202 protein-coding genes (2 of these 202 cut by a window edge) are annotated in these 230,686 nt (G+C 49.3%); 126 read left to right on the top strand and 76 right to left on the bottom strand.

The window, feature by feature from the left end:
- The 3 genes from L0Y31_RS09145 to L0Y31_RS09135 all read left to right on the top strand — a co-directional run.
- Nucleotides 1–461 carry the 3' portion of a DUF1684 domain-containing protein gene (locus tag L0Y31_RS09145; protein ID WP_234736819.1) on the top strand. Its footprint begins 148 nt before the window's first position, so 461 of the gene's 609 nt are visible here — the last part of the coding sequence; its start codon lies beyond the left edge, outside the window; the stop codon is at nucleotides 459–461.
- Nucleotides 462–533: 72 nt separating this feature from the next.
- Nucleotides 534–1,043 (top strand): hypothetical protein, encoded by a 510-nt coding sequence (locus L0Y31_RS09140; protein WP_234736818.1) that lies wholly within the window; start codon nucleotides 534–536, stop codon nucleotides 1,041–1,043.
- Between the two features lie 84 nt (nucleotides 1,044–1,127).
- Complete coding sequence (locus L0Y31_RS09135; RefSeq protein ID WP_234736817.1) at nucleotides 1,128–1,589, top strand: regulatory protein RecX; 462 nt, start codon at nucleotides 1,128–1,130, stop codon at nucleotides 1,587–1,589.
- A 30-nt stretch (nucleotides 1,590–1,619) separates the two neighbouring features.
- On the opposite strand, the gene L0Y31_RS09130 is transcribed toward L0Y31_RS09135, so the two are convergent.
- Nucleotides 1,620–2,609: a ribonucleoside-diphosphate reductase small subunit gene (locus tag L0Y31_RS09130; protein ID WP_234736816.1), complete on the bottom strand. Its 990-nt coding sequence runs from the start codon at nucleotides 2,607–2,609 to the stop codon at nucleotides 1,620–1,622.
- A 338-nt stretch (nucleotides 2,610–2,947) separates the two neighbouring features.
- Between L0Y31_RS09130 and L0Y31_RS09125 the strand changes: the two genes are divergently transcribed.
- Complete coding sequence (locus L0Y31_RS09125) at nucleotides 2,948–3,742, top strand: glycosyltransferase family 2 protein (protein ID WP_234736815.1); 795 nt, start codon at nucleotides 2,948–2,950, stop codon at nucleotides 3,740–3,742.
- A gap of 45 nt (nucleotides 3,743–3,787) precedes the next feature.
- Here the strand turns inward: L0Y31_RS09125 and L0Y31_RS09120 are convergent, their stop codons facing one another.
- Nucleotides 3,788–4,180 (bottom strand): Hsp20 family protein, encoded by a 393-nt coding sequence (locus tag L0Y31_RS09120; RefSeq protein WP_234736814.1) that lies wholly within the window; start codon nucleotides 4,178–4,180, stop codon nucleotides 3,788–3,790.
- 282 nt (nucleotides 4,181–4,462) lie between these two features.
- Here L0Y31_RS09120 and L0Y31_RS09115 point away from each other — a divergent pair, with 282 nt between their 5' ends.
- From L0Y31_RS09115 to moeB, 3 genes are all read left to right on the top strand, one after another.
- The gene (locus L0Y31_RS09115) at nucleotides 4,463–5,539 is read left to right on the top strand and encodes a glycosyltransferase family 4 protein (RefSeq protein WP_234736813.1); all 1,077 of its coding nucleotides are present in this window, start codon (nucleotides 4,463–4,465) and stop codon (nucleotides 5,537–5,539) included.
- A 123-nt stretch (nucleotides 5,540–5,662) separates the two neighbouring features.
- On the top strand, nucleotides 5,663–7,441 hold the full coding sequence (gene aspS, locus L0Y31_RS09110) for an aspartate--tRNA ligase (protein ID WP_234736812.1): 1,779 nt from the start codon (nucleotides 5,663–5,665) through the stop codon (nucleotides 7,439–7,441).
- Between the two features lie 395 nt (nucleotides 7,442–7,836).
- Complete coding sequence (gene moeB / locus L0Y31_RS09105; RefSeq protein WP_234736811.1) at nucleotides 7,837–8,979, top strand: molybdopterin-synthase adenylyltransferase MoeB; 1,143 nt, start codon at nucleotides 7,837–7,839, stop codon at nucleotides 8,977–8,979.
- Nucleotides 8,980–8,994: 15 nt separating this feature from the next.
- Here moeB and L0Y31_RS09100 read toward each other — a convergent pair whose 3' ends face one another.
- Nucleotides 8,995–9,600 (bottom strand): M15 family metallopeptidase, encoded by a 606-nt coding sequence (locus L0Y31_RS09100; protein ID WP_234736810.1) that lies wholly within the window; start codon nucleotides 9,598–9,600, stop codon nucleotides 8,995–8,997.
- A 143-nt stretch (nucleotides 9,601–9,743) separates the two neighbouring features.
- On the opposite strand from L0Y31_RS09100, the gene L0Y31_RS09095 reads away from it, so the two are divergent.
- The 4 genes from L0Y31_RS09095 to pyk all read left to right on the top strand — a co-directional run bounded on the left by L0Y31_RS09095 (nucleotide 9,744) and on the right by pyk (nucleotide 14,193).
- Nucleotides 9,744–10,979, top strand: a complete 1,236-nt coding sequence (locus tag L0Y31_RS09095) for a nucleoside recognition domain-containing protein (protein WP_234736809.1) — start codon at nucleotides 9,744–9,746, stop codon at nucleotides 10,977–10,979.
- Between the two features lie 12 nt (nucleotides 10,980–10,991).
- Nucleotides 10,992–11,162, top strand: coding sequence for a hypothetical protein (locus L0Y31_RS09090; protein WP_234736808.1), 171 nt, complete (start codon nucleotides 10,992–10,994; stop codon nucleotides 11,160–11,162).
- Between the two features lie 12 nt (nucleotides 11,163–11,174).
- The gene (locus L0Y31_RS09085; RefSeq protein WP_234736807.1) at nucleotides 11,175–12,482 is read left to right on the top strand and encodes an APC family permease; all 1,308 of its coding nucleotides are present in this window, start codon (nucleotides 11,175–11,177) and stop codon (nucleotides 12,480–12,482) included.
- Nucleotides 12,483–12,753: 271 nt separating this feature from the next.
- Complete coding sequence (gene pyk, locus L0Y31_RS09080) at nucleotides 12,754–14,193, top strand: pyruvate kinase (RefSeq protein WP_234736806.1); 1,440 nt, start codon at nucleotides 12,754–12,756, stop codon at nucleotides 14,191–14,193.
- Nucleotides 14,194–14,253: 60 nt separating this feature from the next.
- On the opposite strand, the gene L0Y31_RS09075 is transcribed toward pyk, so the two are convergent.
- Nucleotides 14,254–15,525, bottom strand: a complete 1,272-nt coding sequence (locus L0Y31_RS09075; protein WP_234736805.1) for a DUF5690 family protein — start codon at nucleotides 15,523–15,525, stop codon at nucleotides 14,254–14,256.
- Nucleotides 15,526–15,730: 205 nt separating this feature from the next.
- Between L0Y31_RS09075 and L0Y31_RS09070 the strand changes: the two genes are divergently transcribed.
- From L0Y31_RS09070 to L0Y31_RS09060, 3 genes are all read left to right on the top strand, one after another.
- A complete protein-coding gene (locus L0Y31_RS09070) occupies nucleotides 15,731–16,288 on the top strand; it encodes a YqgE/AlgH family protein (protein ID WP_234736804.1) in 558 nt (185 codons plus the stop codon).
- Nucleotides 16,289–16,422: 134 nt separating this feature from the next.
- On the top strand, nucleotides 16,423–17,013 hold the full coding sequence (locus tag L0Y31_RS09065; protein WP_234736803.1) for a porin family protein: 591 nt from the start codon (nucleotides 16,423–16,425) through the stop codon (nucleotides 17,011–17,013).
- Between the two features lie 24 nt (nucleotides 17,014–17,037).
- Nucleotides 17,038–17,553 (top strand): 3'-5' exonuclease, encoded by a 516-nt coding sequence (locus L0Y31_RS09060; protein WP_234736802.1) that lies wholly within the window; start codon nucleotides 17,038–17,040, stop codon nucleotides 17,551–17,553.
- Here L0Y31_RS09060 and L0Y31_RS09055 read toward each other — a convergent pair.
- Both L0Y31_RS09055 and L0Y31_RS09050 read right to left on the bottom strand, forming a co-directional pair.
- Nucleotides 17,550–18,098 (bottom strand): PAS domain-containing protein, encoded by a 549-nt coding sequence (locus tag L0Y31_RS09055; protein ID WP_234736801.1) that lies wholly within the window; start codon nucleotides 18,096–18,098, stop codon nucleotides 17,550–17,552. The two genes, L0Y31_RS09060 and L0Y31_RS09055, sit on opposite strands and share 4 nt — an antisense overlap.
- 68 nt (nucleotides 18,099–18,166) lie before the next feature.
- Nucleotides 18,167–18,964, bottom strand: coding sequence for a DUF481 domain-containing protein (locus L0Y31_RS09050; protein WP_234736800.1), 798 nt, complete (start codon nucleotides 18,962–18,964; stop codon nucleotides 18,167–18,169).
- Between the two features lie 209 nt (nucleotides 18,965–19,173).
- On the opposite strand from L0Y31_RS09050, the gene L0Y31_RS09045 reads away from it, so the two are divergent.
- The 3 genes from L0Y31_RS09045 (at nucleotide 19,174) to L0Y31_RS09035 (ending at nucleotide 22,427) form a co-directional block, all read left to right on the top strand.
- A complete protein-coding gene (locus tag L0Y31_RS09045; protein WP_234736799.1) occupies nucleotides 19,174–20,184 on the top strand; it encodes a Gfo/Idh/MocA family protein in 1,011 nt (336 codons plus the stop codon).
- Between the two features lie 25 nt (nucleotides 20,185–20,209).
- Nucleotides 20,210–21,175 carry a Kelch repeat-containing protein gene (locus L0Y31_RS09040; RefSeq protein ID WP_234736798.1) on the top strand — a complete coding sequence of 322 codons (966 nt, stop codon included), beginning with the start codon at nucleotides 20,210–20,212 and terminating at the stop codon, nucleotides 21,173–21,175.
- Between the two features lie 76 nt (nucleotides 21,176–21,251).
- Nucleotides 21,252–22,427 (top strand): AIR synthase related protein, encoded by a 1,176-nt coding sequence (locus L0Y31_RS09035; RefSeq protein WP_234736797.1) that lies wholly within the window; start codon nucleotides 21,252–21,254, stop codon nucleotides 22,425–22,427.
- Between the two features lie 72 nt (nucleotides 22,428–22,499).
- On the opposite strand, the gene L0Y31_RS09030 is transcribed toward L0Y31_RS09035, so the two are convergent.
- The gene (locus L0Y31_RS09030) at nucleotides 22,500–24,584 is read right to left on the bottom strand and encodes an alpha-L-fucosidase (protein ID WP_234736796.1); all 2,085 of its coding nucleotides are present in this window, start codon (nucleotides 24,582–24,584) and stop codon (nucleotides 22,500–22,502) included.
- Between the two features lie 204 nt (nucleotides 24,585–24,788).
- Here L0Y31_RS09030 and L0Y31_RS09025 point away from each other — a divergent pair, with 204 nt between their 5' ends.
- Both L0Y31_RS09025 and L0Y31_RS09020 read left to right on the top strand, forming a co-directional pair.
- The gene (locus tag L0Y31_RS09025; RefSeq protein ID WP_234736795.1) at nucleotides 24,789–25,589 is read left to right on the top strand and encodes a sialate O-acetylesterase; all 801 of its coding nucleotides are present in this window, start codon (nucleotides 24,789–24,791) and stop codon (nucleotides 25,587–25,589) included.
- 330 nt (nucleotides 25,590–25,919) lie between these two features.
- On the top strand, nucleotides 25,920–26,786 hold the full coding sequence (locus L0Y31_RS09020) for a CE1 family esterase (protein ID WP_234736794.1): 867 nt from the start codon (nucleotides 25,920–25,922) through the stop codon (nucleotides 26,784–26,786).
- A 106-nt stretch (nucleotides 26,787–26,892) separates the two neighbouring features.
- On the opposite strand, the gene L0Y31_RS09015 is transcribed toward L0Y31_RS09020, so the two are convergent.
- The 3 genes from L0Y31_RS09015 to L0Y31_RS09005 form a co-directional block, all read right to left on the bottom strand.
- Entirely contained in the window at nucleotides 26,893–27,447 is a 555-nt protein-coding gene (locus L0Y31_RS09015) for a hypothetical protein (RefSeq protein WP_234736793.1), read from the bottom strand.
- 166 nt (nucleotides 27,448–27,613) lie between these two features.
- Entirely contained in the window at nucleotides 27,614–28,861 is a 1,248-nt protein-coding gene (gene fabF / locus L0Y31_RS09010) for a beta-ketoacyl-ACP synthase II (protein WP_234736792.1), read from the bottom strand.
- Nucleotides 28,862–28,881: 20 nt separating this feature from the next.
- The gene (locus tag L0Y31_RS09005) at nucleotides 28,882–29,454 is read right to left on the bottom strand and encodes a TetR/AcrR family transcriptional regulator (protein WP_234736791.1); all 573 of its coding nucleotides are present in this window, start codon (nucleotides 29,452–29,454) and stop codon (nucleotides 28,882–28,884) included.
- 107 nt (nucleotides 29,455–29,561) lie between these two features.
- Here L0Y31_RS09005 and hemE point away from each other — a divergent pair, with 107 nt between their 5' ends.
- A complete protein-coding gene (hemE, locus tag L0Y31_RS09000; protein WP_234736790.1) occupies nucleotides 29,562–30,605 on the top strand; it encodes a uroporphyrinogen decarboxylase in 1,044 nt (347 codons plus the stop codon).
- 201 nt (nucleotides 30,606–30,806) lie between these two features.
- Here hemE and L0Y31_RS08995 read toward each other — a convergent pair whose 3' ends face one another.
- On the bottom strand, nucleotides 30,807–31,829 hold the full coding sequence (locus L0Y31_RS08995; RefSeq protein ID WP_234736789.1) for a bifunctional heptose 7-phosphate kinase/heptose 1-phosphate adenyltransferase: 1,023 nt from the start codon (nucleotides 31,827–31,829) through the stop codon (nucleotides 30,807–30,809).
- 1,112 nt (nucleotides 31,830–32,941) lie between these two features.
- On the opposite strand from L0Y31_RS08995, the gene L0Y31_RS08990 reads away from it, so the two are divergent.
- From L0Y31_RS08990 to L0Y31_RS08900, 19 genes are all read left to right on the top strand, one after another.
- Nucleotides 32,942–33,718 (top strand): polysaccharide biosynthesis/export family protein, encoded by a 777-nt coding sequence (locus tag L0Y31_RS08990; protein ID WP_234736788.1) that lies wholly within the window; start codon nucleotides 32,942–32,944, stop codon nucleotides 33,716–33,718.
- A 341-nt stretch (nucleotides 33,719–34,059) separates the two neighbouring features.
- Nucleotides 34,060–36,408: a GumC family protein gene (locus tag L0Y31_RS08985; protein WP_234736787.1), complete on the top strand. Its 2,349-nt coding sequence runs from the start codon at nucleotides 34,060–34,062 to the stop codon at nucleotides 36,406–36,408.
- A gap of 43 nt (nucleotides 36,409–36,451) precedes the next feature.
- Nucleotides 36,452–37,795 (top strand): nucleotide sugar dehydrogenase, encoded by a 1,344-nt coding sequence (locus L0Y31_RS08980; protein WP_234736786.1) that lies wholly within the window; start codon nucleotides 36,452–36,454, stop codon nucleotides 37,793–37,795.
- An 11-nt stretch (nucleotides 37,796–37,806) separates the two neighbouring features.
- The gene (locus tag L0Y31_RS08975) at nucleotides 37,807–38,961 is read left to right on the top strand and encodes a DegT/DnrJ/EryC1/StrS family aminotransferase (protein WP_234736785.1); all 1,155 of its coding nucleotides are present in this window, start codon (nucleotides 37,807–37,809) and stop codon (nucleotides 38,959–38,961) included.
- A complete protein-coding gene (locus tag L0Y31_RS08970; protein ID WP_234736784.1) occupies nucleotides 38,958–39,542 on the top strand; it encodes an acyltransferase in 585 nt (194 codons plus the stop codon). Before L0Y31_RS08975 ends, L0Y31_RS08970 begins: the two co-directional genes overlap by 4 nt.
- Before the next feature lie 41 nt (nucleotides 39,543–39,583).
- Nucleotides 39,584–40,738, top strand: a complete 1,155-nt coding sequence (locus L0Y31_RS08965; protein WP_234736783.1) for a Gfo/Idh/MocA family protein — start codon at nucleotides 39,584–39,586, stop codon at nucleotides 40,736–40,738.
- Nucleotides 40,739–40,761: 23 nt separating this feature from the next.
- Nucleotides 40,762–42,141: a lipopolysaccharide biosynthesis protein gene (locus L0Y31_RS08960; RefSeq protein ID WP_234736782.1), complete on the top strand. Its 1,380-nt coding sequence runs from the start codon at nucleotides 40,762–40,764 to the stop codon at nucleotides 42,139–42,141.
- A gap of 47 nt (nucleotides 42,142–42,188) precedes the next feature.
- A complete protein-coding gene (locus L0Y31_RS08955; protein WP_234736781.1) occupies nucleotides 42,189–42,893 on the top strand; it encodes an acyltransferase in 705 nt (234 codons plus the stop codon).
- Nucleotides 42,894–42,903: 10 nt separating this feature from the next.
- On the top strand, nucleotides 42,904–44,193 hold the full coding sequence (locus tag L0Y31_RS08950) for a hypothetical protein (RefSeq protein WP_234736780.1): 1,290 nt from the start codon (nucleotides 42,904–42,906) through the stop codon (nucleotides 44,191–44,193).
- Nucleotides 44,194–44,431: 238 nt separating this feature from the next.
- Nucleotides 44,432–46,339 carry an asparagine synthase (glutamine-hydrolyzing) gene (gene asnB, locus L0Y31_RS08945; RefSeq protein WP_234736779.1) on the top strand — a complete coding sequence of 636 codons (1,908 nt, stop codon included), beginning with the start codon at nucleotides 44,432–44,434 and terminating at the stop codon, nucleotides 46,337–46,339.
- Between the two features lie 47 nt (nucleotides 46,340–46,386).
- Complete coding sequence (locus tag L0Y31_RS08940) at nucleotides 46,387–47,541, top strand: N-acetyl sugar amidotransferase (RefSeq protein ID WP_234736778.1); 1,155 nt, start codon at nucleotides 46,387–46,389, stop codon at nucleotides 47,539–47,541.
- A 210-nt stretch (nucleotides 47,542–47,751) separates the two neighbouring features.
- The gene (gene hisH / locus L0Y31_RS08935; protein ID WP_234736777.1) at nucleotides 47,752–48,387 is read left to right on the top strand and encodes an imidazole glycerol phosphate synthase subunit HisH; all 636 of its coding nucleotides are present in this window, start codon (nucleotides 47,752–47,754) and stop codon (nucleotides 48,385–48,387) included.
- Nucleotides 48,380–49,150, top strand: coding sequence for an AglZ/HisF2 family acetamidino modification protein (locus L0Y31_RS08930; RefSeq protein WP_234736776.1), 771 nt, complete (start codon nucleotides 48,380–48,382; stop codon nucleotides 49,148–49,150). The genes hisH and L0Y31_RS08930 overlap by 8 nt, the downstream gene beginning before the upstream one ends.
- Nucleotides 49,151–49,179: 29 nt before the next feature.
- A complete protein-coding gene (locus L0Y31_RS08925; protein WP_234736775.1) occupies nucleotides 49,180–49,989 on the top strand; it encodes a polysaccharide deacetylase family protein in 810 nt (269 codons plus the stop codon).
- Nucleotides 49,986–51,089, top strand: a complete 1,104-nt coding sequence (locus tag L0Y31_RS08920; protein ID WP_234736774.1) for a DUF354 domain-containing protein — start codon at nucleotides 49,986–49,988, stop codon at nucleotides 51,087–51,089. Before L0Y31_RS08925 ends, L0Y31_RS08920 begins: the two co-directional genes overlap by 4 nt.
- A 34-nt stretch (nucleotides 51,090–51,123) precedes the next feature.
- Nucleotides 51,124–52,179, top strand: a complete 1,056-nt coding sequence (locus tag L0Y31_RS08915; protein ID WP_234736773.1) for a sugar transferase — start codon at nucleotides 51,124–51,126, stop codon at nucleotides 52,177–52,179.
- 33 nt (nucleotides 52,180–52,212) lie between these two features.
- The gene (locus tag L0Y31_RS08910; protein WP_234736772.1) at nucleotides 52,213–52,854 is read left to right on the top strand and encodes a PIG-L deacetylase family protein; all 642 of its coding nucleotides are present in this window, start codon (nucleotides 52,213–52,215) and stop codon (nucleotides 52,852–52,854) included.
- 12 nt (nucleotides 52,855–52,866) lie between these two features.
- Entirely contained in the window at nucleotides 52,867–53,766 is a 900-nt protein-coding gene (locus L0Y31_RS08905; RefSeq protein WP_234736771.1) for a UDP-3-O-(3-hydroxymyristoyl)glucosamine N-acyltransferase, read from the top strand.
- A gap of 20 nt (nucleotides 53,767–53,786) precedes the next feature.
- Entirely contained in the window at nucleotides 53,787–55,793 is a 2,007-nt protein-coding gene (locus L0Y31_RS08900) for a right-handed parallel beta-helix repeat-containing protein (protein ID WP_234736770.1), read from the top strand.
- Between the two features lie 9 nt (nucleotides 55,794–55,802).
- On the opposite strand, the gene L0Y31_RS08895 is transcribed toward L0Y31_RS08900, so the two are convergent.
- The 8 genes from L0Y31_RS08895 to L0Y31_RS08860 form a co-directional block, all read right to left on the bottom strand.
- The gene (locus L0Y31_RS08895; RefSeq protein WP_234736769.1) at nucleotides 55,803–56,720 is read right to left on the bottom strand and encodes an FHA domain-containing protein; all 918 of its coding nucleotides are present in this window, start codon (nucleotides 56,718–56,720) and stop codon (nucleotides 55,803–55,805) included.
- Nucleotides 56,721–56,732: 12 nt separating this feature from the next.
- Nucleotides 56,733–60,734 (bottom strand): FtsW/RodA/SpoVE family cell cycle protein, encoded by a 4,002-nt coding sequence (locus L0Y31_RS08890; protein WP_234736768.1) that lies wholly within the window; start codon nucleotides 60,732–60,734, stop codon nucleotides 56,733–56,735.
- A gap of 48 nt (nucleotides 60,735–60,782) precedes the next feature.
- Nucleotides 60,783–62,363 (bottom strand): TonB family protein, encoded by a 1,581-nt coding sequence (locus tag L0Y31_RS21055; protein ID WP_234736767.1) that lies wholly within the window; start codon nucleotides 62,361–62,363, stop codon nucleotides 60,783–60,785.
- Between the two features lies 1 nt (nucleotide 62,364).
- On the bottom strand, nucleotides 62,365–63,825 hold the full coding sequence (locus L0Y31_RS08880; RefSeq protein ID WP_234736766.1) for a protein phosphatase 2C domain-containing protein: 1,461 nt from the start codon (nucleotides 63,823–63,825) through the stop codon (nucleotides 62,365–62,367).
- 94 nt (nucleotides 63,826–63,919) lie between these two features.
- The gene (locus L0Y31_RS08875; protein ID WP_234736765.1) at nucleotides 63,920–64,858 is read right to left on the bottom strand and encodes an FHA domain-containing protein; all 939 of its coding nucleotides are present in this window, start codon (nucleotides 64,856–64,858) and stop codon (nucleotides 63,920–63,922) included.
- 120 nt (nucleotides 64,859–64,978) lie between these two features.
- Nucleotides 64,979–65,752 carry an SDR family NAD(P)-dependent oxidoreductase gene (locus L0Y31_RS08870; protein WP_305067607.1) on the bottom strand — a complete coding sequence of 258 codons (774 nt, stop codon included), beginning with the start codon at nucleotides 65,750–65,752 and terminating at the stop codon, nucleotides 64,979–64,981.
- Nucleotides 65,753–65,846: 94 nt separating this feature from the next.
- Nucleotides 65,847–66,701 carry a 5-dehydro-4-deoxy-D-glucuronate isomerase gene (gene kduI / locus L0Y31_RS08865; RefSeq protein ID WP_234736764.1) on the bottom strand — a complete coding sequence of 285 codons (855 nt, stop codon included), beginning with the start codon at nucleotides 66,699–66,701 and terminating at the stop codon, nucleotides 65,847–65,849.
- Between the two features lie 104 nt (nucleotides 66,702–66,805).
- Complete coding sequence (locus tag L0Y31_RS08860; RefSeq protein WP_234736763.1) at nucleotides 66,806–67,753, bottom strand: helix-turn-helix transcriptional regulator; 948 nt, start codon at nucleotides 67,751–67,753, stop codon at nucleotides 66,806–66,808.
- Nucleotides 67,754–67,924: 171 nt separating this feature from the next.
- On the opposite strand from L0Y31_RS08860, the gene L0Y31_RS08855 reads away from it, so the two are divergent.
- Both L0Y31_RS08855 and L0Y31_RS08850 read left to right on the top strand, forming a co-directional pair.
- A complete protein-coding gene (locus L0Y31_RS08855) occupies nucleotides 67,925–68,119 on the top strand; it encodes a hypothetical protein (protein ID WP_234736762.1) in 195 nt (64 codons plus the stop codon).
- Nucleotides 68,120–68,164: 45 nt separating this feature from the next.
- Nucleotides 68,165–68,449 carry a putative quinol monooxygenase gene (locus L0Y31_RS08850; RefSeq protein ID WP_234736761.1) on the top strand — a complete coding sequence of 95 codons (285 nt, stop codon included), beginning with the start codon at nucleotides 68,165–68,167 and terminating at the stop codon, nucleotides 68,447–68,449.
- Between the two features lie 42 nt (nucleotides 68,450–68,491).
- On the opposite strand, the gene L0Y31_RS08845 is transcribed toward L0Y31_RS08850, so the two are convergent.
- Nucleotides 68,492–69,289: a pirin family protein gene (locus L0Y31_RS08845; protein ID WP_234736760.1), complete on the bottom strand. Its 798-nt coding sequence runs from the start codon at nucleotides 69,287–69,289 to the stop codon at nucleotides 68,492–68,494.
- 297 nt (nucleotides 69,290–69,586) lie between these two features.
- On the opposite strand from L0Y31_RS08845, the gene L0Y31_RS08840 reads away from it, so the two are divergent.
- From L0Y31_RS08840 to L0Y31_RS08830, 3 genes are read left to right on the top strand one after another with little or no spacing between them, the layout of a single operon-like run.
- Entirely contained in the window at nucleotides 69,587–70,438 is an 852-nt protein-coding gene (locus tag L0Y31_RS08840) for an alpha/beta fold hydrolase (protein WP_234736759.1), read from the top strand.
- A 4-nt stretch (nucleotides 70,439–70,442) separates the two neighbouring features.
- The gene (locus L0Y31_RS08835; RefSeq protein ID WP_234736758.1) at nucleotides 70,443–70,937 is read left to right on the top strand and encodes an RNA polymerase sigma factor; all 495 of its coding nucleotides are present in this window, start codon (nucleotides 70,443–70,445) and stop codon (nucleotides 70,935–70,937) included.
- The gene (locus L0Y31_RS08830; RefSeq protein WP_234736757.1) at nucleotides 70,924–71,523 is read left to right on the top strand and encodes a hypothetical protein; all 600 of its coding nucleotides are present in this window, start codon (nucleotides 70,924–70,926) and stop codon (nucleotides 71,521–71,523) included. The genes L0Y31_RS08835 and L0Y31_RS08830 overlap by 14 nt, the downstream gene beginning before the upstream one ends.
- 52 nt (nucleotides 71,524–71,575) lie before the next feature.
- Here the strand turns inward: L0Y31_RS08830 and L0Y31_RS08825 are convergent, their stop codons facing one another.
- The 7 genes from L0Y31_RS08825 to kefF all read right to left on the bottom strand — a co-directional run bounded on the left by L0Y31_RS08825 (nucleotide 71,576) and on the right by kefF (nucleotide 77,903).
- A complete protein-coding gene (locus L0Y31_RS08825) occupies nucleotides 71,576–72,667 on the bottom strand; it encodes an SDR family NAD(P)-dependent oxidoreductase (protein WP_234736756.1) in 1,092 nt (363 codons plus the stop codon).
- A 118-nt stretch (nucleotides 72,668–72,785) separates the two neighbouring features.
- Complete coding sequence (locus L0Y31_RS08820; RefSeq protein WP_234736755.1) at nucleotides 72,786–73,535, bottom strand: SDR family oxidoreductase; 750 nt, start codon at nucleotides 73,533–73,535, stop codon at nucleotides 72,786–72,788.
- A gap of 12 nt (nucleotides 73,536–73,547) precedes the next feature.
- Entirely contained in the window at nucleotides 73,548–73,703 is a 156-nt protein-coding gene (locus L0Y31_RS08815; protein ID WP_234736754.1) for a hypothetical protein, read from the bottom strand.
- Between the two features lie 59 nt (nucleotides 73,704–73,762).
- Complete coding sequence (locus L0Y31_RS08810; RefSeq protein WP_234736753.1) at nucleotides 73,763–74,353, bottom strand: Crp/Fnr family transcriptional regulator; 591 nt, start codon at nucleotides 74,351–74,353, stop codon at nucleotides 73,763–73,765.
- 204 nt (nucleotides 74,354–74,557) lie between these two features.
- The gene (gene murI, locus L0Y31_RS08800; RefSeq protein ID WP_234736751.1) at nucleotides 74,558–75,379 is read right to left on the bottom strand and encodes a glutamate racemase; all 822 of its coding nucleotides are present in this window, start codon (nucleotides 75,377–75,379) and stop codon (nucleotides 74,558–74,560) included.
- A gap of 42 nt (nucleotides 75,380–75,421) precedes the next feature.
- A complete protein-coding gene (locus L0Y31_RS08795) occupies nucleotides 75,422–77,305 on the bottom strand; it encodes a monovalent cation:proton antiporter-2 (CPA2) family protein (RefSeq protein WP_234736750.1) in 1,884 nt (627 codons plus the stop codon).
- A gap of 7 nt (nucleotides 77,306–77,312) precedes the next feature.
- A complete protein-coding gene (gene kefF, locus L0Y31_RS08790; protein WP_234736749.1) occupies nucleotides 77,313–77,903 on the bottom strand; it encodes a glutathione-regulated potassium-efflux system oxidoreductase KefF in 591 nt (196 codons plus the stop codon).
- A gap of 150 nt (nucleotides 77,904–78,053) precedes the next feature.
- Here kefF and L0Y31_RS08785 point away from each other — a divergent pair, with 150 nt between their 5' ends.
- The 4 genes from L0Y31_RS08785 to L0Y31_RS08770 all read left to right on the top strand — a co-directional run bounded on the left by L0Y31_RS08785 (nucleotide 78,054) and on the right by L0Y31_RS08770 (nucleotide 83,231).
- Nucleotides 78,054–79,403, top strand: a complete 1,350-nt coding sequence (locus tag L0Y31_RS08785) for a neutral/alkaline non-lysosomal ceramidase N-terminal domain-containing protein (RefSeq protein ID WP_234736748.1) — start codon at nucleotides 78,054–78,056, stop codon at nucleotides 79,401–79,403.
- 148 nt (nucleotides 79,404–79,551) lie between these two features.
- Entirely contained in the window at nucleotides 79,552–81,429 is a 1,878-nt protein-coding gene (locus tag L0Y31_RS08780; RefSeq protein ID WP_234736747.1) for a heparinase II/III domain-containing protein, read from the top strand.
- 240 nt (nucleotides 81,430–81,669) lie between these two features.
- Entirely contained in the window at nucleotides 81,670–82,689 is a 1,020-nt protein-coding gene (locus L0Y31_RS08775; RefSeq protein WP_234736746.1) for an aldo/keto reductase, read from the top strand.
- Between the two features lie 137 nt (nucleotides 82,690–82,826).
- A complete protein-coding gene (locus L0Y31_RS08770; RefSeq protein WP_234736745.1) occupies nucleotides 82,827–83,231 on the top strand; it encodes a hypothetical protein in 405 nt (134 codons plus the stop codon).
- A 52-nt stretch (nucleotides 83,232–83,283) separates the two neighbouring features.
- Here the strand turns inward: L0Y31_RS08770 and L0Y31_RS08765 are convergent, their stop codons facing one another.
- Entirely contained in the window at nucleotides 83,284–83,622 is a 339-nt protein-coding gene (locus L0Y31_RS08765; RefSeq protein WP_234736744.1) for a hypothetical protein, read from the bottom strand.
- Between the two features lie 123 nt (nucleotides 83,623–83,745).
- Between L0Y31_RS08765 and treF the strand changes: the two genes are divergently transcribed.
- Together treF and L0Y31_RS08755 are read left to right on the top strand one after the other, a co-directional pair.
- The gene (treF, locus tag L0Y31_RS08760; protein ID WP_234736743.1) at nucleotides 83,746–85,266 is read left to right on the top strand and encodes an alpha,alpha-trehalase TreF; all 1,521 of its coding nucleotides are present in this window, start codon (nucleotides 83,746–83,748) and stop codon (nucleotides 85,264–85,266) included.
- 97 nt (nucleotides 85,267–85,363) lie between these two features.
- On the top strand, nucleotides 85,364–86,662 hold the full coding sequence (locus L0Y31_RS08755) for an SGNH/GDSL hydrolase family protein (RefSeq protein ID WP_234736742.1): 1,299 nt from the start codon (nucleotides 85,364–85,366) through the stop codon (nucleotides 86,660–86,662).
- A 57-nt stretch (nucleotides 86,663–86,719) separates the two neighbouring features.
- On the opposite strand, the gene L0Y31_RS08750 is transcribed toward L0Y31_RS08755, so the two are convergent.
- From L0Y31_RS08750 to L0Y31_RS08700, 11 genes are all read right to left on the bottom strand, one after another.
- A complete protein-coding gene (locus L0Y31_RS08750) occupies nucleotides 86,720–88,702 on the bottom strand; it encodes a sialate O-acetylesterase (RefSeq protein ID WP_234736741.1) in 1,983 nt (660 codons plus the stop codon).
- A gap of 25 nt (nucleotides 88,703–88,727) precedes the next feature.
- Nucleotides 88,728–89,657 (bottom strand): alpha/beta hydrolase, encoded by a 930-nt coding sequence (locus tag L0Y31_RS08745; protein WP_234736740.1) that lies wholly within the window; start codon nucleotides 89,655–89,657, stop codon nucleotides 88,728–88,730.
- 198 nt (nucleotides 89,658–89,855) lie between these two features.
- Entirely contained in the window at nucleotides 89,856–90,569 is a 714-nt protein-coding gene (locus L0Y31_RS08740; RefSeq protein WP_234736739.1) for an RraA family protein, read from the bottom strand.
- A 50-nt stretch (nucleotides 90,570–90,619) separates the two neighbouring features.
- The gene (locus L0Y31_RS08735) at nucleotides 90,620–91,864 is read right to left on the bottom strand and encodes an MFS transporter (protein WP_234736738.1); all 1,245 of its coding nucleotides are present in this window, start codon (nucleotides 91,862–91,864) and stop codon (nucleotides 90,620–90,622) included.
- Nucleotides 91,861–94,752 carry a glycoside hydrolase family 2 protein gene (locus tag L0Y31_RS08730; RefSeq protein ID WP_234736737.1) on the bottom strand — a complete coding sequence of 964 codons (2,892 nt, stop codon included), beginning with the start codon at nucleotides 94,750–94,752 and terminating at the stop codon, nucleotides 91,861–91,863. The genes L0Y31_RS08735 and L0Y31_RS08730 overlap by 4 nt, the downstream gene beginning before the upstream one ends.
- A 48-nt stretch (nucleotides 94,753–94,800) precedes the next feature.
- The gene (locus L0Y31_RS08725; RefSeq protein ID WP_234736736.1) at nucleotides 94,801–95,604 is read right to left on the bottom strand and encodes an SDR family NAD(P)-dependent oxidoreductase; all 804 of its coding nucleotides are present in this window, start codon (nucleotides 95,602–95,604) and stop codon (nucleotides 94,801–94,803) included.
- Between the two features lie 21 nt (nucleotides 95,605–95,625).
- Nucleotides 95,626–96,816, bottom strand: coding sequence for an enolase C-terminal domain-like protein (locus tag L0Y31_RS08720; RefSeq protein ID WP_234736735.1), 1,191 nt, complete (start codon nucleotides 96,814–96,816; stop codon nucleotides 95,626–95,628).
- Between the two features lie 72 nt (nucleotides 96,817–96,888).
- Nucleotides 96,889–98,280: an endo-1,4-beta-xylanase gene (locus L0Y31_RS08715; RefSeq protein WP_234736734.1), complete on the bottom strand. Its 1,392-nt coding sequence runs from the start codon at nucleotides 98,278–98,280 to the stop codon at nucleotides 96,889–96,891.
- 43 nt (nucleotides 98,281–98,323) lie between these two features.
- Nucleotides 98,324–99,145, bottom strand: a complete 822-nt coding sequence (locus L0Y31_RS08710; RefSeq protein ID WP_234736733.1) for a LamG domain-containing protein — start codon at nucleotides 99,143–99,145, stop codon at nucleotides 98,324–98,326.
- Between the two features lie 93 nt (nucleotides 99,146–99,238).
- Nucleotides 99,239–100,681 (bottom strand): RagB/SusD family nutrient uptake outer membrane protein, encoded by a 1,443-nt coding sequence (locus L0Y31_RS08705; protein WP_234736732.1) that lies wholly within the window; start codon nucleotides 100,679–100,681, stop codon nucleotides 99,239–99,241.
- A gap of 96 nt (nucleotides 100,682–100,777) precedes the next feature.
- Nucleotides 100,778–103,777 carry a SusC/RagA family TonB-linked outer membrane protein gene (locus tag L0Y31_RS08700; protein WP_234736731.1) on the bottom strand — a complete coding sequence of 1,000 codons (3,000 nt, stop codon included), beginning with the start codon at nucleotides 103,775–103,777 and terminating at the stop codon, nucleotides 100,778–100,780.
- Nucleotides 103,778–104,029: 252 nt separating this feature from the next.
- Here L0Y31_RS08700 and L0Y31_RS08695 point away from each other — a divergent pair, with 252 nt between their 5' ends.
- Complete coding sequence (locus tag L0Y31_RS08695) at nucleotides 104,030–104,764, top strand: IclR family transcriptional regulator (RefSeq protein WP_234736730.1); 735 nt, start codon at nucleotides 104,030–104,032, stop codon at nucleotides 104,762–104,764.
- 10 nt (nucleotides 104,765–104,774) lie between these two features.
- Here the strand turns inward: L0Y31_RS08695 and L0Y31_RS08690 are convergent, their stop codons facing one another.
- Both L0Y31_RS08690 and prmC read right to left on the bottom strand, forming a co-directional pair.
- Complete coding sequence (locus L0Y31_RS08690; RefSeq protein WP_234736729.1) at nucleotides 104,775–105,746, bottom strand: AAA family ATPase; 972 nt, start codon at nucleotides 105,744–105,746, stop codon at nucleotides 104,775–104,777.
- 9 nt (nucleotides 105,747–105,755) lie between these two features.
- On the bottom strand, nucleotides 105,756–106,607 hold the full coding sequence (gene prmC, locus L0Y31_RS08685) for a peptide chain release factor N(5)-glutamine methyltransferase (protein WP_234736728.1): 852 nt from the start codon (nucleotides 106,605–106,607) through the stop codon (nucleotides 105,756–105,758).
- A 72-nt stretch (nucleotides 106,608–106,679) separates the two neighbouring features.
- On the opposite strand from prmC, the gene ribD reads away from it, so the two are divergent.
- Complete coding sequence (ribD, locus tag L0Y31_RS08680) at nucleotides 106,680–107,735, top strand: bifunctional diaminohydroxyphosphoribosylaminopyrimidine deaminase/5-amino-6-(5-phosphoribosylamino)uracil reductase RibD (RefSeq protein ID WP_234736727.1); 1,056 nt, start codon at nucleotides 106,680–106,682, stop codon at nucleotides 107,733–107,735.
- Between the two features lie 5 nt (nucleotides 107,736–107,740).
- Here the strand turns inward: ribD and nagA are convergent, their stop codons facing one another.
- Nucleotides 107,741–108,874: an N-acetylglucosamine-6-phosphate deacetylase gene (gene nagA / locus L0Y31_RS08675; protein WP_234736726.1), complete on the bottom strand. Its 1,134-nt coding sequence runs from the start codon at nucleotides 108,872–108,874 to the stop codon at nucleotides 107,741–107,743.
- Nucleotides 108,875–108,886: 12 nt separating this feature from the next.
- Nucleotides 108,887–109,642 carry a shikimate dehydrogenase family protein gene (locus L0Y31_RS08670; RefSeq protein WP_234736725.1) on the bottom strand — a complete coding sequence of 252 codons (756 nt, stop codon included), beginning with the start codon at nucleotides 109,640–109,642 and terminating at the stop codon, nucleotides 108,887–108,889.
- A gap of 116 nt (nucleotides 109,643–109,758) precedes the next feature.
- Here L0Y31_RS08670 and L0Y31_RS08665 point away from each other — a divergent pair, with 116 nt between their 5' ends.
- From L0Y31_RS08665 to L0Y31_RS08625, 9 genes are all read left to right on the top strand, one after another.
- A complete protein-coding gene (locus L0Y31_RS08665) occupies nucleotides 109,759–110,949 on the top strand; it encodes a putative sugar nucleotidyl transferase (RefSeq protein WP_234736724.1) in 1,191 nt (396 codons plus the stop codon).
- Between the two features lie 70 nt (nucleotides 110,950–111,019).
- Nucleotides 111,020–112,150, top strand: coding sequence for a DNA polymerase III subunit (locus tag L0Y31_RS08660; RefSeq protein ID WP_234736723.1), 1,131 nt, complete (start codon nucleotides 111,020–111,022; stop codon nucleotides 112,148–112,150).
- Nucleotides 112,151–112,158: 8 nt separating this feature from the next.
- Complete coding sequence (locus L0Y31_RS08655) at nucleotides 112,159–112,617, top strand: ATP-dependent zinc protease family protein (RefSeq protein WP_234736722.1); 459 nt, start codon at nucleotides 112,159–112,161, stop codon at nucleotides 112,615–112,617.
- A gap of 87 nt (nucleotides 112,618–112,704) precedes the next feature.
- On the top strand, nucleotides 112,705–113,607 hold the full coding sequence (gene rimK / locus L0Y31_RS08650; protein ID WP_234736721.1) for a 30S ribosomal protein S6--L-glutamate ligase: 903 nt from the start codon (nucleotides 112,705–112,707) through the stop codon (nucleotides 113,605–113,607).
- An 8-nt stretch (nucleotides 113,608–113,615) separates the two neighbouring features.
- Entirely contained in the window at nucleotides 113,616–114,539 is a 924-nt protein-coding gene (hemC, locus tag L0Y31_RS08645) for a hydroxymethylbilane synthase (RefSeq protein ID WP_234736720.1), read from the top strand.
- A gap of 72 nt (nucleotides 114,540–114,611) precedes the next feature.
- Nucleotides 114,612–115,322: a peptidylprolyl isomerase gene (locus L0Y31_RS08640; RefSeq protein ID WP_234736719.1), complete on the top strand. Its 711-nt coding sequence runs from the start codon at nucleotides 114,612–114,614 to the stop codon at nucleotides 115,320–115,322.
- A 4-nt stretch (nucleotides 115,323–115,326) separates the two neighbouring features.
- Nucleotides 115,327–116,247 (top strand): SDR family oxidoreductase, encoded by a 921-nt coding sequence (locus L0Y31_RS08635; RefSeq protein WP_234736718.1) that lies wholly within the window; start codon nucleotides 115,327–115,329, stop codon nucleotides 116,245–116,247.
- Nucleotides 116,248–116,274: 27 nt separating this feature from the next.
- Nucleotides 116,275–116,712 carry a hypothetical protein gene (locus tag L0Y31_RS08630; protein ID WP_234736717.1) on the top strand — a complete coding sequence of 146 codons (438 nt, stop codon included), beginning with the start codon at nucleotides 116,275–116,277 and terminating at the stop codon, nucleotides 116,710–116,712.
- A gap of 3 nt (nucleotides 116,713–116,715) precedes the next feature.
- Nucleotides 116,716–117,468, top strand: coding sequence for a metallophosphoesterase family protein (locus tag L0Y31_RS08625; RefSeq protein ID WP_234736716.1), 753 nt, complete (start codon nucleotides 116,716–116,718; stop codon nucleotides 117,466–117,468).
- A gap of 22 nt (nucleotides 117,469–117,490) precedes the next feature.
- Here L0Y31_RS08625 and guaB read toward each other — a convergent pair whose 3' ends face one another.
- Both guaB and L0Y31_RS08615 read right to left on the bottom strand, forming a co-directional pair.
- The gene (gene guaB / locus L0Y31_RS08620; RefSeq protein ID WP_234736715.1) at nucleotides 117,491–118,963 is read right to left on the bottom strand and encodes an IMP dehydrogenase; all 1,473 of its coding nucleotides are present in this window, start codon (nucleotides 118,961–118,963) and stop codon (nucleotides 117,491–117,493) included.
- A 129-nt stretch (nucleotides 118,964–119,092) separates the two neighbouring features.
- Nucleotides 119,093–119,464, bottom strand: a complete 372-nt coding sequence (locus L0Y31_RS08615; protein WP_234736714.1) for a DUF2141 domain-containing protein — start codon at nucleotides 119,462–119,464, stop codon at nucleotides 119,093–119,095.
- 232 nt (nucleotides 119,465–119,696) lie between these two features.
- On the opposite strand from L0Y31_RS08615, the gene L0Y31_RS08610 reads away from it, so the two are divergent.
- The gene (locus L0Y31_RS08610) at nucleotides 119,697–120,269 is read left to right on the top strand and encodes a Crp/Fnr family transcriptional regulator (RefSeq protein ID WP_234736713.1); all 573 of its coding nucleotides are present in this window, start codon (nucleotides 119,697–119,699) and stop codon (nucleotides 120,267–120,269) included.
- 220 nt (nucleotides 120,270–120,489) lie between these two features.
- On the opposite strand, the gene L0Y31_RS08605 is transcribed toward L0Y31_RS08610, so the two are convergent.
- Nucleotides 120,490–120,942 carry a PaaI family thioesterase gene (locus L0Y31_RS08605; protein WP_234736712.1) on the bottom strand — a complete coding sequence of 151 codons (453 nt, stop codon included), beginning with the start codon at nucleotides 120,940–120,942 and terminating at the stop codon, nucleotides 120,490–120,492.
- A 141-nt stretch (nucleotides 120,943–121,083) separates the two neighbouring features.
- Between L0Y31_RS08605 and L0Y31_RS08600 the strand changes: the two genes are divergently transcribed.
- Nucleotides 121,084–121,878 (top strand): phosphosulfolactate synthase, encoded by a 795-nt coding sequence (locus L0Y31_RS08600; RefSeq protein ID WP_234736711.1) that lies wholly within the window; start codon nucleotides 121,084–121,086, stop codon nucleotides 121,876–121,878.
- A gap of 12 nt (nucleotides 121,879–121,890) precedes the next feature.
- Nucleotides 121,891–122,541, top strand: a complete 651-nt coding sequence (locus tag L0Y31_RS08595) for a DedA family protein (RefSeq protein ID WP_234736710.1) — start codon at nucleotides 121,891–121,893, stop codon at nucleotides 122,539–122,541.
- 120 nt (nucleotides 122,542–122,661) lie between these two features.
- Here L0Y31_RS08595 and L0Y31_RS08590 read toward each other — a convergent pair whose 3' ends face one another.
- The 3 genes from L0Y31_RS08590 to L0Y31_RS08580 all read right to left on the bottom strand — a co-directional run bounded on the left by L0Y31_RS08590 (nucleotide 122,662) and on the right by L0Y31_RS08580 (nucleotide 128,014).
- Nucleotides 122,662–124,221 carry a RagB/SusD family nutrient uptake outer membrane protein gene (locus tag L0Y31_RS08590; RefSeq protein ID WP_234736709.1) on the bottom strand — a complete coding sequence of 520 codons (1,560 nt, stop codon included), beginning with the start codon at nucleotides 124,219–124,221 and terminating at the stop codon, nucleotides 122,662–122,664.
- Between the two features lie 29 nt (nucleotides 124,222–124,250).
- Complete coding sequence (locus tag L0Y31_RS08585; protein WP_234736708.1) at nucleotides 124,251–127,481, bottom strand: SusC/RagA family TonB-linked outer membrane protein; 3,231 nt, start codon at nucleotides 127,479–127,481, stop codon at nucleotides 124,251–124,253.
- Nucleotides 127,482–127,771: 290 nt separating this feature from the next.
- On the bottom strand, nucleotides 127,772–128,014 hold the full coding sequence (locus L0Y31_RS08580) for a type B 50S ribosomal protein L31 (RefSeq protein WP_234736707.1): 243 nt from the start codon (nucleotides 128,012–128,014) through the stop codon (nucleotides 127,772–127,774).
- Nucleotides 128,015–128,513: 499 nt separating this feature from the next.
- Between L0Y31_RS08580 and L0Y31_RS08575 the strand changes: the two genes are divergently transcribed.
- The 23 genes from L0Y31_RS08575 to L0Y31_RS08465 all read left to right on the top strand — a co-directional run bounded on the left by L0Y31_RS08575 (nucleotide 128,514) and on the right by L0Y31_RS08465 (nucleotide 154,064).
- On the top strand, nucleotides 128,514–130,982 hold the full coding sequence (locus L0Y31_RS08575) for a ribonucleoside-diphosphate reductase subunit alpha (RefSeq protein ID WP_234736706.1): 2,469 nt from the start codon (nucleotides 128,514–128,516) through the stop codon (nucleotides 130,980–130,982).
- A 379-nt stretch (nucleotides 130,983–131,361) separates the two neighbouring features.
- Nucleotides 131,362–132,549: an MFS transporter gene (locus L0Y31_RS08570; protein ID WP_234736705.1), complete on the top strand. Its 1,188-nt coding sequence runs from the start codon at nucleotides 131,362–131,364 to the stop codon at nucleotides 132,547–132,549.
- A gap of 373 nt (nucleotides 132,550–132,922) precedes the next feature.
- Nucleotides 132,923–133,759 (top strand): MotA/TolQ/ExbB proton channel family protein, encoded by an 837-nt coding sequence (locus tag L0Y31_RS08565; protein WP_234736704.1) that lies wholly within the window; start codon nucleotides 132,923–132,925, stop codon nucleotides 133,757–133,759.
- Nucleotides 133,760–133,798: 39 nt separating this feature from the next.
- On the top strand, nucleotides 133,799–134,425 hold the full coding sequence (locus L0Y31_RS08560; protein ID WP_234736703.1) for an ExbD/TolR family protein: 627 nt from the start codon (nucleotides 133,799–133,801) through the stop codon (nucleotides 134,423–134,425).
- A 49-nt stretch (nucleotides 134,426–134,474) separates the two neighbouring features.
- Nucleotides 134,475–134,999: an ExbD/TolR family protein gene (locus tag L0Y31_RS08555; RefSeq protein WP_234736702.1), complete on the top strand. Its 525-nt coding sequence runs from the start codon at nucleotides 134,475–134,477 to the stop codon at nucleotides 134,997–134,999.
- Nucleotides 135,000–135,040: 41 nt separating this feature from the next.
- Nucleotides 135,041–135,874: an energy transducer TonB gene (locus L0Y31_RS08550; protein WP_234736701.1), complete on the top strand. Its 834-nt coding sequence runs from the start codon at nucleotides 135,041–135,043 to the stop codon at nucleotides 135,872–135,874.
- Between the two features lie 8 nt (nucleotides 135,875–135,882).
- Nucleotides 135,883–136,086 (top strand): hypothetical protein, encoded by a 204-nt coding sequence (locus L0Y31_RS08545; protein ID WP_234736700.1) that lies wholly within the window; start codon nucleotides 135,883–135,885, stop codon nucleotides 136,084–136,086.
- A 6-nt stretch (nucleotides 136,087–136,092) separates the two neighbouring features.
- Complete coding sequence (locus L0Y31_RS08540) at nucleotides 136,093–137,025, top strand: PstS family phosphate ABC transporter substrate-binding protein (RefSeq protein WP_234736699.1); 933 nt, start codon at nucleotides 136,093–136,095, stop codon at nucleotides 137,023–137,025.
- 187 nt (nucleotides 137,026–137,212) lie between these two features.
- Nucleotides 137,213–138,856 (top strand): tetratricopeptide repeat protein, encoded by a 1,644-nt coding sequence (locus L0Y31_RS08535; RefSeq protein ID WP_234736698.1) that lies wholly within the window; start codon nucleotides 137,213–137,215, stop codon nucleotides 138,854–138,856.
- A gap of 158 nt (nucleotides 138,857–139,014) precedes the next feature.
- A complete protein-coding gene (locus L0Y31_RS08530; RefSeq protein WP_234736697.1) occupies nucleotides 139,015–139,596 on the top strand; it encodes an adenylate kinase in 582 nt (193 codons plus the stop codon).
- 40 nt (nucleotides 139,597–139,636) lie between these two features.
- Nucleotides 139,637–140,647, top strand: a complete 1,011-nt coding sequence (obgE, locus tag L0Y31_RS08525) for a GTPase ObgE (RefSeq protein ID WP_234736696.1) — start codon at nucleotides 139,637–139,639, stop codon at nucleotides 140,645–140,647.
- 131 nt (nucleotides 140,648–140,778) lie between these two features.
- Entirely contained in the window at nucleotides 140,779–143,397 is a 2,619-nt protein-coding gene (locus L0Y31_RS08520; RefSeq protein ID WP_234736695.1) for a T9SS type A sorting domain-containing protein, read from the top strand.
- Between the two features lie 152 nt (nucleotides 143,398–143,549).
- Complete coding sequence (locus L0Y31_RS08515) at nucleotides 143,550–145,670, top strand: T9SS type A sorting domain-containing protein (RefSeq protein WP_234736694.1); 2,121 nt, start codon at nucleotides 143,550–143,552, stop codon at nucleotides 145,668–145,670.
- A gap of 172 nt (nucleotides 145,671–145,842) precedes the next feature.
- Nucleotides 145,843–146,214, top strand: coding sequence for an NADH-quinone oxidoreductase subunit A (locus tag L0Y31_RS08510; protein ID WP_234736693.1), 372 nt, complete (start codon nucleotides 145,843–145,845; stop codon nucleotides 146,212–146,214).
- 57 nt (nucleotides 146,215–146,271) lie between these two features.
- Nucleotides 146,272–146,817 carry an NADH-quinone oxidoreductase subunit B gene (locus tag L0Y31_RS08505; RefSeq protein ID WP_234736692.1) on the top strand — a complete coding sequence of 182 codons (546 nt, stop codon included), beginning with the start codon at nucleotides 146,272–146,274 and terminating at the stop codon, nucleotides 146,815–146,817.
- A gap of 47 nt (nucleotides 146,818–146,864) precedes the next feature.
- On the top strand, nucleotides 146,865–147,371 hold the full coding sequence (locus L0Y31_RS08500) for an NADH-quinone oxidoreductase subunit C (RefSeq protein ID WP_234736691.1): 507 nt from the start codon (nucleotides 146,865–146,867) through the stop codon (nucleotides 147,369–147,371).
- 74 nt (nucleotides 147,372–147,445) lie between these two features.
- Nucleotides 147,446–148,690 carry an NADH dehydrogenase (quinone) subunit D gene (nuoD, locus tag L0Y31_RS08495; RefSeq protein WP_234736690.1) on the top strand — a complete coding sequence of 415 codons (1,245 nt, stop codon included), beginning with the start codon at nucleotides 147,446–147,448 and terminating at the stop codon, nucleotides 148,688–148,690.
- A 29-nt stretch (nucleotides 148,691–148,719) separates the two neighbouring features.
- Nucleotides 148,720–149,217, top strand: a complete 498-nt coding sequence (gene nuoE / locus L0Y31_RS08490; RefSeq protein WP_234736689.1) for an NADH-quinone oxidoreductase subunit NuoE — start codon at nucleotides 148,720–148,722, stop codon at nucleotides 149,215–149,217.
- A gap of 9 nt (nucleotides 149,218–149,226) precedes the next feature.
- Entirely contained in the window at nucleotides 149,227–150,567 is a 1,341-nt protein-coding gene (gene nuoF, locus L0Y31_RS08485) for an NADH-quinone oxidoreductase subunit NuoF (RefSeq protein ID WP_234736688.1), read from the top strand.
- A 17-nt stretch (nucleotides 150,568–150,584) separates the two neighbouring features.
- Nucleotides 150,585–151,673 carry an NADH-quinone oxidoreductase subunit G gene (locus L0Y31_RS08480; protein ID WP_234736687.1) on the top strand — a complete coding sequence of 363 codons (1,089 nt, stop codon included), beginning with the start codon at nucleotides 150,585–150,587 and terminating at the stop codon, nucleotides 151,671–151,673.
- 25 nt (nucleotides 151,674–151,698) lie between these two features.
- Nucleotides 151,699–152,847: an NADH-quinone oxidoreductase subunit NuoH gene (gene nuoH / locus L0Y31_RS08475; protein ID WP_234736686.1), complete on the top strand. Its 1,149-nt coding sequence runs from the start codon at nucleotides 151,699–151,701 to the stop codon at nucleotides 152,845–152,847.
- A gap of 36 nt (nucleotides 152,848–152,883) precedes the next feature.
- Entirely contained in the window at nucleotides 152,884–153,447 is a 564-nt protein-coding gene (locus L0Y31_RS08470; protein WP_234736685.1) for a NuoI/complex I 23 kDa subunit family protein, read from the top strand.
- A gap of 68 nt (nucleotides 153,448–153,515) precedes the next feature.
- On the top strand, nucleotides 153,516–154,064 hold the full coding sequence (locus L0Y31_RS08465; RefSeq protein WP_234736684.1) for an NADH-quinone oxidoreductase subunit J family protein: 549 nt from the start codon (nucleotides 153,516–153,518) through the stop codon (nucleotides 154,062–154,064).
- Between the two features lie 61 nt (nucleotides 154,065–154,125).
- Here the strand turns inward: L0Y31_RS08465 and L0Y31_RS08460 are convergent, their stop codons facing one another.
- From L0Y31_RS08460 to L0Y31_RS08435, 6 genes are all read right to left on the bottom strand, one after another.
- Entirely contained in the window at nucleotides 154,126–155,670 is a 1,545-nt protein-coding gene (locus tag L0Y31_RS08460; protein WP_234736683.1) for a capsule assembly Wzi family protein, read from the bottom strand.
- 33 nt (nucleotides 155,671–155,703) lie between these two features.
- The gene (locus tag L0Y31_RS08455) at nucleotides 155,704–157,083 is read right to left on the bottom strand and encodes a sugar transferase (protein ID WP_234736682.1); all 1,380 of its coding nucleotides are present in this window, start codon (nucleotides 157,081–157,083) and stop codon (nucleotides 155,704–155,706) included.
- A gap of 306 nt (nucleotides 157,084–157,389) precedes the next feature.
- Complete coding sequence (locus L0Y31_RS08450; protein WP_234736681.1) at nucleotides 157,390–158,295, bottom strand: glycosyltransferase family 2 protein; 906 nt, start codon at nucleotides 158,293–158,295, stop codon at nucleotides 157,390–157,392.
- Between the two features lie 19 nt (nucleotides 158,296–158,314).
- Nucleotides 158,315–158,998: a glycosyltransferase family 2 protein gene (locus tag L0Y31_RS08445; protein ID WP_234736680.1), complete on the bottom strand. Its 684-nt coding sequence runs from the start codon at nucleotides 158,996–158,998 to the stop codon at nucleotides 158,315–158,317.
- Between the two features lie 64 nt (nucleotides 158,999–159,062).
- Nucleotides 159,063–159,992: a hypothetical protein gene (locus L0Y31_RS08440; RefSeq protein WP_234736679.1), complete on the bottom strand. Its 930-nt coding sequence runs from the start codon at nucleotides 159,990–159,992 to the stop codon at nucleotides 159,063–159,065.
- 17 nt (nucleotides 159,993–160,009) lie between these two features.
- Nucleotides 160,010–161,464 (bottom strand): MBOAT family O-acyltransferase, encoded by a 1,455-nt coding sequence (locus L0Y31_RS08435; RefSeq protein WP_234736678.1) that lies wholly within the window; start codon nucleotides 161,462–161,464, stop codon nucleotides 160,010–160,012.
- Between the two features lie 399 nt (nucleotides 161,465–161,863).
- Here L0Y31_RS08435 and L0Y31_RS08430 point away from each other — a divergent pair, with 399 nt between their 5' ends.
- Complete coding sequence (locus tag L0Y31_RS08430; RefSeq protein ID WP_234736677.1) at nucleotides 161,864–162,757, top strand: hypothetical protein; 894 nt, start codon at nucleotides 161,864–161,866, stop codon at nucleotides 162,755–162,757.
- Between the two features lie 75 nt (nucleotides 162,758–162,832).
- Nucleotides 162,833–163,633 (top strand): glycosyltransferase family 2 protein, encoded by an 801-nt coding sequence (locus L0Y31_RS08425; protein WP_234736676.1) that lies wholly within the window; start codon nucleotides 162,833–162,835, stop codon nucleotides 163,631–163,633.
- Between the two features lie 21 nt (nucleotides 163,634–163,654).
- Here L0Y31_RS08425 and L0Y31_RS08420 read toward each other — a convergent pair whose 3' ends face one another.
- The 4 genes from L0Y31_RS08420 to L0Y31_RS08405 are packed head-to-tail and all read right to left on the bottom strand — an operon-like array spanning nucleotide 163,655 to nucleotide 167,704.
- On the bottom strand, nucleotides 163,655–164,857 hold the full coding sequence (locus tag L0Y31_RS08420) for a glycosyltransferase family 4 protein (protein ID WP_234736675.1): 1,203 nt from the start codon (nucleotides 164,855–164,857) through the stop codon (nucleotides 163,655–163,657).
- Nucleotides 164,854–165,276: a GNAT family N-acetyltransferase gene (locus L0Y31_RS08415; RefSeq protein ID WP_234736674.1), complete on the bottom strand. Its 423-nt coding sequence runs from the start codon at nucleotides 165,274–165,276 to the stop codon at nucleotides 164,854–164,856. Before L0Y31_RS08415 ends, L0Y31_RS08420 begins: the two co-directional genes overlap by 4 nt.
- A complete protein-coding gene (locus L0Y31_RS08410) occupies nucleotides 165,273–166,373 on the bottom strand; it encodes a DegT/DnrJ/EryC1/StrS family aminotransferase (RefSeq protein ID WP_305067606.1) in 1,101 nt (366 codons plus the stop codon). The genes L0Y31_RS08415 and L0Y31_RS08410 overlap by 4 nt, the downstream gene beginning before the upstream one ends.
- Before the next feature lie 20 nt (nucleotides 166,374–166,393).
- Entirely contained in the window at nucleotides 166,394–167,704 is a 1,311-nt protein-coding gene (locus L0Y31_RS08405) for an MATE family efflux transporter (protein WP_234736673.1), read from the bottom strand.
- Nucleotides 167,705–168,003: 299 nt separating this feature from the next.
- Here L0Y31_RS08405 and L0Y31_RS08400 point away from each other — a divergent pair, with 299 nt between their 5' ends.
- Nucleotides 168,004–168,717 carry a class I SAM-dependent methyltransferase gene (locus L0Y31_RS08400; protein WP_234736672.1) on the top strand — a complete coding sequence of 238 codons (714 nt, stop codon included), beginning with the start codon at nucleotides 168,004–168,006 and terminating at the stop codon, nucleotides 168,715–168,717.
- On the opposite strand, the gene L0Y31_RS08395 is transcribed toward L0Y31_RS08400, so the two are convergent.
- From L0Y31_RS08395 to L0Y31_RS08360, 8 genes are read right to left on the bottom strand one after another with little or no spacing between them, the layout of a single operon-like run.
- Nucleotides 168,718–169,983 (bottom strand): hypothetical protein, encoded by a 1,266-nt coding sequence (locus tag L0Y31_RS08395; protein ID WP_234736671.1) that lies wholly within the window; start codon nucleotides 169,981–169,983, stop codon nucleotides 168,718–168,720.
- Complete coding sequence (locus tag L0Y31_RS08390; RefSeq protein ID WP_234736670.1) at nucleotides 169,955–170,680, bottom strand: glycosyltransferase family 2 protein; 726 nt, start codon at nucleotides 170,678–170,680, stop codon at nucleotides 169,955–169,957. Before L0Y31_RS08390 ends, L0Y31_RS08395 begins: the two co-directional genes overlap by 29 nt.
- Before the next feature lie 10 nt (nucleotides 170,681–170,690).
- Nucleotides 170,691–171,803: a glycosyltransferase family 4 protein gene (locus tag L0Y31_RS08385; protein WP_234736669.1), complete on the bottom strand. Its 1,113-nt coding sequence runs from the start codon at nucleotides 171,801–171,803 to the stop codon at nucleotides 170,691–170,693.
- Nucleotides 171,800–172,732, bottom strand: a complete 933-nt coding sequence (locus L0Y31_RS08380) for a nucleotide-diphospho-sugar transferase (protein WP_234736668.1) — start codon at nucleotides 172,730–172,732, stop codon at nucleotides 171,800–171,802. Before L0Y31_RS08380 ends, L0Y31_RS08385 begins: the two co-directional genes overlap by 4 nt.
- A gap of 13 nt (nucleotides 172,733–172,745) precedes the next feature.
- Nucleotides 172,746–173,483 (bottom strand): FkbM family methyltransferase, encoded by a 738-nt coding sequence (locus L0Y31_RS08375; RefSeq protein ID WP_234736667.1) that lies wholly within the window; start codon nucleotides 173,481–173,483, stop codon nucleotides 172,746–172,748.
- 15 nt (nucleotides 173,484–173,498) lie between these two features.
- Nucleotides 173,499–174,845: a flippase gene (locus tag L0Y31_RS08370; RefSeq protein WP_234736666.1), complete on the bottom strand. Its 1,347-nt coding sequence runs from the start codon at nucleotides 174,843–174,845 to the stop codon at nucleotides 173,499–173,501.
- Nucleotides 174,846–174,871: 26 nt separating this feature from the next.
- A complete protein-coding gene (locus tag L0Y31_RS08365; RefSeq protein ID WP_234736665.1) occupies nucleotides 174,872–175,951 on the bottom strand; it encodes a GNVR domain-containing protein in 1,080 nt (359 codons plus the stop codon).
- Nucleotides 175,952–175,969: 18 nt separating this feature from the next.
- On the bottom strand, nucleotides 175,970–178,429 hold the full coding sequence (locus L0Y31_RS08360) for an SLBB domain-containing protein (RefSeq protein WP_234736664.1): 2,460 nt from the start codon (nucleotides 178,427–178,429) through the stop codon (nucleotides 175,970–175,972).
- A gap of 84 nt (nucleotides 178,430–178,513) precedes the next feature.
- On the opposite strand from L0Y31_RS08360, the gene L0Y31_RS08355 reads away from it, so the two are divergent.
- Nucleotides 178,514–179,023 (top strand): gamma carbonic anhydrase family protein, encoded by a 510-nt coding sequence (locus tag L0Y31_RS08355; protein ID WP_234736663.1) that lies wholly within the window; start codon nucleotides 178,514–178,516, stop codon nucleotides 179,021–179,023.
- A 60-nt stretch (nucleotides 179,024–179,083) separates the two neighbouring features.
- Here L0Y31_RS08355 and L0Y31_RS08350 read toward each other — a convergent pair whose 3' ends face one another.
- Nucleotides 179,084–179,731: a DedA family protein gene (locus tag L0Y31_RS08350; protein WP_234736662.1), complete on the bottom strand. Its 648-nt coding sequence runs from the start codon at nucleotides 179,729–179,731 to the stop codon at nucleotides 179,084–179,086.
- 119 nt (nucleotides 179,732–179,850) lie between these two features.
- Nucleotides 179,851–181,731: a ribosomal protection-like ABC-F family protein gene (abc-f, locus tag L0Y31_RS08345; protein WP_234736661.1), complete on the bottom strand. Its 1,881-nt coding sequence runs from the start codon at nucleotides 181,729–181,731 to the stop codon at nucleotides 179,851–179,853.
- Nucleotides 181,732–181,932: 201 nt separating this feature from the next.
- Here abc-f and L0Y31_RS08340 point away from each other — a divergent pair, with 201 nt between their 5' ends.
- The 4 genes from L0Y31_RS08340 to L0Y31_RS08325 all read left to right on the top strand — a co-directional run bounded on the left by L0Y31_RS08340 (nucleotide 181,933) and on the right by L0Y31_RS08325 (nucleotide 186,229).
- Entirely contained in the window at nucleotides 181,933–182,922 is a 990-nt protein-coding gene (locus L0Y31_RS08340; protein ID WP_234736660.1) for a formylglycine-generating enzyme family protein, read from the top strand.
- A gap of 26 nt (nucleotides 182,923–182,948) precedes the next feature.
- Complete coding sequence (locus tag L0Y31_RS08335; RefSeq protein ID WP_234736659.1) at nucleotides 182,949–184,307, top strand: Gfo/Idh/MocA family protein; 1,359 nt, start codon at nucleotides 182,949–182,951, stop codon at nucleotides 184,305–184,307.
- Between the two features lie 353 nt (nucleotides 184,308–184,660).
- Nucleotides 184,661–185,857: a PepSY-associated TM helix domain-containing protein gene (locus L0Y31_RS08330; RefSeq protein ID WP_234736658.1), complete on the top strand. Its 1,197-nt coding sequence runs from the start codon at nucleotides 184,661–184,663 to the stop codon at nucleotides 185,855–185,857.
- A gap of 15 nt (nucleotides 185,858–185,872) precedes the next feature.
- Nucleotides 185,873–186,229, top strand: a complete 357-nt coding sequence (locus L0Y31_RS08325; protein ID WP_234736657.1) for a hypothetical protein — start codon at nucleotides 185,873–185,875, stop codon at nucleotides 186,227–186,229.
- 11 nt (nucleotides 186,230–186,240) lie between these two features.
- On the opposite strand, the gene uvrA is transcribed toward L0Y31_RS08325, so the two are convergent.
- Nucleotides 186,241–189,123: an excinuclease ABC subunit UvrA gene (gene uvrA / locus L0Y31_RS08320; RefSeq protein ID WP_234736656.1), complete on the bottom strand. Its 2,883-nt coding sequence runs from the start codon at nucleotides 189,121–189,123 to the stop codon at nucleotides 186,241–186,243.
- Between the two features lie 143 nt (nucleotides 189,124–189,266).
- Between uvrA and L0Y31_RS08315 the strand changes: the two genes are divergently transcribed.
- From L0Y31_RS08315 to L0Y31_RS08295, 5 genes are all read left to right on the top strand, one after another.
- Nucleotides 189,267–189,899 (top strand): MgtC/SapB family protein, encoded by a 633-nt coding sequence (locus L0Y31_RS08315; RefSeq protein WP_310587140.1) that lies wholly within the window; start codon nucleotides 189,267–189,269, stop codon nucleotides 189,897–189,899.
- A gap of 80 nt (nucleotides 189,900–189,979) precedes the next feature.
- Entirely contained in the window at nucleotides 189,980–190,621 is a 642-nt protein-coding gene (locus L0Y31_RS08310) for a hypothetical protein (RefSeq protein ID WP_234736655.1), read from the top strand.
- Between the two features lie 209 nt (nucleotides 190,622–190,830).
- Nucleotides 190,831–191,658 (top strand): SMP-30/gluconolactonase/LRE family protein, encoded by an 828-nt coding sequence (locus L0Y31_RS08305; RefSeq protein ID WP_234736654.1) that lies wholly within the window; start codon nucleotides 190,831–190,833, stop codon nucleotides 191,656–191,658.
- A gap of 111 nt (nucleotides 191,659–191,769) precedes the next feature.
- On the top strand, nucleotides 191,770–192,930 hold the full coding sequence (locus L0Y31_RS08300) for an acyltransferase family protein (protein ID WP_234736653.1): 1,161 nt from the start codon (nucleotides 191,770–191,772) through the stop codon (nucleotides 192,928–192,930).
- A gap of 128 nt (nucleotides 192,931–193,058) precedes the next feature.
- The gene (locus L0Y31_RS08295) at nucleotides 193,059–195,920 is read left to right on the top strand and encodes a M16 family metallopeptidase (protein WP_234736652.1); all 2,862 of its coding nucleotides are present in this window, start codon (nucleotides 193,059–193,061) and stop codon (nucleotides 195,918–195,920) included.
- Between the two features lie 64 nt (nucleotides 195,921–195,984).
- Here the strand turns inward: L0Y31_RS08295 and L0Y31_RS08290 are convergent, their stop codons facing one another.
- On the bottom strand, nucleotides 195,985–197,907 hold the full coding sequence (locus L0Y31_RS08290) for a hypothetical protein (protein ID WP_234736651.1): 1,923 nt from the start codon (nucleotides 197,905–197,907) through the stop codon (nucleotides 195,985–195,987).
- Between the two features lie 80 nt (nucleotides 197,908–197,987).
- On the opposite strand from L0Y31_RS08290, the gene L0Y31_RS08285 reads away from it, so the two are divergent.
- Nucleotides 197,988–199,040 (top strand): ferredoxin--NADP reductase, encoded by a 1,053-nt coding sequence (locus tag L0Y31_RS08285; protein WP_234736650.1) that lies wholly within the window; start codon nucleotides 197,988–197,990, stop codon nucleotides 199,038–199,040.
- Between the two features lie 7 nt (nucleotides 199,041–199,047).
- On the opposite strand, the gene L0Y31_RS08280 is transcribed toward L0Y31_RS08285, so the two are convergent.
- Nucleotides 199,048–200,283 carry a peroxiredoxin family protein gene (locus tag L0Y31_RS08280; RefSeq protein WP_234736649.1) on the bottom strand — a complete coding sequence of 412 codons (1,236 nt, stop codon included), beginning with the start codon at nucleotides 200,281–200,283 and terminating at the stop codon, nucleotides 199,048–199,050.
- Nucleotides 200,284–200,491: 208 nt separating this feature from the next.
- Between L0Y31_RS08280 and rsmH the strand changes: the two genes are divergently transcribed.
- From rsmH to ftsZ, 21 genes are all read left to right on the top strand, one after another.
- The gene (gene rsmH / locus L0Y31_RS08275) at nucleotides 200,492–201,403 is read left to right on the top strand and encodes a 16S rRNA (cytosine(1402)-N(4))-methyltransferase RsmH (protein ID WP_234736648.1); all 912 of its coding nucleotides are present in this window, start codon (nucleotides 200,492–200,494) and stop codon (nucleotides 201,401–201,403) included.
- 65 nt (nucleotides 201,404–201,468) lie between these two features.
- Nucleotides 201,469–201,867, top strand: coding sequence for an FtsL-like putative cell division protein (locus tag L0Y31_RS08270; protein WP_234736647.1), 399 nt, complete (start codon nucleotides 201,469–201,471; stop codon nucleotides 201,865–201,867).
- Nucleotides 201,864–204,068 carry a penicillin-binding protein gene (locus L0Y31_RS08265; protein ID WP_234736646.1) on the top strand — a complete coding sequence of 735 codons (2,205 nt, stop codon included), beginning with the start codon at nucleotides 201,864–201,866 and terminating at the stop codon, nucleotides 204,066–204,068. Before L0Y31_RS08270 ends, L0Y31_RS08265 begins: the two co-directional genes overlap by 4 nt.
- Nucleotides 204,069–204,100: 32 nt before the next feature.
- A complete protein-coding gene (locus L0Y31_RS08260; protein ID WP_234736645.1) occupies nucleotides 204,101–205,552 on the top strand; it encodes a UDP-N-acetylmuramoyl-L-alanyl-D-glutamate--2,6-diaminopimelate ligase in 1,452 nt (483 codons plus the stop codon).
- A 364-nt stretch (nucleotides 205,553–205,916) separates the two neighbouring features.
- A complete protein-coding gene (gene mraY, locus L0Y31_RS08255; RefSeq protein WP_234736644.1) occupies nucleotides 205,917–207,140 on the top strand; it encodes a phospho-N-acetylmuramoyl-pentapeptide-transferase in 1,224 nt (407 codons plus the stop codon).
- A gap of 125 nt (nucleotides 207,141–207,265) precedes the next feature.
- Nucleotides 207,266–207,715 (top strand): 50S ribosomal protein L13, encoded by a 450-nt coding sequence (gene rplM / locus L0Y31_RS08250; protein WP_234736643.1) that lies wholly within the window; start codon nucleotides 207,266–207,268, stop codon nucleotides 207,713–207,715.
- Nucleotides 207,716–207,785: 70 nt separating this feature from the next.
- Nucleotides 207,786–208,172 carry a 30S ribosomal protein S9 gene (gene rpsI / locus L0Y31_RS08245; RefSeq protein WP_234736642.1) on the top strand — a complete coding sequence of 129 codons (387 nt, stop codon included), beginning with the start codon at nucleotides 207,786–207,788 and terminating at the stop codon, nucleotides 208,170–208,172.
- 155 nt (nucleotides 208,173–208,327) lie between these two features.
- On the top strand, nucleotides 208,328–209,164 hold the full coding sequence (gene rpsB, locus L0Y31_RS08240) for a 30S ribosomal protein S2 (RefSeq protein WP_234736641.1): 837 nt from the start codon (nucleotides 208,328–208,330) through the stop codon (nucleotides 209,162–209,164).
- Between the two features lie 115 nt (nucleotides 209,165–209,279).
- Nucleotides 209,280–210,116 (top strand): translation elongation factor Ts, encoded by an 837-nt coding sequence (gene tsf / locus L0Y31_RS08235; protein ID WP_234736640.1) that lies wholly within the window; start codon nucleotides 209,280–209,282, stop codon nucleotides 210,114–210,116.
- A 172-nt stretch (nucleotides 210,117–210,288) separates the two neighbouring features.
- Nucleotides 210,289–210,891, top strand: a complete 603-nt coding sequence (locus L0Y31_RS08230; RefSeq protein ID WP_234736639.1) for an RNA polymerase sigma factor — start codon at nucleotides 210,289–210,291, stop codon at nucleotides 210,889–210,891.
- A 29-nt stretch (nucleotides 210,892–210,920) separates the two neighbouring features.
- The gene (locus L0Y31_RS08225; protein WP_234736638.1) at nucleotides 210,921–211,103 is read left to right on the top strand and encodes a hypothetical protein; all 183 of its coding nucleotides are present in this window, start codon (nucleotides 210,921–210,923) and stop codon (nucleotides 211,101–211,103) included.
- A 23-nt stretch (nucleotides 211,104–211,126) separates the two neighbouring features.
- A complete protein-coding gene (locus tag L0Y31_RS08220; RefSeq protein WP_234736637.1) occupies nucleotides 211,127–211,954 on the top strand; it encodes a mechanosensitive ion channel family protein in 828 nt (275 codons plus the stop codon).
- A gap of 13 nt (nucleotides 211,955–211,967) precedes the next feature.
- The gene (locus tag L0Y31_RS08215) at nucleotides 211,968–212,948 is read left to right on the top strand and encodes a DUF3078 domain-containing protein (RefSeq protein WP_234736636.1); all 981 of its coding nucleotides are present in this window, start codon (nucleotides 211,968–211,970) and stop codon (nucleotides 212,946–212,948) included.
- A gap of 66 nt (nucleotides 212,949–213,014) precedes the next feature.
- On the top strand, nucleotides 213,015–213,350 hold the full coding sequence (gene mscL, locus L0Y31_RS08210) for a large conductance mechanosensitive channel protein MscL (RefSeq protein ID WP_234736635.1): 336 nt from the start codon (nucleotides 213,015–213,017) through the stop codon (nucleotides 213,348–213,350).
- A gap of 130 nt (nucleotides 213,351–213,480) precedes the next feature.
- Nucleotides 213,481–214,833, top strand: a complete 1,353-nt coding sequence (gene murD / locus L0Y31_RS08205) for a UDP-N-acetylmuramoyl-L-alanine--D-glutamate ligase (RefSeq protein ID WP_234736634.1) — start codon at nucleotides 213,481–213,483, stop codon at nucleotides 214,831–214,833.
- 15 nt (nucleotides 214,834–214,848) lie between these two features.
- The gene (locus L0Y31_RS08200) at nucleotides 214,849–215,991 is read left to right on the top strand and encodes an FtsW/RodA/SpoVE family cell cycle protein (RefSeq protein WP_234736633.1); all 1,143 of its coding nucleotides are present in this window, start codon (nucleotides 214,849–214,851) and stop codon (nucleotides 215,989–215,991) included.
- Between the two features lie 69 nt (nucleotides 215,992–216,060).
- Nucleotides 216,061–217,155, top strand: coding sequence for an undecaprenyldiphospho-muramoylpentapeptide beta-N-acetylglucosaminyltransferase (gene murG, locus L0Y31_RS08195; RefSeq protein WP_234737144.1), 1,095 nt, complete (start codon nucleotides 216,061–216,063; stop codon nucleotides 217,153–217,155).
- A 40-nt stretch (nucleotides 217,156–217,195) separates the two neighbouring features.
- Nucleotides 217,196–218,581, top strand: a complete 1,386-nt coding sequence (gene murC / locus L0Y31_RS08190; RefSeq protein WP_234736632.1) for a UDP-N-acetylmuramate--L-alanine ligase — start codon at nucleotides 217,196–217,198, stop codon at nucleotides 218,579–218,581.
- 37 nt (nucleotides 218,582–218,618) lie between these two features.
- Nucleotides 218,619–219,395, top strand: a complete 777-nt coding sequence (locus L0Y31_RS08185; RefSeq protein WP_234736631.1) for a cell division protein FtsQ/DivIB — start codon at nucleotides 218,619–218,621, stop codon at nucleotides 219,393–219,395.
- On the top strand, nucleotides 219,392–220,786 hold the full coding sequence (gene ftsA, locus L0Y31_RS08180; protein ID WP_234736630.1) for a cell division protein FtsA: 1,395 nt from the start codon (nucleotides 219,392–219,394) through the stop codon (nucleotides 220,784–220,786). Before L0Y31_RS08185 ends, ftsA begins: the two co-directional genes overlap by 4 nt.
- 85 nt (nucleotides 220,787–220,871) lie before the next feature.
- Complete coding sequence (gene ftsZ / locus L0Y31_RS08175; RefSeq protein WP_234736629.1) at nucleotides 220,872–222,245, top strand: cell division protein FtsZ; 1,374 nt, start codon at nucleotides 220,872–220,874, stop codon at nucleotides 222,243–222,245.
- A gap of 40 nt (nucleotides 222,246–222,285) precedes the next feature.
- Here ftsZ and L0Y31_RS08170 read toward each other — a convergent pair whose 3' ends face one another.
- Together L0Y31_RS08170 and L0Y31_RS08165 are read right to left on the bottom strand one after the other, a co-directional pair.
- The gene (locus tag L0Y31_RS08170; RefSeq protein ID WP_234736628.1) at nucleotides 222,286–223,422 is read right to left on the bottom strand and encodes an MBL fold metallo-hydrolase; all 1,137 of its coding nucleotides are present in this window, start codon (nucleotides 223,420–223,422) and stop codon (nucleotides 222,286–222,288) included.
- Between the two features lie 217 nt (nucleotides 223,423–223,639).
- Entirely contained in the window at nucleotides 223,640–224,746 is a 1,107-nt protein-coding gene (locus L0Y31_RS08165) for a hypothetical protein (protein WP_234736627.1), read from the bottom strand.
- Between the two features lie 153 nt (nucleotides 224,747–224,899).
- On the opposite strand from L0Y31_RS08165, the gene L0Y31_RS08160 reads away from it, so the two are divergent.
- The 3 genes from L0Y31_RS08160 (at nucleotide 224,900) to L0Y31_RS08150 (ending at nucleotide 228,595) form a co-directional block, all read left to right on the top strand.
- Complete coding sequence (locus L0Y31_RS08160) at nucleotides 224,900–226,012, top strand: DmpA family aminopeptidase (RefSeq protein WP_234736626.1); 1,113 nt, start codon at nucleotides 224,900–224,902, stop codon at nucleotides 226,010–226,012.
- Between the two features lie 21 nt (nucleotides 226,013–226,033).
- Nucleotides 226,034–226,975: an ATP-binding cassette domain-containing protein gene (locus tag L0Y31_RS08155; protein ID WP_234736625.1), complete on the top strand. Its 942-nt coding sequence runs from the start codon at nucleotides 226,034–226,036 to the stop codon at nucleotides 226,973–226,975.
- Nucleotides 226,976–227,089: 114 nt separating this feature from the next.
- A complete protein-coding gene (locus tag L0Y31_RS08150) occupies nucleotides 227,090–228,595 on the top strand; it encodes an ABC transporter permease/substrate-binding protein (RefSeq protein WP_234737143.1) in 1,506 nt (501 codons plus the stop codon).
- 86 nt (nucleotides 228,596–228,681) lie between these two features.
- Here the strand turns inward: L0Y31_RS08150 and L0Y31_RS08145 are convergent, their stop codons facing one another.
- Both L0Y31_RS08145 and L0Y31_RS08140 read right to left on the bottom strand, forming a co-directional pair.
- The gene (locus L0Y31_RS08145) at nucleotides 228,682–228,894 is read right to left on the bottom strand and encodes a hypothetical protein (protein ID WP_234736624.1); all 213 of its coding nucleotides are present in this window, start codon (nucleotides 228,892–228,894) and stop codon (nucleotides 228,682–228,684) included.
- A 93-nt stretch (nucleotides 228,895–228,987) separates the two neighbouring features.
- The gene (locus tag L0Y31_RS08140; RefSeq protein ID WP_234736623.1) at nucleotides 228,988–230,142 is read right to left on the bottom strand and encodes an MFS transporter; all 1,155 of its coding nucleotides are present in this window, start codon (nucleotides 230,140–230,142) and stop codon (nucleotides 228,988–228,990) included.
- Between the two features lie 272 nt (nucleotides 230,143–230,414).
- On the opposite strand from L0Y31_RS08140, the gene L0Y31_RS08135 reads away from it, so the two are divergent.
- Nucleotides 230,415–230,686 carry the 5' portion of a cupin domain-containing protein gene (locus L0Y31_RS08135; protein ID WP_234736622.1) on the top strand. The gene runs 70 nt beyond the window's last position, so 272 of the gene's 342 nt are visible here — the first part of the coding sequence; its start codon is at nucleotides 230,415–230,417; its stop codon lies off the right edge, out of view.

The following is a 230,686-nucleotide window of genomic DNA, read 5'->3' as shown; positions in this document are numbered from 1 at the left end:
AAAAGGCGGTGGCCGCCCTGCGTTTCTTTGAACCCGACTCGAGCTACCGCGTTACGGCCACCGTTCAGCGAACCACGCAAGCCGAACCTTTCGATATGCTCACCTACGACGGGAAAAAGCAACCGTATGTGAGCTACGCCGTGCTAACATTCACACTGGCTGGTCAGCCGCAAAAGCTAACCCTTTACCGCAGCCTACGCCTGGCTCAATTGCCGCAATACCGCGACTACGTGTTTATTCCGTTCAAGGACCAAACCAACGGAAGCCAGACTTACGGCGGTGGTCGCTATCTGGATTTACGGTTGGGGGCCATTCAGGATGGGAAACTGATCATCGATTTCAACAAGGCTTATAATCCGTACTGCGCCTACGACGAGGGCTACTCCTGCCCCATTCCGCCGCAGGAGAACCACCTGAAAACGCCCATTCTGGCGGGAGAGAAGGCCTACGGCAAAAAGTAGCCTAAACGGCTAACTAAAGTCTTCTTTTTCTTGTTTAAGTAGCAGAACATCAATTGATAAGTCATGAAAAAGATGAGCTGCTTACTCCTTTTGATGGGCATTTTTTGGGGCTTTGGTCGCCTTCAGGCCCAGACGCCACCCGATGCTTTCTGGCAGAACACCATGCCTAGAACGCAGGCTCAGGTTGACTCGTATATTTATCAGTTAACGGTAATCGGGGCGCTGCCTTCGCTGCAAACCGACGCCATCGGCAACTATAATTCCCAGCAACAGAACACGAACGAGGTGAACACGCGCGTAGCCGGTTCCAACAACCAGGTTGTTCTTCTGCTTTCGGGAGATTACAATGGAGTTGAGTTGGATTTAACCGGTGATAACAACGCTTACAATCTGATTCAGAGCGGGGAGCAAAACCTGATTTCGCTGCCTAATATTCAGACAAACAATGCGCAGTTGACCATCATCCAGCAGGGTGTGGAGAATACCATTCGCCAGGATAGTTATGCCCTTACTAATGGCGGCGTCCCGATGATTATCGAACAGCGGGGCGGAGCCGAAATTTACATTCGAAACGGTAATTAAATACCGTTATTAACCAAAGGCAGATTTCAGTCTAAAGGAAACAAAACAGTTTTCTAAACCCTGAAATCTGCCTATTTTTATTCCATGATTGACCGACTTAAAGATGCTTTGATCAAGGCTGCTTCGTTTTGCGCCTACCAGGAGCGCACCCAACAGGAAGTGCGGGAACGCCTCAACGACTGGGATATTTACGGCGACGATGCAGAACTGGTTATTGTCGAACTGATTGAACAGAATTACCTGAATGAAGAGCGTTTTGCCAAGACTTTTGCGGGCAGTAAGTTCCGCGTCAAAAGCTGGGGAAAGCATAAAATCCGCCAGCACCTCAAACAACGGGGGATTACGGGTTACAACCTGGACCAGGCGATGAACGAAATTGAACCCGACACCTACCAGCAGCGCCTCGCCGACCTGCTCGAAAAAAAGAAACGTAGCCTTACTGACAGCAACCCGCTGGTTATAAAACAAAAACTGGCTCGTTATGCCATTGGAAAAGGCTACGAGCCAGATTTGGTCTGGAAATTAATAGGGGAAGCAGAACGCTGAAACAAGGAGCGTTCTGTTCGTGCTTATCGCTTAGAAATCAGCGTCGAACGAAATTTTCGATGATTCTTTTTCCTTAACGCCAGCCATTACGCCCGCTTTCTGGTATTCACCAACCCGCTTCTCGAAGAAGTTGGTTTTTCCCTGTAGCGAAATCATGTCCATGAAGTCGAACGGATTGCTTGCGTTGTAAACTTTCTGTAAGCCTAACGAAACCAGCAAGTGATCGGCCACAAACTCAATGTATTGGTTCATCAGATCAGCGTTCATTCCAATGAGCGATACCGGCAAGGCATCCGTCACGAACTCCTGCTCAATGGCAACAGCATCTTTGATCAGGTCATAGACATCTTGCTCAGGCAGTTTGTTCTGGATGTGGTCCGTATACAACAAACAGGCAAAATCGCGGTGCAGGCCTTCATCGCGCGAAATCAGCTCGTTAGAAAACGATAATCCAGGCATCAGACCGCGCTTTTTCAGCCAGAATATTGAGCAGAAAGAACCGGAGAAGAAAATACCTTCCACCACGGCAAAAGCGAGCAGACGCTCCACAAAGCTACCGTTTGTGATCCAGCGCAAGGCCCAGTCAGCCTTTTTCTGAACACATTCGATGGTATCAATAGCCCGCAGCATCCGATCTTTTTCCACCGGATTTTTGATGTACGTATCGATCAGCAGCGAATAGGTTTCGGAGTGAATGTTTTCCATCATAATCTGGAAACCATAAAAACACTTCGCCTCGGCGTATTGAACCTGCGAGATGAAATTCACCGCCAGGTTTTCGTTCACAATTCCATCAGAGGCCGCAAAAAAGGCCAGAACGTGCGAAACAAAATGCCGCTCGCCATCCGTGAGACCATCCCAGTCTTTTTGATCCTGTGACAAATCAATCTCTTCGGCAGTCCAGAACGACGCCTCGTGTTTTTTGTACATCTCCCAGATATCGTGGTGCTTGATCGGGAATAGCACAAACCGTAGCGGATCTTCAATCAGCAGCGGCTCGTTCAGGTCGTTTTGATGCATATATGTACGTTGTATTATGTTAGTAAATAAGGATTCGTAACAAGCTTTTACGCCCTTGGCAGCTAACAAATATAGCATTGAATCCCTTCTGATCAAGCCAAAAACAATCCTGTTTTTAGCTTGACAAAAGATAAGTCAAACGAAATCAACCGGTTGAAATAATCCACAGAAACAAGATTCTTCGAATAATACCAGATTCAGATTAATCTTTGATTATCAGATTTTTATACCTATATATGGCTCTTCTTACCAACCGTTTCAATTCTTTCTCTATTTATTATTGGCTGCGGAAATAAAGATGCAATCGTAATATTCGGGATAGCGCGTAGATTTGCGGCATGGCAACCCATCCTGTTCCTGCGATTAGCGCAGTTCTGATCACCTTTAATGCGGCCCGTTTGCTGGCCGAGGTGTTGAGCGCCCTGCATTGGTGCGATGAGATTGTTGTGGTGGATTCGGGGAGTAAAGACGACACGTTGGAAATTGCACAAAAATACGGCTGCCGTATTCTGCATCGGTCCTTCGATGGCTTCGGACCCCAGAAGCAATACGCCGTGGCCCAGGCACGCAACCACTGGGTACTTGCGCTGGATGCCGACGAAATTGTACCCGATGCTTTAAAGCAAGAAATTATTCAGCAGGTAGCGCTCGTGGAGGCAGGAGAGGCTTCCTACCAGGGCTTTGAAATTCCGCGTTCGCTGGTTTTTTTGGGTCAGCTCATGCGATACGGCGGCGAAGCCCGAAGCCCGATTTTAAGGCTTTTCGACAAGCGACATGGTACTTACAACACCGCCCCGGTTCACGAAAAAATTGTGCTGGAAGGCTCCGTTCGGCGACTGAAGAATCATTTGTTGCACGATAGCTACGGGAGTTTACACGACTATTTTGATAAATTCAACGCCTACACCAGCGCCGCCGCAAACGAACTTTTTGAGCGTAAGAAAAAGAAAAGTACAGCCAAAGTCATCCTGCGTTTTCCGCTAACTTTCCTGAAGGAATATTTCCTGAAACAGAATTTCCTGAACGGGTATCCCGGCTTTGTCTGGGCTTTGTTCTCCGCCTTGTATCCCGTCGTCAAATACGCTAAACTAAACGAATTAACAGACAAAGAGTACAATAAAAAAAGAGCTTGAAGAAATCTCCAAGCCCTCTACCTCACGCCACATCCACTGTTATCTTTAAAACCACTTCTGTATCTCGATCCGCCGGCGGATATTTTCTCCACTTTTGAACGGTAAATGAATCCGAATCCGGCCAGCTTCCTGAACAGCTTCTATTTGTTCGGTCTCCACAAACGTTGGGATGTCCAGAACGCGTAAAAACATAGGCACCGCTAGCGCCTGGTTATCTTCAGCAAGCCGCTGTTGCAGCAATGTATATAATACTAATTTAGTCCCATCGATCAAGACATTAAACGCCTCCGCACTCACTCCTGGAGCCGACAATGTGATTACCAATCGGTCTTCTTCCTGTTCCGTTTCCATGCGGGTCATGCTAGAGCCTCCATATAGCGTGTTCAGCAAATCGATCTGCCCTCCCGTACCCTGCAATGTGTTCTCAATAGCTTTCATAGGAGTAATACGTTGGTTGTATAACTATTATTAAACAAATAGTGTACCTAACTGGCCAAGAGGTTGCTACACCTGACAAGTTGGCTCTTTTAGCGTAAAAAAAAGTATATTATGGTGACAAAAAGGCCGTAAACAGCCTGAAGAGCGAATTTTTCTGCAATTTTGGTCTATCATTATTTTGAGGAAAAAATGACGCTTCTAGTCGCACATTGTTGGCGGGCTGTTGCTTTTCATTCTTAATAGTGTGGTTTTTTTTCCGCATCCTTATCTCGAATGGCGTCTATGAACATCTTTATCGATACAGAACGCTTGCGCGACCCTCATAGTGGGCTTGGGCAATTCTGTCAACTGCTTGGGCAAGAACTTGTTCGGCAGCAGCCCCCCGGCGCTGGCCTGACCTTTCTCGTTCCAGCCGGGCACACAGAGGCTTTTGGTCAGGGCGTTTCCTATCAACAGGCGGGCTGGTGGCGTCGGCTATGGAAGCCCAACCACTTCGACGTGTGGCACTGTACTCACCAGGATTCGGTCTACCTTCCCCACAGTGGACAGAACGATAAGAGCAAGCTCATTCTGACGATTCATGACCTCAATTTTTTAGAGCGACCGGATTACGACGAAGCCAGGAAAGCACAAAGGCTGGCCTTTTTACAACAGAAAATTTCCCAAGCGGCTGCCCTTACCACTATTTCCGAGTATACGGCATCGGTAGTTCGCCAGCAATTTACGTTGCCCGATGTACCACTCAGGGTAATTTATAACGGAACGCCATTGATAACCAGCACCGAACCGCCTGAGTCGTCTCTGACAGCAGCCCTTGCGGAAGGGCCGTTCTTTCTGTTTGTGGGGGCGATTCATCCTAAAAAAAACCTCCATACCCTCTTGCCTTTACTGGAAGCATTCCCGGATTGGAAACTAGTTCTGGCCGGGGTAGATCAGCATCCGTATGCGGCTCACCTCCGCGACCAGGCTAGTCAATTAGATCTTTCGGAGCGGTTGGAAATGCCCGGTGCGGTGAGCGAGGCGACCAAACAATGGCTCTACCAGCAGTGCGGGGCCTTGCTGTTTCCTTCCTTGTCCGAGGGCTTTGGCCTCCCGGTTGTGGAAGCCATGCATTTTGGGAAACCGGTCTTTCTTTCCCGCTTGACCAGCCTGCCCGAAATTGGGGGCAAAGACGCTTATTATTTCAATTCGTTCGAACCCGAAGACATGGCCGAAACCATTTACGACGGTTTGAGCGACTTTGCGGCCAACCCTTTCCGGGCCGCCCGGCTTCGGCAACGCGCCGCCCAGTTCAGTTGGGAAGAAGCCGCCCGAGCTTATTGGGCGCTTTATTCAGAAATCGGCTTACCCCACACCTGAAGGCGCTATTCTAGGCCAAATGCCAAAGAAAATCGCCGGTAATCACATTAATCCGTAAAAACGAAGTCTAATACCGTTCAGAAATCATTAATTTTGCCCCTCTTTTGACTAAGAATTATTCGTATGCTACGAACTCATACCTGCGGTGAACTCCGCATGGAACACGTTGGCACACAAGTCGCTCTTTGCGGCTGGGTGCAACGGATCCGCGACAAAGGCGGCATGATCTGGATTGATTTGCGCGACCGTTATGGCATCACGCAGTTGATTCTGGAAGAAGGCCAAACCGCTCCTGCCATTCTCGAACAAGCCCGCATCCTGGGCCGGGAGTTCGTCGTGAAAGCAAGCGGCGAAGTCATAGAACGGAAGTCTAAAAACCCCAACCTGCCAACGGGCGATATCGAAATCAAACTGGCGGGACTGGACGTACTGAATCCGGCTAAATTACCCCCTTTCCTGATTGAAGATGAGACGGATGGCGGCGATGATTTACGCATGAAATACCGCTACCTGGATTTGCGTCGGGGTTCCGTACGCCGTAATCTGGAGTTGCGCCACAAAGTGGCCCAGCAAACGCGGATTTACATGGACGGCCAGGAATTTATTGAGGTAGAAACGCCTGTGCTGATCAAATCGACGCCGGAAGGAGCGCGGGATTTTGTTGTACCAAGCCGCATGAATCCGGGCGAGTTCTACGCCTTGCCGCAATCACCACAGACGTTCAAGCAGCTTTTGATGGTTTCGGGTTTCGACCGGTATTACCAGATTGTGAAGTGCTTCCGCGACGAAGATCTACGCGCCGACCGCCAACCTGAATTTACGCAGATCGACTGCGAGATGTCGTTTATTGAGCAGGAGGATATTCTGCAAATGTTCGAAGGCCTGGTGAAACACCTGTTCAAGACGGTAAAAAATATCGACCTGGGCGAAGTTCCCCGCATGACTTATGCCGAAGCCATGTCGCTGTACGGCTCCGATAAGCCCGATACGCGCTTTGGCATGAAGTTCGTTGAGCTGAAAGGACTTTTCGATACGGTTGACCTGACATCGGGGAAAAATTTCGCCGTATTTGACAACGCCGAATTAGTCGTTGGTATCAACGCGAAAGGCTGCGCCGAGTATACGCGGAAACAAATTGATGAACTGACGGATTGGGTAAAACGGCCGCAGATTGGCGCGAAAGGGCTGATTTATTTCCGGCATAATGCTGACGGCACGCTGAAATCCTCCGTCGATAAATTTTACAGCGAAGAAGACCTGAAACAGTGGTCTGTACGGTTCGGAACGGAACCGGGCGACCTGGTGCTGATTTTATCGGGTGAAGCCAACAAGGCCCGTAAGCAACTCAGCGAACTGCGCCTGGAGATGGGTTCTCGCCTGAAACTCCGTGATCCTAATCAGTACAATGTGCTTTGGGTGTTGGATTTCCCGCTTCTCGAATGGGGTGAGGAAGAAGGCCAGCCCGAGCAAGGCCGCTGGTTTGCGATGCACCACCCGTTTACATCGCCCAAGCAGGAAGATATTGCGCTGCTTGACACCGATCCCGGTGCCGTTCGGGCCAATGCGTACGACATGGTTATCAACGGAACCGAAGTGGGCGGTGGCTCGATTCGGATTTTCCAGCGCGACCTACAAGCGAAAATGTTCGGTGTATTGGGCTTTTCACCGGAAGAGGCGAAAGCGCAATTTGGCTTCTTGCTGGATGCGTTTGAGTACGGAGCGCCGCCACACGGTGGAATTGCGTTCGGTTTCGACCGCCTTTGCTCAATCTTTGGTGGTGCCGACTCCATCCGCGATTTCATTGCGTTCCCTAAAAATAATTCGGGCCGCGACGTGATGATCGATTCTCCATCGACCATTGCCCAAGCCCAACTGAATGAGCTAAAGATTGCCGTTAAATAGATTGATTTCCAGCGGCGTGCCTTGGGTGCGTCGCTGGAATATCTCAGACTAATAGCTCACCAACAGAGGCGCTCCTCCGCCAACAAACAGTTGCTGTCCCTGCCGCTTAACGCACGCAGTAATTCTTCTTTCTTTTTCGATTTTCTTTGAGGGTTAATTACGCTCTGTAAGTTCCTCATTACAGGGTAATTTGTCCTTTCTTTAAGCCTGTCACCCAGTCATTTTTTCGTGTACGCTTGAACGCCAAATTGTTGGATTGCATCCTTCCTTGTAACAGATGTTACCCGAATCCTGTAATTGGTTCGTTAAATAAATATTTAGCCCTCATATGCTTAATATGTTAAATCTTCGTTGTAAAATAAGTGTTGTAAACGTATTCCCTTTCCTCAAATACTATGTTACTGCCTGCTGAAACCGCCCGTTACCAAAAGCATATCAACCTCCCGGAAATCGGTGTGGAAGGACAACTTAAATTGAAACGAGCGCGTGTCTTAGTAGTTGGAGCCGGAGGCCTAGGCTGCCCCGTGTTGATGTATCTGGCCGCGGCGGGCGTTGGCACCATTGGCATCATCGACTCCGATACGGTTGATATCAGCAATTTACAGCGACAGGTTTTGTACACGACCGAGCAGGTGGGCCAGCCTAAAGCGGTAATGGCCGCCAATCATTTGCGGAAACTAAATCCGGAAATTCAGTTAAAATCGTACGCCTACGCCCTCGACCGCTCTAACGCCCTGACGCTTACCGCCGAATACGACATTATTGTCGATTGTACCGATAATTTCACGGTTCGTTATCTGGTAAATGACGTGTGCGTGATGCAGGAAAAACCATTTGTTTATGGCGCTATCCACCGTTTTGAGGGGCAGGTGGCTGTGTTAAATGCTCCTTTGGCAGACAGTGAGCATACAACAGAAGTTCGGCGAGGCCCCACCTACCGCTGCCTTTTCCCTGAATTTCCGAACCAGATGGAAATTCCAAATTGCGCCGAAACGGGCGTTTTGGGCGTTCTTCCAGGCGTGATTGGTACCTACCAGGCTAGTGAAGTCATCAAACTGATTACCGGTATCGGGCAGGCGCTGACCGAAGAACTGCTGATGGTTGATTTGCTGGCGATGAGTTTTCAGAAAATTCGGGTTCGGCGGCGACTCGATGCCGAAGCAGCAGCTCAGCAAGGCTGGGCCGATGGTGCCCGCACAAACCCCATTACCCCCGCCCGCCGGAACATGACCGTCACGGAACTGGCCGACCGACTGGCTAATGGCGAAGACATCTTTCTGCTCGACGTGCGCGAACGCCCCGAGTACAACATCTGTCACCTCGAAAATGCCGTTTTGATTCCGGTGAATATCATCAACAACAACATCAAACGCATTCCTACGGACAAACCGGTTGTGGTTTATTGCCACCACGGCATTCGCAGCCAATACATCGTTGATTACCTACAAAAAGAGTACGGGCGCTCCAACCTAATGAGTCTGGAAGGCGGGATTCACGCCTGGGCACGGGATGTTGAGCCGGAAATGGAAGTTTATTAATTTAACGCTTTTTGTCTATTCAACAATTTTGTAGGTGGCCTTCGCCTGGCTTCTCGACAGCGCGTTGAAGTGCCACCACTCCGTTTTGATGGACGAAAAACCCGCCTGAGCCATGACAGAGCGCAACAAGCGCCGGTTCTCGACCTGCTTTTTAGTCAGTTTCCCGGCTTTTAGTAAAGCCTCTTCTTTTTCGGGGTAAGCCAGATCACCGAAATAATCAAACTTGGTGCCCATATCCAGCGGTTTGTACTGTCCACTTTTGCCGTCCAGCGCGGCAATGGTCAGATCGACGGCGCAACCGTAACTGTGAATGGAGCCAAGACGCGGCGGTGCCACGTATTTCTGCCGGATACCTTCGGGCAGTTTCAAGGAGTTCCATAAATTGACCTGAGCCGCCTTTGACCGGGCCGCGTCGTAGACCAGCAAGCGGTACGTAGGCTTTACTTTTTTCAGGTAGCTACTGGCCTTGGCTAATTTTTTAGCGGCTGCGGGTTGCAGGTAAGCTCGGTTTAAATCTCCGTAAATATCTTTGCCCAAAAAATTATCCGTTGTCGAATACTTCAAGTCAACCAAAATACTCGGTTCAACTTTCTGAATATCAAGCAATCCTTGCCGAATCATTGCCTTTTCTGTCTTTGTCTGAGCAAGGCTATAAAGAGGAAAAAGTAAGGTAAAAAGTAAAGAAATACGACGAATATGAAGCATGCTTGTTGAATATTGAAGGTGGAATGCTGAATATTGGAGTAAAACTACACAACCGTAACATGGCTCTTAATTATATCTGGGTAGGTTTTTTCCTGGTTGCCTTCCTGATTGCGCTTTTTAAGTTAATTTTTCTGGGTGATACGGAAATTTTCAAGACCATTGTTGAGGGCCTTTTTGATTCGTCGAAAGTTGCGGTAATGGACATTGCCTTGCCACTGGCGGGCGTGATGACCTTCTTTCTAGGCCTGCTTAATATTGGCGAAAAAGCGGGAGCCATCAACTTTCTGGCGCGCATCATCGGCCCCTTTTTCAACAAATTGTTTCCCGAAGTACCGAAAAACCATCCGGCCAATGGGCAGATGATCATGAATTTTTCGGCCAACATGCTCGGTCTCGACAACGCGGCCACACCCTTTGGTCTGAAAGCAATGCAAAGTTTACAGGAGCTGAACCCGCAGAAAGACACCGCTTCCAACGCCCAGATTATGTTTCTGGTGTTGCATACGTCCGGCCTGACGATTATTCCTTTGGGTATTATGGCGCAACGGGCGATTTTAGGAGCCAAAGACCCCTCCGATATTTTTATTCCCTGCCTCATCGGAACTTACGTAGCCACGGTTTGCAGCATGTTCATTGTTGCGCTAAAGCAGCGAATCAATCTGTTTAACGGACTGGTAATGGGCTGGTTGGGCGGCATCACGACGTTTCTGGTGCTGGCGTTGTGGTATCTGTCGTCGCTGCCTAAGGAAGAGATTGAGCAGGTGTCCAAAGTGGTGGGGAACGTCACCTTGTTCGTCATTATCGTCGCGTTCCTGCTTGGCGCACTGCGCAAGAAAGTGGATATTTTCGATGCCTTTATCGAAGGCGCGAAAGGTGGCTTTGAAACTTCCGTCCGAATTATTCCGTACTTGGTCGGGATGCTGGTAGCCATCAGCGCGTTGCGAAATTCGGGTGCTATGGCCTACGTGGTCGATGGCATGAAATACCTGATTGGTTTGATGGGCGTTAATACAGATTTTACCGATGCTTTGCCCGTGGCGCTGATGCGCCCCCTGAGCGGAAGCGCGTCACGGGCGCTGATGATCGACGCCATGAAGGAATTTGGCCCGGATTCGTTCGTAGGGCGCTTATCGTGTATTTTTCAGGGGGCAGCCGATACAACATTTTACATTGTTGCGTTGTATTTTGGTTCAGTAGGTATTAAGAAAACCCGCTATGCCATCGTGGCCGGACTCACTGCCGACTTCATCGGCGTGCTGGCTGGCATCGCGCTGGGGTATTTCTTTTTCCATTAACCAACAACTTTTATGAACATTACTGAAGTCCGCGAAGAACTGCACCGATTAATTGACGAAGTAGATGATATTTATGTCCTGAATGGCCTGTACCGGAACCTGTCAGCCGAAAAACGCCGCCGCGAGGAATACGAACGCGAAGAACAGGAAAAAGCCCAGGCCAAACGCACGCGCCAAAAATAGCTCACTCACTGGATGATTCAACCTAAGCTCTCTGTTTTCGACCTCATTATGATTGTAGTCAGCCTCGTTATTGGGGTTGGCATTTTTCGAACACCGGCTATCGTTGCCCAATCGGCAGGTACCCCCACTCTTTTCTTTGCCGCCTGGATCGTTGGCGGACTTGTGAGTTTGTGCGGGGCGCTGACTTTTGCAGAAATCGGGGCGCGTTACCATTTTCCGGGGGGCTTTTACAAACTAATCTCCACAGCCTTTCACCCGGTTTTTGCCTTCATGCTGAACTGGGTGATTGTGCTGACCTACGGCGCGGGCAACGTGGGCGTGGCACTCATCGGCGCCGAATACATCAATCCGCTCCTGCCCGACGCCCTGCACAACCAGATGGGCCTTAACGGCACCGCCATCGCGCTGGTACTGCTGTTTTACGTCATCAATCTCCTCGGCATCCGTTCGGGCTCCCGCACGCAGAACATCCTCAGTAGCCTTAAAATCGTGCTGATGGCTATTTTATGCCTGGGCGTTTTCATGAGTTCCGCTTCGGGAGATGCTGGTGTACCGTCAGCCGTCGGCCAGAACTCGCCGCTGCTGGCCTTTGCAACGTCGCTCATTGCCGTTTTTTATACGTACGGCGGCTACCAGCAGACGCTTAACTTCGGAGCCGATATTAAGAATCCAACCCGCAACACGGCCCGCGGTATCATTGGCGGCATGCTGCTGATCATGGCCTTGTATCTGCTGCTGAATTACGCTTATTACCATCAACTGGGTTTTGCCGGACTTACGGGCTCCAAGCTCGTTGCGGCTGACCTGGCCCAGGCGATGTTTGGTACGTGGGGCTTTCGACTGGCTTCGGTTGCCATTTTTGTTTCTGTTTTGGGGTATTTAAATGCCAGCCTTTTGTCGCTGCCCCGCGTCTACTACGCCATGGCCGACGATGGCATTTTACCGCCCATTTTCAAGCGCGTCAACGAACGCACGCAGACGCAGGAATTTGCCCTGACTTTCCTGGTGGCGATTATGCTGCTGTCTTTGCTGGTTCTGGGAGCTTTCGAAAAAATTGTCAGTTATGTGATGTCGGTCGATAGCATTGCACTGGCTAGTGCAGCAGCCACTTTGTTTGTCTTTCGGAAGCGCGTGAAAGGACAGGATACGCATACGGGCTTTAAAATCGGGCTTTACCCGTGGATACCGCTGCTTTTCGTGCTCTTTCTGATTGGCGTTTCTCTGAACGTCATTATCAATGATCCGATTCCGGCAGCCATTGGTTGGGGGCTTTTTTTCAGCGGAGCGCCCTTGTATTATGTGCTGAAAAAAATTGTTTAGTTAAACCGAGATCTTTAGTAATTACAGTATGCCGCTTACAGACCTATCTTTCTATTAGTAAGCAACTTATTGCCTAAAAACTGTCACAGAAAGTAAGGATCAGCAAAGCGAAAATAAACGGGAATTTTTACGTTAATATCCCAAATTTTATTTTTCTCAGAAAACTCATAACCAAAATTTCATAAGTCAAAGTCAATAAACTCGTGTTAATTCGGAATAGGCAGTTAATTTTGTCCTTATATAGCATCGTGCATTGACTTAGCCAAGTCCCATGTCATTCAAAAGAACTAAGATTGTTGCAACGGTCGGTCCGGCGTCCGAAAGTAAAGAACAGCTGTTAGCACTGGCCAAAGCTGGTGTAAACGTTTTCCGGCTTAATTTCTCCCACGGCGACCACGCTGAACACCTTGTCCGTATCCAGCGCATTCGCGAACTGAACGAAGAACACGGTCTGAACCTCTGCATCCTGCAAGACTTACAAGGCCCTAAAATCCGTGTTGGAAAGGTAGAAAACAACGAGGGCGTTATCCTGTTACCGGGCAACAAACTGACCTTTACAAACGAAGAGCTGATCGGTACCGCCGAGCGCGTCAGCACGCCTTACAAAGGCATGTACCACGACGTTCGCCCCGACGAGCGCATCCTGCTTGACGACGGAAAACTGGAAGTAAAAGTGATCGGTATCGATGGCACAGACGTCGTTACGGAAGTTGTTTACGGAGGTCCGCTGAAATCGAAGAAAGGCGTTAACCTGCCAAACACGAAGGTGTCGATTCCTTCAGTAACTGAAAAAGACTACGCTGACCTGGAATTTGGTCTGGAACACGACGTTGAGTGGATTGCTCTTTCGTTTGTTCGCCAGGCGTCTGAAATTCTGGAAGTAAAAGAATACATTCAGTCTAAAGGCAAAACCGCCCGTGTGGTGGCTAAAATTGAGAAGCCGGAAGCGATCGATAACATCGACGAAATTATCGAAGCAACGGACGCGATCATGGTGGCCCGGGGTGACCTCGGGGTTGAACTTCCTGCGGAAGACGTGCCCATGATTCAGAAGATGCTGGTTGAAAAGTCCAATAAGGCGGGCAAACCGGTTATCGTAGCGACGCAAATGCTCGAAAGCATGATCGACGCTGCTCGTCCAACCCGCGCCGAAATCAACGACGTTGCTAACTCTGTTCTGGATGGTGCTGATGCCGTGATGCTTAGCGCCGAGACGGCTTCCGGTAAATACCCAATTCTGGCTGTTGAAAACATGTCGCGGACCATCCAGAAAGTAGAAGCTCTCTCGGATTCCATTTATTTCCGGTACCACGCTTACGTTAATGAGCACCCAACCGAAAACGTGTTGAATGACAACGTGGTGATGAGCGCCTGCCGTCTGGCTCGCGATACGCACGCCAAAGCAATCATCGGCATTACGACTTCGGGTTATACGGCAGTTCGCCTGTCGCACCACCGCCCGAAAGCGGCTCTTTTCGTTTGCACCACCGACCGCCGATTGATGAACACACTTGGTTTGTACTGGGGTGTTTACGTGCTGCCTTACATCCCGGCACAAGAAGCCAGCGTTGACCAAACCGTTAACGAAATCAAGGAAAAACTCAAAGAACAAGGCGTGATTTCGGAGGGTGATATTTACGTCAATGTGTTGAGTATGCCGATGTCGAAGCACCGGAAAACCAACACCGTGCGTTTGTCGATTACCGAATAAAAAATACGTTTATAAAGCGGAGGTAGAAGTCATTGTACTTTTGCCTCCGCTTTTTTGTGTTCATACCACAACCGCCAGCGTTTCTTTTTTCTTTCGCTGAAAGTAATTGTACGAAATCACCAGCAGCAGGCTATAGACAATGGACACGCCATAGGCCGCGTAAACAAAAAAGGTAAGAAAGCTGATGTTGGGCTGCCCGAAATTTTTGTAGAGCAAAATGGCTACACTGCCCAGATAGCCGTAATAATCGGCCAGGGTAATAATGAAGCCCACGGTACTAACGTAGCGAAACGAAGCCACCAGGCGCTCGAAATAAAGCCCATTGCAAGGCACATAGCACCCGTAGATGCCTACGCCAACCAGCGTAAACCAAACGCCCGGCGATAAAATACCCGCCTGGTACAGCCACGTACTCACGCCAATTAAGACAGCGGCCAGCAACATAACGCCATTAATCAACCGGAATGCCTGGAAATTATCGCGAACGAGTTGGAGCGAGCCCATCAGCACCAAAATCAGCAGGGCTACGGTCGTTTCGGTCTGCGTAAACACGGCGGGGTTGGTAATGCCAGCCGCTGATAAAATCTCCGGTGCAAAATTGTCACGAATATCGCGGAAGGCCGAAAGTATCACATACGACACAATTAGCGTGGTCAGGCCGAAGGAAAAAGTTTTGACAAACTGCCGTCGCTCCTGGCGGTTCATCGGGCGGCGCTCGGTGCGCAGGCGCTCGTCTTCGGGCGTGGGCGGTGGCAGCAACGCCAGCATCCAGACCGACACCAACAACGGAAGAACAAAAAGCAACCCGGTTGCAAACGGTAGCCAGTACTCCGAAACGCCCCACGACGCTTTGATCGTTAGTGCAACCGTTTTGACCAGCCCGGAAGCAAAAATAAACGAAGCCGTCAGGGCCGCAACCAGGGCATCCGTTTGCTGACGACCTTCCAAAAAGCCAAAAACTGTTCCGTAGACCAATCCCAGGGGCAAGCCATTCAGCAGTAAAAAAATAATGTTGTAAGGCGGTGGAACCAGCGCAAACCCCAGCAGCGCCACTTCGGAAAGACCGATAAAAATCAAAATACTTAGCGCCCGCCGCGCCGGTTTCATTTCCGCCACGACCTTCACCCCTATTCGCTTCGACAGCGCGTAACCCAGCACCTGCGCCGTAATCAGCCAGATTTTGTAACTGATTCCGGCAAACTCAACTCCTTCAAAGGCAACGGCGGTAATGCCTTTTCGGAAGCCAAACATAGAGGCATAGGTGCAAAAGGCAGCAATTGACCCAAAAATCAAGAAGAAAATCTTATGCTGAAGAAGTGACTTGAAACGCATGCATCAATCTACTCCGCAAACCTTTAGATTCCCAATATTTTTGAATTTGAGTAAGAATTTCGCCGTATAGTTTCGTATTCTGTAATTTTTCCCAATATTTCTGTCCTGAAGCCAGGCTGAAAAGATCTTCCCGGCATTCGTTCATTAACGAGTCGTTTAGCAACCAAGATGTTCGCTTCTATGACACCCTGAAAACGAAATAATTATGACCACACCGACCGTCACAAATGGATGCCTGCTTGTTGCCGAGCCTTTTTTAGGTGATTCAAACTTCGAGCGCAGTGTTGTATTGGTTTGCGAACACAATGAGGACGGCACATTCGGCCTGGTGCTCAACCAGATCGCCCAGGTGAAGCTCAACGATGTGCTTACCGAAGAAATGTACCACGATTATTCACTTTATGTCGGCGGACCCGTCCAACAAAATACGCTGCACTACATTCACCGCCTGGGTGATTTGCTCGATGACTCGATTAGCCTGGGCAACGGGCTTTACTGGAGCGGCAACTTCGAACAATTAAAACAACTCATTAACGCAGGCACCGTTCGCGAAAACGACATTCGTTTTTTTGTGGGTTATTCGGGCTGGTCGGATGGGCAACTGGAAGAGGAAATGAGCCAGAAAGCCTGGATTATTTCGCAGACCGACGCCGATTTTATTTTTGATACGCCTTCCGACCAATTCTGGCGCGGCGTACTGCGGCGCATGGGCGGACAGTACCGCGTCTTGTCGCATTATCCGGTCGATCCCAGGCTGAATTAAGATTTACCAACCATAATTTATAGATTTGGACGGATCTCATATGCAGATGCGGTGAAATCTGCCGTTATTTGTCTAACGATTGGCCGCTCCCACGTCAAAGTGGTTCGCCAAGACGACTGACTTTTAAAATGCATATGTTTACAGCCAGACTTTCCGTTCTTTTTGTATTTCTGTTTACCTCTTTTGTCGCAACGGCTCAGATTTCGGGTCATTTTGCCGTTAAAGCCGGTGCCAACTTATCCCTTACTGCCCAGGAAGGCGTTACGTCTTTTGAATCCAAACTGAGAAACGACCTTCATCTGGGTGGGCTTTACCGCCTCAGAATCAACAGCTTTGTTCTGCAACCAGAGTTGATGTACTCGAATAAAGGAGGCCGCTTTAGAGGTACTCAAGGCACGCGCGAAACCATTCGCAACAGTTACCGCTACATCAGTGCGCCTATCATGCTGGGCTGGATTCCTACGGAAGGGCTGACGTTACAAGCCGGCCCGGAGTTTAGCTACGCGCTCAACACACCTACCAGCAACGGGCCGGGCGTGCGGAACGACCTTGGGATTGCCGTTGGTGTTCATTATGATTTTCTGGATGCAGTCGATAAATTTAGCCTCAACCTGCGCTACATCTACGGCCTGAAAGACATTTCAATCAATCCTATTGTGGAGCGCTACAACCGAACGTTTCAGGCGTCAATTGTGTATAATTTTTATAAAAAGAAAAAGAAATAATCGTTCACCTGGTCTATTGCAGGAATGTTTTCAATAGTTGACATAGAAACAACAGGGGGAATTGGTGGACCAACCCGTCTGACAGAGATTGCCGTTTTCCGACACGATGGACTTCGTGTTATTGACTCGTTTCATTCCCTGCTCAATCCGGGCTGCCCGATTCCGCCGTTTATCAGTCGCCTGACTGGTATTACCGACGAGATGGTCGAAAATGCTCCGACCTTTGCCGATGTGGCCGCCCAGGTGGAACGCCTCACCGAGAACGCGATTTTTGTCGCCCACAACGCTCCGTTCGACTACGGTTTTCTCAAGAAGGAATTTGGCTGGCTCGATCTGGCCTTTGAGCGCAATAAACTTTGTACAGTCTGGTTAAGCCGCCGGATTTTCCCCGGGCTTCCTTCTTATAGCCTTGGCAAACTTTGCGATTCGTTAAATATTCCGTTAATCGACCGACACCGAGCCATAGGCGATGCCGCTGCTACGGTGCAACTGTTCGAGATGCTGCTTTTAAACGATCAAAATCGGCTGATTAATTACTAAACCGCTACTAAGTGATTTGTGATTTCCCGCTCTACAGCCATATAATGGGTCAGTTGCCCATCGTGGTTTACGAGCGGATCAATTCGGATTTCGCACCAGTAAGGCTCGCCATTTTTTCGGTAATTCAATAGCGTTTCCTGCACAGAATAAGCACGCGGGCTTTTTGCGGACTTTCGTAGTTTTTCGGATAGCCGCCTCACCGTAGTCGAGTCGGTCTCTATTCCCTGCAAAAAGTTGGGTGTTTGTCCAATAGCCTCCTGGATGGTGTAACCCGTCATGGTCAGAAAACGATGATTCGTCCACAGAATTCGCTTAGCGGCATCTGTTACCACCAGGGTCCGCCCTTCCTTCAAGGCTTCCGAATAATTCCGGCGTACTTTCCATTTGAAGGCCGATGCAAGCTGTTGAAGAACCCGTGCCTCCTGCTGCGCTTTCCGTAACTGCGCCTGCTCCAGCATGAAAATTTCCATGCACGCAACGGGAAAAGACCTCAACTCGGTCAGGGTTTTGTTCACTTTTACTTCCTGAGAAGAAAAATCATGCATCGATTTATAAGCTTATGGCTCTAACAAAACTAAAATTCACCTAAAATGTTAAGCCATTAATTTTCAAATTACTTACTTGCCAAGCTAATCCCGAATGTCCAGCGGAAATCGTTCCGCTTCCGATCGGGAGCAACAATACTCTCGTACGAATTCTGAATCATGGTCCGCAGGCCAACCCGAGCGGTCAACTGCATTTGTAAGCTAATGTTTCCATTCCAGCGGAAGTTATTCTCATCGAGTGCCGGTTGGAGAAAGACAGTATGGTTTAACAAAAATCGGCCATTCTGCCATTGGTATTCACCAAATATTCGGGTTGAATTACGGAGCACATTGATATCCGCCAACTCAACAAAATTCGTGTTCTCGTACAGAAAGACATTTGTTAACGACAAATATGCATTTTTTCGGCGAATGATTTTATAGCCTACCCCGGCTCCCCCGATGGTTCGGGTCGTTATTTTTCGAAGATTGCTGTTTTCCAGCGAGCCAAAGCCCAGGTAGTAAAACGGACGGTCATGCCTGTACGTCGTGCGGAGATCCCCGAATAATTCGCGTTCATTAAGCTGGTTGTTCTGTTTCCCGTATGCAAACGTCGGGTTACTGGTCAGCCGAAAACGCGGGCTTACGGCCCAGTCGAGCGCCGCAGACGTCTGGATTAAAGCCCGGTTCACGTTTCCGGCGGTCAGGGTTCCATCTGCCGTTAGCTTGTAGTGAAAACCCGAGACTTTACTGGCCGAAACGGTATCGGCGACGGGTTGTTTTTTGGCAGCCAGCGTACTGTCGACACGCACTGTATCCGCCACCAGCAGCGTATCTGCTCCTGCTTTAACACGGCTCAGGCTATCTAAAGCACTATTCTGGGCCATTGCGTTGAAAGAAACAATACACCCGATCAACAAACAAAAACTAAAGCGCATAGAACTATCTCACAGTGGTAACTTTATGTATAACTCTTAAAAGTGCATTTTTACACAACTTTTTGAGCGCTTAATTACTTTATAAATCCTAAACCGGCCTCAATTATCAGGGCCATTCCAGCTTTACGCATCTCTTAACTTTTTAATAATCAAACGCTATGACTCAAATTCGTTGGGGGATTCTTGGCCTTGGCCACATTGCTCATAAATTTGCGCAGGACCTGCAATCGCTTCCCGACGCCTCCCTGCACGCTGTGGCGTCTACGGATGCACAGAGAGCCCGCAACTTTGCGGCTCAATACGGCGCTCCGCACGCCTACGGTTCTTACGAAGAGCTCCTGAACTGCCCTGATCTGGACGTAGTCTACATTGCCACGACCCACAATCATCATTACGAAAATACGCTGATGTGCCTGGAGGGCGGGCTGGCCGTTCTCTGCGAAAAACCGTTTGCTCTGAATCGCTGGCAGGTAGAGAAAATGGTGGAAAAGGCGCGGGAGAAAAAAGTGTTTTTGATGGAAGCCCTCTGGACGCGCTTTATCCCTGCTGTTCAATATGCCGTCGATTTGGTAAAGTCCGACGCCATCGGCAAGATTAAAATGATTCACGCCGACTTCGGCTTTAAAGCCATTTTTGATCCCGAGAAGCGTCTTTATAACAAAGCATTGGGCGGTGGTTCGCTGGTTGATATTGGAATTTATCCGCTCTTTCTGGCCTATTTATTCCTGGGTAAACCGAAAACCATCAAAGCGTCGGCTACCTTCGGAGAAACAGGGGTTGATGAACAGTGCGGCATGGTTCTTACGTACGAAAAAGGGGAAATGGCACTTCTGAGCAGTTCTATCAAAGCCGTAACCAACACGCAGGCGTATATTTTTGGTGATAAGCGAGAAATCTTTATTCACGGCCGGTTCACGGGAAGCCAGGGCCTAACGCTTTCCAATACCGGGCGGGAAGGCAAATTCGATTCGCAGGTTTTTTCCTTTGAACGGTCTACATTTGGTTACAATTACGAAGCCGCCCACGTGATGCAATGCCTGCGGGAAAAGCGGACAGAAAGCCCTACCTGGTCGCTGGACGACAGCCTCAACCTGATTGACTTGCTCGATGCGGTTCGAACCGAAGCGGGTATTTCCTACGCGGCGGATGCATCAGATAAATCCGTATAATTGCACGTTCCATAAATCGATCCTGATGAAAAGTTCTATTCTGCTAACGTCTTTACTGCTCGCCGGGTCGGTGGGCAGCTACGCGCAAAGCTGGCAACGCGTCACGGCTAAAAACGAGTGCGAAACCCGTCACGAGAACGCCGCTGCGCTGGTTGGCGACAGTTTGTATGCCATTGGCGGGCGGGGCATGAAACCACTTGAGGCCTTGAATCTGAAAACCTTAATGTGGAAGAAACTACCAGCGCCCCCGCTCGAAATGAACCACTTTCAGGCAATTACGTACAACGGTGAGATTTATGTTATGGGGGCTTTCGAAGGCAAATACCCGCACGAAGTTCCCATTCCGAATATTTACATCTACAACCCCAAAAAAGGCCAGTGGCGAAAAGGGCCGGAAATTCCGGTGGAACGGCGGCGCGGATCAGCGGGCGTGGTGGTGTATAAAGATAAAATTTACATGGTTTGCGGCATCGTGGATGGGCATTATGACGGTAACGTAGACTGGTTCGACGAATACAACCCGAAAACAAATACCTGGAGCCAGCTTCCGGTGGCGCCCCGCACCCGCGACCACCTGAGCGTGGCCATTGTCGACGATAAACTGGTCGTAGCCGGGGGACGCCGGTCGCAGGCTAAAATCAACCGCGTGGCTGAAACAACCCTGGGCGAAGTTGATATTTACAATTTTAAAACGGGCCAGTGGACCACCCTGCCAGAGTCGGGCAACATCCCGACGCAACGCGCCGGAAACACTACCGTAGCCAAAGATGGCAAGGTTTGGGTCATTGGCGGGGAAAGTCCGCAGGTGCTTTCGCACAACGAAACCGAGATTTTTGATCCCAAGACCAACAAATGGACGGCGGGACCAAAACTGCTTCAGGGGCGGCACGGAACCCAGGCGGTTGTGCACCAAAATAACATCTACATCATTGCCGGTTCGGCCAATCACGGGGGTGGTCCGGAGCTAAGTACGGTTGAAGTATTGAAATAAGTAGGTTCCAGGCAATGGGCAGTTCAGAGAAGGTGTATCTTTGCAGCTTGTTTATTTCCGTTACAACCATTCGATAATGACTCAAGCAACTGATCGCTATAGCCAACGGGGCGTTTCTGCTTCCAAGGAAGACGTTCACAACGCCATCGCCAATCTGGATAAAGGCCTGTTTCCCAAAGCGTTTTGCAAAATTGTGCCCGATACGCTGGCTGGCGATCCGGATTATTGCACCATCATGCACGCCGACGGCGCCGGCACCAAATCGTCACTAGCCTATCTATATTGGAAAGAAACGGGCGACCTGTCGGTTTGGCGCGGTATTGCGCAGGACGCTGTGGTCATGAACACCGACGATCTGATTTGCGTAGGAGCCACGGGGCCGATGTTGCTCTCGTCGACCATTGGCCGCAACAAAAATCTGATTCCGGGCGAGGTAATTGCCGAAATCATCAACGGAACGGAAGAAGTCCTGGCCATGCTGCGTAGCCACGGCGTTGACATCTACAGCACGGGCGGCGAAACAGCCGACGTGGGTGATCTGGTTCGGACAGTGATTGTGGACAGTACGGTGATTGCGCGCATGAAACGGGCCGATGTCATCAGCAACGACCAGATTCAGGCGGGCGACGTTATCGTTGGACTGGCTTCGTATGGCCAGGCAACCTACGAAAAAACCTACAACGGCGGCATGGGCAGCAACGGGCTGACTTCTGCCCGCCACGATATTCTGGCGCATTACCTGGCCGATCAATATCCCGAAAGTTTTGATCCACAGGTAGACAAGAGCCTGATTTACAGCGGCTCGAAAAAGTTAACGGATGCCGTAGCGGAGACAGGGCTGAATGTTGGCCAGCTTATTTTATCACCAACGCGCACCTACGCCCCCGTTGCCAAGGCGCTCCTTGAAGAGCTGCGTCCTCATATTCACGGCATGGTGCATTGCTCCGGTGGCGCCCAAACCAAGGTGCTTCATTTTATTGAGAACCTGCACGTTATAAAAAATAATCTCTTCCCTATTCCGCCCTTGTTCCGGCTTATTCAGCAGGAAAGCGGAACCAGCTGGCAGGAAATGTACAAAGTTTTCAACATGGGCCATCGACTGGAAATTTACCTCTCGGAAGAACATGCCCAGCGCGTTATCGATATTGCAACCCAGTTCGGCATCGAGGCTCAAGTGATTGGCCGTGTCGAGGCGTTTTCGACCAAAAAAGTTACGGTACAAAGCGAGGCCGGCACATTCGAGTATTTCTGAGATTTGCCTTACTTATAAACACTAAAGCCCGCCTAAGTGACTTAGGCGGGCTTTAGTGTTTTGGAAGTTTGCTTATTGAGTCAGCACGCCTATTTCGGCGGCTGAGGCCCAATTTTCGTTTTCATTCACGGTTGAAAGCGCCACTAACTTGATAAACTGCGCTTTTGCCGCTTTCGAAAACTTCACTTCCTGTTTGATCGGGTTATTTTTAATATTCCCAAACGTGCTGTTTTCCAGCATTGGCGTCCAATCTGACCCGTTTTCGCTAACGTAGAAACTGTACTGATAAATGGTACCGCCCTGGTTGCCATCCTGACGAGGCGTATAGGTAAATCCGCTCAGTGTCAAGGTTTCTCCCAAATTAATCACCAGTTCTGACGGCAGTTTAGCGCCTTCTTTCCGGTTGCTTTGCCAGATGGTTTTCGGGTTGGAATCAATGGCTCTTTCGGCAGCGGCTTTATCGGTTCCCGGCGTAGCAACCAGGCTCCATTTCGTAGGTGCCAGATCAAACGCGGCCAGGATGGTTTCGCTCGATTCCGCGCCGTTTTTAATGAAGGCTTTGGCTTTCACGGTTCCCCCTTTCGCTAATTCAAAAGGTGCTGTGTAGCGCGTTGAGGCCAGCGTCGGTTCTGAGCCATCGGTCGTATAGCGAATCACCGGATCGGTTACTTCTGACGAAATACTAACCATTCCCTGTTTGCTGCGAGCAATTTCGGGATTTGCCAGCAGTTCCGGCGCTTTGTAAATTGCCAGTTCAGACAGCACTGGGCAGGCATTGGCTTCCAGGATTGTCACGCGTACTTTGGCTGTTTTCAGCGTCGGAAACGCCAGAATCCGCTTATAACCAATGGTTGTCTGCTGGTCGATGGTTTCAAATTTTGAGCCATTCCAGGCTTCTACCTTGAAGGCTTTGACGCGTTGGCCCAACGGAATGTATTCCTGCAAAACCACCCGGTTGATTTCCGTTGGTTTGCCTAAATCAACCACCAGCGACGCCTGCCGAACGGCGTCATCCGTGGCCCAATACGTATCGTACTTTCCGTCCGATAAATTCTTGGGATTAAATTGTTTATCGTTCCCGCGAAAAGCCGAAGCGGTCACCGTTTTGCCCAGCGCCAGGTTGGTTTTGAACGACTCGTCTACCAATTTTCGGAATTCCATCAGGCGAGTTGAATCATTCGGATGAATCAATCCTTCGCGGGATACGGGCACATTGAGCAACAAATTGCTGTTCCGTCCGATGGACGAGTAGTAAATTTTCTGCAAATGCGTCAGCGTTTTCACCCGGGTGTCGGTGTCCGGACTATAAAACCAGCCTGGACGAATGGAAACGTCCACCTCCGCCGGAATCCAGTATTTTCCGTTTTCATTCCCTTGGTTCAGCACCTGGGTTGGCGGCGCATTGTGCCCCATTCCGAAGCCATCGGTGTTCAGGGTTGACCAGTTTGTTTCCCCGGCAATTCCCGATTCATTGCCCATCCAGCGGCAGCCGGGGCCAATGTCGCTAAAAATGATGGCTTTCGGCTGGTGCTTGAAAACAACGCTTCGAAACAGCGGCCAGTCATATTCCTGCTTTTTGCCATTTGCGCCTTCGCCATTCGCCCCGTCGAACCATTGCTCAAACACATTTCCGTAACTAGACAGGACTTCATCCAGCGTTTTGGCAAAAATCTGGTTGTATTCGGGCGTGCCGTAAGCCGGGTGGTTTCGATCCCAGGGCGACAGATACACACCAAATTTTAGCCCATACTCTTTACAGGCGTTGGACAGTTCGCGCAAAACATCGCCTTTGCCGTCTTTCCAGGCACTTTCCCGAACGGTATGGGTGCTGAATTTGCTGGGCCAAAGGCAAAAGCCATCGTGGTGCTTTGCCGTGATGATAATGGCTTTCATACCCGCCGCCTTGGCTGTTCTGGCCCACTGGCGCGCATCCAGTTTGGTCGGGTTGAACACCTTGGGATCTTCGTCACCGTGCCCCCACTCCTTATTCGTAAAGGTATTTGGACCAAAATGGATGAACATGTAATACTCCATTTGCTGCCAGGCCACCTGCTGAGGGCTAGGAATGGCACCGTAAGGAGTAGGCGGGGCCGTTTTTTGCGCCATTACATAGCAGGCGTTCAATAAAAATAGCACCAGAAGAGACAGTTTTGGCATCGTTTAGCAAGCGTTTAAGCCCGGTATAAATTTAAAACATCAAAATAACGACTTGACAAATCGACTGACAACATTCTGCGTGCATAACTCTGTCATTTAATCTATAGGGAACTACCTGAACAATCTAGCAATAATCTTACAAATAACTGTTGCCGAATACAGTATAAGCGCCAGCGAGACGGGTTTTCCTGTAAAACAAAATTTATGAAAACACCGTCCCTGATCAACGCCTTCTTTGGCATCTGCCTCGTGGCTATCTTGCTGGCTTTTAAACAGGATACCCCCCCTCGTTTACAGTTATTTCTGCTGATTGGTCAATCCAATATGGCTGGACGCGGGGTGCCCGAAGCGGAAGACCAGCAACCCCATTCCCGCGTCTGGACGTTAACCAAAGAACAAACCTGGGTTCCTGCCCGCGATCCGTTGCACTTCGACAAACCGAAAGTGGTGGGCGTCGGACCGGGCCTGGCTTTTGCTAAACGCCTCGCTGAACAATACCCGGCCATGAACATTGGCCTGATTCCCTGTGCTGTGGGTGGTTCGGGAATTGATGTCTGGAAGCCAGGCGCTTATTACGAAGCCACGAAGTCGCACCCGTATGATGATGCGCTGGCGCGGGCCAAAAAAGCGCTCGAAAACGGAACCTTGGCTGGCTTTCTCTGGCACCAGGGCGAATCTGATTCCAAACCGGGTAACACGGCGGTGTATGGCCAAAAGCTGGCTGAGTTGGTGCAACGGCTTCGAAGCGACCTGAATGCACCAAATGTGCCGTTTGTCGTAGGAACGTTGGGAGATTTTGTGGTTAAACGGAATCCGAATGCGCAAATTATTAACGAAACGCTTCAGCAGGCAACGAAAAAGATTCCCAACTCTTATTTTATCGTATCCGCTGGACTAACCCACATCGGTGACTCCACGCACTTTGACGCGGCTTCGGCCCGGACCTTGGGCCGACGCTACGCCGACGCCTTCATTCAGCATAAATTGTTAAAAAACAAACCATGACCCAGCAGTAAATTGCAATGGTCGTTACTCACAGTAATACTACACCCGTTGATTTGTTCTGATTTTTTCTGGCGAAAATTGCAACTAATTAGCACGCGTTTGCGCACCAAAAAGTTTTGACGAAGCTATCCGGCTAACGGCTTTGGGCGCATTATTGATACCGGGGTGATAAAAAAGAATTGGGAGCCATTCAGAATACAACAACTGATTTAGTGCCATTAGCGGAGACAAGTGCTAAACCGTGAACCAAAAATTGCGGGAGTTGATGCAGACAAAATAGCCCAAAACGACGTTGCAAGTATAGACCACCCTATTCCATCTTATTTATTCATGCGACACTTTTTAGTTATTTTTCTTCTAACTCTGATTGCCGGAACTGCCCAGAGCCAACTCGTCAGCGATTCGATTCTGATCGAAGGAAATTACCGTAGTTTTCATTTTCTCAAACCTGCAAAAGCCAATGCGTCGCTAATCTTTGTCCTGCATGGCTCAGGCGGCAACGGACTGGGCAACCGCAGCGGTGCCAAAAAGCTGGAAGACATAGCTCCCGCCGAAAATATTTTACTGGTTTACCCCGACGGTTATAAACGGTATTGGAACGAATGCCGGAAAACAGCGCAGTCGGCGGCTAACCTGGAAAACATCAACGACAACGCATTTTTTGAGCAGATGATCCGGTTTTTTGAACAGAAATACCAAATCAACTCAAAACAGGTTTTTGCCGTTGGTACATCGGGGGGTGGCCATATGGCGTATAAACTGGCGCTGACAATGCCGGAAAGATTCCGGGCGATAACGGCGCTCATCTCTAGTCTTCCCGATACCAATAATCTGGATTGCCCCGAAAAACGCGTCCCGATTCCCGTGATGATTGTCAACGGCACCGCCGACCGGACAAATCCGTACGAAGGCGGCGAAGTTAAAACAGGAGCGATCAGTCTGGGCCTTGTGCGTTCCACGGATCGGACGTTTCAATACTGGTCTGAACTGGCCGGTTACAAAGATCAACCGACCAAAACGCTTCTGCCTGATACCGATCCCAAGGACGGCAAAACCATTGAGCGCTACACGTACTCGAAGAAAGGAAAACCCGAGGTAACGTTGTTAAAAGTAATCGGCGGGCAGCATGATTACCCCAATGACATTAATGTCTATCTGGAAGCCTGGGATTTTTTCAAAAGACAAGTAAAGCGCTGATTATCAAACAAAACTCTAGCTCACTAAGCGTTAATTTATTTAGTCGGCAGCCTGCTGAATTGCCGCCGCCTGGCTTCAAAGCACGTTGGTGTAGTGTAAGCAATAATCAGGAAAACTGCTTTGGTAAATTCAGTTGCCGGGCATAAGCGCCGGGAGCTGATTCGTGAATCTGTTTTAGCATCCGATTGGCTTCCGTCTCAAATTCAATGAAGTAATCAGGATCAAGTTTTTGTAGTTTTTTAAGGATGGATTCAGCCCTTTTGGCAAGGTAAGCGCACGTCTTTTCGTTGTGGCGATTCAACGAGCGGAGCAGACTAGGTTGCGTATCAAAGAAAGAATTGATGAGGTAAAGACCCAGATCGACCTCGCCGTATTTATCTTTTGTAATCTTGACATGGTGCGTGATTTCGCTATTCAGCGCCCGAATGGCCCGCAGCATCCACTGGTCGGGATGCTGGTAATGGCCCAGGGCGGTTTTGGCAATCCGTTCGCGGACTCCCAGCCGCCGTTCCTCGGTGGTCGATTCTTCCTCGATCAACACAAAATGGAAGCGCTCCACTAAATCGCGGTCTTTCGCTACCAAGCGCAATAAAAGCTTGTCTTTTTCGGCCTGCGGCAGGCGCAGTATTTCCTTTTTAAGTTCTTTGTCGATGGCAGGCATCTCTTAAGCAGTAAATGAGTGAATGAATGAGCGAATAAAATTGAATTTATTGTGTTAATCCCGTGATTAATTACGCAAAATTACGTTAGACTAGTCGTAGGGCCAGTCGGCTAAAATCAGATAGTTATTCGCTCATTCGCTAATTCTCTCATTGACTTACAATTGGCTAAACGCGCCGAAAAACAACAATGGCGTTGTGTCCACCAAAGCCAAATGTGTTGCTCATTACCACATCAACCCGCTTTTGCACAGCGACATTGGGCGTTAAATTCAGGTTTGGACTGATTCGCTCATCCACGTTTTCCAGATTGATGGTGGGTGGGATGGTATTGTTCTGGATGGCCAGAACGCCCGCCACGGCTTCGATAGCCCCCGCCGCGCCCAGCAAGTGCCCGGTCATGGATTTTGTTGCGCTGATGTGCAGATGCTCAGGGTTTTCACCGAATATTTTCTGAATGGCCTGCGCTTCGCTGATGTCGCCTACGGACGTGGAGGTTGCATGAACGTTCATGTAATCTACATCGGTAGGTTGCAAACCCGCTTCCCGAAGTGACTCCGTCATGGCGAGTCGTGCGCCTAGGCCTTCCGGGTGGGTAGCCGTCATGTGGTACGCGTCGGCGGTTGCCCCGGTTCCCACCAACTCGGCGTAAATTTTGGCGCCACGGGCTTTGGCGTGTTCGTATTCTTCCAAAATCAAGGCACCGGCGCCTTCACCCAACACAAAGCCGTCCCGATCCCGGTCGAAAGGCCGCGAAGCACGGGGTGGATCGTCGTTTCGCTCCGACAAGGCTTTCATTGAGCTAAACCCACCAACGGCCACTTCCGTCACCACCGCTTCGGAACCACCCGCCACAACTACATCAACCTTTCCTAAGCGGATGTAATTAAACGCATCAATCAGGGCGTGCGTTGCTGAGGCACAGGCCGATACTGGCGCAAAATTTACGCCCCGAAAACCATACCGCATCGAGATCAGGCCGGAAGCCATGTTCCCAATCATTTTGGTAATAAAAAACGGGTTGAAGCGCGGCACCCGGTTGTTGGCTCCATAGGCAATTACTTCTTCCTGAAAGCTATACATACCGCCAATGCCCGACGCCCAGATAACCCCCACGCGGTTGGTATCCAATTGGTCGCTCAGCAGGTTCGCATCGCGTACCGCTTCGTCAGCCACCACCAAGGCATACTGGCTGTATTCATCCATTTTCCGGGCTTCTTTCTTATCCAGAAACTGGAGTGGATCAAACCCTTTCACTTCGCAGGCAAACTTGGTTTTAAAGTGCGTGGTATCAAATTTAGTGATCGGGGCGGCACCGCTTTTGCCCTGGATTAAGCCTTCCCAAAAGGCATCTACGGTGTTTCCAATGGGCGTTAATGCGCCTAAACCAGTAACGACAACTCGTTTTAATTCCATGATAAATGTATAAAATGGTGTTAGTTGGATTTGGTATTTTCCAGGTGTTTTAATGCCCGCTCCCGACAGTTGAGAAGTAGCTTTTCGTTCCCGAATAGTTTGATCATCACCAAACTCCCCTGAATGTCAATGGCTAATTGTTGCGCCAGTTCCACGGCTTTTTGCGGACTGTAGACATGCTGATAAATATGAGCAACGGCATTGATGATGTTGTTAAAATGCGTCTGGAGCGGCTCCTTGAATTCGTCTGTAATTAGCGCTGTTTCCAGCACGGTGTTTCCCATCAGGCACCCTCCTTCCGATTGGAACAACACGTCGAATAAAGCGTCCAGTAACTGCTCTAGCCGCTGCTTCGGCGGTATTGCCTCTTCGTAAGCGATAGTCAGCACGTGCGCTTTGTTGTACGCATTGACGTACTGAAGCACTTCCTTCATCAGGGCTTCTTTGCTGCTGAAATAGTAATAAAAGCTACCCTTTAACACCCCGCATTCTTTCGCTAAATCGTCCATTGAGGTGCGGTGATAGCCTTGTCGCTTAAACAGCCGCATGGCTTTTTTCAGGATTTCTTCGCGGGTAATTTTCTGAACGGGCATCGTTACAAACGGAAAGTTGCGCAATTTTACCAAACAAACGTTTGATAAACAAACAGGATCTTTATTTAGAGGGGTGTTGTCTTCGGCAGAAGCGTTATCTTTGTGGTATGATGTTGCAAAATGACTTACTACTCCGGGCCGCACGGGGTGAGCAGGTAGAACGCGTACCCGTCTGGATGATGCGGCAGGCCGGGCGGATTCTGGCCGAGTACCGCGCTGTTCGGGAAAAAGCGGGAAGTTTTATTCAATTAGCTACGACGCCGGAATTGGCCGCCGAAGTAACCATCCAACCCGTTGATTTACTGGGCGTTGATGCCGCGATCATTTTCTCGGATATCCTGGTAGTGCCCGAAGCGATGGGACTTCCCTATGAAATGGTTGAGCAACGGGGACCGGTTTTTCCGCAGACGGTCCGCACGATGAAAGACCTCGATAGCCTGCACATTGCTGACGCAGAGCAGGATTTGGGCTACGTGCTGGAAGCCATTCGGATTGTTAAACGGGATCTTCAGAACCGGGTGCCGCTCATTGGTTTTGCCGGTGCGCCGTTCACGATTTTCTGTTACATGACGGAGGGCAAAGGCTCGAAAACCTTTTCGGTTGCCAAGAAATTACTTTATACTGACCCTGCTTTTGCGCACACCTTACTGCAAAAAATCACGGATAGCACCATTGCTTACCTAAAAGCGCAGGTAACAGCGGGGGCTAATCTGATTCAGATTTTTGATTCCTGGGCTGGTATTTTATCCCCCGAACAATACCAAACGTTCTCGCTGCCTTACATCAAGCAAATTTGTGATGCGCTGGTGGAAGCACACGGTATAGAGATTCCGGTTACCGTTTTTGCTAAAGGTGCTTTCTTCGCCCGCCAAGAAATTGGAACGCTAAGCTGCTCCGTGGTAGGACTGGACTGGAACATGGACCCGACAGAATCGCGGCAGCTCATTCCTGATAAAACGCTTCAGGGAAACCTTGACCCTTGTGTGCTTTATTCGAGCTTTGAACAGATTCGCTCGGAAGTGCGGAATATGATCGACAAGTTTGGAAAACAGCGCTATATCGCCAACCTGGGACACGGCGTTTATCCAGATACCAATCCAGATAAAGTACGGTGTTTTATTGAAGCCGTTAAAGAATACGGACAAGTTTAACCCAAAACTTGCTGTCTTTCTTTACAAATAAGCATTAGTCTCTAATTACTCCATAATGAGTTCTTTTTGAGCTAGTTCGAAAAAACCGAACTGGCTCAAAAAGACTATGTGTGTCGCGGGTGGCCAGGAGCCAGCGCCGAATTTTCTGAAGATTGGGATAACGTTAAATTGCACGTAGCTCGGACAGTTGAAATCCGGTACTCATCCTGCTGAACGTCCATTTTGACCCAGGTTTTCCTTGATCGCCTCAATCTTAAGCTGCTGCTTATTGATTGGCACAACACCCACCGATTCGCAAACTAAGCCTCCTCCCAGGTTCGAGAGCCCCGCGATTAGTTTAGGCGGCAAGCCCAAAGCTACGCAACAAGCGGCAATACTGATAACGGTATCTCCAGCCCCCGATACATCGGAAATGTGCCGAATATGCGCCGGAAGCTGGTGTTTTTCGTCATTGTAATCAATAAAAACGCCCCGCTCCGACAGCGTGATCAAGGCCCCTTTCAAATTCAACTGATTTTTGAGCGCTTCAACCGCCGTTAGAAATTCTTCCGGTTTATCGACATCGAAATCAATTTTAAGCCCTTCTTTCAGCTCTTTCAGATTGGGCTTGAAAAGCGTCGTATAATGATAGTCAAGGAAGTTGCGCTTCTTAGGATCAACCACCGTTGGGATGCCCTGCTCATTGGCGAACGCTGTAATTTCAGCAATGGCTTCTTTACTAAGTACCCCCTTGTCGTAGTCCTCGAAAATGATTACCTGACAGGTCGGAATTAGCTCTTTAGCCTTGGCAATGAGTTGGTTGCGCTCGTCTTCCAGGATTAACTTATCCGTTTCGGTATCTACGCGGACAACCTGTTGTGAGCCGGCAATAATCCGTTCTTTAATGGTGGTAATGCGTGAATCGCTGCGGATCAGGCCATCGCAGTTAAGCCCACGGTCGCAAAGCTGGCCAACCAGGCGGTCACCCGGCTCATCGGTCCCAATTACAGAACAAATGATGGCTTCCGCCCCCAAGGCCTGTACATTGAGCAGCACATTGCCTGCTCCACCCAAGCGTAATTCACGGCGCTGAACAGTTACTACGGGCACGGGGGCTTCGGGCGAAATGCGCTCTACTTTTCCCCATACGTAAGCATCCAGCATCACGTCTCCGATAATCAAAACCCGCAGGTCGTTGAACGCAGAGAACACCTCGTCAATGGTCATATCAGTGACCGGAGTCATCCTTTCACGGTTTGTTTCTGCCACAAAGAAACAAAAATGCCACTCCTTTTCCGAATCGGCATTTCGCTATGACCGTTTAGAAGGCGTATTCTCAACAAGTTTTTATTAACTGTATAGGGAAGAGTAAGGAAGGAAGAAACGAAAAGCTACATTAAAGGTCAAATTTCGCTGTCCGTGTGCGGATCGTATTTGGTATGAAATAGCGAAAGAATTAGATGTGCAATTAGAGCACCTATCGAAATAGAAACAATACAGGCAAAAATGCTTACTGTAATGTACCCAATTAGTTGCCAGTTCCAATTACGGTCTAGCAACCAATTTAATAAGAGGAAGGTTGAGATACCGAAAACCCCCAACACAACAAAGGTCCGCAATTGAGCCATAGCGGTACTGAATTAAAAGTTGAGTTTAACAAAAACATTTAACTTATTCAAATTTATGAAGATTGATTGTGCAGAATTTAGAAATTCAAATGTACTAATAAACACAAAGTATTATTTCCATTGTCCAATAGAAAATTAACACTATTGGTTTGCAATTGACACTAAAAAATTATCGAAATAGCCAACTACCATTAATTGGATGATCCCTTTATGATAAAAATCGAATCACTTAAATACCTACTAGGCTACGTAAATGAATTACACGTATGACCAACACTGTATACAACATTCCACATTTTGTAGAATCGGTGTGTACAAATATACACACTTTGTCTTATAAATAATTTGACTATTGAACGAATATAAAACGAAAAAAGCTCCAGATAGGAGCTATAGCCGCATTTTTAGATCGAAATCAAAGTTCCGCTTTGCTGTATGGACAAAAAAAAAGCTGGTCAATTAGCCAGCTATTTTCGTACCCACCGTAACTTGTACTTAACTGTCTGTGTATTCACAAACAGCGTGCCAAAATAGACCATCTTGGTTTGTACAAAATAAATTGGCCTAAAAATTAGCTGAACCCCCGTCTTATTGAGAAAAGGGCTTTGCAAAAGCTTTTTTTAGGGAAAAGGTCTTATCAATTTGTATTCTGCCCTATCTTTAGAATATTTTTTCAGACTTTAGCAGTCTACAGAAAACATCCGCCCTGAGCGTCTAAACTATTTTTCCATGCGATTGAAACACGGGTATCTGATAAGCCTACTTCTAACTCTTCTCTCTTCCTGTGTTTCGCAAAAAGAAATCGCTTATTTTCAGAATAAAGGGGCTGGCCTGCCTAGCCAGCGGATTGCCATTTCCAATCGGTATACACCCGTCATCCAGGCGGGCGATCTGCTTTCTATTTACGTCAACAGCATAAACCCGGAAGCAAGCAGCATCTTCAATCCTTATGCCGCCGCCCCGCTAGCGACTCCTCCTACTCAAACGCCCGAGACAGCCAGCAGCCTTGGCTACCTGGTTGATAACCAGGGCAAAGTTAGCCTTCCCCTGTTGGGTAAGGTCACACTGGCGGGACTCACTACCGCCCAGGCCCGGGAGCAAATCGAAGAAAAATTAAAAGCCTTTTTAAAAGAGCCTACCGTCAACATTCGCTTTCTGAACTACAAAATATCCGTTTTAGGAGAAGTGACCCGGCCTTCCATGTTTACAATTCCTAATGAACAGATTACTTTACTGGAAGCGCTTAGCCTGGCTGGTGACATCACCATCTATGGTCGCCGCGACAATGTGCTGGTAATCCGCGAAACCAACGGAGAGCGGGAATTTGCCCGGGTTAATCTCACCAAGCGCGATTTATTCCAGTCGCCTTTTTATTACCTTCACCCTAACGACGTAATCTACGTGCAGCCGGGCAAAGCGCGCGCCGCTTCAGCCGACCGGTTTTACCTGCTTATTCCCGCCGTTGCCAGCGTTTTATCCCTCGTTGCGATTATTGCGCGGCGGTAATCCGCCTCATCAGGACTTTTTTTTCGATAAAATAGCCAATGTCGGAAAATTAAGGGCCGAATCCTGTTACCATTTTTCCAATACGCAGTCTAATGGCTCTGTTGATGTTGCAGAAAGATAAAGTAATTGTATTTATCGGTGTGGCGAACAACAAGAGTTAGTCTGGAATTCAGCTGTTCATTATAGCTATTCCCTTGGATTACTCTTCCGTATAAAACTCAAATGGAAAACTGTCTTATTGGTTCTCAGTAGTGCTTGGTATTCCAGACCAGAGTTACGTACACGTCCCGCAATTTATCCTCTGCCAATTCGCTCATCGGTGCATCACAGTATTCTAGCGTATGAATGGCACATCATCTTATATCTACGACACGAAAGCTGTGTACAATAAGGAGGAGCAGTTTACCTCTGATTTACAGAACGTCCTGTCCAAATACCTGAGAAACTGGAAGTGGTTTGTCCTTTCTGTGCTGGTGATGCTCGTCATTGGCTACATCTACTCACAAACCACAGAACCGGTTTATCGCATTCAGGCCAGCTTGCTGGTGAAAGATCAGCAAAAGGGTCTTTCGGAAAAGAACATTCTGAAAGAAATGGATTTTTTCACGCCCAGCCGGGTGGTGGAAAATGAAATCGAAATCATTCAGTCGTTCACCTTGATGCAAAAAGCGGTTGATAAGCTCGGTTTGGATGTCCGCTATTACCATCAGAAAACATTTCGAAAACAAGAAATTTACGACGCCTCCCCCATTCGGTTGGTTGCAGAGAAACCGCTCCCGAGTCTTTACAAAAAAAGCCTTCAAATCGAAATTATCAACCCGGAGGCCGTTCGCATCGAGGAAGCTACTTATCCTGTTAATCAGTCCATTGAAACCCCTTACGGTCGCCTGCGGATTGTTCCCAAACGTGCGCTGATTCCAGACAGCGAGCCTATTCTTGTTAAGGTTATGCCGCGCCATAAGGCCGCTCAGCAGTACCAGAAAAACCTCACGGTGGAAACCAGTAGCAAGGCTTCTACAGTCCTGCTGGTTACATTGGAAGACCCCGTTGTTCGAAAAGGGGAACACTTGCTGAACCAATTACTGAAAGAATACAACGCCGCCGAAGTAACCGACAAAAACCGGGTGGTGACTAATACGCTGGACTTCATTGAAAAAAGGCTTGGTCTGGTTTCTACGGAATTAGCAGATATTGAAGGTGAAATCGAGCGTTTTAAGTCGGCCAATAAGATCACGAACATCAGCGCGGAAGCGCAGGCTTTGCTCCAGAAAGTTCAGGGAACGGATATTCAGCTTAGTCAGGTTGAGATTCAGATTAGCGTTTTAGCTGACCTCGAACGCTACGTACACGCCAAAGCCAGTAATCCAGGCATGGTGCCTGCGACCTTGGGGCTAAGCGACCCAACGCTGATTGCCCAGATCGGCAGAGCAGCGGAACTCGAATTGCGCCGGGAACAAATCGCCCGCACAACCTCTGATTCGCACCCGTTTCTACGGACCATTGATGAGCAGATTCGCGCAACGAAAAGCAACATCCGGGAAACAGTAGGCACCATGCGGATTATGCTCACTAGCTCCCGCCAGCAATTGCTAGCCAAAAACGCCCAGCACGAAAACCAGATTCGGGTGGTGCCCGGCAAAGAGCGCGCGTTGATGAGTATAACGCGGCAACAGGTCATCAAAAATAATTTGTATACCTATCTGCTTCAGAAGCGGGAAGAAACGGCACTCTCGCACGCCACCACGGTTTCCGACACCCGCACGATTGACCTGGCTACCAGTGATGACGTGCCCATCAAGCCCATCAAGTCTCTGATTTTTCTGCTTTTCGGTAGCCTTGGCCTTCTTATTCCTATTGCTTTTATCTGGGCCAAAGACATATTCAGTAAGTTAATTGCCCAGCGTATCGACATCGACAGCGCAACCCATGCGCCGGTTATTGCCGAAATATCGCATACCAAGCATAAAAATGCCGTGGTGGTGAGCAACGACAACCGCTCCGAAACAGCGGAACAAATCCGTGCTTTGCGCACCAACATTCAGCTTCTGCGTTCGAACGAGAAAAACATGGCGTTGCTAATCACGTCCAGCATTAGCGGGGAAGGCAAATCGTTCATTTCGCTGAATTTGGGCGCTAGTCTGGCACTCATCAACCGCCCTACCGTGCTGCTGGAAATGGACCTGCGCCGTCCTAAAATCCATAGCATGCTGGGAGTGCCGAATGGAATTGGGCTTAGCGACTACCTGGCTGGTCATGCCGAACTCGACGATATCCTCCACCCGGTTCCGAACATTCCTTATTATTGGGTGATCACCTGCGGTAAGATTCCGACCAATCCCTCTGAGTTGTTAACCAATACCCGAATGGAAGAGCTGTTCGCCCGGCTTCGCGAAATATTTGCCTACATTCTGGTTGATGCACCTCCCATTGGTCTGGTTACCGACGCCCAAATCATTGCTGACCATACAGACGCCTCGTTGTATGTCATCCGCTATAACCTTACTCCCAAGCAGGCTTTGCGGAAAGTAGAAACCTTATACCGCGAACAACGGCTCCGAAAGCTAAGTCTGGTGCTTAATGCCGCCGACACGCAAAGCACTTACGGGTATGGTAATCAATATTATCAGGAATTAGAATCCGAAAAATCAGGTGTCCTGGACCTATTCCGGGGTAGGTTGCCAAACACTTGATCAGTAACCATTTACTTGTTTCCTATTCACTTAGTATTTAATTATGAATCAGCTTCTTAACTATAACTCGGTTGAAAACCAGCCTACCGATCTGCCCGATAGCACCCATCCTTCGGCTGCTCTCTCAACTACTGCGGCACCCGTAATTGGTATTTTAGGCCTGGGCTACGTGGGCCTTCCGCTAGCGATAGAATTTGGCAAGAATTACCAGGTAGTCGGTTTTGACATCAATACCCAGCGCATCGCCGAACTGACAAGCGGAATTGACTGCACCGGCGAAACCGTAACCACCGATCTTCAGGCCGCCGAAGGCTTATTGCTGACCGACCAACAGGAGGCGCTTCAGGGCTGCAACGTCTACATCGTTACGGTGCCAACACCCGTTGACCAGTACAAACGGCCAAACCTGACGCCCTTATTGAAAGCCAGCGAAACAGTCGGCAAAGTGTTAAAGCGGGGCGATATTGTTGTCTATGAATCAACGGTTTACCCAGGTTGTACGGAAGAAGATTGCGTTCCTATATTGGAAGAAATCAGTGGTCTTACCTTTAATGTTGATTTCTTCTGTGGTTATTCACCCGAACGCATCAATCCGGGCGACAAGGTAAATACGCTCACGAAAATCAAGAAAGTAGTGAGTGGCAGCACGCCCGAAACAGGCCAGAAATTAAAAGCGCTATACGGCAGCATTATTGAGGCGGGCGTCCACCTGGCTCCAACGCTGAAGGTAGCCGAAGCCAGCAAAGCCATCGAAAACGCCCAGCGCGATGTTAATATCTCGTTTGTCAACGAGTTGGCCCTTATGTTCGACCGCATGGGCATCGACACAACCGATGTCCTCGAAGCCGCCGCAACCAAATGGAATTTTCTGAATTTCAAGCCGGGGCTGGTGGGCGGACACTGCATCGGCGTTGACCCGTATTACCTGATGCACAAGGCGGAGAGTCTGGGGTATTACCCGCAGGTTATTTTGTCGGGAAGACGGATTAACGAAAACATGGGCATGTTCATCGCCAATAAAGTGGTGAAGCTCATGCTGGGGAAAGACATTCGGGTGAAAGGAGCCAAAGCGCTGTTACTGGGGATCACATTCAAGGAAAATTGCCCCGATACCCGCAATTCCAGGGCGGTGGATATTTACCGTGAATTGGGCCAGTTTGGGATGGAAATCGATGTGTACGACCCCTGGGCCGACCGCTCGTGCATGGTTGATGAGTACACCATCGATCTCATTGACGCTCCAAAAGGCCCCTACGAAGTGATCGTTCTAGCCGTCAGCCACAAGGAGTTTAAAACCCTTGACCTGCTCCAACTACGCGCCGATAAAGCCGTCATTTTCGATACCAAAGCATTTCTTGATCGTAATCTAGTGGACGCTCGCCTTTAATTCAAACGGACATGATAGCAATTGAACCCATTCAGATGGTCGATTTGAAAACGCAGTATCACCGTTTGAAATCGGATATCGACGAAGCCATTCAGCAGTGCCTCCATCAGGGCGATTATATCAACGGTCATTATGTGCGGGAATTTCAACAGGATTTAGCTCATTTCCTGCGGGTAAGTCGGGTTGTTACCTGTGCCAATGGAACTGATGCGCTGCAATTGGCACTCATGGGGCTGGGTCTGAAACCGGGTGATGAAGTCATTGTTCCCGCTTTCTCATACGTAGCTACTGCCGAAGTTATTGCGCTTCTGGGACTTACGCCGGTCTGGGCCGATGTAGACCCGCTGACCTTCAACCTCACCGCCGACCAGGTGGAACGCGTTATCACGCCACGTACCAAAGCCGTTATTCCGGTACATTTGTTTGGCCAGTGTGTGGACATGACGCCTTTGCTCAATCTGGCGAAAAGTAATGGATTGGCTGTTGTAGAAGACACGGCTCAGGCTCTGGGCAGCGAATACCGGCTTTCTGACGGCAACCTGCAAGCCGCCGGAACCTTGGGCGATATTGGCTGTACGTCGTTTTTTCCGTCAAAAAATCTAGGTTGCTACGGTGATGGAGGGGCGTTGTTTACCAACCAGGAAGCCCTGGGCGAGCGCCTGCGGATGATTGCTAACCACGGCCAGCGGCAGAAATATGTCCACGAACTGGTTGGAGTCAACTCCCGACTGGACACACTCCAGGCCGCTATTCTGACCGTTAAGCTTAAGCATTTGAAGGAGTTTAGCCAGCAACGCCAACAGGCCGCCGCTCGTTACGACCAGGGTTTGCAGAACATTCCAGGCCTTCAAATACCGACTCAGGCCACTTATTCAACGCATGTTTATCACCAATATACCCTAAAAGTTGCGGCTGGTTTGCGGGATGGACTGAAAGCGCATTTATCGAAGCATGGCGTTCCATCGATGGTTTATTACCCGATTCCGCTTCATCAGCAGCCCGCTTACCAGAGCAGTCGTTACCCCAAAAACAGCTTTCCAATTGCCGAAGCGCTGTGTCAGGAAGTGCTTTCGCTACCGATGCATACCGAGTTAAACAGTGACGTTCAGGGGCTAATCTGCTCGCTGATTGGCGATTACATGACCCAGCAAATCAAATCCGCATGACCACCGTCGAAACAACGTTTATCCATCCAACAGCCATCATCGACGAAGGGGCTGCCATCGGCGCAGGCACCCGCATCTGGCATTTTGCGCACATCATGCCCGGCTGTACCATCGGCGAAGAGTGCAGCATCGGCCAGAACGTCGTTGTGTCGCCGGGCGTAGTACTGGGCCGCAATGTGAAAGTGCAGAACAATGTCTCGATTTATACCGGAGTTACCTGTGAAGACGACGTTTTTCTGGGACCATCCATGGTATTTACCAACGTAATTAATCCCCGGTCGGCCATTGTTCGGAAGCATCAGTTTGCACCAACCCACGTGGGCCGGGGTGCTTCCATCGGCGCAAACGCTACCGTTGTGTGCGGCAATCCGATTGGTGCTTACGCCCTGATTGGCGCAGGAGCCGTGGTGACGAAGCCAGTGCCCGCCTATGCTTTACTGGTGGGTAATCCGGCGCGGCTCATCGGTTGGGTCAGTGAATATGGTCACCGACTCCATTTCGATGACAACCAGGAGGCTACCTGTCCGGAAAGTAGTCAAGTGTATCAACTAAAAGATAACAACGTAACTCGGATTCGATAACCCTGGGTTGCATAATTCCTTCTTAAACTTACGCTAATACGATGAACTTTTCAGAACGATTGATCCGGTTTGCGGTAGTGGGCTGCGGGCACATAGGAAAGCGCCACGCCGAAATGATCAAATCCCATCCGGAAACCGAACTAGCGGCGCTGGTCGACGTCAAACACCACCGAGATCTGAACTTGCATGGCTACGATGTTCCTTTCTTTAATTCGCTGGACGACATGCTCGCCGCGAACCTGAATGTCGATGTTGTTACCATTGCCACCCCCAACGGCCTCCACGCCCAGCAGGCGCTGCGCTGTCTGGACGCGAACAAACACGTTGTTATCGAAAAACCCATTGCCCTGCGACGCCAGGATGCCGAACAGGTTCTTTATAAAGCCCTTAGCAAGCGCCGTGATGTGTTTGCTGTTATGCAAAACCGCTATTCGCCGCCTTCAGTCTGGTTGAAAAATCTGGTTGAATCGGGTGTTCTGGGAAAAATTTACATGGTTCAGCTCAACTGCTACTGGAACCGGGACGAACGCTATTACACGACCGGAAGCTGGCACGGCCGCCGGGAACTGGACGGAGGCACGCTCTACACGCAGTTCTCGCACTTTATCGACATCATGTATTGGCTCTTCGGTGACGTCTCGAACATCCAGGCCCGCCTGATGGACTTCAACCACCAGCACCTGACTGACTTTGAAGACAGCGGTTTTGTTTCCTTCAAGTTTCTGGATGGCGGTATGGGATCGCTGAACTTCTCTACCTCCGTCTGGCAGAACAATCTGGAAAGCAGCATGACCATTATTGCCGAAAACGGTAGCGTTAAGGTCGGCGGGCAATACATGGAGAAGGTGGAGTTCTGCAACATTCGCGGTTATACCATGCCTGAACTGGCACCCACCAACGCGGGCAATGACTACGGCGGCTACAAAGGATCAGCCATGAACCACAACTACGTGGTCGAAAACGTGGTGGATGTGCTGCGCGGACGGGCTACCATTACGACCAATGCGATGGAAGGACTGAAAGTGGTGGATATTATTGAGCGAATTTACAAAGAAGCCATGATCGAGCAGCCTGAGCTACCGGCCTCGCTGTTTGCCGATCTGCAATCGCCGCGCATGGTCATTCCCAACCGGGAAGCCGCCCGCCTTAACGGCTCTGCCCGGCATTTCGACCACGCCAGCCTTTACACGAAATAGCTTTCCCGCGAAAAAACTGCTTTATGCTTACGTTACTCCGCCACTATTACAAAACTGGAAATGCGCTGACGATCACTGTCCGTCGCAACGTCATTCAGTCATTGGGTATTAAAGCGGCCAGCGTAATCATCAATTTAGCCTTAGTGCCCCTTACACTGGGCCTGTTGACGAAGGAGCTATACGGCGTCTGGCTCACCCTGAGTTCCATTGTCGCCTGGTTCACCTTCATTGATTTTGGCTTGGGCAACGGACTGCGAAATAAAGTAACCGAGCTTCTGGCGCAGGGCAAACAGGAACAGGCTCAAACATACGTCAGCACGCTGTATGTGGCGACGCTACTCATTGGCGTCGGTTTCTGGGCGGTTTATACGCTCATTCACCCCTGGCTGGATTGGGCGTCAATCATGAATGTATCGGCCCGCTGGCAAGCTGAAATCAGTCAGCTTGCCTACCTGGCTTTCTGCGCCTTTAGCCTGGAGTTGGTTCTGCGCAATATCAACTTTGTGTTGTTAGCCACGCATAAATCGGCGGTCAACGGCCTTTTCCCCTTCCTGAGCAACGTCATCACGTTGCTCTTGCTATTGAGTCTGAAAACGGTTTTGAAGGTGTCCATTCTGTATGTTGGACTGGCCGTATTGCTGCCACAACTGTTCGTTCTGGTTGGCTTTCATATCTATTTTTTTGGTTTTGAACTGGCTTACCTAAAGCCACGCTGGAGAATGGCGCGTCGCTCGGTCTTGTCTCAATTTGGTAGTCTGGGGCTTCAGTTTTTTGTAATTCAACTGGCCTGGACAATCATTTTTACGACGACAAACCTGCTGATTACCCGCTTTCTGGGACCCGGCTACGTAGCAGAATACACCATTGCTTACCGCTATTTTGGCCTTCTGCCAATGGTATTCAATATTGTGCTTGCCCCGCTTTGGTCAGCTTTTGGCCACGCCTATCATACCCAGGACCTGGAATGGATCAAAAAAACACTGACGCGCATGCGGCAACTCTGGCTGGGCGTTGTGGTGGGTCAGTTGGTTTTGCTGGCCACCGCCCCTTACCTCATTCCTGCTTGGGTGGATGAATCGGTGACGGTTTCTTTTTCGCTGGCGGTAGCCATGCTGATTTACCAATCCCTATACATCTACGGCGACATTTACGTAAGTCTGCTAAATGGAGTTAGCCAAATTCGAAACCAGCTGATTGCTACGTCGATAGCCGCCGCGCTACTGATTCCGCTGACGTATGCCCTGGTTAAACTGGCGGGCCTTGGTCTGGTCGGTATTCTGATTGCCATGACGCTTTGTTTACTCTACAGCGTTGGTGTAGCCCCTTTGGAAGTCAAGCGTTTACTGGCTAAAATGACCGGACGCTCAACCATTATTCACAAACCTCCGGCGGTGACGCTTTAGTGCGACAGTCCATTTTAATCTGATCCATTAGACCACCTTCACCTTCCATGCGGTTAGATCGACTTTTATACAAGGGCATCCGCCGGGCCTACCGAAGAACACGAAAATTGACCGATACCGCCTATACCCGCTGGCTTTTTTCCATCTATCGTGTGCAGTCCGGTTACGGTTTAGAAAGTTACGGCATTCCGGATCTGTACCTGCAAAAAGGAGCAACCATGACCATCGGCACACGCTTCAAAATGTACAACGGGCGCTCGCATACCAAGGCGGGTCAGGATCAGAATTGCCTTTTTTCGCTCCAAGAAAATGCCGTTCTAACCATTGGCAGCAATGTTACCGTTAGTTCGTTTACGGCGGTGTGCGTCGAAGCAATCACCATTGGTGACAACGTCCGAATTGGCGTCGATACCTGCTGTTACGACAGTGATTTTCACTCCATGCGTTATTATGACCGCAGTTCGGTTCCCGAAACCAGAAATTACACCATCACCATGCCGGTGGTTATTGAGAACGACTGTTTTATTGGTAATCATTGTACGATCCTGAAAGGTGTCCGGATCGGTGCGCGCGCCGTTGTTGGTCCGGGATCGGTAGTTGCCAAAAACATTCCTTCGGATGAAGTCTGGGCAGGAAATCCTGCCCAGTTTGTTCAGAAAATTGATGATGATTTCCTGAAAACCATTGATTTGCATTTCTCCAAGCGAAAAGCGCAAAGTCCTTTCCCTCCGCCTAAACCAACGAAAAACTAAGCCGTTGACGATGCAAAAAGAAGCAACCTGGCCCGACTACCTGCTGACTTACGGTGTTATTGCCGTATCTGGCGTCGAATATTTTTACAGTTCGCCGGAGTTTCAGCTTTTGTTTTTCCTGGCTGCGGCGGGAATTGCTTTTGCTCGCCAGACGCCCTTAACTGCCCGGTCGCTGTCGATCATCATCATTGTGTTTATCGTTGAACTGCTCCATGCGCTGAAATACAATAATTTTGTTCCTAATTCGCTCCTCAGCATCTTGATTCGGTTACTTCTGGTTTATCTGGTCATTCATGTTTGCGGGCTTCGTTTCATTCGCTACTACATCGATATTATTCTTGTTTCGGCGCTCATCAGTTTACCCATTTATTTTCTGACGTTCTTTCCGGGCGTTGAGCAATTTCTGATTCAAAACATCGCCAACACGTTTTTCAAGCCTCCTTTTTCGGTGGCGAGCAGCATGTATGAGGGCAATCCCAGCATGATCGTTTATACGTTTAACCAACTCGCCGAGGAGAAATTTATATCGACCATCATCAAGCGAAACTCCGGGCCTTTCTGGGAGCCAGGTGCTTTTGCGGTATTTATGACGCTGGCGCTTCTGTTCAATCTGCAACACGAAAAAAAGTTTTCTACCCGCCGTAACTGGCTGCTTATTTTCACCATGCTAACTACCTTTTCCACAGCTGGTTACATTACGTTATTTATGATCATCGTGGGGTACGTAATAAGCAGTGATACGGTTCGCAAATCGACCAAAATAGCCTCTCTGCTCATTCTATTGCCGACGGTGGTTTTAGTTTACAGCCAAACCGAATTCATGAGTGGGAAAATAAACAAGAATATCAGCGCGTCGAAATCCGACAACAGCTCCCGCTTCGGCAGCGCATATTTTGATTTTGTTGATCTGGCCCGCAGTCCGCTCATTGGCTTTGGCCGCCTGTCAGAAAACCGCTTTGGGCCTTTGGCACGTCTTCAGGATTTTTCCACCCACCGCAACAACGGCGTTACCTTTCTGCTCGTTACGTACGGCATCCCGTGCGGACTTGCGTATTTTTTGGGTTTATTTCTCTTCTTCCGGCGCTATTCCCGCCAGTTCGATTCGCCCCCTTTATTTGCCTTATTTTCTTTCCTGACGGTGCTGCTTGCCGGTTTTTCGCAGGGCGTTTTTGACCGCGCCATTCTCATTTCCTTACTGTTCCTGAGCGACCGCCTAAGGCAGCTTGAAGTCATGCAGGCGTCTCCCCTGGCGGTTAAGATCGATCCACAAGCGGTCGTCTCTCCTTCCGAAAACTATTAGACAAGCCAAAAAGACCATTCTATTTCCTTTTTACGACTCGCTCTTTGGCCTGGTTCTATTTGCCAGACACAAGGTTTTCGTTACCATAAAATTAAAATATGCAAAAAGCCGGTTACTAGCGGTTACTAACTGGCAAAAAGCCGGTCTAAAGAGTCAATTTTCAGAATAAGCATGTCATAATCAGTAGCTCATCTTTCGGATTCGTTCTCGTCATCCGCAAAATTTAAACGTTGAAAGTATGTGTGGAATAGCAGGGATAGTGCATTTTTCCGGTAGCCCCGTCCAATCGACAGACATAAAAGCGATGATGGAACGACAACGCCACCGGGGGCCCGATGACGGTGGTTTGTTTCTGGACCAGAACGTCGGATTGGGCTTTGTCCGGTTGAGTATCCTTGATCTTTCGCCCGCTGGCCACCAGCCAATGCAATCAGACGATGAGCGTTACGTGCTGATTTTCAACGGGGAAATCTATAATTATCTGGAAATTAAGGCGCGTTTAAGTGCGCATTATACCTTTCGCTCCCAAACCGACACGGAAGTTCTGCTGAACGCCTACCGGCATTGGGGTGCCGATTGCCTGCACCACCTGAACGGCATGTTTGCCTTCGCCATTCACGATCGGCACGACCGAAAGTTATTCGCTGCCCGCGACCGCTTTGGCGTCAAGCCTTTTTACTACTACCTCTCCGATAGCTGCTTCGTCTTTGCCAGCGAAATCCCACCGATTTTCGAGCATGTACGCGCCCAGGGGCACCCACTTCAGCCCGACGAAACAGTCATGTTTAATTACTTGATCCATAATCGGACAGATTTAAATAACGACACGTTTGTCCAGCAGATCAAGAAGTTAGGTCACGGTCACTGCCTGACTATACAGGATAATAAGCTTCAGATTAACCGCTGGTACAACCTGACGGAACGGCTCCAGCAGGGTTGGGAAAACCCGGAGGAATACTACAATTGCTTCCAATCTTCGGTTGATTTGCGGTTGCGTAGCGACGTTCCCGTGGGAATCTGTCTCAGCGGTGGCCTCGACTCTTCCTCGGTGGCTTCCACCCTGATCTCTGGCCTGAACAAAAAGGACTTTTACGCTTTTTCGGCGGTGTACGGAGCTGGTCTCAACGGAGATGAAAGCTCGTTCATCAACGAATACCAGAACCAGCTTCCTAATCTGGTGTACGTTCGTCCAACTGAAGAAAGCCTGCTGGACGATTTCGACAGTCTAATGAATTGCCACTTTGAGCCGTTCGGGGGACTGAGCATCTACTCCCAGTTCAAGGTCATGAAAGATGCCGCGCAGTACGTCAAGGTGTTGATGGACGGCCAGGGTGCCGACGAGCAGTTGGGTGGCTACATGTACTTTTTCGGGAGCTTTTTCCGGGAGTTACTCGCTACGGGGCAATACCGTCGATTTGCGCATGAATGGCGTCAGCACTACAAAAACCACCGCACTTTCAGCGGCCTGTCGTACCTGGCTTTTTACGCCGCGCCTGCCGTTCTTAAAGATGCCATGACCAACCGAAAGGCGGGTTTTGTTCACCCGGATTTTTACCGCGAACAGCAGTCAAAATCAACCATTAACGCGCAACTGTTCAGTCCGAAAACGCTCCGGGAGTCTTTGCTACAGCATTTTGAAAGTAAGCTGGAGCACAACCTCAAGTGGAACGACCTGAACAGCATGTATTTCTCCATCGAGTTGCGGGAGCCTTTTCTGGACTACCGACTGGTGGAGCGCACGCTGGCTTCGTCTTCGGAACAGCTTATTAAAGACGGCACCACCAAGTGGATTTTGCGGGAAGCCATGCGAAACCGTCTCCCCGAGAAAATACGAACCCGCCAGGATAAAGTGGGTTTTGAAAACCCCGCCGACCACTGGATGCGGGCCTCTCTTTTTCAACAAAAGGCCGAAGAAGCCTTGCACTCACCCGCTTTGGTAGCCTCGGGCTATTTCGATGTGGCACAATGCCGCCGCCGCCTTAAGCTCCACCGCGAAGGAAAAATTGCCATTGCCCGCGACATCTGGAAATGGATCGAGACGGCCCATTTTCTGAACAAGTTTACCGCTTCGCCCGCTGAGCGCTTGAGTTCGGGAGAAGCCAATTCGTCAAGTTCTTGGAAAGTGCAACAAAAATCAGCTTGGTAAATCAGCTTCGTTACAATGCAGCACGAAGCTGGAAATGAAGGGACATTATGAAACTATATCAAATCTGTCAGGAAGGCGTTTGGGATACCTCCGTCCCGGGCGTTCAATTCGATGAGCAAGGGGTTTCGAACTACGCAACCATTCAGAAAAAACTGTCAGAAGCCTTTCCACGGGGTGAGCAGGGGAAACAGGAATGGGAACGCATTGTTACTCGGATCAAAAGCGCAGCGCCCAAAGGGTCAAGCTACGACTGCGTAATTGGTGTTAGTGGCGGCACGGATAGTTCTTACCTGCTGCACCTGGCTAAATCCTATGGTCTGCGTCCCCTGGCTGTTAATCTGGATAATGGCTGGAATACAGATATTTCCGTCAAAAATATCAAGAAGATGGTGGCCGCGCTCGGCATCGATCTGGAAACATACGTGATTGATTACGAGGAAATTAAAGACATCCTTCGCTCCTACATGCTGGCGGGTATGCCGTGGATCGATGGCCCCACCGATCTCGCTATTCAATCCATACTTTATAAAATTGCGGCGCAGGAAGGCATTAAATATGTTCTGCTGGGCAGCGATTTCCGCTCGGAAGGCAAACAACCCACCGAATGGACTTACACCGACCTCCGGCAACTAAAAGCAATCCACGGACGATTTGGACAAACCAAGCTGAAAACCTACCCCCAACTGCCCATCTGGAAGCTTTTTTACCTGGGTTACGTCAAGGGCATCAAGCTGATTTCGCCGTTCAATTATTTGCCTTACCAGAAGAAAGAAGCGCAGGCGTTTTTGCAAAAAACCTACGGCTGGGAGTATTACGGCGGCCATCACCACGAAAATCTGTTCACCAAGTTTGCGGTGGCGTACTGGCTTCCGCGCAAATTCAACATCGACAAACGACGCATCACCTTCTCGGCCCAGATTCTGAGCGGCGAAACCACCCGGCAAGAAGCTTTGACTCAACTCAGCCAACCGCCTTACGCGCCCGACCGCATGGAGGACGACAAAGCGTATGTCATCAAAAAACTGGACATCCACCCCGATGATTTTCGGATTATGTGGCGCTCGGAAAACAAATCGTTTCTGGATTATCCTTCTTACTACCCCATCGTGAAGCGGTTGCTGCACCTGGTTGTCCCGGTACTCAAACGGATTTTACCCGAAAAGCCCAAGATCTTTTTTGAAATGGAAGAACGGTCAGCGTAACTCGCTGGCGGCGAAAAATGCATTTCGGTTCGAGCAGCTAACGGACTGGCAGGAAAGCTATTAACCAATAATGAGTGAAAGAGTCAATGAGTGAACGAGCGAAACAGCAATCAAATTATTGATTTTCAGACTATTATCAAAAAACTAGTTATTCGCTCATTCACCCTTTCAATCATTCACTCATTGATTTATCTCTATCCAGTGAAAACGATGAACATTGTCATTATTGACTACGGCATGGGCAACCTGCGTTCGGTCTACAATAAATTCCAGCGGCTGGGGGCGAGTTGCCAGATCAGCGCGGACCCGAACGTGATTGCCAAAGCCCACGCGCTGATTCTGCCGGGAGTCGGGCATTATGGCCGGGCGATGGACAAACTCCAGCGCCTCAACCTGATTCCCATTTTGAACGAACGGGTGTTGGAAGCGAGGATTCCGGTGATGGGCATTTGCCTGGGTATGCAATTATTGACTGAACACAGCGAAGAAGGCGATGCGGCTGGACTGGGTTGGATTAGTGGCTCAACGGTTCGTTTTGAGCAAAAAGAGAATAAAAATCTGAAAATACCGCACATCGGCTGGAACAGCGTCACGGCCACACGACAACATCCGATTCTGGATGGGCTACAGCCTGAAGAAGCCTTTTATTTCGTGCATTCTTACCACGTTCGCCTGACCAACCCCAATGATGCCTTACACCGGACTCACTACCGCCACGACTTTGTCTCGGCAGTTCAGAAGGATAATATTCTTGGGTTTCAGTACCACCCTGAAAAAAGCCAGGAGGCTGGTGTTCAACTCTTTCAAAACTTTCTTGCTTCCGTAAAGACACCAGCTTATGTATAGACCACGCATTATTCCGTGTCTCTTATTGCAGCATAAAGGGCTGGTCAAAAGTGTCCAGTTTAGCAAACACCGCTACCTTGGCGACCCGATTAATGCCGTCCGGCTCTTCAATGACCTGCGCGCCGACGAGTTGATTTTTCTGGATATTCGGGCTACCCCCGAAAACCGCACCATCGACCCAGACCTCGTTCGGCAGATTGGCGACGAAACCAACATGCCTTTTACTGTCGGCGGCGGCATTCGCTCGCTAAAGAATATTGAAACGCTGATCAAAGCCGGTGCCGAACGTGTTTGCCTGAATGCTTACGCGCTCGAAAATCCGGCTTTCGTCCGGGAAGCCTCCGACGAGTTTGGTGCCTCAACCATTGTGGCTTGCCTGGATGTGAAAAAGAATTTCTGGCGCAAGGAAAGTGTCTATAGCCACGCGGGCAGCCAATCGACGGGGCGCAATCCCCTGGAATGGGCGCGGCAACTGGCCGATTTAGGTGTGGGCGAAATTGTGATTCAGTCCATTGAGCACGATGGGGTGATGAGTGGTTATAATCTCGCTTTGACGCGCCAGATTGCCGAGGCGGTAGACATTCCCGTCGTGGCGCTTGGGGGCTGCGGATCGTTTGAGCACCTGCGTCAGGCCGTTACGGAAGGCAAGGCGTCCGCTGCTTCGGCAGGCAGCTTTTTCGTGTTTCACGGACCGCGCCGCGCCGTACTCATCAACTTTCCCAACCGAACCGAATTGAGCCAACTGGCCTTGCCAACCGATTAGCAAACGCCAGATTTCCAAATACCAAGGTTATGGACTTTACCCTTCCTGTTTTTGAGTCGTTGATGCGTAGCCTGATGAAAGCAGAGTACGTTTTTCAGAGTTTCAGCGATTTCATAAAAGCACCCGCCGACCGGGCCGTCGTGCTTCGCCATGATGTTGATGCCAAAGCGGCCAACTCGCTGGCTACGGCCCAACTTCAGGCTCGTTTGCAGATTCGGGGCGTTTATTATTTTCGTTGCGTTCCCCAAAGTTTCAAACCGGAAATCATTGCACAAATCGCTGAATTAGGGCACGAAATCGGCTATCATTACGAAGATTTAACCCTTGCTAAAGGCGACCCACAAAGCGCAATTGGGCACTTTACCGACTGGCTTAACCGACTTCGGGCCATCTACCCGGTTGAAACGATCTGCATGCACGGCAGTCCACTTTCTCGTTACGACAACCGGGATTTGTGGCAGCACTACGACTACAAACACTATGGCGTACTGGCCGAGCCTTATTTTGATACGGACTTTACGGAGGTTTGCTACCTGACTGATACCGGACGCGGCTGGAACCGAACCAGCAGCAGCGTTCGGGACAAAGTGGTTGGCTACACGCCCCCTCCCTTTGCCAATACCCAGGCGCTCATTCAGTGGATTTCCAGCGGGCAGGCTCCCGCCAAGCTCATGATCAATTTTCACCCGCAACGCTGGACCAACAATCCACTGCACTGGTGTCAGGAATACGCCCTGCAAAATCTAAAAAATGTAGCCAAACAGTGGCTGGTGGCTGCTCCAAAAAGTAAACGTACTTCAACAGACCTAAGCAAACCCTTACTCAATCACGAACGATGAAACTGTTAATTGATATTGGCCATCCTGCTCACGTGCATTATTTCCGCAATGTCATCCACCTGCTTCAGCAGAAAGGCCATCAGGTTGCGATTACAGCACGAGATAAAGAAGTGTCTTTCAAGTTATTACAAGCCTATAATCTTCCTTATAGCTCCCGAGGACGTGGCGCAAAAGGATTGCTGGGTAAACTGTTTTACCTGTTAAAAGGCGATCTGGCCATCCTGAAGGTAGCCCGCCAGTTCCAACCCGATTTGTGCCTTAGTTTCGGTTCGCCCTATCTGGCGCAGGTTTCCAAACTAATCAATAAGCCGCACATTGCCTTTGACGATACGGAACATGCTCGCTATGAACATGCGATGTATTTGCCTTTTACGGACACCGTTGTTACGCCAACAACCTACTGGAAAGAGTTGGGGCAAAAACAGATTCGGTACAAAGGTTTTATTGAATTGTGCCACCTCGCCCCGCCGTATTTTCAGCCCAATCCAGCCGTTTTAGACGAAGTTGGTCTTACGCCGGCGGATCGGTTTGTCATTCTTCGGTTTGTGTCCTGGAGCGCCAGCCACGACCGGGGCCAGTCGGGGATTAGTTACGAGCAGAAAATTGAGCTGGTCCAGCACATCAGTCACCACGCCCGGATTTTGATTTCGTCGGAAGGCCCTCTACCCACGGAATTGGAGCCGTTTCGGATGCGGCTGAGTCCCGAAAAACTGCACGACCTTTTGGCGTTTGCTAGCCTGTACATTGGCGAAGGTGGCACTACCGCTAACGAATGCGCCATTCTGGGCATTCCCAACATTCTGATTAGCAGTCTCCTGGGCCCTAAAACGCGCCCCGGCATCCACAACGATTTTGAGCGTTATCGCCTTCAAGAATTGTTCATGACCTTCGACGGTGTTCTCGAAAAAGCCCTGGCCTTACTCAAAGACGATGTTCGAAGCGATTGGCAGCAGCGCCGGCAACAGATGCTTTCCGAGAAAATAGACGTAACCGCCTTCATGGTCTGGCTGATGGAAAATTACCCTTCGAGCTTGGACACCCTCAAAAATGACCCGAATTATCAGGAAAATTTTCGCTTAGCCTTAAGTACAGCTCTTTAGCAAGACCTATTTCATACCCAGACCCATCAAACTAATGGAAATAAGTCTGCCCATTGCCCAACAAGCCTTGTCGCCACCGAGCGATTTACTTTCTCTCGGCTATCACCATAATGATCTGGAACGGCTTAACTTCCTGATTAACTGGCGCGATGACACCTACGATACCTTTACCACCTGCACCGATCAGCCCCTGTTTTGCCATTCCCTGTTTACGCCTTTGCTGAATCAGGTGCCGCAGTTGGGACGCTTCTTCCAACAGGCGTTTGCGGTGCTGCCGCTGAATGGCTACTTTATTTGTCGCCTCGAAACCAACGACCAGCGCAAAAAGCGGCTGCTTCGTTCGCTGCCCATTGGTGTTAGTCAGGTGTGCTACGCGGGCGATTATGTCCTGCACCGCGTGACGCCACGGGTTTTTCCAATTAAAAAGCTGTACCGGGCCGTTTTTCCTTCCATGCGCGCCCTGTCGAAAGCGGAAATTTTAGGGCGGCTGTACCATGCGGGGTTTACTGTAAGACATACCCTCACCAGCGAGGGGGCTCTTTTGATTATAGCCCAAAAATCAATAGCGGCGGCGGCGGTGCTGCCGCCTTCTTCGGAGGGCGTTATCCTGCGGCTCCGGCGAATTGGGCGCTTCGGAATCCCGTTTTCCGTGTATAAACTCCGCACGATGCACCCCTATTCGGAGTATTTACAAGCTTACCTGATCGAGACAAACGGCCTCGAAGCCGGGGGGAAATTCAAAGACGATTTTCGCATCAGTACCTTGGGAAAATGGCTGAGGAAATACTGGATTGACGAACTACCCATGGGCTTTAACTGGCTTAAGGGTGACCTTAAACTCGTGGGCGTCCGGCCAATCAGTGCGCATTACCTGAGTCTGTATCCCGAGGAATTGCAGAAAGAGCGCGTCAAGCAGAAACCCGGTCTGATTCCGCCTTATTACGCCGATCTGCCCCGCAATTTCACCGAAATCGTGGAGTCGGAACTCCGTTACCTACGTGCTTATAGCGAGGCTCCAATCACGACTGATTGCCGGTATTTCTTGAAAGTTCTGTACAATATTTTCTGGAGAAGCGCTCGTAGTAAATAGCCGAGAAGAACTTCTCTTTAATTGTGAATCAATATGTTATTACAAGCCAATAGTAAAATTCTCATTTTGGCTCCCCACACCGACGACGGCGAGTTTGGCTGTGGCGGCACCATTGCCAAGTTGATCAAGCAGGGTGCGCAGGTCTATTATGCCGCTTTTTCGGCCTGCGAACAGTCCGTACTACCCCAGTTTCCAAAAGACATTTTGATTACGGAATTGAAGGCTGCTACCCGTGTTTTAGGGATTCCAAACGAAAACTTATTTCTGTTCAGTTTTCAGGTCCGCACCTTCAACTACCGCCGCCAGGATATTCTCGACAAAATGGTTGAGCTACGGCAGCAGATCAATCCCGATGTTGTCTTCATGCCTTCGCAAAACGACATTCACCAGGATCACCAGACTATCGTGCAGGAAGGGCTGCGGGCCTTTAAGTTCAGTACGATTCTGTGCTACGAAATGCCGTGGAATAACCTAAATTTCAACACATGTTGCTTCGTCCACCTAACGGACGAGGACGTTGAAACCAAGTCAAAAGCCCTCGCGGAGTACAAATCGCAGCAGCACCGACCCTACGCCAACGATGAGTTTATTCGCGCCCTGGCCCGTACGCGGGGCGTGCAGATCAATACGCATTACGCCGAGACATTTGAAGTATTACGCTGGATTATTTCATAAACCATTAACATCATGATCGCTATAACTGACATCACCCAAACGCTTCCTTTAGTCCGGTTTATCGGCAACGAAAACGCGCGCCTTAACACGGTGGAAGAGCTGCGCAACTTCAGTAATTCGGCGACTTCCTTAACGTGGTGCAACGATAAAAACCTGACCCGACTGCAAGACATTTCGCACGGGACTATTATCTGTTCTCCGCAATTGCTGGAGATGGATTTACAGCCCGCCTGCAATTACATCGTTGTAGAAAAGCCCCGGCAGGCATTCCAACAGGTGGTAACTGATTTCTTCCTAAAGACGCCTAAAACGAACTTCATCGCTCCGAGCGCAGCCATTGACCCGAGCGCAAAAATTGGGCAAAACGTATTCATTGGTCACCACGTCGTTCTGGAAGAAGGCGTTGTAGTTGGCGATAACACCCGTATTGGTCACAATAGCGTTATTCATGCCGATACAGTCATTGCTAACGATGTAATTATTGGCGCCAATACAACCATAGGCGGTATTGGGTTTGGCTACGAAAAAGACGAGAATGGTCAGTACGCAGTCCTGCCACACATTGGCAATGTAGTTATCAAAACCAAAGTCGAAATTGGAGACAATTGCGCCATTGACCGCGCCGTAATTGGCAGCACCATCCTCCGCGAAAACGCCAAAATAGGCAATCTGGTGCATATTTCGCACGGGGTTGTGGTTGGAAAAAACAGCCTAGTTATTGCCAATGCGATGATTGGCGGCAGCGTCATTATTGGTGATAATGTCTGGGTGGCGCCGTCGGCGGATATTCTGAATGGCATCCAGATTGGCGACGATGCGCTGATTGGCATGGGCGCTGTGGTCACCAAAAGCGTCGGCGAAAAGGCGGTTATGGTAGGAAATCCAGCCCGCTCGATTCGCAAACAGGAATAAACTAAATGTATCCCCCCTTGATGAAATTGAAACTCTTGCTGTGTTTGCTGACCTGGCTGCTTCTTCACGATCAACCCCAGCCCGATCGTGCCATCTTACCCAGGAGTGCAACACGGTCAACCAACGACGTTCCTACCCACGCGCTAGGTCTGGTTGGCTGGGCAAACTTCGACAATTTCAACCCCGCGGGAGATGGCATCCGGGACGATTCGGAGAAACTGGTCAAGGCCTTGGCATATTGCCAGACGCACCGGCTCGGCCTATTCATCAATCCAACGAAAAAGTATTTTCTCAAGACCCCGATTGATTACGCCTTTGCGGGCACCGTTGCCATTCGATCCAGCCGAACCGGCCAGCCAGCCGTTTTTTATTTGCCTGATAACGAACAGTTTCCCTTACAACTTTCGGCTAAAGCCGGTTCGCTGGAAACAACGCTAACGAAAGCCATAACCACCGGTGATCAGGCACTTACGCTTACCGCAACGACAGATCTAAAACCCGGTGACTTACTCCATATTCAGACTAAAACGGCCTGGCCCATCGAAACAGACACCCGCAAAGGCGAGTTTAATGTCGTTCAGTCGTTAACCCAAAATCAGGTTACGTTGAAGTATCCCTGTCAGGATGATTATTCGCTTTCGGATTCCGTTTTGGTAACTCATTACCGCCCGGCAATGGTGTATGCCAAAGAGCTGGAATTTCGCGTTCGTAAAACGGACGATCGTCCCGTGATTGGCTTAACCGTTCTCTATACCCAGCATAGCCAGCTCGACCGCCTTCGGATCAAGGATGCGCAGTATGCTTCGCTGATGTTATATGGCTGTTATGACACAAAAGTGACCGACTGCGTTGTTGAGGGGGCCAATGAAGAAGGAGCAGGTTACGGCATCGGCACGGTAGGCGGCTGGCGCTATTCGGTACTCCATAACACGTCGCACGGTTGCCGCAAACTGTGCGATTTTTCGGGCGACAGCGACCGGGGTCCAACCCGGCATAGCGAGGCGATTGCCAACAAAGCCTACGGACAGGGAAAAACTAACCTGGGCAATGATCTGTTTCAAGTCCAATCGTTCTGCGTGGCCACCCACGGCGGTGCCGATGGCATTCTGATTGAACGAAACATTGCCTATAATTGTCAGACAGGCTTTCAGCTACGTGGACGCAACATTATTCTAAATGCCAATCAAATTTTAGGAGAAAGCCTCTATCCAATTTCGTTGGCTGGTGGGCAAAACCACACGGTAACCAACAACATCTACCAGGCCTTGCTTCAAAATGCAGCCAAGAATCAAGCGCCAGATTACCCCAATTACCCCAAAGGTGTTATTGGCCTGAGCGAAAACCTCCTGCATTCCGGGCACATCATCATTAGAAATAACCAATTTGATTTTGTTCGCAACTACGGCATCTACGGCAATGATGTACGCCAGCACTGCACAATATCAGACAACCGTTTTATTTTTAACACATTCGGCAAGGCAGAACCTAAACCGCAGATTGTTTATTTTGAGCAGTTAACGTCTCCACTTTCAGACTTGCAAATCCAGCATAATACCTGGCAAATGGCGTCGGCAAACTTGGCAATGCCTAGGGTTCAGGTTATTCTCAGGCGGGATTCTACTTATTCGGAAGGGCCACTGATCGATTGGGTAAGCAGCGAAATCCAAGGCTTGCAGGCCACCCACGTTCTGACCATGACAACGGGAAAGAATAATTCCCCCCAGGCGGTGGACATGGACAATCTGGTGATCAACAAACAAGGCAAAACGATTACGTTGGCGGGTGAACTAAGCTTCACACTCAACCGCGCCGCACAACCTTTTATTAATGGTATGCCTGCACCCATCCCGGCAGAAGACTATTTCTTCGATTTTCAAAACCAGGCTTCGGGTAGCACCTACAAAGGCCAGGTTGAAGGAAAAACCGGACAGATTTGCCTGGGTGCGCAAGCGTCCACATTTGGCTCCTCCTTTCTGGGTGGAACGCCTTTCGTTACCCGATTGTCCTTGAATTACACTACGCGATAATTCAAGTAACTAGACAATGGAGAACAGCAACTTAGCTTCGCCGCCTAGCTCGATCTGGTCACCGTCCGCCAATTCGTAGCCCATACCAAGTATGTCGACGCGCTCGATCCGGTCGTCGGTGCGCAAAATTTTGGTTTTGTTATCACTGCTTGGTAGCCCACCTTTATCGGCATAAAGCAGGTATTTTCGGCGGGCTGGATTATACTTGATGGTCGCGTGATTCCGGCTTACATACAAATTAACTTCGCCTTTTGTCTCGTCAAACCCTGAATCACTTCTGTCCAGAAAAATTATATCGTTCGTCTGTATTCGCCCCGAATCGGACTTTCGTTCGTTGCTCCTGCCAATGCAATATGACTCCTTTTTTTCGGGGTTCAACTCGTATTCTGGCTCTACCGTTTGTCCGATTAAAGTCTGTAAACGCGCTTTCGGATGGTCACCCGTCTGCGTTGCTTTCGTGAGAATCACCAGACTAAAATTCCCTCTTTGAAACCCGCCTTCGGGTAATTTACCGGTTACAATTTGATAGTCAAACGTCCAGTCAGGAGGCAAAAAAAGGTAGTTATCCTTAAATTTCAGATTTAGCTCGTCTTTGATGGATTTGGTCGGATGACCGTCAAACAAGGCAACCTTAACGATCTCTTCCTCTTCCCGGGTTGGGCACAAGGCATAAAATTTAAGTCCGTTAATGGGCGGGTTCTTCTCATCCACGTAGGGCCGCAAGGATTGAATAACGAATCCTATAATGTCTTCCCGCATTTTTGGGGCGGGCGGCAAAGACGAAGCAGGTTCTACGCCAACAGGCTCCGCATCGACAGAAAGCTCCGGTTTGGCTTCCGGCTTAGTTGGCACTTGTTGCTTTTCCATCTCAGCGGCCTTCTCCATGCCAAACATTACTTCCCGAAACCATTTTTTTAATCCATCCATAAACAGCACGCGTTAAAACGATCCTAAATAGCCCCTCTCCGCCAAAATCGGCGCAATGGTCTGGTTGGCCAGCGCCACTGCATTGGCAGAAGCGTCTCCCAACTCAATACGAACGCAGACGGCCGTGGCTGAACGACCGTCTCTTGTCGGAGCGAAAAAGACGTACCAACCATCATAACGCTCCTTCCCTTTCACCCTGCGCTGCGGCGTTCCCGACTTCCCGGCTACCCTAGCCAGACTGATTTTTTGCCGTCCGCCAGGTGGGTTGGACTGCGCAATCATAAAGCTTTTCAAGGCCTCGGCATAGGCGGCTTCTTTGGCCACGGGCTGCCCCGGTTTGAGTGCTTCTGGCTTTCCCGCTCTTTCCAATACGTAGCGCGAAGGCTGTAGAATACCTTTGTTGGCAATGGCTCCTGCCATCCGTGCCATCGCAGCCGGGGTACTGGTCAGCTGGCCCTGCCCCCAGGCTAGTCCCGAAAATTCGCTGTTATAACGATTGCGTTTAGTGCCTCGCCAGCGTTCGTAAAATTGCCGATTCACCACAAAAGAGGAATCCCGCCAGTGGGTTAAAATGCGCTCTTTATTCTGGTTATCAGGATTGTATGAATACCCACCCACAAAATCGATGTTCATTCCCGTGGCCAGATACAAGTTGGCTAATTCATCGTCCAGTTTCTTCTCGTTGGCAATCCGAATAAAATAAACATTGCTCGACTGAACAATGGCCTTTTTCATGTCCACCGGCTCATTGTACGGCTCCTGCTCGCGGTTTCCTTTCCGAATAATCTCGTCGTAGGTAATGTCATTATACGTTACATCGGCGGCTGAAGCGCCCAATTTATTGAAAGCGGCCAGGGCGGTCAACACTTTAGCGGTGGAGCCGGGCGCCGTTGGGTAAGCCATGCCTAAATCACGGTCGGCAACCAGCAGGCTCTGGGCCATTTGTTCTTTTTCTGACAGCAGCAGTTCCTCCGGTTTTTGCAAATTCGGCAGCGGATTGATGGCCGACGCCAACACATCGCCCGACGTCGCATCCAACACCACCACCGAAACGCGCCGATTTTTAAACTCAGACGCATTAATGGCCTTTTGCAAATCGATCTGCAAGGCCGCATCAATGCTTAACTGCACATCCTTATTTCGGTCTTTGAGCGCGTCAACCTGCTTTTTACGTCCCTCGGGACCCGCACGCAGCATATCGGTCAAGGCGGAATAATCGTAGGCAACCAGCGTAACCGACTTTTGAACGGGCTTTGAAAAACGGTCAGCTTTGTAACGAGTCGTAATAAATTCGGATTTCTGCGGTTTCGTATCAAAACCCCTTAATTCACTCAAATGAGCCGCTTCGGCAAAATAGCCATTTTTCTGCCCCCAGAATAAGCGCGTATTGAAATCACCTACCCAATAGAAAAGCTGCTCTTCGAAGGGGTAATAACGCCGCAGTCGTTTCCGGCTTAACTGCTCCAGTCGCTGCGCATTCAGGCCAGCGCCCAGCAATTTAGGTTGATTTTTCTGGATGATCGAGCGCTCACTAGCCGCCAGTACCAACCGATTTCGGTCATAAATGGTACCAGCACTTAATTCTCTGGTTAATAGCGCAATCCGGGGATTATAACTGTAAATCGGTGCCCGGTTTCGGTCGATCACCCGTGCGGGTTTCACAATGTATTCATCGCCCACCAAAACCTGAATCCACGCCAGACGACCCGCCAGCACAAGGATAACTACTAAAAAGCCGGAGATTCCAACCGTCAGGACAGGGTCATAATAGGTTTTGATGTACTCTTTCTGTACCTCCTGCCCCGGCCGACTCGCGATGCTGGCTACAATGCCCATGGCCGCCAGGTTGATAATCAGCGACACTTTTCCGTAACTCAGAAAAGGAACGGCCACGCCCGTCAGCGGCAAGAGCCCGATAGAACCACCCGCAATAAGCATAAACTGAACGCCCGTCGCAATCGCGATCCCCGCGCAGAGGTAAAAACTGAAGGGCTGCCCCGCCCGGCGAGCGTGCAGAAAAGTTCGGTGGATGAGTATGCCAAACAGCAGAAATACCGCCACAAGCCCTAACCAGCCCAATTCTTCGCCGATGCTGGGCAGAATCATATCGGTATGCGCCGCTGGCATCGTATTGGCCGATCCCTGCCCCAGGCCCTGCCCCGAAAAGCCGCCCGAAGCCAGCGTCCAGAATCCGTGGGCCAAGTGATCGCCGCCGTATACGTCGTTGTTCCACTGGCTAAGCCACATCTGTTTGCGGTCGCCCAGACGGTCACCCACGAAAGGCAGCGCATCGCCAAACGTAAACATAGCCATAACCAGCAGCAGAATTACCGGCGCTTCGGCTAGAAGAGCAATAACCGCATTGGCATTCCACTTTGCCGTCCGCACCTCTCCTTTCCAGAACAGATAACCAGCCACCAGCACAACGCTTAGCAGAGTCGCCAGCCAGTCGGGCAGGAACCAAAGCAGAATACCGTAGCCAACGCCCGTTGCCAGCATGACGCCCAGATTGCCCCGAGCAATGCTGTAGAACAGCAAAAACGTAAAACAAACCACCAGTGCCGGACCCATGTCGCCCAGCAGTAAGTAAAGCAGCATCAAAGCCGCCGCCCCCACCATGACGCCCCAACTGGTCTGGAAACGCCAGCGGATATCGGAATAATTACGAATGCGCTCCTCATTCGCGGCGAAAAATCCCGCAAAGAAGAACAGCAGCAAATACTTGGTTACTTCGCTCGGCTGAAACGAAATGAAGCCTAGATTCAGGTTTACCTTCACGCCGCTACCCTCTGGCCCTTGACCCAGTGGCGTCAGCATGAGCAATGCTAGCAGAATTGCCGCCGCCAGCCACTGCCAGCCTTGTAGTTTATAGGTCGCCCGTTTTCGCAGGTTAAAAAAGAAGTCGTACTGCCATTTGGTGTAGAATTTCCCTAGGTTGATTTGGGAAAGTATCACCAGTCCAAGCAAGCCCCCGGCAACGCCCTGAAGCGTCTGCCAGGCGTGAAAATTATCCTGCAACGGGTCCTGAATACTGAGTAAAATTAGTAGCGAAATCCCCGTCAGGAGCATCAGCACCGGCAGTAGAAAGGCATCTGTTTCGGTTTTTCGGATAACCCAGATAAAATGGACTACCCAGAAAGCCAGCAAAAAGAGCGCCGCAATGATGAAGAAGCTCGACCGAAAATCGGCGGGTGTCCGCACCGTCAAGGCTTTGTTGTCTTTCAGTTCGCTGTAGGCGACGGTTCCGATCAGGCGAATCCGGTGGGGCTGGGCTTTAAACGTGTATTCTTCCGATGCGGTTAGTTCGGCCTCGCCCCGACGCGCTCCAAACTCAAAACCAGGCTTGAGCGGCACCACGCTATACGCCAAGCCACGGTTCAAGCCCGTGAATGAAAAGCGTCCGTCGGCATCGGTACGGGCATCCGTTAGTTTTTCGGGTTCTGTATCTGCCGAAGGGCGGTGCTGCTTGAGTTGCACCCGAACGCCCGCCATCGGCTCAGCCCCCTGAAGGACTTTCCCCGACAAACTCAGCTCGCCACTCCCCGCCTTCACCGTCGACGGAAATTGAACTGCGTTTGTCAGTTCCTGCGTATAAGTCGTTTGATCGAAACCCAGACGCTGCCGCGAAATAACCAGCCGACTTTGAAAATCAGTGCCGCCTATCGGGCTTTTCCAGGCTCTTGGGGCTATGATGGCGAAACTATTTTTGTTAATGGCTCCCAAGTTTTCCAGCTTGCCCACTTTCTCCAGTTTGGCTGGCAACGAATCAACAACCAGGTTTATATCCCGCTTGTCGGTGTAGTAGTCACCAGTCGTCAGCAATTGCCGAAGCGCTTTTGCACGAACTCCCGCCTGAAGGTTAATGGCGTTACCACTTGCGTATTCTTGCTCTGCTTTTTCCAGCTTAGGAGCCAGATTGACATATAGCCGAACAAAAAGCACAAGCAACAAGGCCGTAGCTCCCAGCAGAAACAGCCGTTCTTCGCGGCGCTGCGAAGCTGGTTTATTTTCCATAATCACTTCTTTATTAACTAATTCGGATTTAGAATACCCTAAAATTGGCTATTCTTCCAGCCGGAAATTCATTGGCAGGTTATACCGCACCCGCACCGACCGGCCCGACTGCGTACCCGGTTTCCATCTAGGCATGGCCTCAATTAACCGAATCGCTTCCTGATCAATCCCGAACCCTAATCCTTTTAGAATTTCAATATCCTGAATACTCCCGTCAATATTGACGACAAAACTGGTGGAAACACGTCCTGAAACATTGGCGCGCATGGCTTCTTCAGGATAGCGGATATTTTTGCTAAGCCACTCATAAAGCGCTTCCTGTCCGCCGGGAAATTCAGGCAATCGCTCCGCAGTGGTAAAAATCTGATTGTCAGAAAAAACCGAATCAGTCGTGCTGGCGGTGGTGGTGGTGGAATCGCTTTCGGCCACAGTGGGTTCAGACACCGTATCGTTTACGCCTATGTCCTCTGATTCAGGCTCATCGGTCACGGCGGAATCGCTGGGAGCAAGAGTTTCCGGCAGATTGGATTCACTTCCAGCTACCGTTTTACCGCCTGCTCTGTTTTGGTAATACTGCACCCCAAAGTAAACGGCGAACAAAATTGCCAGAATAAGCAGACCTATTTTCCAGGTATCATTTTTCGCTTTTGGCGGCTCATCCGACGTCCTGTACGGATTGTTTTCGGTCAAATCAACATAAGTTGGCGGGGTTGGCGAAACGGGCAAGGCAGGCTCCGTACTGAAGGTCGCCGTTGGCTGCCTTTTCTGCTTCCGCGCCCGAAGCTGTTCAATATTGGCCTGATTTAGCTCGACAATCAGGTCGTCGGCATCGTGCAGGCGTTTGGCCGCGTCTTTTTCCAGCAGGCTAAGCACAAGCGCCCGCATGCTTTCGGGCAGCAAGCGTTCATTGGGCAAAATCAGTGGCGGCGGCGGCATTTCGACCACGCGGTTCACAAACGTGCGCATTCCGCCTTCAACCAGTTCAAAAGGCACTTTCCCGCTTAAACACTCATACAGCACAACGCCCAATGAGTAATAATCGGTGGCGGCCTCAACGCCCTGTAAATTATCAAACTGCTCGGGAGAAGCATACTCGTAGGTCATTACTGACTGTCCCGTTACGGTCACCGGATGTTCACGCAGTTTAGCAATCCCGAAATCCGTCAGCAGAAAATGCAGCTCTCCGCTGGGTAGTTCGCGGTACATGATGTTCTCGGGCTTGATGTCCCGGTGAATGATGCCTTTCTCGTGAATTACCCGAAACGCTTCGGCCATTTGCAGCCCCAGGCGCACGGTGGTAGCCACATCCAGGTGGTTGTGCTCGCTGGTTTTCAACAACTTTCGCAAATCCCCGCCTTCGATCAATTCCATAACGATGTAAGGCATGGTGGCATCCAGATGGACTTCCTTGACCTTGACAATATTGGGGTGCCCGATGCTGGTCATGATCTCCGATTCGCGCTGGAAACGCTGGAGCGTTACCGCGTCGGTTTGGAGCGAAAAATGCTTGATAGCCACCAGCTCGCCCGTGATTTGATTGCGGGCTTTAAGCACCCGGGCGTTGGAGCGACCCAACTCGCCTAAAATTTCGTACCCGGGAAAATATTGATTATAACTTGATGTAGACATTCTATTTCTTAGGTAATTGAGGTGGCACTTTGGACTTTCTGACCACAAGAATCACTTCCTCATCCTTTAACGTATCCTGTTTTACTTCCGCACTCACGGGAACGGCAACCTGATTAAAATAAACCTTCCGCAAATGCAGACTAGCGTTCTCGCCAGCCTGAACTCCCGTTTCAAACCCGCTGATTGTCACCCCTTCCAGACGAACGCGACTGTTTTTGGCAACTCGAAAAGCAAGCTGATTTTTCGTGCTATCCGCAGGAATAATCGTAAAGGGAACGCTGCTTTCGATAAAAAGTGTGTCTTTCAAATCAATGGCCTGGGCCACTGTCAGGGTATCTCCGGTTGTCCCGAGCACCTCGCGAGACAAAACCAGCCGCTTGGACGGAGTTCTCTGCGCATTGGCAATGAGTGAATCGATGTTGATCCCATTAGTCTGCGGCATCACCTCATCCAGATCTGGAGCAACACTCACTCCTTTCGACGATTCCTGTGGCTTCAAAAAGAAGACCCAGGCCGCGCCAGCCAGGGCAATTATTCCTACAAAAACGGCCAGCAGCGTGGGTAAACTACTCTTTTTTTTTGCCGGTTCTGGGGCCGGGCGTTGTGCTTCCGTTTTGAAAGGTGCCGTGTTTTTAATAGGATCTACAGTCGTTACAGGTGCTGCTTCTGCTTTCCGGGCGGTGACAGGTTTTACGGCGGCTGCGGTTTTCTGACCGTTTTGGGCCAGCACCACCGTGATATTATCGTGGCCGCCCTGCTGGTTGGCCAGTTCAATCAGCTCTTCGGTTTTTGTTTCCAGCGAGGTATTTTTGATCAGAATGGCCTGCATCTGGGCGCGGGTCAGCATGTCCGACAAGCCATCGCTACAGAGCATTAGCACATCTCCGGGCAGAAATTCCAGCGCCTCATAATCCAGAAAATCCGGGTCGTCAATGCGGTGTACCTCCATTCCCACTTCCCGCAGAATTTCGTTGCGTCGGGGGTGCTTCATGGCTTCTTCTTCGGTTAGCTCGTTAGCATCTTCCCGAACACCCACCAGCGAATGGTCTTTGGAGAGTTTTTCCAGCACCCCATCCCGAAAACGGTAGAGGCGTGTGTCGCCGACGTGCGCAAAGTATAGTTTCTGCGCTTTCGCATCCGCTACCACGGTCGTCAGCACACAGCACATCTGCGAAAAGCGAAGGTCTTTTTTACTCTCTTCGACAATCTGATTATTGGCAAAAACAACCGCTTCTCGCAGCATGGTCAGCGTATCGCCTTTCGGGGAAGCCATGTACCGTTCGATTGCTTCTTTGGCGATGGCCGCCGCTTTTTCGCCGCCTGCGTACCCACCAACGCCATCGATCGCCGCCAGCAACGCGCTGGTGTCTGACCACAACTGTTTACAGATATAGGTGTCCTGGTTGTCTTTGCGACGGCGACCCACATCTGTCTGACCGGCAAACCGGAGACTATTCATCATACAATTAACGCGGAAGTTTTTTAAAATGCCCGGTTAGTAATAACGCAACAAAGGCCAATAATGATAAGGAAATTAGAAAGTCGATCATGATAAACTACAGATTGCTTTGGAAAGTAAGCGTTACCAGACTGTTTAGCAGGATCTGCGATTTGGGCGCCAGATCGAACCATTGGGGGTCGGCCAGCTCGCTTTTGGGAATAATTCGTTCGTTCACTCGCGTTTCGTTGCGACTAAAAGAGGCAATCTGAAACCGCTTTTCGGCTTCGTTGTAACGGATTCGGGCGTGCGGATTGGATACATAAGGCGAATCGACCAGCAGATAGTTGCTATACCCCTGATTATCCACCTCTTTCCGGGCGACTACGATTTCCTTATCGCGCATTTGGTAAGTTTCTTCCTGATCTTTATCACCCAGGTAATACTCAATCTGCGCCAGCGCGCCGCCCGCCGCCCGGGGCTGGGCTTCAGCACCTAGTCGTAAGTCCGGGTTGAATTTCACCGTAAAAGCTCCCGATTCCCGGAAGTCGATGTGCCGGAGCGCGTCCAGATTAACGTCCATTTTATCGTAAACATTCGACTTTTTGGGCTTCATGGTCACTTTGGTCTTTGCCTGTGAACCACTTTCTTTCAGCCCCGTTAACATGCCAATTACCTTGACATCGTGAACGTCAACTTTCTCATTATTAAACTCAACGCCCGGCCCAAACTTAAAATGCCAATTGGCCGAAACCGGTGAAATGTCTTCGTAATCGACTTTGAGTTTTTGTAGCTTGTTGTAAAATGCCTTTACGGCTTCTTTGACCACAACCGGCAGCGAGGGCAGCCGCGTCTCGTAGGTGTCAGGATGCAGAATAATTAAAAAGTGCGCATTAAAAAGCAGACTCGTTCCGACGGATTCTTTGCGGAGCGAATCGTCAAAACATTCTACCAACTCGTTTAAAATACGATTATTGGTAACTTCTTCCACCGAGGCTGCGATTTTGGCTTCATCCGGGGGAATGACTAAATTCTTGATACGCTTCAGAAAACTCATGGACCTGATTTGATGGGGTGTCGGTTCGTTCTGTTACCGAAGGCTCAATTTAGTAAAAATAAAAGCCGGTAGCATTTCACTAAGAACGCTACCGGCAAAACTTTATGCAACAAACTTTCTTTAACGGCCCATCCAGCCGCCATCGACGGTCAATACGGTGCCATGCACGTAATCAGACGCAGCGGAGGCCAGAAACAACGTTGGCCCTTTAAAGTCGGCGGGTTCGCCCCAGCGCGATGCCGGGATGCGATCCAGAATGGACTTGCTCCGAACGGGGTCGTTTCGCAGGGCTTCGGTATTGTCGGTCGAAATATAACCCGGCGCAATGGCGTTGACATTCACGCCTTTAGATGCCCACTCGTTCGCGAAGGCTTTCACTAAACTTCCTATTGCTCCTTTGCTGGCCGCGTAGCCCGGCACGTTGATTCCGCCCTGGAACGTGAGCAGCGAAGCCGTGAAAATTACCTTCCCGCTGCCTTTCGCCACCATGTCTTTCCCGATTTCGCGGGTTAGAATAAACTGCGCACTTTGGTTAATGGCAATCACTTCGTCCCAGTATTCATCGGGGTGTTCGGCGGCGGGCTTGCGCAGGATGGTTCCGGCATTGTTCACCAAAATATCGATCACGGGATGATCCTTTTTGACCTGCTCAATGAACTCGTACAGGGACGCCCGCTTTCCGAAATCGGTTTGGTAGGCGTAGAACTTCCGTCCGTAGCTCTCCACCGACTGGGCCACGGCGCTGCCCTCCAGTTCCAGGCTAGCCGAAACGCCAATGATGTCGGCACCGGCTTCGGCCAGGGCCTCGGCCATCGCCTTGCCAATGCCACGCTTACAACCTGTTACCAGAGCCACTTTGCCCTGCAAGGAAAATGTATCAAAAATAGAAGCCATATGTGTGTGTTAAACCGGAGTGTTCGCTACGAATAACGCAGAGCCAACAGCGCCACTACCGCCCTGCCAACTCTGCGTCCTTGTTGAAAACTGTTTATTTTAGTTCGGTGATAGCCGCAAAATCCATGTCGCCATAGTCGAGGTTTTCGCCCGCCATACCCCAGATAAACGTATAGTTGGACGTTCCTGCGCCCGAGTGAATCGACCAGTTAGGCGAAATAACCGCCTGTTCGTTCTGCATCCAGATGTGGCGCGTTTCCTGGGGCTGGCCCATAAAGTGGCAAACGGCCTGTCCTTCCGGGATTTCAAAATAAAAGTAAACTTCCATGCGCCGGTCGTGAACGTGGGCGGGCATGGTATTCCAGACGCTACCGCTTTTCAGTTCGGTCATGCCCATTTGCAGCTGGCAGGTCGGCAGAACGCTGTTTACCAGCAATTTATTGATAATCCGGTGATTGGCCGTTTCTGGCGTTCCCAGCTCTACTTTATCTGCTTCGGCGCGCGACACTTTACGCGTTGGGTACTTGGTATGCGCGGGTGTAGAGTTCAGGTAAAATTTAGCGGGCTTGGCCGAATCGCTGGAGATAAACTGAACGTCTTTGGTTCCCTGACCAATGTACAAGGCTTCTTTATAGTCAAGATCGAAGGTTTCGCCATCGGCTACGACCTGTCCGGCTCCACCCACGTTGATGATGCCTAGCTCGCGGCGTTCCAGAAAATAGGTCGCTTTCAGGTTATCCGGTGTTTCCAGCGTCACGGGTCCCGTCGTTGGATAGGCGCCACCCGTCATGTACCGATCGAAGAACGACAGCACCCACTGGCACTGGTCCGCAACAAACAAGGTCTCGATCAGGAAATTTTTCCGGAGCGCTTCCGTATCCATCTGCTTCACTTCGTTGGGCGAAGTGGCGTATCTACTTTCGACTGTGTAAGTGTTCTCGTTTTTCATGCGACAAATATAAAGACTCTCCCCAAACAACCGCCCTGCATTCGAAAGACCTTTCAAGACTTATTCTACCCAAAACAGTCGTTCTGTACGGGCAAAGCGGGCGGCTAGCCCATTCGTTCGGCAATTTTAGTGAGGTGAGCTTTTAGTAATGTTCGCAGCGAGGAGGGGTGTACAATTTCGGCGGCATCGGCAAACATGGCAAACCAGCGCACAAAAACAGCGGGATCTGGACTCAGAAAGGTCATTTGCAGAGCACCTTCGACGGGCTTTTCGGCTACAAATCCGTAGTAATACCTCACTTCCTGCAAATACCTGACTGTATCTTTATCCACGTTTATCACAATGGTTTCCAGATTTTGCTGTTCGGCTACCTGCGCCAGGTAGGTCTTCAGCGATGGATGCTCGCGGTTAAAATTCTTATCCGTTTGTCGGAGTTCAAGAATTCGGTCGGTTCTGAAATCGCGGTAATCGGCCCGTAGCTGGCAAAAGGCAAGCAGGTGCCAATGCCCACCGGCGTAAAAAATGCCCACCGGCTCAACCAACCGCTCCGTCGTTTGAGATGAATGAAACGCGTGATAGCGCAGCTCCAACACCTTCTGCTCGGTCACACTTTTCAAAATCGCCTGAAGCGTATTATCCAGCAGCACCGACTCCAAGGGGGGCTGTTTCTGAACGACTTCGATATGCTCTTCCATGCCTTCCAGCAACTCTTTTTCGGCACTGCGCAGCACCGCCCGCACCTTATACATGGCTGATTTATAACTGGTATTCATCGTCGAATCCGTCATTTTCTCAACCAGCTTTTCGGCGGTCAGGAAGGCGGTGGCCTCTTCTGTGGTGAACATCACCGGGGGCAGTCGGTAGCCATCGACCAGGCTGTAGCCAACGCCCGCTTCCCCGATAATGGGCACCCCGGCTTCTTCGAGCGTCCGAATGTCGCGGTAAATGGTGCGTAGACTGACGCCAAAACGGTCGGCCATCGTCTGGGCTTTGACAATCTTGCGGGATTGTAATTGAATTAGAATGGCAGTAACGCGGTCGATGCGGTTCATACGGCAGATGAGTAGCGTCGCAATTTACGGATCTAACCCGCGTAAGTTCGTAACAGTTCGATCTGTTTCTAGTACTGTCTACGTTTGATTTTATGCAGTTCGTCCATGTTAAGGCTGGTTTTAAAGCCGTTATCTGGCAATTTTGGGTGTAAACAACAAATACACACCTCCGTGGAAATCAATTACTACCTGCTTATCAGCTGGGCTTTATTCTATTTTCTCAGCAGCTATCCCAAGCCTTCACAGCCGGGCGATCAGAAACGCGAAGGCACAGCGATTGAGCAATCCCAGGACGAAGCAGTCAGCAAAGCCACCGCCACGCCCGGTAACAAAAGGCAGCCCGTTGTGCCTGCCCAAACAACATGAAGTAATCCTCAAATTTAGAATTGACCGCATTCAATACGCCACATCATGATTCATATTTTAGCTCAGATCCACATTCAGGACTATACTCAATTCATCACTGTTTTTACAACGAAAGGGAAAGAAATACGTCAAAAACACGGCTGCTTGCAATCCCAGATCTTTTCCACGGCCAATCCACAACAGCTAACCATCTTTTTTGGCTGGACATCGCAAGCCGCTTTTGAGAGTTTCCTGACCGATCCACTCACGAAAGAAACCATGAAGGCGAGCGGCACCCTCGGGCCACCAACGTTTATTTTTCTAGATAAAATTTGCGAATTACCCGCCTAATAAGAAAAAAGTCGAGGAATAGATCCTCGACTTTTTTGTGATTTATGCGTCCAAAACACCCATTCGACCCGTTTGGTAATCGTAAATGGCTTGTTTAATTTCCTCCTGCGTATTCATCACAAAAGGGCCATGCGATACGACCGGCTCGTTGATTGGTTCAGCCGAGCCAAGCAGAATCCGCGTATCTGCCGTAGCGCGTACTTCCAGCTCCGTGCCGTCGTTTCCGAAAACAACCAGCGCGCGACCGCTCACTTCCTGCCCGTTCACAACAACGGCGCCGTTCAGCACATAAAACAGAATGTTGCGTTCGGCGGGAATCTGGCGGGTAAAGGTCCCGTTGGTCGCGAGCGTCACATTGGCCAGCTCAACGTCGTAAACAGGTTGAACAGCACCCGCTACCCCTTCCCAGGTTCCAGATGTAACGGCAACTGTCACGTTCCCCTCGTCCAGCGTAACCGTAGGAATCTCAGCCTCCTGCAAACCCACATAGTGCGGCTCAATCATTTTGACCTTTGCCGGTAAGTTGGTCCAAAGCTGAATCAGCTCAACCGCGCCACCCTGCTCTTTGAACTGCTCCGACGATGCCTCCGAGTGCACCAACCCCCGCCCGGTGGTCATCCACTGAACACCTCCGCGCTGGATGGTGCTCGAAAAACCGCTGCTGTCCCGGTGTTTCACGTCGCCTTCGTAAATAAATGTCACCGTTTCAAACCCCCGGTGCGGGTGCGGCCCAAAAGGCAAACCCGCGTTGCGCGCCGGAAATTGCTGCGGCCCGTGGTGGTGCAACAACAAAAAAGGATCTAGCTGCGTCAACTCTGCCGTGGGTAGCGGTTGATGCATGGTTAAAGGGCCAATGCGTTGCGGTTGTGGCTTGATTATCTTTTTTATGGATCGTTTCGACATACTAATTCATGTATATACATCTAATTTTAGAATTGATTTTTAAGTAAATAGGTTCGTTACGGTACTCGTTTTTTGAATGGGCACTTTCCTCACCTACCAACGGTGACGACGATTATTTCACTTTTTTTTAATTCTTCTGTAACAATCAACTTACGGCTGCATCCAAAGGACAAATTACCGCAGCAGACAGGGCCCTAATGCGCGGCAACCAATAACATTCAACTCATTCAAGCCATGAAAAAGCTCATTTTGTGTTTCTTTTTATTGATCGCTCAGTTAGGATACGCCCAGCAAAACGCATTTAAAGTCACCGTGACGGGCAAAGGTCAGCCCATCATCCTGATTCCCGGGTACTCGTGCAGCGGCGAAGTCTGGGACGAAACCGTGAATCGCCTGAAAAATCGCTACGAATGTCACGTCCTGACCCTAGCCGGCTTTGCGGGCGTTCCGGCCATCGAAAAGCCAATTTTGCAAACGGTTCGAGATCAGGTTATTGCCTACACTAAAGCGAAGAAATTACAAAAGCCAATCCTGATCGGGCACAGCCTGGGTGCTTTTATGAGTTTGTGGGTGGGCAGCACTGAGCCTGGTTTATTTTCGAAAATAATCTGCGTCGATGGTGTCCCGTTCATCTCGTCCATGATGAATCCTAACGTCAAGGCTGATTCACTGCGTAAACTTCCGATGTACAACGCCGAGGCGGTGGCACAGAACTTTGTCAATCTGCCGGATTCTTCTTTCGAGAAAAACCAGGCGCGCGCCATGCTGACGCAAGTAAACGATACGGCCCGGGCCCGACAGATTGCGCACTGGTCGGCGCTAAGCGACCGCAGAACGCTGGGCTATACGATTGTGGAAATGAGCACGACTGATCTGCGGCGGGATCTGGCCCGCATCACCGCGCCAACGCTGGTTCTGGGTAGTCTGTACTTTAACAGCAAAGAAACGTCGGAGCGTATTTTAGGCCAGCAATACCAGGCGCTCCCCAATAAATCCATCGCGGTAGCTTCGACCAAACACTTTATTATGTATGACGATCCGCAGTGGTTTTATCAGCAAATCGATCAATTTTTGAGTAGCTTATAACTCAATGTCCCCTATCATTCAATTCGACGCTTTCTACGAAACCTATTACCCCAAGGTGCTGAAACTGTGCCTGGGGTATACGGGGGACTATCAGCAGGCGCAGGATCTGGTTCAGGAGACGTTTGTAAAAGCCTGGGAAAACCTGTCTCGCTTCAAAGGTGATTCGCAGCTTAGTACGTGGCTGTACCGCATCGCGGCCAATACCTGCCTTTACCACCTCCGAACCGCCAAATCACGACCAACTGCTGAACTGACCGAACGCCACGCGGAGGGCATTGCCGACGAAAAAGACGAGCGCGAAAACCAAATCAGCACCTTGTATAAATGCATCAGCCAACTCGCCGAAACGGATCGCCTGATTATCGGTTTTGTGCTCGAAGATACGCCTTACGTCGAAATTGCGCAGATTGTCGGCATCTCGGAAGGAAATCTGCGCGTGAAAATTCATCGAATCAAGCAGCAACTTAGTGAACTCTATAACCGCTATGGAAGACTTTGAAAACCTGAAAAAGCTTTGGCAGCAGGAAACGCCAACGCCCCCCAAAATAGATTCATCTGCCCTGAAAAAGTCCACGCAGTCGCACCAACGTCATTTGGAGCGGAGCCAGTTAAAGGCCATTGTTACTCTGACACTCACGGCATTGTTCATCCTTTGGCTGGGCTTTTTCAGCAGCATTCAGTTTCAATCGAAGCTTACGTATGCCGCCATCCTTATGATCTGCCTGGTCTGCTTGGCGCAGGTGTTGATTTGCTTTACTATTTATCGGCGTCTGCGGCGTTTCAACGTGGCGGCACCAGCTACCGAGCATTTGCAGCAGTGGGAAGAATACTATCGTTTTCGGCAGCAACAAATCAAAATTAACACGCCGCTGTATTCGCTGGCGCTTGGTATTGCGCTGGCGGGCTACTACATCGAAATTCTGCGCTATTTTTCCACTTTCTATCAAGTATTGATCTGGGTGGTGACTTTAGCCTGGATTCTATTTGCGCATTTTGTCCTGGGTCGTCGAACCATCCAAAAAGAGTACCGGCGCCTGGAAGAAATCATTGATAACCTAAAGAAGCTACAGCAACAGCTACATTAAAAAAGGGCCAATTCTACAAGAAGAATTGGCCCTTTTCTTAGTGAATTCGTAATTAATTCATGGCGTGTTTAACCACATCCTTGGCATTTGATACCAGATCTTTGGCATTCGCTAATACATCCTTAACGTTCTCCCAGCCATGGTTTACAACGTCTTCTGCGTCGCTATAAGCACCTTTTGTCTTGGAGGCCAGACCTGCTTTTAACTTACCTGCTTTGTAGCGATACCGCACCCGATCGGCAGGCGTCGTGTTGTTGTACGCAACGGCCAATGCCACGCCAGCTACGGCGAGAACGGCCAGTCCGATTCCCCAGGTCCAGACGGCTGATTTATCTTCCTCTGATTTTGGCTCGGCTTTTGGCTCCATATTTTTCCGCATCATCGCTGCCGTTGCTTCGTGCGGGGCGAGATACGACATAATTTCGTAGCCTTTGTTAACCAGCCCACCTGGAATCACCTTGCTGCTGCCCTTCATCAGGGCGGTGTAACCATCTTTGGCCACCATCGCTGCGTTATCCAACTGCTCGGTCACCTTCGTATTTTGCGCACCCGCTTTGTTGAAGAAGTCCGTATCCGTCGCATTCGGCATGAGCGCGGTAACGGTTACGTTGGTGTCTTTCAACTCATTAATCAACGACTGCGTGAAGCTTAGCACATAGGCTTTTGTGGCAGCGTAGACGGCCATAAGCGGCATTGGCGTTACCGATACCAGCGAGGCCAGGTTCAGAATTTTTCCTTCATTCCGAGCCACCATATCTTTCAGGAAAAGCTTGGTCATCTCGGTGGTTGTCAGCACATTCAGGTGGATCAGGGCTTTTTCTTTTTCCCAATCCGTTTCGGTGGCAAACATGCCGTATAAGCCGACGCCTGCGTCATTGACCAGCACATCAACCGTGATTCCTTTTTCTTTGACCTGATTATATACATCAAGGGCGGCATCTTCTTCCGACAAATCCTTGGCAATAACGGTTGTTTCTACACCATGTGTATCCCAGAGCTCGCCGCCAAGCTGCCCTAATTTTTCTTCACTACGGGCCACAAGAACCAGGTTGTAGCCATCTTTTGCAAAAAGTTTGGCCAATTCATGACCTATTCCACTGGAGGCACCCGTAATCAGGGCTGTTTTGCCTGCACCTATACTCATATTTTTATGCGGTTAGATGAATGATTACTGTCAGTCTATCTAACCAGCCAATAGAATAGTTGTTTAAAAATCAAGTAGCTGGGATTAAAGGCGATCTGGTTGGCCTGTCGATTCAGCGCTATCGTCCGCCCGTGACATCAATAAAAATGCCTGTTGAATAGGAGGCTTCGTCGGACAATAACCACAAAATAGCACGGGCTACTTCATCAGGCTGGCCGCCCCGCTTCATGGGCACCGAGTCTTTAACGCGTTCGATCCGGTCAGGCTCTCCGCCACTGGCGTGGATATCCGTATAAATAAAGGCCGGCCTTACGCTATTCACCCGAATACCTTCCTCGGCTACCTCTTTCGATAGCCCCAGCGTTAGACTGTCCATCGCGCCTTTTGAGGCGGCATAATCGACGTATTCGCCGGGTGAACCCGTACGAGCCGCAATGGAAGAGACATTGACAATGGCTCCGCCCCTTCCGCCGTATTTGGTCGACATGCGTTTAACCGCTTCCCGCGCACACAAGAAAGCACTGACAATGTTATTTTGAAAAAGTCGGTTTAACCGCTCGGCGCTCATTTCTTCCAATCGCATTTGCCGCTCCAGAATACCCACATTATTAACCAAAGCCTGAACTGGCCCGAAGGTCCGATCAAGCTGCTGAAAAAGCGCCACGACTTCGGATTCCACGGAGACATCCGCGGCATAAGCCACCGCTTCACCGCCTTTCTGCCGAATGGTATCAACGACCTTTGCAGCGGCTTTCTGATTTTTCAGGTAATTGATGCAGACCGCATAGCCTTTTTCGGCAGCCAGGTAAGCGGTAGCGGCGCCAATTCCCCGGCTGCCGCCCGTGATTAGTATGGGTTTCTTCGACATCGTGTTGACCGTTTATTTACTGCGTAAAGCGAAAGCAAGTAACAGTTTAATGGCAAACAGACTGAGGAAAAGCCCTGCCAGCGCCAGAATTTTGAGCGCGTAGATACCTAGCAGCAAAAATACAATGAACAGACCAGCCACCGGTGGCTGGTCCTCCTGGTAACGCAATAAAGCAGTTTGTTTAGAACAAAACTGGTCGTTGGAGCCGACAACTACCTTAACATTTGTTAAAATCGTTTTTTCTGTTTCCCCGCCCGAATACGGCTCAAAGAAATCGGCGATACGCCTAGAAACGAAGCGATGTAATGCAGAGGAACGCGCTGGGTTACGTCGGGGCGGGCTGCCAGCAATTCTTCGTATCGTTCGGAAGCATCTTTGTAGAACAGCAACTGGTAGATAGACTCCAGCTTTTGGTATTCCCGCTCCATGAACCGGACACCCCACACCGCCCAGCGAGGATTAGTTTGATAAAGCTCGTTCAAGTCCTGATAACGAATGGCGTAAACCCGACTCGGCTCCAGAAATGTTAGTATTTCGCGGGAAGGAACCTGCTGAAAAAAACTTCTCGGACTCATGAAAAACGTATTCTCAAACTCGCACCAAAGCGTCCGGTCATCCGCAAACGTGTGGCAGCGAATTAGGCCTTCGTCCAGAAAATACAGATGCCGACAAACCTGACCCGCTTGCAACAAAACCTCATTTGCTTCGAATTCCAGTTTCTGAAACAAGCGACTTCCCTGCGCCAAATCCGCTGGCGTTAGTTCTCTGTTTAACTGCACAATCTGGTCCAGCAGCTTGTTTACGCTTACATCCTTCATTAAGACAAGCTTTTTAGACAGAAGTTTATCGGGATTTAAGATCCAGCTGGTACCAGTACGACCCGTTTCCGACCCGGTGATGTGCTGTTTGTTCCCGCCGGGGTAGTACACCGCTTCGAAAACTTTACCGACGATTTCAGCACCTGGGTTCTTTTTTATGGACCAAAGGGCGGCGAAGCAGCCACTTCGCCGCCCTGAACTTACCTATAGTTTTAACCATTCCGCTTCGACAGGCTCGCCCCAGAAAACGCCCGCCTGCCGTCCAAACTCCGTGGGTGAATCGGTCGTGTAAAACTGAAGCGTTCCGCCTTTGCTGCACTGCGCATCCATGTCGGGATGACGCCGCAGGTAGTCGGTTAAGCTGGTAGCTACAATGTCGCCCTGGCTTAAGATTGTGATGGATTCAGGAACGACTTTGCGAATTTTTGGTAATAGTAATGGGTAGTGCGTACAAGCCAAAAGCAATGTATCAATGTCCGGCGACTGCCGCATCAGATGGTCGATGTGCTGCTGCACAAAATAGTCGGCTCCGGCACTCTGGTATTCCCCGTTTTCGACCAGCGGCACCCACATGGGACAGGCCTCCTGAAAAACGGTTAGTTCCGGAAAAAACTTCTCGATTTCCACTAAATACGATTCCGACGTAACGGTTCCCCGCGTTGCCAGGATGCCAACATGGCCTGTTTTCGTATAATGGCCGATCACTTCCGTGGTAGGTCGGATCACGCCCAGCACCCGACGCTCCGGCGCGATATGCGGCAAATCCAGTTGCTGAATGTTGCGTAAGGCCTTCGCCGAAGCCGTGTTACAGGCTAAAATCACCAGTTGGCAACCCTTGCGGAAAAGGTGCTGCACGCATTCCAGCGTATATTGGTACACCGTATCAAACGAGCGCGTACCGTAGGGAGTACGGGCATTGTCGCCCAGATAAATATAATCGTACTGGGGCAGTTTTCCGACCAGGGATTTCAGGACCGTCAGGCCGCCGTAGCCCGAATCGAATACGCCAATGGGTTGGTAAGACATAGGACAAAAGTACGATTTCTGCCCGGCTGATGCACCACAAAATTACCGCTGCTGGTTGGCTTCTTTACGCAATGACTCCGCGTCCCAGCCGTCGCCCACATCTTTCAACCAGCGGTTAGAGCTATCGGATTTGATTAATTCTTCCAGATCCTCAATGCGTTGGCGGGCACTGCTGAAATATTGCTTCCGGTCGTGGCGAAGGGCAGCTAACTCGCTCATGCTCCGCTCGTCGTGTTTCAGAAAGAGCCGCGCGGCCCGTTGCGAATGATACGCCCGGAAGCCCAGCAACGTCATGGCATCAACGCCCATGCGCAACGAACTATCAAGGGTTTCGCGGTAAACATGGTCGATCCCCACATCCAGCAATTCGTAGGCATCATCCCGGTCGGCAGCCCTCACCAGCAGTTTCAGGTTCGGAAAATGTTTCCGGGCGGTTTCGACCAAGTCCAGCGCTTTTTCGGGTGAATCAAGCGCAATGACCATCAATTTGGCTTTTTCGGCCCCTGCCGATTTCAACAGGTCGTAGCGTGATGCATCCCCGTAATAGACTTTGATCCCTAATTTTCGCAGCGTATCCACCCGGTCCGAATCAAAATCCAAGACGGTCGTTCCAATGTTATTCGCGCGCAGAAACCGACCGACAATGTTACCGTATCGCCCAAAACCAGCTACAATTACGGTATTGTGCTCCTCAATGTGATCCTGCTCTTTATCCACGGCCTCTTTGGTGCCCAACCGGGGTAGCAACAGCTTTTCGTTCGCCAGAAAAATCAGGGGCGTCAACCCCATGCTGATGGCCACCGCCGCCGTCATCAAATCAACTACTTCCTGCGACAAAATTCCGTTTTGCGTAGCAAAGGAAAATAGAACGAAGGCAAATTCACCCACCTGGCAAAGTCCCAGCGAAAACAGCAAATTCTGATCCGTCTGCAACTTAAACACCTTACCCAACGTGGCCAGAACCAACGCCTTAGCCGCCATAACTCCCAGTACGATGCCGATGACTAACAACGGATTTTCAGCAATCAATGCAAAATTGATGGAAGCGCCAACGGAGATAAAAAACAAGCCGAGCAATAAGCCCTTAAACGGATCAATGTCACTTTCCAGTTCGTGTTTGTACTCGCTGTTGGCCAGCACCACGCCCGCCACAAAAGCACCCAGCGCCGGACTGAGGCCCACCATTTCCATCAGGATCGAAATTCCGGCCACCATGAGCAGGGCCGTGGCGATGAAAACCTCCCGCAAACCCGTCTGGGCAATGATGCGAAAAACCGTCCCCATCACGTATCGTCCAACCAGCACCAGCAGCACAACCGCACCTACCACCACAAAAGGCCGCACCCAGCCGGGTAATCCATCGACCAGCGAAAAATGGGCGTGGTGGTCGGCGGCTTCGACTACCGGATACGTCGCCAGTAGCGGCATAATCGCCAGAATGGGAATAACGGCAATGTCCTGAAACAGCAGCACCGAGAACGTATTTTGTCCGGCAGCCGTTTGCATCAGCCCTTTTTCGTTCAGGGTTTGCAGAACAATGGCCGTCGACGACATGGCCAGAATCATGCCTAGCGCCAGCGCCGGTTGCCACGGTAAGCCAGTAGCAAAAGCCAGCCCACCGGTCAGCAAAGCCGTCAGCAACACCTGCAAACCACCCAGCCCCAGCACCGGAACGCGAAGTTTCCAAAGCCGTTCGGGTTCCAGTTCCAGCCCCACCAGAAAGAGCATGATGATAACGCCAAATTCGGCAAAATGCATGATATCCTGCCCTTCATCGCCCACCAGACCCAGCACCGCCGGGCCAATTACCACCCCCGCCAGCAGGTAACCAAGTACGGAACCCAGTCCGAGTTTCTTGGCAATGGGCACAAACAAAACCCCGGAAGCCAGATAGATAATGGCCTGGAGTAGAATGGATTGATTCATAAGTGGGTTATTCTGGGAATAATTCGTTTAGGTATTGCCGCTTCCGGGCTTCTTCCAGATCCAGTTCATCGTTTGCCAGTAGCGTCAGAAGGCGCTGATAGCGAGCCGCATACTGCTTTATTTCGTTCAAGCTGAGTCGGTGTGTACCATGGATCACAAACGGGGGCAGGTAAATCATCTTGCACAAATGAGCCGTCTGATCAAAAGGAGCCAGCAGTTGGCGCATGGTAAATCGGTTAAGACCTTCTTCCTGGTAAGCGCCCTTCGGCCCACCCGTTGTCAGGACGTTAAGCATCTTTTTTCCAATTAGCGCCTTCCCTTCCCGGCCATACGCCCAACCGTGTTCCAGCACCAGATCTTCCCACTGCTTAATCATAGCGGGTGAACTGTACCAGTAAAATGGATGCTGTAAAATAATGTAATCGTGGTCGATCAATAGTTGTTGTTCCCGGTCAACATCAATATCAAAATCCGGATATTGTTCGTATAAATCATTGACGGTCACCGACTCAACCTCCCGACAAGCGCGAAGCAAGATCTGATTTGCTCTTGATTTTTCTAAAGCGGGGTGAGCAAAAAGGATCAGAATTGACGACATAGGCAGCTACGGTTTTCTCGTTCAGACGGCCAGTTTTTTCTCCAGACTTTGCCTCAATCACGGCAAAATGGCGCTTAAAGCTACAATCCGGAATAGTCTGTCCGATCAAATATAGTTTAAAAAATGAAACAAATGCCGTAAGTTAAGCCCATGAAATACGTGCGAATCCTGCTGAAAGTCCTGTTGGGCCTGGTGATCTTTCTTGGTCTCTTTTTAGCCGTTAGCCTCTCTCCCGTCGATTATACACCGTATCAACAAACTGCCTATTACCGCCTGACCAACCAGCGCCTCCGCAAATTGGCTCCGCCACCGAAGCCAAAAATGCCTTTGCAAGCTGGCTGGGCTAAAGTTAATATAACGCCACCTTACACCACGCCGACGGGCGGGTACGGTGCCCGCTGGGGGAAGCATTGGGAAAGCGTACACGATTCCATCTATGTCCGGGCGATTGTGCTGGATAACGGCAGTACCAAAGTGGCGCTTGTGGCGCTGGATTTACTCATCACGCCACCGACCGTAACGGAGCAGCTCAAGAAAAGACTTCCCGAAATCGGGTTTCGGTGGGAAGACGTTTACACGGGGGCTATTCACTCGCACAACAGCCTCGGCGGGTGGGCACCCGGTCTGGTGGGCCGCCTTTTTTCCGGCAAATTTGATCAGCGCATTATTGATCGCATTACCGATGCCATCCTGAAATCCATCGTTACGGCGCAGCAACAACTGGCTCCCGCTGCGCTTGGATTTACGGATGTTTCGGCGCGCCCGTTTATCTACAATCGGTTGAATAACGCTTATCCGGTGGATGATAAAATCCGGCTGCTCAAGCTTCAGAAAACGGACGGCACTTCGGCCCTGCTTTGCACGTATTCGGGCCACGCGACCATTGTGAACATGAAGGCGTATCAGTTTTTGAGTCGGGATTATCCGGGCGCATTGGTGGATAAACTGGAGAAAGAAACGGGCGGTTTTGCGGCGTTTATGGCCGGGGCGGTGGGCAGTACCGGCTCGCGCGCTTCGAACGAGAAAGACCGTTTTGTGGCCATTGATCAGTTTACGGATAGCCTAATGACGCGCATCTCCCCCGCCCTGACCAACTTAAAAACGCGTCCCGACAGTGCCCTGGGCGTTCTGACCCTGCCGCTGGCCCTGCGTGAACCAAGCCCACGCATTCTGGGCGATTGGCGGGTTCGTCCGGGCTTATTCTATAGTTTATACGGCAACTATCCGTCTGATCTGAAAGCACTCCGCATTGGCCAGACCGTACTTCTCGGCGCGCCCTGCGACTTTTCCGGCGAGCTAGTTCCGGCAATTGATCAGGTAGCTACCCAAAAAGGGTTTAACCTGATGGTTACCAGCTTCGATGGCGGTTACGTGGGTTACATCACGCCCGACAAATATTACCAACTAAAAGCCTATGAAACACAGACAATGAACTGGTTCGGGCCTTACAACGGCGCTTATTTTACGGAGATGATGCAGGGTTTGCTCCGAAAGTTTTGAGCAGTGGGGAGCAATACCCGGATTGCTAGAGCGCCATTCTGAATTTGCGTTTCCGCCGAAAGTATATCTGGTTCGGATGCCGCTTTTATTAGCGATAATCCCTATGACCCGCTAACCTTTCTGCTTCTACGTACACGCTCTGTAGCCCATGAACCACCTTGTTTTTAAGCTTCTGGTTATTTTTCTGGTAAGCTATTCGTCCGTCATTGCCCAAACCGACCATCTGGCGGCCTCCAAATTTCCTGATCATCCAAGAATTTTGCTCCTGAAAGGCGAAGAAGAAGCCATCAAACGCACCGTTGGCGCCGACAAAGCCTGGGACAAAATGCACCAGGCCATTCTCGGGGAATGCGACCGGCTGATCGACGCCGCGCCGCTGCAACGCATCCAGATTGGAAGGCGGCTCCTCGACAAATCGCGGGAGGGCCTGCGCCGCCTCTTTTACCTGTCTTACGCCTGGCGAATGACTCATCAGGATAAATACCTGAAACGGGCTGAAAAGGAACTGCTGGCCATCTCGGCGTTCAGCGACTGGAACCCCTCCCACTTTCTAGATGTCGCCGAAATGACCATGGCGGTTTCCATTGGCTACGACTGGCTTTACCACGATTTATCTGAAAGCTCTCGTTCTGCCATTAAAGAGGCCATTCTCAAAAAAGGCATTGAACCCTCGATGGACCCGAAGCACAATAGCTGGCTCCGAAGCTCTAACAACTGGAACCAGGTTTGTAACGCGGGGATGACTTACGGTGCCCTGGCAATCTATGAAGACCAGCCGGAACTGGCAAAACGCGTGATCAATCGAGCCATTGAAACGGTGGTCACCTCCATGACCGACTACGCCCCTGACGGCGCTTATCCCGAAGGATACGGGTACTGGGGCTACGGAACGAGCTTCAATGTCATGCTGATTAGCGCCCTCGAAAAAGCGTTTAACAGTGATTTTGGCTTATCAGCCCGCCCCGGCTTCCTGAAAACAGCGGCCTACCTTGAGAACATGACCGGCCCATCTGGACTGCCTTTTAATTACTCGGACGCTGGCACAGGCAGTGAAACGCAACCCGCCATGTTCTGGTTTGCCAGCAAGCTCAAAGACCCTTCACTGCTGTGGGTTGAGCGGAACCGCCTGATCAACGAAGACCCGAAAGGATACCTCAAAAACCGCCTTCTGCCCGCCACCCTGCTTTGGAGTAATGGCATCGGCGTCACCAATCTGGCCGCCCCCAAAGCCACGATGTGGGTTGGTAAAGGCAAAACGCCCGTTGCGCTCATGCGTACGTCCTGGTCTGATCCGTCAGCTATTTACGTGGGTATTAAAGGAGGTAGCCCGTCTACCAGCCACGCGCACATGGACATTGGTTCGTTCGTCATGGAAGCCGACGGGGTTCGTTGGGCGATGGATTTCGGGATGCAGAACTACGAATCGCTGGAATCAAAGAAGGTTGATCTTTGGAACAGTCGGCAAAACGCCCAACGCTGGCGCGTATTCCGGTACAACAACTTTGTCCACAACACATTGACCATCAATGATAGTTTGCAACGTGTAGTCGGGAAAGCACCGATCCTAAGTTCTTCCAGCAATCCGGCTTTTATGAATACAACCATCGACCTGACGGATGTCTATAAAGGCTCGCTCGCGACGGCCAACCGGGGTATTGCACTAGCCAATAGCGCGTACGTTGTGGTACGGGACGAAGTTGAAACGCTGTCCGACGAAGCTACCGTTCGCTGGACCATGCTTACGCCCGCAACGGTGAAAATCATCAGTGGCAATAAGGCTGAATTAACCAAAGATGGTAAAAAGCTTATTTTGGAGGTCGCGGAGCCGGCCAAGGTGGCTCTCAAAACCTGGACCACCGATCCACCGAATGATTACGACGCAGCTAATCCGGGAACGATCCGGGTTGGGTTCGAGGTGAAAGTACCTGCCAAAACAAAGTCGGCGCTTACCGTTCTGCTCATTCCCGACAAGGCGGCTAAAACAGCGAAAACGAAGATTCAGCCGCTCCAGCAGTGGCCTCATTAATGCCTTCAGCAGTAGCCTTTTGACGTACGGCTAAGCCCCTAATTTGCCTAGGAAGCGAATTAGGGGCTTAGCTTTTTAGCAGGAATTTACCTCACTCCTTCGCTCCCTTTTATTCTTAGCACAATTCTTAACGAAAGATTCTCAAACGAAACCCTTCAGGCGTTTGTTAAACTCCCAGGCAAAACAAATCATTAATTCTTCGAAAGACTTTGCCTAAGCGAACATCAATCCATCATCATTATGAAGTACAATGTTTTAGGAAACACGGGACTACTGGTTTCCGAGCTTTGTTTGGGCACCATGACTTTTGGGGGCCGGGGCTACTGGACCGCCATTGGCCAGCTAGAGCAGCAACCCGTTGACGACCTGGTCAAACGCTCAATCGACGCCGGCATCAATTTTATCGATACGGCCAATGTCTACTCGGAAGGTTTGTCGGAAGAAATGACCGGTAAGGCCATTCAGAACCTGGGCGTGAACCGCCATGATCTGGTTATTGCCACCAAAGTGCGGGGTAAAATGGGCGACGGCCCTAACCAAACCGGCCTGAGTCGCAAGCACATTCTGTTTCAGGCAGAAGAAAGCCTGCGGCGGCTAAATACAGATTACATCGATTTATACCAAATTCACGGCTTCGACCCGATTACACCGCTTGAAGAAACGCTACGGGCTTTGGATGATCTGGTAACCAGTGGAAAAGTGCGCTATATTGGCTGTAGTAATCTGGCAGCCTGGCACTTGATGAAATCACTGGCTTATTCGGAGCATAAAAATCTGGCGAAATTTGTCTCGCTTCAGGCTTATTATACCATCGCGGGCCGCGACCTGGAACGCGAACTGGTTCCGCTCCTGCTCGATCAGAAAGTGGGCCTGATGGTTTGGAGTCCGCTGGCGGGCGGATTACTCAGTGGGAAATACGGTCGTGACCAGCAGGGACCGGAAGATTCCCGCCGGATTAATTTTGACTTTCCGCCGGTGAACAAAGAGAAAGCCTTCGATATTCTGGATGTAATGCACGCTATGGCTGCCGATAAAGGCATCTCGGTGGCTCAATTGGCACTGGCTTGGTTGCTTCACCAACCGGTAGTAACCACGGTAATTATTGGGGCAAAAAAAGTAGAGCAACTGGAAGACAACCTCAAATCCATAGATGTAAAACTGACGGAAGAAGACCTGAAAAAATTAGAGGAAGTTAGCAAACTTGCTCCCGAATACCCCGGCTGGATGATCGAACGGCAGGGTGCCGACCGTAAAAGCTAAACTGACTAAAATACAATTCAACAGCTTTTTTTGCTGACTCAATCGGCACTTAAAGCACTTGGTAACTATTTGTTTTTCAAAGGAGCTGTGCAGTAACGTACCTTCGTAAGGTAAACAACAAAGAACACCGCTGCACCATGAAAAAGTTAATTTACCTTTTACTGATTTTGCCGTTGATGTTGACGTCTTGTAAAAAAGACAACGACGTTGATCCGGATCTTGCCAAAAAAATCGCGGGGAACTACACCTTTTCATCGATCATTATGGATGGAAAAACGTACGACATCGACGAAACCAACATTTCTGGCGAGGCGGACCTCGAACGCGAAACAGCCACCACCGTAACTTTATCCCTTGATTTCAGCATTGGTAAGCAATCCAATTCTGGAAGCATCAAGAGTATTGAACTGAAAGACGCTGGCAACGGCGAAGTAGAGCTGGCTAAAGATGGCGATTATATCGGCACGGCTGGTAATGGTAAATTCTCCTTTAAAATGACCGATTCCGAGGGTAACAAATTCACAATCATCGGAAAACATTAACATTCACACCACCGAAAGATGACAGAAGCCCGGACTAGTCCGGGCTTCTTTTTTAGCGTTTCAACGTATCTTGTTTGGTTTTGCCGAGCGGCACAGCCACGCCAAACGCTTTGGGATCGCTGGGCGGTGCCGTCTTCCGTTTGTTGCGGCCTTCCTCCTGAACAGGAACGTTTGTGTTGATGGGCGCCTGCATGAGCGTTCCCGGTGTCGACAGGGGCGAGCCGTTGGCCGGTGTTAGAACCTGGGTACTTCCCGACGATTGCGGCGCGTTATTGGCTGGCGTTAGTACCTGCGTTCGGGGTGGTACGCGTGGTGTCAGAACGGAATCATTTTGAGCAAAAGCCGAAAAACTACAAAGGCTTATAAGTATAGAAAACAGAATCGGACGCATGACTTATATCGGTTTGTTGAGTAAATAACCCTTTCTATTCTACTAAACAATCGACAAAGAGGCATGTTTAAAGTATATGTACCCAACCCTGTTTTAAGGCTGCATTTACTTAAATCTGATTCCATGTCTGCCCCGCTTTCGTTACCTCTGACACCTGATCAACTATTTGGCCCTCTGTATTTTGATGTTCAGTTGAGCCGCATTTTCGGCGATTCAAAAACGTTCGTGGATTGCGTACCGAAAATGAATCCTGCCGATATTGTTACGTTGTACGAAATTCAGAAGGGCAAGCCGGACTTTGACTTGCTTTCGTTTGTGCATCAGCATTTTATTCTGCCAACTTCGCCCGCCACCGACTTCACCAGTAACGTTTCTGTTTCGACCGTCGAACACATTGAAAAGCTCTGGGACTTGCTCACGCGCCCTGCCGATGCGCCAACGGAGGGAAGTTCGCGTTTGCCGCTGCCCTATCCGCACGTCGTTCCGGGTGGGCGTTTCCGGGAGATCTTTTATTGGGATAGTTACTTTACGATGTTGGGCCTGAAACAGTCGGGGCGTCTGAGTTTGCTGCGGAATATGATGGATAATTTCACGTACCTGATTGATACGTACGGCTTTATTCCCAACGGGAACCGGACTTACTTTCAAAGTCGCTCACAGCCCCCGTACTTTGCCCAAATGGTTGACCTGATGGTCGAACTGGACGGCCCGGATGCGTTGACCCATTACCTGCCTTACATGCGGCAAGAGTACAATTTCTGGATGTCGGGCAGCACGGCCCTTTCCGATACGGTTTCTGCTTCCGAGCGGGTTGTTCAAGTACCCGGTGGGTTGGTTTTGAATCGGTATTGGGACCCCCTTACTACCCCCCGCCCCGAAGCTTATCCGAAAGAAGCCGAAGCGGCCCAGCAGGCACGGCACATGGGCATTTCCCCCGCCGAGTTTAGCCGCCACATCCGCGCCGCCTGCGAATCGGGTTGGGATTTTAGTAGCCGATGGCTGGCCGATGGAAAATCAATGGCTACGATCTACGCCGCTGATATTGTCCCCGTTGATTTGAATTGCCTGATGTATTACCTCGAAAATCAGCTTCAAAAAGCTTATTCCCAGAGCAATAATCCGCAGGAAGCCGACCGGTTCAGGCAGTTGGCCGCAAGCCGAAAAGAAACGATTCAGCGTTTATTCTGGAGCGATACGCATCAGTTTTTTATGGATTATGACTTGGTAAACCAGCAATTAACTCCTGCCATTACGCTGGCCGGGGTCTATCCCCTTTTCTTCAAATTAGCTACCCCCGAACAGGCTGGCTCCGTGCATGATCGGTTACGCGACGAGTTTCTTCAACCCGGCGGGCTGATCACCTCGCTTGAGCGTTCGGGGCAGCAGTGGGATTCGCCCAACGGCTGGGCACCTTTACAATGGACTGCTTACCAGGCCCTCAAAAATTATGGATTTGATCAAACCGCTCAGGAAGTGCGTCGGCGGTGGCTTCACCTAAATGACCAGGTTTTTAAGGCAACCGGCAAGATGACCGAAAAATACAATGTCGTTACTACAGACGCGGCGGGCGGCGGGGGCAATTATCCTAACCAGGATGGCTTCGGCTGGACCAACGGCGTTTACCTCCAGTTATTACACAGTTGATTTTCTGTTAATTTAGCGTAAATTCATTGACCCGGAAAGGTTTATTGATGCAGTAAAGTTCGCGGGTAATTATGGTCAGTGCCTTAACTAACCAACCATGTTTAGACGAATCTCCGCAGGGATCGTGCTCACTTTTTTCCTGCTTGGGGCCTATCTGATGCAGTCCCAGTCAGGTGCCTACGCCCAAACCAAAACCAGCCTTGCCCGGCTCGAAGAGTTTCACCAACGCGGTGGCTTACCCAATTTTTTTCAGAAGGTGAAAGAAGGGCGGGAAGTGAAAGTGGCGTACATTGGCGGCAGCATTACTGAAGCCGGAGAAGGCTGGCGTACGCTGACTTACAACTGGTTGCGCATTCACTTTCCGCATACGCCTTTTACTGAAATTAACGCGACTATCGGCGGTACCGGTTCGAATTTAGGTGTTTTTCGGATGGAACGCGACGTGCTGGCCTACCAGCCTGATCTGGTTTTTGTGGAGTTTGCGGTCAACGATGCCGGACGCTCAGCGGCGCAGTTGCACCAGTCGATGGAAGGCATTGTTCGGAAAACCTGGAAAGCCAACCCCAATACAGAAATCTGTTTCGTCTATACCGTGAGCGAAAATGTGTTGCAAAACCTGCTGGACGGCCAATACCAACCATCCGCTCAGGCGATGGAAACCATTGCCGAGTATTACCAGATTCCGTCCATTCACATGGGCGTGGAGGTAGCCCGGCTCCAAAAAGAAGGCAAACTGATTTTTACGGGCAAACCCGAAGAGCATCCCGGCAAGATCGTTTTCACAACCGACAAAGTCCACCCGCTGTCGAAATCCGGGCATCCTGTCTACGCCAGTGTGGTTCGGAAGTATTTCGAGGTGATGGAGAAAAAAGCGGGGAATCAGTCACACCGTTTGGACAAACCATTTGTGAGCGACAATTGGGAAGGGGGGCAGCTTCTGGCGTTGCCCGACCAGTCACCGTCGGCACATTGGCAGAAATTACCGGCAGATCACGAGTTGGTGAAATCGTTCGCCAAATTCATGCCTACCATTTACGGGGCGGTTACACCCGAAGCCACACTACGGCTCCAATTCAAAGGCACAACGCTGGGATTTTACGATTTAATCGGCCCCGGATCGGGCTTGCTGGAAGTGACGCTCGACGGCGAAAAGAAGGAAGTCCAACGCTTCGACCAGTGGGGCAATAGCTATCGAAAAAGCAGCTTTTACCTGGAAGGCTTGCCGGATGGCGTTCACGAAATAACCATCCGGGTTCCGGGCACCGCGTTCGACAAAGCCAGTATTCTCCAGAAGCGCAACATCACCATCGACAATCCCAGCCGCTACGCCGAAAATGGCTGGTATTTGGGAAATATTCTGCTGGTGGGGGCTTTGCTGGATTCGAAGTGGGAATGATTTTTTTATAAAAACCGCGTGACTTAGCTGTCACGCGGTTTTATTTGCTTTTAGGTCTTATCTGAATTTCACCAATTCAGTTATACCTTTCCACGTATCGGTTCGGAAGGGCAAAGCCGGAAAGCCTTCTTTGTTGTACAGATTGGCTTCGCTGTTATCATCCGCCCAGCCGTAGCGCACCGCAACCGGTTTACTCACCTCATCGCACCAGACAATTACTTTATCGCCCTCAATTGAGGCTTTTGCCCAGTGAAATTTCTGGTCTTCCCCGGCCACTTCGAATCCTTTCAGATACCCGTATTTATCCGAGCTTTTCAGTCCTCCACCCACGCTCTGGAAGGTTAATACCGCTTTTGGGCCTTCAGTTTGCATGGTTTGGTAAGCCGGTCCGCTACAGACCATTGTTTGTCCGTAAACCTTGTTCAACGCCTGGGCGGCCAAGCGCTTCCCAACGTCCTGTTTGTTTTTTGGGTGAATGTCTTTAGGTTCTCCAATATCGGTTGTTACGGCCATTGCGGTCTGCGGAATTTCGGTCAGCGCCAAGGTTTGCGCCTCCCGAAGCTCGGCCCAGGTGCTGCCTCGCTCGCTGTTGCCATTCCCGGCATTGTAGCTGGCCAATTGCACAAACAGAAACGGAAATTTTTCACCCCACCGATTATGCCAGTCCCTGATCATCAGCGGAAAAGACTTTCGGTATTGGTAAGCTCTACCCGCGTTGGTTTCGCCCTGGTACCAAATTGTTCCCTGAATGGCGTACGGAATTAAAGGCGCCACCATCGAATTGTACAGCAACGTACCCGCACTGTTCGGATTTAGAAACTGTTTGTTATCCACCGACGATTCCACGCGGTATTTCCACGTACCGGCCAACGGCAGCTCCTGCGTTCCAAGCTTTAGAGTAACCTGCTCCGGCTGTCCGATAAAGCCGCCATTTCCGCCCAAATCTTCAATCCGAACGGCAATGACATTTCGCCCAGCTTTCAGGACATTCGCCGGAATGGCATAGGTCCGCCCGTCTGCGGATTTAGCGCGGGCCTCTCCTATTTTTACGCCATTCATGTACGTAACATCGACATCGTCGACAGCGCCTAAACTCAACGTAGCCGATTGCCCGGCGGCGTTATCCGGTAACGTGATTTCTTTTCGAAACCAAACGGCTCCGTCCAGATTCGGTACGGCCTGCCGGTCGAAGCGATCGGGCACTTCAATAGTTTTCCAGGTGGCATCGTCCAGCGAAGCTGCCGACCAGCTTTGTACCGTCTGCGCGTCAGGCAGGCCACCCTGCTGCTTCTGAATCAAATCTTCCAGTTGCTTTTTGCGGGTTTGGGCCAGGTCATCGACCGAAGCAGGCATTCGGGCTACCACTTCTTTAAACTCCTCGAAGCTATTCATGGCCTCCCGGCTCGTCCACGATTCGACCTGCGTGCCGCCCCAGGATGTATTAATCAACCCAATCGGAACATTTAGCTTATTGGTTAATTCACGACCGAAAAAATAGCCAACGCCCGAAAAATTACCGACTGTTTCGGGGCTGGTTACGAGCCAGTCGCCGCCTTTCAGGTCGTCTTTCGGCGTCAGACTCATGTCGCGGGAAACGGTAAAATGCCGAATCATCGGGAAATTAGCCGCCTTGATTTCCGCCTCTGAGTTGGCCGACGATTTCACCGTCATGCCCATATTCGACTGGCCCGAACAAATCCAGACTTCCCCAATCAAAACATCCTCTAGCGTCAGCGCATTCTTCTTCCCTTTGACCACAAACTGGTAAGGCCCGCCAGCCTCCAGCGGGTCAAGGCGCAGCATCCATTTTCCGGTTTTATCCGCTTTTGCCGATTTGATTTGTCCCACCTGACCAGAACCCGTTAACTGAACGGTTACCTTCTCGCCGGGGTCGGCCCAGCCCCAAACCGGTACGGGTTTGCGGCGCTGCAACACCATATGGGAACCGAATATTTTGGGCAGGCGCACATCGGCCCAAGCCTGCACGGACAGCAAGACCAGCGCCAGAGCGGTGGTTTTGCGAATGAGAGAATGTTTCATAAGGTAAGGGAATAGGAATAGTGAATTATTTTGTCGAAGCTGGCAGCCAGTCATCCAGCCATCTTAGCAGAACGGTTGACCAATCTTTCAACTCCGGATTATCCAATGCCAGGCCGACGCCGTGTCTGCCACTTGGGTAGATATGCAGCGCCAAGGGGACACTATGCCGGGCGCAGGCTTCCGCGAAGAAAAAGCTATTCTGCACGGCAACCACCGAGTCATCGGCCGTATGAAACAAAAAAGTAGGCGGCGTCTGGGCGTTTACCTGCTGGTGATTCGACAGTTGGCGCATCAGGTCTGGATTTGGCTTTTCGCCCAGCAAGTTCTTCACCGAACCCAGGTGAGCGAACTCTTCAAACGAAATCACCGGATAACCCAGTATTGCCCGATCAGGCCGGGCCGAAATCTTGTTAACCAAATCATCTTCAGGCTCTTTGTATAAATCGGGCTGGGTGGCTACGGTCGAGGCTAAATGACCGCCCGCACTAAAACCCATAATACCGATTTTGGCCGGATCAACGCCCAAACTCTCGGCCTGGGAACGGAACAGGCGCATGGCCCGCACCGCGTCGCCGTAAGGGGCCGGATAGCGATTGGGCGAAACACGGTAGGTCAACACGGCGCTGACAATGCCTTTAGAGGCAAAAAACTCGGCAAATGGCGCTCCCTCGTGCGGAGCCAAACCGCCATATCCACCTCCCGGACAAACCAGAATGGCCGCCCGCTTTTGGGTTCCACCGCCTTCGGGAATGAAAAATTCCATCTTGGGTCGTTTTGTCGGATCGGGGCCATTATTTTTCGAATTTTCGTCCCAGAGGTAAACGGTTTTTCGCGCGAGGGTAGGCTGTGGTGTCGCCGCCTCGGCTTTTGAAGGGAAAATGAACGTGCTGGCGCTTAAACCGCCTATGCTTAGTGATGCGGCTTGCAGAAACTTCCGTCGACTATTGGGCGTCATTGGACTGAACGGCTGATTTTTGGTAGATTTGGGTGTAATGAGTAATCAACTGGTAAAGTACTATTATTCGTTTAATCTACTATTCTTGCCTTTCACTAGTTAAGCATAAGAGCCTGATTTTGCTACTTTTAAACGGGATGTCCCGCCCTGATCTCAGGAACGGGACACAAAAACTCTCAAGCCAGTAAAGACAATTCCTTAGAATCGGCCAAACTCTTCGTATACATCAAACGGATCACGGCCTTCGGCCATCGCTTTACGGCTTTTTGCCTCGGCTTCGAACCAGCTTTCCGCTATTTCCAGGACTTCGATGGTTTTCTCGTAAGGCACGACAACAACGCCGTCATTATCGCCAAAAATATAATCTCCCGGATTGATCAGCATCAGCCCGTCTATTCCTTTGACGTAAATGGGAATTTGGTAATCGACAATCATAAAGCGGCCGAACGCTTCGACCGGGTTGCGAAAACGGCAAAACGTTGGAAACCCCATGTCGATGAGGTAGTTGGAATCGCGGGTTGAACCATCGATGACGGCCCCCACGCAGCCATTCGCGGCGGCGGCGGTGGCCGAAATCTCCCCAAACTGCCCGCATGACAGATCGCCCTGCGTATCGCGTACCTGCACGCAACCGGGAGTCATGCTCTTGAACATGCCCAGGCGAATGTCGTGCACTTTTTCGTCGCGGCTGGGCGTGGCAATGCCGTGGGCCGTAAAAGCCGGACCGGCCACTTTCATTGTGTGTATCAGGGGATACAAACCGCTCTGCATGGCCCGACCTGACAGGCCGATACTTTCCATCGCATCATAGACCAGACCCGTGTAGATTTTAAGAAATCGCGCCTGTACTTCCTGCACATCGTAATTAACCTCAAACTTGCGAATCGGATAAGAGTTGGTCATCACATCCATAATACTTTTGTTTAATAATGGTTTATTGGTTTCAAGGATAGTTATCATCATTAATCTTGCACGGCGCGGTCGCGTTTGAAAAAGACCAGTGCAGCCAGAGCGATGGCCGTTGCGCCCACCACGTAGCTTATGGAAAGCCCCGACAATCCCGCCGTCAAGCCGACAATGGGTTTCAAAATGCCCAACAGATACGGTGAAAACGCCCCGGCCAGGAAGGCGCACATCAGCATCAGCCCCGACGCCGACGAGCGAATGGCCGGACGAACTACTTCGTAGAGCGACGCAAAAATGTTGGCGTCGTAGATCCCCCGAAAAATGCCAAAGAGAAAAAGTGCCGTGTAGGTAGCTGTTTCGCCGGCGGCTGTACTCATGAAATAAATAAACGGAGCGGCCAGCAGCAAGGCTCCGGCCTGCATCCACAACCGACTGACCGGATTCCGAAGCGCCAGCCGGTCGGTCAATTTGCCACCCAGTAAAACGCCAATAGCCGCGCCAATGTGGTGGTAAAACAGCGACGAAAACCCCGCCGCCGCCAGCGACAAACCAAACTTTTCGGCCAGAAAAGACGGCATCCAGGTCAGGTAACCCACGTTGACAAACACCATGCAGGCAAAAGCCAGCGTCAGCAGCAAGGCGGTTGGCTTACGCGCAATACTTCCCGCCGTTTGCCAGATTGATGGCTGGATTTCCGTGCGTATTGGCCGGTCTTTCAGCAAGCGTGCAAAAATGACCAGACCAACCAGAATACCGAATCCACCGAAGAGGAAAAAGGCGCGCCGCCATCCGTAATGTTCGCCAATGTAACCGGCAATCAAACCGCTCAGAATGATTCCCGCATACACCGCCGTCTGGTGCAACGACAGGGCAAAAGACCGGCTTTTGGTATGATGCTCGCTCAGCAGCGCGTTGGCCGAAGGGGCATAAAAGGCTTCGCCGCCGCCCGTAGCAATGCCCCGCAGAACGATAAATTGCAGCAACGTGGTGCAAAAACCGGTCGCCATCGTTGACAAACTCCAGAAAAGCAGGCTAAACCCAATAATGCTACGCCGCGACAAACGGTCTCCGATAAAACCGGCCACGGGCACCAGCAGACCATACGTCCAGACCAGTGCCGAAGCGATCAGACCCAGTTCGGCATCCGTTAGTTTCAGATCGTCCCGAATCAGGGGCAGCACGACGCTGAAAATCTGCCGGTCGGCCTGGTTCAGAAAAAAAGCGAGCCAGAGCAGGGCCAGCAATTCCCATTTGTATCCCGTTCTTTTAGGGGTTACTTTTTCTACGGATTCCACCATCATTGTTGCCCCAGTTTAGCTGTTGTTGCCGATGCATTCCAGGCACTTACCGTCAGGCTCGCATTCTTGCGGGTTGCGGGTTCCCGCCAAAGTACATCCAGTTCAATTTCCTGCGTTTCGCCGGGAGCTAGCCAGGTGTAATTATCCGAAGCCACAATGGCCCGCTTTGTACCCAAAACGTCTACTTTGGTCATAAAGGCTGGTGTTTTTCCGGTATTGCTCACGCTCACCCGAATGCGGCTGCTTTCAGCCGACAGCGGTTCATTGCTTCGGACGGACAGCGCCAGTGTAGTGCCCGTTTTGCTAACTACTGGCTTTAGGAACGGTCCTTTTTCGAGCGTTGGCCAGGGTATAGGTTTACTGACGTATTGCTGGTAAAAATCCGCTTCCTCCAGTTTGGACAGGCTACGCGGGTAATAGAACGAGCGCGAAAGGAGCTTTCCGGCGGCATCGCGCAACTCGGCCACCACGAAAAGAAAACGGTCGCGGTAATCGGCGGGAATGGCATACGCGCCAAACTTAGTTTCACTAACGGAAGTGCCCGCCGCCACGTTTGCCGCTCGTTCCTGCTGCCAAAGCGGCTTGAAGGAATCGTCGTAAATGCGCAGCGATATACGGGCGTTTGGCACCGCTTTCGGAACCGAATGCGTAATTTTCGTGGCTAGCGTGATGCTTTCGCCGGGTTTCCAGAGGAGCCGGGGCAAATCTACGGCGATGTGCGTCGGCTCGTATGTTCGTTTCAGAAAGTAATAGGGCGCTCCGGCGTTTCCGAACCAATCCATCATCTGGATGGCAATAACTGGCCAGTGCCGCTTGAAGACCCACGGCATCAAACCTGTGGTGACGGGATAATTACCCTGCATTTTTTCCGAAAAAACCTGGTAAAATTCACCCGCACCCACCTGCGAGGCCTCCGTAATGGTTTCGATGGTCGGATCAGTAATGTCGGCGATGTGCGACGCCCGACTCAGCATACGGGGCACACGACCGGGGCCGTATTCCGTAAAATGATGAATAAACTCGTTGTGGCCCTGGTAAAATTCTTTACTCCACATTTTACCCAAACCCACAAATTCCTTGTTATCAACGGTTTCGTAAAACAGATTGGCCTCGGGCATGCTGTGCATTCCGGTTTCCGAAATCCAGGGTTCGTATCGGTAGCCAACCCCATACCAGGCGGGATCCATGTCGGGATAGGTGTGAATGCTGCCATCGTCGGGCGTAGTCCGAACGTATAGGCGACTTTTGTCAAAAACGTCCAGATTGCGTTCCAGAATGCCAAGCGTCGCCGCATTGCCGTGCGAATAAGGATTGAATTCATTGCCCCCGCACCAGACCGCCAGCGACGGGTGATTGCGCAACCGAACGATGTTTTGCACCACCTGCGACTCCCAGATCGGTTGCGGGTACAAAGGCGTATCCTGGTTACCAATCGGAAAATCCTGCCAGACCATGAGGCCCAGCTCGTTGCAGATTTCGTAGAGATAGTCGGATTCGAGCAGGCCACCGCCCCAGATACGAATCAGTTGCACGCCCATCCGTTTAGCCGCTTCGAGCGTCCAGCGGTACCGTTCTTTGGGTAGATCGAGCAAGACATCCTGCGGCGTAAAATTCATGCCTTTCACAAAAAACTTCTGCCCGTTAACCACGAATTGCCAGTTTTCCCAGCGATCCGCGTAGCGTGGACCCGCCGTAGCCACGCGCTCGATGGTTCGGATGCCCACCGGAAAAGCCAGCCGGTCAACCACTTGCCGGTCTTTTTTGAGCGTCACCCGCATGGAATACAGGTACGATTCGCCCAGTCCGTTGGGATGCCAGAGCTTTGGATTCGGGACCGTCAAATCTTCTTCGAGCCACGTCCGGCCCTGAAAAGCCTTGAACGGTTTTTCCTGCGTAATTACCACTTTGCCCGATTTGTCGACCAATTCAATCAACACCGACAAGGCCGCGTTGGCAGGACTGGTGCCGGGTACGATTCCGTCGTAATGATGAATCTGCGTGTTTCCCCAGGGATGAAGCTGCAAATTCAGCGAATGCGTTTCGGCCAGCACTTCGCAGGAAAGATGGAGGGAAGCTTTGCCGTTGGACAGGGAGGTTGTGGTCAGAAAAGGCCGCTCCAGATGATAAGGCGGTACGATTTCCAGCCGGACGCCCTGCCACATACCGACGCTAAAAAACATTTCGCAGCCTGAGCCGCCGGAAATCACCCAGGGTTTAATGATTTTGCCGCTGGCACGCGGATTAAAACCCTTCCGCTTCGACATGTCGTATTCGCCGGTGCTGGTTCGGGGCAGGTTTTCGATTTCGGTGGCTTTGTTGCCCCAGTTTCCCGCGCGGACTTCCACGACCAGTTCGTTATCACCGCTTGCTTTTAAAAGTTTGCTGATCTCGACTGATGGGCCGCCAAACATGCCTTCGTGCGATCCAACCAGCGTGTTATTTACCCAGACTTTAGCAAAATAATCAATGCCATCAAAACACAGAAACACGTGATTGCCCGCCGCGTTGACCGGTGTCGGAAAGGTGCGGCGGTAATACCAGGCTTTTTCGTCCACCCATTTATACTGGTCTGAATTTTTGGCGTAATACGGGTGCGGCAACTTTCCCGCCTTGTAGTAAGCCCAGTGAATGGAGTTAGGAACGGAGATTTTGAAAGCGTCTTTGCGGTCGGCCAATTCGCTATTATTTGCTACGGGCTGGTCCCGGTGGGATAACTCCCAGCCTTCGCCCGACAAATCAATGTGCTGAGCCCCAACGCGTGGCGTAATTCGGTAAGGGCTCCATAATCCTTTTTCCTCCGGTGGGGCCGTTTGCGCAAAAGCGGCGACAGATAGCCACCCGAACCAAAGTCCTACCAGCAGTTTTTTTATACGATGTGATTTAGGATGCATAGCTAACGGCTTAGGGTTTAGTAATTATTTCTTTGGTTTGGCCGACCCTCATTCGTGTCGTTCGGGCTTTCCGTAGCCCCGCATCAACAAAAGGCCTCCGTCAATGGTCAGGGACGCGCCGGTCAGGTAGCTTCCCGAACTGAGCAAATCACAGGCGATCGCCGCGACTTCATCCACCTGTCCCAGCCGCCCCGCCGGAATCCCTTCTTCAACCTCCTTAAGCAAGGTCGGATTTTCCCAAACGGCCCGGTTCAAGTTGGTCTCGACGGCACCAACAGCCAGCGTATTCGCCCGGATACCGTGCGGGGCCAATTCCAGCGCAACGCCTTTCATCAGAGTTTCCAAAGCGCCTTTGGTAGCCCCGTATACGACCAGACCTAAGCCGGGCCGCAGGGCATTCACGGACGTGATGGTCAGAATATGCCCTTCCCGCTGGCTAGCGACCATTTTCTTTGCGACCGCCTGAGTCAGAAAGGTGGTGCTTTTGAAATTGACGTGATCGAAATGGTCGAAGTCCTCTTCGGTTACATCCAGAAAATGCTTTTTGTAGGAGACCCCAGCGTTGTTGATCAAAAAATCCAGACCACCCGCTACATTCCACGCCTCCTCGCCGAGGCGAATCGCCTGCGTCACATCGGCTAAGTCAGCAGATACTACATAGGCCGTACCGCCCCCGCTCCGGATGGTATCCGCCACGGCCTCGGCATCCGGCTGAGCGGTATGGTAGTGAATCACCACCGCGCAGCCCTGCGCCGCCAACCGAAGGGCAATGGCCCGGCCAATGCCACTGGAAGCACCCGTTACCAGCGCTGTTTTACCAGCCAATCGCATCGCTCCAAATTCATTACTCATCGTGCATAGGCGTTAAGTTGCTTAAAGGCCGCCCACAGTTGGGTACCAGTCTGGGCGGTAAGGGTCTTGGTGAAAACGGGCGTAGTAATCGCCTTTTTCGTCGTAGAGTTTTCCGTAAAATTTCATTTTCTCCTCATCCAGCGCCACACCCAACCCGGGTCCGGTTGGCACTTTGATACAGCCATTTTCGTACTTCATCAGGCCGCCTTCGATGATGTCATCGGTCAGGTAATGGTAGTGCGCATCCCCGGCGAAATTCATGGTCGGAATGGTCGAAGCCGTGTGAATCATGGCGGCCAGCTCGATGCCAAATTCAGCGCCACTGTGCATGGCCACGCCCAGATTGAAGGTATTGCAAACGGCCACTAGGTCTTTTACGCCCCGGGGGCCTTCCCAGTAATGAATGTCGGTGAGCACAATATCCACGGCTTCCATGCGAATGGCCGGTCCCAGATCGTCGAAACGGGCCGGATACATGTTGGTGGCAATCGGAATGCGTACCTGCTTCCGCACGGCAGCATTTCCTTCCAGCCCCCACGATGGATCTTCAAAATATTCGGGATAAAGGTCTTCCATGCGCCGCCCCATCTGCACCGCCGTGGCCACCGACCAAACGCCATTCGGATCGATGCGCAACCCAAAATCATCACCCAGTTTTTCCCGGCACAGTTCCAATACCCGCACTTCTTCCTTCGGGGCCATCACGCCTGCTTTCAGCTTCATGGCGTTGACCCCCAGCGTTTCGTGCAGTTCCTGGCAATAGTCGGCGAGGTCTTCCGCGCGCTCGTCGTGCTTGCCGTCGGGTCGGTCGTACCGCCAGAATAAGTAAGCAATAAAAGGCACTTCATCCCGAACGCGGCCACCCAGCAAATCACTGAGCGGCCGACCCAGCACTTTTCCCTGGATATCCAGGCAAGCCATTTCTAAAGCGGCGTAAAGTCGGGCGTTAGAGAGGTAATAGATACTGCGTAACACCTTCATTTTCAAAATCTCTAGTTGAAAAGGATCGAGGCCGAGAATCCGTGGTTTGAGCTTTTGTAAAGCGCCCCGCTGGTCGCCGCCGCCCACTTCACCCAGGCCAACAATGCCTTCGTCGGTGATCACTTCCAGAATGGTTCGCAGGAAATAGCCCGGATGAACACCCGTGTTGTGCCGAAGCTGCGCATTGAGTGGAATGGCTACGCAGCGGGTACGAATGTCAATGATCTTCATGAGAAAAAATAAGAGTGCGAAAAGATAAGTTTGATTAAAAATAATACCGGAGGTTCGGTGCAACTTATGCGCTTAGTCCAGCACAACGATAATGTCGCGGGTGCCGCTTTTGGGACACTGAACCTCTTTTTCGTATTTCTTGCCTTTTACCTGCGTGACCAGCTTGTACGTCCCGTAGAAACCGCTGTAGCTGACGGCGTTGTTTTTGGGAGATACCGTCACGTTGGTCCGCCACTCCTTGTTGATTAGCCGGTCGAGCACGTCGTAAACGGGCTTTTTCGTGAAGTCGCGGTTGAGCAGGCCGCCTTTCCATTTGTCTTCACCGGGCACAACGCTGCCATCGGACCGGATACGCGCCGGGGCCGCCGTTCCGTCGACGAGGTTCCACCAGATGATGCCCTCCACTTTCGGGTGGCTGAACCACAGTTTGTAATAATTTTCGGTCATTTTAGCCTGGTATTCAGGGCCTTTCTCTGTCAAAGCAGCTACGGTGATTTCGGTAATGTGCAGTGGCAGGTTAAAGTCTGCATACAAATCCAGCGTCTTGAACAGTGTAGACGGTATCATGGCTTTCCCCTGTACAATCTCGTTGTACTCCGGCTCGCTAAAGTTGTGAAACTGCAACCCGATGGCGTTGATTTTGGCGTTACGAAGCAGCAGATTTTCCGTAACGAGGTAATCGGCGCTGTATTCGCGTTTATTGCTACGATTCCAGATTCCGGTAGTAAAATTGAGCGTAAACACATTGCTACCCGGAAATACGCGCTCGCTCTCCTTGAAGGCTTTGAAAGCAAAATCTTTCGGCATCAGCACGTCGGAGTGGCGGTCGGTGACTTCGTTCACAATGTCCCAAATCTGAATATCGTGTCCGTATCGCTCAGCAATCTGCCCGATCCGCTTGCTGATCTTTTGCTCCATGATTTTCTCATCTTTCGGCAGCCAGGGCGGTATCGACCAGCGCGAATTGTCCCACACGAGCGTATGCCCTTTAGGCGTGAGGTTATACTTTTTGGCAAATTCCATTACCACATCGGGTGCGGGGCGGCGGTAGCTGTACGGACTGTCTTTGCCGAAGCGCAACTTTCCCGGTTCAGGCTCCAACTCCGGCCAATAGAATGGAATGGTGACAAAATTGAAGAGTTTCGAAAAATGCTCTTCGTATAAGGCATCCTCTTTCGCATTCTTAAAGCCCTTGACCATAAACCCATTGGCCCCGAAATAAAAATCGTGACGGGTTTGGGTTAGCGACACGGCACCGGGCGTAACCGGATTTCCGTCTTTATCGGTAAAACGAATGGTAAATTCACCTTTCCGGTTGGCTTCGATGCCTTTCTGAATGCGACTTTCAACGGCGGGATCTTTCCAAAGCGAATCATAACGCGCTGATTGCGCCTGGGCGGTGAAGCCAATACACCAGCTTATCAAGAAGAAAACAAATTGATTATGGGTTAGGAATTGTTTCATTTGAGCGTACGGGTTCTTGCTGGCCTCGTCTGACCATGCACATTTATAATTGCGAAAGCATTTTGATTTCTTTAGCTGAAAGCGCGCGGTTGAATACGGCCAGTCCACCGAGTTGCCCCGCAAAGAAGTTGCCCATTTCCCCCGAGCGGTGCACCGCCCCAACGGTAAAATCAGCGCCTTCGGGTCCAGCGTTGAACAGGCCCTCGGGATAATGATAAGGATTGCGGTCCTCCCGCGTATCTAGCTCGCCGTTGAGGTACGAGCGGACATCCTGCCCATCGTACGTAAAAGCAACGGCGGCCCACTCGCCAAAAGGCACCGGATTTTGCCCAATCGACGCGTCCATGCACCATTTTTCGCCCGGCGTTGGTCCGCCCACCGACGAAACGTGTCCGCAAACCTGATTGGCACTTTTGTAAATCCGTAGGTTCATAAACAGGCAGTACTGGCGTTTTTTGGCCGTTTCCAGCCACATGCCGGCCACCGCTTCGCATTCAGTTGGTTTGATGGTTTTAGGGGCTCGCTTTACCCAGGCCAAAACCGTTACCTGCGCTTCTTTACCGTGCAAATCCAGCGCGGGGCATTCCGCCCTCGGAATAGACAGATAATCGCCTTCCGAAAAGGCTAGCGAATAGCCCGATACAGGGCCATCGGGTTGTTTTTCGGGGGCATTTGCACTTTCTCTCAGGCGATACGGGAAAGGACCCTGCGCCTGTAGCGAACCCTCCTTAAAATTCCAGAAGCTGATCAAGCCTTTCGTTTTCAGGATGGCTTTGGATGTTGGTTCAACAGGTTTTATGCTATTTTCCGAAGGGGCCGACATAGGCAAAAGAGCAAACAGAAGCTGTAAAAAAATGAGATTCATGAGTACGGGCGGTTGGGGTTTATGCTAGCTCTAAAAGCAGTTCGTGGAATGCCGCTTACTTCTAAAGCCAGAATAAAACAGACGATCTTTCGCTCAATAGCCTGGATTCTGATCTTTGGCCGCATCCAAAGCGGTGTTGAAATTCAGCTCCGATGGTGGAATTGGCCACAACAAAAACTTATCGGTTACGTTCTTGCCCACCGCCGCTTTGATGATTTCTTTGACCCGCCCCGTGCGCTTCAGGTCAAGCCAGCGTTTGGCTTCGTACTGGGTTTCGTAGCCCCGCTCTTTCAGCACCAGATCCACAAAAGTTTGCGCGTTGTAGTCCGCCAGTTTAAAATCCACCTCGGAGGGTTGCGTTGCCGCTTTTCCATACGCTCGACGGTGCACCTGGTTGAGTGCTTCCATCGCCGCCGCGGTTGGTCCGTTGCCCGCCCGGCTGGCCGCTTCGGCATACAGCAACAGCAAATCGGCGTAGCGGTACAACGGATTGTCATTCCCCGCCCCGGATGCCCCCACGGCAATCGGGTCCACAAATTTTCGGCTTAGCAGGCTATTGGCCCCCAAGCCAATGTTGTAGGAATACCAGCCGTATTCTTTTCGGAGGTCTTTGCTATCCCAGTTTTTCAGGACCGGGTTAAGCTGGCTGTCGGTGTAATGGGCGTAGTAGCCCCCGGCACCGTGTAACCGCGCCCCCGGATGATGCGCAAACATGACCAACTGAAAACCCTGACTCGCCAAACGAGTATACTTCAGGTAAAAAATCTCCTCTGAATTGGTTACCACATCCGGCCCGAACAATTTCGAGAAATCATTCGCTACGGTCACCGGAACCAGGGTGTATTTACCCGATTTGATTACTTCGTCGGCCTTGTCGCGCGCCTGGGCATATTGGCCCTGGTAAAAATACACGTCCGCCAGCAGCGTTTTCGCGGCCCACTTCGACGGTCTGCCGGATATAGAAGGTGCGTCGGGCAGGTCCTTTTCGGCAGTATTGAGATCACTCATAATCAGTTGATAAACCTCAGCCGCCGAGTTTCGCGGGATGTTTTGCTCGGTCATGTTTGCCTCCGTTCGGATTGGGACGCCGCTCCAGTTACGAACCAGATAGAAATAGGTCAAAGCCCGCAGGAACTTGGCTTCTCCCACAAACTTAGTCACGTCAGCCGGACTGATTCTTGTCCCTTTCGGTGCGTTCTGAATGACGAGGTTGGCATTTCGGATGGCCAAGTAGAAAGCATCCCACATCTGCCCGACCCGCGTGATGTTCGTTGGATCGAGGCTCTGAAATTCGCTGAGAACAGTATAACTACCCCGGCCATAGCTATAATCCGTATAGGCTTCGTGCTGCGCCGGATACAGCCCACCCAGGCAGTTGTCGCTCCGAATAGCGGCATAAATGGCATTTGTCGCCGCCTCGACTTCAGCAGCGGTATTGTAAAAGGTTTCGACCGCCAGCGATTTAGGATTTTCCTTCAGTACGTCTTCGCAGGAAATCAACAATAGACCCGAAAACAAAAGAATAATCTTTTTCATGTGCTTAAAGAGTGAAAGAGCGGAAGCGTAAAAGAGCGGTTGAATGAATTGCAAGCTTTCGCTATTTCACCCTTTTACTCTTTCGCTCACTGGTGGTTAGAATCCGGCTCGCAGGCCAAATGTGACCGTCTTTGCCGTTGGGTAGCTGTAGTGATCGATGCCCTGATTGATGGAGTTGGTCCCGCCGTAGGAATTGATTTCGGGATCCCACCACGAATACTTGGTCAGGGTTAGCAGGTTCTGGCCGCTGACGTAAACCTGCGCATTCCGAATCCATGAAACGCCCCATTTCTGGAAGGGCACGCTGTAGGCCAGTTGGATGTTACGCAGCCGCAGGTAAGATCCGTCTTCCACAAAACGGTCGGAGATAAACGTGGCGGTCGTGCGGCTGATGACCGGATATTTAGCGTTGGTGTTGGTAGGCGTCCAGTGGTTTTCGTAGACTTCCCGCGGCATATTCAGGCCAAATCCGTAGTCGAGCGTCTGGTTCACCGCACTCAGGTTGAAAATGTCGTTGCCTTTCGAGCCCTGGAAAAAAAGCGTTAGCTCGAAATTCTTGTACGACATGGTCGAATTGAAGCCGTAGATAAAATCCGGGTTGGGATTGCCGATAATCTGCTTATCGTTCTGGTTGATCAGGCCGTCGTTATTCACGTCTACGTACTGAATTTTCCCTTTTTCGTCGTAGCCTTTTTCCCGATATCCGTAGAAAGAACCCAGTGGCTGGCCTTCGCGCAGGATATTGATTACATCGTTAACCACCGTAATGTTGATGGCCGAACCCAGCACATCCCGCCCGCCGTATAACTTCACCACCTTGTTGCGGTTGACCGAGAAATTGGCCGACGCGTCCCATTTGAAAGTCCCGTTCAGAATATTCGCATCGACCGAAAATTCAAAGCCCTTGTTCTGGATGGAACCCACATTTTGAATGGTGCTGGTAAAGCCCAGCGAAGACGGCAGCGAGACGGTGTTGAGCAAATCGCGGGTATTTTTTACGTAATAATCCGCCGTCACCCGAATCCGGTTGCTCATGAAAGCCGCGTCAATACCGACATCCGTTTGGGCTGTGGTTTCCCATTTCAGGTTGCCCGGCAAGCGCGTTCCGGGCGCATACGTGGTGAAAATTCCATCGCCAAAAACCGTTTTTCCAGAACTCAACTGATTCAGCGTGGCGTAGGCACCAATGGCCTGGCTACCGGTTAAGCCCCAACCCGCGCGGAATTTCAAATCGGACAAAAACGAAACATTTTTCAGGAAATCTTCCTCCGAAACACGCCAGGCTAAAGCGCCCGATGGGAAATAACCCCATTTGCTGCCCTCACTATACCGCGAAGAACCGTCGCCCCGGAAACTCAAAGTGGCCAGGTATTTTCCTTTATAGCCGTAATTCAGGCGGCTCAGGTAAGACACTAGCGTGGATTTTGAATACCCAGATCCCGGAATGCCCGGCACGTTGGCCGACCCCAGGTTATAGGTGTCGGTTGCATCGCTCAAAAACCCGTTCCCGGAACCGCTCAGGCTTGTATTTACAAAATCCTGGTACGTAAATCCGACCAGCGCCGATAGGTTATGGTGTTGCCGAAACGTTTTGGTGTAGGTAATGGTATTCTCGTTGAGCAGACTAATAAACTGGCTGGTGTTCACGCTGGCACTTCCCTGGGAGTTGATAAAATTCAGCGTGGTGTACGAATCCGTTCGTTCGTCGCTGGTTTCAACCCCACCGAACACCCGAATGGCTAGCTCCGGAATTGGCTTGAACGTTAGCGCACTGTTGGCCAGCACCTTGTTGACCAAAATCCGGTCGGTCTGCTCATTGATGTAGTTCAGGGGATTGGTCAGGACGTTCGAACCCCAGGCATAGGCCGTTGCCAGATTCCGGTAGGTTCCGTCTTCGTTGTAAGGCGTTAGGGTTGGCGGTGCGGAAAGAACCGACGAAATCATGGAGCCACCCCGATTGCCCCCGCCGGAATTGCGTCGGTTGGACGAAGGTCGGGTGAGGGTCGCACCATAACTCAAACTGAATTTCTTGCTAATATCGTGGTTAATGTTGGCCCGAAGCGAATAGCGGTCATAATCACTGCCAATGACGATACCGGTCTGCTTAAAAATACTTCCTGCTACCGAAAACTGCGTTTTCTCCGTCCCACCGCTAACGGTCAGGTTGTGGTTTTGCATGGGCGCGCGCTGAAAGATGACCTCCTGCCAGTCGAAACCATCACCAATCTGGGCAATTTCGTCGGGCGTAAACCGAGGAGCCAGCCCATCGTTCGCCGCCTGTTCGTTGTAAAACGTGGCGTACTCACGTCCGTTCATCAGGTCGAGTTTTTTGCGTAGCGTCTGGAGGCTATAACTGGTTTCTAGATCGACGATTGTTTTGCCCGCCTTGCCTCGTTTGGTGGTAATCAATACTACGCCGTTGGCTCCTCGTGACCCGTAAATAGCCGTTGCTGAGGCATCTTTCAGAATCTCGATGGACTCGATATCACTGTTATTCAGCACGGTTGGGTTCGTGCCCGATGAATAGGGAAAGCCATCGACCACGTACAGAGGCTCGTTACTTCCCTGAATGGAGTTCGTTCCCCGAATGCGGACGCTGACCCCGCCGCCCGGTGCACCGCTGTTTTGAATAACCTGCACGCCCGGCGCTCGCCCAGACAGGGCCTGAAGCACGTTCGTTGCCGGGAAAGCGTTAATTTCTTTCGCTTTCACCTGCGCCAATGAACCCGTCAGGTCGCTCTTCTTAACGGTGCCGTAGCCGACCACGACCACCTCACTCAATGATTTGACATCGGCGGCCAGACTAACATTCAGTTGCGTTTGCCCATTGAGCGGAATCCGGTCCGAGATGTACCCAATCGATGAGAAAACAAGCGTTGCCTTGGTTCTGGGCACGTTTAGCTGGTAGGTTCCATCGGCTGCGGTTACTGTTCCTGTTGTTGTGCCATCCACCGAAACGTTTACACCGGGAAGTGGCTCATTGTCCTCTTTGGCGGTAACCTTGCCGGTTATGGTTACCGTCTGCGCGTGCAATTCTCCCACCGTCAGCAGGAGTATGCCAAGCAAATAAATCCATCGGTAAAAGGTAGTTGTCATGGGTTTAGGAAGATGAATTCAACATTGTAAAATGAAATTCATTATTGATACAATTTTATAGTATGATATTATGACTACAAAAGATTCTCATCATTATTTTTCTATTTTCTATAAAATAAATTAAATTAAAAACTATTATATATAGTTAAAAGCCTGTTTTTCAAATGATTGATTATTGAAGTTTTTGCCAGAAAATATTTTAATTTTTGTTTTATATAAAATTATTGAATTTTACATTACAAAATTTACTCTATGATTCAGGTTATAAATCGGGCTTTCGATATACTAGAATATGTGGCGACAGACCCAACTCGGCCCAAGACTTTGGGAGAAGTAGCGGATGCGATGGGCTTGAATCACGGTACGTGCGCCAACATCATGAAGACGATGGTTGCCCGGCGGTATCTAGATCAGGTAGGCACTAAGAAGGGCTATTGTCTGGGGGCAAAGGCGTATCTGCTCACGGGCAACACCTCTTATCGAAAGGATATTGTAGAGGCTGCCCAGCCGGAGATGGCGCGCCTGACGCAAGAAATTAATGAAAGCTGCTTGCTGGCTGTACTCAACGGCGACCAGCGAATTTTGATTCATCGGGAATCCTGCGATCAGTACCTACAGGTGCAGGCCGCCCCCGAAAAGCACGTTTATGATTCGGCTTCGGGTCGGTTGCTGGTTGCGATGATGAGTGATACGGAGTTGGAACGGTTTGTTGCGCGATACGGTCTGCCGCCTGCCGAAATTTGGCCGGAAGCTACGTATTTGCAAGCTTTTATGCACGAAATCAACGTAATACGTTCGCGTGGGTACGCCTTTCAGGAAAGTGTCCGACATTTTGTGGGCTATGCCGCAGCCATTCGACGCTACGGCGAAGTGGTGGCCAGTTTGAGCGTTTACATGCCGTCGTACCGGCACGAAAGCAGCACGGCACCTAATGTGCTGCAGGTGCTGATGCAAACGGCGGATACCATCAACCAGCGACTGAAATAAACCGGATGTCTTATCGCCCGATAGCGACTTTACGCAAAATTGAATCCACAATCTGCGAAGTCGTTACGCCGTCGGCTTCGGCTTCGTAGTTGAGGTGAATGCGGTGATTAAACACATCCAGGGCCACTTCCTTGATATCTTCGGGCAGCACATAATCGCGCTGGTCGAAGTATGCAAGGGCTTTGGCGGCACGGTTCAGGTGAATGCTGGCACGGGGTGATACACCGTACTGAATGTAGCGGGCTTCGTCACGGAGCGCATAATCGAGCGGGCGGCGCGTGGCAAAAACCAGCTCAATAATGTACCGTTCGAGCGTTTCGGAAATGGTGATTTTATTGATTTCGTCGCGAATCCCAAAAATGTCGTCCTTGTCCAGAACCGGTTGCACTTCATAATCGAAGTTCATGTTGGCCATCCGCCGCATCACTTCCAGCTCGTCTTCTTTCGATAAATAACCAACGAAAACCTTCATCATGAAGCGGTCAACCTGGGCTTCGGGCAAAGGATAAGTTCCCTCCTGCTCGACCGGGTTTTGCGTTGCCAGCACCAAAAAAGGCTTATCCAGTACAAACGTCTCTTCGCCAATGGTCACCTGCTTTTCCTGCATCGCTTCCAGCAGGGCCGATTGCACCTTGGCAGGCGAGCGGTTGACCTCATCGGCCAGAATCAGGTTGGCAAAGATGGGGCCTTGTTTTACCTCAAAATCACCCGATTTCTGGTTGAAAATCATCGTTCCTACTAAGTCGGCAGGCAGCAGGTCGGGCGTAAACTGAATGCGCTGAAAGTCAAGCTGCAACGCCTTCGACAGGGTGCTGATTGTTAATGTCTTAGCAAGGCCCGGTACGCCTTCCAGCAAAATATGTCCGCCCGTGAACAAGCCAATGAGCAGCCGACTGAGCAGATCATGCTGTCCGACAACCACCTTGCCCATCTCATCGAATACGCGGCGGATTTTGGTATGATACGTGAAATTAGTGGTCATTCACCTCGTTTAGATTAACGCCTTCACAAACCGGTCTTTGCCGTGAATATCTTTAAAAATCTGTACGTTTCGATAACCTCGCTCGGCAAATACATCCTGCGTTTCCGGCCCGAACCGCTCGTTGATTTCAACGTAGCAGGCACCACCAACGGTCAGGTGCTGACAACCAAAATCGGCAACCGCCTTGTAGAAAAGCAAAGGATCGACATCTTCCACAAATAAGGCCAGATGCGGCTCATACCGCAGCACGTTCTGGTCCATTTGCTCGGCTTCCGAATGCGTCACGTACGGCGGGTTACTCACCACACAATCAAACCGATTGCGTTCGTTCAGATCGTCGCTAGCTCCTTCCAGGATATCCCGTTTTTCAAAAACCACTTCGGCCTGTAGTTGTTCCGCATTCTGGCGGGCAACCTCCAGCGCGTCCTCCGACAAGTCCCAGGCTACTACCGACGCTTGCGGTAAGAACCGAGCCAGCGTCACGGCAATGCAGCCACTCCCCGTCCCTAAGTCGATGATATTCAGCGGAGCGGGTGCCTCAGCATAATCCCGAACAATAAGGCGAATGAGTTCTTCGGTTTCCGGGCGCGGAATCAGTACGGCGGGCGATACCTGAAACTCCAGACCACAAAACTCCGTTGTTCCGATTAGGTGCTGTACGGGTTCCTGATTGTTCAACCGCAGAATCAGGTCATCCCAATCGGGTTGCGTGGCTGGTACCGGCTTATTGGCAACAACATCAGTCCGGCGAAACCGCAGAAAATGTTCAAATAACAAAAATACGATGGCCCGGGCTTCCTCTGGACGATATCCTTTCAATTGCCCGACCAACGAATCAAACAGGGACTTAGCCGTGGTCATGCGTATGCTTAATTTTGTGTAAATCTGCAAAAACTTGCGGACTTTTGGCAGTTGACTTGTGACTTTTACCCAATGAACGATAACATATACATGACTCGCGCCCTCGAATTGGCCACCTTGGGGCGCGGAACCGTTAGTCCTAACCCGCTGGTTGGTTGCGTTATTGTGCACGAAAAACCTGGCCAGAAGCCTGTCATTATCGGTGAAGGCTGGCACCAGCGCTACGGGGAGCCTCACGCCGAGGTGAACGCCGTTCGATCGGTAACCGACGAAACCTTGCTGCCCGAAGCTACCGTTTACGTGACCCTGGAGCCTTGTTCGCACTTCGGAAAAACACCGCCCTGCGCCGACCTGCTGGTTGAAAAACGGGTGAAGCGGGTCGTTGTTTGCAATGATGATCCAAATCCGCTCGTCGCCGGAAAAGGGCTGGCTAAATTGCGGGCGGCGGGCATTGACGTGCAAACCAACGTGCTGGCCGAACGAGGCCGTGAACTGAACTGCCGCTTCTTTACCTTTATCGAAAAAAAACGGCCTTACCTTATCCTGAAATGGGCTGAAACGGCCGATGGCTTTATTGCGCCGTCGAGTTACCAGCCTTTGGTCATCAGCGGCGCACTTTCGCGGCAGCTAGTGCATCAGTGGCGCAGCGAAGAAGACGCCATTATGGTCGGGACCAACACGGCGCGGTACGATAATCCCAAACTAAATGTTCGGCTGTGGCAGGGGCGCAATCCAGTGCGGGTGGTGATCGACAAAACATTGCAGCTTCCCCGTGAATTGAACCTTTTCGATGGCTCACAGCGGACGCTGGTCTATCATTTGGATAATGTTCCGCAGCCTGCCGATTTTACGTTACCCGCCACGCAATTCATCCCACTAAAGGCCAGCGAGCCTTTTCTGCCGCAACTGCTGGACGACTTGTATAATCAGAAGATTCAGTCGCTGATTGTGGAAGGCGGTACGTTTCTGCTGGAAAGTATGCTCAACCAGGGGTTATGGGACGAAGCCCGCGTTTTTAAAAGCCCGAAAGTACTCGGTGACGGACTGGCCGCTCCCACCTTGCGTGGGCGCTTGCAAAGCAACGAACGCATCGGCAACGACTGGCTGACAACTTACCGACCTGTCTAGTAACTTCAGGCGATAAAGCTGCCGTTTACCATCACTTGCGACAAGGCTAATTCGCTGTCCAGAACGATTAAGTTAGCAGTATAACCGGACTGAATTTTTCCGATTTTATCGCCCAGGCCAATGATTTTCGCCGGAATGGTGGATGCCATTCGAAACGCCTGCGCTGGTTCTAACCCAACCCGTTGAATGCAATTTTGGACCGCCTCCAGCAATGTAATCGACGAACCTGCCAGCCGACCGTCCTGGTTCACATACCGTCCCCGATCGTACTGGATTTGTAGTTCTTCGTGCACAAATTGCGGACGGGGCGGGGCTGCCGACATCGCGTCGGAGATCAAAAAAAGGCGGTCTTTTAGTAAGCGGTGCGCTATTCGGATCGCCGCAAAATCGTTGTGAAAACCATCGGCCACGATGCTTGCCCGAATCGTTGGGTGGTCGAAAACCGCCCCGACCACGCCCGGCTCCCGGCTTTCGAAACCCCGCATGGCGTTGTAAAGATGCGTCGCCAGCGCAACCTCGCCGTCAAAAGCGGCCGTTGCCTGTTGGTACGTGGCATTTGTGTGCCCCGCCGAAAGTCGTATACCTCCTTTTTTCAGCATTTGTAACTGTTCTTCCGTAAAGCATTCAGGCGCAATCGTCAGCAGGCGAATGACGTCTTTTCCGTATTCGATTAATTCCGATAGCTCTTGACTATCAGACTCTCGTACGTAAGCGGCGCTGTGTACCCCCCGCTTTTCTAACGACACATAAGGTCCTTCCAGGTGCAGGCCAAGGACGCCCAACGGCTCTTTTTTTTGCTCTTCCCGAACCGCAGCAATAGCCTGTAAAGCCGTGGCGTGGTCTGATGAATAAAGAGTTGGTAAGATCGACGTGGTGCCCCCTTTTCGATGCGTTTCGTAAATATGGGCTACCGTTCGGGCGGTGGGCTGTTCATTGAGCGATACCTCCGAGCCGCCGTATGCCTGCAAATCAACCAGACCAGGAATCAACCATTGTCCCGCCAAATCCAACGCGTTGCTAGCTGACAGAGAGCCGCTCACTACCTCCTGAATCAGGCCGTTATCGATCCGAATAGAAGCGCTCGTTAGTACATCTGTGCCCGTGAAAACCGTTGCATTTTGCAGAATTAGCTCAGCCATCTTGTCTATAAGTTATTTCTGCTGCCAGATTTCCCACGCCTTTTCAGCCTGTAACACCAGCATTGGCAAGCCGTTATGCGTTGCGGCCCCCTGCTCCTGGCCTTTGCGCAAAAACAAGGTTTCTGCCGGATTGTAAACCAGATCGTATAGCAAATGCCGGTTGGAAATTGTACTGTAGGGCAGCTCTGGAGCAGCATCCACATTCGGGTAGGTACCGACAGGCGAGGTATTGATAATCAAGCGATAATCTTCCAGAACGGCGGGTGTAATAAACTCGTACGACAAGTTTTCAACCGATGGCGTTCGGGAAACAATCCGGTGCTGAATGCCCATATCCGTTAATGCGGTCGTAACGGCTTTGGCCGCCCCGCCATTGCCCAGCACCAACGCTTGTAAAGTGGTCGGCCCGATTTCTAAAGTGCCCAACCAGCGTTCCAGTGACTGCCGGAATCCGTAATAATCCGTGTTATAGCCGATCTTACGCCCGTCTGGAAAAATTTTGATGGTATTGACCGCACCGATTCGGGCTGCCGATTGCTCATCCAAACCATCCAGAAAGGGGATCACCGCCTGTTTGTACGGAATCGTTACGTTCAATCCTCTTAGATCAGGCACGGATTTAATTAGCTCCGGCAACGTCAGAATGTCCTCTAATTCAAACAGATCGTAGTAGCTATCAGCAATGCCCTCCTTCTCGAATTTTTCCGCAAAATATTTTTTAGAGAATGAATGGCTTAGTGGGTATCCTATTAGTCCGTAACGGTTCATAGCTTTAATGGGCGGTAAAACAGGCCAAAACTATTGAAAAACAGCAACAAAATTTGAGATCCCTTTCAGGACTTAGGCCGGAACGTTGATATTTGCATCTGGAAAGCACCATTCTCATGATCAACCTGATTCTTTTTGACGAGCCGAACATCCGCACGGCGCTTCTGCCTTTTACCTTTACAAGACCCGTTTCCGGCGTTCGAATTGGGATTCAAACCATAACGGAAAAATGGAACACCCGGCTGTCTGCCGACGCTTCCTTTCTGACCGAAAGCTACCTGCAACCGAAATTCCCCCATCGTCCAGCCGACGACAATGTATATATCAACGGCGCCGTTTGCCCAACTGAAGAACTCGTTACGGCGGTCAGCCAACTCAGTCAGGAAGAAGCGCTGGTTACGCCTGATGGATTGCTTCTTGCCCTGCGGACTTCCAAAAGCCATGAGCAGGCTCCAACCCTAACAGATGCGCAGCGTACACGTACGTTCGAGGCTATCCTGACGATTGTGCGTCATTTGCCCGATCTGTTTGTGTACAATGGCGAGCAAATTCGCGCTGATTTTGCTTTTTTGACCGCCGGGCGGAAATCGCAACCCATCACGGATCCGCACACGCGCGTCTACGCTCCCGAAAATGTTTTTATCGAAGAAGGCGCCGTTATCCGGGCGGCAGTCCTAAATGCTGAGGGGGGACCGATTTACATTGGCCGAAACGCCGTTATCAGCGAGGGCACCGTCATGATGGGGCCATTTGCGCTCTGCGACCAGGCAACCATCAACTGGGGCGGAAAAATGCGAAGCAATACCACCATCGGGCCTTACTGCAAGGTGGGCGGTGAAGTAAGCAACTCCATCTTTTTCGGTTACAGCAACAAAGGCCACGACGGTTTTTTGGGCAATTCAGTGCTCGGCGAGTGGTGCAACCTCGGCGCCAATACCAATAATTCCAACCTGAAAAACGACTATACCAACGTCAAGCTCTACAGCTACGCAACCAACCAACTGGAAGACAGCGGGCGGCTGTTCTGCGGCTTGATGATGGGCGATTACACCAAAGCCGGTATCAGCACCATGTTCAATACGGGTACGGTTGTGGGTGTGAATGTAAATGTTTTCGGGGCGGGTTTTCAGCCAAAACACATTCCATCCTTTTCGTGGGGCGGTGCCGCCGAAGGAATTTCTGCTTACCGGCTAGATAAGGCCCTGCAAGTAGTGCGCGAAACCATTGCGCGGCGCGGAATCGAATTGAGCCCAACGGATGAAGCCATCCTGCAAACCATCTACCAGCTGACCCACCCCCAAAGTTAGGCCGTAAACAATCACAGAATTTTAACCTGCTAAATCTGGTCTGGAAGCGGCAAGATCGTAAATTTGGAGAATGCTTTTTAACGAGATAATTGGCCACGAAGACACCAAGCAAACGCTGATCCGGTCGGTGCAGACCAACCATGTCGCGCACGCTCAATTGTTTGATGGCCCGCCGGGAAGCGCTAATCTGGCGCTGGCGCTGGCTTTTGCGACTTACATCAACTGCGAAAACAAGGGGGAAAACGATGCCTGTGGGCGTTGTCCATCCTGCGCCAAAATGAGTAAGCTGGCCCACCCGGACCTGAACATTGTGTTTCCGGTAGCGGGCAGCAAGACCATCAGTGAGCATTATCTCGCCGATTGGCGCAAATTTGTGGCCGAACATCCTTACCGCACGCTGGAAGAATGGCTCGCTGCCATTAGCATTAAACAAGGCAACATTCCCGTAGAGGAAGCCCGCGAATTGCTGGGTAAACTGGCACTGAAGTCCTACGAAGGAGAATATAAAATTGTGCTGGTCTGGTGCGTGGAAAACATGCACATAGCAACAGCAAACGCCCTGCTGAAAGTCCTGGAAGAACCGCCTGCCAAAACCTTGTTTTTGCTGGTTACCAATCAGTCGGCCAAATTGCTGATTACCATTCTGTCGCGGACCCAGCGCGTGGCCGTGCGGGCTTTCACCGATGAGGAAGTGAGTATGCACTTGCGGCAACACCTGAATCTGGCCGAAAAACAGGCGCGGCAAATCGCCTATCTGGCCGATGGAAATCTTTCAGAAGCAATCCGGCTGGCCGGAGAAAGTCCGGAGGGAAATTCGCCCGAAGGCGTGGCAGACCGGCACACCTGGTTTGCGGACTGGATGCGAACTTGTTATAAACAAGATTTAATTACGCTGGTTAAACAGGCGGATGCGTTCGACGCGCTAGGAAAAGAAAAGCAACGTGGGCTACTGGATTACAGCCTCAGCATGTGCCGTGATTTGCTGTTGTGGAAACACGGTGCCAATTCCCTCTTGCGTCTGCCAACCGAAGAACGTACGTTTGTTGAAAACTTCAGTAAAGTGTTGGAGCCGACTTACCTAGAGCAGATGATTAGCGATCTGAACGAAGCCTCGTTTCACATTGAGCGAAACGCCCGGGCGAAAATGGTTCTCCTTGATGTATCACTAACATTCAGTCGCCTGATGCGGCAGGGAAAATAAAGCGCGTTGTGAAAAAAGTATCCACATCCCGGCCCAAGCAACTAATCGGTTATTCCGACCGCATTGATTTTCCGGACTTTGGCCTTCAGGATGTCGAGGCGAAGATCGATACCGGCGCTTATACCTCAGCTCTGCACTGTATCGATGTTCAGTTGATATCTCATAATGATACGCGCCAGCTTCAGTTCACCATTGCCAGTGGGCAGAGCGGCGACCAGTTGCAAATTACCACCGAACAGTTTCAGTATAAAACCATCAAAAATTCATTTGGTCAATCGGAGAAACGATTTGTGATTCGAACGAGGGTGCGTTTGATGGGGAAAATCATTGTGGCAGAGTTTTCGCTCGCGAACCGGGGCAGCATGCGCTTTCCGGTTTTGCTCGGTCGAAAGCTAATACGCAATAAGTTTATTGTTGATGTATCCTTGAAAGACGTTTCCTTCCGGGCAAAAAAACAAACTCCGTAACCGACTCACAAACTGCCCTCCCACTGTTTGGACTACAGGCAAAATCAACGGCAACACAAAATCACTGACTTTTTACGACCTTTTTATATGCATATTGCAATCTTGTCTACCAATCCGGATCTGTATTCGACCCGCCGGTTGGTGGAGGCTATCGAGCAACGCAAGCACGAAGCGACGGTGATTGACCACCTGCGCTGCCAGGTTATGATTGAAGGCGGCAAGCCATCCATCATATACCGCAACAAACCGCTCGAGCAAATCGACGCCATCATTCCCCGAATCGGCGCTTCCGTTACGGATTATGGATGCGCGGTGGTGCGGCAATTTGAAATGATGAAAGTTTTTACGACCGCCAAATCACAAGCTATCTCGCGGTCCCGAAATAAATTGCGAAGTTTGCAGGTGCTTTCCAAAGCGGGTGTTGGCTTACCCAAGACCGTGTTTGCCAAGCAACCTAAAGACCTCGACCAATTGCTGGCGCTGGTAGGTGGTCCGCCCGTTGTCATTAAATTGCTGGAAGGAACGCAAGGCATCGGTGTGGTGCTGGCCGAAACCGGAAAAACGGCTAGATCGACCATTGAAACGCTTTATGGGCTGAAAGCCAACGTTTTGATTCAGGAATACATTGCCGAAGCCAAAGGAGCTGATATACGTGCCTTTGTGGTGGGCGGACGCGTTGTTGGGGCGATGAAACGCCAGGGCAAAGAAGGCGAATTTCGCTCGAATCTGCATTTGGGCGGTAATGGTACGCAGATGACGCTCTCGCCGGAAGAAGAAGAAACGGCCATCAATGCGGCCAAGGCGCTAGGCTTGCGCGTTGCGGGCGTCGACATGCTCCAATCGAACCGGGGGCCGCTGGTTCTGGAGGTGAATTCATCGCCGGGTTTGGAAGGCATTGAGAAAACGACCGGCATCGACATTGCCAGTCAAATTATTCAATTCATTGAGGAAAAAATTCCTGCTGATGAAAACGATACAGTAGGTGTTTAGTGAGCATAATGAACATAAAAATAGGTACTCGCAGCAGTCGGCTTGCTTTGTGGCAAGCCTATCATATTCAGGAAGTTTTGAAACAGGGCGGTGTCGATTCAGAACTGGTTTTGATTGAAACCAAAGGCGACAAAGTGCTGGACCGTTCGTTGGCAAAGATTGGTAGTAAAGGCGTTTTTACGCAGGAGCTGGAAGATCAACTGCGCGACGGAACCATTGATATTGCGGTTCATAGCGCGAAAGACCTGCAATCGTCACTACCTGAAGACCTGACTATTATTGCCTTTACTGAACGCGAGCGAGTCAACGATGTGCTGGTTAGCCACGACAAAAGTCTGTCGCTGACGAGCGGCAAAAGCTTTGTGGTGGGCACTTCATCGACCCGGCGGGTAGCAATGTTGAAGCATTTTTGTCCGCACATCAAAACCGTTGACATGCGGGGTAACCTGCAAACGCGGCTCCGCAAACTTGAAGAAGGGCAATGCGACGCTTTGCTGCTGGCCTTTGCGGGCGTTCATCGGATGGAATACGACGATTTGATAGCTGAATATTTACCAACCAGCGACTTCACCCCAGCGGTTGGCCAGGGTAGCATTGCCATTGAGGCCGCGACTTCGCTCGAGCCGGAGAAACTGGCTTTGATTCGCCGCCTGACCAACCACGAAACCACCGAAGTTTGCCTGAAAGCAGAACGGGCCTTTTTGCGTCGTTTGGAAGGTGGGTGCAGCATTCCGGTTTTTGGTTTGGCGACTTTCGCCGATGATCAGGTAAGCCTGACGGGGGGAATTGTTAGTCTGGACGGCACCGAGATTCTGCGCGAAACTTTTTCGGGTGTTTCTGCCGAAGCCGAGCAGTTGGGGCATAGTCTGGCCGAGCACATTCTGGCGCAGGGAGGCGATGAGATTTTGCGGAGCGTACGGGAAAATTTATAAGATCAACCTTACATTTTTGCGGACTTCAATTTCTCAATCCATATTGTAGACCTAATGACGAAGCCACTCTTCATGCGCCATTTATTACTATTAACGGCTCTTTTATTAACTTTCCCAACGTGGGCGGCCAAGCCTCCAAAGAAAAAAGACTATCTGGTTACGCTGACTACGGATTACGGAACCATGCGGCTCATTCTTTATAATCAGACGCCCTTGCACCGCGATAATTTCATCAAGCTGGTGAAGAAAAATTTTTACGATGATTTGCTCTTTCACCGGGTGATCGAAAAATTCATGATTCAGGGCGGTGATCCAAATTCCAAAAAAGCGGACCCCGGTCAGCCGCTGGGTTCTGGCGATGTTGGGTATAAGGTGCCGGCGGAATTTGTCCCGGAATTATTTCACAAAAAAGGGGCCCTGGCCGCTGCCCGCGACAACAATCCAGAAAAAGCGTCGAGTGGTTGCCAGTTTTACATTGTCCAAGGTCGGGTCTGGGACGATGAAAGCCTGAAAACCCAGATGGCCCGCATCGCTACCCTGAACGGACACCAGCCTACGGAAGCCCAACAGCAGGTTTATAAAAGGCTGGGCGGCAGCCCCCACCTGGACGGTAACTACACCGTTTTTGGCGAAGTAATTGATGGGTTGGCCGTGGTAGACAGCATTGCCAAGCAACCCCAGAATCCGGCGGGAAACCGGCCTCTGAAAGACGTTCGCATGAAAGTATCGGGTGAGTGGATGAAGAAGAAAAAGATTACAAAACAGTTCGGATATACCTACTGATTATATGGCAAAACGCATTCTTATTACGGGTTCTAACGGCTTATTGGGTCAAAAACTAGTTGATCTGATTACCCAAACCTATCCTGAAATTAACCTGATTGCTACAGCACGTGGCGAAAACCGACTGCCTTACGCAGAAGGGTATGAATACCGCGCGATGGACATTACGGATCGCGATCAGGTGTTGACCGTGATTGGCGAAACTAAACCCGACGCCATTATCCACACGGCAGCCATGACCAATGTGGACCAGTGCGAAAGCGAAAAAGATGCCTGCTGGGCGCAGAATGTCAAAGCGGTGGAATATCTGGTGGAAGCCGCCCAGGCGAACGATGCCTTTCTGTTGCATGTCTCTACGGATTTCATTTTTGATGGAGCTGCCGGTCCCTATGACGAAGAAGCCGAAGCCAACCCGATCAGTTTCTACGGCTGGAGCAAATATGCCGCCGAAAAAGTCGTTATTCATTCGGGCATTCGCTGGGGCATTGCCCGCACCGTGCTTGTTTATGGCATTGCGCACGACATGAGCCGCACTAACATCATTTTGTGGGTGAAAAAATCGCTGGAAGATGGCAAAACGATTAAGGTAGTTACCGATCAGTGGCGCACCCCTACGTTGGCGGAAGATCTGGCGACGGGTTGTTTTCTGATCGCCGATCAGCAGGCTGAAGGAATTTTCAATATTTCCGGTAAAGATTTTCTGAATCCGTATGAGATGGCCATCAAGACGGCGGATTATTTCGGACTGGATAAAGCTCTGATCACGCAGGCCGATTCGACCACGTTTTCGCAACCCGCGCGCCGCCCGCCGCGTACCGGATTTATCCTGGACAAACCCCGGCAAGTACTGGGTTATGAACCCCATAGTTTTGAAGAAGGCATTGCTGTTTTAGCGGGTCAGATAGCCGCCCCAAAGTCGTTTTAATCTAACCATCCGTATACGGACTTAGCCATGAAGTTGTTCTCTGCCATTGTCTTATTGCTTGTTTCAACCGTCTGTTTTGGACAAAACGGCGGTAAGCGTGTCATGGGACCCGTCACAACGACCCGTGGCCTCGTCCTGAAGGAGGGTGACATTCTGCGTTTTGGCAAAGGAAGCCTGTCGTCGGGTTGGTACAAAAACGCTTTTACCTCGATCAAGCGCATTGGTCAGAAAGATGGCCAACTCGACGAAGGCTATGCCTACGTGACCACGACTGTCCGGGAATTTTACGAAATTGGTAGCGGCCAGAACAAGCGCCTGGTGGCCCTGGTTAGACCGAAAGGTGGCATCAGCATTTCTTATAAAGCCGTAGACCTCGACCCTGCCATTGACAGTAAAGAGATCATTTCGGTAAATGGGGTGGCGATCCCGAAGTTACTTCCTAAAAAAGACAGCAAAAAGCTTTAATAAATGCGGATCGCTTTTCTCACAGATCTTCATATTGGTACAGAAAACCAGCATCCGCAGGGCGTAGATATCCGGCAGAACTTTCTGGATGCCTTGCATTTTCTTACCGAAATGAAACCCGATTGCCTCGTTATTGGCGGCGACGTTTGTTACCAGCAAGGCGACCGGGAAATTTACCGCTGGGTGTTACCGCATTTGGATGCGCTTGGTTTGCCTTATTACGTCATTTCGGGCAATCACGACGATTCGGTCTTGCTGGCGGAGGAATTTCGACTTGGGGCTGATTTGCACGGTCAGGAGCTTTATTTTTCTCGCGTACTGGATACGCAAACCGCGCTTTTTTTGGATACGGCCAGAGGCTACTGCTCTGAAACGCAGTGGGAGTGGCTGGAAACGCAACTAAAATCTTTAGAGGGTAATTTACTCGTATTCATGCATCATCCTCCCTTACTGGCTGATGTTAAATACATGGATATAAACTATCCGTTTCAGCAGCGGGACCGGCTTATGACTTTGCTGAAATCGGCGCCGGGGCAGGTAACAGTCGTTTGCGGGCATTACCACGCAGAGCGTCTGATTTTAGTAGATAACGTGCGGGTTCTAGTGACGCCTTCGCTATTTTTCCAGATGAAACACGACCCGGTTGAATGCATAATCGAACACTATCGCATGGGCATTCGGGAACTCAATCTCTTCACGGACCGGCTAACCAGTACACTGCATTATCTGGAAGGAAACCGGACTTCCACAAAGTAAATCCGGTTTCTCCAAGCTACTATCAACGCGCTGAATAATTCGGCGCTTCTTTCTGAATCTGGATATCGTGCGGGTGGCTTTCGCGCGAACCGGCGGTGGTGATTTTCACAAACTTAGCCTGTTGCAGTGTCTCGATGTCTTTCGCTCCGCAGTAACCCATTCCGGCTTTCAGACCACCCACCAACTGATAGGTAATTTCCGACACCCGACCTTTGTAAGGCACGCGTCCTACAATTCCTTCGGGAACCAGTTTTTTGATATCGTCTTCTGCGTCCTGGAAGTAACGGTCTTTTGAACCTTCTTCCATCGCTTCCACCGATCCCATCCCCCGGTAGGTTTTGAAACGACGACCTTCATACAGAACGACTTCACCCGGCGCTTCTTCGGTTCCGGCTAGCAACGATCCAATCATAACGGTGGCTGCACCGCCCGCAATGGCTTTCGTAATGTCGCCCGAGAAACGAATCCCGCCATCCGCAATTACGGGAACGCCCGTACCTTGCAGTGCCTTCGCTGATTCGTAAACGGCGGTTAATTGGGGCATCCCGATTCCGGCAATAATCCGTGTGGTACAGATACTTCCTGGTCCAACACCGACTTTCACGGCGTCGGCACCCGCGTCGGCCAGGGCTTTCGCGCCAGCGCCCGTTGCTACGTTTCCAGCGATTACGTCCAGTTTCGGAAATTTCTCTTTAATGCCTTTTACGGCATCGATTACGCCTTGCGAATGCCCGTGAGCCGTATCAACACTGATTACGTCTACTCCGGCCTTCACGAGTGCTTCAATCCGACGCGTCAGATCGGGGGTGACCCCAACGGCAGCCCCAACCCGCAGCCGACCAAATTCGTCTTTGCAAGCGTTCGGATGGCTTTTCTTTTTCAGAATGTCTTTGTACGTAATTAAACCGACCAGACGATTTTCGCCATCTACAATCGGCAATTTTTCAATCTTAAATTCTTGCAAAATGCTTTCCGCTTCGTCCAGGGTAATTCCTTCACGGGCAGTAATAAGCTTTTCGCGGGTCATGATATCGGTAACGGGCTTTGATAGCTCCGTTTGAAAACGCAGGTCACGATTGGTTAAAATCCCGACTAGTCTGTTGGATGCATCAACGACGGGAATCCCGCCAATTTTGAAATCACGCATGATTTTATGCGCATCTCCCAGTGATGCCCCTTCTGACAAGGTAATGGGATCGAGGATCATGCCGCTTTCGGAGCGTTTGACTTTCCGAACCTGCTCGGCCTGGGCCTCAATGCTCATGTTCTTGTGAATCATGCCAATTCCCCCTTCCTGCGCCATCGCAATCGCTAATTCGTACTCCGTTACGGTATCCATTGCCGCCGAAATCAGCGGAATGTTTAAACGGATGTTACGAGTAAGTTGTGAGCTGGTTTGCGTATCGCGCGGAAGAACGTCAGAATAAGCGGGCAGTAGTAGTACGTCGTCGTAGGTAAGTGCTTCGTAGAGGAACTTAGAGGAGTCTAAACTCATGGCAAATAAGCTGGATATGTTATTTGCCGGACAAAGATACGAAACATTTTTAATACCTAAATAACAAATTTTATATTACGACCTATTTTTACACCTAAGCCCTAATAAATCAATAAATAATCCATAAAACTAGAGTAATTTGATAGCAATTTCCTTTTCGTTCTGCTGTACCTGGATCTTACATTCATCAAATTTTGGAGCGGACGTAGCGGGGCGAATGTTGTTACTGAAGCCATACGGTTCCTTTGGAATACCGAATATCTTTTTGTCCAGTTGCCCATTGTTGTTCTGATCGTGGTAAACGGCCACGGCATACCAGCCCGGCTCTACCGATAAACTTACTTTTTTCGCATCGTCCCCAACTACTTTAGCCTGCAAGGGAGCTCCGTCCGGAAATTTCTGTCCTTGTTTGAAAAGTGCTACCCGAATTGTACCGCCCCGGGCTTTTACGTTTCCAATTGTAATGGTAAGGGTGCTTTTTTCGGCTGGAACTGGTCGCAAAAAACTTAGTAATAAAAGAACATGGAGTAGCTGCATATTAATCATTTAACCTTCCTGAAAACGCCTTTAGTAACAAAACAAAAACTGATAATTATTGCTTCCTCAAGTGACAAAATTCTAATAATAGCGTCGAAATCAAGCCAATACCTATCTAAGCTATAAGTTGCTCAGGCGACTATTTTGTATGAAATCTCACGAGAGCTTTTTTAACTATTTCAAGACTGCACCTTCCATGAGCGATCCCCTCCGGCAGGCTTTGATAAGCTGCCTAAAGGAAGCCAAACTGCCCAAAGGCACTTACCTGCTCAAGGAAGGCGAAGTCTCCAACCAGCTTTATTTTGTGGTTAGTGGTTTGGTGATGGCCTACTACCAGCAGGATGATAGCGAAGTCACTTCCTGGATGCTTGACGATGAAAGCTTCGTTTGTTCTATCTCCAGCTTTTTAAACCGCCTACCCTCCTTTGAGACCATCCGGCTGTTGGAAGACACGCTTCTTTTATCCATTGGTTACGAGGATCTTCAGCATCTTTATCAGGAGTTTCCTTCTTTAAACTATTGGGGACGCCTTTTGGTTGAATACTCGCTTTTGCGGCAGGAACAACGCATTCGAATGCTAAAGATTAAAAACGCTCCTGAGCGGTATCACTTCTTTTGCCACCATTATCCGCTCATTAGTCAACGAGCGCCAAACAAATACATTGCCTCCTATTTGGGTATCTCTAAATTTACGCTGAGCCGGCTGCGCGGCGTAAAAATGAAGAACCAATTTGCCTTGGTTACTGAAAATTCATATTTGTATACATAGCTCCCTTAAGACCGTGAAAGAAATTGCTTTAAAGCAACTTCTTTCTATTAACAATATAGTAACTTTGCCAAGCCAAACTGTCGTTCGGTCGGCCAACTGAACGCAGTTTGGGTGTCTTAAGCTTATAGCTAATAGTGTAAAGGCTACTGTTATGACGAACGGTAGCCTTTATTGTTTTTCAGCTGGTTTGCGACGCTACGATGCGCCTCCTCATGGAGCGTCAAAAGGGTAACTTAAGCGAAGTTTGCACTAGGTTAGAAGATGCTTTAGCAACTAATTTCCCGTCTTCCGCCACCAGAACGCCTTCGGCATGAATGACGTTTTTTCCCGCCCGCACAATCCGCGCCGTAGCGGTAACCGTTTCGCCTAGTCTGGCAGCGTGCAAAAAATCAACCGACAAATTAATGGACGTATATGCGTATTCACGCCCCAGTGAATAAACGGTTGCCCCAATTAAGTCGTCCAGCATAGCCGACACCGTCCCACCGTGCAGAACTTGCATGGGGTTACACATCTCTTCCCGAACTACATAATCGGCTGTTAATGAGCCTTGTTCAGCTACCCGAAGTACACCGTTGAGCCATCGCCCAAGAGGTGAAATACTCTGTCGCATATCCTGGCCAATCATAGACTGGAAAAATTGAAGGCGGGAATTAATTTCTGGGCTATTCATAGAGAATGGTTTCAGACAAAAATAGCATTTAACTAAGTTAAATATCCTTAACACTGGATATTTTATGGATTTTGTTGGGAGGTAGGCGGACTTATATTACTTTTAGGCGTTTTTTTGACTTATCCGATGTAATAACCTCTGATGAATTATACACTTACCCAAATCCCAGAGCGTACCACAAAGCCCCGTATACACGGGATGACAATGGTGATGGATAAAGGACTCAGTTGCCGTCAGGTGGAAGATTTCCTGGAAACATCAGCCTCTTATGTAGATATTGTAAAGTTAGGCTGGGCTACCTCCTTCGTCACTCCAAACCTCGACGACAAATTACGCCTCTACCGGGAAGCAGGGATTCCGGTTTATTTTGGCGGGACTTTATTCGAAGCCTTTATTGTCCGCAATCAATTTGAGGATTACCGCCGTCTGCTGGACAAATACAAGCTGGAACACGCTGAAGTTTCCGATGGGTCTATTGAGATGAAGCAAGGCGACAAGCTGGAATACATCCGCCAGTTAGCAACGCAAGTCGTTGTTTTATCGGAAGTTGGCTCTAAAGACGAAGCAAAAATTATTCCTCCTTATAAGTGGATTCAACTGATGCAGGCCGAATTAGATGCCGGAGCCTGGAAAGTGATCGGTGAAGCCCGCGAAAGTGGCAATGTTGGACTTTTCCGGGCAAGTGGGGAAGTACGGCAAGGCCTGGTTGAAGAAATCCTTACTCAAGTACCTTTTGAACGGATCATCTGGGAGGCTCCTCAAAAAGCCCAGCAGGTTTGGTTCGTAAAATTATTAGGCGCGAATGTCAATTTAGGAAACATTGCTCCTAACGAACTGATCTCGCTGGAGACCATCCGTTTGGGCTTACGTAGTGATACGTTCACTCAGTTTCTGGACGGAAATGGCGCTGTTTCTTCTGCTTATCCCCACAATTAACTAACCTCCTTCATGGAACTGATTCACACAATTCTTGATTTTTTTCTTCACCTGGACAAGCATCTGGCAGACATCATTAATGAGTATGGCACGCTGACTTACGCCATTTTATTCCTGATTGTCTTCGTTGAGACGGGCTTTATTATTATGCCTCTGTTACCTGGCGACTCGCTGCTGTTTGCGGCAGGTGCGCTGGCGGCTTCGACAGGTGCCCTGGACGTAAAAATCATGATTCCGCTGTTGATTGTTGCGGCGCTGCTGGGCGACAACGTCAATTATATAGTTGGTAAGTTTCTGGGTAAACAGATCAAAATGCGCGAGCGAATCCTGTTCTTTAAGCGGGAGTATATTACTGAAACAGAAGCTTTTTACCACAAGCACGGTGGTAAAACAGTCATTATGGCGCGTTTCATCCCCATCGTTCGGACCATTGCTCCGTTTGTAGCGGGTGCCGGCAGCATGGAGTATTCAAAATATATCACCTACTGCGTTGCTGGTGCAATCTTATGGGTATTTGGTATTACCATGCTGGGCTATTTGTGCGGTAATATACCCATTGTCAAAAATAACTTCGAGTTAGTAGTTTTCGCGATCATCGGTTTCTCAATCTTGCCGATGATTATTCAATTTGTCAAAGTGAAGCTACGCCGGGCTACTGTTTAACCGACCTACGATTAGCTAAAAAAGCCCTTACTGCATGCAGTAAGGGCTTTTTTAGCTACAGACAGCCATAAAAACGCCCCGACTATTTCTAGCCGGGGCGTACGTTTTTAGCAAGTTGACTTAGTTTGGATATCCTGGATTCTGCGTTTTCAGATTCGGGTTATTCAGCATTTCCTGTCTTGGAATAGGCAGCAGTAAATGCTTTTCTTCCAGCGCTTTGTTGGTGCTGAGGTTGATGTGACCCACGAAATTGTCGAATCCGTTTGTTTTTTCGTTGTATACTTTACGCAGACGAACCATATCAAACCAGGTGATTTGTTCGTAAGCCAGTTCGTGCCAGCGCTCCCGCCACACGGCCTCCCGGAAGGTAGCTTGTGTATAGGTTCCTAAAGCCGGCGTAGTCAGTTTAGCCCGGTCGCGGATGCGCTTCATGGCGTCATAGGCTGCCTGCGTTGGTCCACCCACTTCGTTTTGTGCTTCGGCGTACAACAACAGCGTTTCGGCATAGCGAATCTGCGGTACATTCAGGTTATTTAAGCGAGTTCCCGCCACACCCTGCGTTCCGTTGGCAATGCGGTTAAAGTGCTTGAACACATAAGGTGCTCCTAGCTCAAACCGCGCGCCTGTCCCGTTGGTGAAATACGTTGTATAGAAGTAGCCCTCCTGATCCTTAGCCCGCAAATCTCCTTTTTCGTACGAATCGTAGAACGATCTTGTGGGTACAGAGCTTCCCGTTCCGGTCGGACCGTTGTAGTTGATGGGCTTGAAGTTTCCGTAGAAATTGTCCATCGGATTGCTCGCTACAATCGCGTTGTATTGCAACATGAAAAGATGCTCCAACCGGTTTTCTGTCCGTTCATTGTGCACATCTTCGTAGGTAGTAAACAAGTTAATTGTAGTTGGATTCGCATTGGCGTAGGTAATTACCTCAAAGGCTTTATCGGCTGCTAATTTGTAGTGCGATGCGCCTTTGCTCAGCGGAAAACCCGCCATTGTCAGGTATACTTTCGACAGCTGCGTTTTCACAGCGGCCAGGTTAACCCGTCCGCTTACGTCCATCCACGGCAAACCAGCAGCTTCGGCGGCCAGAAGGTCTTCCACAATCAATTTGTATACATCTTCCTTAGATGCTCTGGTTGGCTTAAAATCCTCAGAATAAATAGTTTGAGGCTTGGTAATCAGCGGCACATCACCCCACAACTGAACAGCCGTGAAGTATGCACCCGCCCGCAGGAACCGCGCTTCGCCCAAGATTTTGGTTTTCTGCGCATCTGGCATCGTGATTTTTGGTACCTGCTCAAGCAGCTGATTTGCCTGCGCAATAACCCGGTACAAACCGTTCCAGTAGTTGACAATGTGCGTTGTATTTCCGTCGTGTGACAAGCTATACAAGTTGTTCAAGTCTGAGTTCTGGGCGGTTTCCGTCGTGGAAGTACCCGTCATGGCTTCCAGCAACTGCCAGTTGTTCGAAAAGATATTGGCACCTTCTCCCATGAACCGCAAGCGGTCATAGACCGTGGCGAGCGCCGCCTCCGCGTGATCGGGAATGGTATAGAAGATGTCGGTGGTTAAGTTCGACGGAGCCTGCTCATCCAGGAAGTCGGAGCAACCGGCAGGACCGACCAAGACCGCGCCAACCAGAATTGCCTTGTTTATATTTTTTATGATTGTGTACTTCATTGCAAATTTCTTTTGAGTGTATTTAATGCTTACAGACCAATTTGAATACCCAACATATACGTTGTTGGCTTCGGATAATTGTGCCAGATCATACCTTGCGAGAAGGCGCTGTTTCCGTCACCCTGGTTAGTAGGCGTTACCTCTGGATCACCAACGATTGGATCTTCCATCAGCAGGAAGAAGTTTTGCACCGTAGCGTACAGACGCAGGCGGTTCAGTTTAATCCGGTTGGTCACCTGAGCGGGGAACGTGTAACCCAAAAGCAGGTTACGACCACGCAGGAACGAACCATTCTTAATCCAGTGGCTATCTACGTTGGTAACATAGCCTGCCCGCGTTTCCCGAATTTCGGCGATAGGCGTATTTTGGTTATCCGGTCTCCAGGCATTCAATACTGAAGAATAGCTGTTGGCCAGGGCCTGGCGGTCTTCGCTGGCGTGCAAGTTCATCAACATAACGTCGTTGCCGTACATAAATTGAAGCTCAAGCGTAGCATCGAAGTTTTTGAAGCGGAAATTGTTCGTCAGAGCACCCCACCCTTTCGGGCTACCGTTTCCGATAATGCTCCGGTCGGCATCGTTAATGATTTTATCGCCGTTTACATCCAGGTATTTGATATCACCCGGCAACATTGTCAGGTTGTTCCGGTAGCTGGTAAATTTAGCCGCTTCTTCGCGCTCTGCTTCGCTCCAGGTTCCCAGGCGAGTCAAGCCCCAGAATGAACCAACGGGTTCGCCAATCCGAATGATGTTGGTCGGGTTTGTAAAGTTAGGACCACCCACGTTGAAGATATCCGATGGCGTTGCCAGCGAAAGCACTTTGTTGCGGTTCATTGAGATGTTGAACGTCGTGTTCCAGGAGAATCCACCCTGATCAATGTTCACTGTATTCAGACCAAACTCGAAGCCCTGGTTTTGCATCGAACCAACGTTTTGACGAATCGTGGCGTAACCGCTGGTACGGGGCACCGGCGCATCAAGTAGCATGTCCGTGGTTTTCCGGTAGTAGTAATCCGCTTCGAGTGAAACCCGGCCTCTGAACAATCCGATTTCCAGACCAACGTCAGTCTGGGCTGTTTTTTCCCAACGCAAATCAGGGTTAGCCAGACGGTCGAGACCAGTTCCGTTCGCCCGCGAGTCTCCGTAAATCGTTGAGTAGTTCGAGCTCAGCAGCGCTAATGATGAATAAGGCGGAATCTCGGAGTTACCGGTTAAACCAAAGCTGGCGCGGAACTTCAGGTTAGAAACCAGCGCGTTACCTTTCAGGAAGTCTTCTTCAGATACCCGCCATGCCGCTGCCGCTGATGGGAAGAAGGCAAATTTGTGGTTGGTACCGAACTTAGACGAACCATCGGCCCGACCGGTAAAGGTCAAGAGGTATTTTTCTTTTAAGCTATAGTTGATCCGACCGAAATACGAGTTAAACGCAAAACGGCGGGCATCGGATTGCACCTGCGGGTTTGTAGCCCCGGCACCCAGGTTATTGAATCCAAAGTAGTCCGTCGCAAAGTTTTGAACAGTGGCGCTAATTCTGAAGAAATTAGTTTCCTGCCACGAAATCCCCAATAAAGCGGTGATGTTGTGGTCAGTGCCGATTTGCTTGTTGTAGGTCAGGTAATTTTCCAGTGACCAGAACGTTTCTTTCTGATTTCGACCAGCTGCGTTACCAAACTGACCTGGGTTCAGCGTCCGGGTCTGCGATTCGTTATTTTCCTGCGTTAGGATATTAACCCCCAATACCGTCCGCATTTCCAGCCCTTTAGCCAGATTGATGTTACTGTATAAGCTTCCTAGTGTCGTTTGAGTGTTCAGGATATACCGACGATCCATCAAGCGGTGCATGGAGCTGAACGAACCTTCCGCACTTGGGTAATCGCGGTTGCTGGCGTACGTACCATCGGCATATTTTACCGGCAGGAACGGGAAGTCTTCCACAATCTGACGAGCAACGGCGTCATTGATATCGACCAGGTTTTCCGTTTGGTTGTTGTAGCTCAACGTACCACCAACTTTCAACCATTTTTTCACCTGATCATCAACGGTAAAACGACCCGAATACCGTTTCATGTAAGATGTTTTAATCAGACCTTCATCGCTCCGGTAGCCCAGCGACAACGAATATTGCGTGCGCTCGTTACCGCCGCTAAAACCTAACTGGTGGTTTTGCGACAGTTTGTTTTGCGTTGTTTCTTTAAACCAGTCCGTATCATAAAGCGGATTTAAATTGGCATCAAACACGCCTGGATGGGCCGCACTAAATTGTCTTCTTCTAGGAATAGGATCCAAGTTGGTATATTTTCCAGCAGCCCAGCCAGCCGGATCGTATTTTTCAATGTTCTTGTACGCCAATTCTTCGACTTGTAGGTATTCCTTCGCGTTCAGTACGCGGGGGCGGTTTGGCCCAATGGTGTTGACACTAAAATCGGCGTTGTACGTTACCTGACCTTCACCGGCTTTTCCTTTTTTCGTAGTGACCAGGATAACCCCGTTAGCGCCCCGCGCTCCGTAAATAGCCGTCGAAGAGGCATCTTTCAAAACCTCAACCGAGACAATATCGTTCGGGTTGATGTAGTCAATGGCAGAGCTGAACTGGCTCTGGTTTCCTTGTGGTAGCATTACACCATCAACCACATAAAGTGGGTTATTCGATGAGTTAATGGAGCTGAACCCGCGAATCCGAATGGTGCTTCGTCCACCAGGCCGACCTGAATTGGTGTTTACCTGTACACCGGGCATCCGGCCAGAAAGCGCCTGATTCAGCGAAGGAGCAGGCCGTTCCATGATTTGATCAGCCTTCACGCCTGATACGGAGCCGGTTAAGTCACTTTTCCGAGCAGTACCATAACCAATGACCACCACTTCTTCTAAAACCTTGTTGTCGGCTTTAAGGCTTACATTAATTGATATCTGGTTACCTACCACTACTTCCTGGGATAAATAACCCACAAAGGAAAAGATAAGCGTAGCACCGTTTTCAGGCACGTCCAGTTTATACTGACCATCGACATCCGTTGTCGTTCCTTTCTGTGATCCTTTTATAATAACACTAACACCGGGTAGGCCGGCGTTGGTCTCATCCGTTACTCTACCCGTTACCGCAACATCCGCTGTTTTTGAGTGAACTACTAATGGATTCTCCACTGATCCAGTAGCACTAACAACGTGGCTGAAATGGGTGCCAAGAAGAACAAGAGCAACTTGAGTAATCGATACTTGCCTTACTCTGGCAAGCAAAACTTGCAGAAGTAATTGTTTTGTCATAGGGTTTTGCCATGAAAATGGCTGTTTAGGTTTACAAATCGTACTGGAATTGGAAGGAACTAGGTTAATTTTGAACAAAATCCATTATCAAGGCGTAACTACGCGCTTTTTCTCATTTTTTGCAACAGAAAACAAAAACTTATTGCAAAAATTGCAGAATTATTTGTCTAAAAAGAGCCTCTCCTATTTGCAATACTGACTGCTGGCTTTCGATTGTTAGACAACAGAGCATAAAAAAGCCCCCTCGGACTAATCCGAGGGGGCTTTTAAAAGACCTTAACGTACAAAAACTATTTTTTGCCGTACCGTTTCAAGAATTTATCTACGCGACCAGCCGTATCAAGAAGTACGTTTTTACCGGTGTAGAATGGGTGCGATTGCGAGCTAACCTCCAGTTTCACAACGGGATAAGTTTGGCCTTCGAAGTCAATCGTCTCTCTCGTTTGAACAGTTGAACGAGAAATGAATTTGTAGTCACTAGACATATCCCAGAAAACCACTTCCCGATAATCTGGATGAATACCTTGTTTCATAATATAATGGCTCTATTAATCGGTTTCCAAGCGATCCGCCATGCGGATGATTCACTAAAAGGACTGCAAAAGTAGAAACTTCTTAACTGATTTCCAACAACTTTAACAGGTTTCCTAAGGCTAATTTTTAAATATAACCACTTTATAAAATTAATTAACTAATCATTTTTTTCTGAAACTTTTAGGTTATATTGACCCAAGTAATTAGTAATCAGTGTTTTATAAACAAATTTTCATTTGTTCCCCGAATACAACTTTCAACTTTTTTAGACCCTGTATCCGATGGACTAATGCTAAGTTGTTCTTTCTAAGGCGCTAACAGGATCTCAATACACTTAGTAGACTTTGATAATTCTTAGGATGTGGCAACAACGCGAACCATCTTGTTTGATTTTGTGTCCACCTTGGTAGTATCTTTAAAGATTCATTCCAGTTATAAGCCCGTTGCCTTCAGTTAATTTGTCTACTTTTTACATCGAAAAACTATCATATAATCGCTATGTATGTAATTAAACGCGATGGTCGTCGGGAGTCTGTCAGATTTGACAAGATCACGGCCCGGATTGAGAAACTATGCTACGGCTTAGATCCAGCGTATGTGCAGCCAGTCGAAGTCTCCATGAAAGTCGTTAGTGGCCTTTATGATGGCGTTAAAACCACGGAACTGGATAACCTGACTGCCGAAACAGCGGCTTCCATGACCACAAAGCACCCAGATTACGCGATTCTGGCGGCTCGCGTTGCTATTTCTAACTTACATAAGGAAACTAATAAATCGTTTTCAGGAACAATCAAGCGGCTTTTTAACTACATCGATCCTAAAACAGGAGAGAACGCCGCCCTGATTTCCAAAGAAGTTTATGACGTGGTGCGGAAAAATGCCGCCCTGCTCGACTCAACCATTATCTACGACCGTGATTTCGGCTACGACTATTTTGGCTTTAAAACGCTCGAAAAGTCTTACCTCTTGAAAATTGACGGCCGGATTGCCGAGCGTCCGCAGCACATGCTGATGCGGGTTGCGGTGGGCATTCACTTCGATGACATTGATTCAGCTATTGAAACCTACAACCTGCTGTCGGAGAAATGGTTTACCCACGCTACCCCTACCCTTTTCAACGCTGGAACGCCAAAGCCGCAGATGTCGAGCTGCTTCCTGCTGACTATGAAGGATGATAGCATCGAGGGCATCTACGATACGTTAAAACAAACCGCCAAAATCTCTCAGTCAGCGGGTGGTATTGGCTTGAGCATTCACAACGTTCGGGCAACGGGTACTTACATTAAAGGCACAAACGGTACGTCAAACGGCATTGTGCCGATGCTGCGCGTCTTCAACGATACTGCTCGTTATGTAGACCAGGGCGGCGGGAAACGCAAAGGTTCTTTTGCCATCTACCTGGAACCCTGGCACGCCGATGTTTTTGAATTCCTGCAACTGAAGAAAAACCACGGTAAAGAAGAACTCCGCGCCCGCGATCTTTTCTACGCCATGTGGGTTCCCGACTTGTTCATGAAGCGTGTAGAAGCCAATGACGTTTGGTCGTTGTTCTGCCCGCACGAATGCCCTGGCCTGGCTGACACCTACGGCGACGAGTTTGAGGCACTTTATGAGAGCTACGAACGCGAAGGCAAAGCCCGTAAAACAATCAAGGCGCAGGATTTATGGTTTGAAATCTTAGAATCGCAGACGGAGACAGGAACGCCGTACATGCTCTTCAAAGACCACGCTAACCGCAAGTCGAACCAGAAGAACCTGGGAACCATCAAATCGTCGAACCTCTGCACAGAGATCATCGAGTATACGTCACCCGACGAAGTAGCGGTTTGTAATCTGGCCTCCATTGCCTTGCCAAAATTCATTAAGGCGGGTGCCAACGGCATGCTTCACTTTGACCACGACAAGCTGTTCGAAATCACAAAAGTGGTAACGAAAAACCTGAACCGGATTATCGACATCAACTATTATCCGGTTGAAGAAGCTCGTCGCTCAAACATGCGTCACCGTCCAATTGGTATTGGTATTCAAGGACTTGCTGATGCATTCATCATGCTTCGGATGCCTTTCGAGTCTGATGAAGCCCGGCGGTTGAACAAAGAAATTTTCGAGACCATCTATTACGGATCTATGGTTGCTTCCATGGAGCTGGCGAAAAAAGAAGGTCCTTACGAAACCTGGGCTGGCTCGCCGATCTCGCAGGGCCAATTCCAGTTTGATATGTGGGGCGTACAACCTGACTCCAACCGTTGGGATTGGGAAACACTCCGTCAGGATGTTGTTCAGCACGGTGTGCGTAACTCCCTGCTTCTTGCGCCGATGCCAACCGCCTCGACTTCACAGATCCTGGGTAATAACGAATGTTTTGAACCATTTACGTCGAACATTTATCTGCGTCGCGTTTTGTCCGGTGAATTTGTTGTCGTGAACAAATACCTGCTCAAAGACTTGGTGAAGCTGAACCTGTGGAATGACAACATGAAAAACATGCTGATCGCAGCCAACGGTTCGGTGCAGAATATCCCGCATATTCCGCAGAATCTAAAAGATCTCTACAAAACCGTTTGGGAGATCAAGCAGAAACACATCATCGACATGGCCGCTGATCGGGGAGCCTATATCTGTCAATCCCAATCACTGAATATCCACATGGTTGATGCTAACTTTGGCAAGCTGACTTCCATGCACTTCTACGCCTGGAAAGCTGGCTTGAAAACAGGCATGTATTACCTGCGTACCAAAGCGGCTGTTGACGCGGTTAAGTTTACCGTCGAAAAACAAGCTGAACCGCAGCTAGAGCCTGCCCTGGCCGAAACAGCGCCAATCGAAAAGCCGTTGAACTACGTTAAATACGCCCAAGACCACGCCCAACCGGTTGCAACGTCGCAAGTGAATGACGCCGAATTTAATTATTCAGCAATCCAATGCTCGCTGGACGATCCAGAAGGATGTGAAATGTGTGGCTCTTAATAGCAATAATTACCCTTCAAAAAGAACTCCCGGTTATGGAAACATGGCCGGGAGTTCTTTTTATTCCTAATTTTTTACTTTTTGGTTAGTTGTAAAAATCCAAAAGAATATTTCGTACGTATATACGTCTGTGCTGCTTTTAGCAGCAATGTTGAGTAAATCTTCAAATCCCGTTCCGCCTTTGAGAATGGGATTTTTGTATTCTATAGGAAAATAGCCTGCGTCCTTGTCTTTCTGTTAGTATGGTTGCCACGCACGAGCTACCTTTGGTACTTGGTTTGGTAGATAGATGTCTTATCCACTAGGGCTGCTACCGTCTTATCTAGTACAATTGTAAAGCGGGTCTATCGCTTTTAGACTAGCTTTATTTAGCTTGTTTATGAAGATTTACACACTTTCTTTTTTCCTTCTCTGCTTAAGTTCCTTTCTTTTCTTCGCCAGCTTTAACATGCTGATCCCTGAGCTACCCGCTCATTTAACCAGCTTAGGCGGGGCCGAATACAAAGGGTACATTATTGCCTTTTTTACGATTACAGCAGGTATTTCCCGCCCTTTTAGTGGACGACTCACGGACACAATCGGGCGGGTGCCGGTCATGGCCTTTGGCTCACTGGTCTGTTTTGTATGTGGCTTTCTTTATCCTTTGCTGCAAACTGTTTCTGCTTTTCTACTGCTTCGGCTGGTGCATGGTTTCTCCACGGGCTTTAAACCAACGGGTACATCTGCCTATGTAGCCGACATCGTACCCGACGACCGCCGGGGTGAAGCAATGGGTATCTTAGGACTTAGTGGGAGTATTGGTATGGCTTTTGGCCCAGCCCTGGGAAGCTGGCTAACGAGTCTGCTTGGTCTGAATGGGCTTTTCTATGCTTCTTCTTTTCTGGCCCTGCTCTCGATTGTCATTTTGCTAAATATGAAAGAAACGCTGCCGGAGAAGCTTCCTTTTCGGTGGCAACTGCTTAAAATTTCCCGGCGCGATGTATTCGAACCCGCTGTCATTGCCCCATCGCTGGTTACCTTTCTAAACTCCTTTAGTTTTGGTGCTGTGATTACGCTAGCCCCTGATTTCAGCGAGTCCCTGAAGATGGGAAACAAAGGGTTATTTTTCACGGTCTTCACCATCGCCTCACTGGCTATCCGCTTCATGGCCGGAAAAGTATCGGACCAATATGGCCGCCGTCCTGTGTTGCGCATTGCCTCACTCATTCTAACCATTGGCATGCTCCTGATTGCCTTTAGCGACACGGAACTAACCTTTCTGCTGGGGGCTGTTGTGTTTGGGATCTCGATGGGTATGTATTCACCAACGGCCCAGGCCTGGACGGTCGATCTTAGTCACAGCGCAAATCGAGGGCGAGCACTGGCAACGATGTATATTGCTCTTGAGGCTGGAATTGGTTTAGGAGCATTCCTATCCGCAAAAATTTATCAAAACGATGCTGCCCGTTTTCAGCTCTCTTTTCTGATTATATCATTTTTCTCTGCTGGTGCATTCATTTATCTCTTGTTGGCCGATACCCACAAAAAACAGGCAGAGGAAGGGCCAAATCAGCCAGTCAAACCTTAAATCTAGATTAATATCAATAGGATTAATAATGTTTCTTTCATCATTTAATGAAGTAAGCAATACAAAAATAACCAGGCAACCCAAACCGCTTTTATTGGTTTTAATCACTTAAAAACCAGCCGTTAATTCAAGCAAATGAACTGTGATTTTTAAAAGCCAAAATTAAAATAATCCTACGTGAACAAAATGGGTAATATATTTCACAAAAATTTGACGTTGCCGTTTGTATATTTTCAGATAGAAAATTGATAAATTTGTGTTTAGGGTCCGAAGGCTATCTGCCGAAATTTTATTTCAAGAAAAGTAATCAAACTAAAATTTTCACTTTCTTTACATAAAAAACCAGTTTCAATTTAACCCTACAGTAAGTTCAATGAAAACACAATCTCCAACCCCAGCACCAGCTAGAGCAGCGGCACCTGCAAAGAAAAAATCAGGCGGCTTGAATCCGGTGTTTGTAATTCCTATTCTGGCTGTGATTGCCTTTGTAGTCTTTATTTTCGTCTTTGGTGATCCTAGCCACTTCCAGGGAGACAACAACGAAAACTTACCAAAAGATGGTGACTATTTTGGTGTAGTTTACAAAGGTGGCTGGATTGTACCTTTACTGTTTACTTGTTTCTTAACCGTATTAGTTTTCTCAATTGAGCGTTTCATCACAATTGGCCGGGCCAATGGTAGTGGTTCAGTTGATGATTTTGTAGGTAAAGTAAAAAGCCTGCTGGACCGTAACGACATAGAAGCTGCCATTAAAGAGTGCGATCGTCAAAAAGGTTCAGTAGGAAACGTTGTAAAAACGGCCCTGCTTAAGTATCAACAATTAAGAACTGATGCAGAATTAAACAAAGAGCAAAAACTGGCTGCTTTGCAAAAAGAAGTAGAAGAAGCAACAACTCTGGAGCTTCCGATGCTGGAGAAAAACCTGACGATCATCGCAACACTGGCTTCGGTATCAACGCTGGTAGCCCTGTTGGGAACGGTATTGGGTATGATCCGCGCCTTCGCCGGTATGGGTACATCAGGCCAACCAGATACAGCTGCTCTTGCAACGGGTATCTCTGAGGCCCTTGTAAACACGGCTCTTGGTATCGGTACTGCCGCTATCGCAACCATCATGTACAGCTACTTCACTAGCCGTATTGACGAATTGACTTATAACATCGACGAGATCGGTCTGAGCATTCAGCAAAATTTTGCTGCGCATAATTAATCGATTTGGCTAACGTTTATTACTTAAAAACGTAAAAATATGCCTATAGTAAAGCCAAAGCGCTCCGGTCCGGTTATGGATATGACGGCAATGTGCGATATGGCCTTTCTGTTGTTGAGCTTCTTTATCATGACGGCTCAATTCAAAGAACAGGAGGCCGCCGCTATCGAAACGCCGACATCCATCTCTGGAATTAAGGTGCCCGATAAGGACATCATGACCATTAGCCTAGATAAGGATGGCAAAGTTTACTTCGGTATTGATAACCAACAAAACCGGGTGGCAATGCTTGAATACATGGCAGAAGCTAATGGAATATCGTTTACAGATCAGGAGAAGAAGAAATTCTCGATCCAGTCTAGTTTCGGTCTGCCATTGAACCAACTGAAATCATACCTGGCTTTGAAACCTGAACAACAAAAGGCTTTGAAGCAACCAGGTATCCCAGTTGACTCAACTGCGAATCCGCAGACAAACCAGTTAGCCCAGTGGGTTTACAACGCCCGGAAAGCTAACAAGGACTTGCGTATTGCCGTAAAAGGCGATAACCTATCGAAGTTTCCGAATTTCAAGAATGTGTTAAGCTCTCTGCAATCGCAGAATATTAACAAATTCAACCTGATTACAGGTACGGAAGCCCCACCGGCAGGTTGGACAAACGACTAATTCATTTTTTTACACCAACAAAAGCGTCTTCGCCTTAAATTCGTAAACGATGGCAAGTATAGACACCGGTGGTGGTGGTGGCAATCATAAAGGTGGTAAAGTCCGTGGTAAAAAGATGTCTACCCGGGTCGATATGACTCCCATGGTAGACTTGGGCTTTCTCTTGATCACCTTTTTCATTCTTGCCACTACCTTAAATAAACCGTCTTCGATGACACTGAACGTGCCAGACAAGACCGAAAAAGTAGAAAACGAGCCGATCAAAGCATCTAAAGTAATGACGGTGTTTCTCGGTAAGAACAACGAAGTTCACTACATCGCTGGTAAAGCCGCGAACGAAGATCCTGAGCTGAAAACAGTTCGCTTCGGCCAGGAGCTTCGGAGCGCCATTCTGGATAACAAAAACAGAATTGGTGAACAATTTGTCGTCGTAATCAAGCCAACAAAAGAATCAACCTACCGCAACATGGTAGATATTCTAGATGAGATGGCCATTACTAAATCAAAGCGCTATGCTTTGGTGGATGTTTTGACTCCAGACGAGGAAAAATTGATTGCTGACAAACTAAAGTGACAAACGATCTGAAAAGATCAATTTGAACGATTTAAATCGCCATGGCAGAAGTAACGACAAACTCCGCATCAACACTCGATGATATCGTGTTTGCGGAACGTAACAAGGCGTATGGTGCGTATTCATTACGGAAAGGCTATTCTAAAACGGTTTATCGCGCGCTAATCATTGGCTCGGCTTTATTCCTGATTGCAATGGCTGCCCCAACCATCATCAACGTCCTGACGCCTGAAGAGGAAGTCCCTGTGGAAGTTGAGGTTGACCTGATGAAGATTCCGCCACCGCCAATCGACCCGAACGAACCACCACCACCGCCACCGCCGCCGGTTGAGGTTCCAAAGGTTAACACGGTAAAATTCCTTCCGCCGGAAGTAAAGCCGGATGAAGAAGTACCGGAAGAAACGCCGCCACCAACCGTTGAAGAGTTGAAAGAAGCCGTTTCAGCTGATAAAACTCAGGAAGGTGACCCCAATGCTGAAGAAGCGATTGCAGCACCAGAAGAAACAGCTGGTCCTACGCGCGTCGAGGCAGCCGTGGAAGTTGCTCCTAAAAAAGAGGAAGAAGTCTTCACGGTCGTTGAACAGCAGCCAGAATTCCCAGGAGGAACAGCCGCTATGTATGCATGGTTAGGTAAAAACATGCGTTACCCAGCTGCCGCTTCTCGGGCGAACATCTCTGGTCGGGTATTCGTAAGCTTCGTAGTAAATGCCGATGGTTCTATTCAGGACGTACAAGTAATGAAAGGCCTTGGCTTCGGTACGGACGAAGAAGCGAAACGCGTAGTACAACAAATGCCGAAATGGCGCCCAGGCAAACAGTCAGGTCGTCCGGTTCGGGTGAAGTTTAACCTACCGATCAACTTCCAGTTGGAGTAATCTTTGGAATGAGAAACAGACCATCTTCAAACCAACTCAGCCGTTATCTTAATGTGTTGATGGGTTTGGTCTACATGGGAGGAGGCATCTATCTGATTGCCTCCTCTCAGTCTTTTGGGATATTACCGACCGGAGTCGGACGGTATATTATGGCGGTACTACTAATCGCATATGGCGCTTTCCGAACCTATCGGGGTTTCCAGCGGTTTTAATGGCACATGAAAAAACAGTTGAAACAATTCGCTTGGTTAGCAGTTATTGCGTTGGCCGCCTGTTCGCCACAGCCAAAAGACAATCCGGCCCACGGTGAGATCACGATTGCCTCGGATGAATCGCTTCAGCCACTGGTAGAATCGCTTCGTCTGGCGTATGAGGGTATTAACACCGATACGAAGTTTAATACCCTATATCGCCCTGAACAGGAAGCCATCAATGCCTTCCTGCAAGACAGTGCCCGGCTTGTTTTTTCGACGCGGCAACTAACGGATAAGGAAAAAACGATCTTGGTTCAGGAAAAAATCAAGGTCCGAACACAGTTCATTGCTATCGATGGAATTGCCCTTATTGTTGGCAAACAGAATACGGACAGTTTGATTACCACGCCTGAGTTACAGGATATTTTTCAGGGAAAGATCACAAACTGGTCGCAGCTGAAGGGTGGTAACCAGAGCAGCCCGATTGTTCTGATCTTTGACAACAATAATTCTAGCAATTTGAATTATGTGCTTAAGAAGTTTGATGTCAAAGACATTAGCCGTCTGAAAATATTCACGGTGAAGTCAAACAAAGAAGTGATTGAGTACGTTCGTAAAAATCCGGCAGCTCTAGGTTTCATTGGCGTTAACTGGATTAGTGATGGGGATGAGCCTCTGACAGCTGATCTCTCACGCGAGTTAAGGGTATTGGGAATTTCGGAGAAGGCAAATCCAACAAAACAAGAGGATTACCTTCAGCCATTCCAAAAAAACTTAGGTTTGGAAACTTACCCGTTGCGTCGAAAAATATACATTATCAGTCGCGAAGCTCACTCCGGTTTAGGAGGAGGTTTGATGACTTATATTGCCAGAGACGTGGGTGGTTTGCTGATCGAAAAAAGTGGTTTATGGCCCGCAATACCATATAATAGAGAAGTGTATTTCCAGAAAGATTAAAAATTTTGCTTCTTACTGCAATTTTTTAGTTTTGTATTCTGTTTTGAAAAAAGTAAACATTTTATAACCATTCTCAACCTGAATTGGCATGATTTTCAATAAGAAAGCTCTGTTCACAACGATTGCCGCTGGCGTTTTTGGTACGTTTCAGGCAATTGCTCAGGACGCGCAGTCGGGTGTTAAAGACTTGGAATCAGGTCGCTACACGAAGGCTATCAAAACATTTACAGGCCTAGCTAACAGTGCTCCTTCAGCCGACAACTATTTTTACCTGGGCTATGCTCAATTGAAAGCGGGTGAAACGGATGCAGCAAAGCAGTCCTTTGAAAAAGGGGCATCACTGGCTGATAAGAAAAATGTTTTGAACAATGTGGGCCTGGGTGCTGTAGCGTTGGCAAAGAAAGATCGTGCAACGGCAAAAACGCAGATCGATCAGGCGCTGGATGCAACAAAAAGTAAAAACATCGACGTTTTACTACGCGCTGGCGAAGCCTATACCCTATTCGAAACCAATGATCCAGCTGAGGCAATTCGCATCCTGGAGATCGCCGACAAACTGGATAAGAAAAACCAAAATGCCGAAATTGAAATGGTACTTGGTGACGCTTATATGTTGAAAAATGATGGTGGTAACGCTGTAAGCAAGTATGAAAATGCGTTGCAGATCACACCAAATAGCGCCGAAGCCAATTACAAAATTGGTAAGACGTTCCTACGCGGTAAGAACTACAAACTAGCTCAGGAAAACTACGAGAAAGCCATTGCAGCTGATCCGGAATTCGCTCCTACGTACGAAGATTTGGCGGAAGCATTCTTAGGCTCACGGGCGTACAAAAATGCGGCTAAGAACATGGATCTTTACGTTCAGAAAAGCGAAACAACTGATTCTGACAAACTGCTTCGTTCAGCTCAGTTTGACTTCCTGGCAGGTGATAATGCACGGGCCATCCAAAAACTAGATGCGCTGAAAGGCAAAATCAATAACCCAGTTATCAACCGGATTTATGGTTGGGCTTATAATAACATGGGCAAATCTGATGAAGCGATCCAAAGCCTGAATACGTTTATGCAACAGGCACCGGATAAAATCATTTTTGATGACTATAAATTCCTGGGTCGTGCCTATGCACAGAAAGGTACACCAGAAGGTGACTCGCTTGCTCTGATAAACCTGGAAAAAGCGGCTCCTCTGGATTCGACTGAAAACCTGTATCGTGAGATTGGTAAGACTTACTATGGTGCTAAAAAATTCGATAAAGCAGTGGCTGCTTATAAAAGAGCAATTGCTGTTGATACGAACAAAGCAACTACAAACGACTATTTCCAGTTGGGTATGTCAAACTACCTGTTAGCAAGCCGCGTTGGTAAAGATAGCACAATGCTGATGAACGGGGATACGGCGGCTATTCGCCAAGCTAAAGATATGTACTATGCTGCTGCGGACTCTGCACTGACGAAAGTAAGTCAAATTACTCCAGACTGGTCTCCTGCATACTACTTCCGGGCATCAACGAGCTATTTTAGCGATACAAAAGGGGCTATGAGTACAGGTGCGCCAGTACCTTTTTATGAAAAATACCTGGAAGTTGCTGATAAAGAAATAGCGGCTGATCCAGCGAAAAAAGAGGCGAACAAGCGCTACATGATGACTGCTTATAAGTTTTTGTCTTCGTATTACGCTAACAAAAACGAAGCGGTGAAATCAAGAGAGTATCTGACTAAAGCAGCTGAGCTTGATCCAGCGGATAAAGATGTACAAAATGCATTGAATCCTCCGGCACCAGCAACGAAACCAGGCGCCAAAAAACCGGCGGCTAAGGCGACGAAATAAGGAAAATAAAATAATTTTAAGATAGGGGCTGCCAACGGTAGCCCCTATTTTTTGGTCTTTTTGTTTCCCTATTGATAAATACTTGTAAAAATGTTCCGTTAATTCCTGCCAACAATCGTAATTTTGTCCAATAATTTGCGTGGATATCTGTTAATAATATGCTAAATCTTGTACTATTCGGCCCACCGGGTGCTGGTAAGGGAACACAAAGTGAAAAATTGATTGCCAAGTATCAGTTAGTGCATTTATCCACGGGCGACTTATTACGTTCGCAGATTCAGGCAAAAACAGAGCTAGGGCTGCAAGCGAAGACCTTGATGGATCAGGGAATCCTGGTACCTGATGAAGTAGTTATCGGCATGATTGATTATAAGTTACAGGAAAATCAATCGGCAGCTGGCTTCATTTTTGACGGGTTTCCACGGACTGTAAAACAAGCCGAAGCTTTGGATCACCTGCTGGCTCAGTACAATGAACAGATTACCGTAATGCTTAGTCTGGAAGTAGACGAAGAAGAGCTGACCAAGCGTTTATTGTTACGGGGGCATTCATCCGGGCGACCAGATGATCAAAATGAAGATTTAATTCGTCGTCGGGTAACGGAATACAACGAGAAGACGACACCTGTGGCTGGTTATTATCAGAACCAGAATAAATACGTTGGCATTGATGGTATTGGAGATATTGAAATGATTTTCAATACGATAAGCCAGGAAATTGAAAAAAGAAGAACGGCCTAAGTGGCTTAAGTAGAGGGGTCGCGGTAGTAGCCGCAGGATTATGGCATCATCAAACTTTATTGATTACGTAAAAATTAACTGCCGTTCGGGTGCAGGGGGCGCAGGTTCGAAGCATTTCCGACGGGAGAAACACGTTCCCAAGGGTGGACCGGACGGTGGCGATGGGGGCCGGGGTGGGCATGTAATTCTGAAAGGAAATGCACAACTCTGGACCTTGCTCCATCTAAAATACCAAAAGCACATCAAAGCCGAAAATGGTAAAGGCGGCGAAGGTGGGCGACGCTCAGGGGCGGAAGGCGAAGATGTGATCATCGAGGTTCCCCTGGGGACCATTGCCAAACATGCCGAAACCGGCGAGCAATTGGTTGAGATTGCCGAAGATGGGCAACAGGTAATTTTGCTTCATGGTGGCCGGGGTGGTTTAGGGAACGACCATTTTAAATCGTCTACCCAGCAAACCCCTTACCATTCGCAGCCGGGTGAGCCGGGAGACGAAGCGTGGGTTATTCTGGAGTTGAAGCTTTTGGCCGATGTTGGTTTAGTTGGCTTTCCGAATGCAGGTAAATCAACCCTGCTATCAGTGATGTCTTCTGCCAAACCCGAGATTGCTGATTACCCATTTACAACGCTCGTTCCAAATCTAGGCGTAGTTGCTTACCGGGATTATAAGTCATTTGTTATGGCTGACATTCCGGGAATTATTGAGGGAGCTTCCCAAGGTAAAGGGCTCGGTTTACGCTTTTTACGGCACATCGAACGGAACTCGGTTCTGCTCTTTTTAGTCCCGTCTACAAGTGAAGATGCGCTGGCCGAATACGAGACATTGCTCAACGAACTACGCGAGTACAACCCAGAATTGATGGATAAGCAGCGTTTGCTGGCTATATCCAAGAGTGACCTAATTGAAGAAACGGACTATAAGCTCATTCAAAATCGTTTTCCAGCAGACTTGCCTATCGTATTTATTTCGGCAGTTCGGCAGCAGGGCCTTCTGGAATTAAAAGACCAAATCTGGCAGTCAATCAATCGGCCACAACCCTCGATTGATTAACTGCATAACCGAATAAAGCAACAAGGGCCGATGATACCATGAAAGCACGCACACCGTTTAAATTTGTACTACGTTTTTATTTTTTACTTTTACCTAGCCTGGCGTTTTCCCAATTGCGTATTACCTATCCTATGAGTCGGATGGTATTTCAGCGGAATAATGCTAATTCGGCCACCATTCAGATTGGTGGAAATTACACAACAGCAATCAGACAGGTTGAAGTGAAGGCAACTCCTATCCAGGGAGGTACCCCAACGGACTGGATTGTTATCCAAAAAGACCCCCAGGGGGGCGCTTTTTCCGGGACAATCACCCTAAATGGGGGCTGGTATAAGCTGGAAATACGGGGCTTACAGGGCGACAGCTATGTCAATGGAGTTCCTTTGGAGCCAGTTGGCGTTGGAGAAGTCTTTGTTATTGCTGGCCAATCGAACGCCCAAGGCTTTTTTAATTATGGTGCACCGCGCGCCAACGATGACCGGGTAAACTGTGTCAATTATTACTTTGATCCGAACTCGCCCGGTGAGCCTCCTTTTCCTAGCTTTTCGCACTTAGAAGGAGAGTTTTATATGTCGCCTCATGGGGAATCAGCCTGGTGTTACGGTCGATTAGGGGATTTACTAGCTGCTCGTTTACAAGTCCCTATTCTTTTCTTCAATGCTGCTTGGGGTGCTACATCCAGCCAAAATTGGCGGGTAACGGCCGAAGGTGGGCAAGCCTTTAACTCCTACAATGGAGAGCCCTATGGTAATGGCCAGCCTTATACAAATTTAAAAACTGCTCTGCGTTTTTATGCTCATTCTTTGGGCATGCGAGCCGTACTTTGGCACCAGGGAGAAACAGATAACTTTCTGAATACCAATAGTGGGACTTATGCCGATAACCTGCGAACGATCATTCAAAAGTCACGCGACCATTCGGGCAAAAATATATCCTGGGTAGTTGCCAGAGTTTCTTACGATGACTTCCGAGGAATTAATCCAGGAGTTGTGGCTGGGCAAAATCAGGTAATCAGTTCAGTAGGGAATGTTTTTGCTGGCCCTAATACGGACGGTATTCAAATTCCTCGCCGAACAGCCTCCCGCCCAACCGAAGATGTTCACTTTCAGGATGGAGGCCTCTATGATCTGGCGCAAGCCTGGGCGAACTCCCTCAACGATCAATTTTTTCAGGCTTCTCAGCCCCAAGCACCCGTTATTGGCCCCTCACTCAACGTTGCTTGCGCAGGTGCTAATACGTTAACACTAAACGTTAATGGAGCTACGGGCAATACCAACTGGAATAATGGCGCAGGCGGTGGTGCACTGACGACCAGCTCTGGCCGCTATTTCGCAACCGTTCGCGATGGATTTGGGAATGCGACCTTCACGGCTCCTTACGAAGTACCAGCCCGTCCGACGATCACCGCCAGCGGTTCTACGAACCTATGCGAGGGCCAGAACATTACGCTAACATCCAGTTACGCAAATTCTGTTTGGAGCGGATCAGGAAATGGACAAGCCATCACAGTTAATACGGCGGGCACCTATACGGCTACCGTGCGGGATGTTACGGGATGTGATTTCATTTCTGATCCAGTCAATGTACGGGTAAATCCACTTCCCGCTACGCCTACTGCTCGGGCGTTAAATGCAACTCGCTTCTGTGATCGGGAATCGACCGTCCTGGAATCGACCGACGCTCTCATTTACAACTGGAGCAATGGTGAAAGAGGCCGCCAGGTGACTATTCGTCAAAGCGGCAATTATAAGCTAACCGTTACGGATGCCAACGGATGTACCTCGCGCGAATCAAACTCCATTGAAGTTCGGGTAGATCCTCTGCCTACGCGTCCGGTAGTTGCCTTGAGCGGCCCGACAACATTTTGTGCTGATCAGAACATTACCCTTACGTCAAGTCCTGAGGAAGGTTACCTCTGGCGCAGCGGTCAGACAGGTCGTAGTATAACGCTAAACCAGAGTGGCGAATATGCCGTACAAACCCGGAATACGTTTGGCTGTTTATCAGACCCGTCGGCACCTGTAAGGCTTACCGTAAATCCACTACCGCCTTCGCCAACGCTGACGGCCAATGGTCCTGTCGTTTTCTGTGATGGCGAGCGTGTCGATTTAACGGCGAACAGTCCTTTCCCGGCTATTTGGTCATCTGGTCAAAATGCACAAACCATTACGGTCACGGCTACAGGACAATATACTGCCCGTGTTCAGGATGGAAATGGATGCTTGTCGACTCCTTCCTCGGCCATTGCTGTCGATGCCAAGCCCGTACCAAGTGTGCCATCCATCGCGCAGGTAGGAACGTATACGCTAAAAGCCAATGGACAGCTAGCGGGTAATTATTATTTATGGCAACGCGATAATGCGGGGATACCGGATCAAGGCCAGGAAATCAAAGCGACTGTAACAGGTGCTTATCAGGCTCAGGCATTTATCGCTTATGAAAACGGGCCAACCTGCTATTCTGCTTTCTCGGCCCCGTTAACGTTTGATGTTTTTCTGGATAATGACGGTTTGAGTATCTACCCTAACCCTAGTCCAGACAAGCAGGTGGTTCTTGAAACCTACAACAACATCAAGGACGCGACCGTAACCTTATACACCCTGCAAGGCCAGCAAGTGTTCACCGAACGCGTAGAAGTATTCGACGAACGCAAGTTTCTGAACCTGTCTATACTTCCAGCCGGTCACTATATTTTGCAGGTTCGTGCGGGAGATTTTAAAGTTGCTAAGCGGCTGATCGTTGGTCTGTAAGCTTATTGGCCTTTTCAAAGTGTCTTCATCAGCAAGCCTGACGAAGACACTTTGTTTTTTTATAGAAAAAGAGTAAAATTTGTTCTTTAGAGTATACAAAAATCAGACACTTATCTGGACAAGTTGTGCTCTACTACTGATTCCCACTGACTATGAAATTAATTTTATCCGCTTGGTTAATCTGGGTGGCTGTGTTTTTCACGAGTAACCTGTCTGTTTATGCTCAGGTAGCGATTACCTATCCGGCCAGCCGGGCTATATTTCAACGAGACCTTTCTGACCGTAGTCCAATTTCCATCACAGGTACGTATAGCCAGCCGGTAACGCGGGTTGAAGCTCGCCTGGTGGTTATGAATGCCGGCCAGGGTATCAATACCGACTGGACAACCATTCAAAACAATCCGCAAGGGGGCATTTTTCAGGGTACGTTGACTGGCCGGGGCGGCTGGTATCGCCTGGAAGTGCGCGGCTGGAACGGAACAGCCCTGGTAGGCGAAAATGCAGTAGATCGGATTGGCGTTGGTGAAGTTTTTATTATTACGGGTCAGTCTAATGCGCAAGGTTTCCAAGACAAAGGAGCTGCCGGAGCTAGCGATGACCGGGTCAACACGATTACTTACGACAATAGCAAATCGCACTCTCTAAACGATCCTCCCGCTCCCACTTTCCGCCAGTTAGGTGCCGACGCACTTGTTGGTCCGCGCGGTGAAAGTGCCTGGTGCTGGGGTATACTAGGCGACTTGATTGCCCAACAATACAATGTTCCGGTGCTTTTCATTAATACGGCCTGGGCGGGAACTACAATCAGGGCCTGGGTACAGAGCGCAAATGGAGAACCTGCTCAAAACATTTTTGCCATTGGTACCCCTGAAGAGTTTTATCCGAAAGGAATGCCCTATGGTAACTTGGTCGTTGCCCTGCGGTATTATAGCTCCCTGCTTGGTCTTCGGGCTGTTTTATGGCAGCAAGGAGAAACGGATAACGTGCCCTTGCGCCTGGGTCGCCAGCAATACCGGGAATATATGCAGTATCTGGTAAACAAAACCAGAGCCGATACGAAACGGTATCCTGCCTGGGTGCTGGCTCGTTCCTCCTATAACCTCGGAGAAACCAGTGCGAACGTCATCGGGGCCCAAAATGACGTAATCAATACCTTCAATAATAACGTCTATGCAGGCCCTATGACTGATGGCATCCAAATTCCGCGCCCAGATGGCGTGCACTTTGGCGGCGATGGACTTCGGCAATTAGCCCAGGCTTGGTTTGCCAGTATGGATGCCCGCTTTTTTTCGAGTTCTATTCCACTGCTTCCGTTGCCTGCGGCTGGTATGACCGTTAGCTGTCCGACTAATCAGGCATTAACACTAAATTTGGCTGGATCTGTTAAAGATCAATTTGACCAGACATATAACTTTCAGGACATTACCTGGAGCAATGGACAGAAAGGTCCATCCATCACCGTATCAGCGCCGGGTAAGTATTTTGCCATCGCCAAGGATGAGAAGAACACTACCTTCCTCTCCCCTACCGTTACGATCAGTGGTGCCCTTCAGCCAGCAGCACCCGTACTGAGTCCAACAGGACAGCAGCAGGTCTGCACGGATTCTGTACTGACATTATCCACCAATGTGGCCACTGCGAACTCGATTGCCTGGAACACGGGGACCAATGCCCGGACCTTACGCGTTGGCACGGCGGGCCAATATACGGCCCGGGCCATCAGTGTATTTGGCTGTTCGTCGGTTGCCTCCGCTCCGGTAAGCTTAACGGTACAGCCGCGTTTAGCGACGCCTGCCGTTGGCCAGGTTGGTGTTTACACCTTACGAGATACCTTAGCAGATGGCTCACTTGCCTACGATTGGCGCCTGGGAAATCAATTTATCACCGGTCAAAATAGCGCAGAAATTAAAGTTACTCAGACAGGAGCCTATACAACCCGTTCCAAGAAAGTGTTCACGCTGGCGGGCAGCGATTTGACCTGCTATTCTGCTTTTTCCAACGCGCTGGATTATGTAATTGCCGACGATGACAAAGGCTTAACGATTTACCCAAACCCATCGCCATCAGGTCAGGTATCTCTGGAAGTGCGCGAAAATTTAACGAATGCTACCCTGAATATATACACGCTGCACGGCCAGTTGGTCTATACCACCACTATTCCAACCTTTAACTCTCGTCGAGCGCTGGATCTATCGGTTCTGATGCCTGGGCAGTATATCGTGCAGGTTCGGGCGGCGGGCTTCAATGCCGCAAATCGGTTGATTATTGAATAAAAACAATGCGATTCTGCCTGGCGGGCTTTCGGGTTTCCCTGAAAGCCCGCTTTTGTATTGAATTGTCGGCAAGAAAATTGTAACTTTGACCTAACGAGCAAGGTCTGTTTATCGCTGAAAAGGGCGGACATGTTCTTTTTCGTGCTAACTTGCGGCACGCATTGCAAAACCTATGAACACAACTTACTTACCATCGGATTACCTCCCTGTGTTTATTCAATTGGGGTTGGCTCTGGCCTTTATTGTGGTTACTATGTTTGTAACGCATGCTATTGGCCCGAAACGGAAAAGCCAGAAGAAAGACGATCCGTTCGAGTGCGGTATCCCCTCGCAGGGTGACGCCCGGACGCCGATCTCGATCAAATACTTCCTGATTGCGATTCTCTTTGTCCTTTTTGATGTAGAAGTCATTTTTATGTATCCCTGGGCCGTCAACTTCCTGAAGCTGGGCGTCGAAGGATTCATTGAGATGATTTTATTTATGAGTCTTCTGCTAGCCGGTTTCTTCTACGTAATTCGCAAAGGCGTATTAAAGTGGGAGTAAAATTGGGACAAAAGAGATTGATTCGTTGTTCTATCTAAGACAACAACAAACTAACTTATGGCAAGTGACATCAAGCTGGCAGAAGCTCCCCCTAGTTACGAAGGGCCAGGGTTTCAAGCTACTTCATTAGATAGCATTATTGGTTTAGCACGCGCCAATTCCCTTTGGCCATTGCCGTTTGCAACTTCCTGCTGCGGAATTGAATTCATGGCCACCATGGGCTCGCGGTACGATATTGCGCGTTTTGGTGCCGAGCGGCCAAGCTTCTCCCCCCGACAGGCAGATGTGCTGTTGGTGGCCGGAACAATCGCCAAAAAGATGGGCCCTATCCTCAAGCAGGTTTACCTCCAAATGGCGGAACCTCGCTGGGTGATTGCCATTGGTGCCTGTGCGTCGAGCGGCGGAATTTTTGATACGTACAGTGTTCTGCAAGGAATCGACCGCGTTATTCCGGTTGATGTGTACGTACCGGGTTGCCCACCGCGCCCGGAGCAAATTCTGGATGGCTTAATGCAGGTACAGGAGCTAGCGAAAAACGAATCCCTGCGCCGCCGCAATGCTCCCGAATACGAGAAATTGTTGGAGTCCTATAATATTCAGTAAACAGGAAAGAGAAAGTGCTAATGGCTTTCTCCTTCACTCCTTAACCTATGCTCACCAACGAGGAAGTTGCCAAAGACCTGATTCGCCAGTTTGGAGAAGACGTCTATGATTTTGATGATCCGCACGGATTGCTGACGCTATCGACCACGCGTGAGCAACTGATTCCGATGCTGCAATACCTGAAAGATCATTCCCTCTATCAAATAAGTTTCTTGACGGATATTACGGGCGTTCACTTTCCGGATGATCCGAATCCAGCTCGCGAATTCTGCGTGGTTTACCACCTGCATGGTCTGGTACAGAATTTCCGGATTAGAATTAAAGTGTTTTTGGCCGAAGCAGACCTGCATATACCTACGGCATCTACCCTCTACGCCTCGGCGAACTGGATGGAGCGGGAAACCTACGATTTTTTTGGTATCCTTTTCGATGGACACCCGAACCTGACGCGTATCCTAAACATGGACGACATGGATTACTTCCCGATGCGGAAACAGTATGAACTGGAAGATCCAACGCGGCAGGATAAAATTGATGAGTTGTTTGGACGATAACCCAGTCTTTGCTTGCGTGAACTTGCCTTCGGGCGGCTTCGGTAACCTTCGGACGCGAAACGATTAAGCTCATTATGACAACTGAAGAACTTGAATTAATAAATAAATCCAAATCTGGCGTAGCTGTACCCGGAGGAGAACCCGTGCAGTATGTCAATGAGCTGACTACGCTTAACCTGGGCCCAACCCACCCGGCTACCCACGGTATTTTCCAGAATATCCTGCAAATGGATGGAGAAAAGATCGTATCGGGTGAACAGACCATCGGCTATATTCACCGGGCTTTCGAAAAGATTGCTGAGCGGCGCCCTTTCTACCAGATCACGACGCTGACCGACCGGATGAACTACTGTTCCTCACCCATTAACAACATGGGCTGGCACATGACGGTCGAAAAACTGCTGGACATTACCGTTCCCAAGCGGGCGCAGTATATCCGGGTAATCATGATGGAGTTGGCCCGCATTGCCGACCACTTGATTTGTAACGGAATTTTGGGCGTAGACTGTGGGGCTTATTCCGGTTTTCTTTACCTCATGGAAGAGCGGGAAAATATCTACGAGATTTACGAAGAGATATGCGGAGCCCGTTTAACGACGAACATGGGTCGTATCGGTGGTATGGAACGCGACTTATCGCCGGAAGCCATTCGGAAGATTCGGGCTTTTTTGAAGCGTTACCCTAAAGTGTTGCACGAGTTTGGCAATATGTTCAACCGCAACCGGATTTTCATGGATCGCATTGTCGATGTCGGCGGAATCTCGGCGGAACGAGCATTGAGCTATGGTTTTACAGGACCAAATTTGCGGGCGGCCGGGGTTGATTATGACGTGCGGGTAATGAATCCGTATTCCTCATACGAAGACTTTGAGTTTGATATTCCCGTTGGGAAAAGTGGTGATACGTTTGATAGGTATATGGTCCGTAATGAGGAAATGTGGCAGAGTCTGCGCATTATTGAGCAGGCACTTGAAAACCTGCCCGAAGGACCTTATTACGCCGATGCACCGGAATATTACCTTCCTCCCAAGAAGGAGGTCTACCGCAACATGGAAGCCCTGATTTATCACTTCAAAATTGTGATGGGTGAAATTGACGCGCCCGTGGGTGAGGTTTACCATGCAGTGGAAGGTGGCAATGGTGAATTAGGATTTTACCTGATCAGCGACGGTGGCCGGACTCCCTACCGGCTTCATTTCCGGCGGCCAAGCTTTATCTACTACCAGGCTTACCCGGAAATGTGCAAAGGCCGTACGTTGTCGGACGCCATTGTGATCATGAGTAGCCTGAACGTGATTGCTGGCGAGCTGGATGCATAAAATAGAATGAGTACCTGCTGTACGATACGATGATAGAGACTCAAAATACAATACAATTTACGCCTGATCGACTAGCAAAAGCGCAGGAAATTATTGCTCGTTATCCAGAAGGAAAGCAAAAATCGGCGCTGTTGCCCTTGCTTCACCTGCTCCAGGAACAGGAAGGTTGGACAAGTGCTGAAGGGATGGATTATGTGGCCCGAATGCTCGACATTCAGGCTATTGAAGTATACGAAGTGGCAACATTTTATACAATGTTCCACCTCGAACCCGTTGGCAAACACGTTATTGAGTACTGCCGGACGGGGCCATGCTGCTTGATGGGTGGCGAAGAAGTTTATGATTACCTGAAAAAGCGGCTGGGCATTCAAGCTGGACAAACAACGCCTGATGGTAAATTTACCATTAAGGAAGTAGAATGTCTGGCAGCTTGCGGTATGGGGCCGGTATTTCAGATCCGGGAGCAGTATTACATGCACCTGACGAATGAACGCGTTGACGAAATCATCAACGAACTGTCAAAATAAGCCGTAAGGATGGGAAAAAAGATTCTGCTTGAACATATTGATGTCCCCGGTATTGAGACGTTCGACGTTTACCGGAAAATGGGCGGTTATACAGCGGTTGAAAAAGCGATCAAAACCATGACGCCGGAGGCCGTTGTCGAAGAAGTAAAGAAATCAGGAGTTCGGGGTCGGGGTGGTGCCGGTTTCCCGATGGGAATGAAATGGAGCTTTCTGGCGAAGCCCGAAGGTGTTCCCCGTTATCTGGTCTGCAATGCGGACGAATCGGAGCCGGGTACTTTCAAAGACCACTATTTGATGAAGCATATTCCGCATTTGCTCATCGAAGGTATGATTGTTTCCAGCTTTGCGCTGGGCGCAAACAAATCGTTCATCTACGTCCGTGGCGAGCTGATGTACGTGATCCGGATTCTCGAAAAAGCAATCGAAGAAGCCAAAGCAAAAGGCTTCTTGGGTAAAAATATTTTAGGTAGTGGCTATGACCTGGAGCTAGTTGTGCAGCCCGGCGGCGGTGCTTATATCTGTGGTGAAGAAACAGCCCTGCTGGAATCATTGGAAGGAAAGCGCGGCAATCCACGGAATAAACCTCCTTTCCCGGCAGTAAAAGGCTTATACCAAAGCCCAACCGTAGTCAACAATGTTGAGTCCATCGCTACAACGGCCTGGATTATAAACAACGGTGGCGAGGCCTACGCAGCAATTGGCGTTGGTCGTTCGACAGGTACTAAACTAATTTCGGCATCGGGTCACCTGAACCGACCCGGAGTTTATGAAATTGAATTGGGCGTTCCAGTGGAAGATTTCATCTATGCCGATGAATGGTGCCGTGGTATCCGTCCGGGTCATAAATTAAAAGCAGTTGTTGCGGGAGGATCATCCGTTCCTATCCTGCCTGCCGATCTGATTTTGAAGCTGGCTAATGGCGAGAAACGCCTGATGTCCTATGAGTCGTTATCGGATGGCGGTTTTGCGACGGGTACCATGCTTGGATCCGGTGGTTTTATTGCGATGGATGAAACGTCGTGTATTGTACGCAATACCTGGAATTTCGCCCGTTTCTACCACCACGAGTCTTGTGGCCAGTGTAGCCCTTGCCGTGAAGGAACCGGCTGGATGGAAAAAGTCCTCCACCGACTGGAGTACGGCCACGGAAACATGCATGACATTGATCTGCTGGTTGACGTTGCCAAGAAAATAGAAGGAAATACCATTTGTCCTTTGGGTGATGCTGCCGCCTGGCCGGTAGCAAGTGCGATTCGTCATTTCCGGGAGGAATTTGAGTGGCACGTAACCAACCCACATGAAGCGAGCCAACCGGGCGCGGTTTATCGGGGAGAAATGGCGTTAGTTTAACTGTGGAAAATAGCAACATGGAAGATAATAAACCGCAACTTTTTAAAGTCACAGTTGATGGCATTGAGGTCGAGGTAGAACCGGGGACAACCATTTTGCAAGCTGCCCGTAAGATCGGTGGCGATGTAGCACCACCAGCCATGTGCTACTACCAGCCTCTGAAAGGAAGCGGTGGGAAGTGCCGGGCTTGTCTGGTTCGCGTGGCAGCTGGGTCGGCCAAAGATCCACGTCCTATGCCTAAACTGGTTGCTTCGTGCATTACGCCCGTACAGGATGGAATGGTTGTTGAAAACACAACGAACCCACAAGTCCTGGAAATGCGGAAGGGAATTGTTGAGTTTCTGCTGCTCAATCACCCGCTGGACTGTCCGGTTTGCGACCAGGCGGGCGAATGTGATTTACAGAACTTTGCTTATAACCACGGTCTGGCCACGACTCGTTACGAAGAAGATCGCCGGGAATTTGAAAAGCGCGACATCGGTCCGTTTATTCAACTTCACATGACGCGTTGTATTCTTTGCTATCGCTGCGTTTATACAGCCGATCAGATTACAGAGAAGCGGGTTCATGGTGTATTAGGCCGGGGCGATGCCGCCGAAATTGGCACATACATTGAGAAAGCCATTGATAATGATTTCTCAGGAAATGTCATTGATGTTTGCCCCGTTGGTGCGTTGACAGACAAAACATACCGTTTTAAAAACCGTGTCTGGTTTACAAAACCTGTCGATGCGCACCGGGACTGCCCTACCTGCTCGGGTAAGGTAACGCTCTGGTATCGCGGCGAGGAAGTTATCCGCGTAACGGCCCGTAAAAACGAGTGGAACGAAGTCACGGAGTTTATCTGCAATACTTGCCGGTTCGACAAGAAAAAAACAAGTGACTGGGTTATTGAAGGAGCTACAAAAGTGGCCCGCAGTTCGGTTATCTCAGCCAATAAATACCGCCGTGATGCTGTAAAAACATCACAGTTTGCGCTGAATCTGGCAGCGGAGGAGTATACCCCCGTCGACGATGGACGCAACAAATCACAACTCGGTATTCAGCAGTTGCCCCCCGAACGGTTTGCACCTGCGCTCCCTCATGCCAATGATCCAGAACCTTGATTCGTTTTAACGCACTAGCATTTATATGGATTTAACCGCCTTAATAATAAAAACAGTCTTCATTCTGGTCGTCTTTGGGGTTACACTGCTAATTGCCATGTATTCCACCTATGCCGAACGGAAAGTTGCCAGTTTCATTCAGGACCGGATTGGCCCAAACCGCGCAGGGCCGTTTGGGCTGTTGCAACCGTTAGCGGATGCCGGTAAGCTGTTTTTTAAAGAAGATTTTATCCCTTCACAAGCGAACAAAGGTCTATTTATTCTTGGCCCCTGTTTGGCTATTTTGACCGCACTGATGTCCAGCGCAGTCATACCGTTTGGGGAGACGTTCCAGTTCGATAACGTACTTTATGCGCTCCAGGGCATTGAAGTAAATATCGGGATTTTATACATCTTCGGGGTTGTATCACTGGGTGTTTACGGAATCATGGTTGGTGGCTGGGCGTCTAACAACAAGTTTTCCTTGTTGGGTGCTATTCGGGCCGCCTCGCAAAATATCAGTTATGAAGTAGCCCTGGGCTTGTCGATCATCGCGATTTTGATGATGACTGGTTCGCTGTCGGTAAGCAACATTGTTACTAGCCAGCACGGAATTGCCTGGAACGTTTTCAACCAGCCGCTGGGTTTCATTATCTTCCTGACCTGCTCTTTTGCCGAATGTAACCGGACTCCTTTTGACCTTCCTGAAAGTGAAAATGAGCTGGTTGGAGGTTACCATACGGAATACAGCTCGATGAAACTCGGCTTTTACCTGTTCTCCGAGTACATCAATATGTTTGTGTCATCGGCGGTCATTGCCTCCTTGTATTTTGGTGGGTATAACTATCCAGGCATGGATTGGGTTCGGGAAACACTGACCAGCTCTCTGGGAACAACGGGGCACAACCTGGCTACGCTCGTTGGCACAATGTCTTTGTTTGGTAAGATTTTCTTTTTCATCTTCTTTTTCATGTGGGTTCGCTGGACCGTACCGCGTTTCCGATATGATCAGTTAATGAATTTAGGCTGGAAAACACTGATTCCATTATCCATCCTGAATGTAATTGTTACGGGTGCTGGACTGTTGTATAACATTAAGTATGCAAGCTGGCTAATTGTAGCTGTGATGGTCATACTGGCAATTATGTCAGCCGCACGAGCGTCAAAAAGTCAAGTTCGCCCCCAGCGTTCCTAAGCAGCCAGGTTAAGCCAGGCGTAAAATTTGACCACTATGCAACTATCAAATAGATCAAAGCAAGTCAGTCACAAAGAAATGACCTTAGCCGAGAAGATGTATCTTCCGGCTATTGCTCAGGGACTTGCGATCACAATTAAACACTTTTTTTCCAAAAAAGCGACAGTTCAGTACCCAGAGGTGAAGCGTTACCTGGGTCCTGTGTTTCGCGGGCATCACGTTTTGAAACGGGATGAAGAAGGCCGGGAGCGTTGTACAGCTTGCGGACTTTGCGCCGTTGCCTGTCCAGCAGAAGCCATTTCGATGGTAGCTGCCGAGCGGAAAAAAGGAGAAGAAAACCTGTATCGGGAAGAGAAATATGCCGCTGTTTACGAAATAAACATGCTGCGTTGTATCTTCTGTGGACTTTGTGAAGAAGCTTGCCCAAAACAGGCTGTTTACTTACGCCACGACCGTCTTGTACCTGTTTTCACCGAGCGGGATCAGGTAATTTACGGAAAAGATAAGCTGGTAGAAAACCTGAACGACCGGTACGTACGTACGAACACGGAAGTACAGGCAACGCCTACTGAGCCTTCGTTGTCCCGATCAGCCACCTAATTGTTATCTCATTTTACTCGGCACCGAATGTTCGGTGCCGAGCCCTTTTCCCCTCTTATCGACTAGCAATGAACGATATTGTTACTCTTCTTAAGTCAGGACAGCCCGTTGCTTATATCTTCCTCGGATTGACACTCTTGACCCTTTTGGCTGCCTCCTACGTGATTACAGCCCGCAATCCCATCCACAGCGTTTTGGCGCTTATCTTGACTTTCTTTTGCCTTTCAGGACACTACATTCTACTGAACGCCCAATTCCTGGCAGCCGTTAACATCATTGTTTATGCAGGAGCCATTATGGTTCTCTTCTTGTTTACAATTATGTTTCTAAACATGAAAAAGGACGACGAAGAGGCCAAAACCAACCTTACTAAAATTGCTGCGGTTATTGTCGGTGGTGTTCTGCTGGTCTTGATGGTTACGGTTTTCCGGGCTAGCCAGGTCGGTTCCTATAACCCCTATGCCTATGACAACAAAGTGGGCATGGTTGAAGGCTTAGGAATGGTGCTTTATAAAGAATACCTACTCCCCTTTGAGCTAGTTTCTATCCTCTTTCTGGTTGCTATGGTAGGCGCGGTTATGCTTGGCAAGCGTGAAGCAGGCGACCGGCACTTCTAAGATAAATTATAAATACAAAAAAAGCCCGCCTCAGAAAGGCGGGCTTTTTTTGTAAAAGCTATTAATTCTGTCCAGGGACCATGAAAGGCGGAGCAATGGACGGCCCCGAAAAAAGCTCTTTACGCAGTCCTATATAGATCCCCGTTGTGTTTCTGAATAGATTTCCCTGATCCAGGGCTAGGGAGGTATTTACTTTCATTTCGCCTAAGCCACGTAACCTGAAAGGAACCGATACGTTCAACAGGAGCGACAATTGGTCGGCTCGATCGGCAAAGGGCCGGTCATAGGTTCCAAAATTGCGGCTATAAGAAGCCTTAACCATCCATTCGGTACGCTCACCTACCAAGCCATTGGCAGCCAAGTGGAACATAGAAAGGCGGTTGTTAGCAATGGCCTGCGGTGCACCAGTACCTAAATCCGTTTCGTTGCGCGGTGTTAGGAAAGGACTACCGATGATTTTATCATTGACCGTCCAACCGTCTATATATTGAGAATGGTTGAAGTAATTATCACGACCCCGTAAGTCCCCTCGTCCCGGAATAAGCAAAAAAACGTCTCCTCCCTGGCTTTTAGTATACAGGAACTCAGCTAGCAGCTCTTTAACGTGAAATGCCGAGCGCTGCATCCGCCGATTCTGTATCCGAAGCCCATTTAAGCCATCAGCGATATTGGTCAACAGAAACAAAGATCCGTCGTCATATAGATTTTGCCGGTAGACCAATACATTGAAATCGCCCATTGTAAAATCAAGACCAATATCCACTGAACCCAGGTGATTCCCAATCCGGTTATCTTCCATGGATGTGCGTACGGTGGTATCTTCCATAAACGAACGCGTTTGGCTGGAAACAACGTACCAGTAGTCTTTAAGCCGGGAAGGTAGCTGCCCATTGATCGCTACGGCAGAAGAAAGCACCTTACTATTCCCCCCCCACTGCACGTTGTGATTGATTCCCCCGTACAAACGAAACGGCCACGTTGACTTACCAAGTTGTACATAAAGCGCCTTCTGGTGGAGAAAGTAATCCTTGACGAGCCCCTGATTATTGAACCAGCCGTGGCTGTAAAAAGCGTTTACGGAGAATAAATTCTTCGTGAAGGGAACAGGCACAAAACCAGGCGTTCCAATCTGAATCTTTGGGATGGGCAACGCATTTCCCGACCAGGCATATGAACCCGAAGTTAAGGTGGTATCCGCTAATCCTATGATTTCACGACGGCGTCCGGCATATAATTCGATAATGCCCAAACGTGCTTTTACATAGGCTTCCGGTAGCAAAAAGGCCTGTTCTTTACCGCCCCCATTTCCTACCAGTTCAACCCCATAACCCCAATCAAACGTCTTTTTCTTTAGTTGGCTTCCGTCCAGATAAGGTTTCCGGTAATCCGAATAAGCGCCAACTCGTAAAGTAGCCAACGGCCCGGTGAGGGGAACAATTCCGTATTGGTTGGCCCGAAGCCAGAAAGGTAACTGCTCGTTACTGCTTGCATACGCACCTGCTTCTACGCGAAACTGATGGGTATGTGGCATCCCAATCTGTTGAGCAATGGTATCCTGAAAGAAGAAGAGAAAACATAAAAGGAAACCATAGGTCTTATGACGCATAGAATAAACACAAAACAATTGATAAATAGGGTTTTATTGTCCCCTTCCCTGCATCATTATGCGAAGAGTCCGCATAATTAGCCATATATCGTATGAAAAAGAAACATTTTGAAGATATTGAAGATCGTACTTCACACGCTGAACCATTTCATCCACGTTAGCAGCGTATCCATATTCGATTTGGCCAATGGATGTTATTCCAGGCTTAACCGTCAGCAGAACCTTGTATTCGGGGGAATGCTTTACAATCTGGTCAATAAAATGCTGCCGTTCGGGGCGGGGTCCAACAATAGACATATTCCCGATCAACACGTTATAAAATTGTGGTAGCTCATCAACCCGGGTTTTACGCATGAAAAGGCCCCAACTTGTAATCCGAGGATCTTCGGCACCTGACGACAGCGACGGGCCGTTTATTTCTGCATCCGTATACATGCTACGGAATTTGTAGATACGAAATGGTTTTCCCCATTGCCCGATTCTTTCCTGCGAGTAGAAGATCGGTCCTTTAGAGGAGAATTTGGTAATTAGGGCCAGAATGAAGAAGAGTGGAGAGCCGGCCATCAACACCAACGTTGAAAAGCCGATATCAAATGTCCGCTTGAAGACATTGATCCGCAAATCGTCCAGCAATTCGGTCGAAAGGCCAATAACCGGCTGGATGTCATGGTATTCTACGTTAACCGTGCGCGTCAAGAAGCCTTTAAAATCGACAATGAGTTTAACCTGAAAACCCGCCTCTTCGGAAAAAGCCATGATTTCTTTCAGCTGGTTGGTATCCATGTAGGGCAGGCAGCAGTAAACGCAATCAATACCGTATGCGGTTACATAGTTCTTCAATTCTGAATAATCGCCGCGCAGTTCCGACGCATTGTCTAAGTTTAGTTTATCGAAATACCCCAAAAACTTAAATCCAATTTCGGGATGCGTTTCATAGAAAACCCGGATACTGTTCGACATTTCTCCGTAGCCAACAATAACAAACCGCCGGGTATTATAGCCCATCGCCCGGTAAAACTTCAAAGCTACCAAAGCCAGAACGCGCCATAAAGCCCCAACCAGCAGAAATAGCAAATAGGCCGTAATCAAATGCGTCCTTGAAAAAGAATGGCTGTTTGTAAACATGCCAAAAACAGACACCAGAGCAACGTGCAGGCCAGCAAGTTTGAGCAGGTTAATCAGTAAATTTTCTGCGGTAAAATTTAGGCGGGAGTAGTGGTATGGGCGAGCAATGAGTAGGAGAAGCAACCAGGCTGCGTTAAAAAACCAGAAGAGGGTTAGGTAAGCATCTGCAAAAGGATTACTTGCCGGACCAAACGTCAGATGGTGAGCTAGAATAAAGCAACCATTCAGCGATAGGATGTCAATGATTGCGCTGGCCGGCTGCAGTAAAAAGGAAAAACGATGTTTCATACAAATAACCGTTGGTGGACAAACAGGTCAGGGATGACTTGTTCGCTCAAAGACTTCCGTCTCCGTATTCGTCTCCACTGCAATTGCTCGTTCGCAAGCATCCCCAAGGCCTAAGCCCTTGATAAGTAACCATGCTCTATTTGCGAGTTACTTATCCAATTAGTAGCGCTTTAAAAACCAGTTGGTTAAAAAGCTGCACCGAAGTTACTATGAATAACCGTTACAAACGGGTTTTAATCCATCTATTTATCTATTGGCCTTTTCCAACCGTTAATTATCCGACAAAAAAAGCGATTTTACGGTCAACTATTTCCAATAAGTTTTGCTCATACTCCACTTCTTTTTGATTCCAACCGGTAGCTTTTCGTGCGAGCGTCCTGCCCGGTATCCAACGTATTTTGCGACTAAGCGAACAAACTGAGCTGGTAATAAATGAGCATTTCCCGTTCGGAGCAGGTAACGCGCTTCGTCAGTCATGTACTTAATACCCTGGGATTCAGCCTGGGTAAATTCTCTCAAAAAACGCTGTTGCTGCTCATGAAAAACGCCGATATCAAAGTAACGCCGAAATTCCTCGCCAATTGTATAGTCGTGCGAATGGTATACCTGTGCTTCTGCGCAGTATGCGATGGCCTTTCCGTTCAGGATGAACTGGGAAGAAACCGACACATCTTCACCAAAAATAGAATCATCCGGAAACCCGCCCAAAGCCAGTATGTCTTCCTTCTTATAGGCGGCAAACGAATTGGAGCAGGAGCAGGTTCGAATACCTAACTCAGGAATATCAACTCTTGTTTTGATCCTACTTTGGTCTGGGTAATTTATCAGACGCGCAAAGGCTCCAAAAACGTGTGTATCCGGATAAGGTAACTGGCGCCCATAGGCAAGCGCTACATCTGGGCGGCTGTTGAGGGCTTTGACGAGCAGTTCCAGCGTATTAGCCGCCGTGGGCAGTGCATCCTGAGTTAAAAAGATTATCTGATCATACCGAGCCATCCGAATGCCCATATTCCGGGTTCCGCCGTGATTGAAACTTGCCGACGAAATGGTATGAAAGGCAATACCCCGCTCTTTCAGAATTTGGGGCGTTTCGTCCTTTGATGACGAATCAATGATAATCAGTTCGTAAGGAATGGTCTGATCGGCCAGGCGATCAAGCAAAGCGGGAAGATGACGGGCGGCGTTGTAGGTAGGAATAATTACAGAAACCATGAATCAGGATAAAAACAAATTAGGCCAGTAACCGCCTGCCTAAGGCCGTGACAAGTCCCAGGCGATTTTTGAGTTTATTAAACCAACTGAGCGAACCTTCCCCGGTTGGCGACGCATTACCACCGTGACGAATATAGCGAATCGTTGGTTCAGGCAGAAAGTAGACTTGCCCTTTTGCCTCGGCCACCAGACCCAGCCACCAGTCATGCATGTAAATTTGGCTCGGAAAGGGAAGTGCTTTTTTGAGCAGCGACCGCCGAAAAGCCATACAACAACCAACGTAAGAGTTCTTGTAAAGGTTTCTGAGCAGGCCAGCCCGACTCCCCCGGTGCGCAAAAAACGAAGGCATTAGCGTCTTGTTCTGGTCGTCGGCCACCTCGCAGTCCGTAAGCACCAGATCGTACTGATCCAGCAGCGGGCGAATAAGCATTACTTTATTGGGCAGCCAGACATCGTCCTGATCGGACAGAAAAATATGGTCTCCTTTGGCTTGCCGCAGGGCATTTTCAAAGTTCCCGACGGGTCCGTGACGCCCGGAATTGTGCAAAATACGGATGCGCGCATCCCGCAACGATTCGACGATCATCAACGTCTGGTCGGTCGATCCATCATCCGACACAATAACCTCATCCGCCGGTCCAAGCTGCGGTAGAATCGACTCCAATTGCCGCCGGACAAAACGTTCGCCGTTATAAGTGGCCATGCAGACACTAATCATAAATAGCTTCTTGCAAAGAAGACAAAGGTAGGCATTTTATAAAGGCTAGCTATTGATTGCTCCCAACCAATATGTTTTGCCTTAGTTTCAGCAAATCAATCATCCGGGTAGTGCGCTCTTGAACGCCTAGGCTGTCCAGGTGATAAACGGTATCAAAAAAGTACTGATCTGGCAAGACAAAGGTCGCTGGCGTATTAATAATCGGACAATCCAGTTTGTTTTGGTATTGTTTGGCCAGGTGCTGAATAGCTTTCTGATTACGCTTGTAAGCAGATGCTGGAAATACGGGAAAGGTGAACACAACAACGGCTTCTCTGGCTTTAGCGGCTTTCACAAATGCATTGATTCGCTGAATATTTTCTGAATAATCCATTTCCAGAAAAGTCACATCATCACCAATCCGCCGGGGTTTGGGTTTGCCAAAATGCTCTTTTAGATCGCCTTCAACGGTAAAGCCACTTCGGTTGTAGATCGGGTCAGTTGCATCACCACGCAGCAATTTATAAAACAAACCACTCATACACCGCTGTAAGTTCTGCCCTAGTAACCGGATCTCATTGAGCCACGAAAGCGATAGGTATTGCTTAGCCCGAGGGTTCACATCAATCAATTGTGCCAGTAATTTATTGTCCCCTTCATCAAGAAAGTACTCAATAGACAAAACCACCAAATCGCCTTTTTGTGTCCCATGCAGGGCTTCATTCAACATAAAAGGCAGGCCCAGGCCCGCGTGAATGCCCATGTTGGTGACGGTATAGCCCGTTGCGGCGGCAACCCGGCGGCTATCGATTCCCAAGGCCAGATTAGAGCCTCCAACAAAAACCAGGCGGGGTGCTGGCGTGTTCTTCAGTCGATTTTCCTTGTCGAGCGAGGCCGCCACAAACACGTTTTCATTGCGAACATAAGGCGATAAAATTCGAATCAATCCGTAACCACCCAGACTACACAAAGTCAACAGAATAAGAAGCTTCCGAATCATTGACGGTAACAACATGCTCAAAACTGGAAGTAAATGAATTGCTGCCGGGCGTCAAATACGCCAAACAGAATAATGAACATAATCAGGGCATAATAAAGCGTCATTCGCACAGGCGTTGGCTGTTGGCCTATCCAGTGGCGGAGAGAAATACGTCCCTGAAGCGTTTCTACAAGTAACAAGATGACGAGCGCCAGCCCACCGATAAACAGGTTGTATTTGTCGGAACCCAGGTTAGTTGCTATCACCTCGCTCAGGCTGTTCCGCAGGTCGGAAAATAGATGGGTTACCACATAAAAAGCATCGCCAACGGTTTGCGCCCGGAAGAAAATCCAGGCAAAGCAAATCAGGCCAAAAGTGGTTGTTAGATTCAGGAAGTGCTGTACCGAAGGCCAGTGTTGCAAACCCAGCCGCTGGCTGAGTCGGTGCCGGGTATTTTTGGTCATGCTCTCAATAATCAGGTACAAACCGTTTAGGCTCCCCCAGATCACATACGTCCAACTGGCTCCGTGCCAAAGCCCGCTTACCAGAAACGTAATGAACAAATTCAGATACCAACGGGGCACGGCAACCCGATTCCCCCCCAGCGGAATATAGAGGTAATCGCGGAACCAGGTCGAGAGCGAAATGTGCCACCGTTTCCAGAATTCTGATACGGAGGTTGACAGGTAAGGACGGTCAAAGTTCTTCATCAGCCGAAAGCCAATGGTCCGGGCCGTTCCGAGCGCAATATCTGAGTAGCCCGAGAAATCGCAATAAATTTGAAAGGCAAATAAAACCGTTGCAATAATGAGTGGAAAACCCTGAAATTGAGTTGGATCGTTGTACACATAGTTGACAATCACCGCCAGCCGATCCGCGATAACTACTTTTTTAAACAGCCCCCAGGCAATCTGTTTTAGACCTTCAACGACTTGACGAGCATCAAATTCGTGTTTTTCGTAAAACTGGTGCAAAATGTTCTGCGGACGTTCGATGGGGCCGGCAACCAGTTGCGGATAAAACATCACGTACAGAGAATAAATACCAAAATGCCGTTCCGCTTTTTGATTACCCCGATATACCTCAATGATGTAACTCATCGCCTGAAAGGTATGGAACGACAGACCGATGGGCAGCAAAATGGTTAAAGGGGGCAAAAGTGCTGGGTAGCCAACATTGGCCAGCATTAGGTTTAGATTATCGTTGAGAAAATTATAATACTTGAAGATGGCTAGTACGCCAATATTCGAGATCAGACTAATGATTAGAAACAACCTTCGAGTCTGTCCGCGGGTTTTTTCAATATAGAGTCCGGCGAAGTAATCAATGACAATGGTAAATCCCAGAATCAGGATATAAACAGGCACAAAGGCCATGTAAAAGTAACAGCTCCCCGCTAATAATAATTGCCAACGGTAGCGATGTGGCAAGAGGTGATAAGCGCTTGTAACAACGATAAAAAATAGAACAAAATGAAGCGAGTTAAAAAGCATTGATAACTATTTTCAGACAACTACTATTGGTACGGTCGATTGAACTTTTACGCTGGTTCCAGGCAAAAATAACACCAATAGTAAGAAAAACACTTTCTTATCCCATTTCTCTTGTACAATTCCCATATAGTTCCCTTAGTTTCCAGCAAGAGAGCCAAGGAGTTTTAAGGCCTAAAAATTGTATCTTGCAGGTATTTCGCCCTAAATTCGCTGAAGTAAAAAAGCCATAAACTGATTTTATCAGGCGGCTATCTCTTTTCTGCATAGATTTGTATCCGAGAGTGCTCTGCTTATAAAACGATTCTCCCAACTAGGCTTCAGCGCTTTTCTACTTGGTAAATTTTGTTTCTGCTCCCATATTTTTGGACTAAAGGAACAGCTCAATTTTAGAGTCAAGGGATGAAAATTTTAGATAAGATCAGAGAGGTTATATTGAACGTTCGCTATCTACGCGAAAGCAATAAAGAGTTGCGGTTGTTGATTGGTACAGGATTAGCGAAGCAAGTTGATCTTACTAAACCCATACGGGATGCGGAGTTTAGGGTTTTTTCGCAATTCGGCGAAGATGGAATTATTCAATACCTCATTCAATCGATAGGCATCTCTGATCAGGCATTTGTTGAATTTGGCGTAGAAACCTACGAAGAAGCTAACACTAAATTCTTGTTAATGCATGATAACTGGCGGGGTCTGGTTATAGACGGTTCCTCCTCCAACATTGATCATGTCCGGAAAGATCCTAACTTCTGGAAGTATGATTTAACCGCCGTCAGCAGCTTCATTAAAATGGATAACATCAACACGCTCCTTAAAGAAAACGGCTTTTCGGGCGAAATAGGCCTGTTAAGCATTGATATTGATGGCAATGATTACTGGGTCTGGAAAGCAATCAATGTGGTGCAACCCGCCATTGTCATCATTGAGTACAACAGCTTGTTTGGGCCGGAACGCGCCATTACAATTCCTTACCAGGCGGATTTTGTCCGCTCAAATGCCCATTATTCCAACCTGTACTTTGGTGCTTCGTTCGGCGCCGTTTGCGATCTGGCCACCGAAAAAGGCTATGCGTTGGTCGCTTGCAACAAAGCCGGCAACAACGCGTTCTTCGTCCGAAAAGATTTGTTAGGTCATCTAAAGGAAGTTTCGCCGCAGGAATTATTTACCCAAGCCCGTTTTAGAGAAGCCAGAAACGCGAACAATGAATTAAGTTTTGCTTCGCTGGAACAGCGGCTGGCAGAAATTAAAGGCCTACCTGTTTTCAATACAAGAACTGGCCAGTTGGAAGCGTTTTGACGGCATGTCAACAGACAGCCACCATGAATTAATCAATCTGATAACTTTCTTCAGTTAAGAGAGTTCTTCCACTACATGAACCACTACCCAGGCTTAGAACAAATGCTTCCCGCTGGTACGTCATCTCCTCCCCGCGTTAGTATTATCACGGCGGTTTACAACGCCAATCAATACCTCGATGCCTGTATTCAAAGTGTTCTAAATCAAACGTATAAGAATTTCGAATTTATTATCATTGACGGTGGTTCAACGGATGGCACAGTAGACACAATCAAAAAAAACCAGCAACACCTTTCATATTGGATCAGCGAACGGGACAAGGGAATTTACGACGCCTGGAATAAAGGCCTGGCTGCTGCCAAAGGAGACTGGCTGCTTTTTGTTGGAGCGGATGATCTGTTGTACCCCCATGCGTTACAAAGTTACATTGACCACATTGATCAGCACGCGCGTCAGGATCTGGAATTTGTCTCATCCCGAATCGAACTCGTTAACGACGATTTATCGCCCATCCGAACCGTGGGAGAACGCTGGACCTGGAAGCGATTTAGAATTGACATGATAACGTGGCACGTGGGCTGTTTCCATTCCCGCCGCCTGTTCGACACCTACGGAGTTTTTGATCCGAAATACAAAATATGCGGTGATTACGAGTTATTGCTTCGCCCCAAAGATCGGCTAATTGCTTCTTTCGTGGACAAACCAACGGTTCGCATGCGCATGGGTGGGGTTAGCAGCGTGCAGCTCTTCGGGGCCATCGACGAGACCTACGAAGCGAAAGTACGGCATGGCGTCTTCTCCCCCATGAGTGGTTATTTGTTACGCATAATCCGAAAAACAAAAGTAACTGTTAACCAATTCCTTGGAAGAGGCTAGATCGACGTTTGATAAGCTAGCTTAATTTTTGGCAACTGGTAGGTTCTGCGCCAGGCGTTGATACATTTTTTGCAGGATTTGTAAAGATCCTGTATTCTTCAGGTAATGGGCCTGCTTTCTGCTATTTGCCCGGTTCTGTTCCCGGTATTCTTCATTCTGAAAAATCAGCAACAGCTTTTCGGCCATATCCACTTTATTTTTAGGATCAAAAACAAAACGGCTATCCCCTATCGTTTCAGGCAGTGACGTAACATTGGAGCAAACAACCGGAATGGTCATCAGCATGCTTTCCATCAACGGAAAACTCCCCGCTTCATAAAGCGTCGGCACAACAACGGCGTGCGTCTTCTGATAGAGTTCGAATAAGGCCGCATCGCTCACGATTCCCAGGAAAAAAACCTGGTTTTCCAGATTCAGCTCCCGAATGCGTTGCTGAATCTGGCCGAAATGCTCGGTTTGATGCCCCGTTGATACCAACGAAATGCGAATATTGTACTGATCGCGCAAGTACGCCACACTTTCCAACAGACCTATGTGGTTTTTGTGCATCCAGGTGGCGGCGGGATAAAAAACAAATTTCTCTGGCAGAGTAGGTAAGTCCGACTTAGGCGAGGGGTCCGCTTTTTGGGTTAAAAACTTTTCGAACCACAGATTTTGCATGTCCAGTAAGCAAACCTGCACATTGTCGGGCGTGCGGCCAAAACATTCAATCAGGTCTTTTTTTACGTGCTGGTAGCTAACAACCAGTTGGGTCGATAGCTCGGTAACATTCATGTAGTACACGGCCCGCTCCGCCCGAACAGCAGGCGGGAAAAAAGCGGGAAAATGCAGTTCCTGAACATCGTGCAGGGTAACTACCGTCTGTACTTTGGTATGGAATATATAGGGGTACGGGCAATACATGACCTGAATCCCGTAGCGACTGCGCAGGCGCTCGAGATATGTCCAGACAGGAACCGCCCGGGACTTTAGCAACATATTAACCGCCTTGGCTGCCTTGGTAATCAGTTTTTCGTAAGACCGCTCCCGCCCGATAGGAACGGGAATCAGTTCCAGGTTTGAACTGGCCTGAATGGTCGAGAGCACTAATTCGTCATTTTCATTGTGCAGCACAAAATAGCGGTTTGCCGTATCCTGAGCCAAAATACGGAGCAGTGCGCAAGCATATTGCCGAATTCCGCCCCCGCTCTGCGCCAGATCAGGAATGACGTATAAAATATTCATACGAGCGTAAACTGATACTTAAAATAGCTTTCAGCCTGTCCAATCTGGACAAAACCTATTTTTTCATACAAAGCAATAGCCGCCTGATTGTCCCGGTCAACCGTCAGAAAAATGGTTTTCTGTTCCAGTCGCCGCGCTTCCTCCAGCAGATAAGTTATCATCTGCTGGCCTAGCCGCTGGCCCCGCGCGTCAGCCGCCACGGCAATGCCTAACCACGTGGTTTCGCCTTCTTTGTCAAGATGCCCATAAGCCACGGGCTGGCCCTCGCGGGTGCCTACAGCACAGAGCAAATGCGTCAGCACGACTTCGACAGGCCGCTTTTGAAAATAACGAAAGGAACGTTGGCCATCCTCCCCCAACCGATCCATAAAATCGCGAACCAGGTGAAGGTTACCCGCTTGTATGACCTCAAAAATCATTGGATCGGGTATGACTTAATGGTATCGGTAATATACTGCACCTCTTCCCGGCTCAAACCCGGATAACTTGGAACGTTCATGCCGCGCCATCCCAGATCTTCCGCCGTTTTATGCCGAGCGTATTTATGCGAATACATGGGCATCGTATGAACCGGATAAAACAAAGGGCGTGTTTCAATGCCATGCTCCTGGAGATGGTCGCGGAGTCCATCCCGATCCTCGGAACGCTTGACCAGAATCGAGCACATCCAGTAGGAATGCACTACGTCGCCAATGGCCCGGTGGGTTTCGTAACTGGTTCCTTCCAGCCCCTCGGCATACCAGGCAGCGATTTGCTGTTTCTGGCTTAAAAAATGATCCAGTTGCTCCAATTGAGCCAAGCCAATGGCCGCGCAGATGTTGGTCATCCGGTAGTTATACCCAATGACATCATGCCAATATTGCCGGTATTTAGCCAATCCCTGTCCGCGAAAATGCAGGCAACGATCGTGAAGGGTTTCGTTATTCGTGACGACCATCCCACCTTCTCCGGTTGTGATGGTTTTGTTGCCATAAAAACTAAACGTAGCAATATCACCAAACGAACCAACCAAACGCCCTTTGTATTGCGTACCAATAGCTTCGGCACAATCCTCGATCAGAAAAAGACCGTGCTCATTGGCAATGGCCGTTAACCGATCCATATCGCAGGGATGTCCGTAAAGGTGAACGCACAAAATGGCTTTGGTCTTTGGTGTTATTTTACGAATAACATCCTCCGGGTCCATTTGCCAGCTATCGGCTTCGGAGTCAACAAAGACGGGCGTTGCGCCTTCGTATACAATGGCATTGACGGAAGCAATGTAAGTCAGTGTAGGAACGATTACTTCATCTTCGGGGCCAATTCCCAGAGCGACCATCGCTAAATGCAACGCTACCGTACCGTTGGATACTGTAACGGCGTTATGAGCCCCCAGGTAGTTAGCAAATTTATGTTCAAATTCGTTGATGTATTTCCCCTTTGATGAGATCCAGGTTGAATCCAAGCAGTCGATCACATACTTTTTTTCATTTCCCGTCAGAGAGGGCTGGTAAACAGGAATGTTTCTGATTGCCATTGACTTGTGTGGTTAATTACTTATTTAGTCCAGATACCTGCCGCACGTCGTGCAAGCAATTTATAACATTGGTAAGGCTGAAGAATGGCCCCCGGCAATAAGCAAATCGTGAAACCCAGGGGAACTCCAGAAACCCCTAGCTGGGGGAACGTCGATAGATAGCTGGCCAGCGGAACGCTTATAAAGACAATCACAAAGGCGGTTATCAGCGAAATCGTAATGGCACCCATTGCATTTAACAATAACGAAAACAGATTCCCCCAGGCAGTAACAATTGTGCTAATGCTCAACACGATGGTCAAAACAGACGGGATCGGTACGTGACCGGGGCCAAGCCAAAGATCGTATACCCAGGGCGCAATCAAAAACATACTCAACGAAAGCAGCGCAAAAAGACTCCAGAAAAACAACAGCCGCTTCAACGTTTGTTGCAGCCACTCAAAATTATGCTTGTAGTAAGCTTCGGTGATGGCAGACCAGTGGGGTACCAGCAACACATTAAACACAATGGGAATGACACTGAAATACCGGTAAACGAGGTTAAATGGGGTAACTTCAGCCGGATTGAAAAGATGAGAAATGATAAAATTCTGCGATGAAAACAAGACCAGACTAACCAGTTGTAACCCAAAAAACTTCCCTCCTACCACGCCTAACTCCCCAAAAAGCGACCATTGTATGCTGCTAATTGTAGGCCGGATGGCTTTGTAAGCGTTACCAAAAAAAATCAGTGACGCCAGAAAAAGCACGACTACGGGCATGAGGCTATAAACCACCGCAACCTCAAACAAAGCAACGTCCGACGTATTGGCCCAAAGCATCAAACCGACCAGCGTAGCCACCTGAATAGCCGTATTAATAAGTTCTACCTGACCAGCCTGATGAACCGCGAGTAGTATCGCAGAAATTAGATTCAGGAGCAGACGCAGGCAAAACAGCGCAAAGGCAATAATCAGTATCAAAGGCAGTGTGGCCGCCAGTTCATTCGGTGCGTTGAAGAGTTGCTGCCAGTTGACAAAAACCGTTGAAATGCCAAATAAGAGCAGCATTACGCTGATAACTAGAAACAAAAAAGCGTAGGATGTGCTGATATACGGTTGCGCTTTTTCCAGTTTTCCGTCCGCGTAGGCCAGCGTGACTTTATTACGAAGTCCATTGGTAAAGCCGAAATCAAAAATGGCAAACCAGGTCAGGAACGAGCTAAGTGTCAGCCAAACACCGTATTCTGTGGTACTTATGTAAGATAATGTTATTCTAACCAGTAGAAACTGAGTAGCTATGTTAATCCCTTTGTATAAAAATGATACAACTATATTTTTTGACAGCGACATTATTCCGGGTAAATCTAGGCACGCCTTTTTATGCGAGGACGTATTCGTATGGACCTGTGCAGCAGTATAAATTGTAGTACGTGGTCAAACCGATGGCTACACAAATTCCGGTCGTACGAAGCAACAATATTACGAAATAGCTTGCAACTTTATAACATGTACTGATCGTCGGCAGATAAGCTGCGGGTCCCTGCATTCGCGCATTTAACTAAGCTGATTACCAGTTTTATTCATTTGTACCTGAATCTGGCGCCAATAAAACTGTATTTTTGTTACCGGTAATATCCTCCAAGCTCTTCATGTCATTTTTCGATAATCTCCGGGACCGGCTGCGCTATTATAAGAACATGGCCCGCTTTCGTAACCTTAATACGCAGGAAGTTTTTACGCTTATTTATAAGGAAAACTACTGGGGCGGCGAAAATGGTGAGTTTAATTCTGGACCAGGAACCACAAATCCAAACGTGCATCAGTACATAAATGTTTTGACCGACTTCCTTCGGCAGAACAAGGTGCAATCGTTACTGGACATCGGCTGCGGCGATTTCCGGGTGATGCGGGAGGTGGTGAATCAAGTGTCCATCGATTATACCGGCGGGGATGTTGTGCAGGAATTGGTTGATCATCACAACCAGCATTATGCCAATGATCATACCCGCTTTAGGCACCTGAATGCCATCACGGACACGCTTCCTCCGGCAGAAGCCGTGAGCATCCGGCAGGTTTTGCAACACCTGACTAATGAGCAGGTACTTACCATTCTGAAAAAATTAAAGCCGTACCGCTACGTAATCATTACGGAGCACGTGACCGTGGGCGAAAAAGCAATCCCCAATTTGGATAAACAACAGGGACCCAATGTTCGGCTGTATAAAAATTCAGGCCTTTATATCGAGCAGCCTCCTTTCAACCTGGAAGTTAGCCGGGTTTTGCTTGAGTATCGGGAAGACATGGACGTGTTTGGAACGATGATTCCGGCAGTAATCAGAACGTCACTGATTGAAAACAAGTAGTTAACTCCAGCGCAACCGAATTCGGGGAAGTTTCAGGCGAAACTTGGCTAGCGGAAATAAAAAAACGAAATACACAAAGAGAAGACTGATGTAAGTCATCGTGCCAAATTCCATGTCCAGGCTCGGGATGAAGCAGTAATAAGCCAGACCGTAGCTAAGCCCTTTTCCGGCAATTCCGCTGAACGAAAAACCACGCAGTTTAGCAGTCAGATAAGCCATAAATATGGTGTATGGAATTAAAAACAGCCCCCCAAACATAACCACCTGCAAAGGCAGAATAAAATTTGGTCCCAGCGAAATGGCCGAGTCCAGACCTGATTCCAGCTCAAACAGCTGCCAGCCCAGACTTTTGGTTGGTATTTTAAAGATATTACTGATAAAAATTCCGAAAGCTGATTTGGTGTATTCAACAATCCCCGTGTTTATGTAGCGATCCGCCTGGTTGACCAGGTACATTTCTAGGCCATCTCCGGCGGCCACAATGCGGTTGACCATCGCCAATAATCCGTCTTCCAGAGTCATTCCTGTATTATAGAGCGACGCAATCAACACTGCCCAGACCATACTGATAAAAATTCCCAACGCGCCGTAGATGTTGATTTTCCGTAGGTACTGCGGTTTTGCAACCGGCGGGGATTTGTACAAAAACAAGCCGTAAGCCGTTATGACGTTGATCAACTGCGAACGCCCCGCCGTCAGCAAGTCCAGAAACAAGACAAAGAACAGAATCAACCTGATGAGATTCTTTTTGGCGTGTTGCTGTTGAATGAGCCAAAAGGAAAAAAAGTAGAAAAAAGGATAAGCGCCTAATTTAGCGATGAATTGCAACGGATTACGCGCACCTAATTGAACAAATCGGTACAAAACCCACTCTACAGGGCTGCTTCGGAGCGCGTACAGGATAAAATCCCAGGAGCTATACAAGGCTAACACCAAACTGACCAGGTACAACTTCAGCGTTAGCCGATCTTCTGATTCGCTGATTTTGGGCTGCTCTTTGGGGGCTTGAGGCGGTTTTAGAAAAGCATACAAAAATGGGACATAAACAATAAAGGTCCCCATAAACAAACTCCATGTCCCATTAATGCCGTATTTGGCGGCATACCCCACCAAAATAGACACGCAACTGGCGCACCAGATCATGTTCAATAACAACGGATCGATCAATGAACTAATCTTCCGACGAAACGCAAAAATCAATCCGCCCGCTACGATAATAAGCGTTATGAAGAGCAGACTAGCGCTGTATTTTTCGTAATAGGTCATAATGCAAAAAATATTTCACGGTGGTTAGACCTGCTAACAAATGACGAATACCAACCGGAAAGTGCCGTGACCGTAGTTGATTCAATTCTTTCAAAGACAGAGTGGGGTCAGCACTGGCACCATTGGGCGCGCACAAAGCCACTGCCTGCTCAAACCGCTTCCGAACGAACTGTGGATTCCGATAGATCATTAAATTCAATTCGTAATCAGACATGATCTTCAGAGCCGTATCGTAGCGAAATTGACGGAAAAGTGTCTGTTTATAAAACGTCCCCTGGTGATGCACCGTATTATTCAAGGCTGTTTTCCAGCTAAATTTTGAGTGGTAGTACGAATGGTCCGTAAATTTAACATCCCCATACAGCACATCCGGTGACTCGGCCAACGCAGGTGCTACCTCGGCCAATACGCCCGGAAGCAACTGATCGTCGGCACCCAGAAAATAAAGCCATTCGCCGCGAGCGTGGTCGATTCCTTTGTTCATCGCCTCATAAATGCCCTTATCTGGTTCACTAACCCAGTATGAAAACCGATCCGCGTACTGTTGAATCAATTCTAGTGTCCCATCCGTACTTTTTCCATCGATAAGGATGTATTCATAATCCGTAAATGGCTGGTCAAAGACACTTTTTAGCGTGGCTTCGAGCGTAGCGCGGGCATTATAGGTAACGGTTATAATCGAAATTTTGGGAGTCATACGCAGAGGCTTAAGACAAAGATCGGTACAAATCAGTAGTTTTCTGCGCGGTTTCTTTCCAGGAAAAACGCAGAAGCTGCTGATTTCCTTTCGCCACCAACTCGTTACGCAGCGAATCGTCCAGCACCAGCCTTTCGACCGAATGCGTCATTGATTCCTGATCTTCGGGATTAAAATAAACCGCCGCCGAGCCAGCTACTTCCGGCAAGGAACTGGTTTCGCTGACAGCACACGGACACTCGCAGCCAAAAGCCTCCAGAATGGGCAACCCAAACCCTTCGTACAAAGACGGAAAAACAAAAGCACGGGCGTAGCGGTATAAACTGCTTAGTACCAAATCATTAATTGGAACCTGAGAAACCCGTTCGGTCAACCGCAAATCTGCCAGCATCCTGATTTCTTCCCTGGAAAAGGCGCCTCCACCAGCGCAAATCAAGTGCAGGCAATGGCGACTCAGTAAAGGCGCTACTGCCTGCAAAAACGGCTTAAAATTTTTATAGGAGAACCGATTTCCAACAAATAACAGATAATCCTTGGCCTGCGGACCAACGACTGGGCGTGGCTTTATGGCGAATTGCCCAATTTGAGGAGCACCATGATGGATGACCTGAATGCGTTCGGCGGGAATATTGAGATACTCCATCAGATCATTCCGGGTGCTTTCCGAAACGGCGATAAACCGGGAAACCCGGCTAATAAGCTGCTGGCGCCATTTGACTACAATCTGATCATTGGCCAGGTGGTTGAAGCGGCTGCCAAATCGTTCATGAATCAGGTCGTGCATCGTCACCACCGAGGGACGCGAGCCAAGCAAAGGCAAAAAATACGGATCGTAGTAAGTAGCGTGAAAAACATCGAAGGCTTGCCGGGGAATATCGAACTGGCAAAATTTCTTGTTTAACTGGTAAAGTAATGATCGCTTCTTGTAAACGTTGGTCGCCTGAAAAAACGGCTTTACCGGAAATCCCGAAGTCGTTAAATGCACATTATTTGACCACCGCAACGACAACTGCGCCTGCTGCTGCTCAAACTGCTCAATACCAGTCATCAACTCACAGATATAGCGGGAAATGCCGCCGTATTCCTGCAAGGAAAATGTCTGGTGGTCGAATAAAACAGTCATACAGAACGATTCCAATTTTTGTAGTTCAGGCGCCTTTTCAAGCCATTTATTTTATTAGACAACCAATAACGTTTTCGAAAAGAATTTTGAAGCGAATAAGTCGAAGCCGCTTTGCTTTCAATAAAAAAGGTCGGATGCCGAAACTCGGTCAGGGAATTGAGCGGATGGGACGCCACGCTACGGTCGTAAAATTTCGTATGCGTTGCCTCTCCGTCAAAGCCAATATTTGAAATCAGGTTTGTGTTGGGTAAGCTACAGATCCCATTATTGGTCCAGATGGCATAGCACCACTGGTAATCCCAGGTATCATTTGTTCCATTATAAACACTTTCAAAACCATCCATCCAGAACTGCTGCACCCGCGGATCGTCAAAAACATCGGCAATGCGGTTTTGTTCTTTGAAAACAGGATAACTCGCCATCGACTCATCATAACGCTTCCAGGCACGCCGCCAGGTAGCCCAGCCCCAAATATGGCAAACTTTCGAAAAGTAGTACGATCCATCGCCGTGCCAGCGCCCCTTCTGAAAATTAACGCCTCCAACATGCATCAACGACGACTCATGTGCATAGCGCAGTAGTACCTCCCGACAATACGAAAAAAAAGTAGGATCAGGAACACAGTCATCTTCCAGAATAATGCCCATCTCTACCTGCTCAAAAAACCACGTTATGGCGGAGCTAACTGCCCGTCTACAACCAAGATTTTCAGTCCGGATTAATTGATGAACCGTACAGGGCCAGTCAATTTCGTCCAGCAAAGCCCGACACTCCCGAGTGCGTTCGGCATCGGTTGGGTGGTTGGGGCGAGCACCATCAATGGCAACAAACAACTCAGCAGGTTGCGCCTGCCGTATGCGAGAAAACACCTGTCTGCTGTGCTGGGGTCGGTTAAACAGAATGAAAAGAATCGGAATGTCAAATGACATGGCACATTGGGTATTACTTCCGGGAAGCACTGTCTACAAAAAAGCCATTCCACACGGCATAGCCATTAAATACATAGCCACGGGCGGTTAAATATTGATAAATGCCATTCGTAGCAAAGTCTTCCAGCCGGAAGTTATGCATTTCGATGACAATAAGCCAGGGGCGATAAAGGGATAAATCCAGCGATTGGAGAACCTCAAAGTCGTGGCCTTCCACATCAATATACAGAACATCAATGCGTTGGCTACCTGGCAGCTTATCCTGAAGAATACTGGTTAAAGTTTGGGTCTTTATCCGCCGCTCTCCAATAACCCGAACTTCTTCTTTTTGAAGGGCTTCTACTGTCCGCTGGTCGATGGTATTCAGCTCGTGCATGTCGTATTCCACGAAAGTTACCTCCTCCTCTACGTTGGAAATGGCCGCGTACATCGGCGTATCGTGCAACCGCATGCTTTTGTGTTTGGCTACCAAGCCGGGATTTGCATCGATGGTAATTCCGCGCCAGCCCTTGCAGTATAAACCAAACGTATTGGAAAAATGAATGGGCTCATTGCTGCCGACCTCGACGTAAAACCCCGTATACTGCTCAGGAAACAGATTGGCAATGATTCGGTCTTCGCCCATTTGCGAAAAGCTCAGATACGCATCTCTCATTAATACTTTCCGAAGAAAATAGAGCAGCGCCATCCGAAGCGCCAGAAAAAAGGGAAGCCGTTTGAACAGAAGCTGAACCTGACTAAAAGCAGACATAGAAACGAATAATAATCAATAATTAAACCGCTGTAGCGCATCCCGCAAGGCTCTCAGTCGGAAAGCATCCAGAATGGCTATCGACTGCATCCGAAAAATAATCCGACTGTCTTTCGAGAAATAATTCAGCAGATAGGCCGATAGCATATAAGCCAATAAGGTCGCTACCGAAGCACCAACCGCTCCGTATTTAGGAATAAGAATACCATTCAGGGCAACATTCACCCCTGCGCCGGCAATGGTTTTGTAAAGCATGAATCGCTGCCGACCATACAGCACAAACCAGTTGGAAGTCCCTACGCCCAAAAAGACAAACACACCCGCCCAGATATGCACGATCAGAATTTGCGCTACGCCTTCGTATTGATTGCCAAACAACAGATCGACCAGCATATCAGCAAAAAATAAAGTCCCGACAGCGATACCAATACTAATAAAGGCCAGCAAACTTAATAACTGCTGGTATCCCTTCAGGAAGGCAGCCTCGTCTTTTTCTCTCAGTTGGAGAATAGACGGATAAAAAGACGAGACCAGCGCCGCCGCAATAAAATACCATACCTCCGATAAGCGCAAGGCAGCGCTGTACCGCCCCAGCTCAGCACTGCTTGCCAGACTTTCGAGCATAAACTGATCAGCCCGCATGTAAATAAAAATAAAAAAATCGCTGATCATCAGTGGCCACGCGGCCTGAAATAGTTGCTGGGCAAGCCGTGCGTTAAAGCGCCAGTGAAGAAAAGATTCGGAGCGGTATCGCCCGTAGAAGACGAATAATGACAAGGCAGTTAACCCGGCATCAAACAAAATGAGGGCTGAAAAAGCCAGCAAATCAGCCTGTACAATAAGTAGATAGGCACGAAGCAGCGTAGAGAACAAAAACACAACAGACTTTGCCAGCACCGACCGCCGGGCCTGTACCTCCGCCTGAAAAAACAGATCGATTACATCCGCACTTTGAAAAACCAGCGTCGAAGCCGAAAACAAAATCATGTAAACCAGCGTCGGCTGATCGCCATAAAACAAATAGGCAGCAACACCAATGGCTAGAAAGGAAACCAAGCCCGCCAGAAGCCTTAGGAAAAAAGCCGTACTGAGTAGCTCATCGGTAGACGCTAGTTTCTTGGTAATCAACTCAGTGACCAAAACAGTCGCTAAACCCAGGCTGGCTACGGGCAGCAAAATAGCCGGGAATACGGTCGCATAATTCAGTTGCCCAAATTGCTCCGGACCCAGATACCGTGCCAGCCAGACGCCAATCAGCATGCCCGCCGCCATCCGAAAAATGCGGTCGAAAAACACCCATCCCGCATTAATCAATGCCTTGGCGGTATTCTGGCTCAGCTTGCGTGGCGTGGCGTCAATCATACAGCCTTAGCTAAATGTGCAAATTCTCAGAAAGAGCCAGACTTACGCCAGCTTTGAAACAAGGTCCACAAGGTACCTACAACTACCCCACCAATGGCCATATACAGGATAATCAGGGTTCTTTTAGGGCCACTTTTTTGCAGAGGTACCCGAGCGGGCTCCAGCATTTTGAAAACCGGTGTCTCCTCCTGAACTTTGATTTTGGCCTGCTCTAGTTGTTTGGATAAATCGTTGTAGACGCCCTGGGCCAGCATAAAATCAGCTTGTAATCGCTGTTCTTCCAGTTTAGCCACGTTGGAATACAGGCTCCGGTTGCGGTCGCGGTAGTTTTCCAGAGCGTATTCAGCCGATTGGTAGCGACGGCGAGCCTCAGCCACGCGGCGATTTAAGAAGTTCGATTGACTGCGGGCTTTTTCGGTGCGGTAACTGGTCACATAATTGGTTAGGTACTCCAGCGAAAAACGCGCCACGGTGGCGGCCACGACCGGATCGGGCAATGTGGCCTCGATGGTAATGATTCCTGTCTTTTTGTCAAAAATAGTTCCAATGCGGGCCAAAATATCCTGTACCTGACGATCCTGGTTTTTGGTAACCTGAATTGCCTTGCTGAAATTCTTTGGATCATAAACGGTCTGTTCTTCTTCGCCCGATCCGCCAAAAAGCCCCTTACCAGCCTGCTCTTTTAAATAGGCCGACAACGTCATCGTTTTATTGAAATTGTGCGAATAAACCGGTTGCTTCAGCAGGTAGAGCGCAAACGGAAAGCTTTGCAGGACATTCGGATATAAGTCTGGACGAATAGCATCAGTACCGCTTCCCGAAAGACTGTTCAGATCAATGCCCGCCAGCCCCGCCAACGAACTTAGCCCCCCCATTGAACTACCCGGCGTTTTTGACTGTAACTCAGGCAATACAGCTACCTGCGATTTGTATTCATTAGGCTTAGAAAAGCCATAAACAGCCCCAATAACGGCCCCGACCAGGCCAAAAAGTAACAGCTTGAGCCGGTTGTCCCTTAAAAAATCAAAAATATCGGATAGCCGCAGCTCAATTACGTTATCGCGCACGTCAACTTCGTCCCGTTGCTTGAGTTCAGTTGTGCTCATGAATCTCCTTAAGTAAGTTTACCGTAACAAGTTGATAAGGATGGTAGCTGTGGTGGCTGCCAGGGTACCAAGTACTGAAAAAATAGCCACCCGCTCCGTTGCTGATAGACGTTCTGTCAACGGCTTGAACGGCACGACGATGGTTGAACCGGGCTCTACTTTAGGACGCCGACGCGTAAACAGGGCATTCTTCATCGTCCGGTCTTTCTGACCGTTGGCGTAGGTTACGTAAGCCTTATTTTTGCGGGCATTCTCCGTAAATCCACCCGCCTGCGTGATGTAATCATCAAACGAATAACCGGTTGTAAAATTAACAACGGAAGGGTTCAAAACCGCTCCTTCGATGCGAACGGTTTCCTGCCGGGTCGGGATCATCAGGGAGTCTTTGCTTTCCAGCAACAAGTTTCCTTCAATATTTGGATTCTGAACAATGGCCCGAATATCAATGGCTACTTTTTCTCTATTCCGAATAAATTGTGCTCCCCGCAAAAAGGCATCTGGCTTTAGGCCACCCGCCCGCTGAATCAAATCCGAAATACGCTCACTGCGGCTTTGAATGGCGTAATTTCCCGGATGAATAACCTCGCCGTAAATGTGCACATTTTGCTGCTCTTCGTATTGGGGAGCCGTCCGCACATACACAATGTCAAATGGATGCAGGATAAATTGATTGGGTATTCCATCAGGGCCGGTCCCGTCTAACCGCAGATTCCGGTCGAGGTCGAAACGGAATACCCGAACCGTTTCGAAGTTTTTAATGCCCGCGCTGTCTTCACGAATGCGCCGGGCCACTTCAATCCGCGACGGCGTAGCCCCTTCCTGAAAGCCACCCGCCATCGCAATCAGATCTGCCACACTCAGGTTGTTGGCAAACTGAAAAGTGTCGGGCTGGTTCACCGCTCCCTGAATAATGACTTCGTAAGTTTCCCGCAAATCGCGAATAGCAAAAACGTGAATGCTGTCCTGACGGATTAAAGGAATATCAGCGATTTCGGTACGCATAAGCCGCCCCACATCAAACGGAACAACTTCCAGATCCATGTTTTCGCGCTCCCGGAAAAGCAAAGCCCGGTTCAGGAAGGCGTCCTTCCGCAAGCCTTCCGCCCGCTGAAGCAGCGACCGAACCGTCGTGATGTCGTTATCCAGTGCATATTCACCGGGCCGCATCACTGCGCCGGTAACCTGAATGCGGTTTTCGTAGCGTTTCAGGATTTCGCCCACCGTATATTTATCTCCGCTCTGCGGCGTAAAAGTCGCCAACTGCTCCTGGGTAATGGTCGCCACACGCATTTCACGCGCTGTGTTCCGGCGCAAGGTTACGGAGGCCGTGTAAGCTTTATCGGAAAATCCACCAGCAAAAGCCAGCACGGTTTTCAGGTTTTCGCCCGCTTTGATTTCGTAAATCGCGGGGCGTTTCACTTCCCCGGCCAGCTCAATCCGGGCACTGTAATCATTCACGCGAATCACATCGCCATCCTGCAAACGAACATTGTCGCTCTGATCGCCACGCAGCAGAAAATCGTACAAGTCGATGGTTTTAACGGTCCGATTACCCCGAATTACTTTAATATCCCGGAAAGAACCCGTTTCTGGATTGGGTCCTCCTGCCAGATAAAGCGCATTAAAAGTTGTAGCCAGCGAGGATATGCTGTAGGTTCCCGGACGGACAACCTCGCCTACCAGCGTCACCCGAATGGTGCGAATGTTGCCTAACGTAACAGAAGCATACGTACCGCTACCGGGCCGATTTAGTCCCTGGTAGGCAGACCGCAGCCGACCCACAATCAATTGCTCCGCTTTTTCAATGGTTTGGCCACTTACAGCGATGGGGCCTAAGTTCAAGACGCGGACGGTTCCTTCCGGGCTAACCCGTAACTTGAAATTATCCGTTGAGTTGCCGTAGATTTCGACACTTAATTCATCATCTGGCCCGATCTGGTAATTCCGAGGCGTCGCAATGCGCAGATTAGGCTCAAAGCTCAGCGTTGCATTCTTGAATAAAGAGGCGCCAAAAACAACCGGCTTTTTAATGCTGTCTCTCCGAAAAAAATCCAAACTGTCGGGCAAGTAAACCCGCTCCGAAAGCCGTCCTTGCTGGTACCGACCACGGGCCGTGTCGATTTCCGTATATTGCTCCCCTCCCATACCAGTCCGGTTGCCCGACTGGCCTGACTGCTGCCGTAGTTTGGTAAGCCGTTGCCGCATTTTGGCAATGTCGGTCATGGTAAAGCCCTGAGAGAGCGCCGCCTGCTCGATCTGCATCTCATTCAGCCCGCTTGCCTGCGCACGACGGTAAAATTCCTGAACCTGTTCGTCACTCAACTGATCGACCCGCGACGAAGAACGGTTTGGCTGCTGCGCAACGGTGTTGATCGTCAGAAAAAGCAGTGCAAGGCCAAAAAGATAGACATACCGAACAGAAAGCCGGGAATAAAACGATAAACGACTAGAATAACCGCGCTGATTAGTATTAGACATGCACAAAATCAAATAGATCGGGCAAAGTTACAAATAGATACCTACTTTGCAGTGACAAACTTATTTACTACGTACGCTTAAAAGATGGCCTTAATAAAACCAGTTCGCGGAATCAGTCCGCAGTTTGGCGAAAATTGTTGGTTAGCTGATAACGCCACCGTTGTCGGCGAAGTTGTGATGGGCAAAAATTGTACCGCCTGGTTCAATGCCGTGGTTCGGGGCGATGTCAATTCGATCACGATTGGCGACTATTCTAACATTCAGGACGGTGCTGTTATTCATTGTACTTATCAAAAATACAAAACCACCATTGGCAACTACGTCTCTATTGCGCACAACGCCATCGTACACGGTTGTACCATTGAAGACAAAGTTCTGATCGGGATGGGCGCGATTGTAATGGATGGTGCCGTTGTCGGAACTGGATCTATTATTGCGGCTGGAGCCATTGTCACGCAACATACCAAAGTGCCGCCAGGAACCGTATACGCCGGAAACCCCGCCCGCTTTCTGAAAAACATAACGCCCGAACTAGAAGAGATTTTTATGCGAACCGCCAATAATTACGTCATGTACGCGGAATGGTTTAAATAAGACCCATAAAAAATCCCGGACTGATGATTTACCAGTCCGGGATTTTCAACCATATCGCTATCAAACCGTTTCTTTTTCTTGGGTCATTTCCTTGCGAGCGTTGAGGTAGCCACGAACAACGGTAAAGGTTGTGATCGCGAGGAAAAACAGAATCACCCAGTGAACGTAATCAACAATCCAAGGAAACTTTTCGCCGAAATAGTAACCGCCACCGACTAACGATAGGGTCCAAATAGCGCCGCCAAGGACGTTGTACAGCATAAAATATTTGAAATCCATGTGAATCAGGCCCGACAGAATGGGCGCAAACGTGCGGACTACGGGCAAAAAACGGGCGATCACCAACGTCCGGCTGCCGTACTTCAGAAAATATTCACGCGTGGTTTCAATATGCTTTTTCTTGAAAAACAGCGAATCCGGGCGATTTTGGAGCCGGTCACCAAATACGTAGCCAGTCAGGTAGCCAACCAGTGACCCTAGCACTGCCGCCGCGAAAATACATCCCAGCAGTACCAGCAAAGGCACGTCTAATATTTTTGTTCCTGCAAAGACACCAGACAAAAACAGTAAATAGTCACCTGGCAGGAAAAAGCCAAAAAACAGACCGTTTTCCACGAAAATAATTAACGCAATCAGCACTAAACCACCAGTTCGGATTATTTCCTCGGAGTTCAGTAAATATTGAAAAAAGTCCGTAATCTGCTCCATAATTGTACAACGGTTTTTAAAACCGTTTCATTCAGTCCCGCTCGTCAAGTAATTAAACAAAAATAGCCCTATTTAGCGAACGGTTGATTAAGATCTTTTTTAAAAAAGGCGGTCGTTCCTTACAAATACTCAGCCAGTTCCAGCCAGCGGTCTGATTTATTGGAAATCTGCTGATCCAATTGCTCAATCTCCCGCGCCCAGTTCGTGAGTTGTTCATGATCGCCTGTTCCGCCGTTTAGCAGACCGATTACTTCTTCTTTCCGTTGTTCCAGCGATTCAATTTCTTTTTCCAGCGACTCATATTCTTTCTGCTCTTTAAACGAAAGTTTCTTCTTTGCGGCTGGGCTAACTGGCGCGTTGGTAGCCGGTTCGGCTTTCGGTTTTTCGTCCGTTTTTCGTTCTACTACAGGGCGTTCCACGGGTTGCTCGGCTTTCCACTCCCGGTAGTCGGTATAGTTGCCCGGATAATCCCGAATCTTGCCGTTGCCTTCAAATACAAACGTATGCTCTACCAGCCGATCCATAAAGTAACGGTCGTGCGATACCAGCAAAATACAGCCGGGGAATGAGAGTAAAAACTCTTCCAGCACGTTCAAGGTCGTGATGTCCAGGTCGTTCGTTGGCTCATCAAGAATCAGGAAGTTTGGATTTTGTACCAGTACCAGCAGCAGTTGCAAACGGCGCTTTTCCCCACCGGATAGCTTGTGCACGTAATCGTACTGCTTTTTCCGGTCGAACAGAAAATGCTGCAAAAACTGCGAGGCGGTTACCGTTTCGCCCGTTCCCAGCTTCATTACTTCCGCCACGTCCTGTACCACATCAATGACCCGCTGATTTTCAGGGATGTTCAGGTCACTCTGGGTGTAATACCCGATTTTGATGGTTCCGCCGGTTGAAATTTTCCCCGAATCAGGTCGAATTTCGCCCGTGATCATGTTCAGGAGGGTTGTTTTTCCCATCCCGTTTTTGCCGATGATGCCAATGCGGTCGGCCTTGCGGAAGGTATACGTAAAATGATCAAGCAGCACTTTGTCGTCAAACTGCTTGCTGACATTCTCCAACTCGATGATTTTACTGCCGATTCGTTGCGTCCGGATGTTCAGCTCCAGTTCGCTCTTACCCAGTTTCTGGTGGGCTTTGTCTTTGATGTCCTCGAAGGCATCAACCCGGTATTGGGCTTTGGTGCCGCGTGCTTTAGGCTGGCGGCGCATCCAGTCCAGCTCGCGCCGAAACAGGTTTTTCGCTTTGTCTACCTCCGCCGCTGCAATGGCCTCCCGTTCTTCTTTTTTCTCTAGGTAATAGGCATAATTGCCTTTGTAACTAAAGAGCGTTTCGCGGTCCAGCTCGACGATCTGGTTACAGACTTTATCCAGAAAATAGCGGTCGTGCGTTACCATCAGAAGGGACTGATTCTGGGTAGTCAGGTAACCTTCCAGCCACTCAATGGTCTCCAGATCGAGGTGGTTGGTTGGCTCATCCAGAATCAGCAGGTCTGGACTTTCGATCAGCACCCGGGCCAAAGCCACCCGTTTGCGCTGCCCTCCCGAGAGGGTGGCAATGCGTTGCGAAACATCGTGAATGCCCAAAACGCCCAGCACCTGCTTCATCTGGGTCTCGAAGTCCCAGGCTTTCAGGGCTTCCATCTGCTGCATGGCTCGGTCCAGCGCCTGGTGGTTTTCATTGGCCAGCGCCTGTTCGTATTCCCGAATGGCCACCAGCGCCGGGTTGTCGCCCGACAACACTACTTCCAGCACCGTCAGGGCATCGTCCAGGTGCGGCTGCTGTTCCAGCACGCCCACCGTAATGTCTTTGCGCGTTGACACCAAGCCTTCATCGGGCGGTTGCAAGCCCGCCAGAATTGACAGCATGGTTGACTTTCCCGTTCCATTGGCTCCTACAATAGCCACTTTATCACCCCGACTTAAACCAAATGTCACCTGACGAAACAAAAATTTGTCGCCGTATGATTTGGCAATATTTTCAGCAGAAAGAATATTCATGTAAAAAAATTAAGCGTCCGCTTCTCAGAAGTGGCGCATTGGTACTACACAAAATTACGCGATTCTAACCGAAAGCCACAGCTTTAAGCGGATGCATATGGCTGTAGTACTGCTTCTTCAAAAAAAAAGTGGAGATTTACTATTAAAATTATTACTCTACACTCTTTTACTTTGTAATCTTACCTTTGTATACTCTTTTTCATGTTTAAAATTTCTTTTTGGGGCTGTTTGTTCTTTCTGCTTACCGGCTTAGTACAGGCTCAAACACCAGAGTTAAAGTCATATACGCAGGACATTCCGGGAAGTAAACTAAAATACGACCTGGTGGCTATTCCGGGGGGAACGTTTATGATGGGGAGTCCGGCAACCGAGAAAGGCCGAAAAGCCGACGAAGGACCGCAGCATTCTGTAAAAATTGAGCCGTTCTGGATGGGCAAGATGGAAATTACCTGGGATTTATACGACCTGTTCGCTTTTCACAACATGGAAAAGGAAATGGCCGCCCAGAATCCCGGCTTCGATCTGGCCAAAACCGATGCCTCGACACGCCCTAGTCCGCCTTATGTGGATATGTCTTTTGGCATGGGCCGGGCGGGTTATCCGGCCATCAACATGACGCAATACGCGGCCATTCATTTTTGCGCCTGGCTCTACGCCAAGACCGGCATTTTCTACCGTCTTCCAACCGAAGCGGAATGGGAATATGCTTGCCGGGCAGGCACCAAAACGGCTTATTCTTTTGGTGATGATCCGAAGATGATGGATCAGTACGGATGGAACAAAAGCAATAGTAACGGTGCTTACAAGCAGGTCGGCAAGAAAAAACCGAACCCCTGGGGCCTGCACGACATGCACGGCAACGTTATGGAATGGACGCTGGATCAATATTATCCAGACTACTATGCCAAAAAAGCCAAAGGTACTGTAAAGGAGCCTTACGCTAAAGTAACAGTTCTGTATCCAAACGCCGTACGCGGTGGTTCGTGGGACGATGATGCCGTTGTGGCACGTTCCGCCTCCCGTATTCCGTCTGATCCGTCGTGGAAGATTCTTGACCCCCAAACGCCTAAAAGTGAATGGTGGCTTACCAGCGCCTCCTTTGTAGGCTTCCGGGTGGTACGGCCTCTGGTAAAACCGAGCGAAGAGGAGATTAAGGCGTATTACAACCCGCCGTTGATGGAAGATTACTAAAAACTAGCATATAAACCCCTAACGATATGTCAAACCACTCCAACCACCGGGATTCCGGAATGTCGGATCACGGTCGCCGCGATTTTCTGAAGAAATCAGGCTTACTAACAGGCAGTACTCTGTTAGCCACTTTACCTTCTTTTGCGTCCGGCTACGGATTCCATTCTTCGGCGGATGACACGATCAAGGTTGCCTTGATTGGCTGTGGAGGCCGGGGAACAGGCGCGGCCATGCAGGCATTGAGCACAAAGCAAAATGTCAAAGTTGTAGCGATGGCAGACGCTTTTAGTGACCGTCTGGAATCGGCCTACAAGAACCTGAACATGAAGCCGGAGATTGCCAAGCGAGTAGATGTGCCCGCCGAACGCCGCTTTGTTGGATTCGATGCCTACAAACAGGCCATTCCGCTGGCCGACGTGGTTATTCTGGCCACCCCTCCGGGTTTCCGTCCGATGCACTTCGAGGAAGCCGTGAAGCAAAACAAGCACGTTTTCATGGAGAAACCAGTGGCAACCGATGCGCCGGGTATCCGGAGAGTGCTGGCAGCGGCGGAAGAGGCGAAAAAGAAAAAATTGAACGTGGTCGTTGGCTTACAGCGCCATTACCAGCCAAACTACCGTGAGATGATCAAGCGCATTCACGATGGAGCCATTGGCGACATTGTAGGCGGCTCGGTATACTGGGTTAGCGGGGGCGTTTGGGTGAAACCGCGTCAGGCTGGTCAGACGGAAATGGATTACCAGATGCGTAATTGGTATTATTTTAACTGGCTCTGCGGCGATCACATTAACGAACAACACGTTCACAATATCGATGTAGCCAACTGGGTAAAAGGTAGTTATCCGGTATCCTGCCAGGGGACGGGTGGCCGTGAGGTGCGCACGGGCAAAGATTATGGCGAGATTTTCGACCACCATATTGTAGACTTCAAGTATGCCGACGGTACGACCATCAACAGCCAGTGCCGCCACTACGAAGGAACCTACAGCAAGGTAGACGAGATGTTTGTCGGTACGAAAGGCCGCATCGATTCGTTCGGAGGACGTGCCAATGCCCTGATGGATTACAAAGGGAAAACGCTCTTCTCGCACACCATCGATCCGAAAGCCAACGCTTACCAGATCGAGCACGACGAACTGTTTGAGGCACTTGCCAAAAACCAGTACAAATTTGCCGACGCCGAGAACGGAGCAAAAAGTACGATGACCGCCATCATGGGTCGTATGGCGACTTATTCGGGCAAAATGGTTACTTGGGACGAAGCCCTGAATTCACAGATCGATCTATTCCCAACACAGCTGTCCTGGGATGCCATGCCTAAGATACTGCCGAATCAGGATGGTTTTTATCCGGTTGCGGTACCAGGCAAAACCATTGCCGTTTAGAGTGCTTGTTGGTCTGGCGAATGACATTCGATCATTCGCCAGATTTTTTAAGTAGCCTGTCTGTCAATTCCGTTTAGCAGTTGGTCTCTTCATTTGATTACCCGTTCGTTCGCTCTACTTCTAGCGTCTCTTTATAGTTCCGTATTTCTTCTTTTACGCCAGTTTGCGCTTTATTCTTGCTCTTTCAAAATATCTCTTCCCCTGACCGGTTGGTTGATTATTCCATATATTTGTCATTATTTAGAAGCAGTATAAATAGCACAAACTGGGCTAAGCTTCACTGACAGTGAGTTGCATTAGAATTGTATGCTAAAAATGATTGTTTCATAATTAATTGACAATCAAAATCCAGCGTGGAACCGACACCTTTTTCCAAAAGAAAAAACTGGGCTAGTCATCAGAAAAAATGGTACGGGAAGTGGCATGTCTGGCTGGGACTCTTGGCAGGAACGGTTATTTTCATTGTCAGCCTCACCGGAACCATTCTAGTTTTCCGAGATGAAATTGATCATGACCTCAATGCAAAGCTTTATGAGGTTGCCGCCCCTAAACAAGCGGCCAAACTATCCTTTCAACAGATTGCGGAACAACTGAAACGCGACCACCCTACCTGGGAGCTGGCTTTTCTTTTCAAACCGGAAGGTGAAAGCGACGAAAACCTGGCCTATCATCTCCGTTTGAAAGATTACGAAAAAGAAATTTTTGTTAATCCCTACACGGGCCAGGTAACTGGAACGCGCCTACACGACTCCTATTTCATCGGGATTGTTCTGGAAATTCACCGCAGCCTGCTTATACCGGTTGTTGGTCAATACATTGTCGGCACTTGTTCACTCATTTTAGTTATCCTGATCATCAGCGGTTTACGCTTGTGGATTCCGAAGCAGTGGAAGCACCTCAAGAGTCGGCTTACGTTCCGAAAAAACGCCAGTTTTGCCCGTCAGACTTACGATCTACACCAGGTATTGGGGTTTTATTTCTCTCCTTTTATTCTGCTGATTGCCCTAACAGGCGCTGTCATTACGTTTCTGGCCATTCTGGCGCCGGTTATGTATCTGGTCAGTTTTGAAAAGCCTAAATCCCTGGATCAAATTCTGAATAGCAAGTCGGTTTATAGGCAAGGGGCCAAACCGCTACCTTTGGATTCTGCCGTGGCGACTGCTTTACGCGCATTACCAGCCGATACCAATATTGAAGGCGTGGGTTTCCCCCTGGAGCAAACAGGCATCTATGCGGTGTATTCGAGTAGCCCGCACGTAACGCAAACCGGCGACAAGAATTTTATTTACATTGATCAATATTCCGGGAAAATTAACTTCAACAGCGCCAAAGACTTACCCAACACCGGGAAGATGTATTTAAACTGGGTCGAGCCTTTTCACTACGGCACCTTTGGTGGGAACATCACCCGGGCGCTGGCCTTTGTTGCTTCTTTGATTCCGTCCGTACTCTTCGTAACGGGTATTCTTATCTGGCTTCCGCGCTGGCGGGGTAAAAAGAAAAAGACCCGCCCAGCCGCAAGCCAGAGCGAGTCTCAAAAAATAAAATAATCCCCTCTTAAGTTCATGAATCCTACCCTTCCTACGCCACCAACCTCGCTCTCCTGGTTTGCTTTTCAGGTTAAATCAGGGATCCGCTACGCGCTTTATTTCATGGCGGTCGGATTTGTAATGGGTGCTATCTATGGCGTTTTCGGTGGTCTGATTTTCGAACCTGCCCTTTTCGCGACGAGTCTTATTGGCGTTTTCTGCATCGTTAATTTTCTAGTCGCTATTCCTGCCGTAACCCTTAATCTGGTTCTGGCGGTATTTAAGAAAAGCAGTCGTCCGATTTACCGCTATTTCGGGCTTTCGCTCGGCTTCGCGATCGTCTACCTGCTTTTCTTTTATGGGCTACACCTGGCAAAAATTAACGTATTCTAAATCAGAAATACCTATAGTTTCTCCCGTAAAAAATCGGCGGTATAATTCTCTCCTTCCGGCAGTTTAGCCATTTCCTCGGGTGTGCCCGTGAAGGTAATATATCCTCCTGCTTCGCCGCCTTCCAGCCCAAGGTCAATGATGTAATCAGCCGATTTAATGACTTCGGTATTGTGCTCAATAATAATCACCGAATCGCCCTGATCAACCAGCGCGTTGATGGCTTTGAGGAGTTTGCGAATATCGTGGAAGTGCAAGCCCGTGGTTGGTTCGTCAAAGATAAAGAGCGTTTTCCCTTTGTTTGGATTACCCTTTCCTAAAAACGAAGCTAGCTTCACGCGTTGCGCCTCACCGCCCGACAATGTATTCGACGACTGGCCCAGCGTGATATAGCCCAAACCAACCTCTTGGAGCGGCAACAGCTTTTCGACCATTTTTTGCTCGGCCTGTTTGAAAAACTCGATGGCCTCATCGACCGTCATGTCCAGAATGTCGGACACATTCTTTTCGTGCAGGTTTACTTCCAGCACTTCTTGTTTAAAGCGTTTCCCTTTACAGCCTTCGCATTTCAGGTAAATATCGGCCATGAACTGCATCTCGATCTTCACCACGCCTTCGCCCTGGCACACTTCGCAGCGTCCACCGTCTACGTTAAATGAGAAATGCGAGGGTTTGTAGCCACGGGCTTTCGCGATGGGCTGGTCCGCCATCACCTGCCGCAGATAATCGTAGGCTTTAATGTACGTGACCGGGTTGGAGCGGCTGGATTTTCCAATCGGATTCTGGTCGATCATTTCCACGGCGGCAATGCGGTCGAGTGATCCACCGAGACTGTCGTGCTTTCCGGCTTCTTCCGTACCGCTGCCCTTCAGACGGCTCAGCGCCGGGAAGAGCACCTTCCGAATGAGCGTCGACTTCCCGGAACCGCTAACGCCAGTTACGACCGTTAAGGTGTTCAGCGGAAATTGTACGTCTACGTCTTTCAGGTTATTTTCTCTGGCCTTCGTCACGTCGATCCAATGCGTGGCTTTCCGCCGGAATTTAGGCACGGGCACCGTTTCCTGACCGGTCAGAAAATCAATGGTATACGAATGCGTCTGCGAATTCTCCCGCTCTGCTTTCTTTTCTTCACTCGTGATTTCGTCCCAAGTTCCCTGAAATACCAAATGACCCCCATTTAAGCCCGCATCCGGACCAATATCAATCAGTTGGTTGGCGGCCCGCATTACTTCTTCTTCGTGCTCTACCACAATCACGGTGTTACCCATGTCGCGCAGTGACTCCAGCACGCTGATCAGTCGCTTGGTGTCGCGCGGGTGCAGCCCAATGCTTGGTTCATCCAGAATATACATGGAACCTACCAGCGCCGAGCCAAGTGACGTAGCCAGTTTAATGCGCTGATATTCACCGCCCGATAGCGAATTTGTCAGGCGATTAAGGGTTAAATACCCTAAACCAACCCGCTCCATATAGTCAAGGCGGTTGCCAATTTCGACTAAAATCCGCTTGGCAACCTGTTGTTGATGAGCAGGTAATTCAAGCGTTCGGAATAGCGTTACCACTTCACTAATCGGCATCAAAACCAGATCGGTGATCGACTTCTCGGCGACCTTGACATAACTGGCGTCTTTCCGCAGCCGCGAACCCCGGCATTCCGGGCAGGTCGTTTTACCCCGGTAGCGCGACAGCATGACCCGGTATTGGACCTTGTAAGTCTGGCTTTCAACAAAATCAAAAAAGGCGTTCAGACCCTGGAAAAACTGATTTCCCGTCCAAAGCACGTCTTTTTCCGCTGTTGAAAGATCTTTGTAAGGCCGGTGAATCGGGAAGTCGAAGCGAATGCCGTTTTTCAGCAAAGGCTTCAAAAACTCCTCGCTCATTTTCTCGCTTCGCCAGGGCGCAATGGCGCCTTCAAAGACCGACAGATTTTTGTCGGGTATAACCAGATCAGGATCGATGCCCAGCACTTTACCAAAACCATCGCAACGGCGGCAGGCTCCGTATGGGTTATTGAACGTAAACAAATTGACGCTCGGCTCTTCGAAAACAATACCGTCCAGCTCAAACTTATCGGAAAATAAGCGCGACTCCTGACCAACCACGTCCACCCGGCAGATTCCCTCTCCTTCCGCAAAAGCAGTCTGCACGGAATCCGAAAAGCGGTATTGCGTATTTTCGTCGGGTTGACCGCTGGCGTCGTACTGAACCGTTCCCCGGTCGATCAGGATTTCCAGCTTGCCCGGCTTCACGGTAGCAGCCTTGGCCTGGTCTTCCAGCAGGTCTTCCATAAACAGCACTTCTCCATCCGCTACGATCCGGGTATAGCCTTTCTGCAACAGAATTTTCAGCTCATCAGCCAGGGCACGTCCTTCGCGAATGTGCAACGGAGCCATCACCATAACCCGCTGGCCATCGGCAAACGAATACAGGTAGTCAACTACATCGGTTACGGTATCTTTGCGGACTTCGCGGCCCGAAATGGGTGAATACGTAACGCCTGAACGGGCAAAAAGAAGTTTTAAGTAATCGTAGATTTCGGTAGACGTGCCAACCGTCGAACGGGGATTGCGCGTGGTCACTTTCTGCTCGATGGCAATGGCGGGCGAAACACCTTTGATATAGTCTACTTCCGGTTTTTCCATCCGGCCCAAAAACTGCCGGGCGTAGCTACTCAAACTTTCGACATACATGCGCTGGCCTTCGGCAAAGAGCGTATCAAACGCCAGCGACGATTTTCCCGACCCGGACAAACCCGTAATCACAACCAGTTCATTGCGCGGAATGGCAACGTCGATATTTTTCAGATTGTGTACGCGGGCACCTTTGATGATAATATATTGCTTGGGGTCAAGCCGTTCAAAGTCGGCCTGTGCCGACGGACTAACGGATATATTCATTCTGTAAATTTAGCAAACCCTATCTGAAGACTAACGGTTTTTCAGTCTTTATGGTTTCTTTCGGTTCACTTGTTTTCGAAGAGGAACCGGACTTATTTCGTGCCTCAATTTTTGTTTTTCCGGCGCTAGAAAATGGCCTGACTATGATCGCTTTCCGTGAAGAAGATTTTTATAAACTGTTACTGGCCGTGGTGTTGGGCGGACTCATCGGAGCCGAGCGCGAATACCGCAGTAAAGCCGCTGGCCTGCGCACTACCATTCTGATCTGCGTTGGCGCGGCTCTTTTCACGATTGTCTCTCAACGACTGGGCATCGAGCGTGACCGTGTTGCCGCCAATATCGTCAATGGCATTGGCTTTCTGGGAGCGGGCATCATTTTCCGGCAGGCAAACAGTGTGCGGGGCCTGACCACAGCAGCTACCATTTGGGCGGTCGCGGCCATTGGCATGTCGCTGGGCGGCGGATTCTACGATGTGGCGTTCAGTGGTTTCGGTTTTATCTTGCTAACGCTTCTTTTTTTACCCAGCCTGGTCCGGCTAATTGGCCGCCTTAACCAGACACGTAGCTACCGGATTACAACGGATTTTAAGCATAAAACCCTGGAAAATTACGAGAAAACTTTTGAGACTTGCGGTCTTTCCTGGCAACGGGAAATACAGCAAAAAATTGGCTCTAAAATGATTGGTAGCTGGAAAGTAACGGGTTCAGCTAAAGCCCACGAAAACTGCACGAAGCAGCTCCTCAACGACCCGGAAGTAAAGGAGTTTGAGTTTTGACTAAATTGCAACCATTCAGACCAAAAAGGAGTCTCTTTCGTTTATTACAAAGAATAACTTTTTTCCCGTAAACTTACAGCATGAAATTGATACAGAAGTATTTGTTTTTGCTGCTGCTCCTGAGCAGCGGATTTGCATTTGGACAGATTACTGAAGACCCGGAAGACCGCCGCGACCAAGGCCGGGAACCCCTAAGAACCCAGACTCCCGATGGCGAGCCGCTTCCGTTTAGCCAGCGCCTCCGCTTTGGAGGTGGCATTAGCTCACTTCAATTTGGCAATTCCCGCATTGGAACGCCTTTGATTATTGGCGTCTCGCCCGTTGTTGCTTATCAGGCTTCTGAACGGCTCATCGCCGGACTTGGCATAAATTATACGTATTACCGCTATAAATTGAGATACGCCAACCAGACTGTTACCGATCAGTCTAACCAATACGGCGGACGGGCTTTTGCAATGTATGAAGCAGTTCCAAGCCTGGTTCCTCATCTGTATGCGCACGTTGAATACGAAGGCAACAACATTCGCTACGCCGATCAGCTTGCTCAGGAGTACCGCCGTCGTTGGGTAACTGCCCCGCTGATTGGGCTCACTTACTCCCAACGCGTTGGACGTTTGGCGGGCATTAACCTATCAGCGCTTTATAACGTAAACTACAATGCTGATGTTTATTCGCAGTATGTTTACGGTAGTCCCTGGGTTCTTCGGATCTCTTTCTTCTAAGCTTTACCAAAGAATCAGTTGCACAGACAGCCCGACTCGCGAGTCGGGCTGTCTGCGTTTTTGACCCATATACTTTACCGATCGACCTAAATCAGACGCCACTTAGTCAAAAACTTATAACCACTTGCGCCTCTACGTGGTTTCAGTAGTAAATCCTGACAGGGTGGAGTTGTGAAACGTGATTTATTGATGTTAGGGATCAACTACTCATGAACAAAGTATCTACAATAGCCACGGGCCTTCGTTTTCCCGAAGGCCCGGCATTTACATCCGACGGCACTTTATGGTGCGTTGAATCCGAAGGTGAAAGCCTTTTTTATTTGAAACCGACTGGGGAAAGCGGCCGCATTCACGTAGGCGCGAACAGCCGTCCAAACGGAATTTGCGTGGATAGCCTCGACCGCATCTGGTTCTGCGATTCGGGTTGGAATGCCATTCGCTGCTTCAATCCGGGTGTTGACCTGACCGCTCCGCAAGAAGCTGAGGTAATTATTGACCGTGTTGATGGCGAACCACTCAACATGCCCAATGACCTGATCATGGATACCGCCGGTAACCTGTTGTTTACCTGTCCTGGTCCATCGGGGGAAGAAACTACGCCAACTGGTTACGTTTGTGTTTGTACCCCCTTGGGTGTAGTCCGTAAAATTGCCGAAAATCTGTTTTATCCGAATGGCTTATGTCTGCTTCCCGACGGACATACATTGCTAATTGCGGAGACAAACAGCAAACGCATCTGGTACGGCTACTGGAACCCCAATGCGGAAGATCTGGACTGGGAGCATCCCGACGTGTGGACGTCAACCGGCCCGGATGGCTTCGGCCCCGACGGCATGACGCTGGGCGCTGATGGTAATCTTTACGTGGCCGTTTTTGGCTCAGGCACGATAAAAGTGTACAACCAGCAGGGGCAGCACCTGCACGACATTCAAATCCCCGGCGAAAACCCAACCAATATTGCCTGCGACCCAACCAAGCGTTTAGGACTTGTTGCCACGGAAGCGGAACGGGGCGAACTGATAAGCATTCAATATTAAGCCAGAAGCTCTTAGAGAGGCAGTCCCTGTTTTAAGTTTGGTGACAAAGGCTATCTTTGTTAGCAAACAACCGTTACACTATTCCTTAACAGGCAGTTGCCTGGCTCTCTAATGGAAGCAACTCATTCTGTTGCGGCGCATGAGCTAAAATCGGCTCATGCGCCACGGCTTTTGTCACTCGATGTTTTTCGGGGCATTACGGTAGCCGCGATGATTCTGGTCAATAACCCTGGCGATTGGGGCCACGTCTACGCACCCTTGCTGCATGCCCACTGGCACGGCTGGACACCTACCGACTTGATTTTCCCTTTTTTCCTGTTCATTGTCGGTGTATCGATCAGTTTTGCGCTGGCCAACCGAAAAAGTGACCCTTCTCTGATCGGTAAAATCATCAAGCGAAGCCTCATTCTATTCAGTTTAGGGCTGTTTTTGAGTCTCTTCCCAAAATTCAATTTTGCTACGGTACGCATTCCGGGCGTCCTTCAGCGGATTGCGCTGGTTTATCTGGTTAGTGCCTTACTTTTTCGCGTAACGACGGTCCGCCAGCAGGCAATTCTTATTGCCATTTTGCTGATTGGTTACTGGCTTCTGCTGACCATTGTACCGGTTCCCGACTTTCCGTATCCAAACCTCGAACCCGAAACCAATCTGGGTGCCTGGCTCGACCGAACGCTTTTGGGCGGCCATCTTTGGAAAACGTCTAAAATCTGGGATCCGGAAGGCATACTGAGTACGCTGCCCGCCATTGCCACCGGCTTGTCTGGTATATTGGCAGGTACGCTCCTGCGTTCCAATCAAAGCGCGGCGGAGAAGATTGCCTGGTTGTTTACGGCGGGTTGCCTATCGCTCATTGGGGCTTACATCTGGAATCTTACCTTCCCCATCAATAAATCCCTTTGGACTTCGTCGTTCGTCTTGCTGACTTCCGGCCTGGGTGCGCAGGGCCTCGCTTTGTGCTATTGGCTCATTGATGTTCAGGCGGCCAATCGACCCAACTACCAGCGTTGGTTCACTGTTTTTGTAGCCTTCGGAGCGAATGCCATCACGGTGTTTTTTCTGTCGGGCCTGATTCCACGCCTGCTAAACATGATTAAGGTAACGCAACCCGATGGGGCGGAAACTGGCGCGAAAGAATGGATGTACAAGACTTTTTTCGTCCCCTATTTTGAGAGTCCCTATAACGCCTCGCTGGCTGGTGCGCTTGCCTTTATCCTGATCTGGACGGGTATATTGTACTGGATGTATCAGAAGAAAATAATCATCAAAGTATAAAACTTGTTCCTGCGCATCCGGTTAAACTGAGTGTTCTCGTTGAAATGTTATGAAATTAGGCACGAAAGTTCTATCTCTGCGTGTTCATTCTTTTTAACCCTGAGCAATTTTTAACGATATACAATCGGATGATTCAGTATAAAAAAGTTCTTACGCTGTTGCTGCTTTCCACAACAGTGGTTTTTGCGCAAAAGCCTGCCAAAGCGCCGGTAAAGGTACCCACGGCCAAAGCGGCAACCGTGCCCGTTCCGGCGGAGTTGAAGCGACCTATTCCATTCGATCCATCGGTGAAAGTAGGCAAGCTTCCCAACGGATTGACCTACTACATCCGCAAAAATACCGAACCTAAAGCCCGCGCAGAACTCCGTTTGATTGTGCGGGCTGGCTCTATTCTGGAAACTGACGAGCAGCAGGGACTGGCGCATTTTATGGAACACATGGCTTTTAATGGCACAAAAAACTTCCCTAAGAATGAGCTGGTTAACTTTCTACAAACCTCCGGCGTGCGCTTCGGAGCTGATTTGAATGCCTACACCAGTTTTGACGAAACCGTTTACGAACTTCCCGTTCCGACCGACTCCGCCGATGTTTTTGGACGAGCGTTTCAGATTCTGGAAGATTGGGCGCATAACGCAACGCTTGATCCCGACGAAATCGACAAAGAACGCGGGGTGGTACTGGAAGAAGCTCGTTCGCGGCGCAGTGCCCAGGAACGGATGCGCGAGAAGTTTTTTCCGCTAATCCTTAACAATTCTCGCTACGCCGATCGTTTGCCCATCGGCAAGGAAGCCATTCTCAAAAATTTCAAGCCGGTTACGTTAGCGCAATTTTACAAAGATTGGTACCGCCCGGATTTAATGGCCGTGGTAGCCGTTGGCGATTTTGACATTGCGCAGGTAGAAAAAACCATTCGGGAAAAATTCGGACGAATTCCGGTGGTTAAAAACCCGAAGCCACGCACGGAATACCAGATCGCGCCGCACAAAGACACAAAAATTGCGATTGTGACCGATGTGGAGCAACCCAACACCGTTGTTCAGATCATGTATAAACGGCCAAAAGTAAAAGAGCGTACGCTGTATGATGTGCGGGAAGGCTTGAAGCGTGGCCTGTTTAACTACATGCTAGGCGATCGGATTCAGGAGTTAACCCGCCAGGCTGACCCGCCGTTTATTTACGGTTTTAGCAATTATGGTGGCTTTCTGGGTAATCTGGATGCTTTCAGTTCATACGTGGTTGCCAAAGATGCGGCCAGCATCGAACGGGCCATTTCCGCGATTCTGGCTGAAAACGCCCGCGTGGATCGCTTCGGATTTACCGATACGGAACTGGAACGTGTCAAAAAACAGTACCTGAAAGCGGTTGAAAAATCCTACCGGGAACGGGACAAAACTCGCTCATCAGCCTACATCAGCGATTACGTCGATCATTTTCTGAACGGCAACCCGTCAATGGGTATTGAGGCGTACTACAATTTTCTGAAGAAATACATCGGCGGCATTACCGTCGGCGACGTAAACAACCTGGCCAAGCAGTTCATTACCAGCGAAAACCGGGCGGTGGTGATTATGGCTCCCGAAAAAGACAAAGCCAGTTTACCCACGGAACAACAGGTGTTGGCACTGGTCAATAACACCAGCCGCGAGCTAACGGCTTACGTAGACAAAACGCTCGACAAACCGTTGCTGGCTACGCTGCCCATTGGAACTGCCGTGGTGGATAGCCGCGAAATCAAAGAAATCGACGTGCAGGAATGGACTTTAAAAAATGGAATCAAAGTTGTGCTGAAGCCAACCAACTTTAAGAACGATCAGATTCTCTTCGTGGGGAGCAGCTTTGGCGGGACTTCGCTTTATGGCAATGAAGATTTTGAATCGGCGCGATTTGCCTCCACGCTGGCTACCATCAGCGGCGTTGGCGATTACAGCCAATCGCAGTTGCAGAAGTATTTGAGTGGTAAGTCGGTGAGTGTCTATCCTTACATTTCGGAAAACAGCGAGGGCGTCAGCGGAAATACGTCTCCCGAAGATCTCGAAACGGCCTTACAGCTTCTGTATGCCTATTTCACAACGCCTCGTAAGGATGCCGACGCCATCAAAGGCTATTTGTCAAACCAGCGGGCGGCTCTGCAAAATGCCGAAACAACCCCCACGCCACAAAAGGTCTTCCAGGATACGGTTCAGGCCGTTTTGGGAGCTTATAATTACCGTCGGATGCCGCTGACAACCGCCCGTTTCAGTCAGGTCAATGTCGATCAGGCGCTTAAAATTTACCGCGACCGTTTTGCCGATGCCAGCGATTTTACGTTTGTTTTTGTCGGCAACTTCAAGGACAAAGAAATTAAACCGCTTATCGAGAAATACTTAGGTGGTTTACCCACAACCAACCGCAAAGAATCATTCCGTGATTTGGGCATCCGAACGCCAAAGGGTGAAATTGCCAGAACAGTCTACAAAGGAATCGATCCAAAAAGTACGGTACAGCTTGTTTTTAGCGGTGATTTTGAATGGAATCCAGAAAATGCAGCTCAAGTCGATGCCCTGGCCGAAGTACTGGAAATTAAGCTTACCGAAAAGCTGCGAGAGGAAGAAAGCGGGGTGTATGGTGTTGGCGTTAGTGGTGGCTACAGCAAAATTCCGGCGGAGCGTTACTCCTTCCGTATCGGGTTTACCTGCGCCCCCGAGAATGTGGAAAAGCTAATTGCTAAAACGCTGGAAACCATCAATTCCATTAAGCAAAGCGGCGCTGATGAAAAGGACCTTAATAAATTCAAAGCTGAAACGCGCCGCGAGAGCGAAGTACAATTGAAGGATAATGGCTTCTGGTTAGGCTATCTGGCTAATCAGTACAGCAATGGTGATGACCCTAAAGAAGTGCTGCGCGAAGCCGAATTGCTGAAGCAGGTTACACCGGAAAGCACCAAGCAGGCCGCTAACCGGTATTTTGGCAAGAATTATATTCGGCTGGTTCTAATGCCGGAGAAGAAATAAGAAAGTCCAGATCATGTTTAACTACGGCCATAAGGTATATCTTATGGCCGTAGTTGTGTTTTAGCTAATTGCTTTCAACCGTTATCACGGCTTTACCGAGTGACTGGCCAATCCCGCAGGCACTTTTCAGCGATGTAACCGTATATTCGGTTGTTGTTGTTGGAGCCACAGTCAATACGTAAGGATTCAGGAAAGTCCCGTTGATTTGGGTTCCGTCGGATACGATGAACGAATAAGGCGGCAAGCCATTCTTAAAGGCCACCCGCACCCGCGAAGTCTGACCGGGCCGAAGCGTACCAACCCCAGTAATAACCGCCTGACTCACATTCGGAGCAATTACTTTGACGGTCGTTTCCGTTCCAGCCACTGCCGGACTGGTTGATACCACCCGCAGGCGAACCGTATTGAGCGTGTCTTTCAGATAAGCCGGATTAATCGTAGCTTTCAATACTCCGTCCTTGTAGGTTGTCAACAAGTTGGTGAACTTTCCACTCGTATCGGCCACCTGAACAATGTATTTGTTGCTGGCATAAAAGCGGCCGGCGGTGGTAAAAGGAACCGTAATTTCCGTTCCGTGGCAAATCGTGCGGGTTGAAAGATTGCCGGTGGTAATGCTCGAAGGCGGCACGTTTACATGCACAAACGTACGGCCACTGTAATTGCCCACGCCACAGGCACCACCCGCCGACGTTATGCTGTATGGCGTTGGATTCTGCGGTGTCACGCGAACTGTATGCGGCGTTTTGGTAATTCCATTTTCGTACGTACCATCCGACAACAGCACAAACCACGGCCCGCCCCCGCCAAAGTCAAGCGTCAGATCAGCGGATTTACCTTCGGCAATCCGAATCGTATCCGACCGCAGGTAAGCCGTTGCCTGCTGGGCTACATTCAGCGTTGTCGTTTCGCTCGAAAGCGACGGCGAACTGGCGACAACCCGAAGCTGGTAGGCTTTGTCCAAAGCAATGCCATACGGTAGCCGCGCCATCAGCGGACTGCCCATTCCCGCCGCGGAAATAGCGGTCCATGTGCCATCCGCCCCTGCCAACTGCACGACAAACCCATTGCCTTCGGCAAACTTACCTGTCGCGGTAAAGGCTACCTGAAAAGGTGTCCCTGTACACACGCGGAAGCCTCCCGTTGGCGCTTTCAACGTTAGCGTTGGCGTTGGATTTTCGTTTACGTTCACAATTACTTCGCCTTCTACCGTGCCACTTCCGCAGGGACTGTTAACAGACAGCACTTTATAGACTGTGGGCTTGTCTGGTGCGACTGTTAGTTCATAAGGTGTTTGCAGGATGTTAACCACTTTGGTCCCGTCGGATAGCTGAAACGACCAGGGTCCCTGACCAGTCAAAGCAACCTGAATGGTGGCCGATTGTCCGGGAACAATGGTTGTAGCGGCTCCCCCGTCGGGCAGGCCAATCTTTGCCGAGGGCGGCGGCAAGATCCGCAACCGCTGCAACGTACCGTTAACTACGGGGCTGCTCGACGACACGCGCATCGAATACAGGCTACCCGCTGGCGTTTGCGACGGCATATATCCTGTCAATACGGTCGGACTATTGGGCGTAAATTTGGTGAGTTCTGTCAGGTTGGTTATTTTGCCTGCCGGGTCTACCAATTGCAGTTGATACTGATTATCGGGATTAAAGCGACCCGTTGTGGTAAAAGGCACCGACACGGGTGAACCTGCACAAATGGCCAGTCCGTTCAGATCGCCCGTTAGTACTTCGGGTAGGTTCATCAGGTTGCTATCCACTCTGGCCCGTATGGCTGCACTATCTACCTTGAAGGTCGTATCACGTTGAAACACCGCGTTGTAAGCGCTATCTTTCACGTACTTATTAATCAAAGTATCGGTGCGGATAATAAGCGTATCGCCAACCGTTGCGCGTTCGTTTTCCGAAAAAGAGACACCCCGTGCCGCTATGGTTGCGAACGCAATAACCGCCAAAACAATACTGGAAAATGTAAACTTACTCATGTAATGAATGTTTCATAAAGAGCCTTGAGCTAAAAATAAACGCTAAGCTACTAAGAGATAGACAAAGTTACACACCGCCCATGAATGAGGAATTGATCGACCTTCATGTATCCGAAATAATTACTGAAACGGCTGACACAAAGACCATTGTTTTGCGTTCTGCTGATCAGCAGCCAGTTCCGTACCGCGCGGGGCAGTTCCTGACTTTCATTCTGCCCCTGTTTGGCCACGATGTTCGCCGCTCGTACTCCATCAGTTCTACGCCTGAGGTAGCTTCTAATCAGCTCAGCGTGACCATCAAACGCGTTGTTAATGGTGAAGTTTCCCGTTATTTGCTGCATCACCTGAAAGTAGGCGATACACTGACTAGCCTGCCTCCCGCCGGGCGGTTCACCCTTGATACAAACCCCGAAAACAGGCGAGATATTGTGCTGATCGGGGCCGGAAGTGGAATAACCCCTTTGTTTTCTTTATTAAATCAGGCTTTACGGGAAGAGCCACTTAGTCATGTGACCCTTCTTTATAGCAATACCCATGAACGAAGCATTATTTTTCGGAAGAAGTTGGATGCGCTACAGGAGCAATTTCCCGAACGCTTCAAGCTGATTCATTTGCTAAGCCACCCCTCCGATGACTGGACGGGACGCCGGGGAAGATTGAATAATATATTGCTGGAAACCCTGCTGCCTACACTGCTCACCCATGACCGCCAACGGGCGCTTTTCTATATCTGCGGCCCGTTTGATTTCATGCGCATGGTGCAATTTACGCTGATTTTTTCCGGTATTAAACCCCACCAGATTCGGAAAGAAAACTTTGTCATTGACCCGATCACGCTTACCCCGCCCCCCGAGCTTTCCCGTGATCACCGGATTTTGCTCAAATTTCGGGGAACGGAATACGACATTGACGTTCCGGCATACAAATCCATTCTACAAGCCGCCATCGATCACGGCATTCCGTTGCCTTACAGCTGCCGGGGCGGACGCTGCTCGGCCTGCATGGCGCGCTGCCAATCGGGAAGCGTTTACATGACCATCAACGATGTGCTGACCGAACACGATCTCGCCCAGGGCTGGATACTGACCTGTACGGGCTACCCGGAAAGCGAAGGCTTAATACTGGACGTTTAAAAGTCGCTTATTCAGCTACTAGTTTATCGATGAGCTTATTGAAATCTTCAACAAAAGTATCGTAATATTTCCCTGTCCCCGGCCCTGAAAAGCCCGTGTGGATTTCTCGAACGGTGCCTTTTTTGTCAATAAAAATGGTGGTTGGAAAGCCAATCACGCGGTTAAGCATGGGCAAGGTTTTCGACGCCTCAGCTTTGTCATTGGTACCGGCCAGCAAAATGGGATAATCAATCTGGAAGCGATCCACCATGCGTTGCAGCTTAGGGGCCGACTCCGCCAGATCAGCTGATTTTTCGTAGGCCAGTCCGACAATTTCAACGCCCCGCTCCTTGTTCTTTTTGTACCAGGGACTCAGAAAATTCGTCTCATCCATGCAGTTGGGGCACCAGGAGCCTAAAATCTGCACCACCACCACTTTCCCTTTGAACCGCTCGTCTTGCAGCGACACGGTTTTCCCTGTTCTATCTGGAAACTTGAAATTCAGCGTTTTATGGCCTGGTTTCAGGTAAGTTAATTTAGTAGCATCGGGTAATTCGGCGGTAGAATCCTGACGGGCGGTCCACGTTTCGTAGCCACTCGCCCCCGACCAGAATGATCCCTGGAGCGTATTATCCGGTTTGCGAAAGGCCTTAAAAAGGTAAACATGGGTGCCGTCGAAGCAGGAAAGCAGCAAACTATCGCCAAACACGTTTCCTTCCAAATAGCGATAATCCCCCGTTGAGGTTAAAAACGTGCCGGTTGCTTTGTTGCCTTTTTGATTGAATACGCCAATCGCAAAACTGCTGTCCCCTTCCGAACGGAAAGTCGTTGCCCATTTTCCCGAGAGATCGCTTTTCGCCTGTTTTCCATCGGGTTCAAATCGGTATTTCAAACCGTATAAGGCAGTAAATGGCAGCTCACTATAAGTATTCCCAATACGGCGTTTCCGCCAGATACCTTCCATGCGCTTGTTGGCCACTTTGGCTATAATTTCTGACTCAAAAATAGCCATCGGAATCCGTAGCGTATCGCCTTGTAAGGTTGCCGTATCCATTTTGAGCCGCTCGGCCCCATTGATTGCATACACTGTATACGTAGCGCTGTCGGCATTCGGAACAATGTCCAGTCCAAAGGGAAGTTCACCTCCTTTTGTTTGGAGCGTTGCCCGCCAGATTCCCTTAGGAACGCGAACTTTTGATTCGGAAGAACACGAGAATATCAACCACAACACCGTGGAAAAAAGCAAAAGGGAGAAACGCTTCATAAAAAGATATAATTTATCGAGCCTACGACCCTTCTTATTTCGGTAAAATAGGGGCTGTTTTGCTAAGTTTGTAACCGCTCTCTATTTTAGTTTAGTTCCGGCTTTCTCGTACACGCAGAGAAAAATAAAATTCTAAACGACTAGCTGATTTATTGGTTGTAACTAAAGTTAAACTCTGCTTACTTCGCGTTTATTCTCTCATTGATAAATGATTAATACAACTTATCACAAACCCGTTTTGCTCCAGGCTTGCATTGACGGTCTAGCTCTGAAACCCAATGGGATATATGTTGACGTAACTTTCGGCGGAGGGGGGCACTCGCGCGAAATTCTGCGGCAATTGGACGGCGGTCGACTCTTTGTATTCGACCAGGACCCGGATGCCAAAGCGAATGCCCAGGCCATCGACGATCCACGCCTGACCTTTGTGGCGGCCAACTTCCGGCATCTGAAGCGGTATCTACGTTTGTATAAAATCGATCAGGTCGACGGAATACTGGCTGATCTGGGTATTTCGTCGCATCAAATCGATACGCCTGAACGTGGATTTTCAACGCGGTATGATGCCGAGCTGGACATGCGCATGAACCAGGCTGGCGCACTGACGGCCCGTGCGGTCGTCAATGAGTACCCCGAAGATAAATTGCACAAAATACTGGGTATGTATGGGGAAGTCACCAACGCCCGGACGCTGGCGGGTGCTATTGTCTCGGCCCGTCTGAACCGTTCGCTCGAATCTGTCAATGATTTAAAAAGTGTATTGCAGCGATATGCACCTCGAGGCAAAGAAAACAAGTATTTTGCTCAGGTTTTTCAGGCGCTCCGCATTGAAGTAAACGAAGAACTGGCGGTTCTGGAAGAGTTTTTAACGCAGGTTCCCGAAACGCTTAGTCCGGGTGGCCGACTGGTTGTGATGGCGTACCATTCGCTGGAGGATCGTCTGGTGAAAAACTTCATCAAATCAGGCAATTTTCAGGGCGAAATCGAGAAGGATTTTTACGGAAACGAAATCAAACCTTTGCGCTCCATCACCCGGAAACCGATTGAAGCTTCGGCTGAAGAAGTTAGTCAGAATCCACGTGCCCGAAGTGCCAAGTTGCGCATCGCCGAAAAAATCTAGCCAGAACAAACTTTGCGGTTTGTTCCGACCGGACTTATACGAAACTCATTTCAGAATTTATACAGATGGCACAAAACACCTACAAAAATGGCGAACAGCCACCGAAAGGGAAGAAGAAAAAAGAAGGCTGGCTGTATACGTATTTGAACCAAACCATTGGTCTGGAAAAGCTATTCGGCGAAGATAACGACTGGCCACTCGTCAACTTTAACCGCATTATCTGGGTATCCTTTCTGGTGATTATTTACATTGGATTTAACCACAATGCAGAGGGGCTTGCTCGGCAGATGCAGAAGAAAAAAGCGGTGGTCGATGAACTTCGGGCCCACTACACGACCTTACAGGCCGATTTCATGAAAAGCGGTAAGCAGTCGGAAATCAGCAAGCGCGTTATTCAAACCGGTCTTGGAGAAAGCAAAGATCCGCCTTATGTTATCGTTGTTAAACCGGAAGAACCAAAATGAGTAAAGCAGATCGCCCCGTTAATATCAAGCGCGACATCCTAAACCGGGCCATGATTGCGTCAATCGGCCTTTTCCTGTTTGCAGCAGCCATTATTGGACGGCTGGTTTACGTTCAGTTTTACCAAACTTACAAAGGGAAGCCCTGGAAAGCCCGAATTGCGGATTACCATATCCGTAAAGATACCATCCCAGCCAGCCGGGGTAACATTTATTCCAGCAACGGCAGCGTAATGGCTACGTCCCTCCCCTATTATTACATCGGGATTGATCCACGGGTGGCCAAAGACGAGTATTTTGAAAGCAAGGTCGATTCGTTGGGCTTGCTCTTGTCGCGGAAATTTGGGGAAAAATCGCGGCAGGAATACGTAGATTTAATCAAATCGGCCCGGGCCAATAAACGCAAATACGTGATGTTGACCCGGCGAAAAGTTACGTTTCAGGAACGTCTGGCAATCTTACAATGGCCTTTTTTCAACCGCCAGAAAGGCTCCGGTGGTGGAAAATTTGACGCTATCTATCAACGCTATAATCCGTTTGGGCGAATGGCGCTTCGGACGGTGGGCTACCTCAACCCGGAAAGTGGGCGGGGTTTGGTTGGGCTGGAGGCAAGTTTCCAGAAGGAGCTGGCAGGTAAAAACGGCATCGGCATGGTTGAAGTTTTATCGGGTGGCGTCAAAATGCCCATCGAAGACGGCACCGACAACCGACCAGAGCCAGGCCTGGATATTCACACAACGATTGATGTAAATTTTCAGGACATGGCCGAATCAGCGCTAAAGAACACGCTGGAATCGTACAATGCGGAAAAAGGCTGTGTTATCGTTATGGAAGTACAGACGGGCGCGATCAAGGCGATGGCCAATCTTAGCCGCTCCAAAAACGGTTACATCGAAAATTTCAACCACGGGCTGGCTGGCCGCACCGACCCCGGCTCAACCTTTAAACTGGCCTCCATGCTGGCTTTACTGGAAGAAAAGGCGGTTCGCCCCGATCAGGTTTTTAACACGGGTGGCGGTTCGGTTCGGTTTCGGGGCTTGCCCATTACGGATGCTAAACGCGGTGGCTACGGGGCTTTGACGGCTCAGCAGATTTTTGAGAAATCATCCAACGTTGGGGTACACCTGATGATGCAGAGTTATTTCCAAAGACGACCCGATTTATATTGTCGCTATCTGGCCAAGTTTCGCCTAACCGAGCCAACGGGCTTTGAAATGAAGGGGGAAGCCCAACCTGTTATTCGTAACCCATCTTCCAAACAATGGAGTAAAGTCTCTCTGGCTTTTATGGCCCTCGGTTATGAGGTGCAACTAACGCCGCTACAGATGTTGACATTTTATAACGCTGTGGCGAACGATGGCAAGTGGGTTCGTCCGATGATTGTTCAGCAAATTCGCCGGAACAACGAAATTGTTGAAGATTTTCAGCCCTATGTCGAAGCCGAACCCATTGCGTCAGCCCGCTCCATCAAGCAGGTACAAAGCATGCTCAAAGGAGTCGTGGAAGAAGGCACGGCGAAAAAGTCGAAAAGCCCGAACTACAAATTTTCCGGTAAGACCGGAACAGCCCAGAAGCTAATTAACGGACGCTACCAGAAAGGCAAATACTATACTTCCTTTATTGGGTATTTCCCGGCGGATAAGCCCAAATACAGCTGTGTCGTTATTGTTGATAGCCCGCAGGGAGCCAACATGGATTTGCTGTATGGAGGTAGCGTTGCCGCCCCGGTCTTCCGAGAAGTAGCCGACCGCATCTTTGCCTATGACGTTCAGATGCATAGCCCGATCGCGAATACAACCAAATCAAAACGAAACACGGGAGGAGCCAAAGCTGGTTTCGCGGACGATTTACGCACCATCGGTAGCGAATTAAATATTGATACTCAACTTGCTGCGGATGGCTGGGTAAAAGCAACCGGTCAAGGAGCGCGGGTACAATGGGTGAGTCAATCGACAAAAAATCAGGTGCCGGATCTAGTCGGAATGAACCTGCGCGATGCCTTGCATTTGCTTGAGAACCGGGGATTTCTCGTCCGTTTCAAAGGCGTGGGCAAAGTGGTTGATCAGTCGGTACCGGCGGGGAGTGCATTGCCAAGCCCCCGCAAAATTACGCTGGTGCTTCAGCAAACCGCCCGACCAGACACGTTGAAAATTGCCCCTCTCGTATCACGCGGCAAAGAAGCTCAAACAACGGCAATGCGTTAGCATTGCCTTAGCCAATAAGATCAATTTTTAGAATGCAGTTAACAGATCTTCTCTATAAAGTACCGCTTCAATCAACCTCCGGGCCGATGAGCGGGGAGATTACAAACCTAACCATGGACTCCCGAAAAGCCGGTTCCGGGAGTCTGTTTGCCGCCATCCGGGGTACGCAAACGGATGGTCATCAGTTTATTACCAAAGCCATCGAACAAGGTACCTCCGCCATTCTGTGCGAAGCGTTACCCGAAACTCTGGCAGAAGGCATAGCTTACATTGTGGTTAAGGATAGCGCCTATGCCCTGGGGCTGATCGCCGCTAATTTTTACCAACACCCGTCCAAAAAAATAAAGCTCGTTGGCGTTACGGGAACGAATGGCAAAACGTCGACGGTGACGCTGCTGTTTCGTTTATTCCGTAAACTAGGCTACCGGGTGGGGCTGCTTTCTACCGTTCAAAATCAGATCGATGACGAAGTTATTCCGGCCACGCACACTACGCCCGACGTAATTACCCTCAACGAGCTGCTCCAGAAAATGCTCAATCGGGGCTGTACGCACGTTTTCATGGAAGTAAGCTCGCACGCGCTCGTTCAGCACCGCATTGCGGGCGTGCAGTTTCGGGGCGGAATTTTTACTAACATTACCCACGACCACCTCGATTTTCACCAGACGTTCGACAATTACATTCGCGCCAAAAAAAGCTTTTTCGACCACCTCCCCGCTTCGGCTTTTGCCTTGGTGAACCTGGACGATAAACGAGGGCTGGTTATGCTGCAAAATACCGTCGCCCGAAAAGAGAGCTTTTCGCTCCAAACCTTGGGAACCTTCAAAGGGAAAATTATTTCGGAAGGGCTGTTTGGTCTGCACATGGAAATGGACGGACGCGAAGTCTGGTTTAAACTGACGGGCCGTTTCAATGCCTACAACCTGCTGGGCGTTTACGGAGCGGCTGTCTTGCTGGGCGAAAACCCCGAAGATGTTCTCACTGAACTGTCGAGTGTTTCAAGTCCGCCGGGACGCTTTGAAACGGTTATTTCAGACAGTCAGATTGTAGGCATCGTCGATTATGCCCACACGCCTGACGCTTTGCAAAACGTGCTTGAAACGATTAATGGCTTGCGGCAGGGCGACGGAAAAATCATTACGGTAGTGGGTTGCGGCGGTAATCGGGATGCCGCTAAGCGCCCGATTATGGCCGAAATTGCCTGTAAATTCAGCGACCGGGTTATTTTAACTTCCGACAATCCCCGCGACGAAGATCCGATGGCTATTTTGGAACAAATGCAGGCTGGTATCCCACCCATTGATTACAAGAAAACCCAGACCATTGCTGATCGTTACGAAGCCATTTTTAAAGCCGTTAGCCTGGCCCAGCCAAACGATGTGGTTTTAATTGCAGGAAAAGGTCATGAAACCTACCAGGAAATTAAAGGTGTGAAGCACGATTTTGACGATCGGACGGTGCTGCGCGAAGCATTCAAACAATAATCTATGGTGACGCTTGTGAAATTTCCGAGGCTATTTATTAGGCCTATATTGAACCATATCGGCAACCAATACTCCGAAAATGCATAGATAAAGTATACCTAATCGGAATCCAGGAAATAGCTGACCCAAGACGATAGAGTAGATTAAACCAGCATACACGAGCACAAGTGCTATCAAGACCAGGATTTTTTTGCTTTTCGGGTTCATCACTTATATGAGTAATTTCGTGAGTCTTAGAGACGTTTATACCCTTAAAAAGTAACGGATTTGCCGCGTAGAGCCTGGCTCAAATTACATGCGTATAATTCATCAATAGCAGCGAACTAATTTGCAAAACGCAGTCATACATCTGTAACTTTGCCCCATGCTTTATTACCTCTTCACGTACCTCGACCAGCAGTTCAATTTTCCGGGCGCCGGGGTTTTTAAATACCAGTCGTTTCGGGCGGCGGCAGCCATTACGCTTTCCCTGCTCATTGCGGCCATGTTTGGTCGGAAAATCATTGATTTTATTCGCAGAAAACAGATTGGTGAGGAAATTCGCGACCTGGGTCTGGAAGGTCAGATGCAAAAAAGAGGAACCCCAACGATGGGGGGATTTATTATTCTGGCTTCCTTACTGATTCCGGTATTGCTGTTCGCTCAACTGACCAACGTATATATTGTACTGCTGCTTGTGTCGGCAGTTTGGACGGGACTGATTGGGTTTTTAGACGATTATATTAAAGTTTTCAAAAAAGATAAAGAAGGGTTAAAAGGAAAATTTAAAGTAGTCGGTCAGGTCGGGCTGGGTCTGATTGTTGGCCTCACTCTGTATTTTAATGAATACGTCCGAATCCGGGTGTATGACAAACCGATTGCGCACGCCACGCTCGGGCAAGTCCAGGTATTTCACGACATTAAATCGACACTTACGACCATTCCCTTTTTTAAGAACAACGAGTTCAATTACAATTCGTTACTATTCGGCATTTTGCCCGATGAGTACACGTGGATCATTTATACGATTGTCTGTATTTTTATCATTACCGCTGTTTCTAATGGAGCAAACATTACGGATGGCATCGACGGTCTGGCCGCCGGCACCTCTGTAATCATTGGTTTGACTTTAGGGGTGTTTGCCTATTTGTCGGGTAACAAGCTTTTTTCGCAGTACCTCAATATCATGTACATTCCTAATTCTGGAGAAATGGTGATTTTCTGCGCGGCCTTCGTGGGGGCGCTGGTCGGATTTCTCTGGTATAATTCCTACCCGGCGCAGGTTTTTATGGGCGATACGGGAAGTTTGATGTTAGGGAGTGTTATAGCCGTTTTGGCGCTGGCCGTTCGCAAGGAGCTGCTAATTCCGATCATGTGCGGCATTTTCCTTGTCGAACTGGTTTCGGTCATTCTACAGGTTAGTTACTTTCGTTACCAGAAGCAAAAAAACGGGCTGGAGTATGCGCAGGCTAACCGGCTTTTTTTGATGTCGCCGCTGCACCACCATTTCCAGAAAAAGGGCTACCACGAAGCGAAAATTGTTACTCGTTTCTGGATTATAGGCATCCTGCTGGCAGTTATCTGTCTGGTCACCCTAAAGCTGCGCTAATTTACTTTTCAGCCAGTCACTTGTTTTTCAGAAATATACACTCTATATTTGCACTCCCGTTTCCAGACGGGACAATTTTGCTTTGTGTAATTTATTGTTTATCAATATATAATCTCCTGTAAATAGTGGATACGTTAAGCTACAAAACCATCTCGGCCAACAAAGCGACGGCTCAGAAGGGCTGGGTGGTTGTTGACGCGGAAAACTTGGTTTTAGGTCGTCTGGCCAGTCAGGTGGCTAAAATCATTCGCGGCAAACATAAGCCAGACTTCACACCGCACGTCGATTGCGGTGACAACGTGATCGTTATCAACGCCGACAAAATTAAACTGACGGGTAAAAAGATGACGGACAAAGTGTACGTTCGCCATACGGGTTATCCCGGTGGTCAGCGTTTCACGACTCCTCGTGAACTACTTGCCAAACATCCAATTCGGATTGTTGAACACGCAGTAAAAGGTATGTTACCTAAAAATCGTCTGGGTCGTCGCCTTTACACGAACCTATTCGTATACACAGGTGGCCAGCACCCGCACAGCGCCCAGCAACCGAAAGAAGTTAAATTGGAACTCTAAGACGATAGGAGTCTGAAGGCCGTCCGTAGCTTAGCTACAGGCTGGAACCCCAGGCACCGAACACTAACAAATGGAACGAATCAACGCATTAGGTCGTCGGAAAACTGCTGTGGCTCGCGTGTACCTATCGGTGGGTAGCGGTAACATTCAGGTTAACGGCAAAGATTACAAGACGTATTTCCCGTCGGACATCCTGCAAATTATCCTGAAGCAGCCACTAGCAACGATCAACGCCCCAGAAGGTTACGACGTTAAAGTAAATGTACGTGGTGGTGGTATCACTGGTCAGGCTGAAGCAACGCGTATGGGTATTGCCCGTGCATTGTGCGAGGTTAGCACCGATTTCCGTCCGGCACTGAAAAAAGAAGGCTTCCTGACTCGCGATTCTCGCATGGTAGAACGGAAAAAATACGGTCGCGCCAAGGCTCGCCGTCGGTTCCAGTTCTCGAAACGTTAATCGAAGTCTGGAGTTGTCCTGGTTTCTCTTTTTGATCAGCAGAAACCAGCAACCCGACATTAGTCCAGACCGCACTTACTCGATGCCGATGTGCGGTGCTGCGTATTTTTTAACTCATTATTCATCGGACCGGCGAACCGGCGCTCATTTCAATAATGGCACAAGTAGAATATAAAGATCTTCTGGACGCAGGTGTGCACTTTGGCCACTTGACCCGGAAATGGGATCCTCGGATGGCACCGTACATCTTCATGGAGAAGAACGGCATCCATATTATTGACCTTAACAAAACGCTGGCTTCCTTGGACGAAGCATCAGCGTCAATCAAAGGTATCGTACGCTCAGGACGTAAGGTCATGTTCGTGGCGACAAAAAAACAAGCACAGGAGGTTGTCGCTGAAGAAGCGCGTCGCCTGAAAATGCCGTACGTTACCGACCGTTGGTTGGGTGGTATGCTAACCAACTTTGCAACGATCCGTAAGTCGCTGAAAAAGCTGCAAGGATTAGAGAAAATGCTGAAAGATGAGACAACCGTGAGCAACCTGGCGAAACGGGAACGTCTGACGATCAGCCGTGATAAAGAAAAACTGGAACGTGTCTTAGGTGGTGTAGCTGACCTGACGCGTCTGCCAGCAGCCCTCTTCATTATCGACGTGAAGCGTGAGCATATTGCTGTTGCAGAAGCGAAACGGCTTGGTATTCCGGTTTTTGCGATGTGCGATACTAACTCTAACCCGGATGCAGTTGATTTCCCAATCCCTGCCAATGACGATGCTTACAAATCAATTCGCCTGATTACGCTGGCTGTTGGTAAGGCCATCGAAGAAGGCTTGGCAGAGCGCAAGCAGGATAAAGACGATCAGCGTTTGCAGGAGGAAGAAGAAGCAAAACGCGCTGTTGACGAAGCTCCAGCAGCTGCTGAAGCACCGGAAGCGACAACACCGTCAGCGGCCGTTGCAGCAGATAGCGAGCAAGAGACAACCGAGCAATAAATTATACAGGGTGACTTTCACGAGTTGCTGATCCAATACTAGGAAATAGCCCGTAGCCCCGCTATGGGCTATTCCATTTCAAACGTCAATTAGTCAATCTCAATATTATCCAACAATGGCTATTACAGCACAAGATGTTAACAGACTCCGGCAGGAAACTGGTGCCGGTATGATGGACTGCAAAAAAGCCCTTACTGAAGCCAACGGTGATTTCGAAGCGGCGAAAGATATTCTGCGCAAACAAGGGCAGAAAATCGCTAGCAAACGCGCCGATAACACAACATCTGAAGGAACTGTTCTGACTCAGGTAAACGAAGAAGGAACCAGCGGAACCGTTGTTGCTTTCGCCTGCGAAACAGAGCCTGTATCAAAAGTAGCTGATTTCCAGAATCTGGCACAAGCTATTCTGGAGACTGCCGTTTCATCAAAAGCGACCACTAAAGAAGAGTTGCTGGCAGCACCACAAGCTGATGGCCGCGCTTTACAAGAGCACATCACTGACCTGATGGGCAAAATTGGCGAGAAACTGGATATCATTGCTTATGAGACAGTAACTGCTGATAAAGTAGTTGCTTACAATCACTCGAATGGTAAATTGGGCGTGTTGGTTGGCTTGACTAATACTAACGGCACTGACATTTCAGAAGTGGGTAAAGACGTTGCCATGCAAATTGCAGCCATGAAGCCGCTGGCCCTTGACAAAGACGGAATCGATGCCAGCATCGTAGAACGCGAAATTGAAATTGGTAAAGAGCAGGCCCGCGCTGAAGGCAAGCCAGAAGCAATGCTGGAAAAAATTGCTATGGGTAAACTTCAGAAGTTCTACAAAGACAGCACGCTGTTAAACCAGGAGTTTGTTAAAGATCCTTCGCTGACAATTGCTCAATTGCTGAACAAAACAAGCAAAGGCCTAACGGTTTCAACATTCAAACGAGTTGCTATCGGAAGCTAATCCTGCTATAGTCATAAAAAAAGCGCCTTTGATTCCAAAGGCGCTTTTTTTATGAACAAATGATAAAGTTTTGAAAAATAATTGTAAATATGTAGTCAAATTTCTCCCTTAGTTGCTCAATTTTTATTTTCCTCCCAGTCGTTACTTATACTAATTTACTTAGTCATACAACATGAGAAGTGCGATTGATATCAAAAAGATGTCGGATGAAGAATTGGTTCGTTCTTACATCACAACCCAGTCTAACTATTATTTTGAAGTCTTGTATAACCGCTATTGTGATAAAGTATATCGCAAATGTTTGATGTTTACAAAAGACCCGGCTAAGGCTGAAGATTTTGCGCATGACATTTTCATGCGCCTTATGGTGCGCTTGAGCAGTTTTAAAGAACAAGCCAAATTCTCGACCTGGCTTTTCTCCATTACGTATAACTATTGCACGGACCAACTTCGTAGTAGTCGCCGAAAAGGGGAAGTCTTGATGGAAGAATATATGGACTGGCAGGAAGAAGATAACGACAGCGACTTGGCCGAGATGGAAGCGAGTCGGTTGAAAAAAGCGTTGGCTCATTTGACAATGGAAGAGCAGTCCCTTCTCCTGATGAAATACCAGGATGATGTGAGCATCAGAGAAATGTCGAACGTTTTAAACCTGACAGAAAGCGCCATCAAAATGCGCCTCAAACGGGCTAAAGAGAAACTACGCAAAAAGTACCTGGAAACTGCTGTTTTCTGGATTATCCTGATTGCCAAGCTAGTTACACTTATAAAGTGACCCTTTGACTAAAAAATTAACTTAGCGCTATGTCCGTTATAAAAGATCCATTTCAGGAGTTGGAACCCGATGTATCCTGCCCTCCCCAACTCAAGGATGAACTCATCTCGGAAATTGATACCATTAGGAATTCACTGACTGTTGTTGAGCTGTATGCCAGCGATTTTCTGAAAGTTACCACTACTTTTTTGAATGCCATTTTAACAAAATAACTCCCATTATCCTTTGCCTTCTTATGGAACGCCTGCCTGACCTTGTCGATGTGCTAATTAATACGTTTAGAGCCTTAATCAACCAATTCATTGAATTTGTACCTCGACTATTAGGTGCCGGCTTTATTTTGGGTATTGGGTTTTTGGTTGGCAAAGCAATATCTGTCGTAGTAAAAAAATTACTTGACCGCGTTGGGTTCGACAAAATTGGTGAAAAACTCAACGAAATACATTTTATCAAGCAGCTTAAAACAGAGATAAAATTAAGTGAAATTGTCTCTAAAGTACTGTATTACTTTATTTTGCTTGTGTTTTTAATGGCAGCTACCGAAACGCTGGGTGTTTCGGCCATTACAGACATGGTTAAGTCGCTGGTAGGCTTTATTCCTCGCTTGATTGCCGCCGCTATCATGCTGCAAGTTGGTGTCCTGATTGCCGACTCGCTACGAAGCGGCGTTGTTACACTTTGCCAATCCTTCAACATTGCTTCGGGAAAACTCTTGGGCATGATTGTATTTTTCTTCTTTCTAATTATTACCTTAATTAGTGCTCTCGGGCAAGCAGGCATTAATACAGAGTTGCTCGAATCCAGTTTTAATCTATTGATTGGCGGTATTATCTTCGCTTTTGCGGTTGGTTATGGATATGCATCGCGTGACGTAATGGCAAATATTTTGTCTTCATTTTACAGTAAAAATCGCTTTCGTCCAGGCCAGACAATCCGTATTGATGGCTTGAAAGGGGTTATTCTAAACATCGACAATACATCACTAACCCTCCAAACCGGCGATACAACCACGATTGTTCCCTTGCAAACCCTTCAATCCCGATCCGTTGAAGTGTTTGATTAAGTTTGTACTTACCATGAAATACCTCTTACTCACCACGTTTTTAATTAGTTGGACAATTCCTACCCTGGCCCAGGTTCCTGTTAAAGTAGATACGGTTATTGTCGATACTGTTAAACCTGGCCAAACTGAAGCAATCAAAATTGATACGGTTCAGGTAAGCACTGTCCAAGTCGATACCATTAAGGCCGTTAAAAAAGACACAACCTACTGGAAACGCTCCGGTCAGACAGGCATTAACCTTAACCAGGGCTCTTTTAGTAATAACTGGACGGGCGGCGGGGTCAACTCCATTGCGCTCGGTTTGCTACTAAACGCTAAAGCCGACTACCTACGGGATCGCTTTAACTGGACCAGTGAGATTCAGTTTCAGTATGGCATTGTCAAGAACGAAGGCCAGGGCATGCGGAAAAATGTCGACCGTTTATTTGTTGACTCCAAGGCTGGTTACCGAATCAGCAAATCCTGGCAGCTATTTGGCTCTGGAAGCTTGCTTTCCCAATTTGCGCCTGGATATAAATATGAAAATCTCACGGGTGGGGGTGAACGAATTGTGCTCATTTCCGGCTTTTTTGCCCCTGCTTACATTACCGAGGCCATTGGTCTGGAATACAAGCCTAATTCATTCTTCAACCTGCAATTGAGCCCTGCTACCCTGCGGCAAACCGTTCTATCCAATGATGATGTCTCCGTTGGTGAGCCTAAGCGATATGGGGTTCCAGATGGCCGGCGTGTCCGTAATGAAGCTGCCTTTCAGGCATTGGTTAACTATGACCGGGACGTGGCCAAGAATCTGAACCTGAAAGCCCGTTATCTGTTGTTCGCTAATTACGCCACCTTCTATGCCATTGACCACCGACTGGATTTTTCCTTAACGGCTAAAATTAACCGCTTTGTCAATGTCAACTTTACGGGAATTATTCTCTATGACAAAGACCAGGACAATGCCGTACAATACAGTCAAGGTCTGGCAATTGGCCTACTCTACAAGTTTTAGGAAACCAAGCATTTGAAGGGTATAAAAATAATATTACTTTCAGCGGTTAACTTAAACTTATCCGCCATGCTAAGAGAATTTAAACAGTTTATTGCTCAAGGAAATGTACTGGACCTGGCCGTCGGTGTTATCATCGGAGCCGCTTTCGGAAAAATTGTAAACTCATTTGTGGAAGACATCATCAACCCTATTCTTGGTGTATTAACCGGCGGCGTTGATTTCAGCCAGCAAAAGATCGTTCTGGAGGCGGCCAATGAAGCGGCGGGCAAAGCAGAAGTGGCCATCCGTTATGGCAATTTTCTGAATGTAACCATTCAGTTTATCATTATTGCGTGGGTCATTTTTCTAATCGTAAAAGCAGCTAATCGGCTTAGAATGTCTTCTTCGATGAAAAAAGCCTAACTCCTGAATTAGATAGCTTTTCCGCACCCCGGCCATCCGGGGCTTTTTTATGGGTAAAAATTATTGTCACAACTTAGCAGGCGAGGCTACGCCGAAAATTTTATTTTTGCCGCTTGATTGACACATAGGTATGAATACGAAACCGTTGTTGGTAATTTTAGGAGGAGGCGAAAGCGGCGTTGGCGCAGCCTTGTTAGCGCAGGCCAAAGGAATGGATGTGTTTTTATCGGATCGTGGAACGCTTCAGGATGAATACCGCGAAACGCTTCGGCAGGCCGCTATTCCGTTTGAGGAGGGCCAGCACACGGAGGAACGCATCTTACAGGCAACGGAAGTAGTGAAAAGCCCGGGTATTCCAACCAAAGTACCCATTGTGCAAAAGCTGCTGGCGAAGCAAATTCCGATTATTTCCGAAATCGAACTGGCAGCGCGGTATACGAAAGCCAAACTCATTGGCATTACCGGAAGCAACGGAAAAACCACCACTACCCTACTGATTTACCACCTCCTTAAAAATGCGGGTCTGCGCGTCGGGCTTGCCGGAAACATCGGTGACAGCTTTGCCCAGCAGGTCATTGAGGACACTTACGATTATTTTGTTCTGGAACTGAGCAGCTTCCAACTGGATGATATGTATAACGTCCGGCTTAACGTGGCAGTGCTGCTTAATATCACCCCTGATCATCTTGACCGGTACGAGTATACTTTCCAAAAATACGTGGATTCAAAGTTTCGGCTTCTGCAAAACATGACAGCCGAGGATTCTTTTATCTATTACGCAGAAAGTCAACCGATTCAGGAAGAGCTGGCTAAGCGGTCTCTGGATATTCAGCATTTTCCTATTTCTTTATCAACGACGCCCGAACCGGGTGCTTATCTGGCAAGTGGCGAGCTGCTAGCCCGGAGCCATAGCCAGACGTTCCAGACAGCCCTGGCCGAGCTTCCCCTTCAGGGAAAACACAACGCCATCAACATGCTTGCGGCAATCCTGGCAGGCCAGGCAATTGGCTTGACAGCGGAACAAATTCGGCAGGCACTGCTGACTTTTCAGAATGCAGCCCATCGCCTTGAACCCGTCGGAACGATCGATGGTATACGGTTTATCAATGACTCAAAAGCGACGAATGTTGATTCCGTTTATTATGCTTTGGAAAGCATAACCACCCCTATTATCTGGATTGCCGGGGGCCTCGACAAAGGAAATGATTATAGTCAGATTGATTCATTAGTTAAAGAAAAAGTTAAAGCATTGATTTGCTTAGGCAAGGATAATTCAAAGTTATTCAGTTACTTTAGTGCTAAGGTGCCTCACCTGGTTGAAACGCAGGACGTAGCCGAAGCCGTAAATCTAGGCTTAGAATTTGGGCAACAGGGGGATACGGTTTTACTCTCGCCCGCTTGCGCCAGTTTTGATTTGTTTCGGAATTACGAAGACCGAGGTAACCAATTTAAAGAAGCCGTAAAAAAACGGGAAACAAAGTAACCGGTAGATAGGAAAATGACGCTCCCAACGACACTTTCGACCAAAGACTGGCTCAAAGGGAATCTCAAAGGGGATTACCACATTTGGGGTGTGGTCTTATTTCTATCCGTAATGAGTGTGGCGGTCGTTTACAGTGCAACCGGCACCATTGCCTACCAGAAAATGCTTTCTACCGAGCATTATTTATTTAAGCATGGATCGCTGGTCGTGCTGGGACTGGTTTTCATGTGGTTTGCGCACCGCGTTAATTACACCGTCTACTCCCGACTCTCTAAATTTGGCATGTGGCTCTCGGTGCCGCTTTTGCTCTGGGCATTTATCAAAGGGGCCAGTTTGAACGATGCCAGTCGGTGGATTACTATTCCCCTGATTAATCAGACCTTCCAACCCTCCGATTTAGCCAAATTAGCGCTGATTTCAAACCTGGCGGCTATGCTGGCTAAGCGGCAACACATTCGTCGCGACCAATATGAACCGCGTTTGCTAACCAACATGATCGTCTGGATTGGCATTATCTGCGCGCTAATCGTTCTGACAAACGCATCAACAGCGCTGCTACTCGGTGCTACCTGTTTTTTACTGATGTTTATTGGCCGTGTCCCCATGAAATACCTGGTCATGATGGTCGCGGTTTGCGTCTTTTTTGGCAGTTTTGCACTGATTTTTGGTCAGCGGTTTAGCACAGTAATGGGTCGTCTGGAGCGTTTTGGCAGTAATGACAAGATCGATTATCAGGTCGAGCAAGCCTACGTTGCACTTGCCAACGGTGGCTTAACGGGCCAGGGACCGGGCAACAGCCACCAGCGTAACTTCCTGCCCCACCCTTATTCCGATTTTATTTTTGCCATGATCGTCGAAGAATACGGCTTGATTGGTGGTGTTATAATCGTTGGTGCTTACCTCTACCTGCTCTGGCGGGGGATGCGCGCCATTCGAAAGAGTAATCGCGCCTTTGGCGGGCTTTTATCGGCAGGGCTGACATTCAGTATTGTCATACAGGCCATGATTAACATGGCGGTCTCGGTTGGCCTTGTGCCCGTAACGGGTTTACCTCTTCCACTCTTGAGTATGGGTGGCACGTCCCTGCTTTTCACAGGAACAGCCATTGGCATTATTCTCAGTGTTAGTCGGGGGGAAGTAGACGAAAGCAAAATTTGATTTCTGGATCTAAGCAGGCGCGCAAGCAGCCGCAAGTTACCAGAAACTGAAATAACTATTGAAATGCCAATACGCATCATAATCAGTGGCGGTGGCACCGGCGGACATATTTATCCGGCCATTGCTATTGCAAACGAACTAAAGACAATTGATCCTACCATTGAATTGCTGTTCGTAGGGGCAGAAGGGAAAATGGAGATGGAGAAGGTGCCCCGTGCCGGTTATCCCATTGTTGGGCTACCGGTAGTTGGCATCAAACGGCAGCTAACGCTGGAAAACCTGGCTTTTCCGCTGAAGTTGAGTCGGAGCTTGCGGCAGGCCCGAAAAATCGTCCGTGACTTTCAACCAAACGTTGCGGTTGGTGTAGGTGGTTACGCAAGTGGGCCGGTGTTGTTGGCAGCTTCGCGATCCGGAGTTCCAATCCTGATTCAGGAACAGAATTCCTACGCTGGCCTGACGAATAAGATACTGTCGCGCTGGGCCAAAAAGATTTGTGTGGCTTATCCGGGCATGGACGCTTTTTTCCCAGCGGAAAAAATCCAGATGACGGGTAATCCCGTTCGGACGGACATCATCGCGGCGGCGGGCAAACGGGCAGAAGGATTAGCCCATTTTGGCTTTCAGGCAGATCACAAGACGCTGCTAATTATTGGCGGAAGTCAGGGCGCCCGGAGCATTAATGAAACAATTGAAAAGGACCTGAATTTACTGGTTCAATCCGGTTATCAGGTTATTTGGCAAACGGGTCCGCAATTTATAGAGCGCGCCCGAATGGCCATTGCAAATAGTGCCTCTGAACGCATTAAGGCGTTTGATTTTATTTATGAAATGGATAAAGCATACGCCGCCGCGGATACCGTGATTTCGCGGGCAGGTGCCTTATCTGTATCGGAACTTTGCCTGGTTGAGAAACCAGCCATTCTGGTGCCCTTCCCAGCTGCTTCGGAAGATCACCAAACTAAAAATGCCATGAGCCTGGTTAGTCGGCAGGCCGCGTTGCTGGTCACAGATCGCGAAGCCGGAAGTAAACTGGTCAGCTCGGCATTGCAGTTACTGGAGAATACGCAGGAGCAGCAACTACTTAGTAAGAACATCCGTGAGCTGGCCCGTCCCAAAGCGGCCAGGGAAATTGCAGAAGAAGTATTGAAGTTAGTCAATAAATAATCCTTTTGGCATCGTCCAAAATACCTATCCGATTACAGCAGTGACACTTAATAACATCAAATACGTCTATTTCCTCGGAATTGGCGGTATTGGAATGAGCGCCCTGGCCCGCTGGTTTCTGGTAAATGGGTATGAAGTGGCAGGTTACGATAAAACCGTGACGCCACTAACAACCACGCTCCAGGACGAGGGAATGGTGATTCACTTTGACGAAGATATTGAACAGATTCCCGATCACTTCCGGCAGAACAAAGCCCAAACGCTGGTCATTTACACCCCCGCTGTGCCGAAAAACCACGCGGAATACGTCTACCTGACCGAGCAAGGCTTCACCTTGCAGAAGCGATCGCAGGTGTTGGGTTTGCTAGCCAGCCGGATGACAACCATTGCCGTTGCCGGAACGCATGGCAAAACCACTACCTCCTCGATGGTAGCGCACATTTTGCGCCATGCTGGGGTCAACTGTGCGGCTTTTTTGGGTGGCATCACGCAGAATTATCAGACAAATTTTTTACTCAATGATCCCGCCGAAGACCTGTCAAAGGTGATCTGTGTGGTTGAAGCCGATGAGTTTGACCGTTCTTTTCTGACGCTTTATCCGAATGTAGCCATCGTTACATCGACGGATGCTGACCACTTGGATATTTACGGCGATCACGATTCGGTCCTGGATTCGTTTGGTGCTTTTGTCAGCCAGATTAAACCAGACGGAGCGCTATTCATGAGAAAGGGCCTGGCTCTTGCCGCACAAACGCCAGCCACGGTTTTCGAGTATTCATTGCAGGAAGGCAGCTATCGGGCCGACAACCTGCGCATTGAGAACGCCCGGTTCCAGTTTAATCTGGTTTATCCCGGCGGCGTGATTGAGGATATTGCGTTGCTGCTTCCGGGCTTCCACAACGTAGAAAATGCGGTAGCAGCAGGAGCGGCAGCTTTGCAGGTGGGTGTCTCGCCCGAAGCGGTTCGGGAAGGACTTAATACTTATAAAGGGGTAAAACGCCGGTTTGAGTACATTCTAAAAACCGATTCTAAAGTTTTTATTGATGATTATGCGCATCACCCGGCCGAGGTAGAAGCTTTTCTGACCTCGCTGAAGGCGCTTTACCCAGACCGGGCAGTAACGGCCATTTTTCAGCCGCATTTATACACCCGGACGCGCGATTTCGCTAATGAATTTGCCGAAAGCTTATCCATTGCCGACCGGGTTATTTTGCTGGATATTTATCCGGCTCGTGAGTTGCCTATTGAAGGGGTGAGCGCCGATCTAATTTACCAAAATATTAAGTCGCCGCAAAAGTGGCAATGTTCTAAATCTGAACTGTCGCAAATCCTGGCTCAAAATCCACCGGAACTGCTGGCAACCATTGGTGCCGGTGACATCGATCAGATGATTCCAACCCTAAAAAAGCAATTTGGGGACCAATGAATAAAAATACCGGCTCAAACAAACAACTTGTTGCAGGATGTTACCTATTTTTAAAATAAAAAAAGTTTGGCTGACGTCATTACTAACAGGAGTTGCCTTGTTCGGGCTAATTGCGTTCACAGAACACCGGCAAAATCGACGGCGGGTTGAAGACGTTCAAATCAAGATGGATGAGGTGGATGGCCACCGTTTCCTGAACCGAAATGACGTGCTGCGCACCTTGACCAATGACGGAGCAGATTTGTTGATTGGCGATTCATTTGAAGACATTGATCTGAAGCAGTTGGAAAAACGGCTGCGACAAAACGGTCTGATCAAACAATGCCAGCTTTACCGCGATCTGAAGGGAAATTTGATTGCTGATATCAAGCAGCAGCGTCCACTAGCCCGGCTCGTGGCCAGTGGCGATGAAGAGCGATCAGCAATGGGGGGTTGGTATTTAAACGAAGAAGGTCGCTGGTTTCCGTTGTCGATGAATTATACCGCTCGGGTTACATTATTGACCGGAGACTATTTTTCTGAACGAAAACCATTAACGGCTGAACAAAGTAAGCCATTGCTGGATTTGTTAAAGTGGATAGAGGCTGATCCGTTCTGGAAAGCACAGATCGCGCAGATCATGGTCGATAAGAATCGGGAAGTTACGCTGATTCCCCAGGTCGGAGACCAGTATATCGAAATTGGGCAACCAGTTGATCTACAACCTAAATTTGACAAAATAAAGTTGTTTTATAAACATATATTGCCTCTCAAAGGATGGGAGCGTTATAAACGGGTTAGTGTGCAATACCGTAACCAGATAGTGTGCGAATGACACCGAAGCAAGACAACAAGATTATCGTAGGACTGGATATTGGAAGCACCAAAGTGTGCGCCGTAGCCGGCCGGTTGGTTCGTGATAATAACTACGCTCGCCTCGATGTGCTGGGCATGGGTAAATCTATCTCCGAAGGGGTAACCAAAGGAGGTGTACAGAATATTACCAAAACAGCTGATGCCATTCGAAAGGCGGTTGAAGAAGCAGCAAAACAAGCTAACCTGAATATTCATGTCGTTAATGTGGGCTTTTCGGGGCAACATATTTCGGCCCGGAAGCAGCACGGCAGCATTACCCGAACTTCGCCCGGTGATGAAGTGACCGCCACAGATGTTGAGCATCTTGTTGGCGACATGTATCGCTCGGTGATTCCGGCTGGAAATGAAATTGTGCACGTACTGCCCATGGATTTTATGGTCGATAATGAATCTGGAATTGACGATCCGGTCGGACGCTGCGGCGTTAAACTGGAAGCGGATTTTCAGGTCATCATGGCCCAGACCAATTCGGCGTCCAACACACGGCGGAGCATCAGCCGAACGTCCCTCCAGGAAGACATGCTGCTGCTGTCGCCGCTCGCTTCGGCTCTGGCCGTTCTGACGGATGAAGAGCGCCAGGCGGGTGTTGCTCTGGTAGACATTGGCGGCGGCACGACCGACATCGCTATTTATCACCGGAATGTGCTACGTCATGTAGCCGTTCTTCCTTTCGCGGGTAACAGCTTGTCAGCTGATATTCAGGAAGGTTGCAAGGTATTGCCCCATCAGGCTGAAATACTAAAAATTAAATTTGGTAGTGCAGATCCTTCCGAGTTTAAATTTAATCAAGTAGTTTCGGTGCCCGGTTTGAGTGGAAGACCTCCTAAAGACGTGCTGTTAAAGAATTTGGCCCTCATTATTGAGGCTCGGTTGAAAGAGATTGCAGCGATGGTTCAGGCCGAAATTATTCGGGCGGGCTATAAGGACAAACTTTTAGGTGGTGTTGTGATTACAGGTGGCTCGGCAGCCGTCAGCGGCATTGAAGATCTTTTCCGTCGGGTAACAGACATGCATACTCGTGTAGGTTTACCTGATCTGCTGGAACGCAATCCAAAGGCAGATCTGGTTAGCGACCCGGCGTATGCAACTGCTGTTGGACTGGTATGGGCTGGTTTTAAGCCATTGGATGAGCGCATTTCGGTAAGCAAGCACGTTGACGAAGTTGAAGAACCCGTCAAGGTGGGTATTGGTAACGGTAATTTCCGCCCCCAACAGGTGGCCATGAAACCACAAGCTGCCAAAGAACCCGAAAAGCCAGCAAAATCGAAAGGACCCAGCATTTGGGAACGCTTTAAATCGTTTCTGAATGATGACATTACCCCAGCGGACGACCGTTATGATCGTTCCTAGGGTTAAAACCGATTGCCAGTAGCATCCCCACACTCAACCGAACAGACAAAGACTTAGCTTTCGCGCACCAAAAAATTAGGAACCTATGCTGGAACATGGTTATAAATTTGAGCTTCCGACAGAGGAGGAACTGCCCATCATCAAGGTGATCGGTGTTGGTGGAGGCGGTAGTAATGCCGTTAACCATATGTTTCGGCTTGGCGTAAAGGATGTAGATTTTATTGTCTGCAATACTGACCGGCAAGCACTCACCAACAGCCCGGTACCCAGTAAATTGCAATTGGGTGCTCACTTAACCAAAGGACTCGGGGCCGGCACCGATCCCAAAGTGGGACGGGAAGCCGCATTGGAAAATATTGACGATATCCGGCTTTATCTGGGTGAACCTACGCAAATGGTGTTCATCACGGCAGGTATGGGAGGGGGAACCGGTACAGGTGCAGCCCCCATTATTTCCCAGATTGCCAAAGAGATGGGGCTTCTGACCATTGCCGTCGTTACGGCTCCTTTCAAATTTGAAGGAAAGGAAAAGCGACTTCAGGCCATGGAAGGGATTGATGGACTAAAAGCACACTGTGACACGGTTCTGGTCGTTTTGAACGACAAGCTAGCCGAAATTCACGGTGATTTGCCCATCCGGAAAGCCTTTGCTCACGCGGACAACGTTTTGGCCAATGCCGTCAAAAGCATCGCTGAAATGATCACGGTACGCGGTGAGATCAACGTTGACTTCATGGACGTAAAACGCGTTCTGGAAGGAGCTGGACAAGCGGTTATGGGTTCATTCGAGGCCGATGGTTCCGATCGCTCCCTGCAAGCCATCGAACAGGCGCTTAACTCTCCGCTTCTCAATGATCGCGATATCCGGGGTGCGAAACGGATTTTGCTCACAATGGCTTCCAGCAGTGAGTATGAAACGACCATGAACGAGCAGTTAATCATTACGTCGTTTATTGAGGATAAGATCGGTAAAGAAGCCTGGTTGTTTAAGCACGGTGCCATCATTGATGAGAGCCTGGGCAAAAAACTGCGGGTAACTGTAATCGCTGCCGGTTTTGATCTGGTTGATGATAAGGATTTTAATCCTAAACCCGATCCTGTTCCTGAGCCTGAACCAGAGCCTGAAATCCCGGAAGCTGAGCTTCAGGAGGAAGAACTGGTAGGTGCTCACGAAGACTCTCCGAATATCTTTAGCGAAACGCAGGGAGGACATACCCCTACGGGTGTTCCCGGCGTAAGCTACATCAGTGATCCGTACAGCACTTCGGAAGAAATGCTCCTGATAGAAGAACGGGAAGACGACCCAATGCAACTTCAGCGGATGATTCAGGAATTTGTTGCTAATCGCTACAATGAACGCGAGTTAGAACCACCTGCCTACACCCGGCAGAAAATTGTTCTTTACGATATGCCTATGATTCCGGATCATGAATTTTCACGAAGCCGGTTAAATGACTAAACCAACAAAAAGACCAGACGCTAATGTCTGGTCTTTTTGTTTAAGGATAACTCTCCCACCACCGCGTGGTTGAAACAGGACGCTCCAGAACTAAAACCTCTCCGATGCGGGGCGTGGCCACCTGTGTTCCCAGTTCAGCAGATTTTTTCATGAGGCGCTGAATCGGATCGCGCCAGGTATGAAGCGCCAAATTAAATTTCCCCCAGTGAATCGGCATTAACACATTAGCTTTCACATCAATCTGGGCTTGGGCCGTTTCTTCAGGCATCATGTGGATGCTAGCCCACCCTTCATTATAGGCACCACATTCCAGCATGGCTAAATCAAATGGGCCATATTTTTCACCAATCGCCTTAAAAGCAGGCTGATAGCCAGAATCACCGCCGTAATAAACACGCTTTTTTGTCCCCAGCAAAGCCCAGGATGCCCACAATGTCCCGTTTCGATTCGTAAAAAGTCCCCGTCCCGAGAAGTGTCGGGCGGGCGTACAAACCAGGGTTAAGTCATCCAATTGCGCTGATTCCCACCAGTCCAGCTCTGTGATCCGGTCGGGTGCAATTCCCCATTTTTCCAGATGAGCGCCAACGCCCAGGGGCACAAAAAAACGCGCGACCTTATCTTTCAGGCGTACGAATGTTTGGTAGTCCAGGTGGTCATAATGGTCGTGCGACATCACCACGGCATCCACCGGTGGCAATTCATCCACGTCGAAATAATGATTGTACAGAAATCGTTTGGGTCCGGCAAAAGATACGATGGAGGCTCGCTCGCTAAAAACCGGATCCGTCAACAAGGTTTTCCCCTGAATGCGGATCAACAGTGAAGAATGGCCAAACCAGCTAACAGCTACCTCATCGGGGCTGCCCGTTCCCTGAAAAAGGCGGGCATCAAACGGAACGGTCTGAATGGTATCTTTAGGCTCTGCGTCTACGGTGCCCTGAATCATCTTCCAACCCGTCTTCAGGTTCGTTTTCAGTGATAAATCCAATGTTGTTTCCACCAGATTTTGAAAAGCGCCTTCTTTATAATTCGGTGAATGCTGCATTCTTTTTAAACGCTCACCCGTGGCAACAGCCCCGAACTGGGGCGCAAAATTGACGTAAAGCGTAACAACCAGAATCAGCATGATAAGAATAGCAAGCATAAAGAGGGCGGTCATTTTAAAGAGTCTTTTCATAGAAGCTGTGGTGGAAACAGCAAAATGAGTTGACGAGTTCCGCCGCTTTAACGTGGCTGTATAGCGCAGAAAAGGCTGTTCAAGCTTCCAGTTAGCATCCCAAAACGTTGCTTCAGGGTCGTCATTTACTCCTATCAATCTGTTTCTTGATGGCTTACCCAAAATAACGACAGTAGTCTTTTGTAAAAGACCACTGTCTAAGCGCTGATCGAGGCAATTAATGAACTTTCAGTACCGTATATGCTGCCTGATTGGGCTGCCGCGTTCTCGACCCCACTTTAGTCAGCAAACGGTCATCGTCGTGAATAAGCAGCAAATGATCACGACCTACCAGGGTAATATCCTCCGCCTTGTGGCCAAAATGAATGGGTTGCCCCTGCTTATCCCGCACAAGCGTAAACGGTCGGTTGTTCAGCAGTTCGTCGGCTGTCGCTACCCACAGATAAGCATCCACCAGATTGTCTTTTTCAATCGACGTTACCAGCCAGAACACCTGCCGAATCGGGTCGTATTCGAGGCTCGACAAGGCCAAGGGCTTGGGCAGCTCTACTACGCTGGCCGGATCGAAATCGGTCACAATCCGCCAGTCGTCTTTTAAGGCAAGGCGCTCCCCGCTGGCTGTTTTTTTCTTCGTAAACGACACGGCAACAATGCGGGTGCGGTAGTCAAATTTGCTGTAGCTTTCGCCTTCTTCCCGAACGCCAAATAGCAACATTGAATCTTTTACGGCCAGTCCTTCGACCTTAAAATAAGGCATCCCAGCCGAAAAAGCGGGGCGGTTCTGCGCCAGCAGGCGACTAAGCTGCTCCCGGTAGGCCACCGAATTTTGTGCGCCTTCTTCGGGTGCCAATACCTGAGGCTGGGCTTCGTTGCCGCGTTTCCAGTACAGAATGGTATTAAAACCATCCCAATCCGCCGAGCCGGGCTTAACGCGGTCGAAAGCGGTGGTCAGAAAAATGTAATCGCCATTGGTGGCAAAGTCTTCGAATTTTTTACTGGTTAAAAAGGGCTCTGCCAGCAAGGGTTTCGGCTGTACCGTCGTGTCGGCAAGGCGATCCCAGGGTTTCGAAAATACCGGACTCAGCCCTGTCGGCATCTCTTTATCATTAGCCAGATACACCGTTCCATTGTCGTACAGGACCGCTGACGTTTCGCACCAGACGGGTTTTCCATCCGGTAGGGTCAGATTGGGTGCACAGCAGGACAGAAAATTTTCGGTATCAATGGAAACAGTAACCGATTTGGAGGTTTGCGTGCGAGGCGTTTTACATTCGTAAAGTGAACAGGTAGCCAGTATGAAGCTAAAAAAAAGGTATTTTTTCATTCTAAAAGAGGAGGTATTGCTATTGACAAAAATTCAGGGGCTGCAATTTGGTGCATTTTGGCCTTATAAATTCAAAAGTGATGCCTATTTTGTCCAGGTGTTACTTTTCGGTATTGTGCTTAACTTGCCAGTAGCGAATCAACCGACAACTTCATGAAATACATTTTCCTATCTGTTCTCCTCCTTAGTGTTCAAAGCCTGCTTGCTCAGTCCACCAAGCGACCCCGTGAGTACGGCATCCGCATCGGTGTTATTCCCACGGGAGCACTCAACGCCATCACGGATGTACCGGGCGTACGGGTAGGCCAGGTAACACTCCAGCAGGGGCAGCATATTCGCACGGGCGTCACTGCGATCTTGCCGCATACCGATAATTTGTTCCAGCAAAAAGCACCGGCGGCCATTTACCTCGGCAACGGCTTTGGCAAATTGACTGGCTACAGCCAGGTAGAAGAACTGGGTACGCTCGAAACACCTATTATTCTGACGAACACCCTTAGCGTTCCGACCGCCGCCGACGCCGTGATCGACTACACGCTCTCGCAAACCGGCAACGCGCAGGTACGGTCGCTGAACCCCGTAGTCGGCGAAACAAACGACGGCGGCCTGAATGACATTCGGGGGCGCCACGTCACGAAACAGCACGTGCTCGACGCGATAAAGCAGGCCAAGACCGGCCCCGTCGAAGAAGGCAACGTTGGAGCGGGCACCGGTACGGTTTGCTTCGGTTTTAAAGGCGGCATTGGCACCTCGTCGCGTAAATTACCCGCTTCGCTGGGCGGCTATACGGTTGGCGTATTGGTACAAACCAATTTTGGGGGCGTTTTACAGATAGCAGGTGTGCCGATTGGGGTAGAACTGGGCAAATTTTCATACAAAGAAAAACTCGACGGTTCGTGCATGATGGTCGTTCTGACCGACGCGCCCCTCGATGCCCGCAACCTGAAACGGCTGGCGAAACGGGCCTTCATGGGCATGGGGCGCACGGGCGGCATCGCTTCCAACGGCAGCGGTGACTACGTCATTGCAGTCTCAACTGCCTACCGCATTCCACACGAGACAAAAAATTCATTCGATGAGGTGAAATTGCTGCGCAATGACAATACGTCGCCTCTTTTCATGGCGGCCATCGAAGCCACGGAAGAAGCCATTATCAACTCGCTCTTTGCCGCCCAAACCATGAAAGGCAACGAAGGGCACCAGGTCGAACAATTGCCGATTGAGAAAGTAGTAGCATTAATGCGTAAGGCGGGCCAAATCCATTAATCAGCTTTTAAACTACCTTCTATGATTTCAATCCGCCAGGTATCCCGAAATTTTGGCGACTATCAGGCCGTCCGAGATGTATCGTTTGAGGTGCACGCCGGGGAAACGGTGGTCTTGCTGGGCACGAGTGGTTGCGGGAAAACGACTACCCTGAAGATGATTAATGGCTTGATTTCGCCGTCGTCGGGCACGATTTCCGTGAATGGAACCGACGTCCGGCAGCAGGAAATCCACCAGTTGAGGCGGCAAATTGGGTATGTCATTCAGGATACGGGACTTTTTCCGCATTATACCGTTAGTGAAAACATGGCCATCGTCCCTCGTTTGTTAAACTGGGAAACCCAAGCCATTCAGGCACGCACCCGCGAATTACTCACTATGCTGAAACTGCCGGAAAGTGCGCTTCACCGATACCCTTCTGACCTAAGCGGCGGCCAGCGCCAGCGCGTTGGCTTGGCCCGGGCGTTGGCGGCGCGGCCGGCCATTCTGCTCATGGACGAACCCCTGGGTGCGCTCGACCCGGTCACGCGGGCGGGCATTCGCCGGGAATTTCGGCAACTCGATGAATTGAGGCAAAAAACAATCGTTCTGGTGACGCACGACGTGCAGGAGGCGTTTGAACTCGGCGACCGCATTGGCCTGATGGATGCCGGGCAATTGGTCCAGTTGGGAACACCTAAAGAGTTGCTTCTTCAGCCAAAAACCGATTTTGTCCGGGATTTTCTGAAAGAACAGCGACTTTTTTTGCAGCTACACACGTTTACACTAACTGATCTTGTGCCTTATCTGGAAGCTAATTCGCCCATAGAAACTAATTTCAGACTACCCGCCGAAACCCGCCTGGACGAAGTTTTAACGCAACTAACTCAGCAGCAAGCTTTTTTCGAAGTAGATAACCGGCAGTTTCAAATTCAGCCCGCCGCCATTTGGACCGCCATGAACCAGCTTTGCCAGCCTACCTAATTTGACTTTCTGGCTAACAACTCCAATTCTTCATAAATAAACCCTCCCTGCATCTTGGAAAGCACTAATTTTTTTGGCTTCCTCGCCGACCAATCCGACAAACTGCTCACCCAGATGCTCACGCACATTGGCCTTACTTTTCTGTCGCTGGTTCTGGCACTGCTTATCGGCTTACCCGTTGGCATTCTGATTACGCGCTACAAACGCGTGGCCGCTCCGGTACTGGGCTTAACGGGCGTTCTGCAAACGATACCGAGCATCGCGTTGCTGGGTTTTCTGATTCCGGTGCTGGGCATTGGCGTTGGACCCGCGTTGGTCGCCTTGTTTTTATATGCTCTGCTGCCCATTGTTAGAAATACGTACGTCGGTATTACAGAGGTCAGTCCTATTCTGAAAGAGGCGGCTCAGGGCATGGGCATGACCGATTTTCAAGTATTGACCCGACTCGAATTGCCGCTTGCTTTGCCGGTTATTTTTGCCGGTATCCGTACCGCGACGGTCATCAATGTCGGAGTGGCAACGCTGGCCGCTTACGTCGCTGGCGGTGGCCTGGGCGAATTTATTTTTGGCGGTATTGCGCTTAACAACACCTCGATGATTCTGGCAGGAGCCGTTCCGGCGGCTTTGCTGGCCGTTCTGTTCGATTTTTTACTGTCTAAATTACAGCATTTGCCTGCCATACGGATGCGGCGGGCGGCCCTGCTTTTTCTGCTTGTATCGCCTTTTCTTTCGGGTTTTTACTGGGTTTCCAAAGCTGAGCAGACGCGCCTGGTCGCCGGTTTTGCGCACGAGTTTTACGGTCGCGCCGATGGTTATCCCGAACTACAGAAAAAATATGGGCTATCCATTACTCCGCTTCTGCTCGACCAAAATTTGATGTACGAAGCAATTTATAACAAACAGGTTGATGTGATCAGTGGCTATTCTACGGACGGGCGCATTAAAGCCTATGAATTGACCGTTTTGGAGGACGATAAAAAAGCATTTCCGCCCTATCAGGCGGCTTTTGTGGTGCGGCAAGCGGTACTGAAAAAACATCCAGAACTGGCTGAAACGCTGAATTTACTGGTAGGACGACTAAACGATTCGATCATGACGGCCCTGAACTACCAGGCAGATTACCTCCATCAATCACCGGAGATTGTTGCGCGAAATTTTCTTAAAAAGACGGGCTTATATCAATCTCCTAAAGTCATGGATCGCCGGGAGAGTATTACCATTGGCTCCAAGATTTTCACGGAACAATATATTTTGGTAGAGATCATGCGTCAATTGCTGGAAGGACATACCTCGCTTCGTGTCTTGACGAAAACCGGTTTTGGTGGCACTAAAATTTGCTTTGATGCCCTTCGCACAGGCGCTATCGATGTTTATCCAGAATATACGGGTACAGGTTTGCTCGTCATTCTGCAACCCAATGTCCAGATAACAGATTCGCTACGTACGGATGCCAAAGCGACATACCGGTACGTAGCGAATGAGTTTACCCGACAATATGATTTAACGTGGCTGCCTCCTTTGGGCTTCAACAACGCCTATGCGCTGATGATGCGTCGGGAGCAAACCCGCCAACTTCAACTTCGGACAATTAGTGATTTACAGCAGTATCTCGAAAAATAAATTCCTTTAACGCACAATTCCCAGGTAAATTTAATCGGGAGAACCTGGCTCTGAAGACAACCGGATATTACTATACGTACATATTATCAGGCCTGGCCTGAAGGCTTGATGCCGTAGGAATGCAGCACATAATCGTCTACATCAATTCGCTCATTCATCAATACACGCCTATTAAAGATATCCCAAAATACTTCATCAGGAAGTTGATAAGCGCTTTGCACCCGTATCATGTCTCGAATGCTTTCCTTTACCTCATACGTAGCCTCTCGGCCTTGAGCCAATGTGGTTCTTGATTCCATTTGGTGTGTCTGATTATAAGGGATGAGTTTATAAAACGCCATCGTTCCAACTTTGTTTCCTTGAAATCAGAATTTTAATGGGAAATTTTAACCTTAGGCTTTAACTCGTGAGGCCAGCAAGGCAACACAAAGACCCATTCCGGCAATGATGGTGAACGAAATCCGCAGGCTCGTTGCACCAGCTACCAAACCGATCAGCGGCGGTCCGATCAGGAATCCCAGAAAGCCAATGGTCGAAACAGCAGCCAAGGCCACCCCCGGCGACATCACGGTTGATTTGCCAGCAGCGCTATACACCAACGGCACTACCGACGATACCCCGAAGCCCACCAGGAAAAAGCCAAAGATGGCCGTGCTCAGGTAGGGCAAAGCTACAGCAATCAGCAAACCCGTTGCAATCAGGGCACCGCTCAGGCGCAACGTAGCTTTTAGCCCAAATCGGCTGGTAAACCAGTCAGCCATGAAGCGGCCCAATGCCATCGTGCTCATAAAGGCCGTATAGCCCGCGCCAACCCAGGCCTGGTCAGCCAGGAGTACTTTCTTAAAATAAACCCCGCTCCAGTCGAACATGGCGCCTTCGCAGATCATCGAGCAGAAGGCGATAATACCCAGCATCAGCAGCGCTTTATCGGGTTTGGCAAACAACGGCTGATCGCCGTTCTGGCCGGCGTCTTCGGGTAAAATATACCGCGAGCTAATCGCCAGCGCGACCAGCACAAATAACAAAATCAACGTAAAATGCTGATAAGGTACCACGCCAGAAGCGATCATAGCCGCCCCAATAGTGGCTCCCGTGAAACCCGCCAGGCTCCAAAGGCCATGAAACGAAGCCATGATCGAACGTTTGTAGAGCCCTTCGACGCCTACGGCCTGTGTGTTAATCGAAATGTTGGCCATGTTTCCCGCCAAACCGAAGACAAACAGACAGCCAACAAGCTGCAAGGTCGTTTGCGCCATTCCCAGGCTTACCAGCGTCAGCGCATAGAGAGCGATGGCTACCGTGGCTACTTTGCGGCTGCCCGTTTTGGCAATGAGCCAACCCGAAAAAGGCAGCGACAGCATCAGACCAGCGGGTAAAGCCAGCAAAACGCCGCCCAGCGCCGTATCAGATAAACCTAAGGTTTGTTGAATGGTCGGAATACGGGACGCCCAACTGGCAAAACTCAGACCTTGCAGAAAAAAGAGAACTCCTACCGCAATCCGTCGTATCGCGGGAGAAGCTGCGGGTGGCGATAATTGAAAAATCATCTGTATATATTATTAAAAAAATTCTATTTGTAAAATCTATCAAACAAATCCGTTGGCACTCACCTAAATCAGGCTTGGTTAGCTATTTAAAGCAAGACAACAAGGATCTTGAATTGATTTGATAACGTAAATAAACAGAGTAAGTTCTTTGTTTCAGTCAATCTCCTGTAGAGTTATAACACTTTGTCAGGATAGTACAAAAAGAATAAAAACGGTGTGAGATACAGCGTGATTTGGTAACTTCGGCATTCCTTAACTAACTCTCCTTTCGAATGATTACGTTGGACAAGCTGTTCATAGAGGATACGCAATTGCCTTGGGAAGACGTGGGTCCGGGTGTGCGTCGCAAGATTATGGCCCACGACCCGAACCTGATGCTGGTCAAAGTGGCCTTCGAAGCGGGAGGCGTTGGGGCGGTGCATCATCACTACCATACGCAGATGAGTTACGTAGAAAGCGGACGCTTCGAAATCACCATCGACGGCGCAACCCGCGTGCTGAAAGCCGGAGATGTCTACCACATTCCTCCAAACCTGCCCCACGG

The organism is Tellurirhabdus bombi, from assembly GCF_021484805.1.
GTDB lineage: Bacteria > Bacteroidota > Bacteroidia > Cytophagales > Spirosomataceae > Tellurirhabdus > Tellurirhabdus bombi.
This window is presented reverse-complemented; position numbering and strand designations above follow the sequence as displayed.

Coding starts and splice junctions, on each gene's coding strand:
- L0Y31_RS09140 (WP_234736818.1), top strand. CDS start 534: ATGAGCTGCTTACTCCTTTTGATGGGCATTTTTTGGGGCTTTGGTCGC.
- L0Y31_RS09135 (WP_234736817.1), top strand. CDS start 1,128: ATGATTGACCGACTTAAAGATGCTTTGATCAAGGCTGCTTCGTTTTGC.
- L0Y31_RS09130 (WP_234736816.1), bottom strand. CDS start 2,609: ATGCATCAAAACGACCTGAACGAGCCGCTGCTGATTGAAGATCCGCTA.
- L0Y31_RS09125 (WP_234736815.1), top strand. CDS start 2,948: ATGGCAACCCATCCTGTTCCTGCGATTAGCGCAGTTCTGATCACCTTT.
- L0Y31_RS09120 (WP_234736814.1), bottom strand. CDS start 4,180: ATGAAAGCTATTGAGAACACATTGCAGGGTACGGGAGGGCAGATCGAT.
- L0Y31_RS09115 (WP_234736813.1), top strand. CDS start 4,463: ATGAACATCTTTATCGATACAGAACGCTTGCGCGACCCTCATAGTGGG.
- aspS (WP_234736812.1), top strand. CDS start 5,663: ATGCTACGAACTCATACCTGCGGTGAACTCCGCATGGAACACGTTGGC.
- moeB (WP_234736811.1), top strand. CDS start 7,837: ATGTTACTGCCTGCTGAAACCGCCCGTTACCAAAAGCATATCAACCTC.
- L0Y31_RS09100 (WP_234736810.1), bottom strand. CDS start 9,600: ATGATTCGGCAAGGATTGCTTGATATTCAGAAAGTTGAACCGAGTATT.
- L0Y31_RS09095 (WP_234736809.1), top strand. CDS start 9,744: ATGGCTCTTAATTATATCTGGGTAGGTTTTTTCCTGGTTGCCTTCCTG.
- L0Y31_RS09090 (WP_234736808.1), top strand. CDS start 10,992: ATGAACATTACTGAAGTCCGCGAAGAACTGCACCGATTAATTGACGAA.
- L0Y31_RS09085 (WP_234736807.1), top strand. CDS start 11,175: ATGATTCAACCTAAGCTCTCTGTTTTCGACCTCATTATGATTGTAGTC.
- pyk (WP_234736806.1), top strand. CDS start 12,754: ATGTCATTCAAAAGAACTAAGATTGTTGCAACGGTCGGTCCGGCGTCC.
- L0Y31_RS09075 (WP_234736805.1), bottom strand. CDS start 15,525: ATGCGTTTCAAGTCACTTCTTCAGCATAAGATTTTCTTCTTGATTTTT.
- L0Y31_RS09070 (WP_234736804.1), top strand. CDS start 15,731: ATGACCACACCGACCGTCACAAATGGATGCCTGCTTGTTGCCGAGCCT.
- L0Y31_RS09065 (WP_234736803.1), top strand. CDS start 16,423: ATGTTTACAGCCAGACTTTCCGTTCTTTTTGTATTTCTGTTTACCTCT.
- L0Y31_RS09060 (WP_234736802.1), top strand. CDS start 17,038: ATGTTTTCAATAGTTGACATAGAAACAACAGGGGGAATTGGTGGACCA.
- L0Y31_RS09055 (WP_234736801.1), bottom strand. CDS start 18,098: ATGCATGATTTTTCTTCTCAGGAAGTAAAAGTGAACAAAACCCTGACC.
- L0Y31_RS09050 (WP_234736800.1), bottom strand. CDS start 18,964: ATGGCCCAGAATAGTGCTTTAGATAGCCTGAGCCGTGTTAAAGCAGGA.
- L0Y31_RS09045 (WP_234736799.1), top strand. CDS start 19,174: ATGACTCAAATTCGTTGGGGGATTCTTGGCCTTGGCCACATTGCTCAT.
- L0Y31_RS09040 (WP_234736798.1), top strand. CDS start 20,210: ATGAAAAGTTCTATTCTGCTAACGTCTTTACTGCTCGCCGGGTCGGTG.
- L0Y31_RS09035 (WP_234736797.1), top strand. CDS start 21,252: ATGACTCAAGCAACTGATCGCTATAGCCAACGGGGCGTTTCTGCTTCC.
- L0Y31_RS09030 (WP_234736796.1), bottom strand. CDS start 24,584: ATGCCAAAACTGTCTCTTCTGGTGCTATTTTTATTGAACGCCTGCTAT.
- L0Y31_RS09025 (WP_234736795.1), top strand. CDS start 24,789: ATGAAAACACCGTCCCTGATCAACGCCTTCTTTGGCATCTGCCTCGTG.
- L0Y31_RS09020 (WP_234736794.1), top strand. CDS start 25,920: ATGCGACACTTTTTAGTTATTTTTCTTCTAACTCTGATTGCCGGAACT.
- L0Y31_RS09015 (WP_234736793.1), bottom strand. CDS start 27,447: ATGCCTGCCATCGACAAAGAACTTAAAAAGGAAATACTGCGCCTGCCG.
- fabF (WP_234736792.1), bottom strand. CDS start 28,861: ATGGAATTAAAACGAGTTGTCGTTACTGGTTTAGGCGCATTAACGCCC.
- L0Y31_RS09005 (WP_234736791.1), bottom strand. CDS start 29,454: ATGCCCGTTCAGAAAATTACCCGCGAAGAAATCCTGAAAAAAGCCATG.
- hemE (WP_234736790.1), top strand. CDS start 29,562: ATGATGTTGCAAAATGACTTACTACTCCGGGCCGCACGGGGTGAGCAG.
- L0Y31_RS08995 (WP_234736789.1), bottom strand. CDS start 31,829: ATGACTCCGGTCACTGATATGACCATTGACGAGGTGTTCTCTGCGTTC.
- L0Y31_RS08990 (WP_234736788.1), top strand. CDS start 32,942: ATGCGATTGAAACACGGGTATCTGATAAGCCTACTTCTAACTCTTCTC.
- L0Y31_RS08985 (WP_234736787.1), top strand. CDS start 34,060: ATGAATGGCACATCATCTTATATCTACGACACGAAAGCTGTGTACAAT.
- L0Y31_RS08980 (WP_234736786.1), top strand. CDS start 36,452: ATGAATCAGCTTCTTAACTATAACTCGGTTGAAAACCAGCCTACCGAT.
- L0Y31_RS08975 (WP_234736785.1), top strand. CDS start 37,807: ATGATAGCAATTGAACCCATTCAGATGGTCGATTTGAAAACGCAGTAT.
- L0Y31_RS08970 (WP_234736784.1), top strand. CDS start 38,958: ATGACCACCGTCGAAACAACGTTTATCCATCCAACAGCCATCATCGAC.
- L0Y31_RS08965 (WP_234736783.1), top strand. CDS start 39,584: ATGAACTTTTCAGAACGATTGATCCGGTTTGCGGTAGTGGGCTGCGGG.
- L0Y31_RS08960 (WP_234736782.1), top strand. CDS start 40,762: ATGCTTACGTTACTCCGCCACTATTACAAAACTGGAAATGCGCTGACG.
- L0Y31_RS08955 (WP_234736781.1), top strand. CDS start 42,189: ATGCGGTTAGATCGACTTTTATACAAGGGCATCCGCCGGGCCTACCGA.
- L0Y31_RS08950 (WP_234736780.1), top strand. CDS start 42,904: ATGCAAAAAGAAGCAACCTGGCCCGACTACCTGCTGACTTACGGTGTT.
- asnB (WP_234736779.1), top strand. CDS start 44,432: ATGTGTGGAATAGCAGGGATAGTGCATTTTTCCGGTAGCCCCGTCCAA.
- L0Y31_RS08940 (WP_234736778.1), top strand. CDS start 46,387: ATGAAACTATATCAAATCTGTCAGGAAGGCGTTTGGGATACCTCCGTC.
- hisH (WP_234736777.1), top strand. CDS start 47,752: ATGAACATTGTCATTATTGACTACGGCATGGGCAACCTGCGTTCGGTC.
- L0Y31_RS08930 (WP_234736776.1), top strand. CDS start 48,380: ATGTATAGACCACGCATTATTCCGTGTCTCTTATTGCAGCATAAAGGG.
- L0Y31_RS08925 (WP_234736775.1), top strand. CDS start 49,180: ATGGACTTTACCCTTCCTGTTTTTGAGTCGTTGATGCGTAGCCTGATG.
- L0Y31_RS08920 (WP_234736774.1), top strand. CDS start 49,986: ATGAAACTGTTAATTGATATTGGCCATCCTGCTCACGTGCATTATTTC.
- L0Y31_RS08915 (WP_234736773.1), top strand. CDS start 51,124: ATGGAAATAAGTCTGCCCATTGCCCAACAAGCCTTGTCGCCACCGAGC.
- L0Y31_RS08910 (WP_234736772.1), top strand. CDS start 52,213: ATGTTATTACAAGCCAATAGTAAAATTCTCATTTTGGCTCCCCACACC.
- L0Y31_RS08905 (WP_234736771.1), top strand. CDS start 52,867: ATGATCGCTATAACTGACATCACCCAAACGCTTCCTTTAGTCCGGTTT.
- L0Y31_RS08900 (WP_234736770.1), top strand. CDS start 53,787: ATGAAATTGAAACTCTTGCTGTGTTTGCTGACCTGGCTGCTTCTTCAC.
- L0Y31_RS08895 (WP_234736769.1), bottom strand. CDS start 56,720: ATGGATGGATTAAAAAAATGGTTTCGGGAAGTAATGTTTGGCATGGAG.
- L0Y31_RS08890 (WP_234736768.1), bottom strand. CDS start 60,734: ATGGAAAATAAACCAGCTTCGCAGCGCCGCGAAGAACGGCTGTTTCTG.
- L0Y31_RS21055 (WP_234736767.1), bottom strand. CDS start 62,363: ATGTCTACATCAAGTTATAATCAATATTTTCCCGGGTACGAAATTTTA.
- L0Y31_RS08880 (WP_234736766.1), bottom strand. CDS start 63,825: ATGATGAATAGTCTCCGGTTTGCCGGTCAGACAGATGTGGGTCGCCGT.
- L0Y31_RS08875 (WP_234736765.1), bottom strand. CDS start 64,858: ATGAGTTTTCTGAAGCGTATCAAGAATTTAGTCATTCCCCCGGATGAA.
- L0Y31_RS08870 (WP_305067607.1), bottom strand. CDS start 65,752: ATGGCTTCTATTTTTGATACATTTTCCTTGCAGGGCAAAGTGGCTCTG.
- kduI (WP_234736764.1), bottom strand. CDS start 66,701: ATGAAAAACGAGAACACTTACACAGTCGAAAGTAGATACGCCACTTCG.
- L0Y31_RS08860 (WP_234736763.1), bottom strand. CDS start 67,753: ATGAACCGCATCGACCGCGTTACTGCCATTCTAATTCAATTACAATCC.
- L0Y31_RS08850 (WP_234736761.1), top strand. CDS start 68,165: ATGATTCATATTTTAGCTCAGATCCACATTCAGGACTATACTCAATTC.
- L0Y31_RS08845 (WP_234736760.1), bottom strand. CDS start 69,289: ATGCATCAACCGCTACCCACGGCAGAGTTGACGCAGCTAGATCCTTTT.
- L0Y31_RS08840 (WP_234736759.1), top strand. CDS start 69,587: ATGAAAAAGCTCATTTTGTGTTTCTTTTTATTGATCGCTCAGTTAGGA.
- L0Y31_RS08835 (WP_234736758.1), top strand. CDS start 70,443: ATGTCCCCTATCATTCAATTCGACGCTTTCTACGAAACCTATTACCCC.
- L0Y31_RS08830 (WP_234736757.1), top strand. CDS start 70,924: ATGGAAGACTTTGAAAACCTGAAAAAGCTTTGGCAGCAGGAAACGCCA.
- L0Y31_RS08825 (WP_234736756.1), bottom strand. CDS start 72,667: ATGAGTATAGGTGCAGGCAAAACAGCCCTGATTACGGGTGCCTCCAGT.
- L0Y31_RS08820 (WP_234736755.1), bottom strand. CDS start 73,535: ATGTCGAAGAAACCCATACTAATCACGGGCGGCAGCCGGGGAATTGGC.
- L0Y31_RS08810 (WP_234736753.1), bottom strand. CDS start 74,353: ATGAAGGATGTAAGCGTAAACAAGCTGCTGGACCAGATTGTGCAGTTA.
- murI (WP_234736751.1), bottom strand. CDS start 75,379: ATGTCTTACCAACCCATTGGCGTATTCGATTCGGGCTACGGCGGCCTG.
- L0Y31_RS08795 (WP_234736750.1), bottom strand. CDS start 77,305: ATGAATCAATCCATTCTACTCCAGGCCATTATCTATCTGGCTTCCGGG.
- kefF (WP_234736749.1), bottom strand. CDS start 77,903: ATGTCGTCAATTCTGATCCTTTTTGCTCACCCCGCTTTAGAAAAATCA.
- L0Y31_RS08785 (WP_234736748.1), top strand. CDS start 78,054: ATGAAATACGTGCGAATCCTGCTGAAAGTCCTGTTGGGCCTGGTGATC.
- L0Y31_RS08780 (WP_234736747.1), top strand. CDS start 79,552: ATGAACCACCTTGTTTTTAAGCTTCTGGTTATTTTTCTGGTAAGCTAT.
- L0Y31_RS08775 (WP_234736746.1), top strand. CDS start 81,670: ATGAAGTACAATGTTTTAGGAAACACGGGACTACTGGTTTCCGAGCTT.
- L0Y31_RS08770 (WP_234736745.1), top strand. CDS start 82,827: ATGAAAAAGTTAATTTACCTTTTACTGATTTTGCCGTTGATGTTGACG.
- L0Y31_RS08765 (WP_234736744.1), bottom strand. CDS start 83,622: ATGCGTCCGATTCTGTTTTCTATACTTATAAGCCTTTGTAGTTTTTCG.
- treF (WP_234736743.1), top strand. CDS start 83,746: ATGTCTGCCCCGCTTTCGTTACCTCTGACACCTGATCAACTATTTGGC.
- L0Y31_RS08755 (WP_234736742.1), top strand. CDS start 85,364: ATGTTTAGACGAATCTCCGCAGGGATCGTGCTCACTTTTTTCCTGCTT.
- L0Y31_RS08750 (WP_234736741.1), bottom strand. CDS start 88,702: ATGAAACATTCTCTCATTCGCAAAACCACCGCTCTGGCGCTGGTCTTG.
- L0Y31_RS08745 (WP_234736740.1), bottom strand. CDS start 89,657: ATGACGCCCAATAGTCGACGGAAGTTTCTGCAAGCCGCATCACTAAGC.
- L0Y31_RS08740 (WP_234736739.1), bottom strand. CDS start 90,569: ATGGATGTGATGACCAACTCTTATCCGATTCGCAAGTTTGAGGTTAAT.
- L0Y31_RS08735 (WP_234736738.1), bottom strand. CDS start 91,864: ATGATGGTGGAATCCGTAGAAAAAGTAACCCCTAAAAGAACGGGATAC.
- L0Y31_RS08730 (WP_234736737.1), bottom strand. CDS start 94,752: ATGCATCCTAAATCACATCGTATAAAAAAACTGCTGGTAGGACTTTGG.
- L0Y31_RS08725 (WP_234736736.1), bottom strand. CDS start 95,604: ATGAGTAATGAATTTGGAGCGATGCGATTGGCTGGTAAAACAGCGCTG.
- L0Y31_RS08720 (WP_234736735.1), bottom strand. CDS start 96,816: ATGAAGATCATTGACATTCGTACCCGCTGCGTAGCCATTCCACTCAAT.
- L0Y31_RS08715 (WP_234736734.1), bottom strand. CDS start 98,280: ATGAAACAATTCCTAACCCATAATCAATTTGTTTTCTTCTTGATAAGC.
- L0Y31_RS08710 (WP_234736733.1), bottom strand. CDS start 99,145: ATGAATCTCATTTTTTTACAGCTTCTGTTTGCTCTTTTGCCTATGTCG.
- L0Y31_RS08705 (WP_234736732.1), bottom strand. CDS start 100,681: ATGAAAAAGATTATTCTTTTGTTTTCGGGTCTATTGTTGATTTCCTGC.
- L0Y31_RS08700 (WP_234736731.1), bottom strand. CDS start 103,777: ATGACAACTACCTTTTACCGATGGATTTATTTGCTTGGCATACTCCTG.
- L0Y31_RS08695 (WP_234736730.1), top strand. CDS start 104,030: ATGATTCAGGTTATAAATCGGGCTTTCGATATACTAGAATATGTGGCG.
- L0Y31_RS08690 (WP_234736729.1), bottom strand. CDS start 105,746: ATGACCACTAATTTCACGTATCATACCAAAATCCGCCGCGTATTCGAT.
- prmC (WP_234736728.1), bottom strand. CDS start 106,607: ATGACCACGGCTAAGTCCCTGTTTGATTCGTTGGTCGGGCAATTGAAA.
- ribD (WP_234736727.1), top strand. CDS start 106,680: ATGAACGATAACATATACATGACTCGCGCCCTCGAATTGGCCACCTTG.
- nagA (WP_234736726.1), bottom strand. CDS start 108,874: ATGGCTGAGCTAATTCTGCAAAATGCAACGGTTTTCACGGGCACAGAT.
- L0Y31_RS08670 (WP_234736725.1), bottom strand. CDS start 109,642: ATGAACCGTTACGGACTAATAGGATACCCACTAAGCCATTCATTCTCT.
- L0Y31_RS08665 (WP_234736724.1), top strand. CDS start 109,759: ATGATCAACCTGATTCTTTTTGACGAGCCGAACATCCGCACGGCGCTT.
- L0Y31_RS08660 (WP_234736723.1), top strand. CDS start 111,020: ATGCTTTTTAACGAGATAATTGGCCACGAAGACACCAAGCAAACGCTG.
- rimK (WP_234736721.1), top strand. CDS start 112,705: ATGCATATTGCAATCTTGTCTACCAATCCGGATCTGTATTCGACCCGC.
- hemC (WP_234736720.1), top strand. CDS start 113,616: ATGAACATAAAAATAGGTACTCGCAGCAGTCGGCTTGCTTTGTGGCAA.
- L0Y31_RS08640 (WP_234736719.1), top strand. CDS start 114,612: ATGCGCCATTTATTACTATTAACGGCTCTTTTATTAACTTTCCCAACG.
- L0Y31_RS08635 (WP_234736718.1), top strand. CDS start 115,327: ATGGCAAAACGCATTCTTATTACGGGTTCTAACGGCTTATTGGGTCAA.
- L0Y31_RS08630 (WP_234736717.1), top strand. CDS start 116,275: ATGAAGTTGTTCTCTGCCATTGTCTTATTGCTTGTTTCAACCGTCTGT.
- L0Y31_RS08625 (WP_234736716.1), top strand. CDS start 116,716: ATGCGGATCGCTTTTCTCACAGATCTTCATATTGGTACAGAAAACCAG.
- guaB (WP_234736715.1), bottom strand. CDS start 118,963: ATGAGTTTAGACTCCTCTAAGTTCCTCTACGAAGCACTTACCTACGAC.
- L0Y31_RS08610 (WP_234736713.1), top strand. CDS start 119,697: ATGAGCGATCCCCTCCGGCAGGCTTTGATAAGCTGCCTAAAGGAAGCC.
- L0Y31_RS08605 (WP_234736712.1), bottom strand. CDS start 120,942: ATGAATAGCCCAGAAATTAATTCCCGCCTTCAATTTTTCCAGTCTATG.
- L0Y31_RS08600 (WP_234736711.1), top strand. CDS start 121,084: ATGAATTATACACTTACCCAAATCCCAGAGCGTACCACAAAGCCCCGT.
- L0Y31_RS08595 (WP_234736710.1), top strand. CDS start 121,891: ATGGAACTGATTCACACAATTCTTGATTTTTTTCTTCACCTGGACAAG.
- L0Y31_RS08590 (WP_234736709.1), bottom strand. CDS start 124,221: ATGAAGTACACAATCATAAAAAATATAAACAAGGCAATTCTGGTTGGC.
- L0Y31_RS08585 (WP_234736708.1), bottom strand. CDS start 127,481: ATGACAAAACAATTACTTCTGCAAGTTTTGCTTGCCAGAGTAAGGCAA.
- L0Y31_RS08580 (WP_234736707.1), bottom strand. CDS start 128,014: ATGAAACAAGGTATTCATCCAGATTATCGGGAAGTGGTTTTCTGGGAT.
- L0Y31_RS08575 (WP_234736706.1), top strand. CDS start 128,514: ATGTATGTAATTAAACGCGATGGTCGTCGGGAGTCTGTCAGATTTGAC.
- L0Y31_RS08570 (WP_234736705.1), top strand. CDS start 131,362: ATGAAGATTTACACACTTTCTTTTTTCCTTCTCTGCTTAAGTTCCTTT.
- L0Y31_RS08565 (WP_234736704.1), top strand. CDS start 132,923: ATGAAAACACAATCTCCAACCCCAGCACCAGCTAGAGCAGCGGCACCT.
- L0Y31_RS08560 (WP_234736703.1), top strand. CDS start 133,799: ATGCCTATAGTAAAGCCAAAGCGCTCCGGTCCGGTTATGGATATGACG.
- L0Y31_RS08555 (WP_234736702.1), top strand. CDS start 134,475: ATGGCAAGTATAGACACCGGTGGTGGTGGTGGCAATCATAAAGGTGGT.
- L0Y31_RS08550 (WP_234736701.1), top strand. CDS start 135,041: ATGGCAGAAGTAACGACAAACTCCGCATCAACACTCGATGATATCGTG.
- L0Y31_RS08545 (WP_234736700.1), top strand. CDS start 135,883: ATGAGAAACAGACCATCTTCAAACCAACTCAGCCGTTATCTTAATGTG.
- L0Y31_RS08540 (WP_234736699.1), top strand. CDS start 136,093: ATGAAAAAACAGTTGAAACAATTCGCTTGGTTAGCAGTTATTGCGTTG.
- L0Y31_RS08530 (WP_234736697.1), top strand. CDS start 139,015: ATGCTAAATCTTGTACTATTCGGCCCACCGGGTGCTGGTAAGGGAACA.
- obgE (WP_234736696.1), top strand. CDS start 139,637: ATGGCATCATCAAACTTTATTGATTACGTAAAAATTAACTGCCGTTCG.
- L0Y31_RS08520 (WP_234736695.1), top strand. CDS start 140,779: ATGAGTCGGATGGTATTTCAGCGGAATAATGCTAATTCGGCCACCATT.
- L0Y31_RS08515 (WP_234736694.1), top strand. CDS start 143,550: ATGAAATTAATTTTATCCGCTTGGTTAATCTGGGTGGCTGTGTTTTTC.
- L0Y31_RS08510 (WP_234736693.1), top strand. CDS start 145,843: ATGAACACAACTTACTTACCATCGGATTACCTCCCTGTGTTTATTCAA.
- L0Y31_RS08505 (WP_234736692.1), top strand. CDS start 146,272: ATGGCAAGTGACATCAAGCTGGCAGAAGCTCCCCCTAGTTACGAAGGG.
- L0Y31_RS08500 (WP_234736691.1), top strand. CDS start 146,865: ATGCTCACCAACGAGGAAGTTGCCAAAGACCTGATTCGCCAGTTTGGA.
- nuoD (WP_234736690.1), top strand. CDS start 147,446: ATGACAACTGAAGAACTTGAATTAATAAATAAATCCAAATCTGGCGTA.
- nuoE (WP_234736689.1), top strand. CDS start 148,720: ATGATAGAGACTCAAAATACAATACAATTTACGCCTGATCGACTAGCA.
- nuoF (WP_234736688.1), top strand. CDS start 149,227: ATGGGAAAAAAGATTCTGCTTGAACATATTGATGTCCCCGGTATTGAG.
- L0Y31_RS08480 (WP_234736687.1), top strand. CDS start 150,585: ATGGAAGATAATAAACCGCAACTTTTTAAAGTCACAGTTGATGGCATT.
- nuoH (WP_234736686.1), top strand. CDS start 151,699: ATGGATTTAACCGCCTTAATAATAAAAACAGTCTTCATTCTGGTCGTC.
- L0Y31_RS08470 (WP_234736685.1), top strand. CDS start 152,884: ATGCAACTATCAAATAGATCAAAGCAAGTCAGTCACAAAGAAATGACC.
- L0Y31_RS08465 (WP_234736684.1), top strand. CDS start 153,516: ATGAACGATATTGTTACTCTTCTTAAGTCAGGACAGCCCGTTGCTTAT.
- L0Y31_RS08460 (WP_234736683.1), bottom strand. CDS start 155,670: ATGCGTCATAAGACCTATGGTTTCCTTTTATGTTTTCTCTTCTTCTTT.
- L0Y31_RS08455 (WP_234736682.1), bottom strand. CDS start 157,083: ATGAAACATCGTTTTTCCTTTTTACTGCAGCCGGCCAGCGCAATCATT.
- L0Y31_RS08450 (WP_234736681.1), bottom strand. CDS start 158,295: ATGGTTTCTGTAATTATTCCTACCTACAACGCCGCCCGTCATCTTCCC.
- L0Y31_RS08445 (WP_234736680.1), bottom strand. CDS start 158,998: ATGGCCACTTATAACGGCGAACGTTTTGTCCGGCGGCAATTGGAGTCG.
- L0Y31_RS08440 (WP_234736679.1), bottom strand. CDS start 159,992: ATGATTCGGAAGCTTCTTATTCTGTTGACTTTGTGTAGTCTGGGTGGT.
- L0Y31_RS08435 (WP_234736678.1), bottom strand. CDS start 161,464: ATGCTTTTTAACTCGCTTCATTTTGTTCTATTTTTTATCGTTGTTACA.
- L0Y31_RS08430 (WP_234736677.1), top strand. CDS start 161,864: ATGAAAATTTTAGATAAGATCAGAGAGGTTATATTGAACGTTCGCTAT.
- L0Y31_RS08425 (WP_234736676.1), top strand. CDS start 162,833: ATGAACCACTACCCAGGCTTAGAACAAATGCTTCCCGCTGGTACGTCA.
- L0Y31_RS08420 (WP_234736675.1), bottom strand. CDS start 164,857: ATGAATATTTTATACGTCATTCCTGATCTGGCGCAGAGCGGGGGCGGA.
- L0Y31_RS08415 (WP_234736674.1), bottom strand. CDS start 165,276: ATGATTTTTGAGGTCATACAAGCGGGTAACCTTCACCTGGTTCGCGAT.
- L0Y31_RS08410 (WP_305067606.1), bottom strand. CDS start 166,373: ATGGCAATCAGAAACATTCCTGTTTACCAGCCCTCTCTGACGGGAAAT.
- L0Y31_RS08405 (WP_234736673.1), bottom strand. CDS start 167,704: ATGTCGCTGTCAAAAAATATAGTTGTATCATTTTTATACAAAGGGATT.
- L0Y31_RS08400 (WP_234736672.1), top strand. CDS start 168,004: ATGTCATTTTTCGATAATCTCCGGGACCGGCTGCGCTATTATAAGAAC.
- L0Y31_RS08395 (WP_234736671.1), bottom strand. CDS start 169,983: ATGACCTATTACGAAAAATACAGCGCTAGTCTGCTCTTCATAACGCTT.
- L0Y31_RS08390 (WP_234736670.1), bottom strand. CDS start 170,680: ATGACTCCCAAAATTTCGATTATAACCGTTACCTATAATGCCCGCGCT.
- L0Y31_RS08385 (WP_234736669.1), bottom strand. CDS start 171,803: ATGACTGTTTTATTCGACCACCAGACATTTTCCTTGCAGGAATACGGC.
- L0Y31_RS08380 (WP_234736668.1), bottom strand. CDS start 172,732: ATGTCATTTGACATTCCGATTCTTTTCATTCTGTTTAACCGACCCCAG.
- L0Y31_RS08375 (WP_234736667.1), bottom strand. CDS start 173,483: ATGTCTGCTTTTAGTCAGGTTCAGCTTCTGTTCAAACGGCTTCCCTTT.
- L0Y31_RS08370 (WP_234736666.1), bottom strand. CDS start 174,845: ATGATTGACGCCACGCCACGCAAGCTGAGCCAGAATACCGCCAAGGCA.
- L0Y31_RS08365 (WP_234736665.1), bottom strand. CDS start 175,951: ATGAGCACAACTGAACTCAAGCAACGGGACGAAGTTGACGTGCGCGAT.
- L0Y31_RS08360 (WP_234736664.1), bottom strand. CDS start 178,429: ATGTCTAATACTAATCAGCGCGGTTATTCTAGTCGTTTATCGTTTTAT.
- L0Y31_RS08355 (WP_234736663.1), top strand. CDS start 178,514: ATGGCCTTAATAAAACCAGTTCGCGGAATCAGTCCGCAGTTTGGCGAA.
- L0Y31_RS08350 (WP_234736662.1), bottom strand. CDS start 179,731: ATGGAGCAGATTACGGACTTTTTTCAATATTTACTGAACTCCGAGGAA.
- abc-f (WP_234736661.1), bottom strand. CDS start 181,731: ATGAATATTCTTTCTGCTGAAAATATTGCCAAATCATACGGCGACAAA.
- L0Y31_RS08340 (WP_234736660.1), top strand. CDS start 181,933: ATGTTTAAAATTTCTTTTTGGGGCTGTTTGTTCTTTCTGCTTACCGGC.
- L0Y31_RS08335 (WP_234736659.1), top strand. CDS start 182,949: ATGTCAAACCACTCCAACCACCGGGATTCCGGAATGTCGGATCACGGT.
- L0Y31_RS08325 (WP_234736657.1), top strand. CDS start 185,873: ATGAATCCTACCCTTCCTACGCCACCAACCTCGCTCTCCTGGTTTGCT.
- uvrA (WP_234736656.1), bottom strand. CDS start 189,123: ATGAATATATCCGTTAGTCCGTCGGCACAGGCCGACTTTGAACGGCTT.
- L0Y31_RS08315 (WP_310587140.1), top strand. CDS start 189,267: ATGATCGCTTTCCGTGAAGAAGATTTTTATAAACTGTTACTGGCCGTG.
- L0Y31_RS08310 (WP_234736655.1), top strand. CDS start 189,980: ATGAAATTGATACAGAAGTATTTGTTTTTGCTGCTGCTCCTGAGCAGC.
- L0Y31_RS08305 (WP_234736654.1), top strand. CDS start 190,831: ATGAACAAAGTATCTACAATAGCCACGGGCCTTCGTTTTCCCGAAGGC.
- L0Y31_RS08300 (WP_234736653.1), top strand. CDS start 191,770: ATGGAAGCAACTCATTCTGTTGCGGCGCATGAGCTAAAATCGGCTCAT.
- L0Y31_RS08295 (WP_234736652.1), top strand. CDS start 193,059: ATGATTCAGTATAAAAAAGTTCTTACGCTGTTGCTGCTTTCCACAACA.
- L0Y31_RS08290 (WP_234736651.1), bottom strand. CDS start 197,907: ATGAGTAAGTTTACATTTTCCAGTATTGTTTTGGCGGTTATTGCGTTC.
- L0Y31_RS08285 (WP_234736650.1), top strand. CDS start 197,988: ATGAATGAGGAATTGATCGACCTTCATGTATCCGAAATAATTACTGAA.
- L0Y31_RS08280 (WP_234736649.1), bottom strand. CDS start 200,283: ATGAAGCGTTTCTCCCTTTTGCTTTTTTCCACGGTGTTGTGGTTGATA.
- rsmH (WP_234736648.1), top strand. CDS start 200,492: ATGATTAATACAACTTATCACAAACCCGTTTTGCTCCAGGCTTGCATT.
- L0Y31_RS08270 (WP_234736647.1), top strand. CDS start 201,469: ATGGCACAAAACACCTACAAAAATGGCGAACAGCCACCGAAAGGGAAG.
- L0Y31_RS08265 (WP_234736646.1), top strand. CDS start 201,864: ATGAGTAAAGCAGATCGCCCCGTTAATATCAAGCGCGACATCCTAAAC.
- L0Y31_RS08260 (WP_234736645.1), top strand. CDS start 204,101: ATGCAGTTAACAGATCTTCTCTATAAAGTACCGCTTCAATCAACCTCC.
- mraY (WP_234736644.1), top strand. CDS start 205,917: ATGCTTTATTACCTCTTCACGTACCTCGACCAGCAGTTCAATTTTCCG.
- rpsI (WP_234736642.1), top strand. CDS start 207,786: ATGGAACGAATCAACGCATTAGGTCGTCGGAAAACTGCTGTGGCTCGC.
- rpsB (WP_234736641.1), top strand. CDS start 208,328: ATGGCACAAGTAGAATATAAAGATCTTCTGGACGCAGGTGTGCACTTT.
- tsf (WP_234736640.1), top strand. CDS start 209,280: ATGGCTATTACAGCACAAGATGTTAACAGACTCCGGCAGGAAACTGGT.
- L0Y31_RS08230 (WP_234736639.1), top strand. CDS start 210,289: ATGAGAAGTGCGATTGATATCAAAAAGATGTCGGATGAAGAATTGGTT.
- L0Y31_RS08225 (WP_234736638.1), top strand. CDS start 210,921: ATGTCCGTTATAAAAGATCCATTTCAGGAGTTGGAACCCGATGTATCC.
- L0Y31_RS08220 (WP_234736637.1), top strand. CDS start 211,127: ATGGAACGCCTGCCTGACCTTGTCGATGTGCTAATTAATACGTTTAGA.
- L0Y31_RS08215 (WP_234736636.1), top strand. CDS start 211,968: ATGAAATACCTCTTACTCACCACGTTTTTAATTAGTTGGACAATTCCT.
- mscL (WP_234736635.1), top strand. CDS start 213,015: ATGCTAAGAGAATTTAAACAGTTTATTGCTCAAGGAAATGTACTGGAC.
- murD (WP_234736634.1), top strand. CDS start 213,481: ATGAATACGAAACCGTTGTTGGTAATTTTAGGAGGAGGCGAAAGCGGC.
- L0Y31_RS08200 (WP_234736633.1), top strand. CDS start 214,849: ATGACGCTCCCAACGACACTTTCGACCAAAGACTGGCTCAAAGGGAAT.
- L0Y31_RS08185 (WP_234736631.1), top strand. CDS start 218,619: ATGTTACCTATTTTTAAAATAAAAAAAGTTTGGCTGACGTCATTACTA.
- ftsA (WP_234736630.1), top strand. CDS start 219,392: ATGACACCGAAGCAAGACAACAAGATTATCGTAGGACTGGATATTGGA.
- ftsZ (WP_234736629.1), top strand. CDS start 220,872: ATGCTGGAACATGGTTATAAATTTGAGCTTCCGACAGAGGAGGAACTG.
- L0Y31_RS08170 (WP_234736628.1), bottom strand. CDS start 223,422: ATGAAAAGACTCTTTAAAATGACCGCCCTCTTTATGCTTGCTATTCTT.
- L0Y31_RS08165 (WP_234736627.1), bottom strand. CDS start 224,746: ATGAAAAAATACCTTTTTTTTAGCTTCATACTGGCTACCTGTTCACTT.
- L0Y31_RS08160 (WP_234736626.1), top strand. CDS start 224,900: ATGAAATACATTTTCCTATCTGTTCTCCTCCTTAGTGTTCAAAGCCTG.
- L0Y31_RS08155 (WP_234736625.1), top strand. CDS start 226,034: ATGATTTCAATCCGCCAGGTATCCCGAAATTTTGGCGACTATCAGGCC.
- L0Y31_RS08150 (WP_234737143.1), top strand. CDS start 227,090: ATGCTCACGCACATTGGCCTTACTTTTCTGTCGCTGGTTCTGGCACTG.
- L0Y31_RS08145 (WP_234736624.1), bottom strand. CDS start 228,894: ATGGAATCAAGAACCACATTGGCTCAAGGCCGAGAGGCTACGTATGAG.
- L0Y31_RS08140 (WP_234736623.1), bottom strand. CDS start 230,142: ATGATTTTTCAATTATCGCCACCCGCAGCTTCTCCCGCGATACGACGG.